The 230,686-nt window shown below is 39.2% G+C and carries 173 protein-coding genes and 8 pseudogenes (1 of these 181 only partly in view); 100 read left to right on the top strand and 81 right to left on the bottom strand.

The annotated features are described in order from the left end of the window. Nucleotides 1-80 precede the first annotated feature (80 nt). On the bottom strand, nucleotides 81-677 hold the full coding sequence (locus tag AC012T_RS16940; RefSeq protein WP_015214599.1) for a hypothetical protein: 597 nt from the start codon (nucleotides 675-677) through the stop codon (nucleotides 81-83). A gap of 214 nt (nucleotides 678-891) precedes the next feature. Between AC012T_RS16940 and AC012T_RS16935 the strand changes: the two genes are divergently transcribed. Together AC012T_RS16935 and AC012T_RS16930 are read left to right on the top strand one after the other, a co-directional pair. Further along, on the top strand, nucleotides 892-1,521 hold the full coding sequence (locus AC012T_RS16935; RefSeq protein ID WP_487059935.1) for a sigma-70 family RNA polymerase sigma factor: 630 nt from the start codon (nucleotides 892-894) through the stop codon (nucleotides 1,519-1,521). Between the two features lie 90 nt (nucleotides 1,522-1,611). Next, on the top strand, nucleotides 1,612-2,697 hold the full coding sequence (locus tag AC012T_RS16930; protein WP_487059934.1) for a tetratricopeptide repeat protein: 1,086 nt from the start codon (nucleotides 1,612-1,614) through the stop codon (nucleotides 2,695-2,697). A 51-nt stretch (nucleotides 2,698-2,748) separates the two neighbouring features. Here AC012T_RS16930 and AC012T_RS16925 read toward each other — a convergent pair whose 3' ends face one another. The 3 genes from AC012T_RS16925 to AC012T_RS16915 all read right to left on the bottom strand — a co-directional run bounded on the left by AC012T_RS16925 (nucleotide 2,749) and on the right by AC012T_RS16915 (nucleotide 5,530). Beyond that, nucleotides 2,749-3,366 (bottom strand): hypothetical protein, encoded by a 618-nt coding sequence (locus AC012T_RS16925; RefSeq protein ID WP_487059933.1) that lies wholly within the window; start codon nucleotides 3,364-3,366, stop codon nucleotides 2,749-2,751. A gap of 82 nt (nucleotides 3,367-3,448) precedes the next feature. Then, on the bottom strand, nucleotides 3,449-3,880 hold the full coding sequence (locus tag AC012T_RS16920) for a DUF2267 domain-containing protein (RefSeq protein ID WP_487066638.1): 432 nt from the start codon (nucleotides 3,878-3,880) through the stop codon (nucleotides 3,449-3,451). 1,260 nt (nucleotides 3,881-5,140) lie between these two features. After that, the gene (locus AC012T_RS16915) at nucleotides 5,141-5,530 is read right to left on the bottom strand and encodes a 6-pyruvoyl trahydropterin synthase family protein (protein ID WP_487059932.1); all 390 of its coding nucleotides are present in this window, start codon (nucleotides 5,528-5,530) and stop codon (nucleotides 5,141-5,143) included. Nucleotides 5,531-6,060: 530 nt separating this feature from the next. Here AC012T_RS16915 and AC012T_RS16910 point away from each other — a divergent pair. The 4 genes from AC012T_RS16910 to AC012T_RS16895 all read left to right on the top strand — a co-directional run bounded on the left by AC012T_RS16910 (nucleotide 6,061) and on the right by AC012T_RS16895 (nucleotide 10,922). Next, a complete protein-coding gene (locus AC012T_RS16910; protein ID WP_487059931.1) occupies nucleotides 6,061-6,576 on the top strand; it encodes a sterol desaturase family protein in 516 nt (171 codons plus the stop codon). Nucleotides 6,577-7,298: 722 nt separating this feature from the next. Further along, on the top strand, nucleotides 7,299-9,980 hold the full coding sequence (locus AC012T_RS16905; RefSeq protein ID WP_487059930.1) for an EAL domain-containing protein: 2,682 nt from the start codon (nucleotides 7,299-7,301) through the stop codon (nucleotides 9,978-9,980). 135 nt (nucleotides 9,981-10,115) lie between these two features. Further along, nucleotides 10,116-10,298, top strand: coding sequence for a hypothetical protein (locus AC012T_RS16900; protein ID WP_487059929.1), 183 nt, complete (start codon nucleotides 10,116-10,118; stop codon nucleotides 10,296-10,298). 201 nt (nucleotides 10,299-10,499) lie between these two features. After that, nucleotides 10,500-10,922: a hypothetical protein gene (locus AC012T_RS16895; protein ID WP_487059928.1), complete on the top strand. Its 423-nt coding sequence runs from the start codon at nucleotides 10,500-10,502 to the stop codon at nucleotides 10,920-10,922. Between the two features lie 236 nt (nucleotides 10,923-11,158). Here the strand turns inward: AC012T_RS16895 and AC012T_RS16890 are convergent, their stop codons facing one another. Next, nucleotides 11,159-12,085, bottom strand: a complete 927-nt coding sequence (locus AC012T_RS16890; RefSeq protein WP_487059927.1) for a 1-aminocyclopropane-1-carboxylate deaminase/D-cysteine desulfhydrase — start codon at nucleotides 12,083-12,085, stop codon at nucleotides 11,159-11,161. A 76-nt stretch (nucleotides 12,086-12,161) separates the two neighbouring features. On the opposite strand from AC012T_RS16890, the gene AC012T_RS16885 reads away from it, so the two are divergent. Next, on the top strand, nucleotides 12,162-12,734 hold the full coding sequence (locus tag AC012T_RS16885; protein WP_487059926.1) for a pyridoxamine 5'-phosphate oxidase family protein: 573 nt from the start codon (nucleotides 12,162-12,164) through the stop codon (nucleotides 12,732-12,734). A 229-nt stretch (nucleotides 12,735-12,963) separates the two neighbouring features. Here AC012T_RS16885 and AC012T_RS16880 read toward each other — a convergent pair whose 3' ends face one another. Beyond that, nucleotides 12,964-13,263, bottom strand: a complete 300-nt coding sequence (locus AC012T_RS16880) for a glutathione S-transferase N-terminal domain-containing protein (RefSeq protein ID WP_487059925.1) — start codon at nucleotides 13,261-13,263, stop codon at nucleotides 12,964-12,966. A gap of 263 nt (nucleotides 13,264-13,526) precedes the next feature. Here AC012T_RS16880 and AC012T_RS16875 point away from each other — a divergent pair, with 263 nt between their 5' ends. From AC012T_RS16875 to AC012T_RS16865, 3 genes are read left to right on the top strand one after another with little or no spacing between them, the layout of a single operon-like run. Next, nucleotides 13,527-13,952 carry a GNAT family N-acetyltransferase gene (locus AC012T_RS16875; protein WP_487059924.1) on the top strand — a complete coding sequence of 142 codons (426 nt, stop codon included), beginning with the start codon at nucleotides 13,527-13,529 and terminating at the stop codon, nucleotides 13,950-13,952. Between the two features lie 4 nt (nucleotides 13,953-13,956). Next, nucleotides 13,957-14,421 carry a cupin domain-containing protein gene (locus AC012T_RS16870; protein WP_487059923.1) on the top strand — a complete coding sequence of 155 codons (465 nt, stop codon included), beginning with the start codon at nucleotides 13,957-13,959 and terminating at the stop codon, nucleotides 14,419-14,421. Between the two features lie 35 nt (nucleotides 14,422-14,456). Then, nucleotides 14,457-15,452, top strand: a complete 996-nt coding sequence (locus tag AC012T_RS16865) for an alpha/beta fold hydrolase (protein WP_487059922.1) — start codon at nucleotides 14,457-14,459, stop codon at nucleotides 15,450-15,452. Nucleotides 15,453-15,604: 152 nt separating this feature from the next. Here the strand turns inward: AC012T_RS16865 and AC012T_RS16860 are convergent, their stop codons facing one another. Beyond that, complete coding sequence (locus AC012T_RS16860) at nucleotides 15,605-16,228, bottom strand: TetR/AcrR family transcriptional regulator (RefSeq protein ID WP_487059921.1); 624 nt, start codon at nucleotides 16,226-16,228, stop codon at nucleotides 15,605-15,607. 122 nt (nucleotides 16,229-16,350) lie between these two features. Between AC012T_RS16860 and AC012T_RS16855 the strand changes: the two genes are divergently transcribed. Then, nucleotides 16,351-16,707, top strand: coding sequence for a darcynin family protein (locus AC012T_RS16855; protein ID WP_487059920.1), 357 nt, complete (start codon nucleotides 16,351-16,353; stop codon nucleotides 16,705-16,707). A gap of 58 nt (nucleotides 16,708-16,765) precedes the next feature. Next, nucleotides 16,766-16,891: pseudogene (locus AC012T_RS16850) on the top strand (ribonuclease HI); the annotation flags it as partial. A gap of 76 nt (nucleotides 16,892-16,967) precedes the next feature. Here AC012T_RS16850 and lysS read toward each other — a convergent pair. Beyond that, nucleotides 16,968-18,554 carry a lysine--tRNA ligase gene (lysS, locus tag AC012T_RS16845; protein ID WP_487059919.1) on the bottom strand — a complete coding sequence of 529 codons (1,587 nt, stop codon included), beginning with the start codon at nucleotides 18,552-18,554 and terminating at the stop codon, nucleotides 16,968-16,970. 69 nt (nucleotides 18,555-18,623) lie between these two features. Further along, nucleotides 18,624-18,836, bottom strand: a pseudogene (locus tag AC012T_RS16840) (MBL fold metallo-hydrolase); the annotation flags it as partial. A 323-nt stretch (nucleotides 18,837-19,159) separates the two neighbouring features. Here AC012T_RS16840 and AC012T_RS16835 point away from each other — a divergent pair. Beyond that, nucleotides 19,160-20,215 (top strand): cyanophycinase, encoded by a 1,056-nt coding sequence (locus AC012T_RS16835; RefSeq protein WP_487059918.1) that lies wholly within the window; start codon nucleotides 19,160-19,162, stop codon nucleotides 20,213-20,215. A gap of 264 nt (nucleotides 20,216-20,479) precedes the next feature. Here the strand turns inward: AC012T_RS16835 and AC012T_RS16830 are convergent, their stop codons facing one another. From AC012T_RS16830 to AC012T_RS16800, 7 genes are all read right to left on the bottom strand, one after another. Further along, a complete protein-coding gene (locus tag AC012T_RS16830; protein ID WP_487059917.1) occupies nucleotides 20,480-21,283 on the bottom strand; it encodes an SDR family NAD(P)-dependent oxidoreductase in 804 nt (267 codons plus the stop codon). 155 nt (nucleotides 21,284-21,438) lie between these two features. Further along, the gene (locus AC012T_RS16825) at nucleotides 21,439-22,956 is read right to left on the bottom strand and encodes a thioester reductase domain-containing protein (protein WP_487059916.1); all 1,518 of its coding nucleotides are present in this window, start codon (nucleotides 22,954-22,956) and stop codon (nucleotides 21,439-21,441) included. After that, nucleotides 22,953-24,629, bottom strand: coding sequence for a PfaD family polyunsaturated fatty acid/polyketide biosynthesis protein (locus AC012T_RS16820; protein WP_487059915.1), 1,677 nt, complete (start codon nucleotides 24,627-24,629; stop codon nucleotides 22,953-22,955). The genes AC012T_RS16825 and AC012T_RS16820 overlap by 4 nt, the downstream gene beginning before the upstream one ends. A gap of 210 nt (nucleotides 24,630-24,839) precedes the next feature. Then, entirely contained in the window at nucleotides 24,840-28,169 is a 3,330-nt protein-coding gene (locus tag AC012T_RS16815) for a PfaB family protein (protein ID WP_487059914.1), read from the bottom strand. Then, nucleotides 28,166-29,527: a beta-ketoacyl [acyl carrier protein] synthase domain-containing protein gene (locus AC012T_RS16810; protein WP_487059913.1), complete on the bottom strand. Its 1,362-nt coding sequence runs from the start codon at nucleotides 29,525-29,527 to the stop codon at nucleotides 28,166-28,168. The genes AC012T_RS16815 and AC012T_RS16810 overlap by 4 nt, the downstream gene beginning before the upstream one ends. Nucleotides 29,528-29,800: 273 nt before the next feature. After that, entirely contained in the window at nucleotides 29,801-31,531 is a 1,731-nt protein-coding gene (locus tag AC012T_RS16805; RefSeq protein WP_487059912.1) for an SDR family NAD(P)-dependent oxidoreductase, read from the bottom strand. Nucleotides 31,532-31,862: 331 nt separating this feature from the next. Further along, nucleotides 31,863-37,253, bottom strand: coding sequence for a beta-ketoacyl synthase N-terminal-like domain-containing protein (locus AC012T_RS16800; protein WP_487059911.1), 5,391 nt, complete (start codon nucleotides 37,251-37,253; stop codon nucleotides 31,863-31,865). A gap of 2,026 nt (nucleotides 37,254-39,279) precedes the next feature. On the opposite strand from AC012T_RS16800, the gene AC012T_RS16795 reads away from it, so the two are divergent. From AC012T_RS16795 to AC012T_RS16695, 21 genes are all read left to right on the top strand, one after another. Beyond that, the gene (locus AC012T_RS16795; RefSeq protein ID WP_487059910.1) at nucleotides 39,280-40,488 is read left to right on the top strand and encodes an ABC exporter membrane fusion protein; all 1,209 of its coding nucleotides are present in this window, start codon (nucleotides 39,280-39,282) and stop codon (nucleotides 40,486-40,488) included. Between the two features lie 95 nt (nucleotides 40,489-40,583). After that, complete coding sequence (gene devC, locus AC012T_RS16790; protein WP_487059909.1) at nucleotides 40,584-41,762, top strand: ABC transporter permease DevC; 1,179 nt, start codon at nucleotides 40,584-40,586, stop codon at nucleotides 41,760-41,762. Nucleotides 41,763-41,820: 58 nt separating this feature from the next. Next, on the top strand, nucleotides 41,821-42,825 hold the full coding sequence (locus AC012T_RS16785; RefSeq protein ID WP_487059908.1) for an NAD-dependent epimerase/dehydratase family protein: 1,005 nt from the start codon (nucleotides 41,821-41,823) through the stop codon (nucleotides 42,823-42,825). A 506-nt stretch (nucleotides 42,826-43,331) separates the two neighbouring features. Next, nucleotides 43,332-43,799 carry a DUF2141 domain-containing protein gene (locus tag AC012T_RS16780; RefSeq protein WP_487059907.1) on the top strand — a complete coding sequence of 156 codons (468 nt, stop codon included), beginning with the start codon at nucleotides 43,332-43,334 and terminating at the stop codon, nucleotides 43,797-43,799. 117 nt (nucleotides 43,800-43,916) lie between these two features. Further along, nucleotides 43,917-45,176, top strand: coding sequence for a glycosyltransferase family 2 protein (locus AC012T_RS16775; protein WP_487059906.1), 1,260 nt, complete (start codon nucleotides 43,917-43,919; stop codon nucleotides 45,174-45,176). A gap of 174 nt (nucleotides 45,177-45,350) precedes the next feature. After that, a complete protein-coding gene (locus AC012T_RS16770; protein ID WP_487059905.1) occupies nucleotides 45,351-46,619 on the top strand; it encodes a glycosyltransferase in 1,269 nt (422 codons plus the stop codon). Between the two features lie 1,082 nt (nucleotides 46,620-47,701). Continuing rightward, entirely contained in the window at nucleotides 47,702-48,499 is a 798-nt protein-coding gene (gene phnC, locus AC012T_RS16765) for a phosphonate ABC transporter ATP-binding protein (RefSeq protein WP_487059904.1), read from the top strand. Nucleotides 48,500-48,597: 98 nt separating this feature from the next. Beyond that, on the top strand, nucleotides 48,598-49,635 hold the full coding sequence (gene phnD, locus AC012T_RS16760) for a phosphonate ABC transporter substrate-binding protein (protein WP_487059903.1): 1,038 nt from the start codon (nucleotides 48,598-48,600) through the stop codon (nucleotides 49,633-49,635). Between the two features lie 302 nt (nucleotides 49,636-49,937). Next, nucleotides 49,938-50,777, top strand: coding sequence for a phosphonate ABC transporter, permease protein PhnE (gene phnE / locus AC012T_RS16755; RefSeq protein WP_487059902.1), 840 nt, complete (start codon nucleotides 49,938-49,940; stop codon nucleotides 50,775-50,777). Nucleotides 50,778-50,801: 24 nt separating this feature from the next. Further along, the gene (phnG, locus tag AC012T_RS16750) at nucleotides 50,802-51,260 is read left to right on the top strand and encodes a phosphonate C-P lyase system protein PhnG (RefSeq protein WP_487059901.1); all 459 of its coding nucleotides are present in this window, start codon (nucleotides 50,802-50,804) and stop codon (nucleotides 51,258-51,260) included. Continuing rightward, nucleotides 51,261-51,842, top strand: coding sequence for a phosphonate C-P lyase system protein PhnH (phnH, locus tag AC012T_RS16745; protein WP_487059900.1), 582 nt, complete (start codon nucleotides 51,261-51,263; stop codon nucleotides 51,840-51,842). Nucleotides 51,843-52,096: 254 nt separating this feature from the next. After that, nucleotides 52,097-53,167: a carbon-phosphorus lyase complex subunit gene (locus AC012T_RS16740; protein WP_487059899.1), complete on the top strand. Its 1,071-nt coding sequence runs from the start codon at nucleotides 52,097-52,099 to the stop codon at nucleotides 53,165-53,167. A 71-nt stretch (nucleotides 53,168-53,238) separates the two neighbouring features. After that, nucleotides 53,239-54,399, top strand: a complete 1,161-nt coding sequence (locus AC012T_RS16735; protein WP_487059898.1) for an alpha-D-ribose 1-methylphosphonate 5-triphosphate diphosphatase — start codon at nucleotides 53,239-53,241, stop codon at nucleotides 54,397-54,399. 51 nt (nucleotides 54,400-54,450) lie between these two features. After that, on the top strand, nucleotides 54,451-55,356 hold the full coding sequence (locus AC012T_RS16730) for an alpha-D-ribose 1-methylphosphonate 5-phosphate C-P-lyase PhnJ (RefSeq protein ID WP_487059897.1): 906 nt from the start codon (nucleotides 54,451-54,453) through the stop codon (nucleotides 55,354-55,356). Between the two features lie 169 nt (nucleotides 55,357-55,525). Next, a complete protein-coding gene (gene phnK / locus AC012T_RS16725; protein ID WP_487059896.1) occupies nucleotides 55,526-56,296 on the top strand; it encodes a phosphonate C-P lyase system protein PhnK in 771 nt (256 codons plus the stop codon). Next, nucleotides 56,293-57,009 (top strand): phosphonate C-P lyase system protein PhnL, encoded by a 717-nt coding sequence (gene phnL / locus AC012T_RS16720; RefSeq protein WP_487059895.1) that lies wholly within the window; start codon nucleotides 56,293-56,295, stop codon nucleotides 57,007-57,009. The genes phnK and phnL overlap by 4 nt, the downstream gene beginning before the upstream one ends. 714 nt (nucleotides 57,010-57,723) lie before the next feature. Then, nucleotides 57,724-58,932: a response regulator gene (locus tag AC012T_RS16715; protein WP_487059894.1), complete on the top strand. Its 1,209-nt coding sequence runs from the start codon at nucleotides 57,724-57,726 to the stop codon at nucleotides 58,930-58,932. A 300-nt stretch (nucleotides 58,933-59,232) separates the two neighbouring features. Further along, nucleotides 59,233-59,598, top strand: coding sequence for a response regulator transcription factor (locus AC012T_RS16710; protein WP_015215208.1), 366 nt, complete (start codon nucleotides 59,233-59,235; stop codon nucleotides 59,596-59,598). Nucleotides 59,599-59,751: 153 nt separating this feature from the next. After that, complete coding sequence (locus AC012T_RS16705) at nucleotides 59,752-60,228, top strand: chemotaxis protein CheW (RefSeq protein ID WP_487059893.1); 477 nt, start codon at nucleotides 59,752-59,754, stop codon at nucleotides 60,226-60,228. A 348-nt stretch (nucleotides 60,229-60,576) separates the two neighbouring features. Next, nucleotides 60,577-64,989, top strand: coding sequence for a GAF domain-containing protein (locus tag AC012T_RS16700; protein WP_487059892.1), 4,413 nt, complete (start codon nucleotides 60,577-60,579; stop codon nucleotides 64,987-64,989). A 291-nt stretch (nucleotides 64,990-65,280) separates the two neighbouring features. After that, nucleotides 65,281-68,997 (top strand): hybrid sensor histidine kinase/response regulator, encoded by a 3,717-nt coding sequence (locus tag AC012T_RS16695; protein ID WP_487059891.1) that lies wholly within the window; start codon nucleotides 65,281-65,283, stop codon nucleotides 68,995-68,997. 17 nt (nucleotides 68,998-69,014) lie between these two features. On the opposite strand, the gene AC012T_RS16690 is transcribed toward AC012T_RS16695, so the two are convergent. Both AC012T_RS16690 and AC012T_RS16685 read right to left on the bottom strand, forming a co-directional pair. Beyond that, complete coding sequence (locus tag AC012T_RS16690; RefSeq protein WP_487059890.1) at nucleotides 69,015-69,221, bottom strand: hypothetical protein; 207 nt, start codon at nucleotides 69,219-69,221, stop codon at nucleotides 69,015-69,017. Between the two features lie 246 nt (nucleotides 69,222-69,467). Further along, nucleotides 69,468-69,896, bottom strand: coding sequence for a hypothetical protein (locus AC012T_RS16685; RefSeq protein WP_487059889.1), 429 nt, complete (start codon nucleotides 69,894-69,896; stop codon nucleotides 69,468-69,470). 405 nt (nucleotides 69,897-70,301) lie between these two features. Between AC012T_RS16685 and AC012T_RS16680 the strand changes: the two genes are divergently transcribed. After that, a complete protein-coding gene (locus AC012T_RS16680) occupies nucleotides 70,302-71,240 on the top strand; it encodes an AAA family ATPase (protein WP_487059888.1) in 939 nt (312 codons plus the stop codon). Nucleotides 71,241-71,294: 54 nt separating this feature from the next. Here the strand turns inward: AC012T_RS16680 and AC012T_RS16675 are convergent, their stop codons facing one another. After that, entirely contained in the window at nucleotides 71,295-72,251 is a 957-nt protein-coding gene (locus AC012T_RS16675; protein ID WP_015214593.1) for a M48 family metalloprotease, read from the bottom strand. A 179-nt stretch (nucleotides 72,252-72,430) separates the two neighbouring features. Here AC012T_RS16675 and AC012T_RS16670 point away from each other — a divergent pair, with 179 nt between their 5' ends. The 4 genes from AC012T_RS16670 to AC012T_RS16655 all read left to right on the top strand — a co-directional run bounded on the left by AC012T_RS16670 (nucleotide 72,431) and on the right by AC012T_RS16655 (nucleotide 76,389). Next, nucleotides 72,431-73,981 (top strand): helicase C-terminal domain-containing protein, encoded by a 1,551-nt coding sequence (locus AC012T_RS16670; protein ID WP_487066636.1) that lies wholly within the window; start codon nucleotides 72,431-72,433, stop codon nucleotides 73,979-73,981. A 140-nt stretch (nucleotides 73,982-74,121) separates the two neighbouring features. After that, nucleotides 74,122-74,337: a DUF2839 domain-containing protein gene (locus AC012T_RS16665; protein WP_487059887.1), complete on the top strand. Its 216-nt coding sequence runs from the start codon at nucleotides 74,122-74,124 to the stop codon at nucleotides 74,335-74,337. Between the two features lie 1,007 nt (nucleotides 74,338-75,344). Further along, a complete protein-coding gene (locus tag AC012T_RS16660) occupies nucleotides 75,345-75,689 on the top strand; it encodes a DUF1815 family protein (RefSeq protein WP_015214590.1) in 345 nt (114 codons plus the stop codon). Nucleotides 75,690-75,891: 202 nt separating this feature from the next. Next, a complete protein-coding gene (locus tag AC012T_RS16655; protein ID WP_487059886.1) occupies nucleotides 75,892-76,389 on the top strand; it encodes an acyl-CoA thioesterase in 498 nt (165 codons plus the stop codon). Nucleotides 76,390-76,735: 346 nt separating this feature from the next. Here AC012T_RS16655 and AC012T_RS16650 read toward each other — a convergent pair whose 3' ends face one another. Then, nucleotides 76,736-76,933, bottom strand: coding sequence for a hypothetical protein (locus AC012T_RS16650; RefSeq protein WP_487059885.1), 198 nt, complete (start codon nucleotides 76,931-76,933; stop codon nucleotides 76,736-76,738). 142 nt (nucleotides 76,934-77,075) lie between these two features. Between AC012T_RS16650 and AC012T_RS16645 the strand changes: the two genes are divergently transcribed. After that, nucleotides 77,076-77,762 carry an ATP-binding protein gene (locus tag AC012T_RS16645; protein WP_487059884.1) on the top strand — a complete coding sequence of 229 codons (687 nt, stop codon included), beginning with the start codon at nucleotides 77,076-77,078 and terminating at the stop codon, nucleotides 77,760-77,762. Between the two features lie 52 nt (nucleotides 77,763-77,814). Here the strand turns inward: AC012T_RS16645 and dxr are convergent, their stop codons facing one another. From dxr to AC012T_RS16620, 5 genes and pseudogenes are all read right to left on the bottom strand, one after another. Further along, complete coding sequence (gene dxr, locus AC012T_RS16640) at nucleotides 77,815-79,011, bottom strand: 1-deoxy-D-xylulose-5-phosphate reductoisomerase (RefSeq protein WP_487059883.1); 1,197 nt, start codon at nucleotides 79,009-79,011, stop codon at nucleotides 77,815-77,817. Nucleotides 79,012-79,059: 48 nt separating this feature from the next. Further along, entirely contained in the window at nucleotides 79,060-80,553 is a 1,494-nt protein-coding gene (locus AC012T_RS16635) for a glycosyltransferase family protein (protein ID WP_487059882.1), read from the bottom strand. 40 nt (nucleotides 80,554-80,593) lie between these two features. Further along, a pseudogene (locus tag AC012T_RS16630) lies at nucleotides 80,594-80,943 on the bottom strand (Uma2 family endonuclease); the annotation flags it as partial. 251 nt (nucleotides 80,944-81,194) lie between these two features. Further along, on the bottom strand, nucleotides 81,195-82,733 hold the full coding sequence (locus tag AC012T_RS16625; RefSeq protein ID WP_487059881.1) for an ArnT family glycosyltransferase: 1,539 nt from the start codon (nucleotides 82,731-82,733) through the stop codon (nucleotides 81,195-81,197). A 2-nt stretch (nucleotides 82,734-82,735) separates the two neighbouring features. Then, entirely contained in the window at nucleotides 82,736-85,174 is a 2,439-nt protein-coding gene (locus tag AC012T_RS16620; protein ID WP_487059880.1) for a hypothetical protein, read from the bottom strand. A gap of 135 nt (nucleotides 85,175-85,309) precedes the next feature. Here AC012T_RS16620 and AC012T_RS16615 point away from each other — a divergent pair, with 135 nt between their 5' ends. The 3 genes from AC012T_RS16615 to AC012T_RS16605 all read left to right on the top strand — a co-directional run bounded on the left by AC012T_RS16615 (nucleotide 85,310) and on the right by AC012T_RS16605 (nucleotide 88,218). Beyond that, nucleotides 85,310-86,254: a glycosyltransferase family 2 protein gene (locus AC012T_RS16615; RefSeq protein ID WP_487059879.1), complete on the top strand. Its 945-nt coding sequence runs from the start codon at nucleotides 85,310-85,312 to the stop codon at nucleotides 86,252-86,254. Nucleotides 86,255-86,429: 175 nt separating this feature from the next. Continuing rightward, entirely contained in the window at nucleotides 86,430-86,798 is a 369-nt protein-coding gene (locus tag AC012T_RS16610) for an EamA family transporter (protein ID WP_487059878.1), read from the top strand. Between the two features lie 511 nt (nucleotides 86,799-87,309). Beyond that, nucleotides 87,310-88,218, top strand: a complete 909-nt coding sequence (locus tag AC012T_RS16605) for a polysaccharide deacetylase family protein (RefSeq protein ID WP_487059877.1) — start codon at nucleotides 87,310-87,312, stop codon at nucleotides 88,216-88,218. Between the two features lie 232 nt (nucleotides 88,219-88,450). On the opposite strand, the gene AC012T_RS16600 is transcribed toward AC012T_RS16605, so the two are convergent. Continuing rightward, nucleotides 88,451-93,160: a glutamate synthase-related protein gene (locus AC012T_RS16600; RefSeq protein WP_487059876.1), complete on the bottom strand. Its 4,710-nt coding sequence runs from the start codon at nucleotides 93,158-93,160 to the stop codon at nucleotides 88,451-88,453. Nucleotides 93,161-93,950: 790 nt separating this feature from the next. Between AC012T_RS16600 and AC012T_RS16595 the strand changes: the two genes are divergently transcribed. The 10 genes from AC012T_RS16595 (at nucleotide 93,951) to AC012T_RS16550 (ending at nucleotide 103,323) form a co-directional block, all read left to right on the top strand. Further along, nucleotides 93,951-95,888, top strand: a complete 1,938-nt coding sequence (locus AC012T_RS16595; RefSeq protein WP_487059875.1) for a phosphodiester glycosidase family protein — start codon at nucleotides 93,951-93,953, stop codon at nucleotides 95,886-95,888. Nucleotides 95,889-96,291: 403 nt separating this feature from the next. Then, nucleotides 96,292-96,711 (top strand): phosphomannose isomerase type II C-terminal cupin domain, encoded by a 420-nt coding sequence (locus tag AC012T_RS16590; RefSeq protein ID WP_487059874.1) that lies wholly within the window; start codon nucleotides 96,292-96,294, stop codon nucleotides 96,709-96,711. A gap of 152 nt (nucleotides 96,712-96,863) precedes the next feature. Continuing rightward, a complete protein-coding gene (locus AC012T_RS16585; RefSeq protein WP_487059873.1) occupies nucleotides 96,864-97,199 on the top strand; it encodes a HesB/IscA family protein in 336 nt (111 codons plus the stop codon). A gap of 110 nt (nucleotides 97,200-97,309) precedes the next feature. Further along, nucleotides 97,310-97,693 (top strand): 30S ribosomal protein S12, encoded by a 384-nt coding sequence (gene rpsL, locus AC012T_RS16580; protein WP_015214573.1) that lies wholly within the window; start codon nucleotides 97,310-97,312, stop codon nucleotides 97,691-97,693. A 73-nt stretch (nucleotides 97,694-97,766) separates the two neighbouring features. Further along, nucleotides 97,767-97,910, top strand: a complete 144-nt coding sequence (locus tag AC012T_RS16575; protein WP_487059872.1) for a hypothetical protein — start codon at nucleotides 97,767-97,769, stop codon at nucleotides 97,908-97,910. Nucleotides 97,911-98,053: 143 nt separating this feature from the next. Then, nucleotides 98,054-98,524 carry a 30S ribosomal protein S7 gene (gene rpsG, locus AC012T_RS16570; RefSeq protein WP_015214572.1) on the top strand — a complete coding sequence of 157 codons (471 nt, stop codon included), beginning with the start codon at nucleotides 98,054-98,056 and terminating at the stop codon, nucleotides 98,522-98,524. A 135-nt stretch (nucleotides 98,525-98,659) separates the two neighbouring features. Then, nucleotides 98,660-100,738 carry an elongation factor G gene (gene fusA / locus AC012T_RS16565; protein WP_487059871.1) on the top strand — a complete coding sequence of 693 codons (2,079 nt, stop codon included), beginning with the start codon at nucleotides 98,660-98,662 and terminating at the stop codon, nucleotides 100,736-100,738. Between the two features lie 22 nt (nucleotides 100,739-100,760). After that, nucleotides 100,761-101,990: an elongation factor Tu gene (gene tuf, locus AC012T_RS16560; protein ID WP_487059870.1), complete on the top strand. Its 1,230-nt coding sequence runs from the start codon at nucleotides 100,761-100,763 to the stop codon at nucleotides 101,988-101,990. 164 nt (nucleotides 101,991-102,154) lie between these two features. After that, the gene (gene rpsJ / locus AC012T_RS16555; RefSeq protein ID WP_008232935.1) at nucleotides 102,155-102,472 is read left to right on the top strand and encodes a 30S ribosomal protein S10; all 318 of its coding nucleotides are present in this window, start codon (nucleotides 102,155-102,157) and stop codon (nucleotides 102,470-102,472) included. A gap of 203 nt (nucleotides 102,473-102,675) precedes the next feature. Continuing rightward, nucleotides 102,676-103,323: an LON peptidase substrate-binding domain-containing protein gene (locus AC012T_RS16550; protein WP_487059869.1), complete on the top strand. Its 648-nt coding sequence runs from the start codon at nucleotides 102,676-102,678 to the stop codon at nucleotides 103,321-103,323. A 242-nt stretch (nucleotides 103,324-103,565) separates the two neighbouring features. Here AC012T_RS16550 and AC012T_RS16545 read toward each other — a convergent pair whose 3' ends face one another. Further along, nucleotides 103,566-104,885, bottom strand: coding sequence for an IS4 family transposase (locus AC012T_RS16545; protein WP_487066390.1), 1,320 nt, complete (start codon nucleotides 104,883-104,885; stop codon nucleotides 103,566-103,568). Nucleotides 104,886-105,025: 140 nt separating this feature from the next. Then, nucleotides 105,026-105,898 carry a prephenate dehydratase gene (gene pheA / locus AC012T_RS16540; RefSeq protein ID WP_487059868.1) on the bottom strand — a complete coding sequence of 291 codons (873 nt, stop codon included), beginning with the start codon at nucleotides 105,896-105,898 and terminating at the stop codon, nucleotides 105,026-105,028. A gap of 116 nt (nucleotides 105,899-106,014) precedes the next feature. Here pheA and AC012T_RS16535 point away from each other — a divergent pair, with 116 nt between their 5' ends. Continuing rightward, the gene (locus tag AC012T_RS16535) at nucleotides 106,015-106,602 is read left to right on the top strand and encodes a DUF1997 domain-containing protein (RefSeq protein WP_487059867.1); all 588 of its coding nucleotides are present in this window, start codon (nucleotides 106,015-106,017) and stop codon (nucleotides 106,600-106,602) included. Nucleotides 106,603-106,645: 43 nt separating this feature from the next. Here the strand turns inward: AC012T_RS16535 and AC012T_RS16530 are convergent, their stop codons facing one another. From AC012T_RS16530 to AC012T_RS16515, 4 genes are all read right to left on the bottom strand, one after another. Continuing rightward, nucleotides 106,646-107,311: a ribonuclease HII gene (locus tag AC012T_RS16530; protein WP_487059866.1), complete on the bottom strand. Its 666-nt coding sequence runs from the start codon at nucleotides 107,309-107,311 to the stop codon at nucleotides 106,646-106,648. An 8-nt stretch (nucleotides 107,312-107,319) separates the two neighbouring features. After that, nucleotides 107,320-109,488 carry a ribonuclease E gene (gene rne / locus AC012T_RS16525; RefSeq protein ID WP_487059865.1) on the bottom strand — a complete coding sequence of 723 codons (2,169 nt, stop codon included), beginning with the start codon at nucleotides 109,486-109,488 and terminating at the stop codon, nucleotides 107,320-107,322. Nucleotides 109,489-110,263: 775 nt separating this feature from the next. Next, on the bottom strand, nucleotides 110,264-110,824 hold the full coding sequence (locus AC012T_RS16520; RefSeq protein WP_487059864.1) for a TIGR03936 family radical SAM-associated protein: 561 nt from the start codon (nucleotides 110,822-110,824) through the stop codon (nucleotides 110,264-110,266). Then, entirely contained in the window at nucleotides 110,754-113,015 is a 2,262-nt protein-coding gene (locus AC012T_RS16515) for a TIGR03936 family radical SAM-associated protein (RefSeq protein WP_487059863.1), read from the bottom strand. The genes AC012T_RS16520 and AC012T_RS16515 overlap by 71 nt, the downstream gene beginning before the upstream one ends. Nucleotides 113,016-113,568: 553 nt before the next feature. Here AC012T_RS16515 and AC012T_RS16510 point away from each other — a divergent pair. Further along, nucleotides 113,569-113,766, top strand: coding sequence for a hypothetical protein (locus AC012T_RS16510; RefSeq protein WP_015214563.1), 198 nt, complete (start codon nucleotides 113,569-113,571; stop codon nucleotides 113,764-113,766). A gap of 15 nt (nucleotides 113,767-113,781) precedes the next feature. On the opposite strand, the gene AC012T_RS16505 is transcribed toward AC012T_RS16510, so the two are convergent. Beyond that, a complete protein-coding gene (locus AC012T_RS16505; protein ID WP_487059862.1) occupies nucleotides 113,782-114,138 on the bottom strand; it encodes a hypothetical protein in 357 nt (118 codons plus the stop codon). Nucleotides 114,139-114,342: 204 nt separating this feature from the next. Here AC012T_RS16505 and clpS point away from each other — a divergent pair, with 204 nt between their 5' ends. The 3 genes from clpS (at nucleotide 114,343) to AC012T_RS16490 (ending at nucleotide 115,813) form a co-directional block, all read left to right on the top strand. Continuing rightward, a complete protein-coding gene (gene clpS / locus AC012T_RS16500) occupies nucleotides 114,343-114,624 on the top strand; it encodes an ATP-dependent Clp protease adapter ClpS (protein ID WP_015214561.1) in 282 nt (93 codons plus the stop codon). 69 nt (nucleotides 114,625-114,693) lie between these two features. Beyond that, nucleotides 114,694-115,527: a CPBP family intramembrane glutamic endopeptidase gene (locus AC012T_RS16495; RefSeq protein ID WP_487066634.1), complete on the top strand. Its 834-nt coding sequence runs from the start codon at nucleotides 114,694-114,696 to the stop codon at nucleotides 115,525-115,527. Continuing rightward, nucleotides 115,520-115,813: a hypothetical protein gene (locus tag AC012T_RS16490; RefSeq protein ID WP_487059861.1), complete on the top strand. Its 294-nt coding sequence runs from the start codon at nucleotides 115,520-115,522 to the stop codon at nucleotides 115,811-115,813. Before AC012T_RS16495 ends, AC012T_RS16490 begins: the two co-directional genes overlap by 8 nt. Before the next feature lie 381 nt (nucleotides 115,814-116,194). Here the strand turns inward: AC012T_RS16490 and AC012T_RS16485 are convergent, their stop codons facing one another. From AC012T_RS16485 to AC012T_RS16475, 3 genes are all read right to left on the bottom strand, one after another. Then, nucleotides 116,195-116,833, bottom strand: coding sequence for a pentapeptide repeat-containing protein (locus tag AC012T_RS16485; protein ID WP_487059860.1), 639 nt, complete (start codon nucleotides 116,831-116,833; stop codon nucleotides 116,195-116,197). Beyond that, complete coding sequence (locus tag AC012T_RS16480) at nucleotides 116,830-118,227, bottom strand: DICT sensory domain-containing protein (protein WP_487059859.1); 1,398 nt, start codon at nucleotides 118,225-118,227, stop codon at nucleotides 116,830-116,832. Before AC012T_RS16480 ends, AC012T_RS16485 begins: the two co-directional genes overlap by 4 nt. 78 nt (nucleotides 118,228-118,305) lie before the next feature. After that, a complete protein-coding gene (locus AC012T_RS16475) occupies nucleotides 118,306-119,880 on the bottom strand; it encodes a photosystem II high light acclimation radical SAM protein (RefSeq protein ID WP_487059858.1) in 1,575 nt (524 codons plus the stop codon). A gap of 541 nt (nucleotides 119,881-120,421) precedes the next feature. Between AC012T_RS16475 and AC012T_RS16470 the strand changes: the two genes are divergently transcribed. The 3 genes and pseudogenes from AC012T_RS16470 to AC012T_RS16460 form a co-directional block, all read left to right on the top strand. Next, a complete protein-coding gene (locus tag AC012T_RS16470) occupies nucleotides 120,422-120,820 on the top strand; it encodes a DUF1830 domain-containing protein (RefSeq protein WP_487059857.1) in 399 nt (132 codons plus the stop codon). A 232-nt stretch (nucleotides 120,821-121,052) separates the two neighbouring features. Next, nucleotides 121,053-121,966 (top strand): annotated as a pseudogene (locus AC012T_RS16465) (IS982 family transposase). Further along, nucleotides 121,965-123,122, top strand: a pseudogene (locus tag AC012T_RS16460) (IS1634 family transposase); the annotation flags it as partial. The pseudogenes AC012T_RS16465 and AC012T_RS16460, both read left to right, overlap by 2 nt. A 437-nt stretch (nucleotides 123,123-123,559) precedes the next feature. Here AC012T_RS16460 and AC012T_RS16455 read toward each other — a convergent pair. Together AC012T_RS16455 and AC012T_RS16450 are read right to left on the bottom strand one after the other, a co-directional pair. Further along, entirely contained in the window at nucleotides 123,560-123,820 is a 261-nt protein-coding gene (locus tag AC012T_RS16455) for a cytotoxic translational repressor of toxin-antitoxin stability system (RefSeq protein ID WP_487059856.1), read from the bottom strand. A 274-nt stretch (nucleotides 123,821-124,094) separates the two neighbouring features. Then, nucleotides 124,095-124,292 carry a hypothetical protein gene (locus AC012T_RS16450; protein WP_487059855.1) on the bottom strand — a complete coding sequence of 66 codons (198 nt, stop codon included), beginning with the start codon at nucleotides 124,290-124,292 and terminating at the stop codon, nucleotides 124,095-124,097. A gap of 141 nt (nucleotides 124,293-124,433) precedes the next feature. On the opposite strand from AC012T_RS16450, the gene AC012T_RS16445 reads away from it, so the two are divergent. The 4 genes and pseudogenes from AC012T_RS16445 (at nucleotide 124,434) to AC012T_RS16430 (ending at nucleotide 126,853) form a co-directional block, all read left to right on the top strand. Then, the gene (locus AC012T_RS16445) at nucleotides 124,434-125,567 is read left to right on the top strand and encodes a branched-chain amino acid ABC transporter permease (protein WP_487059854.1); all 1,134 of its coding nucleotides are present in this window, start codon (nucleotides 124,434-124,436) and stop codon (nucleotides 125,565-125,567) included. A 47-nt stretch (nucleotides 125,568-125,614) separates the two neighbouring features. After that, the gene (locus tag AC012T_RS16440) at nucleotides 125,615-126,388 is read left to right on the top strand and encodes an ABC transporter ATP-binding protein (protein WP_487059853.1); all 774 of its coding nucleotides are present in this window, start codon (nucleotides 125,615-125,617) and stop codon (nucleotides 126,386-126,388) included. Nucleotides 126,389-126,401: 13 nt separating this feature from the next. Continuing rightward, nucleotides 126,402-126,632, top strand: a pseudogene (locus AC012T_RS16435) (type II toxin-antitoxin system HicA family toxin). Then, a complete protein-coding gene (locus tag AC012T_RS16430; protein ID WP_487059852.1) occupies nucleotides 126,629-126,853 on the top strand; it encodes a type II toxin-antitoxin system HicB family antitoxin in 225 nt (74 codons plus the stop codon). Before AC012T_RS16435 ends, AC012T_RS16430 begins: the two are co-directional and overlap by 4 nt. A 94-nt stretch (nucleotides 126,854-126,947) precedes the next feature. Here the strand turns inward: AC012T_RS16430 and AC012T_RS16425 are convergent, their stop codons facing one another. From AC012T_RS16425 to AC012T_RS16415, 3 genes are all read right to left on the bottom strand, one after another. Continuing rightward, complete coding sequence (locus AC012T_RS16425) at nucleotides 126,948-127,826, bottom strand: sulfite exporter TauE/SafE family protein (RefSeq protein WP_487059851.1); 879 nt, start codon at nucleotides 127,824-127,826, stop codon at nucleotides 126,948-126,950. Nucleotides 127,827-128,216: 390 nt separating this feature from the next. Continuing rightward, a complete protein-coding gene (locus AC012T_RS16420) occupies nucleotides 128,217-128,756 on the bottom strand; it encodes a rhodanese-like domain-containing protein (protein WP_487059850.1) in 540 nt (179 codons plus the stop codon). 40 nt (nucleotides 128,757-128,796) lie between these two features. Next, nucleotides 128,797-129,486 (bottom strand): MBL fold metallo-hydrolase, encoded by a 690-nt coding sequence (locus AC012T_RS16415; RefSeq protein WP_487059849.1) that lies wholly within the window; start codon nucleotides 129,484-129,486, stop codon nucleotides 128,797-128,799. Nucleotides 129,487-129,576: 90 nt separating this feature from the next. Between AC012T_RS16415 and AC012T_RS16410 the strand changes: the two genes are divergently transcribed. Continuing rightward, nucleotides 129,577-129,909: an ArsR/SmtB family transcription factor gene (locus AC012T_RS16410; protein WP_487059848.1), complete on the top strand. Its 333-nt coding sequence runs from the start codon at nucleotides 129,577-129,579 to the stop codon at nucleotides 129,907-129,909. 250 nt (nucleotides 129,910-130,159) lie between these two features. Here the strand turns inward: AC012T_RS16410 and AC012T_RS16405 are convergent, their stop codons facing one another. Together AC012T_RS16405 and glpX are read right to left on the bottom strand one after the other, a co-directional pair. After that, nucleotides 130,160-131,446 carry a glutamyl-tRNA reductase gene (locus AC012T_RS16405; protein WP_487059847.1) on the bottom strand — a complete coding sequence of 429 codons (1,287 nt, stop codon included), beginning with the start codon at nucleotides 131,444-131,446 and terminating at the stop codon, nucleotides 130,160-130,162. Nucleotides 131,447-131,575: 129 nt separating this feature from the next. Next, on the bottom strand, nucleotides 131,576-132,613 hold the full coding sequence (gene glpX / locus AC012T_RS16400) for a class II fructose-bisphosphatase (RefSeq protein WP_042465971.1): 1,038 nt from the start codon (nucleotides 132,611-132,613) through the stop codon (nucleotides 131,576-131,578). Nucleotides 132,614-132,828: 215 nt separating this feature from the next. Between glpX and grxC the strand changes: the two genes are divergently transcribed. The 3 genes from grxC (at nucleotide 132,829) to AC012T_RS16385 (ending at nucleotide 134,565) form a co-directional block, all read left to right on the top strand. After that, nucleotides 132,829-133,146 carry a glutaredoxin 3 gene (gene grxC, locus AC012T_RS16395; protein ID WP_487059846.1) on the top strand — a complete coding sequence of 106 codons (318 nt, stop codon included), beginning with the start codon at nucleotides 132,829-132,831 and terminating at the stop codon, nucleotides 133,144-133,146. Nucleotides 133,147-133,192: 46 nt separating this feature from the next. Next, nucleotides 133,193-133,696, top strand: a complete 504-nt coding sequence (tadA, locus tag AC012T_RS16390; RefSeq protein ID WP_487059845.1) for a tRNA adenosine(34) deaminase TadA — start codon at nucleotides 133,193-133,195, stop codon at nucleotides 133,694-133,696. Between the two features lie 101 nt (nucleotides 133,697-133,797). Then, entirely contained in the window at nucleotides 133,798-134,565 is a 768-nt protein-coding gene (locus AC012T_RS16385; protein ID WP_487059844.1) for a lysophospholipid acyltransferase family protein, read from the top strand. 84 nt (nucleotides 134,566-134,649) lie between these two features. On the opposite strand, the gene AC012T_RS16380 is transcribed toward AC012T_RS16385, so the two are convergent. From AC012T_RS16380 to AC012T_RS16370, 3 genes are all read right to left on the bottom strand, one after another. After that, nucleotides 134,650-139,497, bottom strand: a complete 4,848-nt coding sequence (locus AC012T_RS16380; protein WP_487059843.1) for an nSTAND1 domain-containing NTPase — start codon at nucleotides 139,495-139,497, stop codon at nucleotides 134,650-134,652. A gap of 67 nt (nucleotides 139,498-139,564) precedes the next feature. Next, nucleotides 139,565-141,256, bottom strand: a complete 1,692-nt coding sequence (locus AC012T_RS16375; RefSeq protein WP_487059842.1) for a hypothetical protein — start codon at nucleotides 141,254-141,256, stop codon at nucleotides 139,565-139,567. 62 nt (nucleotides 141,257-141,318) lie between these two features. After that, complete coding sequence (locus AC012T_RS16370; protein WP_487059841.1) at nucleotides 141,319-142,689, bottom strand: hypothetical protein; 1,371 nt, start codon at nucleotides 142,687-142,689, stop codon at nucleotides 141,319-141,321. Between the two features lie 1,002 nt (nucleotides 142,690-143,691). Here AC012T_RS16370 and AC012T_RS16365 point away from each other — a divergent pair. From AC012T_RS16365 to AC012T_RS16350, 4 genes are all read left to right on the top strand, one after another. Beyond that, entirely contained in the window at nucleotides 143,692-147,468 is a 3,777-nt protein-coding gene (locus AC012T_RS16365) for a diguanylate cyclase domain-containing protein (RefSeq protein ID WP_487059840.1), read from the top strand. A 30-nt stretch (nucleotides 147,469-147,498) separates the two neighbouring features. Then, a complete protein-coding gene (locus AC012T_RS16360; RefSeq protein WP_487059839.1) occupies nucleotides 147,499-147,960 on the top strand; it encodes a DUF4079 domain-containing protein in 462 nt (153 codons plus the stop codon). A 74-nt stretch (nucleotides 147,961-148,034) separates the two neighbouring features. Further along, nucleotides 148,035-148,595, top strand: a complete 561-nt coding sequence (locus AC012T_RS16355) for a hypothetical protein (protein WP_487059838.1) — start codon at nucleotides 148,035-148,037, stop codon at nucleotides 148,593-148,595. Nucleotides 148,596-148,627: 32 nt separating this feature from the next. Next, the gene (locus tag AC012T_RS16350; protein ID WP_487059837.1) at nucleotides 148,628-149,407 is read left to right on the top strand and encodes an ABC transporter ATP-binding protein; all 780 of its coding nucleotides are present in this window, start codon (nucleotides 148,628-148,630) and stop codon (nucleotides 149,405-149,407) included. Between the two features lie 78 nt (nucleotides 149,408-149,485). Here the strand turns inward: AC012T_RS16350 and AC012T_RS16345 are convergent, their stop codons facing one another. Next, on the bottom strand, nucleotides 149,486-150,256 hold the full coding sequence (locus AC012T_RS16345; RefSeq protein ID WP_323311900.1) for a response regulator transcription factor: 771 nt from the start codon (nucleotides 150,254-150,256) through the stop codon (nucleotides 149,486-149,488). A gap of 528 nt (nucleotides 150,257-150,784) precedes the next feature. On the opposite strand from AC012T_RS16345, the gene AC012T_RS16340 reads away from it, so the two are divergent. The 3 genes from AC012T_RS16340 to AC012T_RS16330 all read left to right on the top strand — a co-directional run bounded on the left by AC012T_RS16340 (nucleotide 150,785) and on the right by AC012T_RS16330 (nucleotide 154,013). After that, entirely contained in the window at nucleotides 150,785-151,039 is a 255-nt protein-coding gene (locus AC012T_RS16340; protein ID WP_015214551.1) for a DUF6761 family protein, read from the top strand. A gap of 228 nt (nucleotides 151,040-151,267) precedes the next feature. After that, entirely contained in the window at nucleotides 151,268-152,443 is a 1,176-nt protein-coding gene (locus AC012T_RS16335; RefSeq protein ID WP_487059836.1) for a LeuA family protein, read from the top strand. A gap of 70 nt (nucleotides 152,444-152,513) precedes the next feature. Then, on the top strand, nucleotides 152,514-154,013 hold the full coding sequence (locus tag AC012T_RS16330; RefSeq protein WP_487059835.1) for an MFS transporter: 1,500 nt from the start codon (nucleotides 152,514-152,516) through the stop codon (nucleotides 154,011-154,013). Between the two features lie 57 nt (nucleotides 154,014-154,070). Here AC012T_RS16330 and grxD read toward each other — a convergent pair whose 3' ends face one another. The 3 genes from grxD to AC012T_RS16315 all read right to left on the bottom strand — a co-directional run bounded on the left by grxD (nucleotide 154,071) and on the right by AC012T_RS16315 (nucleotide 155,469). After that, on the bottom strand, nucleotides 154,071-154,394 hold the full coding sequence (gene grxD / locus AC012T_RS16325; RefSeq protein ID WP_438891163.1) for a Grx4 family monothiol glutaredoxin: 324 nt from the start codon (nucleotides 154,392-154,394) through the stop codon (nucleotides 154,071-154,073). Between the two features lie 102 nt (nucleotides 154,395-154,496). Further along, nucleotides 154,497-154,733, bottom strand: coding sequence for a BolA family protein (locus tag AC012T_RS16320; protein ID WP_015214547.1), 237 nt, complete (start codon nucleotides 154,731-154,733; stop codon nucleotides 154,497-154,499). A 154-nt stretch (nucleotides 154,734-154,887) separates the two neighbouring features. Continuing rightward, nucleotides 154,888-155,469: a hypothetical protein gene (locus AC012T_RS16315; RefSeq protein WP_487059834.1), complete on the bottom strand. Its 582-nt coding sequence runs from the start codon at nucleotides 155,467-155,469 to the stop codon at nucleotides 154,888-154,890. 170 nt (nucleotides 155,470-155,639) lie between these two features. Here AC012T_RS16315 and AC012T_RS16310 point away from each other — a divergent pair, with 170 nt between their 5' ends. Beyond that, the gene (locus tag AC012T_RS16310) at nucleotides 155,640-157,799 is read left to right on the top strand and encodes a S8 family serine peptidase (RefSeq protein WP_487059833.1); all 2,160 of its coding nucleotides are present in this window, start codon (nucleotides 155,640-155,642) and stop codon (nucleotides 157,797-157,799) included. Between the two features lie 137 nt (nucleotides 157,800-157,936). Here AC012T_RS16310 and AC012T_RS16305 read toward each other — a convergent pair whose 3' ends face one another. Together AC012T_RS16305 and AC012T_RS16300 are read right to left on the bottom strand one after the other, a co-directional pair. Further along, on the bottom strand, nucleotides 157,937-160,186 hold the full coding sequence (locus AC012T_RS16305) for a PAS domain-containing protein (RefSeq protein ID WP_487059832.1): 2,250 nt from the start codon (nucleotides 160,184-160,186) through the stop codon (nucleotides 157,937-157,939). A 50-nt stretch (nucleotides 160,187-160,236) separates the two neighbouring features. Next, a complete protein-coding gene (locus tag AC012T_RS16300) occupies nucleotides 160,237-161,556 on the bottom strand; it encodes an IS4 family transposase (protein WP_487066390.1) in 1,320 nt (439 codons plus the stop codon). 403 nt (nucleotides 161,557-161,959) lie between these two features. Here AC012T_RS16300 and AC012T_RS16295 point away from each other — a divergent pair, with 403 nt between their 5' ends. From AC012T_RS16295 to AC012T_RS16275, 5 genes and pseudogenes are all read left to right on the top strand, one after another. Further along, nucleotides 161,960-164,419, top strand: coding sequence for an ATP-binding protein (locus tag AC012T_RS16295; protein WP_487066632.1), 2,460 nt, complete (start codon nucleotides 161,960-161,962; stop codon nucleotides 164,417-164,419). Nucleotides 164,420-164,604: 185 nt separating this feature from the next. Beyond that, nucleotides 164,605-165,894 (top strand): sensor histidine kinase, encoded by a 1,290-nt coding sequence (locus tag AC012T_RS16290; protein WP_487059831.1) that lies wholly within the window; start codon nucleotides 164,605-164,607, stop codon nucleotides 165,892-165,894. 142 nt (nucleotides 165,895-166,036) lie between these two features. After that, the gene (locus AC012T_RS16285) at nucleotides 166,037-167,623 is read left to right on the top strand and encodes a glucose-6-phosphate isomerase (protein WP_487059830.1); all 1,587 of its coding nucleotides are present in this window, start codon (nucleotides 166,037-166,039) and stop codon (nucleotides 167,621-167,623) included. Between the two features lie 135 nt (nucleotides 167,624-167,758). Continuing rightward, entirely contained in the window at nucleotides 167,759-168,070 is a 312-nt protein-coding gene (locus AC012T_RS16280; RefSeq protein ID WP_487059829.1) for a hypothetical protein, read from the top strand. 85 nt (nucleotides 168,071-168,155) lie between these two features. Then, nucleotides 168,156-168,350: pseudogene (locus AC012T_RS16275) on the top strand (type II toxin-antitoxin system ParD family antitoxin); the annotation flags it as partial. A gap of 47 nt (nucleotides 168,351-168,397) precedes the next feature. On the opposite strand, the gene AC012T_RS16270 reads toward AC012T_RS16275, so the two are convergent. From AC012T_RS16270 to AC012T_RS16255, 4 genes are all read right to left on the bottom strand, one after another. Beyond that, nucleotides 168,398-169,861 carry a DUF1802 family protein gene (locus AC012T_RS16270; protein WP_487059828.1) on the bottom strand — a complete coding sequence of 488 codons (1,464 nt, stop codon included), beginning with the start codon at nucleotides 169,859-169,861 and terminating at the stop codon, nucleotides 168,398-168,400. 2 nt (nucleotides 169,862-169,863) lie between these two features. Next, entirely contained in the window at nucleotides 169,864-171,726 is a 1,863-nt protein-coding gene (locus AC012T_RS16265; RefSeq protein ID WP_487059827.1) for a P-loop NTPase fold protein, read from the bottom strand. 44 nt (nucleotides 171,727-171,770) lie between these two features. Further along, nucleotides 171,771-172,448, bottom strand: a complete 678-nt coding sequence (locus AC012T_RS16260) for a hypothetical protein (protein ID WP_487059826.1) — start codon at nucleotides 172,446-172,448, stop codon at nucleotides 171,771-171,773. A gap of 775 nt (nucleotides 172,449-173,223) precedes the next feature. Then, complete coding sequence (locus AC012T_RS16255; protein ID WP_487059825.1) at nucleotides 173,224-174,054, bottom strand: DNA adenine methylase; 831 nt, start codon at nucleotides 174,052-174,054, stop codon at nucleotides 173,224-173,226. A gap of 282 nt (nucleotides 174,055-174,336) precedes the next feature. Here AC012T_RS16255 and AC012T_RS16250 point away from each other — a divergent pair, with 282 nt between their 5' ends. Next, complete coding sequence (locus tag AC012T_RS16250) at nucleotides 174,337-175,047, top strand: cytochrome b/b6 domain-containing protein (protein ID WP_487059824.1); 711 nt, start codon at nucleotides 174,337-174,339, stop codon at nucleotides 175,045-175,047. A 188-nt stretch (nucleotides 175,048-175,235) separates the two neighbouring features. Then, the gene (locus AC012T_RS16245; protein ID WP_487059823.1) at nucleotides 175,236-175,451 is read left to right on the top strand and encodes a hypothetical protein; all 216 of its coding nucleotides are present in this window, start codon (nucleotides 175,236-175,238) and stop codon (nucleotides 175,449-175,451) included. 165 nt (nucleotides 175,452-175,616) lie between these two features. Here the strand turns inward: AC012T_RS16245 and AC012T_RS16240 are convergent, their stop codons facing one another. The 5 genes from AC012T_RS16240 to sat form a co-directional block, all read right to left on the bottom strand. After that, nucleotides 175,617-176,705 carry a hypothetical protein gene (locus AC012T_RS16240; protein ID WP_487066630.1) on the bottom strand — a complete coding sequence of 363 codons (1,089 nt, stop codon included), beginning with the start codon at nucleotides 176,703-176,705 and terminating at the stop codon, nucleotides 175,617-175,619. A gap of 97 nt (nucleotides 176,706-176,802) precedes the next feature. Next, complete coding sequence (locus AC012T_RS16235; RefSeq protein WP_487059822.1) at nucleotides 176,803-180,207, bottom strand: molecular chaperone; 3,405 nt, start codon at nucleotides 180,205-180,207, stop codon at nucleotides 176,803-176,805. Between the two features lie 184 nt (nucleotides 180,208-180,391). Continuing rightward, nucleotides 180,392-182,950, bottom strand: a complete 2,559-nt coding sequence (locus tag AC012T_RS16230) for a dynamin family protein (protein ID WP_487059821.1) — start codon at nucleotides 182,948-182,950, stop codon at nucleotides 180,392-180,394. 235 nt (nucleotides 182,951-183,185) lie between these two features. Beyond that, complete coding sequence (locus AC012T_RS16225; protein WP_487059820.1) at nucleotides 183,186-185,369, bottom strand: caspase family protein; 2,184 nt, start codon at nucleotides 185,367-185,369, stop codon at nucleotides 183,186-183,188. 101 nt (nucleotides 185,370-185,470) lie between these two features. Further along, on the bottom strand, nucleotides 185,471-186,652 hold the full coding sequence (gene sat, locus AC012T_RS16220) for a sulfate adenylyltransferase (protein WP_487059819.1): 1,182 nt from the start codon (nucleotides 186,650-186,652) through the stop codon (nucleotides 185,471-185,473). 192 nt (nucleotides 186,653-186,844) lie between these two features. Between sat and AC012T_RS16215 the strand changes: the two genes are divergently transcribed. Then, the gene (locus tag AC012T_RS16215; protein WP_487059818.1) at nucleotides 186,845-187,114 is read left to right on the top strand and encodes a type II toxin-antitoxin system ParD family antitoxin; all 270 of its coding nucleotides are present in this window, start codon (nucleotides 186,845-186,847) and stop codon (nucleotides 187,112-187,114) included. Nucleotides 187,115-187,192: 78 nt separating this feature from the next. Here the strand turns inward: AC012T_RS16215 and AC012T_RS16210 are convergent, their stop codons facing one another. The 3 genes and pseudogenes from AC012T_RS16210 to mnmA form a co-directional block, all read right to left on the bottom strand. Further along, on the bottom strand, nucleotides 187,193-188,344 hold the full coding sequence (locus tag AC012T_RS16210; protein WP_487059817.1) for a DUF4238 domain-containing protein: 1,152 nt from the start codon (nucleotides 188,342-188,344) through the stop codon (nucleotides 187,193-187,195). Nucleotides 188,345-188,408: 64 nt separating this feature from the next. Next, a pseudogene (locus tag AC012T_RS16205) lies at nucleotides 188,409-189,013 on the bottom strand (Uma2 family endonuclease). Between the two features lie 142 nt (nucleotides 189,014-189,155). Beyond that, entirely contained in the window at nucleotides 189,156-190,208 is a 1,053-nt protein-coding gene (gene mnmA / locus AC012T_RS16200) for a tRNA 2-thiouridine(34) synthase MnmA (protein ID WP_487059816.1), read from the bottom strand. Nucleotides 190,209-190,479: 271 nt separating this feature from the next. Between mnmA and AC012T_RS16195 the strand changes: the two genes are divergently transcribed. Genes AC012T_RS16195 through AC012T_RS16180 form a run of 4 tightly spaced genes read left to right on the top strand, consistent with a single transcriptional unit; the run spans nucleotide 190,480 to nucleotide 194,278 of the window. Next, nucleotides 190,480-191,295 carry a hypothetical protein gene (locus AC012T_RS16195; protein WP_487059815.1) on the top strand — a complete coding sequence of 272 codons (816 nt, stop codon included), beginning with the start codon at nucleotides 190,480-190,482 and terminating at the stop codon, nucleotides 191,293-191,295. Nucleotides 191,296-191,351: 56 nt separating this feature from the next. After that, on the top strand, nucleotides 191,352-192,884 hold the full coding sequence (locus tag AC012T_RS16190) for an NAD(P)H-hydrate dehydratase (RefSeq protein ID WP_487059814.1): 1,533 nt from the start codon (nucleotides 191,352-191,354) through the stop codon (nucleotides 192,882-192,884). A 7-nt stretch (nucleotides 192,885-192,891) separates the two neighbouring features. Beyond that, the gene (locus AC012T_RS16185) at nucleotides 192,892-193,131 is read left to right on the top strand and encodes a hypothetical protein (RefSeq protein ID WP_487059813.1); all 240 of its coding nucleotides are present in this window, start codon (nucleotides 192,892-192,894) and stop codon (nucleotides 193,129-193,131) included. Next, on the top strand, nucleotides 193,109-194,278 hold the full coding sequence (locus AC012T_RS16180; protein ID WP_487059812.1) for a homocysteine biosynthesis protein: 1,170 nt from the start codon (nucleotides 193,109-193,111) through the stop codon (nucleotides 194,276-194,278). Before AC012T_RS16185 ends, AC012T_RS16180 begins: the two co-directional genes overlap by 23 nt. Before the next feature lie 91 nt (nucleotides 194,279-194,369). Here the strand turns inward: AC012T_RS16180 and AC012T_RS16175 are convergent, their stop codons facing one another. Then, nucleotides 194,370-195,407 (bottom strand): hypothetical protein, encoded by a 1,038-nt coding sequence (locus AC012T_RS16175; RefSeq protein WP_487059811.1) that lies wholly within the window; start codon nucleotides 195,405-195,407, stop codon nucleotides 194,370-194,372. Nucleotides 195,408-195,787: 380 nt separating this feature from the next. On the opposite strand from AC012T_RS16175, the gene AC012T_RS16170 reads away from it, so the two are divergent. Beyond that, nucleotides 195,788-196,699, top strand: coding sequence for a tetratricopeptide repeat protein (locus tag AC012T_RS16170; protein ID WP_487059810.1), 912 nt, complete (start codon nucleotides 195,788-195,790; stop codon nucleotides 196,697-196,699). A gap of 75 nt (nucleotides 196,700-196,774) precedes the next feature. On the opposite strand, the gene AC012T_RS16165 is transcribed toward AC012T_RS16170, so the two are convergent. Further along, entirely contained in the window at nucleotides 196,775-197,398 is a 624-nt protein-coding gene (locus tag AC012T_RS16165) for a TMEM165/GDT1 family protein (RefSeq protein ID WP_487059809.1), read from the bottom strand. 805 nt (nucleotides 197,399-198,203) lie between these two features. Here AC012T_RS16165 and AC012T_RS16160 point away from each other — a divergent pair. After that, entirely contained in the window at nucleotides 198,204-198,503 is a 300-nt protein-coding gene (locus AC012T_RS16160) for a type II toxin-antitoxin system HigB family toxin (protein ID WP_487059808.1), read from the top strand. Beyond that, the gene (locus tag AC012T_RS16155; RefSeq protein ID WP_487059807.1) at nucleotides 198,487-198,888 is read left to right on the top strand and encodes a helix-turn-helix domain-containing protein; all 402 of its coding nucleotides are present in this window, start codon (nucleotides 198,487-198,489) and stop codon (nucleotides 198,886-198,888) included. Before AC012T_RS16160 ends, AC012T_RS16155 begins: the two co-directional genes overlap by 17 nt. Nucleotides 198,889-198,955: 67 nt before the next feature. Here the strand turns inward: AC012T_RS16155 and metH are convergent, their stop codons facing one another. Next, nucleotides 198,956-202,486 (bottom strand): methionine synthase, encoded by a 3,531-nt coding sequence (gene metH / locus AC012T_RS16150; protein ID WP_487059806.1) that lies wholly within the window; start codon nucleotides 202,484-202,486, stop codon nucleotides 198,956-198,958. A 516-nt stretch (nucleotides 202,487-203,002) separates the two neighbouring features. Here metH and AC012T_RS16145 point away from each other — a divergent pair. Then, a complete protein-coding gene (locus tag AC012T_RS16145) occupies nucleotides 203,003-203,890 on the top strand; it encodes a peptidoglycan recognition protein family protein (protein ID WP_487059805.1) in 888 nt (295 codons plus the stop codon). Nucleotides 203,891-204,361: 471 nt separating this feature from the next. Further along, nucleotides 204,362-206,632, top strand: coding sequence for an MASE1 domain-containing protein (locus AC012T_RS16140; RefSeq protein WP_487059804.1), 2,271 nt, complete (start codon nucleotides 204,362-204,364; stop codon nucleotides 206,630-206,632). 182 nt (nucleotides 206,633-206,814) lie between these two features. Here the strand turns inward: AC012T_RS16140 and AC012T_RS16135 are convergent, their stop codons facing one another. Then, a complete protein-coding gene (locus tag AC012T_RS16135) occupies nucleotides 206,815-207,450 on the bottom strand; it encodes a YdcF family protein (RefSeq protein ID WP_487059803.1) in 636 nt (211 codons plus the stop codon). A 24-nt stretch (nucleotides 207,451-207,474) separates the two neighbouring features. Here AC012T_RS16135 and AC012T_RS16130 point away from each other — a divergent pair, with 24 nt between their 5' ends. Next, the gene (locus AC012T_RS16130) at nucleotides 207,475-208,332 is read left to right on the top strand and encodes a 3'(2'),5'-bisphosphate nucleotidase CysQ family protein (protein ID WP_487059802.1); all 858 of its coding nucleotides are present in this window, start codon (nucleotides 207,475-207,477) and stop codon (nucleotides 208,330-208,332) included. A 19-nt stretch (nucleotides 208,333-208,351) separates the two neighbouring features. Here the strand turns inward: AC012T_RS16130 and AC012T_RS16125 are convergent, their stop codons facing one another. Together AC012T_RS16125 and AC012T_RS16120 are read right to left on the bottom strand one after the other, a co-directional pair. Continuing rightward, a complete protein-coding gene (locus AC012T_RS16125) occupies nucleotides 208,352-209,068 on the bottom strand; it encodes a cyclase family protein (RefSeq protein ID WP_487066628.1) in 717 nt (238 codons plus the stop codon). A gap of 716 nt (nucleotides 209,069-209,784) precedes the next feature. Further along, nucleotides 209,785-210,657, bottom strand: a complete 873-nt coding sequence (locus tag AC012T_RS16120) for an S-methyl-5'-thioadenosine phosphorylase (RefSeq protein ID WP_487059801.1) — start codon at nucleotides 210,655-210,657, stop codon at nucleotides 209,785-209,787. Between the two features lie 355 nt (nucleotides 210,658-211,012). Here AC012T_RS16120 and AC012T_RS16115 point away from each other — a divergent pair, with 355 nt between their 5' ends. Further along, a complete protein-coding gene (locus AC012T_RS16115) occupies nucleotides 211,013-211,216 on the top strand; it encodes a hypothetical protein (protein WP_487059800.1) in 204 nt (67 codons plus the stop codon). 313 nt (nucleotides 211,217-211,529) lie between these two features. Here AC012T_RS16115 and AC012T_RS16110 read toward each other — a convergent pair whose 3' ends face one another. The 8 genes from AC012T_RS16110 to dpsA all read right to left on the bottom strand — a co-directional run bounded on the left by AC012T_RS16110 (nucleotide 211,530) and on the right by dpsA (nucleotide 221,596). Beyond that, nucleotides 211,530-212,219 (bottom strand): LEVG family PEP-CTERM protein, encoded by a 690-nt coding sequence (locus tag AC012T_RS16110; RefSeq protein ID WP_487059799.1) that lies wholly within the window; start codon nucleotides 212,217-212,219, stop codon nucleotides 211,530-211,532. A gap of 487 nt (nucleotides 212,220-212,706) precedes the next feature. Then, on the bottom strand, nucleotides 212,707-213,369 hold the full coding sequence (nblB, locus tag AC012T_RS16105) for a phycobilisome degradation protein NblB (protein WP_487059798.1): 663 nt from the start codon (nucleotides 213,367-213,369) through the stop codon (nucleotides 212,707-212,709). 301 nt (nucleotides 213,370-213,670) lie between these two features. After that, a complete protein-coding gene (locus tag AC012T_RS16100; RefSeq protein ID WP_487059797.1) occupies nucleotides 213,671-214,129 on the bottom strand; it encodes a CBS domain-containing protein in 459 nt (152 codons plus the stop codon). 141 nt (nucleotides 214,130-214,270) lie between these two features. Then, a complete protein-coding gene (mutT, locus tag AC012T_RS16095) occupies nucleotides 214,271-214,684 on the bottom strand; it encodes an 8-oxo-dGTP diphosphatase MutT (protein ID WP_487059796.1) in 414 nt (137 codons plus the stop codon). Nucleotides 214,685-215,057: 373 nt separating this feature from the next. After that, nucleotides 215,058-215,399, bottom strand: a complete 342-nt coding sequence (locus AC012T_RS16090) for a DUF760 domain-containing protein (RefSeq protein WP_487059795.1) — start codon at nucleotides 215,397-215,399, stop codon at nucleotides 215,058-215,060. Nucleotides 215,400-215,661: 262 nt separating this feature from the next. Further along, nucleotides 215,662-216,618 (bottom strand): RNA polymerase sigma factor, RpoD/SigA family, encoded by a 957-nt coding sequence (locus AC012T_RS16085; protein WP_015214763.1) that lies wholly within the window; start codon nucleotides 216,616-216,618, stop codon nucleotides 215,662-215,664. A gap of 649 nt (nucleotides 216,619-217,267) precedes the next feature. Then, entirely contained in the window at nucleotides 217,268-220,564 is a 3,297-nt protein-coding gene (gene carB, locus AC012T_RS16080) for a carbamoyl-phosphate synthase large subunit (RefSeq protein ID WP_487059794.1), read from the bottom strand. A 477-nt stretch (nucleotides 220,565-221,041) separates the two neighbouring features. Beyond that, nucleotides 221,042-221,596 (bottom strand): DNA starvation/stress protection protein DpsA, encoded by a 555-nt coding sequence (dpsA, locus tag AC012T_RS16075; RefSeq protein WP_487059793.1) that lies wholly within the window; start codon nucleotides 221,594-221,596, stop codon nucleotides 221,042-221,044. 384 nt (nucleotides 221,597-221,980) lie between these two features. On the opposite strand from dpsA, the gene AC012T_RS16070 reads away from it, so the two are divergent. Both AC012T_RS16070 and AC012T_RS16065 read left to right on the top strand, forming a co-directional pair. Continuing rightward, nucleotides 221,981-222,238 carry an Asr1405/Asl0597 family protein gene (locus AC012T_RS16070; RefSeq protein ID WP_487059792.1) on the top strand — a complete coding sequence of 86 codons (258 nt, stop codon included), beginning with the start codon at nucleotides 221,981-221,983 and terminating at the stop codon, nucleotides 222,236-222,238. Nucleotides 222,239-222,278: 40 nt separating this feature from the next. Continuing rightward, entirely contained in the window at nucleotides 222,279-222,941 is a 663-nt protein-coding gene (locus AC012T_RS16065) for a (2Fe-2S) ferredoxin domain-containing protein (protein WP_487059791.1), read from the top strand. A 220-nt stretch (nucleotides 222,942-223,161) separates the two neighbouring features. Here AC012T_RS16065 and miaA read toward each other — a convergent pair whose 3' ends face one another. After that, nucleotides 223,162-224,052 carry a tRNA (adenosine(37)-N6)-dimethylallyltransferase MiaA gene (miaA, locus tag AC012T_RS16060; RefSeq protein ID WP_487059790.1) on the bottom strand — a complete coding sequence of 297 codons (891 nt, stop codon included), beginning with the start codon at nucleotides 224,050-224,052 and terminating at the stop codon, nucleotides 223,162-223,164. A gap of 179 nt (nucleotides 224,053-224,231) precedes the next feature. On the opposite strand from miaA, the gene gyrB reads away from it, so the two are divergent. Together gyrB and rpoD are read left to right on the top strand one after the other, a co-directional pair. Next, on the top strand, nucleotides 224,232-226,172 hold the full coding sequence (gyrB, locus tag AC012T_RS16055; RefSeq protein WP_487059789.1) for a DNA topoisomerase (ATP-hydrolyzing) subunit B: 1,941 nt from the start codon (nucleotides 224,232-224,234) through the stop codon (nucleotides 226,170-226,172). Between the two features lie 1,368 nt (nucleotides 226,173-227,540). Then, a complete protein-coding gene (gene rpoD, locus AC012T_RS16050) occupies nucleotides 227,541-228,719 on the top strand; it encodes an RNA polymerase sigma factor RpoD (protein WP_015214789.1) in 1,179 nt (392 codons plus the stop codon). Between the two features lie 121 nt (nucleotides 228,720-228,840). Here rpoD and AC012T_RS16045 read toward each other — a convergent pair whose 3' ends face one another. Together AC012T_RS16045 and gyrA are read right to left on the bottom strand one after the other, a co-directional pair. Further along, the gene (locus AC012T_RS16045; protein WP_323309843.1) at nucleotides 228,841-229,020 is read right to left on the bottom strand and encodes a chlorophyll a/b-binding protein; all 180 of its coding nucleotides are present in this window, start codon (nucleotides 229,018-229,020) and stop codon (nucleotides 228,841-228,843) included. 232 nt (nucleotides 229,021-229,252) lie between these two features. After that, nucleotides 229,253-230,686, bottom strand: partial view of a DNA gyrase subunit A gene (gene gyrA, locus AC012T_RS16040; RefSeq protein WP_487059788.1) — the 3' portion only. 1,086 nt of this gene lie beyond the right edge of the window; the window shows 1,434 of its 2,520 coding nt (coding positions 1,087-2,520); its start codon lies off the right edge, out of view; it ends in the stop codon at nucleotides 229,253-229,255.

Here is a 230,686-nt window from a genome sequence, read left to right as displayed (position 1 = left end):
TACCTTCCCTCCTTGTCTTCCTAGTCCTGCCTTTACAGTTAATATTAAAAACCTACCCCTGTGAGGGGGAGACCCCGCCCCTACGCTGCGACTTCAGCTAATTCAATTACGCGCCCTTCGTAATCTTTCACCAAAAAATTCAAGGGCTTTTGGTTGCGAATTTTAAACTTCAAACCCCGTGTTTCCACACGCATTAAAATCAATTCCAAGCAGTCGCGGTCAAAACAAACGTGACGTTGCTGATTTTTAAGTCCCAAACTTGCACCAGTAATGATGTGTAGTTGGGTATTTTTCTTTAATTGATACCACAACCCATCATTGGCGTTATTCATCATTTTATTTGACCAACTGGGACTCGCGGACATATAAAGCGGGTCTATCCCTGTTGCACCAATGGTTTGTTCGTAGTTGTAGTAATAGTGCAAAGGTACTTCTGCTGCTGGCAAATCTAGCAACCCTTCATACAACTGTCGGGCAATTTCTAAATCCGACACCATCACAGTATGTACCTTGGGGGCGCTGGTCAGGAACATCCACATTGCGCCAGCATAGGCCGCCAGCAACATGATCATAATGCCCTGGGTAGAGAAGAGGCTATCCAAGGGCAAAGAAGGTAAAAAAGAGCCTACAGTAAAATGACTAACCAAGAATGGTATCAAACTAGCTGCTATAACCATGAACAAACGAATATTATATGAGGGAGCCGCTTTTAGTAATGTCGATTAAGACTAACAATAAGTCCTCTTTTTCTAGTTTATCTCATACTCTGAGGTCGGTGACAGAGAAGAGAGAACAGGGAACAGGAAGAAGTTTACCCATTAACAATCACCCATTACCCATTACCCATTACCAATTAACCTGTATATTTTAACCACTACTATTTAAAGGCTTGTGCAAATTCCTCACTTTCCCGAAGCTAATCACCCTCTGGTGAAGTCGCTGTTTCATCACAGTGACCAAGAATTGCTGAGTCTGTTTCAGCGTTATCCAGATTATGGCAAGTACTTTACGGTGATTTTTTGCCGCTATAGTCCTATAGTCTACACCTTGATTCAACATTCAGCGCGATCGCCTGTTCAAGCTGATTATCTCTTTGCTCTCACCTGGCGACATATCTATTATGAACTCGGTGGACTCGATTTAACTAGCCAGCAAACAGGACAGGAAACCCTAACCCTGCAAAACTGGTTAATCAACATCACCGCTGTCTGTATTAATGAAATTAAACTACCCCCAACGGAGGCTATTCATTATTCACTCAAAGACACTTCTCCACCATTATGGTGCTATGTAGCACAGGCATTAGACCAAATGCCACCAGTAATACGTTTGATTGTTTTGATGGCGCAAACTTTCCACTGGAGTGAAACTAGAATCGCGGCTTATCTTCAAGCTGAAGGAGAAAATTTTTCTCCGATGGAAGTAGCCAATTTTCTGGAAGAAGGCTATCGTATACTAGAAGACAAATTACCTCCTGATATTCGCGCTATTTACTTAGGCGAAGAAGTAAGTCAATTCTAAATTTAGGTATAAATGCGACAGTAGCTCTTCTAGTATTAAAAATTAAACCTTTTTCTTAGACCTTCTACTATAATTTCACCGATAAGCATTATGAAACAGGGTCATTTATTTCCAGGGCAGACAATTTTAAATTTAGATCTTGAAAAATTCAAAGTTGGTATTTTTTATCTTGTAATATCCGCTTGTTTTTTCAGTCCCACGGCTGCAAATGCTATTGATATTACCAAACAAATCCATCATCCTTTAAATCATCCTATTGGCAGACAATTAAATATTAGACCACAAAGAGAAGAAGCTGATAGATTACTGCGTTTAGGTCAACAACAATATACATCAGGAGCTATTGCTAAAACAATTGAATCAGGATTAAAAGCACTGGAGATTTATCACTCTCTTGGTGAGATGAAAGCGCAGGGTTTAACTTATGATTTACTGGCTAGTGCCTATATTCAATCAGGTAATCTCAAAGATGCAGAAGATGCTCTTCGTCGTCGGGTAGGGATTGCTCGTGATAATCAAGACTTTGAAAATCAGATTTTTGCCCTCAACAATCTTGGTACACTCTTGCTGCAAAAAGGTGAACCAAAAGCCGCAGGAGAAACTATTCAAGATGCGCTGGTAATGTCTCGCAATTTGGAAAACATAGCAGGACAAGGACTTTCTCTTAGTAACTTGAGTCTGGTATATACAAGATTGGGTGATTATAACCAAGCAATTAAACTAGCTGAAACTGCTTTAATATTCCGCCGGCAAACTGGTAATGTTATTGGTGAAATAAACACTCTCAATAACTTAGGTGATGCCTACCTCAAAGCCGGAGACTATCAAAATACCATAGGTACTTATGGGGCAGCAATGCGGTTAGCTAAAATCAATTTTAATCGTCCTAACCAATTACGAGCAATTGATGGTTTAGTTACGGCTCATTCTGCTGTTGGTCGCTATGAACGGGCTTTAGATTTACTAGAACAACGGTTTGAGGTTGTTAAATTCCTACAAAATCCCGTCGAAGAATTGAAGTATTTAACATCTTCTGGGCAAATTAATGAAAAATTAGGAAATTATGCTAAAGCACGTAATTTTTACCAACAGGCAATTTCACTAGCTCGGAAATTAGAAGATGTAAAACAAGAAGCAAAATTGCTTGATAGTTTTAATAATTTGCCAAAACGTTAATTTTTTTGTGATTGATAAATTAGTTAGGAACTATTAAAACTGAAGAAAGAACTAATTTAAGAAAACTGAACCATTAGCTTGAATTCTCATTGCGCTTTTATCTTGGTTGACATCAGTTGTTTCTTTCAATGTCACTTCTAAGGTTCCTTCTTCCTGAGTAGCTTTAGGAGTCACCATTAGTAGTCCTCTGTCTTCTCGTTGAAATGTCACCGTTATTGGTGTGCTTAAACCTCTTAAATTCGTCCTTGAGTTACCTGCTAATATACGTGGTGCTGTATCACCAATCACCTGATAAGTAATGTTTGCTCCTGTATCATTGATCAATACGATATTTGCTTTATCATTCACCAGCGCAATTTTCGCACTGGGTTCTTGTCTTTGTTCTGGTGCTGCGGGTGATTCACCACCAACACCTAAGTTTCTTTGATTTGGTGATGGGGTAACAGGAATTAATCCTTGTTCCATGCGTCTGAGTGTTAAAGCATTGGGAGGACATCCTTGGGGAACTAATACTCGATTGTTATGTGGTTCTTCGTAGAAAATTCTGGGACATGGGTTAACTTGAGAAGTAGTTTGTTGTGCCATAACTACTTGTGGAATGATCGGTAAATAAATCAGTAATCCACCACAAAAAGTCCCAATTAATTGAGAATACTTGTAAATATTCATATTTGTCTCCTATTAAAATATTTGAGGATGGTGACAGGGGAAGTGAGAATGATTCTACTTACTAATCTTCCCAGTCGCTTTCTTACGCTTCTTCCCAGAGTTGGCGAATTTTATCAGGTAACCAGGTAGAAATTTCTTGAATTCGTTCTGGTGATAATTCGTCTTTTGTTGCTGAAAAAACAGCTTTAACTACTTCCTCTCTGTCTACAGTTCCGGGCATTCCAGCTTCATTTTCAACTCTAAATAAAAAGCGATCGCTATCAATCTTAAAAATGCCAGGCCCTTGCCAAGGTGGACGGACTCGACTCAAAAAGGCCACAATTGGATTGGTATCATGCCATAAATCGGCAATTTCTAATTGCAGAGATTTATCTGTAGTGACTTCTGCGGGTTCATGCAGTTCTGCTTCCACTCTGTCAGCGGCTTCTGTTGTCATTAAATCGCGCATTACCCGAAAGACAACTTCGGTTACATCTCTGGCATCAAAAATATCTGGTAAACCACTTTTTGCCATGACTTTTTCTAAAAACGGCAAGTCTTTATCAGCAATAGCTACTGATGGTTTTTCTGCTGAGTCCTGCGGAGGATTAGCTTCTAGTTTCTCTAACAGTTTCTGTCCTTTTTCCGTCATTTCTGCTTTTTTGAAGGTAATCAAATGTGGTAAAAGCCCATCTGGTGCGCCGAGAGTATTGGCAATTCGCAAGTCAAATTCCTGGGGATGAATTATATCAGGAACGTCTTCTTGAGTTGCATAAGCGTTGCCTGTAAACTCGGCATTGATATAATGCTTTTGATTTAAGTAATCTAAATGTCCCAAAAATTCGGCTATTGTGATTTGATGATGAGGAAAATCAGTTTGATGAAAGTGAACTTCATGCATTCCCTGCCCAGTTTCATTAATTTTCTTGAGTAAGGTATAGGTAATATTGTTTCTGATAGTAATTGGCATGAGTCGCTTTGCTCCAATTCAAATTTAAACATCTAAAATGTAGGCAATTTCCATAGGCTAAACTTGCCTATAAATTAATTCTTAATAGTCCTGCTTATCTCAATTAGAGTTCTCCAATTAAAAAAATATCCCAAAATTTCTTGTGGTGCGGGCATCTTGCCCGCTAATAATACAAGGACGGGCAAGATGCCCATCCCACAAGATTGGATCATCTTTTTTGTGGAGTTCTCTTAATGGTTAAAATTACTACTGACCGCCAATAGATGAATGCTCGCTTTTTTAGTTTCAATTACTTGTATAGTAATCATCTAGTATATTTGTCTTCATCTATCAGAAGAAACAAATATAGCGTTTCCCAGTCTAATGAAGTACACACCAATTTATTCCCTGTTCCCTGTTATAGAGGTTTTTACTTGAGTGAGATACAATCAAATGTACTACAAAAAGAAAATGAGTAACCTTTGGCGTTAGAAATGAAAGCATATTCTCTAGATTTACGAATAATAACGACAATTTTTAATGCCAACCTACTTAAGACTTGCTGTTCGCGTAGCGTGCCGTTAGGCATAAAAGTCTTTCCGTTAGGGCTATACTCAAAACGGCTTAATCATTTGATTCTATAGGTAGGGGTAATTCATGAATTACCCCTACACATCTAGGGTTTTCCCAGGTTTAGAAAAGTCCAAGACCTAACCGTGTTTAGTATATAAGTCAGGAGTCAGGCAATACTGTTCAATTAAGAATTTTCGTAGGTTGGGTTGAACAAAGTGAAACCCAACAAACCCTACTTAAATATGAGCTTTTTCTGGTATGAATTACGAATTATTAATCATCTTCATACTCTGCCCAAGAATTAGGAGTTTCTGATACTGCTACCTTGAGTTTTACATCCGCTGGTAATCGCTTTTTGGTTTCATCATAAATATATTTAGCAATCATCTCCGCAGTTGTTTCATATTCAGGGGGTAAAACTTCATTAAGAATACAGTGATCTAGTCCTCCTTGGGTTACATCTTTTTTAGCCCAACGTAAACTTCTAAAATCAGCAACCATGACTGGGTGAGGACAGTATTCTGAAGAATGTAATTGTGATGATTTTGCTTCAATTTTTACTTTATAAGTATGACCGTGCATTCTTCCACATGGTCCTTTATAGTCTTTGATGTAATGGGCGCTATCAAATGTGAATTCTGTTAATAATTTCCATTTAGGCATCTTAAATACCACCTTTAGTAGTCGTGCAAGTTGAAGAAGGATTTAGGAGTCAGAATTAATTATTTGAGAATATACTGCGGCACTAGTTACAGATTTACCACCCAATTAAAGATTACTAAATCATATTAGACTGGTTTTAGAATATAGCAATTTGATTTGTGTTCAAAAATAGCTAAATGTTTCTGTATAGGTAGTGATAACCAATTTTTAAAGAATACTATTTGAAAAACAAAAATTGAATAAAGCTTAACCTAAATTTGTACCGATGTTAACTCAATCTTTGCTCATGCTGTATGCCTTAGTAAGAAGATTGTAAGCAGCAAATAATGAAATCCAGTATATCTGTTTAGTTGTAGATGTATAGTTTACTTTACCTCCTCAGCAACAACCAAACGGTAACTGTGATTAAGAAATGTAAAGCAGCTTGAGTGTTGTAATTAATAAGCACTTAATTATGACATAACCAGGCCTCGCATAAGTTTTGATTTATTTTCGCTGTGCAGTTTTTCTATCAAACTTAAGGAGTATAAATGCTTGAGGCTATCGCTGTTGCTTGGTTGTTACTGTTTTTAGGCGATTTCCTGTCAACTTTTTTCTACCACATACCTGAGCATATTTTTGGCAGCCTCCACCTGACAACACACCACTCATGGAAAAAGGATTTCCGACACTATGCTATTTTAACATTCAATTTTCAGGTGCTTTTAGATGGTGTATTAGGAGCTTTTCCGTATCTCTTTGTAGCAGTATTCCTGTGGTCTTTATCTCCAGTTGGTGTTATTTGTGGTTTACTGTTTGGTCAGTTTCATGTGTGGTGGAGACATATCACTGCTTTAGGTTGGCAAACTCCTCAACCTGTGACTTTCCTCTGTCAGTTGTTATTTATCACTACTCCTGAACAGCATTGGTTACACCATCAAAAAACTAATTTGGGCTTCGGTGATATTTTCACATTTTTTGACCATCCAGCTAAGATTTGGATGCGCTGGTTGCGTTTAGTGCGATTTCATCTGCGTGATTATTTAGGTACTCGTGTTTCTAGCTAATTTGCACGGGTGTTGCTTCTTCATGATGATTTTAAAAAAAGAATAAGGTTATTAGACGCGTATTTTTGCAATGAGTTGGCGAAGTACGCGTTTAAGCTTGAAATCAAACTTATTAATTTTCATCAGGAAAGATCTAGGCTATCCCCTGTTGACTGAGAGTCTTCTTCAAAGTTGTGCGATCGCAGTTTCCATAAAAATAGTACGTATTATATATATATTACTTTTTTTTAAAATCCTAGTATTTTTACTTAATATACCCAATACTAATTCGTATAATATTATGATAAGCTCATAAATATATTATCTTACATCAAATTAATAAGTAATATTTTATACTTTATTTATTATTGAAATGGGAATAAGTTGGGTAGAGAAAATAATCAGTTCCATACCTTAGGTGTGATCAATTGGGATGAGTGCAGAACATAAAACAATCTGCTACTGGTCTGAAATGAGAAATTTGGTGTAATATGTTCTGAATTAACTGTAATATCTTGTGAATCACCTAAAAGAAATTTGCAAAAATCAGATTATATTTTTATTAGCAATATAGTTTTTTTTGCAGCGTATGATTTACCACTCAATTTAGTCATGAAAGGCAAATAATAAAAAATAATGGATTACCTTGTTGAAATTCCAGGATATGAAAGTGAAAAATTATATCCATTTATATCCATATTTTTCATGACAAATCAACAAATATGAAAATTTAAGGAATAGCTATGGCAGAAAATGAACGGGAGAAAATTCGGCACTTACTGGTTGTGAGTGATCCAGAAGGACAGCGAACCATCCCCCTGCTAGAGACTACTTACTCTCTAGGTCGGGATATCAGAAACGCCATTGTTCTGAGATCTAGATCTGTATCGAGACAACACGCAATTTTATTGCGTGTCACTATTCCTAACACAGAAAAATATGGATTTCGGATTATTGATGGTAACTTCAATGGCAAAAGAAGTACTAACGGCTTAATTATTAATGGCAGTAAATCTTTTTCTCATAACCTCCAACATGGAGATATTATTGCCTTTGGTAATCCCCAAGCGCAAGCTCAATATTATGCCATTTCTAACCTATCAGAAGAAGAATTTAAACAATCGTGTAAAGCGTCTGACTTGTCTGGATTTTTAGCAGCACAAGGAGATCCTGTTAATCCTTTTGACACTCTAATTGTTTATGAAGACAACGGTGAAGAATCTGGAGATTCTCTGTTAACTCGACTTGCTTCCTTTCCAGAACTCATCCCTAATCCAATTATCGAAATGGATTTAGAGGGAACAGTCACCTATCTTAATCCAGCAGCAGCGCTTAAATTTCCAAGACTGAGGGAAATCGCCAAGAAACACCCAATTTTGGCAGGACTGGTGAGTGAAGTTGAAAATCAAGAAGGTAGAAATAACTCTTTTGTCAGAGAAGTAGAAGTCAACGGTGAAATATTTGAACAATCCGTTCATTACTTACCAGAAAGCGATTTAATTAGAACTTTTATTATCAGAGAGATTACGGAGCAAAAGAAAGCTGAAGCAGAACTGCAACAACGCGATCGCTTGCTTCAAGCAGTTGCTGAAGCTGCTAATTATTTATTGGCAGAAATGAACTATGAAATAGCAATAGAAAAAGCACTTGCTACATTTGGGGCAGCGGCCAATGGCGATCGCATTTACCTCTTCCAAAACCATCCCCATCTCACCACAGGGGAAATGGCCATGAGTCTACAATTTGAATGGACAAAAACTGGCGTAGCACCATCCCAACACCGTTGGCAAAATCAGCCTTATCAAACTTCCGGACTAGGAAGATGGTACAACACTCTATCTATGGGAAAGCCCATTAGTGGACTTACCCAAGGGTTCCCCATTGCAGAACAAAGAATCCTGCGCCAAGATCAAATCAAATCCCTATTACTTGTACCCTTGCGATTAGAAGATGATTTTTGGGGCTATCTTGGGTTAATAGACTGTACCTTAGAGCGTATTTGGTCAACCCATGAAAAATCAAGCTTATTGACGATGGCTGCAATTATTAGTGGCGCTCGTCAGCGACAGCAAGTAGAAGCTAAAATTCGCTATCAAGCCCTACATGACCTACTCACCGGATTGCCCAATCGTTTGCAGTTTAACGATATACTAGCTCAAACTATAGATAAAGCAGACGAAGATCAAAAAAGTCTAGCTGTAATGTTCCTCGATCTAGATCGCTTCAAAATGATTAATGATACTTTGGGACACACACTAGGGGATGAACTATTACAAAACGTAGCTAAAAGACTCACAAACTCCCTAAGACCGGGAGACACTATTGCCCGCTGGGGAGGTGATGAATTCACCATCTTGCTGCCCCAAATTAGTAATAATCAACAAATAACCCAAGTAGCTGCCAAAATTTTACAAGCCATAGAAAAACCCTTTCATCTACATGGACACGAACTGTATATAAGTTCCAGCCTAGGCATTTCACTTTTAAATAAACATAGTCCTGATGCCGAAACCTTAATCCAGCACGCAGATGTCGCCTTATATTATGCCAAAGACGAAGGCAGAAATAACTACCAATTCTACAGAGAATCGCTGAGTGCAAGAACTCCCGAACTCTTAAGTTTAGAAAAAAGCCTACGCTATGCCCTAGAACGTGAAGAATTTATCGTCTACTACCAACCTAAGATAAACATCATCACCAGAAATATTACTGGCATGGAAGCTTTATTGCGTTGGAATCACCCTGAAATGGGAATAGTCGCCCCTAATATCTTCATTCCCATAGCTGAAGCCAGCGGATTAATTATCCCCATCGGTGAATGGGTATTACGGAAAGCTTGTACTCAAAATAAAGCTTGGCAAGATGCTGGCTTCTTACCCATGTCCATAGCCGTTAATCTTTCTCCCAAGCAATTCCGTCAACCCAATCTCGTAGAAACAGTAGCTGCAATTTTAGAAGCAACGGGACTTGAATCGCAATTTTTAGAATTAGAAATCACAGAAACAACAGCGATAGAAGATCTCAACTTCACGCAAATTGTGTTAGGAAAATTACAGCAAATGGGTGTACTCCTTTCCATTGATGACTTTGGTACAGGTTATTCTTCCCTTTCCCGCTTACAGGTTTTACCACTCCACAATTTAAAAATTGATAGATCATTCATCAAAGAATTGACAAAAGATAATACAAATAACAAAGTAGCCCATATCATCACAGCGATCGTCGCCTTAGGACGTAGTTTAGGTTTAAGACTAATTGCCGAAGGAGTAGAAAAATCTGAAGAATTAGAGTTTTTGAAGTCAATTAAGTGTGATGATGTACAAGGATTTCTATTCCATCGACCTCTTTCTGTTCAACAAGCAACAGAATTAATTATCAGTAAATCTAAGATCTCTAAGCAATCCCCACCCTCATCTGAGTCCTGAGTCCTTACCTCGCTACTCAACACAGCGCTACCGTATTCTGTAAGTGTAGCCATACCCATAGGGATTTACATCACTGTTTGAAGAAATTTTTGAATAAGCATTTACACCGCATACAATCCATTTGGAGGAATACTAATGAACCGTTCAAAAATAGTTGCTATTATTACAGGTGCGATTTCTGTACTACTAGCGATCGCCTATCTAATCATCATCCAAATCCTTGACTACCGGGACATGAAACCTGCACCTATTAGCCAACTGAACCCACCAGCAGTCATTGCCAAAAGCAATTCTTCTAATTTGTATTTAGAAATATAGAGAACCGCTATCAAACAAATTCTTAATCCATATCAGATTGTCAGTTGCACTACAAAACTCTCTAAAACAGTGCGTTAGGCTGGATTTGATGCACTTTAATAAACTGCATTAAACATAGTTTATAGGTTGTATTGTTGCCAATAAACAAAATAACCTCACTATGAGAGTTCGCAATCTAAAATCCTAAATTGGTGTAAGCCTGTGTCTGATTTAGCACTATACAAATATCTCCCCCGTCTTCCTGAAGCAGCACTGCAAGAATTTACAGAATGGTGTGTTTTAGAGCAATCGAAAGCCGCAAGATTAGAATTTAAACCTGATGAAACTAAGTTAAAAAACTTAGCCCCAGCAGATTATTTAAAACAACTAATTGACCAATTTATGAAAGTAAAACCAGACCCCATTAGAGCCGGTCTAGTAGCCGTAATTGCTGGCAAAGAATCTGATCAACATAACTTGTCAGGTTTAGCAGCTATAGTTGATTTCGTCTCACTTTACGTTAAATATTTAATTCCTAAAGACGGTACTGATCCAGAGGACGCAGAAGGGATATTAGCTAAAGCATCACAACATCAGTATGAGCAACTCACAGAAATTGCTAAAAAACACAATGTAGTTTTATAAATAACTACCGTTTCAATACCGTTCCACAACTCAACCTAAATCCTAATTCTTCCGTAGCGGTAATTCATGAATTACCGCTACTTTATCTCGTTTATCTTGTTCCTAGTCTCTGGCTGGGAATGCCATTTCAGAGGCTCTGCCTCTGCTTTAATAGAAGGCAGAGCCTTCTAGAACTCATTCCCATACTCTGTATGGGAACGAGAAGAGTGAAATCCTCTTTTTACAAGGCTTTTACGTTAAGTTGACAGTAATTTTTCTTGAATGCCGATATTTCCCTGTAAGCCGCCAGTATGTATTAAAAGGATACGTCCTGGTTGAAAATATCCTTGTTGGAGTAAATTCATCACTCCATAAAACATTTTTCCCGTATATACATAATCTAATAGTATGTCCTGTTCTTCCTTGAAATTTTGACAAAAGCTTATTAATTCCTCGGTTACTTTTGCATAACCTCCAAAATGGTAATCACATATCAATTTCCAACTTGCGGGAAAATCAACGGGTGCAGGTAAACCAGAAACAAGATAATTTTGTAATAAACTATTGATTTCCTCTGCGAGAAATTCCCCACCTTTCAATACAGGAAAGCCAATTACTCTCTGTTTTAAATTTAATGATAGGACAATACCAGCTAGAGTTGTCGCTGTCCCACAAGCTAGACAAATAGTATCAAATCCTGCTGCTGTTTTAAGTATTTCTGTACAGCCACGCACACCATTAAGATTACAACCACCTTCAGGAATAATAAACACTTCCCCAAAGCGTTGCTTTAACTCTTCCTGTAGTTGATTTGTGTTGCGTTGACGGTATGTTTGACGGTTTACATAAACTAGCTGCATACCCTTTTCTACCGCAAAACTCAGCGTGGGATTAAGAGGTAAAGTTTCTTCACCACGAATTACCCCAATAGTCCGAAAGCCAAACAAATTACCAGCTGCGGCTGTAGCAAAAATATGGTTAGAATAAGCGCCCCCAAAAGTGAGCAGAGTTGATAGATTTTTTGCTTTTGCCTCCAAAAGGTTATATTTCAGTTTGAACCACTTATTACCATTAACCTGTGGGTGCATCAGATCAAGACGTAATACGTATAACTCTACACCAGCCTTATCTGCTATTTGACTATTAATTTGCTGTATAGGTGGAGAAAGAAAGATGACCGACATTTAAATTCAGCCTTGCTAAATTACCAATTAAGAAATAAGCTGGATAGGGAAATTGCCACACTTAATTAAACAGTATATGGCTAAAGTTTTTGACTATATCACTGAAGAACTGCAAAAATTTATTGCAGCCCAACACCTATTTTTTGTAGGTTCCGCACCTCTAAGTTCTACAGGCCATGTTAACCTTTCTCCCAAAGGTTTAGAAAGCTTTCGTATCCTTTCGCCAAACCAAGTAGGTTACTTGGATGCAACAGGAAGTGGCAATGAAACCTCAGCCCATTTGCTAGAAAATGGTAGAATTACATTTATGTTTTGTGCTTTTCAAGAACCGCCTTGTATTTTGCGTCTTTATGGACAGGGAAAAACGATTTTACCAGATTCTCCAGAATGGAATTTCTTCTATTCACTATTTTCTCCTATTCCCGGAACTCGACAAATAATAGTTGCAGATATTGAACGGGTACAAACCTCTTGTGGTTTTGCAGTTCCTCTTTATGAATATCAAGGACAAAGAGAAACTTTAATTAATTGGGCTAATAAAAAAGGAGAATCAGGAATTAAAGAATATCACCAGCAGAAAAATCTAGTTAGTATTGATGGTTTATTAACTCCCTTGTCTCAAGTTCACAATCAGAAGTTGGTTGATTAGTCAATCATGATTATTCGAGTTCATTAAATATAGCGTTCCTAACCTGATTTGGAAATTTTTTTTCTCACGCAGAGGCTCAGAGAACGCAGAGAGAATAAAGACAAGAGAGATTTTCATTGTTGATAGTGGCGAGATGATTAACTGAGTTGGTTATCTATCTTTTATTATGAAATTGGATTTTAATTAAATATCCAATCTCTAAAACTCGAATTTGGATATCACTTCAGATTCACTTTTTGCCGCCTAATGCCCTGGCATCCGTATTTTCAGGCCAGCAGGGTAAATGAGGAAATGTTTCTGCTAGATACTCACAAATAGCTAAAGAGTCCCACACAGTTATATGATCGTGAAGTAATACAGGTACTTTTGTAAATGGAGAATATAGCTGAAGTTGTGATAAAGAGTCTGAAGTGTAGAGAGGAATCCGAATTTCTGCAAACTCTAATCCCAATTGCTTCATAACCAGCCAAGGACTTAATGACCAAGATGAATAATTTTTATTACCAATTACCAAAGTAAGTTGTGTCATATTGTTTAATAGCATTCTCAGGTTACGAAATTATTAAAGAACGCAAAAATTTATTTTTCAATTATTGTAAACCCTATAACCTGTATGACGTTTTGACATAAATGTACCCATTCAAAAGTTAAATATTATTAAAGTTTTGACTAAAAATTACATTAAGTTCAAATTACCTATAGCAATCCTAAATGATTTATGAACGCTTTCTTTCCCCTGTTCTCTATTCCCTGCCCATACCAATCAGTTCTCAACTCAAATAGGATCGCTATATGAATTATCAAGTCGTTAATGAGTTAAGTGAAAACCAAATTTACCAACTTGTGGAATTATACAAAAATGAGTTTTGGAGCAAAAACCGTACATATCAAGGTGTTGTTAAGATGCTAGAGGCATCAGATATAATAATTGGTTTAGTCGATGATGCTGAAGAATTGATTGGTTTTTGTCGCGTCCTCACTGACTTTGTTTATCGAGGAACTCTTTATGATGTAATTATCAAACCTGATTATAGAAAAATGGGTTTTGGTGCTAAATTATTGGATGAAGTGACTAATCATCCTCGGTTAATAAAAGTAGAAAATATAGCTCTTTTTTGTTTACCAGAAATGTTCCCCTTTTATGAACAATGGGATTTTAAAAAAAGTGTGTATGGAATTGAGCTAATGTTTCGTGATGCCCAATTATTAGAAGAATAATACAATGATTATTAATTCAGGTAATGTACCTCGTCGGACAACTTCTGTTTATCCAGATGTATTTAAATCTCGAATTGCAGGACGAGTTAAACAAGCTTTGGGAAATGTAGCCGGATTGAAAAATTTTGGTGTGAACTTAGTTACTCTAGCACCAGGGAGTTGTTCAGCATTAAGACATTGGCATACTCAACAAGATGAGTTTATTTATATTATTCAAGGTGAAGCAACCTTAATAACTAATGCAGGTGAGCAAATCCTCACACCGGGAATGATGGCAGCTTTCCCAGCAAAAGAAGCAGATGGACATCAACTTGTGAATAAATCTCAAGAAATAGCCATTTATTTAGAAGTTGGAGATAGAACTCCAGGAGATTTAGTATATTATCCAGATGATGATTTAATCGCTAAATCTGGTGATGATGGTGGATGGATTTTTACACATCGAGATGGTGATTTGTATGAAATTTAATTATTAACACAATTCAATAATTTCAGGAAATTAAAATGTTAACATCAGATTTATTCAACTGGCAATCATTAATATTATTAGGAATTACTACATATCATCAAATTGCCAGCATTCAAGAAAAATCAAAAATACCACCCATAGGAAAGTTGATTGATGTTGGCGGACATAAATTACATTTATATACTTCTGGAGAAGGCAAGGTAACAATAATTTTAGATCACAGTCTGGGGGGAATAGATGGATATTTTTTAGTAGAAGAATTAGCGAAAATATCACGAGTTTGTATTTATGATCGAGCCGGTTATGGTTCTAGTCAATCAAGTAATAAACCCCGCACCAGTGAACAAATAGTTAAAGAATTACACATTTTGTTGCAGAAGGCAGAAATTGAACCGCCATATATCTTAGTTGGTGATTCTTTTGGTAGTTATAATATGCGTCTTTATGCTCATCTGTTTCCTGAAGAAGTTGTAGGTATGGTTTTGACAGATGGTTTGCATGAAAAACAGATGTTAGCAATGCCATTGAGTATGCAATTATTGAAGTTATTTTTTACAGGTTCTTTTTTTATCGCTTCCTTGGGTGCAGCATTAGGAATTGTCAGGTTTTTAGGGATAATAGGCGCTTTTGAAGTTATCAAAAAAGAACTGCATCAGTTTCCAACAACTAAATTAAAAATCGTGAAGCGTTCTTTTTATTCTTCACAACACTGGTTGACCATGTTTCGAGAAATGTGGAGTTTAAATACCAGCAGTCATCAATTGCAAAAAGCTGATTATTTTGGAAATATGCCAATTGTTAATATCAAAGCTACTAATTTTCTTAAGCTTGGTTTGGGAAGATTTTCTTTTTCAATTTCACCAGCAGATAAACTGCGTGATGCGATACAATCTAATTTGTTTTTACTTTCGACTGATTGTGAACAATTATTGACAGAAAAAAGTAGTCATTTTGTATGGATAGACGAGCCTGAAGTTATTTTGGCAGCAGTGAGAAGAGTTTTAGAGAAAGTTGAAAATACAAAGTATTAATTAACGTAAATAAATACAGCATTTTCACGGTATTTGCTAAAATAACAGCAATCCCAAGAGTAAAGGAAAAAGGGCTACTAACCCTGTTTTGTCAGATTGGGAAAATGCAATATTATACAGAAAGTTTCAGTATACTGAATAGTTATGCAGTTTTAATTTGTCTTTTTAAGGTAGAAAAGTAGCAGGTTGGAAACCTCCTCCCCAAACTGACTATTAGTGACAAAGTCTGGGTGTTCTAGAACGGCTGAGTGACACAAAGATTCAACTGTACGACCCAAAATAAAAACTGTCATTTCTAGATTGCGGAGATCAATATGATCATTCCACCGTTCAAGATAAGCCCGCAATAATCCAGCAATTCGTTCTTCCGCCCTCTGCATCTGCTGTAATCGTTCTGAACGCGGAATTTCCTCATTTAGTACTTGGTGTAATCGGGGATTGATGGCATGAGCGGCAATCACGACCTTGATGAGTTCTGGGATTGTCGTCTCTAGCGGCTGATCAAATAAATGACTTAGTTTTGATTCCACTAATTCAGCAATTTCATTAGAGTGTTGTTCCATCAGAGCTGCTATGAGCGATTCTTTGTTCGGGAAGTATTGGTATAACGAGCCAATACTGATCCCTGCTCGTTCCGCAATACGGTTTGTGCTGGCTCTGTCATAGCCTTCTTCAGTCAAAATGTGAGTGGTTGCTTCCAGGATGGCTTCAACGGTTATCCGAGAACGGTCTTGTTTTGGTAGTTTGCGGGGTGTTGTTGAACGTTTACGCGGCATGGAAACCACCTTAATCAAATGCGAGTTGGCAAATATGATAACTGGATCATATTATACGAGTAATTACTCGTGTTTGAGTAATTGACTATGAATACACCTAAAACCCTGTATCAGGAGAATGTATGACGACAATATCAGAAGAGCTAAAGCACACCTTTTTCATGTTGGTGAAGACAACAGCAACCTGGCTTCAAATTTCACCAAAGGAAAGATTTGAGTTCTTGGAGAAGACGATCTTACCAATCCTAAAAACACATCCATCTGTTCAGATGCGATTCTTTGATTCTGAAGCTTTTTCAGGCCGTTTTACTGATGTGCTGATGTGGGAGACATCCGAAATCCAGGAATATCAGTTTCTTGTTGAGAAACTTCGAGAGACACTTTTCTGGGGAACATATTTTGAAATTGTTGAGATTGTTCCAGCTATTGAGAATGCCTATGCTAACTACTATAAAGTGGACCCCCTATCTGTCTCATAGCCAAGTTGACGGCGCTGCATAACAATTCCATGGCCTGGAGCAGGGCGTTATACTTAAACCTGGAGGTTGCGGTGTAGTTGTCTACTTCCAAGATGGCTCAATTCACGAAATGGGAGACGCGTCGAGCCATACCAACAATAATAAAATAGAAATGCAAGCTGCGATCGCAAAGAGGATATTCCTCTATCCAGGTGTAAAGCATGAGTAGAAAGGCAAAACCTCATAAACTGTATTCCCTGTCAGAGACAGGGAACAAGAAATTAAGAAACTTCAGCTTTTTCCTTACCAGTATTCAAAGTTACAACATCTTGCAACCTCGAAATCACAAAAGACTTCTCTAAATAAGACAACAAACCTCCAGCTTTTGGACCCCGTTCTTTATTTAAAAATGATAGATACAAAGCCTTAAAAGCATTAGCTTGTTGAATCTGCAACTCCTTGGTAGTTGAGAAAATCAAAGTTTGCAATTCCTCCGCTTCCCAGTTAGAGATATTCTGCAAATTCTCTACCAATTTTTGCAAATAAGCAACTTGTTCCTCATTTAACTCATTGGCTTTATCTGGTACTTGTTCCAAATAGAGAACTAACTTTTCCTCCTCATCTGCATAGTCTTGTAACCACAATTGAGCAGCAGCAATTCTTTGATTAACAATTTGCTCATCATACTCAGTTAAAGGCTTTTGACTACGTTGTGTAACCTCTTCTTGAATATTTAAACGAGGAACTTGCAACAGAGAAATCAGTGTACTAAAGTCAAAAGGTTGAAAAGTCTTAACTTCATCTCCTAATTGCGCGTAAAATAACGGCATTAATTCCTCAGTTAATTCAGGAGAATTGGGATACTTGTTTATTAAAGTATCGTAGTCTCTGAATAAACGAGTAACCGTTTCATAATTAGGTGCGAAATTGATTACTGACCTGGGCTGAGTTCGCAACATCAAAAAGCGCAATAACTCAGGAGGAAGTAAAGCCGCAATTTCCTTTGCACTAGAACCAACTCCTTTAGAAGAACTCATTTTCGTGCCATTCACCAAAATAAATTCATAGGGAGAATGGAAAGGAGGTTGCTTTTGTAAAACCTTGCGAGAAATAGCATTTGCCACATCTCTAGAACCACCTTTTTGAGAGTGGTCTTTACCAGCCATTTCGATAGTTACACCCAATACATCCCACTTAGCAACCCATTCCACTTTCCAAGGTAATTTACCATTACCATCAAAAGGAGAAACCCAACCCGAATGACCACAACCTTTTACATAATCAGTTGCGTCTGGGTTACAAGTGTAAAAAACTTCTGAACCGTTGTAATCTGTAGTTACAGTTGTGGCAATTTTGCCGCAATTTTCACAAACAACTTGAAAAGGATACCAATTATTGGGACGGTCTGCTTTACTTACCTCTTTATATGCTTCTCTGACGAGATGAGCATTTTTCAAAAAAGTGTCGATATAGGAATTTAGTTTTCCAGTGCGATATAAATCCCGTAAAAAATAAGTCTCTGGTTTAATTCCTAAATACTCGAAGACTTCAAAAAATTCGCCAATGAAATACTTAGCGTAATCACTAGCTGTATCTTCTGGAGATGGAACATTACACAGTGGAAAACCAAGATAAGGAGCAAACTTTTCCTGATCTAAATATTTAGGAACAGTATCCAATGCATCATAGTCATCCACACCGTACAAGAATTTCACGGGCTTACCTGCGTGTTTCAAGGCACGGTAAATAACGTCATGGATAACCACACCCCGCAAAGACCCTACGTGTACTCTACCTGAAGGAGTCTTGGAATCATTAACTACCTGGTAGCCTTGTGCATCAGCAGCGATTTTATCAGCCCAAAACATTTGCCATATTTATTTTCACAATCTCTCTATTCTACCTCTATGATTCGTCATCAGTGATGAGTTAGTCAGCTATTGCCTTGTAATTGGTACTTTAGCGTTAAAAGTTTCCATAAAATCAATACACCTGTGCATCTGCTGTTGCATAGCCTCAACATCAGTATGAAAGCGTCGTCCGTGACTTGGTAGTACCCACTCAAAGGAGTAATTAGCCAATTTACGCATTGATTGAATTTGTTCTGACCAGGAATACCAGCAGAAATCATGAAAAGCCGCTAAGGAACGCAAATTTAATAACCTGCAATTCTGATTTAACGTGGAATGGTGCGTTACGCTGTCGCTAACACACCCTACTTTTGCACTTTATTTAATTCACATTCCTCTTAGCAGAAGTAACAAACTCTATCTAAAACATTATGCTAACAAAAATAATTCAGATTCAAGACTACCAAAAGCTATATGCTTACTAAGCAATTTGGCATAAAAAATTAACCATATAAACTCACACCACGAATTTCATTATTATTAATAATTTAGAAAACTGTATTTTTTGAACATAAAAGATGCTCAGAATTTGTCATTCTCAGTAAGTACCAAAGGTGATTTTTATGGTAAGACGAGAATTTGACTATATTAGAGAATGCGGGAAAGTCAATAGTACCTCTGCCAAACCAGTATTTAGCATTCTATTAATTGGCGGAGCAGAAGGGGGAAAATCTGGAGAAGATGCAGCTACTGAATGGTTCCTCAATAAAGCAGATCGAGGCAACTATTTAGTTCTTCGTTCCGGTGGTATTGGCAGACAAGCTGATTGGATTTGTGATCATTATAGAGATTTGATTACTTCATCTGCTGAACTTTCTATTGACAGTCGGGAAGCAGCTAATGATCCGAAAGTTATTGAATACATCCGCGAAGCCGATGCTCTATTTATAGCTGGTGGTGATCAGAATGCCTATGAAGATTACTGGGAAGGGACAGCTGTAGAAGATGCAATTAATTTTTTGATTAATGAAAAAAAAGTTCCTGTTGCTGGAACCAGTGCCGGTATGGCGATTTTGGGAGATTATTATTATGCACCTTCCCATCGAGGAGTACAGAGTTCAGAAATTTTAAATGACCCTTTTCACCACAATACAAAGGATATTTATCGCAGTGACTTTATTAAAGTCCCATTTCTCAAAAATGTAATTACTGACACACATTTAGACCGACTTAATAAAAATCATTCGGAAACAAGATATGGGAGACTTTTTGGATTACTGGCTAGAGTTGTTCATGATAGTAATCAACTTTCAGTTTTTGCTATTGGTTTAGAAGAAGGTGCATTTGTTGCCATTGATGAAAAAGGAATTGCTAAGGTATTTGGCAATGGCTCAGGTAAAGGAGAAGATGCCTATTTTCTAAAAACTAACGGTATAGTACCAGAACAAATTAAACATAATTTACCCTTAGTTTGGAATAATAACGGAAAAGCTGTTAAAGCTTATAAAATTGCAGGTACACCAGCAGGAAGTGGACAATTTGACCTCAATAATTGGTCAACTGCTTCTGGAGGAACTTGGGAATACTGGTTTACCACGGCGGAAACTCTGGTTTCAAAAGAAACCCAATCAATTAGTCTGAAATATTTAAGCTTAGGGAGTACCAAATCTCGTTCCTAGTCTCTGACTAGGAATGCTATCACAGAGGCTCTGCCTCTACTCTTATTGATAGCGGGATTTCGCTGTAAATCTTTACTATATCTCGTTCCTAATCTCTGACTAGGAATGCTATCACAGAGGCTCTACCTCAACACACATTGATAGCGAGATTTCACTGTAAGCAGGTACATATATAGCGGGCAAGACTTCGACACGATCAGTCAGAGGATGCCCGCACCACGAGAGTTTCATTATTTTAGTTTGTACTAAATAAAATCCACATACTTATTTATCTTCTTGCATAGTTCTAACTGTTCTTGTTACCAGATTTCTAGGGAAAAATCCGACAATTTTCGCCAATATTTTATTTAGCAGTCCGGGAATCACAATTGTCTTCCCTGCCATTAAAGCATCATAACCAATTTGGGCAACAGTTTTAGCATCCATCATCTTCTGACCCTTAACCAGCTTAGAATCTGCCATTCCTGTTCGTTCATGAAACGCAGAAACTGTTGAACCTGGACAAAGCACTGTCACCGTCACACCAGTACCTTCCAATTCATTAGCTATAGCTTCAGAAAAGGATAAAACATAAGCTTTAGTTGCAAAATAAACTGCCATTAAAGGGCCTGGTTGAAAGGCAGCAGCAGAGGAAACATTTAATATTTTTCCCTTGCCTTCCTTAACCATATCTTTGAGAAATAATTTAGTTAAATGGGTGAGACAAACCAAATTTACCTGCAACATTTCCAGTTCAGTATTCAAGTTTGTTTCATTAAATAAACCATGAGTACCAAATCCGGCATTATTCACGAGGATATCTACTTTAATATCTGCTTGTTGTAATTCCGTAAAAATTTCTTCCGGAGATGATGATATAGATAAATCTTTGACAATAGTTTTGATAATAAGCTGATATTTTTCCTGAAATTCAATTGCAATTTCTAGTAGTTTTAACTCGTTTCTATCTACTAAAACAAGATGATAATTCTCGGCAGCAAAAATACAGGCTAATTCGTAGCCAATTCCACTGGCAGCACCAGTAATAAGAGCAGTTTTCTTATACTGTCCTTGATCTTTGATTTTCATAACAAAAGTTTGGTGAATTTCACCACAAGTAATATCAATTGAGTCTTGCTGAGTAAAGAGTAATAAATAAAAATAGGTTAGCTAGAAATAAATTAATATTCTGACAACTTATTTGTTACTGTTAATCACTCTTTCCCAGCATTGAATCACTATATTTAGGCAAGACTTAAGAAACCAGTCTGCATTAAATAGGAAGTGTAAGTAATTAATAGTTGAGAATCAATTGGTGGACAAACTATAGAACTTCCCTTCAATGCTTCTAGAGTTTCTTGGCAACTAATAATTGGTCTTCTAGCTTGCAAATACAAATCAGGAATGGTTATTTGCTCATCAGACCAACGTTCTAATAAAAATGGTCGCAGAGTGTATAAAGGATTATCTTGAGAAGTGACATTATTGATTAACTCTGCTTGCCATTGTTCGTAGGGAATCATCTCAAGTGAAAAACCAAAAGTGCGTATCCATTCAACCAAAGACTTTAGAGAAGCTGGTTGAGGATGTTGGAGATGGAAAGCTTTACCAATTGATGTTTCTTGACGAGATAGATAGACAACGGCTTTGCTTACATAGTCTACAGGAGACATATCTAACATATAATCTACGTCAGGGAAATATCCCATTTGGAGACAGCCTTTAATCATCAAATTGATAAAATCGTGGGTATTACAAATCCCTGTTTTGCTATCTCCAGAAATCAAAGGTGGTCTGTAAATAGTAATAGGTAGCCCTCTGTCACCAGCAATTTTGACTAATTTTTCTGCTACCCATTTAGTCTGAGAGTAACCGAGAAAAATACCTTGCCAGTCGTGAAAATCATCCTGTTCTTTGACAACTTTACCGGCATAAGCAGTTGATTCAAAAACAGCGACACTGGAAACGTAATGTACAGGCTTAACTTTAGTTTGACAAGCTAAACGCAAAACTTCTTGAGTTCCTAAAACATTAGCTGCCTTTAATGCTGAGTAAGGATACACATAATTCAGCAAAGCAGCACTATGATAGATAACGTCAATATTAGCAGCTAGATTTTGAAACTGTTCTGCACCAATACCCAAAAGTGGCTGTGCTAAATCACCAACAATTGGGATAATTCTAGAAGAATGTTTATCATCCCAAAGTGCATACTGTTGAAGATTTTTTTCTAATTTACTCTTACCTTCTGAAATATCAGCAGCACGCACTAAGCAATAGATATTTGCTTGAGTTGCTTCTAGCAGTTCCTTAATCACAAAAGCGCCTAAATAACCTGTTCCCCCAGTTAAAAAGATATTTTTGGGGTTGCTGACAGAGACAGCAGATATTGAACTGGGTTGAATAGTAGGGTCAAGGACAGCTTCAGCAGCTAAATCTAGAAAGGGAGGAGCAATATTTACAGCAGTAACTGTTCCAGTTTCAGAATCTTTTATTTGAGATTGTTTGGGAACTTCTTCAGCTAATCGCTCAGACAGTGAAGCAATAGTTGGGTAATGCCAAAGTAAAACTGGTGAAGGTTTAAAACCTAGTAATTGCTCCAATTTACTAATGAGAATCATAGCTTGGGCTGAATCCAAACCATAATTTTCTAAATTTTCTTTGACATCAACTTCTTCTGGTGTGACTCCAATAACTTCAGCCAAATTAGACACCATGAATGCTTGAATATCTTGAGCAGTATAAGCAGGTTTTAAATTCATTTTAACATCTCCAATATAGAGTGAACTGGGTGATATTGACCGTAGTAATTAGGGATTTGCAAACCTTGAATTTTCAAGCTTTGAATGCGGTACAAAAAGGCTGTTCCTAACATGATGTGATGTGCAACATCAACCACATGACGATTATTAGGTTCTGCTAGATAGGAACCACGCACCCAGTCGTTAAAACTGCCCATAGCAGGGCCGCACCAAATTTGATAATCGACTTCTCTTCCTTTTTCACCAGAACTAGACCAACGAGAGGATAGTCCTAAATACCAGCGAAAAATCAAAGCCATTTTTAGCTTCGGATTATTGACGGCTTTACCCAATTTTTCAGGGTTTTTCTGAGATAAATAAGCAGCAGTTCCTTCCCAAACTTCGGCAATAGTTTTACGGAAGATTTGTTTTTCTAGTTTTTCTTTTTCCGCGAGGGGAATATCTTCAATTGAGTCATAATTGCGGTATAATTCGTATAGTTTCTGCGCCCGCATTGGGAACATTGTTCCGCGTTTGAGAACTTGCAATTTGACTCCCATTTCAAACATATCTGCGGCTGGAGCCATCATCATATCAGCCATTTCTGCTTGGGCTAATAATTTTTTGGTATAATCACAAGCTCCAGATTCAAGACAGGATTGATTAATTGAACCAGTCACTATATAAGCAGCACCCATCATAAAAGCAGCTAAGGCTGATTCTGGTGTACCAATACCTCCAGCTACTCCTACTCTAATTGGTTTTTGATAATTATATTGTGCTTGAATTTCATCTCGCAAAGTAATGATTGACGGTAGCAAACAAACCAAGGGACGATTATCTGTATGACCACCAGAATCAGCTTCAACGGTAATATCATCAGCCATTGGCACTTTGCTGGCAAGATTTGCTTGAAATTCAGTAATTAGTCCTTGCTGAATTAGTTCTTTGAGAATTCTTGCGGGTGCTGGTTGCAAAAATTTAGTCGCAACCTCACGACGAGAAATTTTGGCAATGACTTTATTTTTAATTTCAATTTCATTGTCTGCGTTCAAACTCAGTCCAGCAACTCGATAATAAACGATGTTGGGAGTTAAGTCTAAAAATGCAGATGCTTCTACAGTTCTTACTTCATATCTGAGGTATAAATCTACTGCGCGACGTTCAATGGCTAGTTCATTAGGACTGTGAATTAAATTAAAGGCATAAGGGCCATTAGGTAAGGCTTCTTGAATACGGTTGATAGCAGTTTCTATCCGGTCTGGAGTTAAACCACCAGCACCAAAAGAACCTAAAAGCTGCTCTTTTCCTAATGCAATTACCATTTCTTCGGAAGCAATACCACCTGCCATTGCACCTGTCATGTAGGCAGATTTCACACCATAAGTAGTGAGAAAGTTAGGATCGCCAAATTGTTGCAAGCGCAATGGTGGAAGTGAGATTAAAAGTTCTGCTTGTGCGGAGAAACCGTTATCAGCAGGTGTTAAATAACCATCATTAGTAACGCCAATGTTACCAGCTACTTTAAGAATGTAACAAGGTTGATCTAATGATAAAAATTTATCAATGATGGATTTTTGTTCAAAAGCGATACAATCTAATGAGCCTTTCCAAACTTGGTTATGATTATTGGAGAAGGTAGAAAAAACAAGACCATTATCGTATTTATTTAGTACCGTATCGATTGTTGTCACGGTAGTTGTTCCTCAAGTTGTAAGCAATGGTTTTCCTTGTAGGGGCGTTCGCGGAGCGTGCCGTAGGCATCAGCATTCGGGTGATAACCTATCGTCCAAACTATTGATTTTCTGTCAGAATGCTTCGCCCTTACTGTTTCTTGGAATTAGCAGAGGTAGAACCTCTGGAATTGCGTTCCCAGCCAGAGGCTAGGAACGAGAATTAATGATTTATTTCTCTTCGCTGAGTAGGGTTTGAGCGCAAGCTAATTGTAGTTGGATGATTTCGCTCATTTGTTGACTAAAATCTTGTCTGGCTTCTAAAAAGCTAGTGTGTGCTTGTGTTAATTTTGAATTATTGGCACTCAGTTTTTGATACTGAGAAAGTTTTAAATCATTCATACTAATTGTGTTACTAGTTTCTGGAGGTATGAGAGGGATATTTGGCTTTTGACTGCTCGTTAACTCTGAAGATTGTAATTGTTCTCTAGTTTTTAAACCGTTATCCATGATAGTTTTCATGGTATTTTTTTCTGGGTGAGAGTAAATATCACTAGGGGCAAATTTGGCTGGAGGTTGTAAGGAATTAATGATTTTATACTCTGGATAATTGGAAATTATCTGCTGTTGCTTTATTTGAGTAGCTTTTTGGAAAAGCTTACGGTTATCCTCATTCAAAATTGCAGCAGTTATGGAATTACCACCTAAGGTAATTTTTCTCAGAGTAGCTTTAGCTTTATTTTGTTTTCCAGTAGCTGAGGATAGGTTATAAAGTGGAGATAAATCCAAATGCACTCCATGACTAAGCAATTTTGCTAGTGCTTTGACAAGTGAACTATGATCATCTATTCCGCGTCGGTTTAAGGATACGGTGATGTGTTCTTGATTGCTCAGATTTTTATCTATCCAGCGAGAACAAATACCACCTGCACCTGCTTCAATAAATATTTTTGCACCATCAGCATAGACGCGATTAACTAAGCGAGGAAAGTCGAGTTGCTGACATAATCCTTTGGCAATGTTGTGAGCAATTTCTTGACTATTAAGTGTAGTCGGTTGATACTCAGCAGCGGAATAAAAAGTAATACCGGGGATGGTTTGTGCTGGTAAAGTGTATAATTTTTCTAGTTCTTGGGACTCTGATTGCATTGCTTGACAATGAATCACATGATCAAAAGGAGCAGGAAAAGCGTTACAACCAAGTGTTTTAATGACTCGTTCACAAGCTGCTGGTTCACCGGCAATTAATACTTCTTCTGATGTATTAATCTGTGTCAAGTAGACGCGAGTTTCATTTTTTAAACACTCTCTAACTTGTGCTGGAGTGGCCATGAGAACGTAATTGCTCCAGAAATTATCGTCTGAAGTTACGGAAGCTTTTGGCATTCCCCAATGCTCACGCACAGCATTTTTGGGGCCGGATAATCTATCTCCAAACAAGGCTGATGAGTTAAAGGTGTTACTTACTTCATAAAAATTGCTCCATACTCCTTGAGCAACCATCATGCTAGTTTCACCTAAGCTATATCCAAAGATATATTTGGGTTTGATTTGAAAATCATCGGTGATAATTGTGGAGATGAGTCTGGTAAATAGCACTTCGGCTTCAAACATGGCCAGAGAATCATCAAACAATTTCTTTTCTAGAGTTTCCAGTTGTCGAGTTGACAGTTTACTCAAACTTCTGGGAAATACTAGTTTTTCAACATCCGCTGCACGTTCGTAAAGACTTTTGACAATTACATCATCAAAGGCTTTAGGAAATAAACGGAAGAGGCTGCGACCAATACCGAGATAAGAATTGACAGCAGCGGGATAAATATAGGCAATTTCTCCATCTTTTCCTAGTGGTTTAGGTGTAAAATAACTACCTATGGGAGTTTGCCAATCTTTACCATTTTCAAAGGAATTAGCTACACCTTTTTTAGCTGAGTTAATTTCTTTGAGTAATTCTTTTTGGTTGCGTCCAGTGAGAGAAAGTATATATTTGGCTTCGGAATGCTGTTGAAATTCGACAAATGTTTGACTAGCAACATCTTTGAGGGAATCAGCATTTTCAATTGTTTGTTGCAAATTATCCAGCGCTGCAAATAAGCTGGACTGGTCATTAGCTGCAATGGGTAACAAATGAAAAGGTCTTGATTCTAAATATCTACTGCTGCGTTCTGTTTGTTGGGTTTCTTCTGATAAGATCACATGGGCAAAAGAGCCGTCACAGCCGATACTATTAATAGCGGAAATTCTGCATTTGACCTCTTTTTGTGAGAACCAAGGTCTGGATTCGGTAGCGACGTAAAAAGGACTACCTTCCCATATTTGGGGTGTTTTGACACTAGACCAATTGGGAGTTCCGGGAATATATCTGTGGTAAAGACTCAGTGCGGTTTTAATTAAACTAGCGATTCCAGAAGCGACAAAAGTATGACCAATATTGGCTTTGACGCTACCAATAGCACAGTGTAAACCATCTCCTACGGGGGGATAAGCTTGAAGGATACCGTTAATTTCGGCTTCGTCTTCTGTGGGAATTCCACTACCGCAGACTTCTAAATAGTTGATTTCTGTGGGTTGAATACCTGCTTGTTGAAAGGCTTGTTTGCATACTTGAGTAATGGTAGCACTATCTATTGCCATTGAAGGGGATTGACCAATGCTAATGCCATTTATTACTGCGTAAATGCGTTGATTGTTTTGCAATGCTGTATCATGTCGTTGGATAACAACTGCACCGGCACCTTCTCCTACATTCCAACCGTCGGCTTTCTCGTCAAAACTTAAGGTATTGATGCCTGTATTGAGTTTTCCTAATTGACTGCGGAGTAAGACGTTTTCGACACCACCAGCTAAGTCAATTCCACCTATAACTACAGCTTCAACTTCGTTGGTAGTTAGTAGCATTTCTGCTAGTTCTAAAGCTTTGAAAGCTGCTGTTTCTACAGCACTAATAGTGAAAGAAGGCCCAGAAAAATTCCACAGGGAGGAAATGCGACTGGCCATAATGTTGCCGACATAACTGATAATTTCACCAAGATCAACTTGCGAGTGAATACTATCTTTAACGATGGTTTCTAGTTCAGCGATTTTTTCTGGTGGTAAGGCAATTTCTAAGCTATTTAAGCCGTCTTTAAGCTGCCAAGATGAATTCCAACGTTGTTGTAATTGGTGTACAGATAGTTCTGTATCGGCAGCGATGATTACTGCGACATTAGCACCTGGGGATATTTTGGCATCTTTGAGGGCGCGATCGCACACTTTCAATAATAAAAGTTGTTGCGGGTTGATTTTTTCTACTTCGTTGGGGGGAATTTTGTAAGCTAAGGTATCAATTTCAAAATCGCTAATATACGCGCCATGCGGTGCTTTCCCGGTTTCTAACCCATACTTTTGCAGTAACTTTTCCTGCTCATTAATGCCATGCCATCTTTTTTCGGGGAGGGGAATAAAATGCTGTTTGCCGTCGTAAATGCTGCTCTCAAAAGCATCTAAATCGCTACATTCACCAAAAAAAGCATCCATACCGACGATAGCCATTTTTGCAGTCATATCTTTTTGAATACTCATTTGCTGACTTCCCCCTGTTCCAAAATTAAATGAGAGTTGGTTCCACCAAATCCAAATGCGCTTAAAGCTACGTGCTTAGTTCCTTTACTCGGCCAAGGTGTGGCAGTTCTGACAATGTTTTGAGGCGAAATAACATTATGCTCAGAACCCATAGGTTCACTGACATCTATGGTTGCAGGGATAACACCGTGTGACATACTTAAAATCGTCTTTGTTATCCCCACCATGCCGGCAGCAACGAGTAAATGACCAACATTAGTTTTAGCCGAACCCACCAAAGGCGTTGCTTGGTGTTGACCAAAAAAGCCTTCAACAGAGTTGCATTCTGTGGTATCTCCCAACAGAGTGCCAGTCGCGTGACACTCTAAATAATCAATAGTTTGGGGGTTAAGGTTAGCCTCAGTGTATGCTCTTTGGTATGCGAGAGTTTGTCCTTGAGCATTAGGACTGAGGAGGTGCTTACCTTTACCATCATTAGATAGACCATTACCGCAGATTGTTGCTAAAATGCGATCGCCATCTCGAACAGCATCACTGTATCTTTTCAGCATTACCATCCCAATCCCTTCGGAGGTAATTAACCCGCGTGATGCCTTATCTAGAGGACGACTAATGCCATTTTCGGGATATCCTTGAATACCAGAAAACAACATTCTTAAAAACAACGGATCTGCACAACTAATAGCACCAGCTAACATCAAATCAGCTTTACCAGATTGTAGATAATGGGATGCTAATTTAATGGCATAAAATGCTGATGAACAGGCAGCATCTATACAGCAATGAGTTCCAGAAAGAGAAAATGCACGGGAAATTATAGCAGCAGGTAAGCCGCTCACCATAGCATTATATGGAGATGCTTTAGCAGCAGTTAATGCACCACCTAAACGGAAGTCTTTTTCCTGTAAAAGTTCACCAATTGCAGGTTCAATAGTTTGCTGATAAAGAGGAGCAAACAATTGGTTAGAAGCTTTGGTTGGTAAACCCAGAGTTCCTAAAATTACGCCACATTTGGAAAGTGCAGTTTTATTTCCCCAATAACCACTTTGGATAATGGCTTGTTTGGCTGCATACAATGACCATTTAAAGGTATTGTCTAAGCTTTCTACAAATACCCCAGGTAAATTGTACTCACTAGCATCAAACTTAAAGTCACGGATAAATCCACCTTTGAGAAAGTAGAATTTTTCCGGTTTACCTTTTTCAGAATCGTAGAATATAGCAGGATCAATTCCCAAATCCGCTACACTTAATGTTGATGTAGAATCTTTTTCTTCGGTGAGATTCTGCCAAAATTCTTCAGGATTTTTAGCATCGGGAAAGAGGCAAGATAACCCGATAATAGCTATTTTTTCCACTCTTGAAATCCTCGTTGGGGCATAAGACGTTGTTCAGGATTTACGCTATTCCCCCAATCGCGGTTTTTTGTGTAGGTTGGGTTGACGCAAGGAAACTCTTAACAGTTTGTTCCCTGTTCCCTTCTTGTTAAATTTGTTGGGTTGCGCTGTCGCTTAACCCAACCTACTATAGCGGTTCTCGGTTGAGTGAGATACAAGAACCCCACCCCCAACCCCCTCCCCGCAAGCGATGAGGGGGCTATGATGTATTTCATTCAAATGCATACCGCTATATTACTTCTTATTTAACATTTTCATTGGCCAAATAACTGCTTTTGCTCCTAATATTCGTGAATATATTTTTCCTTCACGATTATGGATAATAAAATTGACAGTTGCACCAGTATCTGTTTTAGCTTTGACTTCACAGGAAACATAAAATGGGATGTTGAATGGCACAGCTAAATATTGTTCACAGTAAGTTAATTGTCCCGGTAAACAAACTTCTTGATGTACATGATTTAACCATAACCATAGGGTTTGGGTACTTAAATCAATTATGTAAGGATTGTGCCATTTAACAGGAAATTGTCCTTGTTGTTTGGCTGTGATTTCTTGCCAACAACACTCGGCTGTCAGCTTTTCTGAACTAATGTTTAAAATTCTGGTGATTTCTTGAAAAGCTGGGCCATGAAATAAGGACAAATCGCCATTTTGATAAAATCCTTTGCCAGTAGTAGAGACAATATTATCTTCTCTGAGATCCATTGATTCATAAATGGGTGCTTCTGGCATATTTTTTACCAGTTTAATCAAAGAACTGAAATGATAAAGAGTTCTTCCTTCCGGAGTTTTACTCAATATTTTGGTTTGGAATTCAACAAAATCACCCTCGCTTTTAGCTACTTCTTTTATTTCTAGAATATGTTCATCTGCCAAAGTTGAGTTAAAAGTAATACCCTTTAAAACTTTGAAGTCTTGGCAACTGAAATATGTATAACCCGGATAAATTTCTTCACAACCATTAACCATCCATGATTTAGCACAGGTAGCTGGTAATACTGGTGAGCCGGCAATTGTATGATCATACAAAAATGGATTTTCGGCTAATGTCATCCGTCGTCGAATGCGATAGCTACGGAGTTCGGAGCCTAGAGGCATTGCCGGGGGAATCATGGTGCTACCAATGACAATTTGTGTATTATCTTGATAAGCAGGATACAGTTCATTAACTAACATTTGTGTACCAACTTCTAGAGGAATAATGCTAATTCCTCTTTCAGCAAATGCTTTTTTTAATTGTGGTGTCACCATACCACTATCCCAACCACCCCAATTAATTGCAACTACATGACATTGAGGATAATTTTGCTTAATTTGATGGGCTGATTTATTGAGAATTTCGTTAGCAATTGCGTAATCACTTTGACCAATATTCCCATAAAAACCAGTCACGGAAGAGAATAAAATTAAATGCTGTAATTGCTGGGGATTAACACAAGAGAGTAAGTTTTGTAATCCTTGCACTTTGGCGTTGTAAACCTTGTCAAAGTCTTCTTGTGTTTTCTTTTCAATTAATTTGTCGGCTAAATTACCAGCACCGTGAATAATGCCTGTAATTTGTCCGAGTTTTTGAGATACAGTATTGAGTTTTTCTTGCAAAGCTACTGTATCAGTGACATCAACGCTGATATATTCTGCCTTTGCACCAGCTTTTTCAATTTCTGCTAAGGTCTTTTTAATTTCTCGGCTAGAATCAATTTCATTAAATATCTTTTGTACCATCATGGGTGTTGGTTTCTCGCCTTGAGAAATCAGATTTTCCATGATGCTTTTTTTCAAGGCAGAATCGTCTAAACAATCACGAGCATATTCTGGTTCTGTGGTGATTTCAGAACGACCAAGCAGAATAAATTTACAAGGTTGGTTTTGTGCTAATTTAATGGTGCATTGTGCAGTGATTCCCTTTGCTCCACCACTGACGACGAAGACAGATGATGGACTAATTTGAAGTGTTGCGGTCATAATTGCAATTTATAATTTTATGAATGTCTCACGCAGAGACGCAGAGGCGGGGAGAGGAAGCTCACAGGGGTAGGTTTTTAATATTAACTGTAAAGGCAGGACTAGGAAGACAAGGAGGGAAGGTAGACAAGGAAGATTTGATACGGACAATGGTATTTTGACGGACTGTTCTTGTTACCAAGAGAATCTGATTTTGCACGGTTTTCCTCCCTTGTCCACTATCCTTCCTTGTCATCCTTGTCTTGCCCTCACGACAATGTAAAATACCTACCCTTGTGAGGGGAGAGGAAGATCAGAGTTTTTGTGAGGTGGGCAATGCCCACCCTACTGGTTATTCTGGTTTAGCTACGAGGGTGACTCTTCCTTGAGAACTATAGCCAACTTCACCTATATATCTGTTGGAATCATGCAGTTCGGCAACTATATATTCTGCTGATTGGTGAGGATCTAAGGTTGGGTTTAAGTCTATTGCTCTGAAGAAGACTTTTGGCCATTCCCATCTCAAACTTTTGGTTAATCCAAATAATCCAGCGCCGATGATGCCAAAGTTTTCTTTGTGTTCTAAACCAAATGCTCCGTCAAGATGGGCTACTGTGCAGAAGCTAACTCTTCCTTCTAAATCGGCGGCTGCATTCAAGGTTGGTTTGAGATGTTTGGCTATCAAGAATACTTGTTTAACGATCGCTTTCTCGGCTTCTAGATAGGAGATGTTACCTGTGTTTTCGCCCAAACATTGAGGATGAAGATGAATGAATGTACCAATTTTCCCGTGTTTAGCGGTGACGCTTTGTAGGAGTAGTTGCAGATGTTCTTCACTCAAGTTCGCCAAGGTAACGCGGGTAACGCCTACTGGTAATGGCAATTGTTCTGCAACTAATGTTTGGGGGAAGCTGAGAACTACTACTTTCCAATCTTGTTCTATGAGGGCGTGAGCTAGTTTGGTGGTGGTGAGGGAACCATCATCGGTGATTAAGGCGATGTGTCCCTCTGGTAGTTTGCATTCCCAAAAATCAGGTCTGGGTAAGGTTTTTAGTTTTACTGGGCGACGAGGAAGATTTGGGTCTACTAGTGGCGGTGGGGTTAAATCCACTACCACTTCTGGGAGGGTAAGAGCGTGGGGAGATTCCGCTTCTACCGGGTTAAAATCAGGGTTTTTTTTTTCACCTCCCGCCAGCTTTTGGAGGTAGTCTACAATTTGTCCAATTGTTCGTAGGTCGCCTAGTTCTTCTATATTTGGTTTGGGTAAGTCGGGGTATGTTTCTTGCATTGCACCCAAGATTTCTACCCGTTTGATGGAATCAATTCCTAGGTCGGCTTCCATATCCATGTCGAGTTCTAACATTTCGACTGGGTAGCCTGTTTTCTCGCTGGTGATGTTTAACAGGGTTTGTCCTAAGTCTGCGTATTCGTTACTAGGGACTGGGGATTGGGGACTGGGGACTAGGGACTGGGGACTGGGAAGAGGTAATTCTTCCCTTGCTTCCTCTACTTTCTTTTCTGTCACCTGTAACCTGTCACCTGTCACCTGAATTTCTTCTGTCAACCTGTCACCTGTAACCTGTTTTTGCAGATATTCGACGACTTGACCAATGGTGCGTTTTTCAGATAGTTCTTCTAAGTTTGGTTTGGGTAGGTTGGGGTATAACTCTTGCAACCCTCCTAAGATTTCTACCCGTTTGATGGAATCAATCCCTAAGTCGGCTTCCATGTCCATGTCAAGTTCTAACATTTCGATGGGATAGCCTGTTTTTTCGCTGGTGATGGCTAGGAGGTTTTTACCTATGTCTTCAATATTTAGGTTGGTGGTTGCTGGTTCTACAATTACAGCTACAGGTGCTATCGGCTCAGGTTGAGTTTCAATAACTGGGGTAGGTTCTGCAATTTGAGGGGTGGGAATGGCTGCGATTACAGGTGCAGCTTTTTCAACTACTGGTTCTATTACTGGCTGAGTTTCTACAATTTTGGCTGTAGGAGGAACTACTGTTTCTGTAATAGTTGGTTCTGGGGACATCAACTCCCGCAGACTGTTGGTGTGTGTTTCTGTGAGTTGGGGAGGAATTACTGGTTGTGTTGTGTCTGTACCAGCAATTAGTAGTGAGTATTCTTGTTGAATGAGTTGGAAAAAGTTTTTGGTGTATTCTACTTGTTCTTGTAGATATTGTTCATGAATGCGGAGGGTTTCACCTTGTTGATTGTGAAACTGCATCATGCTGCGCTCGAAGGTTTCCATCACAACTTGTTTAAGTTGGGCGGTTTCTGGAGTTTGACTATTTGTAAATAAGGCGTTTTGTTGTTGCATCAGTTGGAAAAACGTTTTGGCGTATTCCATTTGATGATTTAGGTAAGTTCCGTGAATTTGTAAGTTATCACTTTGGTTGTGCTGGAACTGGTTCAGGAGGTTTTCTAAACTTTCCAGAACCTGTTGGAAGTTCATATTTTTATCTGGTGTTTCCATTTTCCCTCCTGGACGCTGTGCAACTGCATAACGTGCTGTAGTCGGTAATAATTCTTGAATTGCTTGATTTGAACGAGGCGCAGGAATCATCTGGGGCTGTTGGGGGGTGGTATTTACAGGTGTTTTTTTGTGTCCGTTACCGTTATGACCGTTGGTTGTCTGTGCGGGGATGTTGTTGTTTGGTTTGATTGAGTTTTCTATGGGAGTTTCTGGACGGGGAGACTCTAGAGGGCGAGGAGACTCTGCCCCTACGGTGAAACCATCCTGTAAGGCTTCGGTGAAGGCGTTTCTGGTTTTTTCGGAAACGTAGTTAATGCCGTTTAATTTGACGCTTAAGGTCTTTTTGGTGGCAGTTGGGGGGATGATTGGGGGTAGTTGGTAGGGGTCAAGATTGCTCAAAGCCATACCAATAACGCGCAGTTGGATTGCTGCTTCTCTGAGGGAGCGATCGCTATTCTTTTGAGTACTAGGATTCAGAGATACGGTAAGATGGGGGCGATCGCCTAAGATATCTTTGACCAAGTTGGTGAGAATCCGTTTGGGCCCAAATTCTACGAAGCAATAACCACCAGCAGCATAGATGTTTTCAATCTCTTGCTTGAATAGGACTGAACTGGAAAGGTGTCCTTCTAGAACTCTTTGGATTCCTGATGGTTCTTGAGGATATTGTTTGCCAGTAACATTGCTGAAAACGGGAACTTTGGGATTTTGGAAATCGACTGACTTGGTAGCGATCGCAAATGATTTTTGAGCGAATGCAATTAAAGGTGTATGGAACGCAGCGGAAACTGGTAATAACACCGCACCATAGCCCAATTCCTGGAACTTTTGCTGAATTTTCTTAATTTCAGCCGTTGGGCCAGCCAGGACAACTTGAGTGGGAGAATTGAAATTAGCGATCGCAACTTGGGGAAAATGCCTCAGCACCGCTTCCACCTTAGTAATATCTTCCTTCACCGCTAACATACTACCCGCATCATGGTCTGGGTCTTTTGGTGCAGCCATCGCTTGACCTCTAGACTTAACCAAGAACAAATAATCCTCCTCAGTCAGCACTCCCGCCGCCCACAAAGCCGTCAATTCACCAAAACTATGTCCGGCAGCAAAATCTGATTTAAACCCAGCTTCTTGGAAGATAGAATACAATCCCGCACTAAAAACCCCAATTGCAGGTTGAGCATATTCAGTTCTTTGCAAAGCTGCAATTTGAGCAGTTTTTTCCTCTTCTTCAAAAGTTGGATTCGGGAAAACAATTTGCGAAATTGGTTGCAAATTATCCTTAATTAACAACCCGTCCATTTGTCCATACAGACGACGCAAAGCCGGGAAATTCATCACCGCTTCTCTACCCATTTCTAGGTATTGAGAACCTTGTCCAGAGAATAAAGCCACAACTTTTCCGCCCAATTCCATCCCGGAAGAACGGTAATAAATACCTTGAGGATGTTCCCAAGAAACTGCTGACTGCTTAGTTTTTAGTAAATCAATACTAACTTTCAGTAACTTACAAGCTTCTTGCCGATTCTCAGCTACAAACCCAATTCTCGCCGCAGTTTGAGGAATAGTTAGAGATTGTGATTCTTGGATTAATTGCGAATAATGTCTTTCTCCCTCGTTAGATTGCAAATTATTGAAAGTTGCCTCTAACTTATTGATTAACTCACTGGGATTGGCAGCAAATAATAACATTTCACTAGCCGCGTTATGTAAACGATAAGCTTGTTTTTGTTCTGCTTCGTATTCTTCCAAAACAACGTGATAATTAGTTCCACCAAAACCAAAAGAACTCACTCCAGCCCTTCTTGGTGCTTCCCCTTCTGCCTTGATCCAAGGTCTAGTTTCTGTGTTTAAGTAAAACGACGAATTTTGAATATCTAGTTTAGGATTTGGCTCAGTAATATTGATAGTAGGTGGCAAAATCTTGTGATGTAAAGCCAAAGCAGTTTTAATCAAACTTGCTGCACCTGCGGCAGCTTTTGTATGTCCAATTTGCGATTTTACACTACCTAAAGCAATATGCTGTTTTTTGTTGTCATATCGAGTCAAGAAATCTCGCAAAGACCCAAACTCTGTAGGATCTCCAGCCATTGTTCCTGTACCATGTGCTTCCATTAAACCCACAGTAGCAGGAGAAAAACCAGCATCATTGTAAGCACGTTCTAAAGCTTTAACTTGTCCTTCTTTGCGAGGAGCATAAATACTCTTATAACGTCCATCGCTAGAAGTGCCAATACCTTTAATCACAGCATAGATTTTATCACCATCTCGCTCTGCATCTTCGAGACGTTTCAACACAATCATGCCGATACCTTCACCTAACATCATACCGTCAGATTTAGCATCGAAAGGTTTGACATTTTCACTAGGAGTAACAGCAGGAGTTTTGCTAAAAGAAATATAAGCCATGATGGTGTTATCGGTATCTACACCACCAGTCAGCATCATATCGCTACGATATTCAATTAGCTCGCTAATTGCCATCTTTAAAGCACCGAAGGAACTAGCACAAGCAGCATCAACTACGCAGTTTGTACCGCCAAAGTTGAGACGATTGGCAATTCTGCCAGCAACCACATTTGCTAACATTCCAGGGAAAGCATTCTCATCCCATTTCACATAGGCAGTTTTGATTTTATCGACGATTACTTTAGTATCTTCGTCCGATAAACCACTACTTTTGAGAACTTTTTCCCAAATCGGATATTCTAACCTTGCAGATAGAGGTATTCCTAATTGCTTGGCTTGCGCTACACCTAAAATTACCCCCACATTCTCGCGGTTAAACTCACGAGATTCACTATAACCAGCATCTTCCATTGCTTCTTTCGCAACTACTAAACTTAATAGTTGTGATACATCAGTAACTTCTAAAATGCTGGGAGGGATACCAAATTCCATCGGATTAAAATCTACTTCGGGGATAAATCCACCGCGTTTACAATAGGTTTTATCCTCTAGTGTTCTGGGGTTAGGATCGTAGTAGTCTTTGACGCTCCAATGTGTCTCAGGAACATCAGTAATACAGTCAGTTTTATTAACAATATTGTGCCAGTATTCCCGCAAATTTCTGGCTTTTGGTAATAAAGATGCCATACCGACAATTGCTATCGGATTTTGTTGCAGTTGTCTATTAATTTTGTTAGTAGATATTGACGTTTCTGATTTCATTTGTTTTTCCTCTATAAACCTAATCAAATCCTTTTCACAACTGTTAATAAGGCTCTCTAACTCCGACAAGGCAGTATTAATTGAAGAAGCAGATATCATGGCATAGACTAATTTTGAGTACTGTGAATTGTTTAGTTACAGTAATTTCTGTTGCCTAGAAGTGATGAAGCCACCTCTTTTTATCAGCAGTTAGCTATCCTATCTGCGTAATAACGAAGGTTTTTCCCAATCAACACCACACTGTAAATCCTGCCTTAACTGAACATCTAAATAATTGGTATTTTGGGTTTTTGAGGCGATTTGGAAACACTGTAATGCTGTAAAAATACTATACAAAGTTGTCTTCCCTTTTCTTCTTTTGTCAGAGACGCTATGCTGAAAGCCTGTGGCATATCCCAAAGGATGAGTTTATTGACAGGACTTACGTAATGCTACACAAACGACTCTTGATATTGTGGAAGCTGGTAAAAAATTCTGGACTTGTTTTAGGTACTAAATTAGTGAACCGTATCCAATCATCATGGTAAGGATTTTGAGTGATTTTATGCCATTGGCATAAAAGAAAGTGAAGAGTAGGGTTGAAAATAGAAATGTGTATTTTTTTCTCACCATTTGGTAAGTATTCAGAATCGAGAATACAGAAGACGCTACACGAACCTGCGGTTCAAGAGAATAAAGGCTTTTTTAGTCAACTTTGACAATTTTGAGAAAATCTCACTGCGCTCTATTCTTCATTTCATAAGCATTCTGACTCCTGACTCCTGAATTCTTACCCCATTTGGATGTTCTAGCTTCACTACAGAAACGTAATTAGTGTTAATTACAATGTTATCTGTCTTGATCAATACCATAGCCAGTTTTACCACCCAGGATAATATATTGTATGCGATTCAACCAATAAAAGCTGCCAAGTTCGTTACAGAAATAACACCACATTTAATCTCAATCCATGTAACCAGAAAAAATACTTAAACGTTTTTCTTGTCATCATCATGTAGCTCTATTTTAGTATTTTTTCCTTTTGACTTTCCATTAATTGACTAATGCCTTGGAGCTTTTAAACATTGAATTAATACAAAGACTAGCACAGCTTATAGAAATTGAATAGTTCATTTAAAGTAAGTTTAGGAAAAAATATTTTGTTAATTTACTCGATTTTGAAATACTAATCCATCTAATCGTATAATCTTTGACTAGGTTTTGTACGGTTTGAGTTTTAGGGATTCCGTATTTTCTGGAGATTTTTCATTGAAAAATAAAGTCTTATAGATAGATTGTCTAGGAAATCACAAATCATTAAATACACATTCGATTCCTTTGAACATAAATATCTTTTTTCTCAGAGAAACATCATAATTAGGGTTAAGTTGTTGATGAATTTATAAGATAACTCAGTTTAATACTCAAAGAAGTTATTTATAAAGCAAATATTAATTTAGCGGATGTGATGACTTCAACACCAGCGATATTAAGTTGTGAGGAAATCTGTATATTTAATCATTATCAAGGATTGTTTGCTAAGAAAAATACAGATTTAATAATTGATTTATGAGCTTTTAATGTAATATCCCATCAGCAATAGATAGTTTTCGTTGGGTTTTTGAGTACAAATATGATTTCTATTCATATGTCAAGACATTCCTATTTATTTAGTTGACAAAATCAAATTTTTTGGGCAAAATTAAATATAAGTTTATCCCGGTTTTTCTAGATCATTACAACAGAGCTTCATCACATCTAGGAATTGAAATTTTAACTTAGCGCTAAGGTATTTTACGCTACTTTATAAAATTCCGATTAAGGATAAAACTAAGGATACTCAGAAGTAATATTACCGTTGATTTAGCTGCTGTTCATATTATCTTTGGCAGCTACTCAGTCTAACAACAATTTATAACTTAAGGATTCAGGAGTCAGGAGTCAGGATTCAGGATTCAGGAGAAAGGAGAAAGAAGGAATAAGGAATAAGGAATAAGAATATTTTTCTCTTCTGTTCCCTGCTATATCAAACATTCTGTATCCTGAATACTTACCGTGAAATCAATCCTAAATCCAAAATTATCTGACATTGAATTGATATAGGTATCACGACTATCCCTGAGCAGAAAATACTTGGAATAAAAAGATGGCAGAAAACAAAGAAAGCCAATTATTGAAAAATACTGCTATGAAATGGAAAATAGTTTTGGCTGCGTCTATTACGTTAGCTGCTGGTTTAGCATCTTTTTACAGTTTTTCTCAATTGAAGATGCAACCTAATTCTCAGTTACAGTCTTCCTCAGTTGGTTCTCCTCAAACAACTCCTGGCAAAGTTGCTGTAACTGCTTTGGGAAGATTGCAACCAAAAGGTAAAATTACTTATTTATCTGCTCCTAATTCTATCAACGGTGTGCGTGTTGAAAAACTATTGATAGCGGAAGGAGACGAAGTTAAACAGGGACAAATATTAGCTTATTTAGATGACTATACTCGTTCTAAAACTGCTATCAAACAAGCGTTAGACAGACTACTAATTGCTAAATCTAAACTAACACAGGTGAAAGCTGGGGCTAAACCAGGTGATATTAATGCTCAAAAAGCCACCGTTACTCGTTTAGATTCACAATTAAAAGGTGATATTGCGGCTCAGGTAGCAGCAATTAACCGTATCCAAGCGGAAGTAAACAATGCTCAAACAGAGAGCGATCGCTATCAACAATTATATAAAGATGGTGCAGTTTCTGCTTCCGTAGCTGATACCAAGGCTTTGCAACTCAAAATTACACAACAACAGTTAACAGAAGCCAAAGCCTCTCTTATACGTACTCAAGACACTCTGAAAGATCAAATTAAGGAAGCAAATGCTAGACTCAACAGCATTAAAGAAGTACGTAGTGTAGATATTCAGTTAGCAGAGAGTGAAGTCAAAAGTGCTAACACTGCTATTCAACAAGCCAAAGCAGACCACGATTTAACTTACATCAAATCTCCCATAGATGGCAGAGTTTTGAAAATTCATGCCAAAAATGGTGAAGTAATCTCTACATCTGGTTTTGCTGAACTTGGTAAGATATCAGAAATGAATGTGATTGCTGAAGTTTATCAAACCGATATTCAAAAAGTACGCATTGGTCAAAAAGCGATGATCACTAGCGCAGCTTTTGCGGAAAAAATACAGGGAACAGTGAAGGAAGTTGGTTGGCAAGTTGACAAACAAAGCATCTTTAGCATTAACCCCTATTCAGATACAGACCGCAGAATCATTGAAGTCAAAATATCAATTGATAACCCTGCTGATATTCAAAAGGTATCTCGTTTCACCAACTTGCAAGTAGACGTTGCTATTCAAATCTAGTCATTAGCGATAGAAGAAATAGGGAAAGATGGAGATATGGGAACATCAATCACCCAAATACCACTTACTAATGACTAACAAGTAAAGACAAATATATGAATATCAAAATTCCTTTAGCATGGCTACAGTTAGTCCAGCAAAAAGTACGTTTTGTCGTAGCTGTAGCCGGAATTGCTTTTATTGTGCTGCTGATGTTTATTCAGCTAGGGTTTCAAGATGCACTTTATTCTAGTGCTACAGCATTACATCAAAACCTCAAAGGTGATTTATTTTTAGTTAGTTCTCAATATAAATCTTTGACCTCAAATCAAAGTTTTTCTCGGATTCGTTTACATCAAACATTAGGATTTGATGGTGTAGAGTCTGTGAGTCCAATGTATCTGCAATTTGCCAAATTAAAAAATCCTGCAACTGGTGAAAAATATTTAATATATGTAATTGGTTTTGATCCAGGAAAACCAGTTATGAATATCCCTGAACTTGAGCAGAATTTAGATAAACTCAAAATTCCTGATGTCATGCTATTTGACAGAGATTCTCGACCAGAATTTGGGCCAATAGCAGAAAAATTTCAGCGCGGTGATACAGAACAAACAATTGAAATTTTTCCTTTTGATGCCACTAGAGGTTATCGAGTTCGAGTAGGTGGTTTATTCAGTTTGGGTCCTTCCTTTGGTGTAGATGGAAACTTAATTGTAAGTGACTCAACTTTTTTGAAGATAAATCCTAATAGTCGTCCTGTTGAAAAGATAGATGTAGGTATTATTAAACTCAAATCTGGTGTTGATGCAAATAAGATTTTAGCAAATTTGAAAGCAAGTTTACCCAATGATGTGCAGATTTTTACTCGTCAAGGCTTTATTGACTTTGAAAAACAATATTGGTCTGTAAGAACTCCTATTGGTTTCATTCTTAACCTCATGTTAACAATGGCTTCTGTGGTTGGTGTGGTGATAGTTTATCAAATTCTATATAGCAATATAGCCACTCAATTTATTGCCTACGCAACATTAAAAGCTATTGGTTATGCCAATGGGTATTTATTAAATGTGGTTTTTCAACAGGCATTAATTTTGGCAATATTATCTTATATACCAGGGTTTATTATTTCCTTGATGCTATATGATTTTGCCATGAAATCGACTAAATTACCTATCATTATGACTCCTAATAATGGATTAATTGTCTTAACATCTACGGTTTTAATTTGTATAACTTCTGGAGCATTAGCTATTAATAAACTGCGCTCCGCAGATCCGGCTGATATTTTCTAGTAAATCTAGCATAAATTCAGTAATTTAAGTCAACATATTTACCCATCAATATTGTCCTATGAATCTTCACAGCAAAACTCTTCTAATTACTGGTACTGATGAATTTATCGGCTTACGTGCAGCCGAGTTAGCGATTGCTCAAGGGATGAAAGTACGAGGCTTACAAAGTTCTTCAGGGCAGAATAAAACTCTCCAAAATTTAGGAGTTGAAATCATTGTTGGTAGCATCACTGATGCAAAAATTGCTCAACAGGCTTGTCAAGGAGTAGATATTGTTTTACACACCACTCAACTTGCGGAAGAAGCTGGTGAACTGAAGAATTTTCGGGAAATAAATGTTGGTGGTACTCTCAATATAGCTAAAGCTGCAAAGCAATCTGGTGTCAAAACATTTGTACATCTTTCTAGTGTTTTAGTTTATGGCTTTGACTATGCCGATAATGTTACAGAATCAGGGTTACTATCTGGAGATAATAATCCTTATTGTCAGACAAAGATTGAAGCAGAGACAGAACTATTAAAATTAAATTCACCATCAGAGTTTGGTGTTATTATTATCCGTCCTGGAGATGTTTATGGGCCAGGAAGTATTCCTTGGATAGTACGACCAGTTTTGATGATGCGACAAAAATTATTTGCTTATGCAAATGATGGTAAGGGAGTCATGAATCATCTATATATAGATAATTTGATTGATGCCATTTTCTTAGCTATGGAAAAGGAAAGCTATGGTGAAATTTTTAATATCACAGACGGAGAAAAAACTTCCTGGAAAGAGTATTTTATTCACTTAGCTGCAATGGAAAATTTACCTGCACCTATGTCTCTTCCTAAAGAGGAAATGAAATTGTTTCTGCGTGTGCGTCATCAAGGACAAAAGCTATTTCGTAAAAAAGCCGATATTCTCCCTGAGTCTGTTGATTTTATGAGTCGTCCTTATGCTTATTCTGTTGCTAAGGCTGAAAAAATCTTAAACTATAAACCCAAGGTAGATCTAGAAGAAGGAATGCGACGTACACATGAGTGGTTGCAAAAAACTGATCTTCAGAAATTGATGAAATAATTTTTTGTTAATCAGATCATGCATCTACATTTTTACATCTAACACACTCGACAATAAACTGAAACCCATTCCTCATATTTGGTGTTTTCCATCAATGCGTAATCGTGCTGTTTGAAAAATCTATGGTTGTATTGATATAGCGGTTATCGGTTGAGTGAGCTACAAAAACCCCACCCTCAAACCCCAGAGGGCTATGATGTATCTCATGTGATGAGGAAATGCTATATCTCCTTAATCCACCTAAAAAAGGGGGAAAATAACCTTCTTAAAGTCCTCCTTTCTAAGGAGGATTTAGGAGGATCTGAAATTTTTAATACATCAGCTATGACGTTGCAAATATTTTCTCATTTCTATACATAATTATGCTTGAGAAATAATACCTCCTCAGGATAGTTATGGAAATTCAGATGTAATTTTATGATTAAGAGTTGATGTGGGATTTCTATATGTAGCTTTTATTTAAGTACTTAAGCATATCAATCTTACCTGGATACAACTATCAGCTTATGTTGAAACTAACACGCCTTTCTTATCTATTATTTGCAACTTTATTAACTCTCAGTTGTGCTAAAACAGTTCATGCAGAATCAAACATGAAACTGACTGTAGTAGTGAATAATATCCGTCACAAAACGGGTGAAGTTTGCTTGAGAATTTATGCTTCTGAAAAAGGATTTCCGACAAATAATTCTAGTGAAGTTCAAAGTGGCTGTACTAAGATCACTGGCAAATCTGTAAAGAAGGTGTTTTCTGGTTTAAAACCTGGGACTTATGCTGTTGCTGTAGTTGATGATCAAAATGGCGACCGCAAACTCAATAAAGATTTTTTTGGAATTCCGCAAGAAGGTTTTGGTGTTTCCAAAAATCCCACTGTTTCTATCCAAACTGGTACACCAAAATTCCGCGATGCTAGTTTTAAAATGGACAAAAATACAACTATCAATATAAATATTAAATATTCTCTTGACCCTTAGAGAACAAGGAACAGGAAATAGGGAGGAGATAGAAGTAAATATCAAAATTCTTCTCACCTCCCCACCTCTTCATCTCCTCCATCTCCAATCCCTCATCTTCCCGGAGACGATAGATTCATGCAAGATTTGATGACATTTTTGTCTAACTCTTTGATGGGTTGGCTGGTGATTCAGGTAGGTTTAACGCTAGTATTTTTGTGGTATCTGCGCTCATACAAACAACCTTTATTGTCAGATGACCAGTTACCCAAAACGGCAGTAATTCTGTGTTTACGAGGTGCAGATCCATTTTTACCCAATTGTGTGCGATCGCTCTTACAGCAAAATTACCCCCAGTATGATTTAAAGCTGATCGTTGACAGTCCAGAAGATCCAGCGTTTAAAATTGCCAAAGAAGCGATCGCAGAATCTGCTGCAACTAATGTCCAAATTAGCACTTTGAGAACAGTCCGCCACAATTGTAGTCTCAAATGTAGTTCTTTAGTCCAAGCCGTCTCTGACTTAGATGACTCTTACAAAGTAGTTGCTTTAGTAGACGCAGATACCATAGTTCACCCCAATTGGTTGCGAGAATTAGTTAGTCCCCTCACCGATACCAAAGTCGGACTAACCACAGGAAACCGTTGGTACTTACCCACAGGTAGTTATTGGGGTTCTTTAGTGCGCTATGCCGGCAACGTCTCCACTGTCGTGCAAATGTTCCTATTCCAAGTTCCTTGGGGTGGGAGTTTAGCAATCAAAACAGAACTCCTGCACAAAACAGAACTGCTTGAAAAGTGGGGAGAAGCTTTCGGTGACGATATGCTCATGCATAAAGTCATTAAAAAACACAAATTGCAAATTAAGTTTGTTCCTTCTTTATTAATGGTTAATCGAGAAGAATGCGATTTACCAAATTTATTTGCATCTCTCAAACGCTTAATACTTTGTTCACGACTTTATCATCCCAATTGGTTAGCTTTAGTCAGTGATGCTGTTTCTAGTATTCTATTTCCTACTCTAGTTATCATCTTCAGCCTAGGATTTTTGTTAGCAGCAGAATGGAAAGATGCAGCTTTCTTATTGAAGTCCTATAGCGTCTATACCATCGGATTACTATTGCTCATGTTGGTTATGGAACTAGGAGTACAGGAAGTAATTCGCTCTCAAGGTCAAACAATTGCTCAAGTGTCACTGGCTACAATCATGAAAATGTTAATTGCCATTCCTTTGACACAATGGGTTTATGGATTAGCAATGATCTCTTCTCTCTGGATGTCAACAGTTACCTGGCGTGGTCTTACCTATCGAGTCCAAGGCCCCTGGAATATTCGCCTAGTTGAATATCACCCTTATCAATGGTTAGATCAACCAATTGATGGCAAAATTTCTCTGTAATGTCATGTTGGTATTTAGTTGATAAAAAAATCCCAACATCAGCATTTTCATCAAATACAGCAGATTGCAGATAAATGAGGCTGCTATAAACTTACTATCGCTAACGCCTGAATTCTGCTGTATTTATTCCCGGATTTCTAACTATATCATTTTCATGAAATATTTACTTTAACCATGAAAAACAAACCTCTCCGCATAGCATTATTTACAGGATTATTCGCTCCATTTTTAACAGGAGTTTCAGTTGCAGTACATCAACGAGTGCGTTGGTTACTTGAACAAGGACATGAAGTTTTTCTCATTCACCCAGAAATCAATCATCTGTATCCGAAACAAGTTGGTAATCGTCCCATGCCGGGACTAGAAGAACTAGAAACTTTTCCTAATTTCTCATCATTTGCCTTTCCTACAAAACCACTGATTTTATACAAATCTCTACCCCAACCATTAAACTATCGGCATTGGAACGATACTAAATTACTAGAACGATTCCAGCCTGACATCATCATAGTTGAAGAAGCGGCGCAAATGAGAGGATTATACTCATTTTACTTACAAGGTTACGGCCGTCCTGTGGGAGTTAAATACGCCAAAAAAACTAAAACTCCTATTATTTCAGTTTTTCATACGGATATTGTTGCCTATATTCGATATTACTTAGGAGATGTATTCTTCAAGTTGGTTAATCCCATTATTCCACTTTTAGTTAAGCAATTCACTCAGTCTTATAATCTCAATTTATTTCCTTCTAGAGAACAATTATCTAAATACCAAAAACTAAAATGTCAAACGGCTGAATACCTCCCCTATCAAGGGATTAATTGTGAAAAATTTCACCCCCGGAACATTTGTTATGATCCAATTCCTGAAGATAAGCGACCGACTATTCTCTTTGTCGGACGTATTACCGCAGAAAAAAATGTTACTCAACTTTTAGATGCATATCCGTTGATTGCCGCTAAAATTCCTGATGTTCACATGGTCATTATTGGTAGTGGTCCTTTAGATCAAGAAATTCGTCGTCGCGCTCAAAATTATCCATCTGGTGTGACTATTTGGGGTGAGTCTCACGGCACAGAACTTTTAGGATGGTTTGCTAGAGCAGATGTATTTATTAACCCTTCAGTTACCGAAAACTTCTGTACTACAAATAATGAAGCTTTAGCTTCAGGAACTCCTTTAGTTGCTGCGATTGCTCCCTCAACGGCAGAACAAGTAATACCCGGTCATAATGGCTTGCTCGCTCAACCAAATAACCCCAAAGATTTTGCTCAAAAGATTATTACTATTCTCGAAAATCCTGAACTCAAAGCACAATTATCTCAGCAAGCTCGTCCTTCTATCTTGGAATTTGATTGGTCAGTATGTACTCAAAAGTTTGAAGATAGGCTCTATCAGCTAGTGGAAATACCCACAAAAGTTGAGTTAGGGACTTCTAAATAAAAAATAGCCAATTTGGCTACATAACTTTAATTATCTCTGATAGAGTGTGGAAATAATTGACCTGTGGGCTTTTAGGTTCCAAGTATGAGGTATTAGCAACCTCTGCCAGAGTTTTATCAATGGAGAAATGACCTGCTCTGATTGATAAAATGATTGGTAATATCCTCAACTGTGCCTAAAATCTTTAGATCTCATAAATATTGATTTATGGGGTCTTTTATTTTTAATTAATATGGACAAAAAGTCTTGTATTATGTCTAAATTTTAGGCTAATTTCATCAGGCATTACAGATAAATATGCCAATATATATGATTATTTTTATTTGCTTTTGCTTTTTTTTAATCACCATATCAAATTTATGTTTTTATTAATCCTCCCCCAGCGGTAAATAAATATGTTGGGGGAAATTTAAATCAGTTATTTAGCCAGACAAAACTCCTTTTATTATGTCCTGATAATTACACTTATAGACTTGATTTTTTTGATTAGGTCAGCAAAAATACAAACAAGTCTAACATCTTGTAGGCTCTCTTGGTGACAACTTAACCTTATCCAATGTCCAAAGTCCGCAATTGCGGACTTTTTTTTGATCACTGATTGAACAGATTTAAGGATTTCACGGAATGAAGGATTTTTTGGTAAATGAAAGGGTTTAAATCTTTGTCTGAACGAAATAAAGAATGATACTTTTAACCTGTTTTTAATATACTCAGGACTTACGCAAAACAGAACGGAAGTAGGGGTAATTCATGAATTACCCCTACATGAATTACCCCTACGCAAAAATCAGGTTTTGAGTTTAATCTTGCGTAAAGCAAGGTATAAAGCGTATCCCTGCGAGATGTTTTGCTATCAAAATGACAATTTGCGATGTTTTTGCAAAGTCGGGATATTCCCCTTTCCGAAACGAAGTATATACTACTATCACCTACGCATTGTATAGTAGATCATCTAGATACGCAGACTGCAACTTAGTGAGGCACAAATTATCGTAGGATGAGCAACCATTTTATTCTCATCTTAGTTATTCCTTAACCAAGTAGGATTACAGTTTTATGCACAGGTATTTAAGTGTCAAAAAATGACCACTATAGCGACAATTGAAGTTACTCAACTATCAAAAAGCTTCAAAGGTAAATCAGCACTGAATCAGCTATCTTGTACAATTCACGCAGGAGAAATGGTGGCGCTTTTAGGTGCATCAGGTTCTGGTAAATCTACCTTGTTGCGGCATCTCAATGGTTTACAGAATGCAGATCAAGGATCAGTGACAATTTTTGGCAGCATTCTACAAGCAGACGGAAAATTACATTCTCAAATTCGGGCTTTGCGGAGTCAAATAGGCTGCATTTTTCAACAGTTCAATCTGGTAAACCGATTGACAGTGATTGAAAATGTTCTTGTTGGTAACTTAGCAAAGTTATCTCTGGTACGTTCAGCATTACATTTATTTACAAAAGCTGAAAAAATTCGAGCATTATCTGCATTAGAAAGAGTAGGAATTTTAGAACAAGCTTACAAGCGAGCTTCAATGCTATCAGGTGGACAACAACAACGAGTTGCGATCGCACGTTGTCTGATGCAAGGAGCAAAAATCATCCTCGCAGATGAACCCATAGCATCCCTAGATCCTGAATCTGCACGTAAAGTCATGGAGTTGTTGGTTGAACTAAATCAACAAAATAGCATCACTATCATAGCTTCGTTGCACCAAATCCAAATTGTCCGCAATTACTTCCATCGTGTCATTGCTTTGAGAGATGGAGAAGTAATGTTTGATGGTGCAATTTCAGAAATGAATGACAACAAGCTCAATGAAATTTATGGTGCAGCAACAGAAGAACTTGTCATGAAAGGACATGGAGAGCTTTTAGCATAATTCGTAATCAAAACACCTACAAAAGCAAAATCTAAACAGCATAAAATATTCAATATTTAAGCATTATAAACAATAAACTGCAAAATACGGGGGCAAAAATGGACAGACGCTTATTTATTCAACAAACTTCTTTATTCACCCTAACTTTAGCCAGTGCTAAAATCCTTTCTGCTTGTACTTCTGCTGATACTAATTCAGAGACTGCAACCAAAACTTCATCAACTAGTAAAGCTGAAATTAAGGAGATTAACTTTGGTATCCTTTCTACAGAATCTCAAGCTAACCAAAAGCCGCTTTGGGAACCAATGATTGCGGCAATGTCTAAAGAAATAGGTATTCCCATTAAACCCTTCTTTGTCACCCAATATGCAGCAGTTGTAGAAGCAATGCGCTTTGGTAAAGTTCAAGCAGCTTGGTTAGGTGGTAAATCCTACATTGAAGCTACAAAAAATGCTAATGCTGAAGTGTTTGCTCAAGTTGTTGCTAAAGATGGAACAAAAGGTTATTATTCTCATCTAATCACCAACAAAAATAATCCTATTCTCAACGCAGCTAAAGCTGAAGGTGGAGATAAATATATCATCAAAAATGCAAGTAAACTCACCTTTGCATTTAACGATCCTAGTTCTACATCTGGATTTTTAGTACCTAGTTATTACATCTTTACTAAAAATAATATAGATCCTAAAAAAGCATTCAAACGGCTAATTTTTGCGGGTAATCATGAAGCTTGCGCTCTAGCTGTTGCTAATCAACAAATAGATGTAGCTACAATTAGTGATGAAGCTTTAGAAAAACTAGCACTCAACAATCCTCAAGCTAGAGAAAAGCTGGAAATTATCTGGAAATCACCCATAATTCCTAGTGATCCTCTGGTATATCGTCGAGATTTACCAGAAGATATTAAAAAGAAGTTTCAAAATTTCTTCTATAACTACAAAGATGAAAAAGTTTTAGATCCCTTTCAAGTTTCTGGTTTTGATCCCGCTGAAGATAAAATGTGGAATCCAATTAGAGAACTGGAAATTTCTAAGCAAATTCAAGAAACCACATCTCAGGATAATCTTAGTGCAGAAGGGAAAAAAACAAAAATAGATGAATTAAATAAACAACTCAAAGAAATTCAATCCCAGTAATTTAATCATTTGGTTAAATGTTAAATGTTAATAGTTGATTAATTCAAATATTGGCATAAATTAGACAAGACAACTAAGATATTTGCAGCACCCTGTCAATATCGAAAATATGTTGATTGTGATACCAAATTGATATGAAGTTGCATAGAATTAAGATATCAAGAATAATTAACCGCAAATAGACGCAGATAAAGATGGATAATTAAATTGATGTTCTCATTTTGTGCAGCCTCACATAAAACTGGTATTACACTCTATTAATAAGCATTGAATGTGACAAGCAGCTTTAGTCCTGATTAACAATGGCAGAAATAAGAAACATTCACGACAATCATCAAAGTTTTACCACATCTCCTATGGTAATGGAGATGCTAAACCAAGAGAAAAAACTAGTAACTACAAGTAGAGTATTTTTCACAATCATTATTGTTGTTGCTTTAATTTTTTCCTATATTCAGAGCGAAATTAATTTGACTGCTTTATCTGGAAGTGGTAGAAATATGACAGAATATATCCGTGCCTACTTTCCACCAGATTTTAGTGATTGGAAATATTATCTATCAGAGACTTTGATTACAATATCAATGGGAATTTGGGGAACATTAATGGCAACAATTGCAGCTGTTCCTTTGTCCATATTAGCATCAGAAAATATGTGTCCAGTTTGGATTGTTCAACCAACACGACGTTTATTAGATGCGATGCGGGCAATCAATGAAATTGTCTTTGCACTTATTTTCGTTGTTGCCGTTGGATTAGGCCCTTTTGCTGGAGTTTTAGCTTTATTTATTAACACTTTAGGTATTTTAGGTAAACTATTTTCTGAAACTGTAGAAGCGATTGAACCAGGTCAAGTAGATGGCATTAAAGCCACAGGTGCTAACAAAATTCAAGAAGTTATATTTGGTGTAATTCCCCAAGTTATGCCTTTATGGACTTCCTTCGCACTTTATAGATTTGAAGCCAATGTTCGTGCAGCTTCGGTTTTAGGTATTGTTGGTGCTGGTGGGATTGGAATTGCTTTGTATCAGAGTTTTGGATCTTTTGAGTACCAAAAAATTTGTGCAATTCTCATTATTTTGGTTTCAGCTACCAGCATTATTGATGTACTATCAGCTAGGGTAAGAAATTGGTTGGTTTAGGAATGAATTATTGAAAATTTATTTATGACAACCGTAACGCAAAGACAGGAATGGATGGCAACATTAGCTAAAGCGAACTTAGAAAGTCTAGAAAAACTTGTCAACCAATTAGGAACATTACCAAACTATAGCTTTTTACGATCGCCTGAAATTGGTTTAGCGATGGTGCGGGGACGTGCAGGAGGGACAGGAGAGGCATTTAATCTCGGAGAAATGACCATTACTCGCTGTGTAGTGCAGCTAGAAAGCCACGGAAATGATGCTGTGAGTGGGTTTGGTTATGTTGGAGGGCGATCGCGCCGTCATGCTGAATTAGCAGCCCTCTGTGATGCCTTATTACAATGCCCCGATTGGTATGCACATATTCACACTCAAGTAATTCAACCCCTACAAACAGAAATTCAACATCAACAAGAACTCAAACAGCGTCAAACATCTGCCACAAAAGTTGACTTCTTCACCATGATGAGAGGGGAAGGATAGATGAATCAAATCACACATTTACGAGGTTTTCAAGATCCTATTCATGATTCACAGAAGACATTTAGGGCGTTACTAGATGCCCATGCTAGACCAGGAACACCATATTTAATCACGGCTAATTTAACTACTCCTAGAGGATTAAATTCTGGTTGTGCAGCAGCTTGTTTAACATTATTTGATTTGGATGTGCAAGTATGGCTTCAGCCTAGTTTTGAACCTCAAGTAAAAGCTTGGTTATTATTTCATACAGGTTGCCGTTTTACCACACAACCAGAAGAGGCAGACTTTGCAGTAATTCAAAATATGGATAAGTTTACAGAATTATCGAATTTTAATTGTGGTACACCAGAAAAACCAGAAAATTCGACAACATTATTAATCCAAATAGAAGGTTTAGCAGGAGGAGAAACAGTAGTATTGACAGCCCCAGGTATTTTAGAACAACAAATCATTACTCCCCAAATCCCCCTACATTTTTGGGATTTTTGGGCAAAAAATTATCAAGCTTTTCCTTTAGGATTAGATGCCTTTTTATTTGCAGAAAATTCTGTAATTGGTCTGCCACGTACCGTAAAATCATGAAGATAACAAACCGCGAAGGAAGAAGGGTTTTATAGAGTTCTTGCGTAATACCAATTTAATATGAAGCTGCATAGAATAATTGAACGCGGATGTACGCAGATAGACGCGGATAAATCAATGGATTTTAGAATTATGTGCAACTTCACATAAAATTGGTATCAGTTCTAGAAATATAGAAAATTTATAAATTTATGAAAATTAAGATTTGAACAGATAATTAGAGTTTTAAATGTGTTTTATGGAGATAAAAAATTATGCCTTATGTTGCAGTTAAAGGTGGAGAAAAAGCCATTGAAAATGCCGAAGCTTTACTTCAAAGTAAACGCCGGGGTGATCCGACAATTCCCGAATTAACTATAGAACAAATTGAACAACAATTAACCCTAGCAGTAGATAGAGTTATGTGTGAGGGTAGCTTATATGACCGGGAATTAGCAGCCCTAGCCGTCAAACAATCTTGGGGTGATTTAGTCGAAGCAATTTTCTTAGTTAGAGCCTATCGAGCCACATTACCACGCTTTTACTATAGCGAACCAATAGATACTAGTAAAATGCAAATTCAGAGGCGAATCTCTGCAATTTTTAAAGATGTCCCAGGAGGACAAAATTTAGGTGCGACTTTTGACTATATCCATCGTCTTTTAGACTTTAAATTAATGGCTGAAGGAGAAACCCCGACAACACCAAAAGCAGAAGCAATTACCGAACCAATACCTCGTGTAATTGACACATTAGATCAAGAAGGTTTGATGCAGTCAGAAGTTGCAGAAACAGCAGGAACAGAACCATTTGATTTAACACGTCAACCTTTAACTTTTCCTGCCGAAAGAGATGCAAGACTGCAAAATTTAGCCCGTGCAGATGAAGGATTTTTATTATCCTTAGCATATTCTACCCAACGAGGTTATGGCAGAAACCATCCTTTTGCGGGAGAAATTCGCATGGGAGAAGTAGAAGTAGTGATATTTCCAGAAGAATTAGGATTTGAAATTGCGATCGCTGACATCACTATAACCGAAGTCCAAATGATCAATCAATTTAAAGGTAACAAAGAAATACCTGCTCAATTTACCCGTGGATATGGACTCACCTTTGGCTACAACGAACGCAAAGCCATGTCCATGTCACTCGTAGATAGGGCAATGCGTGCTAAAGAATTAGGTGAAACCGTAGAAAATCCCGCTCAAAATATCGAATTTGTCCTTTATCACTCCGACAACGTAGAAGCACAAGGATTTGTCCAACACCTCAAACTCCCCCACTACATCGACTTTCAAGCCGAATTAAACCTAGTTAGAAAAATGAGAACCCAATCAAAAGAATAACAACTCATCCTCTCAGCGTCTCAGCGTGTCTGCGTGCAAAAATCCATATTCTCAAAAAACGAGGTAAATCAGTGCTATCAACAACAAAACTAGCCATTCAAGCAGTCGATATCCTCACTCCAAACGGTTGGATTCCAGATGCAACAGTATTAATTGAAAATGGAAAATTTATCAAAATAGATCAGGCAATTACTCCTCCTGAATTTCCTATAATCAATGCCAAAGGGCTGCAAATGTTGCCGGGAATTATTGATTTACACGGTGATGCTTTTGAAAGAATGATTTGCCCCCGTCCAGGAGTTAACTTTCCATTACCAATTGCAATTGCTGATAATGATCGTAACCTAATCGCATCGGGAATTACCACCTTTTTCTGTTCAATTACAGATTCCTATGAACCAGGTTTAAGAAGTCGAGATTCTGCACGTTCCTTAATTGATTTTATTTTAGGAATCGGAAAACAGGTTTTAAGTTGTAATACTAAAATTCATATTCGACATGAAGAAGCTAACACTAAAAATCATGATGAATTGTGTAATTGGCTAGAATCTGGAAAGATAAATCTCATATCCATTAATGACCATCTACCACCCGCAGGAGATGAAGCAAAATTAAAACGACTTCTCAAAGGTTTACGGCAAAGAGTAGCCCTTTCTGAATCAGAAATAACCGAATTACTAACTCAAACAGAAAAACACAGACATCAAGGATATGAACAAGTAGAAGAATTAATTGCAATTGCCCATAGTCGCAAAATTCCCGTAGCTTCCCATGATGATGATTGTGAACAAAAAGTAGCATTAAGTCAACGCCGTCAAATTGCAATTGCCGAATTTCCTGCCAGTATCCCTTTAGCTGAAAAATCCCGTGATTACGGTGCAGCAGTCCTCATGGGTGCGCCTAATTTAGTGCGTGGTGGTTCCCATGTCGGCTACATGAGTGTAGCTGAAGCCGCTAAATATGGGGTTTTAGATTGCCTTTGTTCAGACTATCATTACCCTTCTTTATTTCACGCTCCTTTTAAATTACAAGAATTAGGTTTAATGTCTTTTGAGGAAGCTTGGAAATTGGTTTCTAGTCATCCAGCAGCAGCAGCGGGAATTGGTAATCATAAAGGTCAAATTTCTCCTGGTTTAGATGCTGACTTTTTATTGATATCTCCTCATAATCCTCTACATTCGGCAATTTCTTCTGTTTATATAGGTGGTAAAGAAGTTGCTAAATATCAGTAGTGGCAATTCATGAATTACCACTACCATGACACCATTATGTAAAATCAAAAAATGACAAATCCTCTGTTACCTAATTCCCAAAATTCAAATACTGGCTTTAATTTTGCTTATTTAGATGAGCAAACTAAGCGCTCAATTCGTCGTGCTTTATTAAAAGCAGTGGCTATTCCTGGTCATCAAATTCCCTTTTCTTCTAGGGAAATGCCTATGTCTTATGGTTGGGGTACAGGGGGAATCCAAGTCACCTCTTCTATAATTGGTCAAAATGACGTTTTAAAAGTAATTGATCAAGGTGCGGATGACACAACCAATGCTGTGAATATTCAGCGGTTTTTCAAAAAAGTTTGTGATGTGAAGACTACAGATAAAACGGCAGAAGCCACACTAATTCAAACTCGTCACCGCATTCCTGAAACTCCATTGCAAGATGGACAAATTATGGTTTACCAAGTTCCTATTCCTGAACCTTTACGCTGGTTAGAATCATCAGCAATTGAAACTAGCAAAATGCACGCTTATCAGGAATATGGAGGTATGTATGTCAAGTTGTATGAGGATATTACTAAACATGGATATATAGCTACAGCTTACGATTATCCAGTGATGGTACATGATCACTATTTGATGAGTCCTAGTCCCATTCCCCGTTTTGATAATCCCAAATTGAACATGAGTCCGGCATTGCAATTATTTGGTGCGGGAAGAGAAAAGCGAATTTATGCCATTCCACCTTATACAAAAGTGAAAAGTCTGGATTTTGAAGATCATCCTTTCAGTGTGGAGAAATGGGATAAAACTTGTGAATTTTGCGGTTCTCAAGAAAGCTTCTTAGATGAAGTTGTAATTGATGACCAAGGTGGAAGAATGTGGATTTGTTCAGATACAGATTACTGCAATCATCGACAACAGAAGGGATACAGCAGAATTCAGGAGTCAGGAATCAGAAGTCAGGAGTAAAACTGGCTTGGTGTCTAGTCGTCTGTCAATAATTAATTGACGGGTAAATAATTCTTCCTTCTTCCTTCTTCCTTCGTGTTCTTCGCGTCTTCGCGGTTCGTTTCTTCTTTATTCAAGCTATAGCCATACTCCTAAACTCCTGACTCCTAACTCCTGTAATTAACAACTGATGAAACCTATTTTGAAAGTTCAGCAACTAAGCAAATCTTACGGTAATATCAAAGCGTGCGATCGCATCTCCTTTGATCTCTATCCCGGTCAAGTTCTTGGTATTGTGGGAGAATCGGGTTCGGGTAAGTCCACTTTACTGCAAGCGATCGCCCATAATCTATCTATTGACTCTGGTAATGTCATTTACTCAACTCGCAGTGGCGAAAACTTAGATATTGCCCAAATCCCTGAACCTAAACGCCGTCGGTTAATGCGAACCGAATGGGGCTTTGTCCAACAAAATCCCCGTGATGGTTTACGCATGAAGGTGAGTGCTGGGGCAAATATCGGTGAACGTCTCCTAGATGTTGGTATCCGCAACTACAGTCATATTCGCCAAGAAGCTACCCATTGGCTACAACAGGTAGAAATCGATCCTCAGCGAATGGATGACCTACCAGTGACATTTTCAGGAGGTATGCAGCAACGTTTACAACTTGCCCGTGTCTTAGTTACAAAACCCCAATTGATATTAATGGATGAACCAACGGGAGGATTAGATGTATCAGTGCAAGCAAAATTGTTAGACTTATTGCGATCGCTAGTGCGGAATTTTCACCTCAGCGTTATTTTAGTCACCCATGATATCGGTGTTGTCAGGCTTTTAGCACACCGTCTCCTCGTCATGCAACAAGGACAAGTAGTGGAATCAGGTTTAACAGACCAAGTACTTGATGATCCTCAACATCCCTATACCCAATTATTGGTGAGTGCTGCTTTAACACCATGAGTTCATTAACGACAACACCAACTAATATTTCTACAAATACCCTCCTCAAAGTTGAAAACTTGCAAAAAAGCTTTACTTTACATCAACAAGGAGGTGTGAATATACCTGTTTTAAAAGCAGTATCCCTAAATGTAAATGCAGGAGAATGTGTAGCCTTATCAGGAGAATCAGGCGCAGGTAAATCTACATTTATGCGTTGTTTATATGGCAACTATCGTGCTAATAGCGGTTCAATATGGGTAAAACATCAAGAAAATTGGCTGGATTTATGTCAACTTCCACCCCATGAGTTGCTAATAGTGCGTCAGCAAACTATCGGTTATGTCAGCCAATTTTTACGAGTCATTCCTAGAGTACCAGCCTTAGAAGTTGCCGCAGAACCACTGTTAGAACTAGGAGAACCCGCAGCAACCGCTGCTGAAAAAGTAAAGAACCTATTTCATCGTCTCAACCTACCAGAAAGATTATGGCATCTCTCCCCCACCACCTTTTCAGGAGGAGAAAAACAGAGAGTTAACATTGCCCGTACCTTAACCGTTCACTATCCAATTTTGCTACTAGATGAACCAACCTCAGCCCTAGATGCTAAAAATCGCCAAATAGTCGTAGAACTTCTCCAAGAATGTCAAGCTAGGGGTTCAGCCTTAATTGGTATTTTTCATGACGAAGAGGTGCGAAATCAACTATGTAACAGAGAGTTAATTTTTCCTTAAGTGGTTCTCGTTTTAGGTCAGAATTCAGGAGATGCTACGCAGACTGGTTATAGCTTGCGTGACGACGTAAGGAGTTATACGGCTACCCTATCGGTTCAGAATACTTGTGAAATCAAGAATAGAAAAAAGGAGATCTTACTAACATCATCTAACTCATTTTTTATTCAACAATTTATGTCACAAATTTGCTATGCTTGCCAGCAAACCTGGTAAGATCATATGAATTATTTGTAAATTTTCTGCAAAAATACCAAACATTAAGATTTAGGAAAATTTAAAATCAGCATTTGTACGGTTAATTTACAGGTAAATAACCAGTAAAATGGAGCTTCAGTGGTTAATATGTTTAAGTTTTAAACATTACTGTGTAGCTAAACCATACAACATTCAAAAAATCTCAAAAGAAGGTAAATTTTAACAAATCTTCTATCAACTCATATTTAATAATGATGCTCACAATCACGCTTAACAAAAGCTACATAGCAATATTAAGAGTAAATCAATGAGTGCTATTTATATTGTCAGATATTTTTGTCAATTTCCAAAATAACACCCATTAGACTCTGCTTAGTATAAATTTGATAGAAATGGAAATTAATTACCAGGAAATTAATTGCAAATAACTAACTTGGTTAAGTTGGAAAGCATTACATTCTACAGTACACTTAGTATAGATTTGATAGAGGCTAACTTATTGATTATCAGGAACAAAGTATGACCGACTCAGAACTCATAGAATCTCATAACTTACTCAATGAGTTTAAAACCTGTACTCAATTTCAATATAATGGCAAGTTAAATATTAAAAGTTCCAAAGGGCGACAATGGACTTTTTATTATCGTCTCGGACGAATTGTATGGGCTACAGGTGGCGCTCATCCCTTTCGACGTTGGCGGAGACACATGGCTCAATATTGCCCTGATATTGACGTAGATAAAATCCGTTGCCGAACTGAGGATATTGCTATTGATTACTGGGACTACAACCTCTTAAATATTTTACACAAAAGGCAAAAAATCCAACGAGAACAAATTCAAGCGATTGTCGAAAGCACAATTGCAGAACTATTTTTTGATCTAGCACAGGAAGTAGACTTTGCTTCTGTGAGTTGTGATCTAAACCAAGAAGTAGTCTTAGAAATGCCAATGAGTTTTACCAGTGCAGATATGTCAATCAAGCATATGCAAGACTCCTGGGCAATTTGGTCAAAAGTCGGTTTAGCAAATATTTCTCCTAATTCATCACCAATCTTGAGGAAAGCAGAACAACTCCAGCAAATGGTGAGTCCATCTGTATATAAAAACTTTGTCAGTTTAATTAATGGCAAATACACTTTGCGGGAACTGGCACTAAAAATGAAACAGGATGTCATGCCTGTTTCTCGTTCCTTACTTCCTTACATCCTCAAAGGTATTATTGAGTTAGTCGAAATACCTGACTTACCTTTGCAAGTCAGTGATGCTGATCAACCTACCCCCAGGCAGCCAAGAAAAATTGAACGGAGAAATTCACCACTCATAGCCTGTGTGGATGATAGCCCTCTGGTGTGTAAAATGTTAGGGGATATTATCACCAGCAGTGGCATGAGGTTTACCAAAGTTCAAGAAGCTGTGCAAGCTTTACCGATTCTGATTCAAGAGAAACCAGATTTAATTTTCTTGGATTTGGTTATGCCTGTAGCTAGTGGGTATGAAATCTGTACTCAATTACGACGTATTCCTGCCTTTGCTAATACACCGATAATTATCTTAACTGGTAACGATGGTCTCTTAGATCGGGTTCGTGCTAAGGTAGTTGGCTCGACAGATTTTATCTCTAAACCGATAGTAGCTGATCGAGTTATAGCTGTAATACGTAAATATTTACCTGTACAGACTATCTCAACGGTGAGAAATGCCTCTCACCTAGAAGTTTCTGGCTAGGGGAATTTATTTCGTTACTCACGATGAAGCTGTCATAAAACTATTGATCATAAAACATTTGTATTAACTTGATTTTTTCTCAGCTAGAACTTTTCAGATGTTTTAAAAAGAACATTAAATTGGCAGTTATATATGTTAATTTATGTTGAATACGTAGATTAACGGATGAAAATATCTATACAATACTTGAAGATAGAATAACAATCCAGAGTAGTTTATTTCTTGTATTATATTTATTCTGTCTGATTGCACATCTAAGCCTTAACTGTCAGGTTGGAATTAATTTAAAAGGTAATTGCTATGAGTACTGTTTTAGTTGTTGAAGATGGACTGACTGATATGGAAATCATCAGCCGCTACTTGCAACAAGCCGGCTATTCTGTAATGTCTGCCACCAGTAGCGAAGAAGCACAAATAAAAATAGATGCTAATAAGCCTGATGTCATATTACTGGATGTAATTTTACCTGGTAAAAGTGGCTATGAAATTTGTAGAGAACTACAAAACAATCCCAATACTAGCCAGATACCCGTGGTTTTTTGTTCTACTAAAAATAGTGAAGTCGATAAAATTTGGGGTAATATGTTAGGTGCTAAAGCTTACTTATCAAAACCAGTAGATAGGGAAGAACTAGAAAATACTTTGAAAAATCTAATCAAAAAATAAATCAAATTACGACAAAAAAATTATCCCCTGCAAAAGCTGATTAAACAAGCTTTAATTTCCCCCTGCCTTGTTATAGTAGTCACTATTTATCAATTAGTTTTAATGACTGAGTAGTGACTAAAAAAATAGCTGATAATAAAGGAAAATTAATGAATGTTAGATACTAAACAAAAATATTTAAGTTTTAATTTGGGAGTCAGAGATCAAGCAGTAATTTCATTGCAGCATATTACAGAAGTATTAAGAATTTCATTGACAGAAATATGTGGGGTTCCACAAATGCCCAATTGTGTATTGGGTATTTATAGCTGGCGTGGCGAAATGCTTTGGTTGGTTGATCTAGAAGAAATGTTAGGTTATCCACCTCTTTTACAAAGTTCAAATACACTTTCAAAAATGATGGCAATTGTGTTAGAACATGAGGGGAAATACTTGGGATTATTAGTGCGCCAATTGACAGATATTGAATCCCTAGATACCCAGAAAATGAAATTCTCATCTCCTGATTTATTTTACCCAGCCATGTCACCTTTTTTGCATGGATACTTCACAAATGATTCAGAAGAAATGATTTTCAATTTAGACGCTTTAGCAATTATCCAATCACCTATGTGGGGGAGTCACAACTAAACAATCTTCTTGTAATTAGGGCTTGCTAAAAAAGTCTTTCCGTTAAGGCTAGAAGTCAGGAGTCAGGAGGAAGAATTAAAAGGAGATCAGAATATTCTCAAATCTGGGTAAATGAACGGTTTTTGATGATTTCATCGCTTATTTCTTGCACCTTCTTCAACTTTTTCAGCCTGTAACTGTTGATATATCTAGGTTTTTGGTTTATATGCCTAACGGCACGCTCTTCGCGTTCAGCAAGCCCTAGATAGTAATTAAACAAGTAATTTGCATCTTAATGATTTAACATTTTTTTTTGACTCTAAAGTTCCAGCTATTACTAACTAAAAAAATAGGATTGAAGGTAAACAAATGACAACTTTATATCAAAGTAACGAAGACAGAGGCAATATCTTTGCTGAACCAGCAAAATTAGACAAACAAAATGGTAATACAGTCGTAAATGTTAGCCATAATGATACGTCTACAGCTAATGCTATTACTCAGGAATTTAAAACCTGGCGGCAACGATTCCAATACATAACGACCCAGATGCGCCAAGTCGCAGATATGGATACTTTATTAAAAGTAACTGTAGCAGAAGTTAGGGATAAAATTGGTGGCGATCGCGCCTTGATTTATAAATTTACTAACTCTGATTCTGGAACTGTATCAGCAGAATCTAGAACTAGTGGTTGGACTCCATCTTTAGGTGAAAATCTGCCAGCTATTTTGTTTGGCTTATATACCAATCAAGACTATATAGAAGCCGTCGTCATTGACGATATTAATCAAATTCAAGTTACTCCTTATCAAAAGCAACTACTTGATAAATTTCAAGTCAAAGCGAGTTTAAGCTTGCCTGTTTTTGTTGATAGCAAAGTATGGGGCTTATTGGTAGTTCACAGTTGTGGATCAGAAAGGCAGTGGCAAGAAACAGAAACTACTTTACTGGCACAAATAACTACAGAAATTACATACAGATTACAGAGCTTTAAATTACAAAAAGAACTACAGCAGTCTACCTTAGCCAAGCAATCAGCAGCGAAAGTCATCACTAAAATTTTACAGCAGCCTGATGTAGATAAAATCTTTCAAACTACTACTCAAGAAGTCCGTCAATTACTAAAATGCGATCGCGTCGGTGTTTATCGCTTTAATCCAGACTGGAGTGGCCAATTTGTCTCCGAAGCTGTAGGTAATAACTGGACAAAAGTCGTTACTCCTGACTTCAAAATGGTCTGGGAAGATACCCACCTCCAAGAAACCAAAGGTGGTCGTTATGCCAAAGGCGAAACATTTGTCGTTAATGATACCTACACAATCGGTTTAGCTCAGTGCCACATTGAGATATTAGAACAGTTTGAAGCCAAAGCCTATATTATTGCTCCCATTTTCTCAGGGGAAAAATTGTGGGGTTTACTAGCAGCCTATCAAAATACCGGGGCGCGGGAATGGCAAGACTGGGAAGTTAGCTTTTTAACTCAGATTGGTTTGCAATTTGGTGTTGCTATCTCCCAAGGAGAATATTTAGAACAAGTCCGCAAACAATCTGAACAATTAGCGCAGATTGCTAAACAGGAAAAAGCCCTAACGAAGATAGTTAATCGTATTCGTCAATCTTCAGATTTAGAAGAAATCTTCAAAACCACCGCCCAAGAGGCTCGTCAGGCTCTCAAATGCGATCGCATTGCTATCTATCATTTTAATCCAGACTGGAGTGGTAATTTCGTTGCAGAATCAGTCGGATCTGGATGGGTAAAACTGGTTGGTGCGGATATCAATACTTTGGTAGAAGACACCTTTTTACAAGAAACCAAGGGAGCTAGGTTTGGAAAAGGTGAGAGCATATGGGTAAATGATATCTATCAAGAAAATATTACCCCTTGCTACCTAGAACTGTTAGAGCAATTTGAAGCCAAAGCTTATATCAACGTTCCCATCTTCTTTGGGGAAAAATTATGGGGATTGTTGGCAGCTTATCAAAATACCGAAGCGCGGCAATGGCAAAGCTCAGAAGTCAACTTTTTGACTCAAATTGCCTTGCAGTTTAACTTAGCAAAATCCCAAATAGACTATCTAGCAACAGTCCGGTCAAAAACTGAAGAATTAGCGCAGATAGCCGAACAAGAAAAAACTATCAACAAAATAGTCAACCGTATTCGTCAATCTTTAGATGTAGAAGATATCTTCAGAACCACTACTCACGAAGTCCGTCAGGCTCTGAGATGCGATCGCGTCGGTGTTTATAAATTTAACCCGGATTGGGGTGGAGAATTTGTATCAGAATCTGTAGGGACTGGTTGGACAAAACTAGTTGGGCCAAATATCAAAACCGTCTTAGATGATACCTATTTACAAGACACCAAGGGTGGTAGATATGCCAAAGGCGAAACCTTTGTGGTTAACGACACCTATGCCATAGGTCTAGCCCCTTGCCACATCGCCATCCTAGAACAATTTGAAGCCAAATCTTACGTCATTGTGCCGATCTTCTTTGGTGATCAACTCTGGGGTTTGTTGGCAGCTTATCAAAATACTGGGCCTCGTGAATGGAAAGATTCAGAAGTCAGCTTTTTACAACAAATCGGCTCGCAATTTAGTCTAGCCAAATCACAGTTAGATTACATAGAACAAGTACAGTTGCAATCTCAAGAAATCAGTCAACTAGCTGAACAAGAGAAAACAGTTAACAAAATAGTCAACCGTATCCGTCAATCTTTAGATTTAGAAGACATCCTCAAAACCGCTACACAGGAAGTCCGTCAATCACTAAGATGCGATCGCGTCGCTGTTTATCGCTTCCATCCTGATTGGAGTGGACAATTTGTCGCCGAATCCGTAGGTGCTGGATGGATGAAAGTTGCCACTCCCGACTTTAAAATGGTCTGGGAAGATAGCCACTTGCAAGAAACCCAAGGTGGTAGATATGCCAAGGGTGAAAGCTACGTCGTCAATGACATCTATCAAGCCGGTCATGCTCAATGTCACCTAGAGGTTTTAGAGCAAGTTGAAGCCAGAGCTTACATAATAGTCCCCATCTTCTATGGAGAAAAACTCTGGGGATTACTGGCAGCTTATCAAAACTCAGGAACTCGTCAATGGCAATCTAGGGAAGTCAACTTTTTAGAGCAGATAGGCTTGCAAATCAGCCTCGCAAAATCGCAAATAGACTATATAGAACAAGTACAATCCAAATCTGAAAAACTCGCTCAAATAGCTGAACAAGAAAAAGCCATCAGCAAAATAGTCAACCGCATCCGTCAATCTTTAGATGTAGAAGAAATATTCAAAACCACCACCCAAGAAGTTCGTCTACTCCTAAAATGCGATCGCGCAGCCGTCTATCAATTCACATCTGATTGGGGTGGCGAATTTGTCGCCGAATCTGTAGTTAGTGGTTGGGTAAAACTAGTCGGACCCGGTATCAAAACCATCCTCAACGACCCTTGCTTACAAAATAACGAAGGCGGGCGCTATAAAAAAGGTGACACCCTGATAGTCAACGACATTCATACAGCCACCCTTGATCCATGCTACATAGAGATCATCGAAAAATATGAAGCCAGAGCTTACATCATTGCTCCCATCCTATTTGGAGAAAAACTCTGGGGCTTACTCGCAGCTTATCAAAACTCAGGAACTCGTGAGTGGGAAGAATCAGAAATTAACTTGTTATCACGTATCAGCGACCAACTAGGACTAGCATTACAACAAACAGAATACTTACAACAAGTACAAGCTCAATCATCCAAACTAGCAGAAGCAGCCCAAAGAGAAAAAGCAGCTAAAGAACTACTGCAACAACGTTCTATTCAACTACTCAGAGCCATTGGGCCTGCGCTTACTGGTGATTTAACCGTCCGCGCCCCCATTACAGAAGATGAATTAGGCACAATTGCCGATGCCTATAATGGCACTCTGCAAGCATTACAACAAATCGTCATTCAAGTACAAACCGCATCTCAACAAGTCGCCCAAACCTCTATCAATAGCAATTCTTCACTAGTAGGATTGACTGATTTAGCAAAAGAACAATCTGATGAAATCACCCAAGCCCTAAGCGATATTCAACAGATGGTAGATTCTACCCAAGCAGTAGTAACAAACGCTCAATTAGTACAAGTAGCCTTACAACAAGCCAACAAAACTGTAGATTCTGGTGATATTGCCATGAATCAAACAGTAAACGCCATTCAAGCCATTCGGGAAACTGTTGCTCAAACCAGCAAAAAGATTAAACGCCTAAGTGAATCATCACAAAAAATCTCTAAAGTGGTGAACTTAATCAGCAACTTTGCCACACAAACAAACGTACTCGCACTCAATGCCGCCATTGAAGCGACTCGTGCAGGAGAATATGGCAAAGGCTTTGCAGTGGTAGCCGATGAAGTCCGCTCTTTATCACGCCAGTCAGCAGCAGCTACTATCGAAATTGAAAAACTAGTCCAAGAGATTCAAACTGAAACTGGCGAAGTTGCAGTAGCAATGGAAATGGGTATTCAGCAAGTCGTTGAAGGTACAAACCTGGTGAGTGAAACCCGCCAAAACTTGAACGCGATCGTTTTAGCCACCGCTGAAATTAGTCAACTAATTGAGCGTATTACTGAAGCAACTCAAAAACAAATGAGCCAATCAGTAACAGTCACAACATCAATGAATGATGTAGCCTCAATTGCTAATAAGACCTTTGGTGAATCTCAAGAAATAGCTACTGTATTCCAAAATTTATCAGGAATGGCACAAGATTTATTAACAACCGCTAGTAAATTCAAAGTCAAATAATCCCCATTCGCACTCCTAAATGTGCATGAAAACGGGTAATACAGAAGACTTCATTTAAATGAGATACAAACTTAAATAATGAAACTCTTGTGGTGCGGGCATCTTGCCCGCTAGGTATATACCTCCTGACAGCGAAACCCGCTGTATTTACCTAGTATTGGCAGGCTAATCACCTGCCCTACTGATTTTATCCATCTGTGGGAATCAGAAATTTGAAGCATAATAAAATATAAAATTCAAGACTAGTATGAATTAACATCATCCAAAACCCAAAATATCAAACAAAAAATTATGATTACAGATAATGAAATTCGTCAACAAGGCTATGCTTATTTTTTAGCCGAGACTCCAGAACTATTGCAAACAATTGAACAGGATTTATTTACTCTCTTAGAAAGTTACAGTATTGCTAAAGTTCATAATTTAATGCGAGCAACTCACACCATTAAGGGTGGAGCAGCTACTGTTGGATTAGATACTATCAAAACCATAGCCCATTCTCTAGAAGATATATTTAAGGCTCTATATAGTCCAGATGTAATTATAAATTCCGAACTGCAAACACTGCTATTAGCAGCTTATGAATGTCTGGAGTTAGCCGTCACCACAGAACTGACAGCCAGTAATATTAATAGCGAAGAACTGCTTCAGAGAGCAAGTACAGTATTTGCACAACTACAAACAACATTAGGTGATGCTTTTGGGGCTGAATCTCATATTCCTACTTCTGAAGAATTAGGATTTGATATTGTCCAGTCCATCTTTGAAGTAGGAGTAAAACAACGCTTAGAAAGTATAGCTGAAGCTCTACTTGATTCACCCAGTAATGAAGAATTAGTAGAGGTTTTACACTCCCAACTGGATGTATTTCTCGGTTTAGCAGAATCGTTGAATTTACCTGGTTTAAAAGAACTAGCTTGCACAATTATGTCTGCTTTGGCAGCTAATCCCCACAAAGCACGCCAAATTGCCGAAATTGCTTTAGCTGATTTACAAAAGTCACAAAAAGCAGTTTTAGCAGGCGATCGCACTTCCGGAGGTTCACCTTCTCTAGCTTTACAAACACTCATAAAAGTAACAGAAAATAATTCACCTACCGCACCTACTATTACTAGTAGTTCATTAGCTATAGTTCCCAAACTTGAATCATCTATCACCCATGCCAACCAAAGTTTTGCTACCGTATTTTTCAACATCACTACCAAATTTTACCAGTTTTTGATTACATCTGGCGACAAAAATAACGAGCCTTTAAGACCAGCAAATGCTAAATTTTATTTAAAAGCGATTCGCTATATTTTTGGGTGGTTTAATCACTATAGAGAAATACCAGAAACAGCACTAAGTTTAAAGTTATTAATTTTCTCAGATAGTCAAGAAAATTCAGAACATTATATAGAAACTTGGCTCAATGAATTTCTAGATTTTATTGTCGATAAACGAGATCAGCCGAATCTTCGTGTTTATCGTCAAGGTGTGATTTTAATTATTCTTCTAGCTATTGCCCAATTTCAATATTTAGTTAACAAAGATGATGATGCTATCTCAGTTATCAATACACTCAGAAAGCAAATCCGTAAATTAGGAAAAGAATATAAAAATTACCCTCCTGTCACCGAACAAGAGAAAAAATGGCTTGACATTCCTAAACTCCAAGAATTACTAGTTATCAAAGAAATATCTACCCCTGTAGCTGTTTCTAATGACTCGAATCTATTAGAGGAAATCTGGGGAGGAGAAACTATTTTTGATTCGGAAACAGTAGAGCAAAACATCACAACCCATACTGTAGCAGATATTAACAATGACCATTATTTAGGCAGTGTGACTTCATCAGTTGTCAGTGATCAGGCATTTACAAATATTTCTGAATCCATCCTAGAAGTTATTCCTGATGACCCTGTAATCAACAATAAAGAAATAGCCGATCAATCCCTACCTGGGAAAAATAATAATTCTCGACAACCTTCTTTTGTACGTGTAAATGTAGATGGATTGCAACATCTCAATTATTTGGCAGGAGAATTGCTGATTTACCAAAAACGACGCACTTTATATGATGACCAAATTATAGAACTAATTGACAGATTAACTCAAAAACTGAGCCAACATCAAGCAATTTTAAATCAATTGCGTGATTTGTCCCTACAGGGAAATAATGCTTCTGCTTCTATCGAAACTATGCAAAAAGTTTCTGCTGTGCAGTTTGATGCTTTGGAAATGGATATATATACAGAATTTAATTTGACATTACATGAAGCATTAGAAGACACACTACAATTGCAAGAAACATCTGAGTCTCTGGACTTATTAATGAAACAATCTGCTCAAATTAGTGATAAAAAATATAATTTAACTCTAAGTATTATAGATAACCTGGTAGAGGCCAGAATGTTGCCTTTGGGAACGATTTTAAATCGCTTTCCTCAAATGGTGCAGAAGCTAGGAAATGTTTATGCAAAACTTGTAGAATTAAAACTCATTGGTACACAAGTTCTTATAGATAAAGCCATTGCTGAAAAACTCTATGATCCGTTATTACAATTAGTGCGTAATGCTTTTGATCATGGTATTGAAACTCCAGAAATTCGCCGTGAACTTGGTAAAGACGAAACAGGTTTAATAGAAATATGTGCTTATCATCAAGGAAGCCAAACTATTATCGAAATTAGAGATGATGGTCAGGGTATAAATTTAGCAAAAATTAGAGAAAGAGCGATCGCACTAAATCTGATCCCAGATGATCATCATGGTCAAGGTTATATTCATAATCTGACTGAATCGGAATTGATAGAATTCATGTTTTCACCTGGATTTTCTACTGCTGGTAAGGTAAGTGAAATTTCTGGTCGTGGGATGGGTTTAGATATTGTTCGTACTCAGTTACAAGCTCTTAATGGTTTGGTTTCAGTCCAATCATCTCCTTCTCAAGGAACAACATTCATACTCAAAATACCTTTTTCTATGACTACAGATAAACTAATGCTAGTCCAAGCGGGGGGTGTTGTTTATGCCTTATTGCTAGATAGTATCGAAAAAATATTAATTCCCGCTGAACAACAAATCAAAGAATTTGAAGGCAAACAAATTCTACATTGGCATTCGGGTGAGGATGAACTTCTAGTCAACCTCTTAAAACTTGCAAATTTGATGTATTACAATGGTTCATTTATTGGCGGTACTTATTTAAATAAAATACCCAGTCATGCTGATACAGAAACCATGAAAACCCCTGTGCTTTTGCTCAGACATAATCAAGGAATTTTGGGTTTAGAAGTTGACCAAATTATTGGTGAACAAGAATTAGTAATCAGACCTTTGGGAAGTGCCATTGCTCCACCAAAATACATCTATGGTTGTAGTAGTTTAGCTAATGGCAATCTTGTTTTAGTAATTGACGGAACTCTCCTGGTAGATTCTCAACAGATGCAAGCGACACTTGATGTGAGAACACTACCAAGCAGTTCTATATCTTCTCAACAGACCCTGTTAACGTCGGAGGATGAGATTCAATCTACACCGCTGCTGGCTGCCTCTGCTCCCTTAAATACTATCAAACCTCAACTCCCTTCTTCTATAGGAATAGCTAATAAATTACCAAAAGTAGTTTTGGTTATAGATGATGCAATTAGTGTCCGACAAACTATTTCTCTAACTTTGCAAAAATTTGGCTATCAAGTATTGTCAGCGCAAAATGGAGTAGAAGCTCTCGAACAATTGGAAGTACATCCAGAAATTGAAGTGATAATTTCTGATTTGGAAATGCCACGGATGAATGGATTTGAATTATTAAGTCATATTCGTCAGAATCCCAGTTGGGCTAAAAAACCTGTGGTAATTCTCACTTCTCGTAGTTCTGAAAAACATCGTCAGTTGGCTCAAGAATTAGGTGCAACTGCTTATTTTACTAAGCCTTATTTAGAGCATGAGTTCCTTTCTACTGTTGATAGTTTAGCCAATAGAAATAAGGACGATTCAAATCAGGGTTTAATAGCATCAGGTAAATGAATATAGGACTAGCCCTTTCAAGGTGTGTTAATTTTCTGTGTTCTTTGGGCTAGAATCTTAAAAGTTGAGACATGAGGCTTGTTCTTCAGGTAAGTTCGTTTTGGTTGAACTTTCTTAGGGCTTCGTGGATGAAGACGAAAAGCTCTCAGCGAGACTTTACCAGCCAAATGTTGTAAAAATTTCTCTAATCTTTGTTGACGGTCAGTTGATTTTTGGTTAACCATAATTGCTGATGTTACTAAATAACAATTTCTAGAAATATAGGACTTATGAAAGTGTCACACCAAACATCTATTTTATGGTGCGTCAGATATCAAATATCTGTTTATTTACAGGATTTATGAAGTCTGACGCACCCTACAAAATAAGCCAAAATATGTCCTGAAATAATCTTGCTGTTATTATTGCCAGTTGCACAGAATGCACTAATTCCCACAACTGGCACAATTTATCATTTGCAATACCTAACTTTATTTATGACCATCAAGTAAGGCATGACGAGAAAAAATTCCCTTCAGTTTCAAATTAGTAAATTCAATAACAGAATTGATTAAATCCTGTTGTTCTGAGTTTAAATCTAGTGTTTCTAGAGCTTGATTAAGGTTGCTACCAATATGTAATTCATGGGCAAGTTGTGTCCGTTGAGAAGAATCTAAAACTGCCAGAATTTCTTTATTTCTTCGTTGTCGTACTGCTTGAAGTTTTTGGCGTTCTTGGGGAGTCAAATCATCTACAGAAAATGTAATAATGTCGCTCGTATCTTCGCCGAATGAGGTAAATATTACTTGAGGGGAAGTAAAAAAATTATTTGCTGATGCCACAGTAATCCCAGGAAATAAGAAATTACAAGCAACCACAAGCAATAACACAAACAACCGTTTTGTCAATTTAATCATCATGTTGAGAAAAACCTAAATTAGATTCAAGGCTAGAGAATAATCAACCAATATTTAATTGTAGATTTTCACCAGCAGGATAGTAGCTGCGATAATTTTCCTATTATGGGTCTACGTGTCGCATCTTTGATCAGGAATTAACCCACTTAGTACCTAATTATCCACCAAGACGTACACCAGTCCCACTAGCCAAGATTCTTACTCAGTAAAAATTCTGAAATTGAAAATGGGGGCCAACTAGATCAGGCTGTTTCTATATTGGAGGTGGGGTGAAGGAGATAATGTTTTCTCTATGACTAAACTCAGGAATTGATAATAAAGAAAAATATATAAGACACATTAATATTATGTTCTTTTATATTTCCCGACTCAACGCTATCATCAAGGTCATTGCCAGAGGTGATAGTCATGAGTGAACAAATTTTGGAAACAGCAGCAGTTACTACAGTTACCCAAAATGGCGAGATTGATTTAGAGTCAGCTTTTCGGGAATCTCACGTCCAAGACATTCTGGATAAGTTAGACGAGGAGTTGGTGGGTTTAAAGTCTGTCAAGAACAAAATTAAGGAAATGGCAGCTTTGTTGCTGGTTGATAGGATTCGTAAAAGTCTGGGTTTAACTGCGGGTGCGCCTAGTTTACACATGACTTTTTTAGGCAACCCAGGCATGGGTAAAACTACTGTAGCAATGCGGATGGCAGAAATTCTCTATCGCCTAGAATATATCCGCAAAGAAAATGTGATGTTAGTCACGAGAGATGATTTAGTTGGGCAAGGTATTGGACAAACAGCACCGAAAACTAGGGAAGTTTTAAACAATGCAATGGGTGGTGTTTTATTAGTTGATGAAGCTTATACTTTATACCGCCCAGATCATCCAGGTGATTTTGGTTTAGAAGCAATTGAAATTCTCATGCAGGTGATGGAAAACCAGCGTGATGATTTGGTTGTGATTCTCGCTGGTTATAAAGACCACATGGAAAGATTTTTTCACAGTAATCCTGGGATGAATTCTCGCATTGGGATACACATTGAATTTAACGATTATGGAGTTGATAGTTTAATGACTATTGCCCAATCTCTAGTGACATCACAAAACTATTGTTTTAGTCCAGATGCAGAACAAGCCTTCCGGGAGTATTTAATTAAACGGAAGACTATGCCTCATTTTGCAAATGCTCGTAGTGTTCGCAATGCTATAGACAGAGCGCGGTTGCGTCAAGCTAATCGTTTATTGAGCAGTGGGAAGAAATTAAATAAGCAAGATTTAATTACTATCGAAGCGGTAGATATTCTAGCTAGTCGAGTATTTAGAGAAGGGGTTCCTGATTGCGAACCAGAAAGTTGAGTAAGAATCAGATCCCCAACTTCTTCAAGAAATTGGGGATCTTAGGGTTTACCCTTATCTTTTCATTCGGTCAATTTCTTTTTGCAGTTCTTCAATTTGTTTCCGCAGTTTTTCAGCTTCATTTTTTGGGGTTTCAACTTTGACATTTACTGCTCCGGTAGCAGGTGTTTGTTGATAGTTACCACGCTTGATTTCTTGATATTCTGCTGATACTGCCCAAGACCGTAAATAATGCAGGCGTTCAACTGGGAAAGGATGGGTCAACATCGTTCCTTGAGCGCCATTGTACATGAGAAATTTATATACTTGATTTAGCCCGTCATCATCTAGCGCCTGATACTTTTCAGACTGGGCGATAAATTCTTGCAAACTACATTCGTTGGCATATTTGTTACTACCTCCAGAGATTTTCATCATTGAGGACATAACTGTATTTAGGTCATCTGTTACCAACAAGGCTGCGCGATCTGCGGTTAGTTCGGCTTTGCGTCGCCATTCAAAAAAGGCATAAATCAAGGCTTGACTGACGAAATTTCCTAAACCGAAGGTTAATTCACCAATGACGGAAGCGGCACTCATCGCCCACATGGCCATTTGAATTAAAATGGTATGACCACATTTAATATGCCCTAGTTCATGGGCTAACACTGCCCGAATCTCGGCTTCATTGAGCAAGTCTAGTATGCCTGTGTTGACGACTATGTAAGGATTTTCTTGTCCGAGCGCGTGGCTATTGGCTTGGGGGTTTTGTGAGATAAACAGTGCAGGTTCGGGGTAAATGTCCAAATCCCGTACACATTCCCGAAATATCTGGTAAATAGTAGAGTATTGACGTGGCCCTACTTGGATGGCGTTACCCATTAGATAAACTAATTGAGGGCGTTCATAAATAAATTCTACAAATTTACGAGCGATTAAATCAAATCCCGGTAAGCTTCGTAAGGCTTGCTCTGCTTGGCTATCCAGTGGATGTCTGAAGGCTTCGCTGGAAATTCCTTTGTAAGTTGGCATAATTTAGGGGATAGGGGACAAGGTGACAGGGAAGATTGGTAGGCAGGGGGCAGGGGGCAGGGAAAATTTTTCCCAATTACCCATTACCAATTACCCATTACCAATCACCACTGACTAATGACAACATAATAGAGATGAGGCAGTTCGGAAAAAGTCACTTGTTATGGGATGAAAAGCGTGTGATTGAGGCAGAAGTTCATTTATCACTACATAACTTCCTGCGATCGCAGGCGGGGTTCCCTTCCTGGCCCCATCACTTAACGATGGCCAGATTGGTGGCACGGGCTTTGCGTTTGGGACGTAGTGCCTTAATTCAAGTAGGGGCGGTTTGTGGTTATCAAGGGCGATATCGCACTAGTTTTATCGCATCTGCCTTGATGTGGCCTGGCCCTGTAATTATTGTGGCCCCGGAAGCTGTGCAGCAACGGTTGCTGAAAATAGAAATTCCCCGGTTACAGCAATGGTTATCAGCTAATAAACCCATTAGAACAGGTGATGCTTGGCCTGGTTCGGATTTCCACGGTTTGTTATTGACCTCACCTGAGGCTTGGTTAAAAGCGCAGTTGGTCAGCACAAATCAATTTCCTCCCAATATTCCCACAATTATTGATGGAGTTGACGATTTAGAAGATTGGGTGCGTGATCAGCTAACTCACAATATTCAATCTCATGATTGGGATCAACTCATGCTGGCTTGTCCCCACCATCTGGAAGTAATTCGGGAAGCGAGGGTACAACTGACACATGAATTATTTCAGCATCCAGAAAATCCCTATGAATGTTATCTAATTTCCCAGCCAGAAAGGGAAATTTTACAAGGTTTATTTTTGGCCTTAGATAAAAAAGATAGTCTCCCAGATGGTTGGAAATTTTTCTGGCAGCAATTCCAAAACCTTGAGGATGATCCTTCCTATCCTGCCCTCTTTTGGTCTACTATTAACCGTCGTCAAGGGTTATTTTCTTTACACTATGCACCAATTGAATTAGACAAAATCCTGGCTCCAATTTGGCAACGGCAACCTGTGGTTTTAGTTGGTAGCGCCTTAGAACCAGATACTGAGGCTCCCTTATTCCGTCAGCGTTTGGGGTTGGATGATGTGACTTGTTTGAAGTTTTCTGCGGATAGTCAAGGTGATGCAATTCAACTTTATGTACCCTATAAGTTGCCTCTACCGAATACACCGGAATTTCAAGCAGCTTTTATTCACAAAGTCCGTACTCTGGTTTGTTTGAGTGCTACTGCACCAGGGATGACGGTGGTGTTAGTGGGTGATGTGCCACTCAAAGCAAGAGTTGGAGCTATTTTGGCTTCGGAGTTTGGTTCGCGGGTGCAGGTGGAAAAAACTTGTTTGGATGAAAATGGGATTTTGGTGACAGGTTGGGAATATTGGCGATCGCATCAAGGTGTTTTACCAGCACCACGATTGTTGGTAATTGCCACTTTACCTTTACCATCTTTAGAAAATCCTTTGGTGGCTGGTAGGGTAGCTCATTACAAGCGATCGCACCAAGATTGGTTTCGGTTATACTTATTGCCCACTGCTTTGAATGAATTGCAAAGAGCGATCGCACCCGTGCGCGAAAATCAAGGTATCGTGGCTTTACTGGATAGTCGTGTCGTTAACCGCAGTTACGGATCTCAAGTCCTCACCGCCCTCAGCCCTCTAGCACGCTTGAACTATCTTGATCCCAGCTTGTTTTCTACACCTGATCAGGAAAATTCTGCTTAGGGGTAAATAAATTCTTCACATCAGATTTAAGATTGCTATATCATCAATTTATGTTGAGATGTGAAACCTCATCTCTCCACAAAAGCCATGATTCCTGCGAACATATACTAAGAATCTAAGTTGAATTTAGAATTACTATTATGGGTGAAGCAAAACGTCGTAAAACCACACTGGGAGAACAATACGGTCAAGATACTCGCATTCTACCGTGGGTTCCCATCACTAAATCTCAAGCAGAACAATTTGTAAATTTGACTACTCAAGGTGCGTGGATAGGCATTTTTCTGATGGTTGCAGCCTGGATCACCATCCGCTTTATCGGCCCAGCTTTTGGTTGGTGGCAAGTAGAATTTTAAGCCAGTTCAGAAAACAACCGAGTTCAGAGAAGCAGGAAAAATGGGAAGGATGGATAGATTACCCCTCATTTTCCCTAGTCTCTGAACTTGGATATCTATAACTCTTGCCAGAGTCACCAAATTGTATGAGCTAATATAGTTAATGTAAATAGGCTTTGCTGATCTTAAGACATTCGGTAGACTTGGATATGTTTACCACCCTAAAGCCTACACTGAAGTCTCTGTTAAGATTTTCAACAAACCCGTGAGTGCGATCGCTATAGGGAGAGATTATAAACGAAGTCTTAACCACAATGCATCTATCCCATACAGCGTTATTTAGATAACTTCAACAAATCAAAACTATTGCCTAAATGGCGAAAACACAGATCCAAGTTTAGCTATAGTCAGAGTTAAGTCTGTAGATTGTAAGTTTTCTGGCTTGACAATTCAGTAGGAAAAGCAGAGTTTTTTACCAGAACCCTGTAGTTAATCCTCTGGCTTAAACCTCCCAATCGCTGACTTAAAAAGGTAAAATCAACATATCTCTCAAAAGCAGCCCAAGTACAATTTACACCTATCACAGCCCTAAAGCTGAATAAGACCCATAATAAACTCATTAAAATAGAGAAGACAAGAAAAAGACGAAAAGTGGCGATAGAGTAAATAAATACCCCTAATTCGGCTATATACTGTTTATAGAAGTGTAATTTACGACTTTTCGCTAGTTGACTAGCACCAGATTTGAGTTAGGCTGAAAGCTGATTTATTAAAACGCAAAGTCAAGTTGACCTAAACATCTAAAGACAATGTTAATTTTAGTAGTCATGTCTCAGATATATATCTTGCAAATTGAATAGTTTGATACGACATACAAAATCGTTATCTACTACCCTAAGCAAGGAAGCCAATTACAGAATTAACTATCTTTTAGGAATTGTAATGAATAGTTTACAATACCAAAGGATGGAAAAATCTAAAGAAAATATAAAAGTGACACAAATTACTGTGGTGTCTGGAGGAAAAAAGTGTTTTTGAGACTGGCCCATCAACATAGACAATTTGTTCAAGACTTGGTAATGAACCTGCAAGCCTTGGCAACAGTACTAGAACGAAGCGGCTATCCTGCTTCCTGCTATACATGTGGCGACCAAATGAACAGCGCGTCCTTTATGGTTAGCTTAGGCGACAACCATCTGATTCGCTTTCTAGTATCAGATTACGGAATTACTTGGACTGAAATGCGAGATGACCGCGAATTAATGAAATTAGAAGGCGCTGAAGCAATTAGCCAATTACAGGAATTAGCTAATCTAATCAAGCAATCTATCCCAACTTCTACAGGTCATAAAACCCTTGCCAAGAAGAGCTAAATCGCCCAAAATGATCCTAAATATGACCTTGCTTTTCGGTAACTGGGAAAACGGTAATAGCGAGTTAGTTTTCTTTAAACGCCTATTACCTACTCACCATTACCGTCAATAGACCTTATTTTTAACGTTTTATCAAGTGTTTTTCAGCGTCTGTTAAAATCTGATGGGTAAGACTTAAAACCTTTACTCAAAAGATTCTAAGATGACTGAAGAAAAACCAAACCAACCACAACTGCCACCAACTAGCGCCATTGACAGGCTGACAAAAGCAGAATTTGATAATTGGTTTGAATATCCTGTCAGAGTGCAACCTCACCACACCGATTATGCAGGCATAGTTTGGCATGGTAATTACCTCACTTGGATGGAAGAAGCGCGAGTAGAATGTTTGCGCTCCATAGGTATCGAATTTGCTGATTTAGTAGCTCTAGGTTGTGACTTGCCAGTTGTAGAATTGTCAATTCGCTATCATCGATCACTTCAATTAGGGATGATGGCGCTGATCAAAACCCGTATGGCAGAGGTAACTGGTGTCCGCATTAATTGGGATTATAGAATTGTTTCAACAGATGAGCAACAATTATATGTTACTGCCCAAGTGACATTAGTTGCATTAGACCGTCAAAAAGGTAAAATTATGCGTCAGCTACCTCCTGCGTTTAAAGACGCTTTAGCTAAAATTTCCGCATCACACAAATAATCAATTAAAAATTAAAAATCTAGGACTTACGCATTGGCAGAACACACCAAATATAAAGTATGGGTTTCAGCCTCTTGTAGGGTGCGTCAGACTCGATAATTTGGCACAATTAACAGATTTCCTACATCTGACGCACCTTACTAATTTGTTCTCCCAAAAGCTTGTAATAACTAATTATCGTTGATTCATATCATGTTCAATTTGTCTAAGCTGTTACGCACCTAGATTGGATAATCCTAAAATGCTTAAATCCTGTGGGGTGAGCATCTTGCCCGCCAGACTTATACAAATTAAATGCACAACAGCTTAGTGCGTAAGTCCTAAAATTAATTCTTCTGAACCAGAATTAATTACGTACAGAAATTTGAGAAATATTTTGCATAAAATCAGATATTTTAGACAAAATATCTTGCGGTGTAATCCCAAAACCAAAGTATAATAAAACCACTATCGCTGCAAAAGTAACAGCAGTTTTGATAGTGGTTTTTACTAATTTCCAAAGTATAACAAATATTATCCAAGCAACTAATAAAGTAATGATCATAATATTACATCCTTGAAAATCAATACTGTTAAATTAAGCTATTTATTATAGGCGAAAATGTTGAGAAAATGTGGTTGATTCATAAAAATTTCATTAAACTTTTATTTTAAGTTAAACACAAAAATCAAAACTTTTAAAAATCATGAAAATTATTTCACTGAGACTCAAGAATAATTTTTTAGGTTGGGATTTTGATGAAGTTGATTTTTCATCAAATTTAACTCTTTTAGTAGGCGTTTCTGGTGCTGGTAAAACCCAAATATTACGTGCAATTCTTGATTTAAAACGCATTGTAAATGGAGGATCAATAAATGGCTTTGAATGGAAAATAAGATTCTCTACTGTAAATGGTAATGAATTTGTTTGGGAAGGTAGGTTTGATACTATTTATACTGAAGCAGATGAATTAATTTTTGACGATCAAGATGAAAAAGAAAAACCATCATTACTTTATGAAAACCTGATTTTAGGAAATAGAAATTTCTTTGTCAGAAATCCACAAAATAATGAACTTTTGAAGCAATACATCAAATATTTTGATGTCAGTCAAAGTAATCCCGAAGATTTATCTAGTGAGTTTGAACAAGACGAAGAAAATACAAAGGAAATTTTTGGATATAAAACCAAAGCTTTATTTCACGAAGGTTATCTGAGAGAAATTTTTAAAGAACGTAATTTATCCTATAGTAAATCTAGACCAAAAGAAGTACAAGAAAAATTTTATCTTGAACAATTATTAGCCAGAATTAAAACAAATTCAGATCACTTGCAAAGTTTTCAAGAATTTATAGAGTTTTGTGCAAAAATAGATGTCCAAGAAAATAAATAAGACATAATCCTACACCTCACCAGATCAGATTAGTGTAGGACTATTTTAATCTTTAGTGCAGAGAAATTATTTGGGGCTGAATTGCTAACTTTTCAGACGCATTTATAACTTCTTTTCTAGCCCATTTATCTGCTGCCAAAATATCATCTAAAGAGGGATTTTGTTTGTTATCATGTTGATGGCGATCGCACACCCATTCGATACACTTAGGAATATCCAAAAATTGAATTTTCTCTTCTAAAAATAGTGCCACAACTTGCTCATTAGCCGCATTTAATACCGCAGGCATAGAACCACCAGCCCTGCCAGCAGCATAAGCCAACCGCATACAAGGATACTTTTGATGATCTGGTTCACGGAAAGTTAAATCACCAGATTTTACCAAATTCAATCTTTCCCAATTAGTGTAAATTCGCTCAGGCCAAGATAAAGCATAAAGCAGAGGTAAACGCATATCTGGCCAACCCAGTTGAGCTAAAACCGAAGTATCTTGTAACTCAATTAAAGAGTGAATAATACTTTGAGGATGAATGACAATTTCGATGTTGTCGTAATCTACTCCAAATAAATAATGAGCCTCAATTACCTCCAAACCTTTATTCATCAAAGTTGCCGAATCTACAGTGATTTTTCGACCCATTGACCAGTTAGGATGTTTAAGAGCATCAGCAACTTTTACCTCTGCTAACTTTTCCACAGGCCAGTCTCGAAAAGCACCACCGGAAGCCGTCAGTAATATCTTTCTTAAACCATCTTTAGGAACACCTTGCAGACATTGAAAAATAGCAGAATGCTCAGAATCGGCTGGTAATAGTTTCACACCATATTTTTCCACCAATGGTAAAACCACAGGAGCGCCAGCAATCAGGGTTTCTTTGTTTGCTAGAGCAATATCCTTACCCGCTTCAATAGCCGCAATAGTCGGTAATAACCCAGCACAACCAACAATACCAGTAACCACCGTTTGGGCATCACCATAACGAGCAACTTCTATCACTCCTGCTTCACCAGCAAGTAAAATGGGTTGGGGATTTAAGTCTTTGATAGCTTCTTTGAGTTCCGGTAATTTCTCAGCAGCGGAAATTGCAGCGATTTGGGGGCGAAATTGGCGAATTTGTGCCGCGAATAAGTCCACATTCCGCCCAGCAGCTAGTCCAACTATGCGAAACTTATCTGGGTGTTCAGAAACGATATCTAAGGTTTGAGTACCAATGGAGCCAGTAGAACCAAGTAGAGTAATAGCTTTCACAATTATTTAATAATTAACGGTAATTTTAAATATAAATTGCTTAGGCTACTAATTGCCCGATTTTTTCAGAACATAATTGATATCACGATCTATAATCTGGCGACAAGAACCTGGCCGCTTATAAACACAAGTTCCTTGCCAACATTTCTGCAAAGTATAGTTTTGATATTGAGATGGGATAGAAAGATTGGCAACAATATAATTAAAGCCAGGTTTTAGCTGTTCAAAATCTGCTGCTTTATCAACTGGATATATAGGAACATCTCGATGAAAATAGGTATACCCTCCTGATAAAGCCCAATGAATACCCCAAAGACCAAGACCACACACAGTATTTTCTGTACTTAAACTTTGTAAAGCTAGTAAATTATTAGTTGTAGCAAACAAGTGTGTATTTTCTAAATTAGTACCAAAAGTAGAAAAATTCAAAGAATTATAAATATTAAATCGGCTGAGGAGAGCGATAGAAATGGAAGTCCAAAGTGAAAGACAGAGTAATATTGCAATTAATTTTTTTTTATGTGAAACCCATCGGTGTGATAAATTTAAAACTAATTCACCTGTTCCCATTCCTGCTAATATCATTACCATTGGCAATACTGGATAAATAAAACGATATTCTTTATGAGCTAACAAACTATGAGACAAGATAATAATTAATACTAACCACACCAAAATAGGACTACGACGTGAACCTATCAGAGCTAGTATAATAATAGGTAGGGATAACCAAGACCAACTTTTAAGTAAGAAAATAAAATATTCATACCAAGGGGAAATTCCATAAAGTTTACTTCTCCCTTCGACGATATTTACCCAAATATTTAACCAAAAAGATTGAAAAGGATAAGACCAAGTAAAAGCATCTACAGTTCCAAAAATGAGGATGGGGGCAATGATACCTACCATCATTGGCAACCATTTTGCTCTCCAATTTTTTCTACAAATGTAGATGACAGCAAATACTATGGCTGGAATAAAATGAATTCTTAATGCTAGAGATATTCCTAATAAACATCCAGATAAAAATAGGCTATTTCTAGTCGGAGATATTGGTTTTTGAACTCCTAAATAAACGCCAGGTAATAGGAAATGAGTAGCTACAACTTCCGTAAAAGCTTTAGGTGAAAAGTAGATAAGTTCAAACCAGATAGTACAAATAGCAGCACAAATAAAAGCTGTATTTGTTCCTCCTATTTTTTTTCCCCATAAATATGCCACTAAGATATTACTCAGCGAAAGTATAGACAAAAAGATATTAATTCCTATTAGGTATCCAGTAGAACCTTTTCCCATCCACGCAGTCAAACGCATAATACCGGCTAAAATCCCTGGTAATACCCATGAACGAATACCGTCTCTAAATTCCCAGGTGACAATACCATTACCGAAAGCTAATCTGTGTGCAGGTTCTAGAGATTGGAAAATTTCATCAGCCCAAAAAATATTGGGGAATTTTAAAGCCATCCCAACACGCAGAATTAATGCGACAATAATTAGAATACCTAATAATAGGTGATCTAGTGTAAATCGGCGATTCATTTGTTATTTTAATGGGATTATATTAATAATCTGACGAAATTTAACTATTATTTTTTGGTTCATATTCTACAACTTCAAATTTTACTTTATTATATAAATCCTGTAAATAAATTTCAAAAGGTACAGTTACAAGAGATATTATTTTATCTTCTTCATCGTACTCGCACAAATTCCATCTTTTTTTCCAGTTTTATAAAATTGTTCTACATGAATGCGGTTTTGATCAATTAATAAATATTCTTGGAAACTGGGAATTGTTCTGTAAGCTGTAAATTTATCTTCTCTGTCATAACCTTTAGTAGATTTAGATAAAACTTCAATAATTACTTGGGGATTTGTAATTGTATCTGTCCGATTATTGAAAAATTCTGGTTCATCTCCAATAATCATCTGTTGCGATAATTAAAGCTGAAACATGAATACCCAAAATATAAGTTTTGTGCATTTGTATTGATTCGAGATTGAAAATACATGAATTTAAGATAATTAAACAATTTTTTATAATATGAAAAAAGCCAATTCCCTTCAGCGATTACACCTTATCTAATTATCTATGGTGCATTTTTTGTTTGTGCAATTGTGGGGATGATAATTTCATATGATGTTTTCCACAAATTATCTTATGTCGAACTCACGTTAAATTAAATTAATGGTGAAATTAATGTAAATCCTTGGGCTTCTCCTATAATTTTACTCTGATTTAAATTCATTTTTTCTAAAGTATTATTATCCATCAACAAATAAAATTTATTAGCCCACATTTCCTGTAATACGGAATTAGGAACAGCAATCACCTTACAATCACAATAAAAATCTAAACTAGGACGATTATAAGCAAAAGAAGTATAAATAGTTTTTCCTGCTGGAATATGTTGACGAATTAATGCCGCTACTGGTTTAACTGGGAAAGCTTCGTTTAACTCCCAAATCCATGAATGGGAAGTCATTAAAAGCAATAAAACTAAATACATTCCCGAAAATAAAACAGGGATAAAATTACGATTTCGTTTGATAACTAACCATGTAGTAATACTCATGCTAAGTGATAAAACAACACTCATGATAATTAATGCAGGTTGTGGATCTGCAAAACTAAAATAAGCACAACCTGCTAAACCAGCAACAGTTAAAAAAGTAAAAAATCCTCCCAGAAATTTGACATTAAAGTTTCCTTCCTGCCAAATTTCGCTCAAATTAACACCAATTGCTAAAGCTAAAAATGGATATATAGGCATTACATACCAGGGAAGTTTTGTACTCATGAATGAGATAGTTCCGAAGTAAATCACTGTGCTAAGAATAATCAAACAACCCCAAGTAGTATGGCGTTTTCTCCAAGCTAAATATAACCCACCCGGCAAAAATAACACCCAGGGAAAACCATATTTAAGTATTTCTATTAAATAGAACCAAACAGGACCACTATGATCTTCTACAGATTCCACTAGTCGCGCGAAAGTTTGTGATTGAAAATTTATTTGTAAAAAATCCTCACCATAATGCCGCCATTGGGCAATATACCAAGCAATAGGTAAAGCATTACCGAATAATATTCCTATCCATAAATATAAACTTTTAAATAAATAAAACTGTTTATTCGCCAGGATAAATAAACCTGCAATTCCCCCCAATAGCAAAACTATCATGCCCTTAGTCAGAGTAATTAATCCTAAACTTAAGCCAATTCCTAAAGCATAAATTCTCTGCTGACGGGATTTTAAAATACAAAATAATAACAATAAAAAAAATGTAATAACTGCACCATCTAACATTGCTAGTCTGCCATGACGCACTACAGGTAACATGGTCATATAAACTAAAGCAGAAAATAATGCTGGTAAACTTTGGTTAAAAACTAAATTTCCTAATGAGTAAAGTAAAGGTACACCCAATGCAGTTAATACCGCGCTTGGTAAGCGAGTTGTCCATTCATTTACACCTCCTAAAGAATAAGAAACAGCAATTAACCAGTGTATTAAAGGCGGTTTATTATGATATGGTTCACCTCCTAAAGTTGGATAAAGCCAAACCATTTTATCCGCTGAGTTACGCCAAATTTCACGGGCAACTTGGGCTATAGTACCTTCATCCCAATCTCTTAAAGGTGAGTTTCCTAAAAATATTAGCCACAGGCATAAAGATGTAAATAATAAACCTAACAACCAGCGGTTATTCCTCATATTTAAAAATTGATTAATGGTAAAAATTTCATGATATTAGTGACGGTTTTTAATGTTTTTAATTCAGGTATATCTGGTTTAATTTTTTCGGCTATAGCTAATGGTTTTTCAGCTAATCTTGGTTGAAAGCTATATAGATGAACAACGGCTAAATAAGTCCATATGTAAGGATTTTGAGCATCATATTTGGTTAATTCTGTTAAATTCTGGATTAATTCTGGTGCTTTACGCTGTAAAAGTTGTGATAAAGCTAGAGTGTAACGCCAATTAAGATTATTTGGTTGATTTTGCAGGTAATAATTAGCTATAAATTCAGTTTGTTTTAAATAATCGTGGGTGGGATCATATTGATTAAAATTATCTATCTGTTTAAATATATTTTCTAATTTACCATTCTGTAATTCTGGTGCTAATTGTGAGAGGCGAGAAACTAAATCTAAAGGTGGAGATTTTTCGATGTTTCCTTTATCTATCACATTTACCGTTACATCTTGAATATTTAAAGGAGTGATTTGGCTATTTCTTCTATCTAAATAGAAAGCAGAAAGTTGATATTTGCCTACAGGTAGCGTTTTGGGTATAAAGGTAGATAAATTCTCAATTACTCGAAAATTTCCTTGGGGATGACATTTCAAACCACAGTATAAATGTCCCAAACCGATGGCATGATCATGGTACCATGACCCTTGCTGATTTTGCCATTTTAAAAGTAACAAACCATTTTGTAATTTATCCCATCTACCTGTAATTTGATAAGTTACAGGGTTATTTTTTTCTTTAATTAATTGACCAGAAATTTTAACTTGTTCTAGAGTAACTGGTTCAGCACTAGAATTTAATTTTTCAATGACTACAACCGGATTTTTACGATGGTATAATCGTAATTTATCATTGTTTGGTAATTCCCAATCAGCCTGTAGTTTTAAATCAGGAGAAGATTCGACTAAAGATGTTAATTTGCGTTTAACTTCTCCTTTTTCATCTGCCGGATATGGTTCATTTTGCCTGGTAATATACCAAGAAAAATACTGTAAATCTTGGTTGATATCAGCTAATTTGGTAGTTGATTTTCTCCCATGTACACGAAAGTCTGCTAATTTACCAAAATAGTCTAAGGTAAACTCGTTTATTTGCGATGATGAAACCGGAATTATTCCTAAAGTTGAGCGTAAATAAGGAGTTGTTTGGTTAATTTCATTTATCAGTTGAGAAAGGGGATACTTTTTAGCATCATCATTGGGTAAATGCTTTCCTCCCCATGATTGTATTAGGGGTAAAGGAAACAAGTTGTTCAGTAAAACTATGACACTTAATCCTAACGTTACTAACCTCAATTTATCAAACTTGCTATTTTCTATTAGATGGAAAAAGTGAGCTAAAATTAAACTAGTAACAGGAAAACAAGGGAGAATAAATCTAATATCTTTATTTGTACCCAGAGAACAAAGTATATAACTGCTGACTAGGAAAATTAATAACCAATTGAAGCCAGAATTTCCTAAACTATTTTTAATTGCATCTTGAGAAAATTTACTTTTAATCAGATAAACTAATAAAATCCCTAAACTCACACACAATATAGGAAAACCAACAGTTTCGGGTAAAAGTTGGGGATAAAATAACCATCCAGCAATAGTGTTAGCAGCAGGATCACCTTCTCTTTTTCCCACACTATTAGCGTGTAAGGCAGAAGTGATAATTGTTAACCAATTTACACTATACCAAGAACCACAAATTAGCCAAGCAAAAAATAGAGATAAGGCTGATTGAAATAGTTTAATAAATTTGCGATTTTTAATGAAGATAATTAATGTCCATATACCAGGGATAAAGATAAAAAGAAATCCGGTGGGTTTTGCTAACATTATTAACCCTATGCCTAATCCCAAGCTAATAGTTAATAACCATGATACAAAACCAGTATAACTATCTTTCCAAATGCTTAGAATGGTAAATGTGAAGATGACAACTGCTGTTAAACCATAATCTAATAAATAATCTGTTCTCACAATTCCCAAAATCGGAAACAGTACACAAAAGATGCTGGCTGTGATTCCAATTTGGTGATTGTTAAATAAATATTTCCCTAGATGATATACTGACAGAATAATTATAGCTGTATATAATAAGTTCACTAAACTAGATTGGTCGTATCCCTTGCCAAAGAGAAACAAAAAGGGTACTGTGCAAATATATACAAATGGAGCGCGATAACTAGGAGTTAATTTCCATAGAGATAACCACCAATCACCTGAGAAGAGATTAAAATTTTCAAAAAGACGATAATGACTTAATGCTCCTGTTAAATGTGCGCTTTGATCGTGGGCAGGAATAGAATCATCTAAGAAAAACCAAGCTCTATCTATAACTAATGCTAATAGCCAAATTATGAATAGGATTAAATAAGATTTTTTAAGTTTCAAGCTATGGAAATAATTCATATTTATAAAAAACGATAAATTTGCCTAATTGTAATTATTTGCTGAAAATAATTTATTGCTTAATAACAAAGTGTTTGCTTAATATCTTTGTTGTGAATTCGAGATTAACAAGTTTATACCAAATCATCAATAACTGTGAATCAACCTGTCTATTCTTTAATTATCCCCATTTACAACGAAGAAGAAAATATCACAGAAATGTATAGCCGTTTAATTAATGTCATGGCACAGTTAGACGGTGAAGCTGAACTGGTTTTCATTGATGATGGTAGCCGCGATCGCTCTTTGAGCATGATCCGCGAACTTCACCACCATAATAGTCGAGTGCGTTACCTGAGTCTAGCTAGGAATTTTGGTCATCAAATTGCCGTCACAGCAGGCTTGAACTTTGTCCAGGGCAAAAGCATTATTGTCATGGATGCTGACTTACAAGATCCTCCAGAGTTAATCGTCACGATGATTGATAAATGGCATGAAGGATACCAAGTAGTTTATGCCCAACGCATATCACGTCAAAAAGAAAGCTGGCTAAAACGCTTAATGGCGTATCTTTTTTATCGCATTCTCAAGCGCTTGGCTAAAGTTGACATTCCTGTAGATACAGGCGACTTTTGTTTAATGGATAGACAGGTAGTAGATATCCTCAATGCGATGCCAGAACGTAACCGCTATATACGTGGTTTACGTGCTTGGGTAGGTTTCCGACAAACATCCGTACTTTTTGAAAGAAGCCCCCGTTATGCCGGAGATGTAAAATATACTTTTGGTAAGTCTTTATCCTTGGCAGTTGATGGTATTATCTCATTTTCCATAGTTCCCCTGAGGCTTGCTACTTATTTAGGGCTGTTATCTGCTGCTATTGCGTTAATTATGATATTTCTCGTGCTTTATTGGCGGATATTTGCCCCAGTATCTCCCTTGATAGGCTACACATTAATTACAATTGCCATGTTTTTCTTAGGGTCTGTTCAGTTAATTTGTATTGGCATTTTAGGTGAATATATTGGTCGAATTTACGAAGAAGTTAAAGGTCGTCCTCTTTATACACTGAAAGAAACCGGAGGTTTTACAAAAACTTGATCTGCTTATACAGCACTTCCGGATATTCTGAGGTACAAGAACCCCACCCTCAACACCCTGGGGGCTAAGATGTACTTCATATAGTTGGAAACCGTTATATACCCGACTTCTCTCAGTAGTCATTGATCTTATTGTTTATTGAAAAAATCAGAATTAAGAGATTTAGGTAAAATTTGTGTCTTCACAAGAATTTAGTTTACTACTAGTATCAGTTCTTATCAGCGTTGCTGGGCAATTTTTATTAAAAATGGGGGCGATCAAATTAGGTAAGGTTGATGCTGGGAACATTTTTAGTCTGATTGTCAACATGATCACCATACCAGAACTTTTATTAGGACTAACCTGTTATGGTATCGGTGCGATCGCCTACATTTTACTACTAACAAGAGTAAATCTTAGTGTTGCTGCTCCTGCTGTATCAGTGGGTTATATATTTTCGGTATTATTAGGGTACTTTATTTTAAAAGAACCTATACCTCTCATCCGTCTTATGGGATTAAGTTTAATAGTCACAGGAGTAATATTAGTGGTTTGGAGAAAATAATACAGCCGCAGTACAAAAAAGTTTGGGATATTTTTTTATTAAGAAAATCCTTTTTTCTGCATTGTGGAAGAGTATCTATATTAACAACTAACTCAGCCTAAATTATGGGAAACTAGCATCAGTTGTTTTTTGTTTATCTATTTCATACATAAACTTCTCAAAACAACGCAATGCCTTGAAAAATAGATGTTTTTTCTTTGTAGAGAAGGCAGGAACTTAAGCAGCAAAATATACATCTATGATAATGTTACTGATAGTTTGTGCTGTTATTTCGTGATAGATAATTTATTTCTAAAGTCTGGATTATATGGAATAATTATTGATTTATGATCCGACGATGTTGACAAAATTACAAACTTCACAGATTCCTTACACTTAAACTCCGTTTTTAGCTGACTGCTAAGTGCTGATAGCTAAATGCTTACCTTGATTATCTAATATCTAGACAAAATGTGTTATAACCTACCGTCAGAAGTATGACTGATGGTTCAACCTTTGAAGGAGCTATGCGGTGGAAAACAATAAGTCATTTTTTTGGACTCAGGGAATATTAATTGCGTTAGTTGGTTTAGCTGGTACTTTGGGTATTGGCTTTATGATGCTTGTTAAGCCTAATACATCTGAGGCTCAAAGTAGCCAAGATACTAGTATTAATTATATCAATGCTAAAGTAGGAACTCAGGAGCGTATTGAAGAATTTAAGGAGACAATGCTCTCTAGTTGGCAGCAAGAAGCGCAAGCGAAAGGGATTACTACCGATGTACCATTAAGGTTTCAAGGGGAAACCATTAAGGAGGCTAAACTCTCTCCAGAACAAAAAGTTATTGCTCTAACTTTTGATGATGGGCCTTGGCCTAATAGTACAATCCAAGTACTGGATATTCTGAAGAAGAATAAGATTAAAGGAACATTTTTTGTTGTTGGGCAAAATGTCAAGAATTATCCCGATTTAACCAAGCGGGTAGTTACCGATGGTCACACCATTGCTAATCATACCTGGCATCATTGGTATCACCACATGAACCCGCAAATGGCAGCCTATGAAGTTGCTAAGACTACAGATATTATTTATAAAACTACAGGTGTAAAAACTAGTTTGTTTCGTCCACCTGGAGGTAATATGAAAAATGGGGTAGTAGCTTACGCTAGAAGCAATAAGTATGCAACTATTTTGTGGTCTACAGATTCAATAGACTATTCTCGTCCTGGTGTACCAAGGTTGATTAACAATGTATTCAGGGGAGCAAAACCTGGTGGGATTGTGTTAATGCATGATGGTGGTGGCGATCGCACTCACACTGTCAAAGCTTTACCAGAAATTATCAGTAGATTCCGCAAGCAGGGTTATGACTTTGTTACTATTCCAGAACTTTTAGAAATGCAAGATAAAAATCTAGAGTTAATGGCTAAGAAAAAGTAATTAGACAACACCAGAAAATAATTTATGCAATTTTGGGGGATGACATAGGAGTACAAATTAAATGTGCGTTTCCTATAATCCTTTACGACTTACGCAAGATATGATTGAAAGCCTTATTCTTGCGTAGGGGTAATTCATGAATTACCCCTACTTTCGTTCTGTTTTGCGTAAGTCCTGTCCTTGTTGAGACGTTTCATGGAACATCTCAACATTTTTTTAACTCCTGTGGCTATTAAACAGAACTTAACTGTTTTTGTTCTGAAGTGGCTTCAGGATTGGCTTCAGGGCTGTCAGATTCAGAAGGTGGAACTAACTGCCAGAACTTGGGTAAAAATTCTGCCCAGTTTTGTAAAATTAGCTGTGCTTTGGGTGAATTGGTGCGATCGCTATGAGCTTTAATCAATTCATAAAGTTGTTTCGCACCAGTTTCTGTAACTACGCGTTGAGTTTTAACAATAGCTTTGTTAACCAACTCAGGGAAAGAACCATCTTCATCTAAGAAGTATCCCAGTCCTCCAGTCATTCCCGCACCTACGTTGCGGCCGACTTTACCCAAAACCACAATCACACCACCAGTCATATACTCGCAGCAGTGATCACCAGCCCCTTCAATGACTGCTGTACCTTTAGAATTACGCACGGCAAAGCGTTCTCCGGCTAAACCGTTGGCAAATAATACGCCACCAGTCGCACCATAAAGACAGGTATTGCCAACAATCACGTTTTGTGATGAGTCATAACTGGCCTCGGCTGGGGGTTTGATGATAATTTCTCCACCGTGCATCCCTTTACCAACGTAGTCGTTAGCTTCCCCTGTTAAAGTCAGAGTTAAGCCAGGCAGGTTAAACGCACCAAAGCTTTGCCCGACACTACCTTGAAAATTCAGGTTAATTTGCCCTTCAAAACCGCTATCACCATACTGGGATGCGATCGCTCCTGCTAATCTTGCTCCCACCGTTCTATCGGTGTTGACAACGTTAAAAGTCTTGGTGATTGTCGATTGATTGCTAATTGCGGCTTGAATATCCGTATCAGCTAAAATTTGGTCATCTAAAACAGATCCATTGCTGTGGACTTTTTCATGCTCCAACCAGCTACGGTTTTGTTTTGCATCTGGTAGCTTAGTTAAGCAGTCTAGGTTTAGGGCTTGAGTTTTATTCAACTTGACATCAGAACGCACAGTTAACAAATCCGCCCTACCAGTCAACTCTGTTAAAGAACGATAACCCAGTTTAGCTAATAGACTGCGTACTTCTTCAGCGACAAAATAGAAGAAATTAACCACGTTTTCAGGGATACCTGTAAAGCGTTGACGTAATTCTTCTTTTTGAGTAGCCACACCTTTGGGACAGGTATTTAAATGACACACCCGCGCCATAATACAACCTTCAGCAATCATGGCGATGGAACCGAAACCGAACTCTTCAGCGCCCATCAAGGCGGCAATGAGGACATCCCAGCCACTCTTAAGACCACCATCAACTCTTAAAATTACGCGATCGCGCAATCCATTTTCCATCAACACCCGATGCACTTCACTTAAACCGAGTTCCCACGGGCTACCAGCGTGTTTAATGGAACTCAAAGGAGATGCGCCAGTACCACCATCATGACCGGAAATTTGGATAATATCGGCGTTGGCTTTGGCCACACCAGCCGCAATTGTGCCAATCCCGATTTCCGCTACCAATTTGACTGAAACCTGTGCTTTGGGGTTAATTTGATGCAAGTCAAAAATCAACTGCGCTAGGTCTTCAATGGAGTAAATATCATGGTGGGGTGGTGGAGAAATCAAAGTTACACCAGGTTTAGAACGGCGTAACATGGCGATGTAAGGACTTACTTTTGGCCCTGGTAACTGTCCACCTTCACCTGGTTTTGCACCTTGGGCAATTTTGATTTCAATTTGTTTGGCGCTGGCTAGGTATCCTGGAGTCACACCAAAACGGCCGGAAGCGACTTGTTTGATGGCGCTAGAAGCTGTGTCACCATTCCTCAAGCCATGCAAATGGGGGAGAGTGGGTGAATGCCCCATTGCGTCAACATCATTTAATACTTTGTAACGAACTGGATCTTCGCCACCTTCACCAGAATTAGATTTACCACCAATGCGATTCATAGCGATCGCTAAAGTTTCATGGGCTTCCCGTGACAAAGCACCTAAAGACATTCCTCCAGTACAGAAGCGTTGAGCAATCTCACTGACTGATTCTACTTCTTCGATGGGGATAGATGAGCGATTGCTTGTAAAATCTAATAAATCTCGCAAAGCCGTTGCTGGTCTACTTTGCAAATGCTGTTTATAAACTTCGTAATGGTCATAATTCTTCCCATCTACAGCCTTATGCAGCGCCTTCACCAGTTCCGGGCTATTGCTATGATATTCACCACCGGGACGATACTGGACAAATCCCAGGTTTTCCAACTTCTTCGCTGACAGTTCTGGGAAACCCTTGCTGTGGAAAGAAAGCACCTCTTGAGCTAGTTCTTTACAACTTAGCCCACCAATACGGGAAGTTGTCCCCCGGAAACCCAAAGCTAACAAATCTCCACCAATACCAATAGCTTCAAATATTTGTGCTGCTTGATAGCTAGAAAGCAGAGAAATTCCCATTTTGGAGAGAATTTTCAACAAACCTGATTCTACAGCTTGGCGATAATTTGCGATCGCCTGTTCCAGAGTCAGATTATTAATTTTCCCCCTTTGCATAAACTGTTGCGTTTTTGGGTCAGACCACCAATCATGCACAGTATCCAAAGCCATATACGGGCAAACAGCACCAGCCCCGTATCCCAATAGACAAGCAAAATGATGAGTACTCCAACATTGGGCCGTATGAACAACCAAAGATGTTTTCATCCGCACACCTTCGCGGATTAAGTAATGGTGAACCGCACCCACAGCCAACAAAGGCGGAATATAGGTATATTCGGCACTTATCCCCTCTTTTCCATCCTGATTAAGAGTTGGGTGAATCTTATCACTCAATATCAAAATCTTCGCACCAGCCCGCACTGATTCCGCCGCTTGTTGTTGTAAAGCTTCCACAGCAGCTTTTAAACTATCTGGGCCAGCAGCAATGGAGAACAAAGTTGACAACTCAGCAGTCGCAAAACCTGATAGTTTAATTGCGGCTAACTCACTTTCCGTCAACACAGGTGATTCTAGCTTCAGCCTGCGGGCGTGTTCTGGTTGAGGATCTAATAAATTACCTCTTTCACCCAATTCCACAGTCAAGGACATCACCAACTTTTCCCGTAATGGGTCAATAGGTGGGTTTGTCACCTGAGCAAAACGCTGTTTGAAATAGTCATACAGCAAATGGGGTTTTTCTGACAACACCGCTAAAGGAATATCATCCCCCATACAGAAAGTCGGTTCTGCACCAGTGTTAGCCATAGGCTGAATCACCATTTCTACATCTTCTGTGGTGTAGCCAAAAGCAATTTGTTGTTGAAGTAAAGTTTGTTTATCCAGTTTGTCAGCAGTTAGATGCCCATTTTCAGTTGCATGATGACCGTTACCGTTACCATTGCCATTAGCAACTGATGGTTTTACCAACTGTTTCAACTCTTGACGGTGTTGTTGCAACCAATCGCCATAGGGATGTAAGTTAGCAATACGCTGTTTAATTTCCCAGTTCTTCAAAATCTCATTGCTGCTTAAATCCACAGCAATCATTTGTCCTGGCCCCAATCTGCCTTTTTCCAAAATGTCAGCTTCGGGGAATTCGATCACACCTGCTTCGGAAGCAACCACAATATAGTCATCTTTAGTAATCACATAGCGAGCAGGTCTTAAACCATTGCGGTCTAAAGTAGCACCAACTCTTTTCCCATCACTAAATACCAAAAGTGCAGGGCCGTCCCAGGCTTCTTGCAAACCGCTGTAATATTCATAGAAATCAACAATTTCTGGATAATTTTGTAAAGAAGGTTGATTTTTATAAGCCTCTGGAACCATCATCATTAAGGCTTCCAAGGGGCTGCGGCCAGAACGGACGAGTAACTCCAGTACGTTGTCAAGGGTGGCTGAATCGCTGCTGTCAATATTTACCAGTGGCTTAAATTCATCTTCTCGATCATTCCACACTGGATGATTTAAGGTGGCTTCCCGTGCCATCATCCAGTTAATGTTACCCAACAGTGTATTGATTTCCCCATTGTGACCCAATAGCCGCATTGGTTGTGCCAAAGGCCATTTCGGCATCGTGTTGGTACTAAAGCGGCGATGATAAACAGCAAAGGCGATTTTAAAAGCTGGATTTTTTAAATCTTCGTAAAATTCTCCCAATACCGCCGAACGCACCATCCCTTTGTAGACAATTGTGCGGCTAGATAAGGAGCAGACATAAAATTCTTCTGAGATATTTTTAGCAGCTTTGACAATGCGACGGCGGGTAATATACAATTCCCGTTCTAATTCATCACCGCTTTTATCAGCCGAAGCTAAAAAAACTTGTTCTATCTGGGGTTGATTCTCTTTTGCTTGCAATCCTAAGACATCTGAATGCACAGGGACTACTCGCCAGCCCAGTACAGTGAATTTTTCTTCAGCCGCTACTTGCTCAAATACAGCTTTTGCTTGTTGGGCTAATTTTTGATCTTGGGGTAAGAATATCATTCCTACTGCCATCTTGCCAGTGTTGGCAACATCAATTCCTTCTTGTTGAAACAATTCCCAAGGAATCGCTGTCAAGATGCCTGCACCATCACCAGAATCTTGGTCAGCACTACAACCACCTCTGTGTTCTAAGCAGGTAAGGGCAGTTAGAGCTTTGACTAAAATTTCATGGCTGGAACTATTTTGGCGATGAGCAATAAAGCCCACACCACAGGCATCTCTTTCTTCTACTAACCACTTTTGTCCTTGGTAGGTATCTTTATTTTCCATTTCCGACGATGTGATTTTTTGACCCTGATTTAACTGTTGATGATTCATACTCTATTCCTGAAATGTTAAGTTACAGATTTTGCCACTGTTGCTACTGCTGGGAAAAAATTTCTAAGATTGAGCGTTGGAGAAATAAATAGTCACGAAAATTTAGGGAAAAAAAATTTTAACTTCGAGTTAACTTTTTAGCTCACTCGTGTTAAAATCACCGCGTTATTTTTTTATTTGCTTATGCACTGCTGGAAAAACTAACTTTGTGCGAATAATCTGGTTTCCCTGACATTACTTGTATTTAATGTGGTAAAGCTAAGTATTTTTTTCAATCCTTTTTTGGACAGATAAAGGATAACTGTCAGATATCACCTATCTCGGCATACCTGAGATCAAATTTCAACTGAACAGTCTTAATGTCCTGAAAGCCGCAATTATCCTGATGCAGCACCAAAGTCAGCGTATTACACTATATGCCCATTTGACAATTCCTAAAATATCTTCTGTTGTCGTCTATATTTTTTCTGCTTATTGATTGCCATCTGTCTTGCTATCAACTAGACCTCACTTAAAGTCGCAACAGTGGCAGCTATCGGTGAGCGGGGAATTTTTTCATCTAGATTTGAATATCAAGACTACTATTATAGCTTGTTTAAGGATGGTGTCCTTAAGAACATTGTGCGTTGGTAATTTTGGCGTGAAATTTGCTTGCCAGTTTTTACAAGGTATAAAAATCCAACCTACATAATATCACGTTTGTTGAAAAGTAAAAACATATTTTTTTAATATTTCCTCATACCAGCTTAAGGTGGTAACGTTCAAAAGTACTTAGATCAGGATAGTCAAAATGCCGAATCGTTGCCGACAAGGACAGATTAATACTCTTGTCATAATTAGCAATAGCAAGTTTTTCCGTTGCTCTGTGTCCTCAATTCTTTCGACAGCACTGTGCTTAACTGCTGGTGCGACTAAAGCCCAGTCTTTACCAAGCTCTATTTCCCAATTATCAACACCTGCTTCATCACAAGTAATACCATCTGGTAGTCAAATTTCTCTCAATGGTCGTACAGTACAAGGAGCTTGGTTACAGCAACGAGGAAGTGATGGTACGGTGACAACTCATCTTAGTGATGGGGCGCTGAGACAATTGATGGGGGTAGATTTATTAAGTAGCAGCAATCCTAATCAACAACCAGTGGAGTGGTTTTCGTTGGGTACACCAGCACTTAACACCAAGTTGTTGGGAGGATATCGCTATTTAGATATTTCTAGTTTTGCTCAAACAGCAGGCTGGCAAATGCAAGCCAATGGTAATATTTTGGTGGTTTCTACCCCGCCAGCACAAGTTAGTAATATTCGTCAAGGTAAACAAACTTGGGGTGACAGACTTGTTGTTGATTTAGATCGTCCAACTCCGTGGAAAGTTGCACAAGGCCAACCTATAAAAAGACTTGTTGATCCCAACGCACCAACTAACAAACCAACGACACCACTGAATAGGGAGTGGATAGTTACCCTGGATAGTAAGGCTGATAACGGCTTAATTCAACGTTATGCACCCCAACCGACAACACCACCAGACCAGTTAAAACAGTTACCGACTTCTGAACCACTGATTCAAAAAGTGGAGATGGTTAGTAACCAAACAAATATTCATCTTAGCGTTCCCTTTGGATTATCTCCGCGAATTAGTGCGATCGCTAACCCCAATCGTTTAGTGATTGATATTCGACCTGATGCTTTGGTAGCAAAGGATATCACCTGGGCTAAGGGATTACGCTGGCAACAAAGGTTTATTAATTTAGGTACAGAAAGCTTTCCTGTGGTTTGGTTAGAAGTTAATCCCCGTGCAGTGGGTATCACACTAAAACCAATATGGGCAAGTTCGGATATCTTAGCGGGTACAGCTCCTTTAATTCAAACTGCACAACGTTATTTAGCTGTAGCAGGTATTAATGGGGGTTATTTTAATCGCAATAATAGATTTCCTTTGGGGGCAATTCGTCAGAATAATCAGTGGATATCAGGGCCAATTTTAAACCGGGGTGCGATCGCTTGGAATGATTCAGGAGAATTTTACTTTGGTCGTCTCACTTTAAATGAAACTTTAATCAGTACCAATAACAAGCCTTTACCAATTCTTTTTCTTAACAGCGGCTACGTACAAAGCGGTCTAGCTCGTTATACACCCGCTTGGGGAGCTACTTACACACCCATCATTGATAATGAAATTCTTCTAGTCGTCCAAAATAACCAAATCACCAATCAGCTATCAGGTGGTAAAGCTGGTACAACTAATATTCCTATTCCCCAAAACGGCTACATACTAACTCTACGCGGCACTGCTACCAGTAACGCCTCTCAATTACCTATTGGCACTAAAGTCAGTCTTAACAGCACCACTACACCCAATGAATTTAGCAATTACCCTTACATTATCGGTGCAGGCCCATTATTATTACAAAATCGGCAAATTGTTCTCGATGCCAAAGCCGAAAAATTCAGCGCCGCCTTCATCGCCGAAAAAGCTATTCGTAGCGGTATTTGTACCACCACAACAGGTAATCTGCTCATTACTGCCGTACATAATCGCGCTGGCGGACATGGGCCAAATTTAGCCGAACACGCCCAATTAATGCAAGTTATGGGCTGTGTGAATGCCCTCAATTTGGACGGTGGTAGTTCTACGAGTTTATACCTCGGAGGGCAACTACTAGACCGTTCCCCCAATACAGCCGCCCGTGTCCATAACGGTATCGGTATTTTTCTGCAACCACAGCCATAAACCTACTCAAAACTAAATAGGACTTACACCAAAAACCTCTGAAACTCTTATTTCTCAGTGTCCTCTGCGTCCTCTGTGGTTCGTTTTTCCTAACTTGCCCGTAACTTCTGCTAAAAATGTAAAACTATCACAAATATGTTTTAATTTTGCATCTGAATTTTCCCCAAACCCTGATTCTGCAATACTTTTTTAAAGCTGCGAACAAGCTGGGTTTTGTATTGATGAAGAGTTAGTGTAGACCCAAGACTTTCACTGGGAATGGGTTACCCCATAACATCTGATTTTGCTATGGTTATCAAAGTGAAATTAATTTGCTAATTCTCGCACTGGCAATATCAGCCACAATTCTCTCATCAATTATTAAGAATAATAAATTTTTTGTATGTCTCCAAATGAGGTAACTATGGCTCAATTGACAGAAACCACATCAACTAACACTCTACCCTTTAGCGCAGCTCTTAATTCTCGAAGTATTGCTGCAAGTGAATTACGTCCTTGGGGTTCTTTTACTGTTTTGGAAGAAGGGCGCGGATATAAGATCAAACGCATTGAAGTTAAACCTGGACATCGCCTCAGTCTACAAATGCACCACCACCGCAGCGAACATTGGATTGTTGTATCAGGTACAGCTAAGGTAGTTTGTGGTGAGAAAGAAATTTTACTGAGTAATAATCAGTCAACCTATGTACCTCAATGCACTGTTCATCGTTTAGAGAATCCTGGTGTGATTCCCTTAATTTTGATTGAAGTGCAGAATGGTGAATATTTGGGCGAAGATGATATTATTCGCTACCAAGATGACTATGCTCGCAGTGAAAGATAGAGATAGTGAGGCATTGGGGAGTATTTTCCTTTCTGCCTTCTGCCCCTGGACTTGATAGCGCAGCATAGCCTATAACTCCTACGTCCTTACGCAAGCTATAGCCATACTCCTGTAATATTGAATATGGAGTTGCGGATCGCTATAAAAATTCCATGATTCAATTGAGTCTAGCCGCCGTTAATGAGATCGAGCGATTAAAATCCAAACAGCAGCCAAACATATTTTTTCGCTTACAAGTCAAGCCAGGTGGTTGTTCTGGCTTATTTTATGATCTTGCTTTTGATGCAGTAGTTAAGGTAGAAGATCAGGTTTTCGACTTGGATCATATTCAAGTCATCATAGATCCTGAAACCCTCAATTACATCAAAGGTTTGAAATTAGACTATTCGGAAGATCTTATGGGTGGGGGTTTTCGCTTCCACAACCCATTAGCAATCTCTACCTGTAGCTGTGGTAATTCTTTCTCTATTATTTCAGTCAACGATTAGGAATGCACAACTGAATAACTAACAAAATAATAATTGACATAAAAACACAAAAAACGCTATAATCAGGATTTGTTAAAATAGAACATAAGCAGCTTTACGCGCTGTAACTCATGCCAACAATACAGCAGCTAATACGCACAGAACGCGAACAAGCGCGTCAGAAAACCAAGTCCCCTGCTCTGAAACAATGCCCTCAACGCCGAGGCGTTTGTACCAGAGTATACACAACTACCCCTAAAAAACCTAACTCAGCTCTCCGCAAAGTAGCAAGAGTCAGACTAACTTCTGGATTTGAAGTCACAGCTTACATTCCAGGCATTGGTCATAACTTGCAAGAACACTCTGTTGTAATGATTCGTGGTGGTCGGGTAAAGGACTTACCGGGCGTGAGATACCACATTATTCGTGGCACGTTAGATACAGCCGGAGTTAAAGACCGCAAGCAAGGACGTTCCAAATATGGAACTAAGCGCCCTAAAGAAGCTAAAAAATAGGAACTAGGCGATTAATCGCATCAATAACGATTAATCGTCTCACCTCAAGCCCCATAAAACACAAAATATAGCGGTGTCTTCTTGTTTAAGAAATCAAGCTGTAACTTGCACTAAGCGAGCAAGTGTAAGGGTTTTAAAGCCGAATACTTTAATGCGATCGCAGCACTTTAATGTAAATATTAAAGTTGATGATGTAGTCGCCTTGTGTGTCTGGTAGAGGGTTAGGAAAAATCAGTTTAGCCTTGTTGTGACTAAAGCTAAAACTCAAGGAAATTTGAGCGGCTACTTACACATCTTTTAGGCTCCTATGTTCTGATAGCATATAATTTCGTTGCCAAATTCCGAATTTAAGGATGAAGTATGTCTCGTCGTGGTGTTAGTCAAAGGCGCCCAGTTCCGTCTGACTCAGTGTACAACAGTCGCCTTGTGAGCATGATTATCAGGCGGATCATGCGTCATGGCAAGAAATCACTTGCCGCCAGAATTGTGTATGATGCCTTAAAAACTATTGAAGAACGCACTGGTGCTGGTGCTTTGGAAACATTTGAAAGAGCAGTGCGAAACGCAACGCCTTTAGTGGAAGTAAAAGCTCGACGAGTAGGTGGAGCGACTTATCAAGTCCCAATGGAAGTGCGTTCAGATCGGGGTACGACCCTGGCATTGCGTTGGTTAGTGCAGTTCTCTAGGTCTAGACCTGGACGCACCATGGCCAGTAGACTAGCAAATGAGTTAATGGACGCTGCTAACGAAACAGGAAGCTCCATTCGCAAACGGGAAGAAACACACCGGATGGCTGAAGCGAATAAAGCATTTGCACATTATCGCTACTAATTTGGAGAAACGATATATCGCCTCAAAGCGGTATATCTTTAAATTTCTCTAACAGACGGTTTTCCGTAAAAGTATAGAATCTTAACAAAGAGTAATATACAAGATATCATGAGGCGAAAACTATAGGAGGTAATTGTGGCACGTACACACCCGCTAGAGAAAGTACGCAATATCGGTATTGCGGCGCATATAGATGCGGGAAAAACAACGACAACAGAGAGAATATTATTTTACTCTGGGATAATTCATAAAATTGGTGAAGTTCACGAAGGAACTGCCGTAACAGACTGGATGGATCAGGAGCGGGAGCGGGGAATTACCATTACTGCCGCTGCTATCAGTACCAGCTGGAAAGATCATCAAATTAACATTATCGATACTCCTGGCCACGTTGACTTCACCATTGAAGTGGAACGTTCCATGCGCGTGTTAGATGGTGTAATCGCCGTCTTTTGTTCGGTCGGTGGTGTCCAACCACAATCTGAGACAGTATGGCGGCAAGCAGACCGTTATAGCGTGCCTCGGATTGCTTTTATTAACAAAATGGATCGCACGGGTGCGAACTTTTATAGAGTTCATGAGCAAATGCGCGATCGCTTGCGGGCTAATGCGATCGCCATTCAGCTACCCATCGGTAGTGAAAATGACTTTAGGGGCATCATCGACTTGGTACGGATGTGTGCTTACATATACAACAATGACCAAGGAACTGATATTGAAGAAACAGCAATTCCAGCAGAATTGCTAGAACAAGCAAACGAATACCGCACCAAGCTAGTTGAAGCAGTATCAGAAACCGATGATGCTCTGATGAATAAGTACTTCGAGGGCGAAGAACTAACAGAAGCAGAAATCCGTTTAGCCCTACGTAAAGGCACAACTGCGGGAACTATTGTGCCAGTACTTTGCGGTTCAGCCTTCAAAAACAAAGGCGTGCAGTTGATGTTAGATGCAGTCGTAGATTACCTACCTGCACCAACAGAAGTGCCACCAATTCAAGGCTTATTACCCAATGGTGAGACTGTCGAGCGTCGGGCAGATGACAACGAACCCCTAGCCGCCCTGGCATTCAAAATCATGGCTGACCCCTACGGTCGCCTTACCTTCGTTCGCGTTTATTCTGGTGTGTTGAAAAAGGGTAGCTATGTCCTCAACGCCAGCAAAGACAAGAAAGAACGAATTTCCCGCCTAGTGCTGATGAAAGCAGATGACAGACAAGACGTGGAAGAACTGCGAGCAGGTGATTTAGGCGCAGCATTAGGATTAAAAGACACCTTAACAGGTGACACTTTATGCGATGAAGGATCACCAGTCATTCTGGAATCCCTATTCATTCCTGAGCCTGTAATCTCCGTAGCGGTTGAACCCAAAACCAAGAACGACATGGACAAATTGTCCAAAGCGTTGCAATCGCTCTCAGAAGAAGATCCCACCTTCCGTGTCCGCGTTGATCCAGAAACCAACCAAACCGTAATTGCGGGAATGGGTGAACTACACCTAGAAATTTTGGTAGACCGAATGTTACGAGAATTTAAAGTGGAAGCAAATGTGGGTGCGCCACAGGTAGCTTACCGCGAAACAATTCGTAAAGCCGTCAACAAAATTGAAGGTAAATTCATCCGTCAAAGTGGTGGTAAAGGACAGTACGGTCACGTTGTCATCAATTTGGAGCCAGGGGAACCAGGCACAGGTTTTGAATTCGTCTCCAAGATTGTTGGTGGTACCGTACCCAAAGAGTACGTTAGCCCGGCAGAACAGGGAATGAAAGAATGTTGTGAATCCGGTGTTGTCGCTGGATATCCACTCATTGATGTCAAAGCGACTTTGATAGATGGTTCTTACCACGATGTAGACTCTTCGGAAATGGCTTTCAAAATTGCCGGCTCAATGGCGATGAAAGAGGCGGTATCAAAAGCTTCTCCAGTGCTGTTAGAGCCTATGATGAAAGTTGAAGTGGAAGTTCCCGAAGACTTTATCGGCAACGTTATTGGCGACCTCATCGCTCGTCGGGGACAGATTGAAAGCCAAAGCACTGAACAAGGACTCGCTAAGGTGACATCCAAAGTTCCACTAGCGACTATGTTTGGCTACGCTACAGATATTCGGTCTAAGACCCAAGGCCGGGGTATCTTTACAATGGAGTTCAGCCACTATGAAGAGGTGCCTCGCAGCGTGGCTGAAACTATCATTGCAAAAAGCAAAGGGAACGCTTAATTAAAAAAGGAAACGAGCATTCATGGCACGCGCAAAGTTTGAAAGGAATAAACCCCACGTTAATATCGGTACTGTTGGCCACGTTGACCACGGTAAAACAACCTTAACAGCAGCTATTACAATGACCTTGGCAGCTATGGGTCAGGCTGTAGGTAAAGGATACGATCAAATTGATAATGCACCCGAAGAAAAAGCACGGGGTATTACCATCAATACCGCTCACGTTGAGTATGAAACTGGCGATCGCCACTATGCTCACGTAGACTGTCCTGGACACGCTGATTATGTGAAAAACATGATCACTGGCGCAGCCCAAATGGATGGCGGGATCTTAGTGGTTTCTGCGGCAGATGGACCTATGCCCCAAACTCGTGAACACATCCTCCTTGCCAAGCAGGTAGGTGTACCCAGTCTAGTTGTCTTCTTAAACAAAGAAGATATGGTGGACGACGCGGAATTGCTGGAGTTAGTAGAACTGGAAGTCAGAGAACTGCTATCCAGTTATGATTTCCCCGGTGATGACATCCCCATTGTCACAGGCTCTGGTCTGCAAGCTCTCGAAGCAATGACCAAGAATCCTAAGACCCAACGTGGTGAAAATGAGTGGGTAGATAAAATCTACAAGCTGATGGATGCTGTAGATTCATACATCCCAACTCCTGAACGGGCGGTTGACTTGCCCTTCCTCATGGCTGTAGAAGACGTATTCTCCATCACAGGTCGTGGTACTGTGGCTACTGGTCGGATTGAACGGGGTGTTGTCAAAGTTGGCGATAACGTTGAATTAGTAGGTATTAGAGATACTCGCGCCACCACCGTAACTGGAATCGAGATGTTCAAGAAGAGTCTTGATCAAGGTATGGCTGGAGATAACGCAGGTGTACTACTCCGTGGTATTCAAAAGGCTGATATTGAACGGGGTATGGTAATTGCCAAGCCAGGTTCAATTAAACCTCACACTCAATTTGAAGGTGAAGTTTACGTTCTTACAGAAAAAGAAGGTGGTCGGAAAACACCATTCTTCGCTGGATATCGTCCTCAATTCTATGTACGGACAACTGATGTAACTGGCACGATTACAGGCTACACATCGGATGAAGGCAAAGAAGTAGAAATGGTGATGCCCGGAGATCGCATCAAGATGAGCGTAGAACTAATCAACCCGATCGCGATTGAGCAAGGTATGCGCTTCGCTATTCGTGAAGGTGGTCGCACCATTGGTGCTGGTGTAGTTTCTAAAATCATCAAATAGTACCTTTTTGTTTTGGTAAATATTGGAGCAGAGATGCTAAAGTTCGTCTCTGCTCCTTTCTATTCCTTCTATATAAGGATTGGCTATTGAGAATAATCTAGTCCTCAGTAACCAGTTTTTAGTCCTTTAATTCTTGTAATCAATCAGAACCTGGAAAACTCAAGATGGCAACTTTACAGCAGCAAAAGATTAGAATTCGCTTACAGGCTTTTGACCGACGTTTATTGGATACATCTTGCGAGAAGATTGTAGACACTGCTAACCGTACTAACGCTACAGCTATAGGTCCGATTCCTTTACCAACAAAACGTAGGATATATTGTGTATTGCGATCGCCTCACGTCGATAAGGATTCCCGCGAACATTTTGAAACCCGCACCCATCGTCGCATTATTGACATTTATCAACCTTCTTCTAAAACTATTGATGCGCTGATGAAGTTGGATTTACCATCTGGTGTAGATATTGAAGTAAAACTGTAATTAGTTATTGGTCATTAGCACTAGAAAAAATGACCAATCACAAAAGTTTAGAGACTCAATTAGTATTAATTATAACTTAGCCCTGAAGAAATTTATCTCAGGGCTTTTTATTTAGCTGTAAAACAAATGATAAAATATAAAAAAAGCACGGGAAAAATAGGGAAAAATAAATTTTTTAAGATGAAATTTATACTTAACTAACAATGACATCCTCTTCTAAAATCGCAGTTCGTGAATTACCTCTGTTCCCGTTACCCGAAGTAGTTCTATTCCCAACTAGACCATTACCCCTACATATCTTTGAATTTCGCTACAGAATCATGATGAACACGATTTTGGAGAGCGATCGCAGGTTTGGAGTCTTGATGGTCGATCCAGTCAAAGGTACAATTGCCAATGTCGGCTGCTGCGCGGAAATTATTCATTACCAACGAATGCCTGATGACCGCATGGAAATGTTGACTTTGGGGCAGCAACGATTTCGTGTTTTAGAGTATGTACGTGAAAAGCCCTATCGTGTCGGTTTGGTAGAATGGATTGAAGACCATCCGCCATCTAAGGATTTGCGACCTTTAGCTACTGAGGTAGAACAGCTACTGGTAGATGTTGTCCGTCTTTCAGCCAAATTAACTGAAAAAGATATTGAATTGCCAGAAGATTTGCCAGATTTACCAACAGAGCTATCTTACTGGGTGGCAAGTAACCTTTATGGTGTAGCTCCAGAACAACAAGCATTATTAGAAATACAGGATACTGTTGCTCGCTTAGAACGGGAAGCAGAAATTTTGACTTCTACTCGTAATCATCTAGCAGCCCGTTCTGTCCTGAAAGATACCTTTAATAATTCGTAATTAATAGATTTGGGAGGGCAGGGATGCCCCTGACAGGTGTAGGTTTTTTACATTGTCGTGAGGGCAAGACTTGGGGGACAAGGCTGACAAGGGAGGAAAACTTGACAAACTCTGTATTATTAGCAACAAGAATAACCCCTCAAAAGACCATTATCCGTATAAAATCTTCCTTGTCCTCCTGGTCTTGCCTTCACAGATAATATTCAAAACCTACCCTTGTGAGGGCAGGGATGCCATTGGTGTCAAGTTAAGGCATCAGCCCAAATGTCAAGAGAGCGAGCAGCCGTTCGTCGGTGACGTTGACGGACGGCCTTGACTAAACCCATAGAACGATGATGTTCGACAAGCCAAGGAATAAGTTGCAAATCAGGAGCGAGTAAAAGTGCGCGGTGGAAAAAATATAAACTGCGAAAAACCATTTCCACAGAAATGCGTTCTAAAGGTTGTTGTAAAGCAATAGCGACATCAGCACACAAGTCATTGAGGACAGCGTAGAAAATCCAGGTAGCATATATTTGCATCTGTACACCATTAGTGCCACCAACCCACAAATAGGACAAGCCCAATAAACGCTTAGTCAATAAAAATGCGTCCTCAATTCGCCAACGTCGGCGGTATAAATCACAAACCTCCTGTGGTGAAAGCTGTTGTGGGTCAAGAACATTAGTCAAATAATGATACCAAGTCTTACCCCATAATACGGATACTTGGCGCATGGGATAGCGACATGGGTTGGTATGATGCAATCCCATTTGAATAATTTCATCCCTGTAGTGAGAGCCGCTAGAAAGTACACGCACTACCTTATATCTAACCTTTTCCTTTTGGCGCGTGAGAACATACTTGCCGGCAGCAGTTAGAGAATCAAACCACTCAAAACCATAAAATCCCATGTCTACTATGAGTAAACCACCATCAGGTAAAAGTTCTAACAATGCTTGCCACCAACGAGTCTCATTCCGCTTGGCATCAGCATCATACCAAACTGCTACAGGAATATGAGTGAAAGCTTCTACTACCATCAGCATTTTTCCTGCCAACACTGAACCTGTTTTTTCTTGCAATTGTCCGAAGTGCTTTTTCATGGCTTCGAGTGTTGAGGCATCACAAATCCAAATGGCGGAAAATCTCTGCGCCACTGATGCCCAGGCTGGAGCTAATTCTTTTGCATTCCTTTTTGCTGCTAGACGTTCTACTACTTGCTCAAACATCTTGGCAAATAGATGCGCCGGTAAACTGTTGAGTCTTTGGGACAGAGCTTGCTTGCTGACTTTTGTTGCCTCTACCCACATTAATCCTTCTACTTCTAGGCAGCGCAATACATCTGTTAAGTGTTGTACTTGTCGATATACTAGACTCAGTATTATTGCTGCCATTACTGGTAGGGTTAATACTCTTGAGCGCAAGCTTCGCTCTTTGTCTTTTACCCCTTTGAGGTTGGCAAATGTCCCTGGACTTAATAGCCCAATCAACCGTGATTCTATTTCTTCACTAGCTGGAGCAGGTACGCTAACTTGATGGCGAAAGTCTGGATTCCCTTGTTTTTTCCTTGGTTTACTCATGGCTCTTTTCAACACCCCTGTGTTGACTTTTACCATTTATTTCCCACTCTTGACACAAATCCATTTTTCTTAACTTGACACCAATGCAGGGATGCCCACCCCACAAAATTTAGACTGATTTGAGTCATACAGTTTCGGTGTTAAGGGCTAATTGCTAAGACATCATAACTGCCAAAAATCTTTAAAATTTCTGTATAATTCCTTAATTCAGCCAAAGCAACTTGCATTAATGCTGTATCAGCATTTGCTTCTATATCAATGAAAAATAAGTATTCTCCCAAAGAACGTTTTGTGGGACGTGACTCAATTCGACTGAGATTAATATCTAGTTGAGCAAATATTTGCAAAGCTTTAACTAGAGCGCCTGGTATATTAGCAGGTACGCTGAACGCTAGGGATGTATGACTTTTTTTGCTAGAGAATGTCTGGTAATCAGTATCGCTTTGAGCCTTACTTACCACCCAAAAGCGGGTACTGTTTTCTGCGTAGTCGTTAATGCCACTGGCTACAATGGGCAGATTGTAAAGTTGCGCTGCTCTACTAGATGAGATTGTTGCAGTTGTGATCTCCTGTTTAATTCGCTCTAATGCCTCAGTGGTGGAGTTAGTAGGAATCAAATTCACATTTGGCAGACACTGTGCTAACCATCCTTGACATTGCGCTAAAGCTTGGGGATGAGAATAAACAGTTTGAATGCTCTCTAAGCTGGTCGCACAGGAAATTAAAGTATGGGAGATAGGCAGAATTAAAGCCAATTGAATTTTTAAACTTTCCAATTGCCACAGTTGATCTAATGTCATACTCACACTACCTTCAATGGAATTCTCCACAGGGACAACAGCTAACTGAGATGCTCCTGTAGCAACGGCTTGTAGTGATTGGGCAATAGTAGGATAAGGAGATAAGTTGGCTGCAATTCCCTGATTTTTTTGCAGCCAGTTGAGATAAAAAAAAGCGGCTTGTTCGGAATAAGTTCCAGGAGGCCCCAAATGTGCGATCACCGCTAAATTCATACTTTTAGCCTTTAGTTACAAATTTGATTGATAATTAAACAAGGTTATAGTTTTTTCTAAACAAATTAAGTTTGTTAAAAAATATTAAAATTAGAAAACAATGCTTTAATTTGCTTATGGCTACCAAGTTTACTGCCTCCCAATCGGTCGAAATTGCTGTCCCCAAACAGCCTATTCCTATTCAGCATTACTTGCGTCAGCCTCAACGTCTTGTCAACAGCTTGGCTGACAATACCAGGATTCAGCAGATTTCCGAGGAAGTATTTCGCTTAAAAATGCGTCCTTTAGCTTTTATGTCATTGAGTATTCAACCCACTGTAGACATGAGAGTTTGGGCTGATTCCCAAGGAACGATTTATTTGCGATCCCTTGGTTGTGAAATCCTGGGTTTTGAGTATGTTAACCAACGCTTTGCACTGAATTTAAAAGGTTATTTGTCACCTTACCAGCTCAGTGGTGAGACTCGTCTGCAAGGAAAAGCTGATCTAGAAGTACTAGTGGATATTCCCCAACCATTTTCCCTAACTCCAAAGCCGATTTTAGAGACTACAGGTAATGGATTACTCAAAAGTGTATTGTTAACAATTAAGCAAAGATTATTACACCATCTTTTAGCTGATTATCGTAATTGGATAATATCACAAACAGAAATAACTAAAATTGGCAGTGATAATACTGAATTACCAATCCTGAACTTCGATTAACTTTCTATTCACTCAATACTCAGTACTCGGTACTCGGTACTCATTACTGAAGTTGGCAAGGACGGAAAGATAGACGATGTAGGGGTGATGGGCCGTATTGTTGCAGAGCCAGCAAATGTCGCTGGCTTCCATAACCTTTGTTATGCTCTAAGTCATACATGGGATACTTAGATGCTAAACGTAGCACCAGATCATCACGCCAAACCTTAGCCATGATACTAGCAGCTGCAATGTTGAGCGATCGCTCATCTCCCTTAACGATAGTTTGCTGTGGTATCAATAAATCCTTTACCAACTGATTGCCATCAACCAAGCAAATTGTAGGCTGTACCTTTAGCTTCAGTACAGCTCGTTTCATCGCTAACAGCGTTGCTTGCAAAATATTTAGCTTGTCAATTTCTGCTGTGGAAGCATAACCAATTTTCCAGTCTAAAGCCAGCACACCAATTTGCTGCGCCAGCTGCGTTCTTCGGGAAGCAGACAACTTTTTGCTATCTTTAATTTTAGCTGCCATTAGTTTTGGCAAAGCGTTAGCGGGTAATATCACTGTTGCTGCTACTACAGGCCCAAATAGCGCACCTCTTCCCACTTCATCTATACCTGCAACCAACCCATGATTATCTAAGTAGGTGGACAACTCCAGCCAACTTGATTCGTCTAAGGGTGCGGTTGAGTCAACAGATGGAGATGTTGGCTCTGTATCTAACATAAAAGCCGTTAACTGTCCTCTAGGCTAGAAATACCTCCATCTACTGCTGAAGAACGACGGCGACGACGGCGATTGGAAATGGAAGCATTATTTATTTCTTCTTCTGTGAACGACTCAAATCCCGTTTCTTTATAATCTTCCAGCGGTGGTTCAATTGTTGGTTTAGGAAAATATGGTTCTTCTGGCTCAATTTTTGGTGTAGGCATTTTGACTTTAGTAACTTCAGAATTCGTTCTTTCAGAAAAGGTTGATTCTGATGTTGATTCAGTTGATTCAGTTGTTGGTATTGGTGTTTGTCCAGGTTGCAAAATGTTAAAAATCACAGATTTGGGATTCCTAACCTCTTGCTCTAACTTCACACCAGGGGAAATTCCCATCAAAGCAAACATATCTTGTTCCTGGAGAGTCATTTCTACAGAAACAATCTGTGGAGGTTCTACTACAGGTTTAACTGGATCTATTTTAACTTTGGTGCGTTCTGTTCTTTCATTCCAACCAGATTTGCCAAGAGTTGGTGTTCGCAGTCCATCTCGTGCATCTTTAAGAGGAGCTTCGCTAACGCGTCGTGTTTCGGATAGAAGAGATGGCATTTCTGGTGTGTGGGTTAGTTCACCATCAGTATCCAAGTCTAAATCTGCTTCATTAACAAAAGCTAATGGAGTGCCTAACCGGGATTCATCTTTGCCGTTAATCCCATTCATCCCAATTCGACTACGACGGGTGCGGGTACGACGTTTATTATCACCCATTTCTTGATAACTGGGGTGGTTGATCAAATGGGTAGGACTCAATTCAGAGTCACCTTCAAATCCTTCTCCAAATCCATCATAGCTTTCCCGTGGTTCTGGTATGCGGGCAGATGGCATACGTGGTTCTCTTTGAGGCAGGGGTGCAAATCTATCTTGTATGTCTGCTGCTGGGATTGGTAATCGGTTTTCTATTTCTCCTGGTAAGCGGAGGGTATGTCCTAAACCGCCACAGGTGGGACAAGTTTCTCCAAACAATTCATAAATATTTTGACCTTGGCGTTTGCGGGTTAGTTCTACTAAACCCAGTTCGGTCAATTGGGCGATTTGCGGACGGGCTTTATCAGCTTTGAGGGCTTTGTTAAAGTGTTCTAAGACTTGTAGTTGATCGCGCCGTGATTCCATATCAATGAAGTCAACAACGATAACACCTGCAATATTCCGCAACCGTAACTGACGAGCAATTTCTGTTGCTGCTTCGCAGTTTGTCCACAAAACTGTTTCTCTAGCTGTTGCTGATCGCGTGAAGGAACCTGAGTTAACATCTATGACTGTTAATGCCTCTGTTGGCTCAATAATGATATAGCCTCCAGAGGGTAAGTCTACTCTAGGTTTGAGTGCTTCACGAATAGCGGCACTGATGCGGAAGTATTCTAAGATGGGAGAGCGATCGCGATGGTGATCAATTAGCACACCTTGTGGCGTTTGTCCTCCACTCCAGTTTTGTAAATATTGCTTGACTCGTCGCAATCCAGTACTGGAATCAACGACAATTCTATTCACATCAGCGCCGTACATATCCCGCAATACGCGCTGGATAAAGTCATCATCTCGATTCAATAATGCTGGAGGACGGGTAGATTGCGCTTCTTGCTGGATTACTTCCCATTGCCTTTGCAGCAATTCTAAGTCTTCAATAATTGCTTCTTCTGGCTTGCCTTCGGCTTCTGTGCGTACCAGTACACCCATACCCGCAGGTTTGATTAAAATTGCCAGGGCGCGTAGGCGGTTGCGTTCACTTTCACTCTTTATTCGCCGAGATAAATTTACACCTCTACCATAGGGCATTAGGACTACGTAACGTCCAGGAAGGGTGATGTTACCTGTGAGCCTTGGGCCTTTTGTTCCCGTTGGCTCTTTCATCACTTGCACTAAAACTTTTTGCTGTGGTGTGAGCAGTTCGGTAATGGCTGCGGCACTACGCTTGAGTTTGAGTGGGCCTAAATCGGTGACGTGAATAAAACCGTTGCGTTCTGGATCACCAATATTTACAAAAGCTGCGTCTATCCCCGGTAATACATTTTCTACTACGCCTAAGTAGATATCACCAATTTGATGATGACCAGTGGCAACAACAAGTTCTTGGATTTGATCTTCAGAAAATACGGCAGCAATTTGATGCTGCTCTGCGATAATAATTTGTTTTGGCATTCAAGTTCCTCAAAAATTGGCAGCACCAAGGGGGGATGAGAAGGAAGCTCTCCGTTATACCTCTAGCCCCTACTGGCAGCCCTACAAGGTGCTACTGGTAATAAAAATTCCGTTCTCTGAGAGAGCTTCCCATAATTGGAAGCTATTAAAAATGTAATTGCGTTTACACGCCTGATTATTCCAGAACGAGTGCATATGTTTTAAGTAATTAAATCAACCGTCCGTGGTTGATTTCTGATGCAATACCTTTACCATCTAGGGTATTAGTATTCAGCAGGTGTTGTAAAAAGCATAGAGTTAGAGATCAGGCACAGGGGTATTGTTAATAACTGATTCACTTTCTTAGCTATAGAGAGTGTTCTTTAATCTGCCTTAGTTTGTCTGGGATACGATCCTAGAATTTGCACTCTACTGATATCTTGGCTTTCGCTCCCTGGGTATCAGGGTGGTGAATCAGGTCATTCAATAATGCAGAGCCGGAAAATTTCTCTTCACTTGATTTTAACGCAACCTTGGTGACATACTCCACAAACTAACTATTCGTTGAGTGTGGGCTTCTCAGCGACTCTTCTTTGAAGACATTGACTGAGCTTTAAGGCCGTGTGTCCCACGGTTCTTTCATTGATCAAAGTAAGTGCTATTTAATTTCAAACGAGCATTTACGGCTTTGTCTGAAGTTATTTGCTAGTATACGCTGATTTGTACCGCAACGGGTAAGCAACCTAAGTTTCCTCCATGCTGTCTTCTCTCGCCTATGGCGTTGGTTAGAGGGTTATCATATTGCTAAAACTAGACGATTGCGGTGGATATGCAGGAGGTGAAATTCTGCACCAGCCACTGTTTCTAGTATAGTCAAGATTTGCTCAGGACGCAAGATCACACCATCAGGGCGACAGCTACCCAAATAACGTAAGACAGCTTTTGACTCAGATTCCGAGTTGTGGGCTGATACTAACTCTATCTCAAATAAGCGATCGCGCAGATTTATAATTTGATGTTTGCCTGATTTGGTGGTGTGGTCTGACAAAATTTCGTCTTGGGCTTGAATTGCCGAAATCCATTTTTGCCATTGCGTTGCGGTTACTTCCCCTACAGTAGACACTGTTAGCAAATATTCTGCTGATTCCAACACTTGGTTAGCTGCTGGAGATTTTAAATCTATCTCTTCCACATTATATATGGGTATGTCTGTGGGCAGTTGCGTCAGCAGTTGTTCACGAAAACTTTCCACATCCATTGGTTGAGTTAATTCAAAATCTACAATTTCACCGCTGCTGGTAGCACCCAATGCTAAGGCACTTGTCAGGGAAATGCGGGGGCCCTGGATGAAACCCACCGGTAAAAGCTACGGGTAAACCGGCTCTTCGCATTACTCTATCAAACAGACGCATTAAGTCAAGATGACTTACTAAAGCCATGTCACCTTGTTTACCAAACCAAACCCGCAGACGTTGTGCTTTGGTGGTATTGGGGACAAAATCGCCCACAAATACCGGAATTTCTGGGGATTTGATCACGATATTATGGCCGAAATCAGTGCCGCAGACACCACAATGAGAACAACCTTCAAAAGAACAATCGGGAACAATTGCCGCTTCTAGAGCGCGTTGTAAGTCTTCTTGCAGCCACTTTTTATCAATCCCTGTATCAATATGATCCCAAGGTAAGGGAGTATCGAGTACCGAGTGAAGAGTACCGAGTGAAGAGTTCTGAGTGCTGAGTTTTGAGTCCTGAGTAAGGATTTTTTCCCCTGCTCCCTGCTCCCTGCTCTCTGCGTCCTCCTTCCCTACAGCAAACAAATTCCATTCGCCATTTTCAACTAGGCGGTATTTCCAGTCTAGGCGAGCTTCAGCAATCGCATTTTCCCAAGCTTTAAAAGCCTGTTCTACGTTCTCATACCAAGAATCCATCCCTGCACCCAATTCCCAAGCCCGACGCAATACTTTAGCTAAAGAGCGATCGCCCCGACCTATAAAATCTTCCATTGCAGAAAGGCGGAAATCAGTGAAATTCACTTTCACTCCCCGCATTCGGCGGAATTCTTGTCGCAGTAAATTTTGTTTGCGTTTAAACTCAGAGGTAGAAACCGAATGCCATTGAAATGGGGTGTGCGGCTTGGGCGTAAAATTAGAAATCGTCAAATTAAAATTAATTGATCTTCTGCCTTTAGCCCAACATTCTTGCTGTAACCATCTGACCGTCTCGGCAATACCCAAAACATCAGTATCTGTTTCGCCAGGTAAACCAATCATAAAATACAACTTGATTTTATCCCAGCCTTGCTCCCAAGCAGTTTTTATTCCTCGCAATAATTCTTCATTTGTCAAGCCTTTATTCACGATGTCCCGCATCCGTTGGGTTCCGGCTTCAGGAGCAAAAGTCAAGCTGCCTTGTCGCGTACCTCCAAGAATATTAGCAATATTCTCATCAAATCTGTCTACTCTCTGACTGGGTAATGTCAGGGAAATATTTTCATTTTTTAATCTATTTTTGATTTCCATCCCCACTGCTGGGAGGGCTAAATAATCGGAACAGCTGAGGGAAAGCAGGGAAAACTCATTGTAACCTGTCGCCCGCATTCCTGCTTCAATTGCTTCTACAACCTGATCCGGTTCTACATCTCGTGCAGGACGAGTCAACATTCCTGGTTGACAAAAGCGACAGCCACGAGTACAACCGCGCCGAATTTCTATTGTCAATCGATCATGTACTGTCTCAACGTAGGGAACTAAACCAATAGAATAAGCAGGAATCGGCGTTGCTACTCTGCGGAGAATCCGTTTTGGTACATCTGGACGCAGGGGATATACTGCACCACCCTCTCCCATTTCATAAAACCGAGGCACATACACACCAGGAATTTGCGCTAGGTCTAGCAACAGTTCTTCTCGACTTAAAAGAGCTTTTTTCCCTTCTGCTAATACCAAGCCAATTTCTGGTAACAGTTCCTCACCATCCCCCAAAGCAATAAAGTCAAAGAAATCAGCGTAAGGTTCCGGGTTAGATGTTGCCGTTTGTCCACCAGCAAAAATTAGGGGAAATGAGAATTGGGGATTGGTGATTGGTAATTCACCCCTACTCCCCTGCTCCCCTGCTCCCTGCTCCCTGTTCCCTGCCTCTTCTCTCTCTTGCCATGTCAGCGGAATTCCTGCTAAATCCAACATTTCTAGGATGTTGGTTGCACCTAATTCATAACTGAGGCTAAAGCCTAAAACGTCAAATTCTGTCAGCCAGCGTTTGGACTCTACCGCAAACAAAGGTGTTTGGGTGGTACGAAGTTTGACCGCTAAATCTGGACCTGGTAAATAAGCGCGATCGCACAACTGATTTGGTTGGGCATTCAAAATATTATAAAGAATGATATGCCCCAAATTAGATGCACCGACCTCATATACTTCTGGGTAAGTTAACACCCAGCGTATAGTTGCCGTATCCCAAGGCTTGTGTACTGCTAAACGCTCGTTACCAAGGTAACGGGCAGGTTTTAAAATATCCGATGTTATTAATTGCTCAACTAAAACAGCCACTTTGCTATCTTCTAGCTACCTTAAACTACAGCTAACCACCCTTAACTTAGCATTGATTCTGTCTTTCAACGTAATTTATCATCGTGACTGGGAACTGTTTCACTATCACCTATGTTTTTCAGAACAGGATTTATTTGAAAATAAACTGTTTTAGCTCAATTGACTATATGCCTGAAGTCTCTTTGCTGAATCTTTATTGGTTGACTCTTTTTGTTTAAAGATTGTTATATCTACACTATAATTTGTATTTATATATACATTTTTTTTGTTTAAGTTAAAAAACAATCAACATAGACAGCCAAAAAACAGATTAACCATCTGTAGCGATGATGATAGACCTTGCTATAGCTATCAACTACAGGATTCAAGCACAAATACACTCAACTGTTCTCCTCAATCTTGATCTTCACTCATGGCAAAAAGCAGGGTAAAAAAAACTGTGTATCTAAAACTTTCTCGTGATCTAAATCACTTAAGCCCAGATGTTTGGATCACTTTTTATACCGAGCTTTATCTTAGATAATAGATAACAATTACAGTTGGTTTATTCTTTATGAGCACACAATACGCAATTCGTCAATTAGTAGAGAGAGCGTTGCACATAAAAAAATTAACGCCAGAAATAGAAAATGAGATTAACTCAGAACTTACGCAACTGGGTTACATATCCGACGTTGATTATGAAGCCCTAGAATTATTAATGGCAGAGATGGATGCTGGACGAGTTCAGTTAGTTCCCCATTGGGGATAATCAATCTTGATAAATTCATAATTCTTGATCATTATGGGAGGCTTGCCAAAGTTGGTGAATAAATTGATTGAGCTGCTGTTGAGCAACTGTATTAACGTCGGCTTTTGCTTCCTTGGGTAAAAGTTGGCTCAATAGACCAATGACTTCTGTATCCAGTGCCGCCTGAAATAACTTGATAGGCCACAATAAGTCAGATGCATCTCGCAAATCGGTGATTAGTGGTGTTTCGTGGCTCAGGTTAGCCAAAAGCAAAGGACGCACCCAGCACAAATCACGAGAAATTACAACTTGAACGACTTCAGCATAAAGATTTCTGTCACTATAATTTAAAGAAACAATCTGTCCCGGTTGAAAGTTAGGGCTAATATCCATTTTCTTAATTTTAAAAGTAATACTAGTGTAGTATTATGATAAGGCTTGAAGTTGTCTAGTCTTCAGCGCCAGCAACAACCAGGCAGCAAAAATTTTTTGCCTGGAATGGAAAAAGAAATGTTATAAGATTAAGTAAACAACTGTTAAGCAGATGCTCAACAGAAACCGTATTGCAGTAAATCAAGTATAAAAGAGCAAAGAGTAGTGTCAGTCGAAACCATTGAGAAGCGTTCCACATCCCGCAAGCTCGCGCCTCAGTATCGCGTTTTGCTCCATAACGACGACTACAACTCTATGGAGTATGTGGTTCAAGTACTAATGACAACTGTGCCGAGCATTACCCAGCCTCAAGCTGTGAGCATCATGATGGAAGCTCATAGTAATGGGTTAGCCTTAGTTATTACTTGCGCTCAAGAACCCGCAGAGTTCTATTGCGAAACATTAAAAAGTCATGGATTGAGCAGCACCATTGAACCTGATGAATAGTAATTGGCCATTAGTCATTGCTCATTAGCAGTATAGTGTTGACTGATGATAATTGACTAATCCTCCATGATGAAAATTAATTTAGAACAACTAGCCCAGTACCCCGTCCTTGTCAGACTGGGCTGTTTTATACTGGCTTTGTTGTTATTATGGCTACCTTTTGCAGCACCAATATATTTACTCGTGGCAGATACTAATTTAGAAAGTATCTTGACAATGATACTACTTTATGTAGAGTTTATTTTTTTGGTCAAGCTATGGGGTAAGGAAGTCTATCAACAGCCTCAGATATTAACTCATTATGGTTTAGAGTTTTCACGCCTAAATGGTGTAAATTTTGTTCAAGGCTTGGCTATTGGATTAATTAATATTTTAATTGTATTTGGTATACAGGGTTTATTCGGTTGGTTGGTATGGCAACAACCCAAAGTTTTTTTATTGAAAATAGTTTTAGAAGGTTTACTAGTTGGGTTCGGTGTTGGTTTTGCAGAGGAATTATTATTTCGTGGTTGGTTATTAGATGAGCTAAAAAGAGACTATAGTTTAACTTTAGCAACTTGGATAGATGCTATTCTATTTGCTGTTGCCCATTTTATTAAACCCTTAGAAGCTATTATTCATACTTTGCCACAATTTCCAGCTTTGGTATTGTTAGGGTTAACGCAGGTATGGGCAAAAAGTTGGTGTCGAGGCCGTTTGGGTTTACCTATTGGTTTACATAGTGGTTTAGTTTGGGGTTATTACATTATTAATGTGGGAGAATTAACAAAACATTCGGAGGTAGTTCCTGACTGGGTGACAGGTGTGAATAATAATCCTTTACAGGGAGTAATGGGGGTGTTATTTATGGGTGGAATGGCTTGGTGGATGCGAGGGAGAAGTGTTAAATTTAATTATGATTAGATATTCTGTAATTTTACTGTTATTAATATTTTCTTTTTCTTGCACATCTCCAGCTTTGGCTAATGTCTGTCATCATTATGATGGACATGAAATTTGTATTCTTAGTATTAAACGTAGTGCTAAAAAATATTGGGAATATCGGGCTGCTGTAAGTGTAGATGGTGTCAAAACACCTGTTGAGATTTATAATTGTCGTGCTAGGTTTAAGGTTAATAAAGATAGGACTCTTACTCAATTTAAAGAGAATAGTCCTGGTGAGATGATTTGTAGTTTTTTTAAGAAGTAATCATAGGAAAAATTGAACAAACATAATATATACCCGCGAACCCCCCTTAAAAAGGATGGCGAAGATAAGTTACAAAGATCATTTTTGTAGTGAAATGGTGTCACCAGATTTTTCTATTTAACCTGAGTTCGACATAAGATAATTTGTGGAAAACTTACTCCCAGTAGGAGTTTCAAACCCTTATTCTCTCGCCCTTAAAAATCATAACTCCGTTCGCGTAGCATCTCCGAACTCCGAACTCCTAACACCGAACTCCGAACTCAAGTTATTTATTGGGTGTCGTAAAAACACGCCAAATAATAAATACAGTAATCCCTATATATGAGAATACAGTCAGCCATTCTTGCCAACGTGATATATCATTCATAAGCAAAAGAAGGATCAAGAAACCGCTTCCAGAATTGTACCAACCAAACACGCCCGATCTAAATTAACTCCGTTCAAATTTGCAGCTTCTAACTCTGCACAAAGTAAGTTAGCCCCTGTTAAATTCGCTCCTGCCAGGTTTGCACCCCGCAAGTCTGCTTCTTCGAGGTTAGCTTCACTTAATAATGCTCCTTGTAAATCAGCCCGACTTAAATCTGCACCTTTAAGATTTGCTCCTGTGAGGTTTGCACCGCGTAATTCAGCACTTCGTAAGTCAACACCTTGCAAGTTCACACTCATTAAATTAGCACCACTTAAGAAAGCACCAGCCAAAGTAACATCGCTGAGTGTTGCGCCCATCAAGTTAGCACCCCGCAAATTACTACCTCGCATATCAGCATTGCTTAAGTCTGCTTGCATTAAATTTGCTCCCATGAGGTTAGCCCGCAAGTCAGTTTCTTGGAGGTTAGCGCCCATCAAATTCGCACCTTCAAAATGTGCGCCTTCGAGTTTAGAACCAGTAAAGCTAGTACCAACTAGGGTTGCACCGGCTAAGTTGACGCGGCTTAAATCTATTTGAGATAGTTCCTCGTCTTCTAAATCTGCTCCTGGGAGTTGTTTGATTTTTCCTAATCTAATGGCTTCTATATTCATTTGCTGTAATTACTGATCTCCTCACTACTTTTGCTATGGCTGTCCCATCGTGAATCAAGTAACCACATACCACTACTGACTTTAGCTATCATTAGGGGTAAGTCGAGTCCCTGTTGTAAACCCATAACTAATAAAGTTAGGGTATCTACAAGTTTAGGGTCGAAGCGGGTAGATTGTTGCAGTCTGCACTCATCTAAAGCTTGAGCAAATATATCTTCTCCACTTTTATCTGAGTATTTTTGCCGATTGACTCGTAACTGAAAATCTGATGCTAATGCTAAGATTCTGGATTCTAGGGGAATTTCATCTCCAACTAAACCGGCTGGTTCTCCTGTTCCGTTCCACCACTCGGTTTGGTGAGTGATAATTTGGGCAACTGCTCGTAATCGTGGCATTGTCCGTAATACTTGTACTCCTGGGATTAGGGGACAGGTGAGGGGACAACTGGGGGCATTTTCTTGGTAGCTGGTGGATGTGCTGCGAACAAGTATGCTTTCTGCATTTTGTAGTGGATCTATGCGGTGTAATAACCCTGCTAGGCGCAATCTCTTAATTTGCCATGCTGGTAAATCTAACAACTGACCGATTGTTTCCGAAAGTGCCACGACTTCTGCTGCGGCTTTGGGGTTGCTGATATTTGCTAAATCCATTAATTGCGCCATCCGCAAAAATGCCTGGATTTCGTTAGAAACCAAGTTGCGATCTAGGGCTTTTTGTTGCAGGGCTGCGGGGAGGGCTAATTGTTCTTGTCCTGCTTGTAGGTAATCGACGACGCGGGAAACAACTGCACTTAGGTCTTTTGGTGCGGTGATAGAAGCTTGAATTGCTTGTTTATGGGTGCTGAGTTTGGTTGCTAATTCTGGGTTGTATTTTTGAATGTGCGCGATCGCTATTTCTGCTGTCTCACTGACTAACTCTGGTTCAAATGTCCACAAACCATAAAATTTACGTTCTAAATCTGATCCTGGTAAACCACCGATTCCATAATCAGCCTCAGATAATTCTTGACAAATTACCATTGCTGTGTATTCAGGCGATAAAATAATCAAGTGCCATTCCTGTTCTACAGGATCACCTGCGGCTATAGCTACTAAATCAACATTCGGTAACTGACTAGTAGGGTGTTCTGCAAAACCTGCATCAGCAGATGCCATGATCGCAATTCCACGGCTGCGCTTGGCAATATCTGCGTATCTATTTGCTTCCTGCAAATACCATTTACCTTGTTGAAACGCTGTTATTACTAAAGGCGCACCATCATCAGTTAAAATATGGTCTTCCAGCGCATGACACAGCGAGACGAGAGTATTTTTGTAGTACACACCAAAATGAACCGGCCTGTTACTATGACGATGCGCTACTTCTAATTTTTGGAGAATTGAACCTTCTAGCATGAATTTTGGTGAAGATAATCGCAGATGATGGGAGGGGGACAAGTGAAAATTCCATCATTTCCCGTACTCCCCAGTGTTCTATGATACGCCTGCCAGATGTTTCTCTTTAGTTTCAATTGGCGCAGAAAGTGCTGTTTCTAACTCAGCACAGCCTAATTTTTCTTCTAAAATGTTCATAACTTCGCGTCCGAAGTCGTTAGGGTTGCGTCGCCAAGCTTGTAAACAGACTTCTCCGAAAAATGAACCTAGTGGTTCAGGGTTCCACAGAAGTTTTTTAGCTGTCCAGGGCATCAAACTCATTGGATCATACCCTGGTTTGAGGATACCTTCTTTAAAGGCATATTCTTCTAAATGGGTATGAGGTTGTAGTCCAATAAAGAAAATGGCAGGCTCTACTTTATCAGCACCGAAAATCCGTTCTAATTCCCGGTGATAAGCGATCGTTTGGCGAATGGTTTCATGACGTTCGTCAATAACATTAAAAGAGTAATTGACGGAAACCAAGTCATTAAAACCAGCGGCTTTTAAATCACGACAGTTTTGCAAGACAGTCCGCAGATTATACCCCATCCGCATTTTTCGCACTAATTCTTGAGAACCGCTAGTAATGCCGATTTCAAAGTAGTTCATCCCTGTTTTTGCCATCAAGTCACACAACTCTGGAGTTAAGTTGTCTGCTCTAATGTATGCTGCCCAGTTTATATCTGTCATGCCAGAATCGACAATCTTTTGTAATAGTTCTATAGCATCGTCGATATATTTGCGTGCAGGGATAAATTGAGCATCAGTAAACCAGAAGTTGCGAATGCCGCGATTATATAATTGGCGCATCTCAGCCACAACTTCATCGGCTGGGTTAATGCGTACCTGTTTGCCTTCAACAACAGTATAAACGCAATAACAGCAGTTATGAGGACAACCACGCTTGGTTTGAACACCAACATAGAAATCTTGATCTTGCAGGTAATAATTAAATTCCGGCCAGATATTTTCTATGTAGTCATAGTTACAAGCTGTTTTTTCTAAGGGTGTGGGTTGTTCGTGGATCAGACGTTCTCGTGGTTGATTTTCTCCCACTACATAACAACGTTCATCTCGAAATTCTTGTCCACCTAAGAATTTTGTTAGTAAGGTTTCTCCTTCACCGACAGAGATGATTGTCCCTTGCGGTAAGCTTTTACCCAACTGTTGATAAAATACGCTGACTGCACCACCACCTAAAACTACACGTGCTTGAGAGTGATATTTTTGGGCGCGAGCTAATCCACGTTTAACTAAGCCTAAGTTACGCCACAATTCTACATAATAGGCAATAAAGATGCGTAAACCGCCTAATGCTCCACGTAATTTAGTGAGTGGGTTTTTGGCATAGTAAAATTCAAAGGCGTTTTGCAGTGGGTTTCCACCGCGTCCACCTACTGGAGCATATATTTGAATATCGCGCCAAGAAAAGACCAGGAGTGTGGGTTTAAATTCATCAATACAGGTATCTAGGGCAGTAGCATAATCTAAAGGTGGTACTGTGCCTAAATCAAAAATCCGCTGTTCAATGTTGGGAAACAGCTTGTGGACGTGATCAGAAAGATAAACAACCCCAATGGGAAAGATGGGATTACAGGGAAGGCGAACGTAAAGAATGCGGTTTTCCGTCATAATGTTTTAACTTCCATCTTGCCGATTTTTTAGGTGAAACCTATAGAAAAATCTGTTTTAAACTGTGATTTTTTTAGTTTACTGAAATTACCAAGATTTTGCTTGACATTTAAGCAAATTATTGGTATCGAAAAGTTTTATGTTAGTAAAATTGCAAAAATCTAAATCTACTGTGCATAAAATCATGGAGAATTATACATACAGATAGACTATATGAGGAAAAATTTCATATAGCTTTACCATAACATTGAGTCTATTCATTAAGCGATTTTTTTTCGTCTGTAATTCTTTGAGATAGATGAGATGGAAGGGAACAGGGAGTAAGGGTTAGAGAGTAGTGAGCAGCCTGGCAAGTCCTAAAATGATAAATTTGAAAAAAATGGGATATGGTCAGGAAATTTTTATAAATAAAGACATAACTTTAGATAGAAATAATGCAGAAAATCCCAGTTGGTAGTCGGAGTTACAGCAACTGGGGATCGGGCGATGTTAGTTTTGCCTATGTAATGTAGAATTGTGGCGTAAAAGCTCCTCAGCAGTTATGGCTCAAATATTAGATCCTCTACCACCGGAGCAATCGGGGAAGTTTCTCTGCTGCTACGTCAATGCCACGAGTAAAATGCAGGTGGCTCGCATCTCCAATATTCCTAACTGGTACTTTGAAAGGGTTGTGTTTCCTGGACAACGGCTAGTTTTTGAAGCCCCGAAAGAAGCTCAGATGGAGATTCATACGGGAATGATGGCAAGTTCAATTTTATCGGATACGATACCGTGCGATCGCCTAGCCATCGGTGAACCTACTAGCGATGGATGTGATGATACAGATTCTTTAGAAGAAAAAAAACCGATAAATACTACTTCGATGGGTTCTTCCATAAATACAAAAATTGGAGATAGTACAAAACCCTTACAAATCTTAGGATTAGCATCGGTTGATTAAAAAAAATTTTTCTCAATTTTTAGGGTTGCTGAGTTCAGCAGCCTTTTTTATTTAATTGCTGGGTTGACACAAATTAACGTGAGTTCGACGGTGATAGAAAGGTAGAATGCTTAGTCAGAGAGGATTTGAGGAATGGAAGAGGAAAAATAACTAAGATTTATGGAGAAGAGGTGAAAAAAGCCTAAAAAAACACCGAGACTAAAAATATCAAAGAAAATAGGGAGTCTCGGCGATGTCTACCATCATATCTCACCTTGATATTACGCAAATATTTTGTGATGTAGATGACTTTTGTAACCAATGGGAAAACTTATGGGAGCAAGTACCACAGCTACCATCAACAAAAGGGGAACGTCTCAGCCAGTCGCGGATGTGCCTATCAGAAGTAATGACCATAGTTATTGCCTTTCATGGCAGTGGTTATAGAACTTTTAAGGAATTTTATACCTTGCAGGTACTTCCTGGGTGGCGTGGGGCATTTCCCCAATTGGTCAGCTACACAAGATTTGTGGAATTGATGCCTTGGTGTCTAATGTTATTGTGCTGTTTTTTGCATACGCGAACCGGAGAAATTACAGGAATTAGTTTTATTGATTCCACACCAATCAATAGTTTGCCATAATTGTCGCGCCCATGCACATAAAGTATTTAAAGGATTGGTAAAATGGGGTAAAAATTCCGTGGGTTGGCATTACGGATTTAAACTTCATTTGATTATTAATGACCGAGGAGAACTGCTGGCATTTCAGTTAACTCCTGCTAATGTAGATGACCGCAAGCCAGTTCCAGACATGACTCAAGATTTAATTGGTAAAATCTTTGGAGACAGAGGATATATTTGGTCAGAAATTATTTGAGGAATTATATGAGCGAGGATTAGAGTTAATTACAAAATCCAAAAAGAACATGAAAAATCGCTTAGTCAAATTGATTGATAAAATTTTATTACGCAAACGAGCCGTAATCGAATCAGTAAATGACCATCTCAAAAATATCTGTCAAATAGAACATTCCCGACATCGTAGTCCATTTAACTTTTTGGTTAATTTGATAGCAGGCTTAACTGCTTATACCTATTTGCCAAAAAAACCTTCTATTGATGTTTACCCGAAAGACTTACTTGCTCTCCCTCCTGCCATTTTTTAGCTCCGTCGAACTCACGTTAACCTACGGTTATTCCCGTGACCATAGACCAGATTTAAAACAATTTATTACACAATTAATATGTTCAGAAGATGGAGATATACCAATATATATAAAAGCAGTGTCAGGAAATGAAGTTGATTCTAAAAAGTTTGGAGAAATTGCAGTCGAATATCAAAAAAGAATACAAGTTGATAGTTTAATAGTAGCAGATAGCGCATTATATACAGAATCAAATATCAAGTTAATGTCGAGTATCAAATGGTTAACGCGAGTACCATTGACGATAAAATTGGCAAAAAGCTTAGTAATGAGTTTAGAAGAATCGGAATTTGTTAAAAGTAAAAAATCAGGATATTCTTATGCTGAAAGGAAAATAACTTATGGAGACATAGAACAAAGATGGTTAGTTGTACAAAGTCAAGATAGAAAAAAATCTGACTTAAAGAAATTATCAAAGAAAATGGAAAAAGCTTTGATAAATACTCAAGCTAAGTTAAAAAAACTAGCACAAGAAAAATTTGCTTGCGCTGTTGATGCTAGAAAGGAATTAACCAAAATAAGTAAAGAATTTAAATATCATCAGGTAGAAAATATCGAAATTACGGAAAAAATTCCTAACATTAAAGAAGAAAATCAATCAAAATACTATCAAATTTCAGCAACTGTTAATGAAAATAAAGATGTTATTAACCAAGAAATATTAAGTGCAGGAAGGTTTATCATTGCTACGAAATGTTCTGTGTGAAAAGGAACTGGAAAATGAGAAAATGTTGTCTGAATATAAAGCACAGCAGTCATGTGAGAGAGGATTTAGTTTTCTCAAAAACCCTTTATTTTTAGCAGATAGTGTTTTTCTGAAAAAGTCCAGAAAGAATAGAAGCTGTCTTCAATGATAATGGGGTTATGTTTACTATTTTATACTCTAGCACAAAGGGAAATTAGAGCCGCTTTAAAATCCTTAAACTATACTGTAAAAAATCAATTGGGAAAAGCCATAAACAATCCAACCATGCGGTGGATATTTCAATGTTTTCAATCAGTTCATCTTGTTACTTTTCAAGAAAAAAGAGAATTTTATAATTTGACATCAGAAATGAAGTACATTCTTCTATTCCTCCCGGAAGCTTGCCGTAATTACTACAGATACATAAGTTGATTCATCAATATTATCAATATTTTAATTGGACTATTTGGCTCATTAATTAAATTAATGTTCTGAAATTTTCATGGCGTTTTTAACTTTATTTTTAGATAAGCATAAGTTAAAATCATGTATTGAGATTATCAGGATATAATTATATTATTAAAATTCTCTACTAAACCACTCTTATATTTATTGCTCCTTATTGAGAATACATTTGAGCAATTTTTCTATCCAAAATCTATTTTTTTGAGCCAAAGGTAATTTTTTACTCCTTTCTCATAAAGTAAATTCCGTAATAACCGATTGTGACAGTTAAGGGTGCGGAATGTGGGTTAAAATAATTCGTAATTCGTATAACTTTGGATAGCCTGTTAATTTTTAATTTATAAAATGATAAAAATTTCGCTATAAAAAGGTTTTACTCCGAACTCCGAACCCCGAACTCTTCCCTACACATCTGGCATAGGAATGACACGCAAAAATTTGACTATTTCACCCCTAATTTCTATGCCTATAAGATAATTATCTATGGTGAAGCGATAAAAAACTCCATCATCATCAAGCTTTCTCAATTCTGGGAGTCCATGCAATTGCCATTTTTGGGCAGCACACTCAACAAAGACAAAATCATACACCCGTACATAGGCTACAGGTTCTAAACTTTTGAGGTCTACTAAAAAAGACCTAGCATAGCGCACTTCCAAATTCACTTGCTCACCAAATTTTTGTTTGCTAACTTTTAACCGAGAGGAACAGTTCAAATTTGACTTAGAGGAGGAGCATCCCAATGAAAGCAAAAACATTGCAAATTGTCATTCTGTTCACGTTCACGTAGTGTGCCGTAGGCATAGTGTGGCGTTAGCCATACGGAACGGAGTGAAGCGTTCGCGCAGCGTGCCGTAGGCTTTAGAATCTCGCGAGATGCTTCATTGCGCTTCGCTTCATTCAGCATGACAGTAAACTTACACATTTGGGATGCTCCCCTTAGAGGAACATCAATAGTCGTATGGCCTGATCATGGGTTAGTATGTCCCACGGATGCTGCGATGGCTTAACTTGTTCTATGGATTTAAGCATATAACAATCAAAATGCAAGGCTTGGAGAAACTCCCAAGAATTTTGCAGATCTTCATCTGCTAATTGCTCAATCAGATGATGCATTCTAATCCGTAGTAAGTTCATAATCTTAATTACTCAAATACACCCTAACGACGAATAGCAATATTTCAAGTTAATCTTGACAATACCCAAGGTACACTACAATCTATTCCACCTGCATCGGGGAATGGGGAGGTGGGGTGAAATAACGACCAACAACTAATTATGATTGAATATCTGATTTTTCTGGCTATTTCTACGGCTACCTTTGCACTGTTTGCACTGGGATTGAATTTACAGTGGGGCTTTACGGGGTTGATTAACTTTGGTCATATCGCTTTTATGACTTTGGGAGCATACACCACCGTTTTGTTAAGTTTAAAGGGTGTCCCTCTACTATTTTCAGCTATAGCGGGGGCGATTGTTGCCGCTTTGTTGGGTTTGGTAATTGGTTTTGCAACTTTGCGGTTACGGGCTGATTATCTGTCTATTGTCACTATTGGCACGGGGGAGTTGATTCGTTTGGTGGTAAATAACCAGGAGTTACCGGTGGGTGATGCCTGGGTATCTGGGGCTTTTGGTGTGCAAACTTATACTATACCATTGGATGCAACGCCAAATTTATTTTTGCGATTACTGATGATTGGTGTGCTGACTTTGTTGGCAATTGTGACTTTCTTTTCTTTATGGCATTGGGTAAAATCTGCCAGAATATCGCGGACTGATAATGTGGCTAAAAATAATAGCAGTAAACAAGAATTTGCTTCGCGGTTGGGAGTGGGTACGATCTTAGGACTATTGACCTTAGCAATTTACATTTCTGGTGTAATTGGACTATATGACTACAACCCCAAAGCGGGTTTGATGTTGTTAGCGTTGTCGGTATTGGCGTTTGTATTTTGGCGGTTAGAATTTTTAGTGCGATCGCCTTGGGGTAGAATTCTCAAAGCTATCCGCGAAGATGAAGAAATTCCCAAAGCCTTAGGTAAAAATGTTTTTTGGTATAAATTACAATCGTTAATGCTAGGCGGTGCGATCGCAGGTATTGCTGGTGCTTTCTTCGCTTGGCAACTTAGCGCCATTTATCCTGATAATTTTCAACCCCAACTCACCTTTGATGCTTGGATTATGGTGATTTTAGGCGGTTCTGGGAATAATATCGGCACAATCTTAGGCGCAGTGATTTATTTTGCTTACGATGCCCTAACACGGGAATTTTTACCAAAAATCGTCCCTTTAGATGTAGAACGTATTGGTGCTTTTCGGGTTATGTTCATTGGTCTAATTCTTATGGTACTGATGATTTGGCGGCCTCAAGGTATCTTAGGGAAAAAGGAAGAACTTACTCTTGGGAAGTAATTGGTCATTGGTTGAGGAAAAACGCAAAAATTGAAAATAAATTCATTATGGTAAATAACCAACTCCCCTTATTAGCTGCTAGTGGACTTTGTAAAAGTTTTGGTGGTATCCAAGCTGTCAAAGATGCCAATATTGAAGTTACAAAAGGCAGCATTACCGGCTTAATAGGCCCCAATGGTGCTGGTAAAACTACTTTATTTAATTTACTCTCCAATTTCATCCATCCCGATAAGGGAAGAGTGATTTTTGATGGTGAACCCATTCACAATTTGCAACCATACCAAATCGCCCAGCAAGGACTAATCCGCACGTTTCAAGTAGCGCGGACTCTTTCGCGGTTGTCGGTGTTAGAAAATATGCTGTTAGCAGCGCAAAAACAAACCGGTGAGAATTTTTGGCAAACCCAATTTCAACCGCATATTGTCGCTAAGGAAGAAAAGCAGCTAAAAGAACAAGCGATGTTTTTGTTAGAGTCTGTGGGGTTGTCACAAAAAGCTGATGATTACGCTGGTGGTTTGTCTGGGGGACAGCGCAAACTCCTGGAAATGGGACGGGCATTGATGACTAATCCTAAGTTAATCTTACTAGATGAGCCTGCTGCGGGGGTGAATCCGCGATTAATTGATGATATATGCGATCGCATTCTCACCTGGAACCGCCAAGACGGTCTCACGTTTTTAATTATTGAGCATAATATGGATGTAATTATGTCATTGTGCGATCGCGTTTGGGTATTAGCAGAAGGGCAAAATTTAGCCGTTGGAACTCCCGCAGAAATCCAAAAAGATACCAAGGTTTTAGAAGCATATTTGGGACAATAAAGTTATATTAGATATGCCCAAGAAAATTAGAGAACTGAAAAGTTTATTACTCCAATCAGGGTTTACATATAAACCTGCAAAGGGAAGTCATAGCAAATAGATACATCCAAAATTATCTAAAGCTATTATAATTGCAGGTAAAGATAGTAGTGATGCTAAACAATATTTAGAGAAGCAAGTTAATGAAGCAATAGCAGAATTAAATAAAATAGAAGCAGAGGAAAAGGAGGAATTAGAGGAATGAAATATACAATAATTATTCAATGGTCAAATGAAGATGAATGTTATGTAGTTTCATTACCAGATTTTACAGATGTGATGCAGCCATGTACTCATGGAGACACTTATGAAGAGGCTTTAAAAAATGCTCAAGAAGTGTTAGAAATGCTGATTTCATCTTATTTAGAAGATGGACAACCTTTACCAGAACCAGAAACTTTAGGAAAGTCATTAAAAGCAGCTTAATTTGTTATATTTGTTGTATTTGTATAGGTTGGGTTGAAGTTAGTAAACCCAACATTTCAAAATATCTTTCATATCAAGACGGAAATACAATTTGCTAGAATTTAATATTTTTACTGTCTATTATTCCTACTTTATAAATTCCCTGTTGCCAATTGACAGCCGATTTCTTTCTCTGGAATGCACTTTGATTTTGAAACAACACAAAAGTCGCTATAGCTATTAAAAAATAACCAAAATATTTCTGCAACTTTTTACCATCAATAAACTGAGATAAATAAGCACCTAAAAAGCTGCCTAAACTGGCAGCAACAATAAATGTTCCTATTAATTGCCAATCTAATTTAACTTGTCCCAAATATCCTAAAAATCCAGCTATAGAATTAGCAACTAGAATTAATAAAGAAGTTCCAATCGCTTGTTTCATCGGCGTTTTACCTAAAATCACTAAAGCCGGAACAATCGCAAAACCTCCTCCAACTCCTACTAATCCCGTTAAAATTCCTACTCCTAAACCTTCAGTTAATAACCATAACCAGCAGTATTTACAAATTGGTGGGGGATAAAATTCTAAATCAGGTTCTTCTGGAGATTTTTTAACAGCTTTTTTGGAACCTTTCTGAATCATTAAACCTGCTGCCAACAACATCATAATTGCAAATAGCAACATTTGTAAACTGTCGTTAATAAATGGTAAAGCAGCAATTTTTGCACCCATAAAAGCACCCAACATGGTAGCAGAACCAAAAATGTATGCTTTTTGATAATTGATGTTTCCTTTTCTCCAGTGGGGAATAATACCAATTAAACTCACTGTTCCGACAATTACTAAAGTCATGGCAATGGCAGATTTAGTTGGTACTCCCATGACATAAACTAAAATTGGTAATGCTAAAACAGAACCACCACCACCTATTAATCCTAAACTAATACCAATACCAGATGCTAAAAGATGTCCTAATATCCATGTCAACATAATTCGTAATTTGTAATTGAACTCTTTTTTTATAGGACTTACGCAAGTGTCACACTAAAAATCTGTTGTAGGGTGCGTCAGACTGCATAAATCTTGTAAATAAACAGATTGTTGATATTTGACGCACCTTACCAATGTGCCAGTTGCGTAAGTCCTGTTTTAATGTAGAGACGCTTTTAGGACTTACGTACTGGTACAAATTTCACATATAAATTACCTGGTTTCAGGCTTTGGGAATCGCATATTAGTGCGGTGCGTCAGATAGAGAAAGTCTGTTTTATACTAAATTATCGGGTCTGACGCACCCTACAAGAGATAAAATCCATAACCCATATTTGATAGATTTTTTCAATGCGTAAATCCTCGCTTGATAAAACGTCTCTTTAGGTTCTATCCCTGCTGGTTGTAAGGCAATTTTGCTAATAGCATTCCCATTGCACAGGTATTAGTGACTCCTGCAAATACTAAACCTGTTCCTACAAAACCACTCAAAATTAAAAACCAAGGAGAAACAAATACACCTAATACCGTTCCTGTAAATACTAAGGTTCCAGCGACAATTTGCATTTGACGCATTAAACTAATAGGAGCATTTTTATTGATTTGAGTTGGATATCCTGACTGTTTCCAAGCTGTAATTCCTCCTTCTAATTGCTTAAATTCTGTAAATCCAGCATTGAGGAGTTTTTTTGCTGCTTGATTTGAGCGATTTCCTGATAAACAGTAAATGACAATTTCTTTGCCTTGAGTTAAAGATACTTGTTTTGGCTGAAATTTAGAAAGTGGTAAAAGTTGAGCGTTGGGAATATGTTCTGCTGCATATTCTGAAGGTTCGCGTACATCTATTAGTTGGATTTTTTGTTGTTCAATCAATTTTTGAACATTAGCAGCATCAACTAATTGCAATTGAGAATTGATGGATGTTGTCATTATTTTAAGTTTGATGTAATTGCTGAATTTAATTGTTAATTCAAACTGCACTACCGCAACGTTGATTTGCTGGTACTGCTGCCATTATTTTTTGTGGATTTGGTAGGTTTAAATTGGACATGAAGTTAATATAACTATCCCGGTTATGTTCTTTAAATCGGAGATTATATTTCTTTTCTTCTCCAATTGTGGAAACTGTAAAACCTCTGTAATCATGTCCTGGATAAACTAAGGTTTCATCGGGAAGTGTAAATAATTTTTGGGTGATGACATCAAATAAAGTTCCTGCATTTCCGCTTTGAAAATCTGTTCTTCCGCAACCGCGAATTAATAAGGAATCTCCTGTTAATAATCTTTCTCCATTCACTAAATAAGCTGCATGACTGTCTGTATGTCCTGGTGTTGCGATCGCTTGAATGGTGATTCCATCTAGTTGTATAATTTCTTGATCCTGAATCTGTCTATCAGCACAGTTAACAGGTGCGTTTGCTGGAACAATTCCCAAACATCCAGTTAATTGACGTAATTTACCAGTACCAGTAATATGATCTGCATGAATATGAGTTTCTAAGCAGTATCGCAACGTCAAACCTAATTCCTCAATTAGTTGTAAATCCCGTTCTACCTGTTCTAAAACTGGATCTACTAGAATCGCTGCTGCTGTTGTCTCGTCAGCGATTAGGTAAGTATATGTGCTAGATTCGTTGTCAAAAAGTTGGCGGAATAACATTTTTTTAATCGTCTTCTTGTTTTACCTCCTTATTATATTACCATATAGTAGTATAGTAAATAGATGATCATCAAATATTTTTAGTTTTTTATGTCAGAGATATTTCCAAAAGCCCTGAGTCAAGTTGCAGATTATTTCAAAGTCCTGTCTGAAGTCAGTCGGTTACAGGTGTTATGTTGTTTGAAAACTGGAGAGAAGAGTGTAACTGAGATTATTACGCAGACTGGATTAGGACAGGCAAACGTGTCAAAGCATCTGAAAATTTTAACTCAAGCTGGGATTGTCAAAAGAACGCCAGAGGGAGTCAGCGTCATTTATGAAATAGCTGATCCAATTTTATTCCAATTATGTGATTTAGTATGCGATCGCTTGGCCGTGAGACTCGAAGAACAAACCAAGCAGCTAGAACAGTTCAAAATGTAAGGGAATAGGTGACAGGTTACAGGTGACAGGTGACAGGTTACAGGTTACAGGTTACAGGTTACAGGTTACAGGTGACAGTAAGATAAGAAGGGAACAGGTAGTTTTTTTATTCTCTTTTTCTTCTGACTCCGAACTCCGAACTCCGTTCGCGTAGCGTCTCCGAACTCCGAACTCCGAACTCCGAACTCCTGACTCCTGCCTCCTGACTCCTGCCTCCTGACTCCTGACTCCTGACTCCGAACTCCTGATTTCAGCTAAACTGCTTCCCTGCGTCTAGGTTAAATAACATTTGCAGAGTTTGCATACAGTTCCGCCTAGCTTCAACATCTTGTTGCGCTCGTAACTGCACCATTGGGTCATGTAATATTTTATTCACTATACCTCTTGTTAAAGCCTCAATCACTTCTTGGTGTTTTTCTCCAAATTCTGAACCTAAGCGAGATAAAGCTTTTTCTAGTTCTTGTTCGCGGATAGTTTCAACTTTATTCCGCAGAGAACTAATTGTAGATACAGTTTCCAAACTACGCCACCACACATCAAAAGCCTCTACTTCCTCATCTAAAAGTTTTTCGGCTTCCTGTGCCATTTTCCGACGGCTTTCGTAATTTTGCGCTACAACTGCCTTTAAATCATCCACATTAAAAGCTTGCACATTTGCCAAGTCATTCACATCTGCATCAACGTTACGGGGTACAGAGATATCAAATAACATCAGCGAGTGGTTTGGGTCTAAAACCATTTCTAACTTAGCGCGGTCGAGAATTGGTTCTGTTGCCGAAGTACTTGTAAATACAATATCACTTGCGGCAATTACTGTCATCATTTCTGGAAGCAGATGGATTTGGATTGGTTGTTCTGGAAACAACTTCGCTAATTCTTCAGCCCGTTCACGGGAACGATTCACAATACTAATTTGAGTTGCACCTTTAGAAATTAGGTGTTGAACGAGCAACCGGGACATTTTACCAGCACCCAAAATTGCTACACTGTAGGAAGATAAATTTTCTAATTTCATCTGGGCTAACTCTACAGCCGCCGAACTAATAGAGACTGCACCAGTACCAATACTGGTTTCAGTGCGAACCCGTTTACCAGATGTTAACGCTTGTTTAAATAGGCGATTTAAAATTGTTTTTATACCATTAAATTGCTGTCCCAGTTTGTGAGTATTTTTCACCTGAGCCAGAATTTGACCTTCACCAAGAACGAGACTATCTAAACCAGCGGAAACCCGCATTATATGCATTACAGCGTCGTTATGCAGCAACATAAACAGGTGTTGTCGCAGAGACACAACAGGTAACTTGCTATGCTCGGAAAGAAACTGAGTAACTTCCTGAAGACCTTGGGTGATTTCGCTGCTAACAATGTAAATTTCTAGGCGGTTACAGGTGCTAAGGATGGCGACTTCATCAATATGAGGATAGCTGAGAAGATGAGCGATCGCACTTTCGGTTTGAGGTTCGGGAATACTTAGCTTTTCTCTAACTTCTACTGGGGCTGTTTTATGGCTTAACCCTACCACTGCAATATTCATTTCTTAAATTGGTAATTGGTAATGGGTAATTGGTCATCGGTAGTGGGTGATGGGTAATCGGCAATAGGTGATGGGTAAAACATTATTCCCAATCACCAATCACCAATCACCAATCACCAGTGAAAGTTCCTACCGCAGTTGGATAACCTTGGGTTCTTCAAACAAGTGAACTGTATCCACAAATCGAGCGGTTTTAGATTGGCTAGAAATAACCAAGCTTTGGGTTCTAGCACCACCGTGGAAGAAACGAACACCATCCATCAGAGTTCCGGGGGTGATACCGCAAGCTGCAAATAGCACTGTATTACCAGAGGCTAATTCGTGGGCATCATAAACCCGGTCTCCATCAGTAATACCCATTTCTTTCAAACGAGCCAGATTACCTTCTCTGCTTTCGCCAATTAAACCTGTTTGCACTACTTCTGGATCATAAATCAGTTGTCCTTGGAAGTGTCCACCCAAGCAACGTAAAGCAGCGGCGGAAATTACACCTTCTGGTGCTGCACCAATACCCATCAAAGCATGAATATTAGTACCAGCGAAAGCACAAGAGATAGCAGCAGAAACGTCACCATCACTGATAAGTCTAACTCTGGCACCAGCAGTGCGAATTTCTTGAATAAGTTCTTTGTGACGGGGACGATCCATCACTACTACTACTAATTCCTCAACAGCGCGGTTTAAGCACTCAGAAAGGATTTTCAAGTTTTCTGTAGCAGATTTGTTGATATCAACATGACCTTTAGCCGCTGCTGGTGCTGCGAGTTTACGCATATAGAAGTCAGGCGCTGCAAACAAACCGCCTTTTTCAGAAATTGCCAAAACTGCCATTGAGCCATTTTGACCGTAAGCAACTAGGTTAGTACCTTCGCAAGGGTCAACAGCGATGTCAATTTCAACTAATTCATCAGGGTTACAGAAGTTTTTAGCATCTGGTTGAGTACAGATACCAACTTCTTCCCCAATGTAGAGCATGGGAGCTTCGTCACGTTCGCCTTCACCGATAACAATGCGTCCGCGCATATGGATTTTGTTCATCCGTTCGCGCATGGCTTCCACAGCTACTTCATCAGCAGTGTTCTTTTCGCCCTTACCCATCCACTTCGAGGAAGCGATCGCTGCTTGCTCTACTACTTCAATAATCTCTAGCCCAAGTGTATTTTCCACAAAGTCTACCCTTTCAATTGCTTGTTTTAGCGTCGTTTTATCGGCTATTTCAGTTTTCAAGTCTACCAAAGTGCGGATACATATAGAAAAAAGTTAAGTTTTACTGCTATTAATCTCGAATGTGTCCAAGATGAAAGACAATATCAGTAATTTTGTATTTATGTGAGAATGTTCTAGGCTAGAGGTAATTAACAAATATTTCTAAGATTCAGAATATGCTCGAATTCCTCAATCCTCTCCTTGGTCGCCATCCAGAACGTGTTCAAGCCAATGTGGAAATCTACACTTGGCAAACCTGCCCTTACTGCATTCGCGCCAAGCTGCTGTTATGGTGGAAAGGCGTTAAATTCACAGAATACAAAATTGACGGTGACGAAACAGCAAGAGCAAACATGGCAGAACGCGCCAACAGTCGCCGCAGCGTCCCCCAAATCTTTATCAATAACCAACACATAGGCGGTTGTGATGACCTGTATGCAATGGATACAAAAGGCCAACTTGACCCATTGCTTAGTTCAGGGAATAGGGAATAGGGAATAGGGAATAGGAAGATAGTAAATGCCCAATGCCCGATGCCCAATGACCAATGACCAATCCCCACCAGAATATCTAAAACATCAAAAATGGATGAATCACGCCCTAGCATTAGCAGAGGTGGCAGGTGATGCTGGTGAAGTTCCTGTAGGGGCGGTAATTATTGACCCGGAAGGCAAATTAATAGCCGAAGGAGAAAATAGGAAAGAACGCGACCAAGACCCCACAGCACACGCGGAAATTATTGCTATTCGCGCAGCTGCAAAAAACTTGCAAAGTTGGCGCTTGCTTCAATGCACTCTTTATGTAACTCTAGAACCGTGTCCCATGTGTGCCGGTGCGATCGCTCATGCACGTTTGGCAACACTTGTCTATGGAGTAGACGATACCAAAACTGGCGCAATTCGTACTGTTATCAACATACCCGATAGCCCAGCTTCTAATCACCGTCTACAAGTAGTTGGAGGCATTCTAGAATCAGCTTGTCGTCAGCAATTGCAGACTTGGTTTGCTACTCAGCGACGACCCAAAATTAACGGACAGAGGTAAAACTGGCCAGATCACAATCCACAAGTTACTCAAGAAAATCTACGGTGGACATAATCAAAATTGCATCACATTTTACCCGCTAACTAGCAGCCACCGTCATCATGGAACTTTACTCTGCTTCTACTAAATCTCAATCTCAGTTAACAAATCAACCCGTAAATCCTCAGGTGGCTTCTAGTACCTCCAGGATTTCGCCTTGGTTAACTCCTCTGGCGTATTTTTTGGGACGTAACTTTGTTTTACCCTTATTTTTTGGTAACATTAAGATCACTGGACAAGAAAATATCCCCGCAAATTCTCCAGTAATTTTTGCCCCTACCCACCGTTCTCGTTGGGATTCAATATTATTACCCTATGCGGCTGGTCGTTGTGTCACTGGTCGAGATTTACGGTTCATGGTGACAAGTAGCGAGTGTCAAGGAATACAAGGCTGGTTTGTCCGCCGCATGGGAGGTTTTCCTGTTGATACCCAACGTCCAGCGATCGCTACTCTACGTCATGCAGTAGAGTTAATGGCACACAGAGAAATGTTAGTTATTTATCCCGAAGGTGGAATTTACCGTGATGGCAAAGTTCACACATTAAAGCCGGGAATTGCACGTTTAGCTTTGACTGCTGAATCTAACCACCCAGGCTTAGAAGTAAAAATTCTACCCGTTGGCATTAATTACAGTCAACCTTATCCCAATTGGGGTACAGACGTGAACATTCACATTGGTGAAGCCATAAAAGTTGCAGATTATCTCAATGGTTGTTCAAAACGAAATGCTAAACGTCTCACAGCAGATTTAGCAAATAAACTACAACAATTCAGCCATCAAGAATCAGAAATAACTTCTCATGCTTTTGCAGAAATGACCAATTCCTAATTAAACTTCTCCGCTTTTTGGAGAGACTTAAAGGCGGGCAAGAAGTTGAAAATAATTGATTTTGTCGTTCATTAAAGTAGTTAATTAACGGGGATTAACAATGCGATCGCACAGATGCTTATCAGAGTCGTCTACCTCCAAGCTATTGTTGAAATAATCCTGCGTCCAACCGCAAGCACTTGTAAGCAGTGAATTAAGAGTTAACTCGTCTAATTTCCACAAAATCACAGTTTTGTCATAACTAGCAGTAGCCAGCGTTTTACCATCGGGACTGAAGATGACACTTGCAAGACCTTCCAGATGCCCACTGAAGGTTTGTATTTCCTCGCCCTTTAAATTCCAAAGTTTAACAGTTTTGTCATAACTAGCAGTAGCAAGGCGCTGGCCATCAGGGTTGAAAACAACGTCTATAACCTGTTTCTGATGCCCTTTGAAAATTTGCAGTACCTTACCCTTTAAATCCCAGAGTTTAACAGTCTTATCATCACTAGCAGTAGCCAGGCGCTGTCCATCGGGACTGAAGATAACACTTGTTACCTTATCGCCATGCCCATTAAAAGTTTGCAGTACCTTACCCTTTAAATCCCAGAGTTTAACAGTCTTATCATCACTAGCAGTAGCGATGGTTTTACCGTCATGACTGAAGACAACACTTGTTACCTTATCGCCATGCCCATTAAAAGTTTGCAATACCTTACCCTTTAAATCCCAGAGTTTAACAGTCTTATCATCACTAGCAGTAGCGATAGTTTTACCATCGGGACTGAAGACCACACTTGTCACCCTATGTTTATGCCCATTAAAAGTTTGCAGTACCTTACCTTTTAAATCCCAGAATTTAACAGTCTTATCATCACTAGCAGAGACCAGACGCTGTCCATCGGGACTGAAGACAACACTTCTTACCCTATTTTTATGCCCATTAAAAGTTTGCAGTACCTTACCCTTTAAATCCCAGAGTTTGACGGTTTTGTCATTACTAGCCGTAGCTAGAGTTTTAGCATCAGGACTGAAGACCACACTTCTTACTCCTTCCTGATGCCCTTTCAAATTTTGCAGTACCTTGCCGTTTAAATCCCAAAGTTTAACAGTCTTATCATCACTAGCCGTAGCTATATGCTGCCCATCGCGGCTAAAGACGACGCTATTGAACCCAAACTCCTGATCTTTCAAAGTTTGCAGTTCATTGCCCTCTAAATCCCAAAGTTTAACAGTCTTATCATCACTAACAGAAGCCAGAATTTTACTATCAGGGCTGAAAATCACGTTTTTGATCAGCGCCTGATGTCTGTTAAAACTTTGCAGTTTTTTGGCGCTTTTGACATCCCAAAGTTTGATGGTTGTGTCATCACTAGCCGTAGCCAAGGTTTTACCATTGGGACTGAAGACGATAGTTGTTACCTTATCTTCATGTCCTTTAAAAGTTTGTAGTTTTTTGCCGCTTAAATCCCAGAGTTTGACGGTTTTGCTCTCACTAGCAGTAGCCAAGGTTTTACCATCGGGACTAAAGACAACATTTGTTACCTTCTCGTCACCACTGAAGGTTTGCAGTAAGTTACCAGTTAAATCCCAGAGTTTGACGATTTTGTTATTACTAACAGTAGCCAAAGTGTCACCTTCGGAACTGAAAACCACACTTGTTACCTGATCATCACGCCAACTCAAAGTTGGCAGTACCGTACCGTTGTTTAAATTCCAGAGTTTGACAATTTTGTCATTACCAATACTAGCCAGGATTTCACTATCAGGACTAAATATAACAGTTGCTACTTTATCGTCATTAACATTTAAGGTTTGTAGTAAATTACCATTTAAATCCCAGAGTTTGACAGTTTTGTCATTACCAATACTAGCCAAGGTTTTACCATTGGGACTGAAAACCACACTTCTTACCCCGTCGTCATGGCCACTGAAAGTTTGCAGTACATTGCCCTTTAAATCCCAGCGCTTAAAGGTTTTGTCATCACCAGCACTCACCAAGGTTTTACCATCAGGACTGAAAATTACGCTCTTGACAGCACCTTCATGTTTAAAAACATTGCGTTCTCTCACCCCATAAACTACTTTCTGCAACGCTTTCATTACTATCGGCTGGGTTTGATTTTTGGCTTTTAAGATATTTCCTGCCTTAATTACTTCGACAAGAGCATCCAAATCTTGATTATCCTCAAGGAGTGATAAGGAATATTGACTATTGACCTCAGCTTGAGAGATTTCCGCTGTTTGTTTTTCTCTCAAAGCCCACAACCCCAAGCCAGCACTAACAATCAAAGCCACCACTGCGCCACCAGCTACTCCCCAAGCAGTTCTAATTTCCCGACGGCGACGCGCTTCTTTTTCTTTTTCCTGACGCTGGCGTAATTCTACACAAGCGTTTACATAGTCAGCCTCAAGTTGATTCAAAAAACCTGCGTGCTTTGATAATATCTGGGCATCTTCCAATCTTCCCCCCCGATGCACCAAATAATTCTCATCCTTTTGCTCCTGTTCCCATTCCAAAGCTGCCTGACGGATAGTTTCTCGTAGCTGTAAACTGGTACGATTTTCATCTAACCAATTCAGTAACCTTGGCCAGTGGCGAATTAATGCTTCATGGGCTACCTCTACCTCTTCTCGATTGCTAGACCCGTCTACACTGGTAACTACCAATCGCGCCCCTTCACCTGCTAACCGATTCACCAATTCTTTAATCAGTGTCAAGTCCCCACCAGCAGGAACTAGTTCATCTAACCAAACTCGTCTGCGTGTATCCCGACGGTTCTCTCCCTGGAGAGCATTTTCATCTAACCGAGTTAAACGGATAAATATATTCTTAACTTGGTCTTGTTCGGGAAGCGACAAAGTGTGATAAACATCATCGGCAGTTTGTGCGATCGCCATATTTACACCACCAATGGCTGCATATTCCTCAGCCCGCAACCATCTACCATGTCGTCGCTTCCACATCTCCAGCAGTGCGTGTTGTAGCAGTGGCATGGCCCCAGGTTCACCTTGGACATCATCGAGAATGGTATTACTCAAGCCAGCCTCGAATCGTAACCCTACCTGAGCCGCTTGCATTTCCATTGCCTTCCGCAGTTCTGATGTGTCCATAGGGCCAATTAACTTCTGCCTAGTTTCCATCAGTTCTTTGAGTTGACGGTAAGGCGCACATTCGCCCCAAAAGTCAGCCCGCATGGTAATGACAACTTTTTGTAGCTGAGTCAGCTTTAACAACTGCTGAATGAACGCAACTCTCACACTTTCATCAGTGCAGAGGGTAAATAGTTCTTCAAACTGGTCTATCACCAATATTGAAGATTGATCTTTTACCCCAGAGAGAGTGATTTGCAGTTTCTCAGTGGGCTGATGACTTGGTGTCATGTATGCCATGACTAAATCGGGCTGTTTTTCCTGAAGTAACGGGATCAAACCTGCCAATACTACCGATGATTTACCACTGCCAGATGCTCCTAAAACGGCTAAAAAGTTATGCTCAGTCAGCTTTTCTTGTAATTGAGCAATTAGTTGCTCACGCCCAAAGAAAAATTCGCGGTTTTTTTCCCGAAACGGATACAAACCCAAGAACGGACAACGAGCATCATAAGCAGGTGGTTGCTGACCTAATGCCAAAGCATTGAAACTCAGGTCAATGAGTTGCTCACAAAGGTTATTGACTTCTGCTAATGCCTGTTCTCGTTCTTCCAGAGCTTGTTTGCTCAAAGCTGTAATATCTGCGCCTAAGCTGTTTCCTAGTTTCTGGGCTGCTGTCTCTAATATTTTTTGTCGTGTTGGCGCTCTTTCTGGTAATAACTTTTGCAACCATACTAAACCATCTGCTATTTCCGCATTTGTCAGTTTTCTGTCCAGTTGGTCACTAAATAGAGGTCTTCCTCCTAAACGGCTAAACAATGCCGGTACAGTCACATCACCCCGTTCTGCTAAGGCGGCTGTAGCTTCATGTAGTGCTGAATCTACCTCTCCAGATGCTCTGAGTTGAAAATAAAACTTTTCTATGAAAGCTTGGGCAGTTTTGACAGTGACTTTCTCTGTCATTGCTACTACCGCAGGCATCCCTAAATCCCGCACTAATCGCTGTCCTAATCCTCCTAACGCTCCTTCGGCATCGGGGCTGGCACTTTCGCAAGTACACAAAAAGGTAAAATGTGGTAGACCTTTAGCTCCTCGTAACGGTTTTAATCGTTCAATCAACCGTGTTGCTGTTACCACCTCCACTGTATTATCAGCTTTTGACCAGTATAGTAAGGTTTCACCATCATCCATAACTCTACCGTGACTGACAAAATGGAGCAAAATGTATTGTTTTGTACGATCAGTTAGTTGAGAACACAGTTCATCTAAGGTTGGTAGACCAATGGCTCCATCAACGGTTGCAAGTACGTCACAAGGTATTTCCCCTAAAGCTGTCTTGACGCTATTTACGTTGGCTGCTACATCGAAATCGGCTAATTTATACTTTTTAGAATCACTGGGACTGGCTACTAATACCAACGCCCTCAAGTCTCGCCTGCCAATGGGGGGAAAGCGGCGGTCAGTAATGGCGGGGATGTAGAATGAAAATAGTACTCTCTGGTTTATTGCTAATAATTGCCAGTCACCATCTATAGGAGCGCACAGCTTTTCCCAGCGCAAGTTTCTTAATTCTTTATCTGATGCTTCAATAAAAAGTAACATTCTCAGTGCTTCCTGAGACTCCCGTACTGCGCCCACAAAAGCATCACGTATTTCATCTTTAAATAGAGCTTTTCCTAACAATGTACCGTAGTCGTGGGTTTGTCCTAACAGACTCGTTAGCTGCTGCAAATTTTCAGAGGTTAGTTTGAGACTACCTTCCGAGCGTAATGGTAACAGTTCCCCTGGTCGGCTGTGTTCTACTACAATCGGCCAGTCATCCCCAGATTTGCGTTGGATGGTAATCTCAAAAGTGTTCATTTTATTTGTCAGTTGTCAGTTGTTAGTGGGAAGAGGCAAGAAGTAGAAGGTTAATTTACCCAATCCACTAATTCAGTTTTTTCAACGTTTCTAATAGACTGATCACGGCTGAAATTGCCGCCTCAAGTTTTTCAGTCCGGTTATTAGAAGCTGTCTCCACAGTCTGGACAAACTCTTCTAGTACTTGGTTTAAGTTTGTCTGGGCTTGTTTGATGGTCGAAGCATCACCAGATGTAGAGGTATCTGATGTTGTTGGGGCTGTGGGCAAATTCACTTTTTCTATAGTTGGTCGCACAGAAGCACTATTAACATCACTGACAACTAACTTCACTGCTGGATCACCGATAATGGCATAACTGCGAGCGTCGTTATTTGCAGTCCACATAGTGGACAAAGCTATAGGATCGGCTGTTGCACCGTATTTAATATCTTCTAATTGCACACTTAAATCAGAAGATAACTCTGCATAGCGTTCATTGAAATATTCAACCGCAGATCCGACGGGATGACCTTCTAATAGGCGTTTGAGAGTACTTTCAAACACTGCCAACTGCCTACCGGTTTTCTCCCATACGAAGGAACAACCCCAAGCGCGTTCAACGTGACCAATTACAGCCAAAGCGCCACCGTTAGGATGACTCAATAGCCGTCGAGGTAAAGGTGCAATAAACGCATAGGGAGCAATTGCATCCCTTTGATTTTTATCTTTGCTGTGGGCAAATTCATCAAATTGGGGTGTACCAGCACTGTAACAGGCAAAATGAAAGGCTATTAACCCTAACAAACGAGCATCTGCTCCTACATCATCCGCCGAAAAGTAAAAGTCTTCTGGGATTGGCTTACCACGCCACTGTAGGGGGCCTGGCCAGTCTTGACACAGGAGTGCGCCTTGATGTCTTAATTGTCGTTTATCACCATTGGAAAAGCCCATACCGTGGCTACCAGTGAAGAGTAGGGCGGGTGTTTCTTCTCCTCCCAACAATTTTCCAAGTCTGGCTTTGGTGGCTTCCTGTGCCAATATGGTTTGCACAGTCCAATCTTTTTGGTCTTTGGCCATCCATTCTGCCAAAGGCTGAATCAAGTGTTTAGCACTGAGTTGAGTAGCTTGATCTGCATTGGTTTGGACTCCAAAAAAGCTGGCGCTACGAGGTAAAGAAAAACCTTCTGTTTCCGCTTGGACTACACTGCGAGCATATTGGGCATATTCTTCTACGGTGTCGAAGTAAATTCGACCTACTGCATACTGCACATCTATTTGGAACTGAAAGCGATAGGGAATGGTTTGCGGATCACCAACAATCAGCAAATAATAGGGCATTTTGTCTGGGTTGGCAGGCCCTGGTCCGACTCCATGACGGGATAAAAATTGGTTTTTGGACTCGCCGGGACGATAGCCTCTGGGTCCTGTGTATTCCTGATAGTAATTTTCTTGATTTTTTGTTGCTTGCTCTTTGCGATGGTTTAACAGTTCTTTGAGTGCATCTATGATGGCAGGATCGGCATTATAGGCAAAGATCACACCCCAACCGGTTTCGGCTAGGTTTTTGGGGTCTACTCCTTCTATCGGTGCAAAGTCAGGTTCTAGACCCTTGACGTGCATATCTTTTTTTCTGAGTTCGCTGATTTCTGTCGGATCAAACTCTTCACCTTGAGCAATTTTTGCTATTTGTTCTGGTGTTAGTGGCGGTAGTAAATAATCTCCTGAAGCGCCATCAATGCCATTGAAATACATTTCTTTAGTCATTTCTTCTAGATTCATTTCTGCTCCTTATTCTTGTGCTTCAATCATAAACATGAGGATCTTGCAACTCTAGACAGGGGTTAACTGACTAAGGCTGCTGACCAGACAGCATGGGCAACTTCTGATTTATCAATGGCGTTATGTGCGCCAGTAAACAGGTCTGGGTTAGGTACAGTAATATATTTGCTACTTTCTAGGTTGTAGATTTTACCTGGTTGAAAATCGTAAACTTCGGTTCTGCTCAACATATCCATGTTGGTGATATCTAATTCTTCGCCTTGGATGCCATAGACACCAATGCCCCCAACGCTGGGATATTTCGGGGTATTTACGTCAAAGTCTATATCTTGTCCTCCGATCATTCCCAGTTTTCCTGCCATTGGATAGGCGTTTTTGACGGCTGTATCTTCGCTGGATTGGGTGGTAATAATTGGACCTTTCACTTTGCGATCGCGCACAATTGGATAAAAATAACCTTGCAGATTATTTCTGAAGGGAACTTTGGCGCTATAAGACCACAGTGATACAGCTCCTTGTATTAATGCCAGAGAATCTATAGGCCGCACTAACTGGTTATTTTTGTTCGTACCGGCAATAATCGCAGAAACAACGATGGTTCCAAAACTATGCCCCATCAGATGAAACCGCACATTACTATCTGCCACTTGTTGCATTTTGGTCAATAAGTCAAACCCGCTCGTTTGTCCTATTTGACGTGCCAGGTCTTTCATCTTCCAGAAAGATAACAATCTAGGTACGTTCAAGAACTTATCCCACCCTTTGGCAATGCTATCACCAATCCCAAAGCTGATTTCCGAACTTTCTTCGACTTCGGTCAAACTCGCTTCATATACGCTGTCAGGGTCTATATTTAAAGGTTCGCTCTCTTCCCATTCACTATTTTCTTCACCTACATTGCTAGAAGATGCTTCGTGGATCAACACTTGATAGGCTGCCCTGACTTCAGGAGGCAACTGTTCTGGAGGTGTATCGTATTCAAAGCCGGCAGCAAAAATAACTCTTAATGCTTCTCTTGTCGCTTCGGTATCTGAAACTTGATGAGCATACTCTTCAATTAACTTATTTAATGAATCATCCTCTGTGTCATAAGCAGGTGGAGCATCTGGGTTTTCGTTACCCCAGGGTTTACTTGGCCAATGCAACCCAATGAGTAAGGGAAGGAAATTATGTCTTTTTTGTTTCAGTTTTTGAATATCATCTTTGGCAGCGGCCATAGCTGAAATCCAGTTTTGGTATTGTTTTTTCGCAGCCGGAACATCACCCTGCCATCCGTGACTCATCACAAATACATCTGTAATTGGCTCTTTACCTAAGACAGCTAAGAGCTTCTGACTCAGCAACTCCCCATCTTCAGAACGTTCTTTACCTTTTTCATCCATGCAAATGAGATAGTATTCTAAGGACGTTCCGGCTACTTTTTCAATTGGCATAAGTTAATCTTGTTACTCTTATAAGGGTTATATCTAAGTAATATTGCAGCCCACTAGTGTATTGTCAATATGCTGTTAATAAGAATATAGTGATTTTTTACCAACCCTAAGCCATAAATCTTGATGATTGCTTGAACGCATCGCGGCAGTCTCGACCTTCAACTTACCCTTCAGGTAGGGATTAGAGCCACGAGGTAGAGCATATAGAAACCTCTAGTTCAGGCAAAGCCAACTAGAGGTAGTTCATGAAAGCTGTCAGTGTATTGCAGGTAAACGAAGTACAGAATTTAGTGAAAAAGCCTTCACAAATAGGATTTTACTGCTGATCGCTATTGTAAAATTAGCACCTTTATCCCTGATATCCCCTGAGTTCGGTGTTAGGAGTTTCTCCTATGCCTACGGCACGGCTTCGCCGAACAAAGACGCTACGCGAACGGAGTTATGATTTTTAAGAGCGAGAGAATAAGGGTTTGAAACTCCTACTGGGGGCGAGTTTTCCACAAATTATCTTATGTCGAACTCAGGCAAATTGCTGATCGCTTACAGCCAGAATGGCTGCAACTAGACAGAAAACAGCAACTGGAAGAAAGCCTGATCTTTGCTATTACTTGTTATTACTATTATTTTCAATGCTTCACGTTTGCGCCAAGTTGCATAGTATTAAGTATAAAAGTAGCAATGCGATCGCAATTCCAGAAAGTATTCACACTGCTATTAAGCATTCCTCTGGCAGATTCTGAATAAGCACGTAATCAGCCTATAATTTTCTCCTAATATGTCGCATGATTGTATTAGGGTTTACGCACGAGTAACGCAATATCAAGCTGCGGAAAACGCAGAGAACACGGAGGAATAAGATTTTGGGAAAGTTTTTGCGTAAGTTCTATGGTGAACGTAGTGTCCCTTGATTTTAAGAGACCTTAAACAGGAACATCTTTATATCCATTGAATAAATGTGAGCAATTATGAGCTTTTTGGCTGTTGTTAAATAGCCATTGGAATATGAATAATACTGCCGCTAACTGGTTCATTAAAAAATTTACCAAAGTACCGCTAAGAACCTTGTTGATTGTGCCGTTTGTTGTGCAAACTGTGGGAGTGGTGACACTGGTAGGTTATTTGTCTTACCGCAGTGGACAGGAGGCTGTGGAGAAATTGGCAAATCAATTGATGACAGAAGTGAGCGATCGCATTGATCAACATCTAGATAGTTATTTGGGCAAAGCCCAGGAAATCAACCGCACCAATGTAGATGCCTTTGAGTCAGGAATCTTAGACTTGAATGATTTTAACGCTTTAGGCAAATATTTTTATCGTCAGGTGCGATCGTTCAATTTTACCTATGTCAACTTTGGCAGTAAAGAGGGAGGATTTATTGGTGCTGGTTATGGGCTGGGTAATAAGTTAGAAATTGGAGAAATTCCTATATCTGATCTTAGTTACAGTCGCAGCTACTCAGTAGATAATCAAGGTAATCGGCTCAAGTTAGTAGCTACTCTGAAAAACCCCCAGTATAATAATGCGGCTTGGTACTGGGATGCAGTCAAAGCTGGTAAGCCTGTCTGGAGTTCTATTTATACATGGGCAAATGTACCTGATCGTATTTGCATTTCCGGCAGCACTCCTGTCTATAACACTGAGAAAAAGCTGTTAGGTGTACTCGGTATTGATTTAGAACTCTCACAAATCAGTCGATTTCTGAAAACTCTGAATGAAGAGAGATCTGGTTATATTTTTATCATAGAGCCGTCAGGGCTAATTGTTGCCAGTTCAGAAAATGAATCCCCAGTTACCATCATCAATGGCAAAGCGACACGACTACAAGCCTTGAATAGCAGCGAACCTTTAATCCGTGACGTGACGCGAGATTTAATGCGAAGATTTGGCAGTTTGCAAGGCATTTCTCAACCTCAAATTCTCCGTCCGGCTCTAGAGCAAAAACCCTTTGTAAAAGTTAGACCCTACCGCGACTCCTATGGCTTAAATTGGCTCGTGGTGACAGTGATTTCCGAAACAGAATTTATGACAGAAATTCAGGCTAACGCCCGCAGAACTCTTCTGCTATGCGGCTTGGCACTGGTAATTGTTATTGTCATGGGTAGCCTCACCGCATACTGGATTTCTCAACCTATTTTGCGATTAAGTCGAGCTAGTCAAGCTATGGCCAAAGGAGAATGGCAAAATTCTTTATCTGAAGATATAGCCATAGCAGAACTGAAGGTTTTAGCAACATCATTTAACCAGATGTCTGCTCAAATTAAACAAGCATTTCAGGAATCAGAAAGTAAATTTTCGACTATTTTTCAGACTACTCCTAACCCGGTTTGGATTGTTACCTTAGCGGAAGGAATATGTGTGAATGTTAATGAAAGTTTCTGCCAGTTTTGGGAAAATACTCAAGAAAATATCATCGGTAAAACTTGTAATGAATTAGGCTTTTGGGTAAATCGGAAAGATTTGCACCACTTCAAACAAACTCTAATGAATGAAGGAAGCTTCCTCAATTTTCAAGCAGAGATTCGCACTTATTCAAATCAAATTAAGACTGTGCTGATTTCAGCCAGGGTGGAATCACTGAATGGGCAGGATTGCATCATTGGTGTAATGAAGGATGTCAGCGATCTCTACAAGGAGCTTCATTTACGCAAACAAGCCGAAGAAGCTTTACGGAAGAGTGAAGCTATGTTATTAGAAGCCCAACAGGTTGCCAATGTGGGCAACTGGGACTATGACATGACCACGGGTAAAATTACTTGGTCTAGTAATCTATTCCAGATTTTGGGACGTGACCGGACACTGGGCGAACCTAACTATTTAGAAAATCTGCGGCTTTACCATCCTGAAGATGCCGAACAGCTACACCAGGCAGTTAAAAGAGCTATCTTTACAGGAGAATCATATCAATTGGAATTGAGAATAGTTAACGCAAATGGCTCTTTGCGGTATACCGAAGGCAGAGGAAGGGCTGAACTCAATGCTAAGGGACAAGTTATTCGGCTATTTGGTACAACACAAGACATTACTGAGCGTAAACAAGCAGAAGATAAACTGCGGGAAAGCCAGCATTTTATTGAAAAAATTACAGATCTAACCCCAAATCTACTTTATATTTACGACCATATTGAGCAGTGTAATATTTACATGAATCGTTCTGTTGCGGAAACATTGGGCTATTCAGCCGCAACAATTCAGGAAATGGGAGCTAACTTGTTTCCCATTATCTGTCATCCAGACGATCTAAATCTCGTCTATCGGTCTATGCAACAGACTTATAGCCTGCAAGATCATGAGTTTGTGGAAATAGAGTATCGCGTTCAGGATGCTCAAGGTCAATGGCATTGGCTTTATAGTCGAGACATGGTGTTTTCTAGAACTGAAGATGGCAGGGTAAAGCAAACTTTAGGAACATCCCAAGATATTACTGCTCGCAAACAAGCTGAGTTGGAACTCAGGAAAAGTAGAGACTTGAGAGAAGCTATCTTTAACGAATCTACTGATGCCATTTTTTTAGTGGATTTTCCTAATCCGTTAATTATTGATTGCAATAGCCGCGCTGTGCAAATGTTTGAAGTTGCCAGTAAAGAAGAACTAATTGCTATTGAGGGGCAAACTTTGCAAAAGCAGCAATTTACTGATGATGAAAGAGCCATGATTATTGACGATGTGGCTAGGTTAGGTTTTTGGAGTCGAGAAATAGAATATGTGACTAAAAAAGGCAGGAATTTTTGGGGGAATCTGGCGGCAAAACGCATCAATATAGCAGGTAAAGTTATTGATTTGGTAAGAGTTACGGATATTAGTAAGCGCAAACAAGTAGAATTAGCTTTACTTGAAAGCGAAAAGAAATTAAAAGAGATTTCTGCATCTTCGCCAGGAGTGATTTATATTACGGTCAGGCGGTTGGACGGCTCTTGGTATTACGAATATATCAGTCATGCGTTTGAGGATATTCATGAATTGACTATTGAAGAAGTACTGGAAAATCCCCACCTTTGTTTTGAACAATTTCATCCTGATGATTACGATCGCTATCAACAAGCAATAACTCACAGTATGGAAACTATGTCTCCTTTTAACTATGAGTGGCGTATTATTACCCCTTCAGGAAAAATTAAGTGGATAAAAGCGAGTTCTAGACCAGAAAGACGAAAAAATGGAGAGATTGCTTGGTATGGTGTTGTTTTAGATGTGAGCGATCGCAAACAAGTAGAATTAGCCTTGCAACAAGCAGAATATAATCTTCGATTGGCAAATCAAGAACTGGAAAAACAGGCAAATATTGATGGGTTAACGCAAATTGCCAATCGTCGCTGTTTTGACTATCGCTTAGAGGCAGAATGGCTACGACTATACCGAGAACAGCAACCTATTTCTCTACTATTATTTGATGTTGATTATTTTAAACGCTATAACGATTTCTACGGTCATCAAATGGGGGATAAATGTCTGATTAAAATCGCTCAAGCGGTTCAACAGGTGGTGCGTAGTCCGACGGATTTAGTGGCTCGCTATGGTGGGGAAGAATTTGTGGTTATTTTACCTAATACTTACATTGAAGGTGCGATCGCCATCTCTCAACGCATTCATTCTGCAATTAAAGATTTAGCAATTCCTCACCAAGCTTCGGAAGTCAGCAATATAGTTACAATTAGCCAGGGCATTACTACTCAGATACCAACCTCTGATACATTATCAACCAACTTGGTCGAACAAGCAGATCAAGCACTCTACCGCGCCAAGCAAATGGGGCGTAATCAGTCTATAATTTTTTCTTTCTAAAGGAAAACTTTCCTTTACTAAACTTTTATTATGAATTTACCTTCTTTTCTCTGGTTATGGAAAATAGCCGCATGGTCTATGGGGCTGTCACTGTTAGCATATTTATTTTTAGCAATTACTGGTACTTGGATGTTTAGGTTGAGAAAAACAGGACAATCTCCTTTCGGCATACCAATGATAGATGGAAATATCAGTATCAGATTGTTACACTACGTCATCGGCATCACAATGGTTAGTTTAGTGCTGCTACTTCTAGCCGTTGGTATTGTTGGCACTTTAGGTCATTTTGGTTCTTTGGGACACTCATCACATTTAATCGCTGGATTAATAGTTGTAGGATTGGTGTTAATATCAGCTTTTAGTGCCACCCAAATTAGCACGAGACAGTCTTGGGCTAGACCTTTACATATTGGTTTAAATATCTTGTTATTTATAGGTTTCGCTTGGGTTTCTTTAACTGGTTGGACTGTAGTACAAAAATATTTACCATAGTTTGGGTAATTGCTAATTGGTTATAAATATTCTTTTTGTTTAGAATAAGAAAGAAAAAGCATGAAAATCGAGCCGTGACAGCAAACTTAACTGATACCTCAACTTCTGTTTTTCGTCTGTCTCCCTTGATTAGGATCACTCTGTTGAGTTTATATCTGGTACTCACAGTCCCCTTACCTTTTTTAGCTCAAGCCACAGATGCACCCACACCACCAGCATTATTGTGGTTAGGAATTATCATCGGTTTTGTAGGATTATATGCAGTCTTAACTGAAAGAGTGATAGTAGATGATCAGGAAATTCAAGTAACTTATCCCATTTGGGTGCCGCGCTTCTTTCGCAAAGGTTGGTCTTTACCTTGGTCAGATATTAAAAGTTTAAAACCCCGCACTACTGGTCAAGGGGGCATAATTTATTATTTTCTCAGCCAAGACGGAAAAGCTTATCTGCTCCCCATGCGTGTGGCTGGATTTGCCCGTTTAGTCAATATTGTCCAAACTAAAACAGGCATTGATACTACAGATGTTCGTCCTCTAGCACAACCTTGGATGTATCTCATTTTATTTGCCTGTACTTTGCTGCTGTTATTCGTAGATGTTTGGACTATCAATACAGCAATTCTTGGTAATTCGTAATTCGTAATTTTCTCCCCTGTTCCCTTTTCCCCTTGGATAATTTGACTGCAAAAACCGTACTCAGACTAGAGCAAGTTAATTTGTCTACGAGTCTCAAAAGTCAGACTCAGAGAAATTTACCTGGATATCCCATTTTACAGGATATTTCCTTTGAGGTCTTTTCAGGCGATCGCATTGCCATTGTCGGTACTGCTGGTGCTGGTAAAACTTCTTTATTACGTCTACTTAACCGTCTCACTGAACCCACCAGCGGTAAAATTTATCTTGAAAATCAGGAATATCGGCAAATTCCCATTATTCAGATCCGTCAACAGGTAACACTTGTACAGCAAGAAATTAAGTTGTTGGGGATGACAGTTAGGGAAGCCTTGGCTTATCCTTTAGTTTTGCGTGGTTTGTCTAAGCAGGAAATTCAGGAACGAGTCGGTTATTGGCAAGAACAACTGCAAATTCCTGAAGAATGGTTAGGACGCACTGAAGTACAACTTTCAGCCGGACAGAGACAATTAGTAGCGATCGCTCGTGCCTTAGTCATCCAACCCGAAATCTTACTACTAGACGAGCCTACCAGCGCCTTAGATACTGGCAAAGCTTCCCTTTTGATGAACATCCTCACCCAACTAACTCAAACCCCTACAACTTCAATTTTGATGGTAAATCACCAGCTTGACCTAGCCCAAGAATTTTGCACCCGTTTATTACATCTCCATCAAGGTCAACTGTTGGCAAACCAATCAACCTCTGAGCTAGATTGGGAGAAATTAAAAGCCCGTTTAATAGAAGCAGAAAATCAAGCATCTGAGGAGTGGTAATTTGGTAATTGGTAATTGGGTTATTAATCTCCCCATATCCCCATATTTTCCTTCCCAGTCCCCAGTACCCAATCCCCACTAAGATATTTGAGTCGCAAGTGTTGAACGTGGATTGCTGAATCTCTCTTTCGCTAACTTTGTTTGTGATTGCGGAACATTAGCATTCAAAGTTTCCATGTTAAATCGGTATCCCACATTGCGGATAGTTTGGATTAAGCTGGGTTGTCTCGGATCAAGTTCCACCTTTTTCCGCAGTGATAAAACGTGAGTATCAATGGTACGCGGATTATCAATCGCGTCAGGCCAAGCACGACGCAGTAATTCCGACCTACTCAAAGGTACTCCCCCAGCTTGCGCCAAAACATACAGCAAACTGAATTCTTGGGGTGTTAAGTCGATAAACTCCCCTTGAAAACGGACTCGGCGCTGCACCAAATCTATTTGCAAAGTGCCATAATCCAAGTAAGCTGGTGCAGTGGGTGTGCGGTTACGTCGAATCAACGCCTCAACCCTAGCCAAAAACTCTTGCATTCCAAAAGGTTTGCTCAAGTAATCATCTGCTCCTGCCTTTAAGCCGGCGACAATATCAGCTTCATTGTTTCGGGCAGATAGCATTAGAATTAGAGGCTGTTGCTGACGATTCAACCAACGGCAAAATTCAATACCGTCGCCATCTGGTAAATCCGCATCTAGAATGACTAGCGTCGGTTGATGGCTTAGAAACACTTCCCTTGCTTGATAAATGCTGGCGGCTTGATGTACTCGGTATTCCAGTTGTTGCAAGTGCCAACCAAGCAACGACCTCAGATGGGGATTCCCCTCAACGATTTCAATACAAACCGAACCCACAGTGGCAAGACCCCTTAGCGTCGATGACTCTCAAATTAACAATCTCAAGCCTAAGGTTTTGTAGCCTTTGTTACTTCAACTGATATAATCTTCACATTCATCTATACAAAACCTTGCAATAAATTTAATTTTCCCTTTATCCACCGCCGAATTAGCAATATTCTTAATTTTTATGTGAAACTTATCAAAGTTTTTTTGATGGTAAGTTTGGAAAACTATTTTTAGGCTAGGCAAAAGCTATCTGCAATGTCTATCAACATTAGGGTACAGATTACACTTTGTACTAATTATGAACTTTAATTACAAGCATAAATCAAGCTATTAACAGCCAAAACCATAAAAATAAGTTACCAACTAATCATATTTTAGCTTTTTTGGCATAGGATGGAATTAAGTTTTTAGCAAATGAGGGGTCAGACCCAACGTTAAAATCTTAACTTTGGGTTAATACTTAAGGAGGAAGTCATACTTCATTTTCGAGCGTGAATCATTTACAATTCTCATTCCCAAGAGATTAATACAGCAGTTATGCTCCAAGACACACAAACCATCCGCTATTACCAAAGACTTACCGACGCCTTCGTCGAGTTATGGAATCGCGGTTATCGTATGGATGATATGCGGATGTATTTGGATGGGTATCTAGCCGCACTAAGACAGGGTAACGCCATTGATGCCTACTTGATTCATCGCTTAGAGGAGGAAGCAAGCCGCTACCTGTACGATGCTTCAAACTTTGCCATGACTCAACCAGAGCCAGAACGACAACATGGATACTACTGAAAAATGGTAGATTGATCGGTAACAATCCTGTATTGCCGCAGATGATCATAGCATATTTTTTGTATTGGTCAACTGTATCCAGAGGTATGGAATTTTGTAAATACTGTAATTTATAAAGAACATCCCCTCAGTTTCATAACATAGAGGGGATTTTTGATGGGTTTCAGGTTGGGGACTAAGTGATCACATGAGATAATTGGTAAAAAGCTTTTGCATTACACAGATTAAATGGTGAAAATTCTAGACTCTACGTTGAGAGAAGGAGAACAAACTCCTGGAATTTATTTTTCTCCAGATGAAAAATTACTAATAGCCCAGTTTTTAGATCAGGTAGGAATTGATATTATAGAAGTAGGAAATCCAGTTGTAGATAGCGAAATTACGTTAGCCATAACTAAAATTGCTAAAGCTGGACTCAATGCCAAAATAGGCGCTCATTCACTTTGTCGCATAGATAATGTGCAGAAAGCAATAGACTGTGGTGTAGATTTTTTAGGTGTGTTTTTTAGTGTTTCACCACAAAGATTGTATCGTGACTATAACATCAGTTTAGAAAAAGCCATAGATAGAATTGTTAAAGTCGTAACTTATGCTAGAGAGCAAAAAAATGATTTATTAATTAGATATACACCGGAAGATACAGTGCGCTCACCTATAGAAAATGTGATTTCAGCAGCGAGTGAAGCAGTAAAAGCAGGAGCTAATATAATTAGCATAGCTGATACAACTGGATACACAAATCCATTTCATCCTCAACGAAATATTTATAATTATGTGAAAACTTTGAAAGAAGAGCTAGAAAAACGCGATTTACATCCACAAATAGCAGTACACTGTCATAATGATAAAGGTTTAGCATTGGCAAATGCACTAGATGCTTACAGAGCAGGTGCTGACATCATTGATGTTTCTGTTATGGGTTTAGGAGAAAGAGCAGGAATTGTTGATTTAGCGGAATTATTAATCAATTTGATAGATATGAATGACGAAGTAAATAGTTGGCAACTCAACTATTTAAAGGATTTATATGATTTTGTGAGTGAACATTCTCATATTTCAATTCCTCCTCATCAAGCAATAACAGGTAAAAATGCCTTTACCCATTATGCAGGCGTTCATGTTAAAGCTATAGCCAAAGATGAGCGTTTATATCAAAGTTTAAGTCCAGATATTCTGGGGATAAAAAGTAGCTTGGCATTAGGGATGCAATCGGGAATTACTGCTGTAGAACTAGCTATTAAGCAGATTGGTAGAGAAGACTTGGCTAAAAATAAAGATTTGGTGGCTAAAATTCTTCAAGAAATTAAAGTAATTTCTAAAAGAGGTACACCTATTGATATTGATAAAGAACTGCCAGAAATTATAGAACGCTGTACTATTAAGCCAATGATAACTTCAAGTTAATGATTGTAAATTTAATATTCTCATTAACAAAATTCGATAATAATGCAGTTAATTTGGTTAACTAGATGACATGATAGTAATTTCAAAACCCAAGGAAGAACAATCTCAAGAGACAGGAAAAGAAATAAAAAAATCTGGAAAATGGTGGGCAATAGTGGGTATTGGAATTGGTGTATTTATCTTTGCTTTAGATGTTTACATAATTAATCTAGCCCTACCCATTATGGTAGAGTCGCTCCATACTAGCTTTGCAACTATTCAATGGGTAGTTTTAAGTTATCTACTAGCGATCGCAATTTTTGTCCTCAGCGCCGCAAAATTAGGGGATATGTGGAGCAAAAAACAACTCTACATTATGGGATTAATCGTATTTACCTTCAGTTCCCTATTATGTGGAATTGCGCCAAACGTAGGCTTTTTAATAGCCTTTCGCGCCCTTCAAGGCATAGGTGCTGCTTTTATTTCAGGACTGGGAACAGCAATGATTGTAGAAGTGTTTCCACCTGAGGAGAGAGGACTGGCCTTAGGTATTAGAGCCGGAGTTTTCGGACTGGGAATTATGTTAGGGCCTACAGTCGGAGGAATACTAATTAATTTATGTGGTTGGCCGTTAATCTTTTTAATCAATGTGCCAATTGGGATGATCGCCTGTTTAATAGTAGCTTATCTTGTACCTCCTTCTGTTGTCGGTGGAATTAAACAAAGCTTTGATGTCATTGGCACATTAATTCTTACCCTAACTTTGACTAGTTTTACACTTGGCATCACCTTATTACAAAGTGAAGGATTTGGCTCTAATACAGCTTTTAATTTGCTGGTTTTATCTGTTATTAGTTTTACCTGCTTTTTATTGACAGAAGCCCGTTTAGCAGAACCAATGCTAGATTTGAATATTTTTCAATCTCTAGATTTTAGTCTTGGCTTAGGGCTGCGTTTTCTGGGTAATTTTGTGATGGCCGGAGTTATCTTTTTGCTACCTTTTTTTCTGAAATTAGTTAAGCAATATCCCACTGAGCAAGCAGGTTTACTGTTAGCAGTACCGCCGATTATTATTGTGTTGATAGCACCAATAGCGGGGATTATGTCAGACAATTATGGTTCCCGAATAATTAGCTTAATTGGATTAGTCTTCATGGCGATTGGGTGCTTGATCATCAGCACATTTGATACTGAATTAACTATAGTTAATTATATTGTTGGGATTATTCCCTATGGATTAGGGGTGGGAATGTTTCAATCTCCTAACAACAGCGCTATTATGGGGGCTGCACCACAAGAACAGTTAGGTATTGCTTCGGGTTTGTTATCCTTATCAAGAATATTGGGACAGACAGCAGGTGTACCACTAGTAGGGGCTGTCTTCTCTTTCGTGATTATTACCAATGCTAAACTGACATCAAATATAGATATTACTAATGCACCTATTGACTCATTAGTATTTGCTAACCAAATTACCTTTAGGGTTGTGGCTGCTCTTTTGTTGATTTCGACAATACTTGCAGTTTTGTTATGGTGGCTAGAAAAAAAGAATTGGATATTATCATACCCTAACCCACAAAAAAGCCCCTGAAAATGGAAATATTCCTAATTTTCAAGGGCAGTAAAACTGAATGAATTGAAAAAAATATTAGGAAGCTAAAGCAACTTCTACCATTTGCTGTAATTCACCTTTTTGATACATTTCAATCAAAATATCAGAACCGCCAATAAATTCACCATTAATATATACTTGGGGAATTGTTGGCCAGTTAGAATATTCTTTAATACCTTGACGAATATCTTGGTCTGAAAGAACATCAATTGTCTCAAAGGGAACACCTAATGTATTCAGAATCTGCACCACATTATTGGAAAAACCACATTGAGGCATTAACTTATTTCCCTTCATGAAAACCATAATCTTGTTTTCTTGTAACAAGTTATCAATTCTCTCTTTAAGTTCTGGGGTCATGGTTTTTGTTTCCTTTGTTGTTGCGGTTCACAAATCAAAAATCAATGGCATTTAGTCGTCAGCTATTAGCTGAATGATTAACTAAAATCAGTCTATTAGTAGTTAAGCCTGAGGAGTAGATGTCTTGAGAGCCAAGGCATGAATCGCTTCGGTTGACATAGCTTGCTGCAATGCACCATAAACTAACTGGTGTTGTTGCACCAGTCCCTTACCTGCAAACTGCGATGAAACTACTGTCACCTGATAGTGGTCTCCACCACCAGTCAAGTCCTGCACCTCAACCTGGGCATCTGGCAGTCCTGCCTTGATCATTGCCTCAACCTGCTGCGGAGTAATCATCGCCATTCCTGAAAAAACTTACTTCTCTATTATGAACAGATATGGAGCAAATGCCTGTACCAACTTGAATGTTGCCAAGATTGGGGATTGGGCAGAGGAAACGGAGCAGGGAGCAAGGGGGAAAACTTTCTCCTCTGCGCCCTGCCTCATGAAATTATTTTGTGCCTTGTCGGGGGTAAGCTGTATCAACAAAACCCAATTCAAACAACTGTTGATAAGCTTTTTTACCTAGTTCCCGTGTGGGGTTTTGACTCTTAATAATTTGAACTAACAAAGGTACTGCTAATTCTGGCTGATTTAAAGCCCGATGTACCAAGGCCAAACGATAGGTGGCATCATCTCGAAGTTGGGCGCTTTCTAAGGCTCTCTTGCGCTGGGAATCGGATACTCTAATATCTATGCCCGAAAAGCTGGAGTTGAGATCCTGATAAAAATTAGATAGCTGATTAAAAACTTGACGTGCTTCCTGGAGTTTCTTCGCGGCAACGTCATATCTTTGAGCAGAAACGGCATCATCTGACTCTTTGAGAAGTCGCTGGCCTCCTTCTATACTCAACACGCTGTTACTTTGACTGGTAGGACGGAGGGTGTTAGATTCGTTAGCATCAATAGGTTGTGCTTGATTATTGGAGCCGGGTAACTGTATTACCTGAGCTTGAACAGGTGATAGTAGACTCAGGAAGGCGATGAATGATAAAGAAGTGAAGGGAAGTAAGAAAGCAGCAGCAAGGTTCATGGGATTAATTTAGTACAACAAGTCTATAAAAAATTTATGGAAACTTCGGGTATCTTAACTCTGATTGTGTCTCAGATACAGGAAAACTATAGAACAAGTTTCTCTGATTTAGACTAGAAATTGGTTGAAGAGAGTTCCCTGCCCCCTGTATATTCACGAAAATATTCTTTATGAGCGATACCTACGGTAGGCTACCCCAAAGCATCAGTTCTTCTGATTCTCAACCCACAGGTGTACCCGCCAGCAGTCTGGGTGTGGTTTTACAACGCGGTGGTGAAGAGTTAATTTTAGAAAAAGTTCTATATCGCTTCACCGTTCGTCCAACTGCGGACTTTCTGCCTGAGCAATTATCTCAGTTTTCTTGGGGTGTTTGGCGGCACTCTATTCCTAGAGCAAAACTGGAATTATTCGCTGTTGAACCCGGTCAGCTAGAGGTGGCCATGTCTCAAGCACGGGCTGACGAAAATGTTGCTTTTGCTAGTCATGTTTATAAATTTAAAGATAATCCAGGCACTTACGTTTATCTAAGTGACCAAATTACAATTCAATTTGCTACTTGGGTAGACTTTGCTAAGATTAATAATATAGCTAATACTTTCAGTTTAATTGAATATCAACAAGTATTAGGAATACCTAACACGTTTGTATTTCTCATTAGCAAACAAGCAACAGAAAATCCGATCAAGATTACTAACCAGTTGCAAGCATTCCCAGAAGTTTTAGCAGCGGAACCGAATATTTTTATCCAGCAGGAACCAAATTATAAACCCAATGATTCTCTCTATTCCCAACAGTGGTATCTCAACCACAATAGTGGTAATCAGTTGGGTGTGGGTTCTCATATTTCTGTGGAACAAGCTTGGGATATTACTCGTGGTGTGCGTTCTGTAGTTGTGGCGGTGGTGGATGATTCTTTTGATTTGAATCACCCAGATTTTCAAGGTATGGGTAAAGTTGTTGCTCCTAAAGATTTGAAAGAAAATGATTTTATACCTTTACCGGATGAGAAGGAAACTAGTCACGGTACTGCTTGCGCGGGACTGGCTGTGGCTGAAGAAAATGGTACGGGAATTGTGGGGGTTGCTCCTGGTTGTGCATTAATGCCAATTCGCACGACTGGGTTTTTGGATGATGAATCAATTGAGGATATATTTAATTGGGCGATTGATCAGGGTGCGAGTGTAATTTCTTGTAGCTGGGGTGCTTCTGCTGTTTATTTCCCTTTGTCTTTGCGCCAAAAGGCGGCTATCACACGCGCTGCGACTAAGGGACGTAATGGTAAAGGATGTGTAATTATATTTGCGGCAGGTAATGCTAATCGCCCAATTAGTGGGACTGTAAATGAGCAGAATTGGCCGAAAAATATATTAGCGGGTAAGACGAATTGGTTGAGTGGTTTTGCTATTCATCCAGATGTAATTGCTGTGTCGGCTTCTACGAGTTTGAATAAGAAAGCTGCTTATAGTAATTGGGGTGCTAATATTTCTGTGTGTGCGCCTAGTAATAATGCGCCACCGGGGATGTGGTTTCAGGAAACTGGTTTTGTCTATACACAACCGACAATTACTTCTTCTCTTTCGGGGTTAGGAATTTTCACAACTGACCAGTTGGGAAGTGCTGGCTATAATCAAGGTAATTTTACCAATAATTTTGGTGGTACTTCTAGTGCGACTCCGGTAGTGGCTGGGGTGGCGGCGTTGATTTTGTCAGCTAATGCTGATTTGACGGCTCAACAAGTCCACCGCATTTTACAAGAAACTACTGATAAGATTGTTGATCCTGAGGCTGACCCGCAATTGGGTTTGCGTGGGGGAACTTATGATAGTAATGGTCATTGCCTATGGTTTGGTTATGGTAAGGTGAATGCGGCTAAGGCTGTACGGGTGGCACAGCAGTTGCGTACAGTGGTATTAAGTCCTAGTAAAGAAGTCCGAGTTGAGAATAAAAGCCAAGTTTGGATTCCTGATTATGACACAAAGGGAATTAGAAGTGCGATAGCTGTGCTTGCCGAAGGCATCGCTCTTAATGAAAATGTCACTGTTGCAGATATTCAGGTGAAGGTGAATATCACCCATGATTTTTTAGGGGATTTAGAAGTTTATTTAATTGCACCCAATAATCAGCAAGTTTTGTTGCAAAGTCGGACTCTGGGCAGACAGACTCTGTTGAATAGGACTTATGTTGTGCGATCGCATCCCGTTCTTAAACAATTGTTATCCCTCCCAGCTAAGGGAAATTGGCAATTACAAGTTATTGATTATTCGCCTCAAGATGTGGGTAAACTCAATAGTTGGGAATTAGTGATCGGATATCACCTGAGTTCGACATAAGATAATTTGTGGAAAACTCGCCCCCAGTAGGAGTTTCAAACCTTTATTCTCTCGCTCTTAAAAATCATAACTCCGTTCGCGTAGCGTCTCCTAAGGAGAAACACCGAACTCACGTTAACTTACTCAAGCTGAAAAAGCTATCTGATTTTAGTGGGAATTTGAATTATAAACTGCGTTCCCTTGCCTTCAGTAGAAAAGCACTCTAGCAAGCCATTATGTTTTTCTGTGATAATTTGATAGCTAATCGAAAGTCCTAGTCCAGTTCCTTTACCCACAGATTTAGTTGTGTAGAAAGGGTCAAAGATACGGTTTTTGAGTGATTCGGGTATTCCCATTCCATTATCAGCAATGATAATTTTGATTTGATTTTGACTAGTGATTTCTGTAGAAATTGTAATGCAATTGGGTTCATTGACAACTTGTTGATGATGACAATTACTATTTTTTTGTTCTATAGCATCAATAGCATTACTAATAATATTCATAAACACCTGATTCAATTGCCCAGCATAGCATTCTACCAAAGGTAAATTACCATAATTTTTAATCAGTTGAATTTTTGCACGTTCCGAGGTGGCTTTCATGCGGTTATGTAGAATAGTAATGGTACTATCAATTCCTTCATGCAGATTTACATTTTTAACTTCGGATTCATCTAAGCGTGAGAAATTACGTAGAGAAAGAACAATTTCCCGAATCCGTTTAGTACCTATGAGCATAGATTGGAGAACTTTTGCAATATCTCCAGTCAGAAATTCTAGATCAATTGCTGCGATTTCTTGCTGAATTTCTAGTGATGGTTCGGGATAGTTTTGCTGATATAGATTTATCAGACGTAATAAATCTTGGGTATATTCCTCAATATGACTGAGATTACCGTGAATAAAGTTAACGGGATTATTAATTTCGTGAGCTACACCTGCTACCATTTGCCCCAAACTCGACATTTTTTCACTCTGAATCATTTGCAGTTGGGTTTGTTGCAGTTCTATTAAAGCTTGCTCTAGTTGATTTGTCTTCTGTTTTAATGCTGCATCAGCTTGTTTACGGTCAGTTATATCCCGCGAGATACCTACAGTTTGAGTTACAGACCCTTCGGTATCAAAAATGGCATTTTTGATGGTGCTGAAAGTATGAACTAATCCATCATAGCGAGTGATTTTTTCTTCTATGATGAGGGTTTCGCCTGTATTGAAAACATAGGCATCATCTTTAATATATTGCTGTGTGTAATCGGGATTATTAAATGGAGCATCTATAATTGTCTGGAGTTGTGCCAGGGTCATGCCGTAGTAATCACGAAAAGCTTTGTTAGCATAAACAATGCGTGATTCTGCACCTTTACAAAGGACAAAATCTGGTATGGAATCGAGGATTTGTTGATAGAGATTTTTGGTTTCTAGTAATTCTTTTTCTGCGTGCTTACGGTCTGTTATTTCCAGGCTAGTGCCAATAATCCGATAAATTTCACCTTGGGCATTTTTCAAGGGAGAGAGTGTTGTCAAAAACCATTGTATTTCTTGGCCAAAGTGGACTGATTCTTCGTAGGAGATGGAAGTTCCTGCTTTGATACACCGCCGATAGTTCTGTTCAAAGCCGATACTGGCGACTTTTCCGAATGCTTCAACTAGAGTTTTTCCTTGGATTTGTTCAGTGGTCAGACCGATTATTTGTTCAATTAATGGATTGAAAGCAAAGAGGCGAAATTCACCTGTTTCTGTGACATCTACTACAAAAATGCCCAGTTCTACTGTTGCGTAAATGGTTTGCAGAAAGTCTTCTCGTTGACGCAACTTTTCTTCTACCTGTTTGCGTTCTGTGACGTTCCGGCAAACAACGACACCTCCTTTGATTTCGCCATTGTCATCTTTGATGGGTCTGCCACTAATATTTGTCCAGATTCCCTCTGGTGCTTGCGGGTGTCGGCTAAATACTTCAACATTATCAAAAATTTCGCCTTTTAAGCTGCGTACTAGGGGAATTTCTGCTGTTGGAAAGGGGGTAATTTGATCTGGGAGAAAGAGTCCATAATGCTGTGACCATTCCTCTGGTTGGATATCTGTAGCACCGCTACCATACATTTTTACAGCAGCTGAGTTAAAGAGAAATTTTCCGTTTGTATCGGTGACGACCACTGCATCACTCATACTATTGAGAATGAGTTGTAGGAGATTGGTTTTTTCTGGGAGTTCTGTTTCAATAAGTTGATCGCTTTTTTGATCTGTGTCTTGATATTGGCTGGCTGGGCTGTGATTTGACTCAGAGTTTCGTAAATGTGCCAACTCCTGTTCTAATTGAGCGACCCGTTGCTGTAAGGTGCTTATTTCTTGCTTGAGGGCATTGACTTCATTTGTGGGTATTTCAGGCGTTTGGGAAAACTGAGTCATAAGCTGTTGTGTATTTAATTTGTATAAGTCTGGGCATCTTGCCATTGGTGTCAAGTTAAGGCATCAGCCCAAATGTCAAGAGAGCGAGCAGCCGTTCGTCGGTGACGTTGACGGACGGCCTTGACTAAACCCATAGAACGATGATGTTCGACAAGCCAAGGAATAAGTTGCAAATCAGGAGCGAGTAAAAGTGCGCGGTGGAAAAAATATAAACTGCGAAAAACCATTTCCACAGAAATGCGTTCTAAAGGTTGTTGTAAAGCAATAGCGACATCAGCACACAAGTCATTGAGGACAGCGTAGAAAATCCAGGTAGCATATATTTGCATCTGTACACCATTAGTGCCACCAACCCACAAATAGGACAAGCCCAATAAACGCTTAGTCAATAAAAATGCGTCCTCAATTCGCCAACGTCGGCGGTATAAATCACAAACCTCCTGTGGTGAAAGCTGTTGTGGGTCAAGAACATTAGTCAAATAATGATACCAAGTCTTACCCCATAATACGGATACTTGGCGCATGGGATAGCGACATGGGTTGGTATGATGCAATCCCATTTGAATAATTTCATCCCTGTAGTGAGAGCCGCTAGAAAGTACACGCACTACCTTATATCTAACCTTTTCCTTTTGGCGCGTGAGAACATACTTGCCGGCAGCAGTTAGAGAATCAAACCACTCAAAACCATAAAATCCCATGTCTACTATGAGTAAACCACCATCAGGTAAAAGTTCTAACAATGCTTGCCACCAACGAGTCTCATTCCGCTTGGCATCAGCATCATACCAAACTGCTACAGGAATATGAGTGAAAGCTTCTACTACCATCAGCATTTTTCCTGCCAACACTGAACCTGTTTTTTCTTGCAATTGTCCGAAGTGCTTTTTCATGGCTTCGAGTGTTGAGGCATCACAAATCCAAATGGCGGAAAATCTCTGCGCCACTGATGCCCAGGCTGGAGCTAATTCTTTTGCATTCCTTTTTGCTGCTAGACGTTCTACTACTTGCTCAAACATCTTGGCAAATAGATGCGCCGGTAAACTGTTGAGTCTTTGGGACAGAGCTTGCTTGCTGACTTTTGTTGCCTCTACCCACATTAATCCTTCTACTTCTAGGCAGCGCAATACATCTGTTAAGTGTTGTACTTGTCGATATACTAGACTCAGTATTATTGCTGCCATTACTGGTAGGGTTAATACTCTTGAGCGCAAGCTTCGCTCTTTGTCTTTTACCCCTTTGAGGTTGGCAAATGTCCCTGGACTTAATAGCCCAATCAACCGTGATTCTATTTCTTCACTAGCTGGAGCAGGTACGCTAACTTGATGGCGAAAGTCTGGATTCCCTTGTTTTTTCCTTGGTTTACTCATGGCTCTTTTCAACACCCCTGTGTTGACTTTTACCATTTATTTCCCACTCTTGACACAAATCCATTTTTCTTAACTTGACACCAATGGCAAGATGCCCACCCCACAGGATTTAAGCATTTTAGGATTATCTAATTTAGATGCGTAACAGCTTATTAGATTTAATAGCATTTGCCCTTATTAAAGTATTATTACTCGTACTGCCATCGTTACTATTCTGTCCAGTATACATCCTGCTTCATAGGATAAACAACGAACTGACAAAAACCCTCCGAGCATCTAAAAAACAGCGTTGGCGCGTCGTAGGAATCGCTCTTCGGGAAAACTTTTTGGTTTACTGAGTCTTGGTCATATTCCTTATACAAATGGGTATCATAAATTATCAATTTTGAATCTATTTTCAGAGATGTCTATGTCCGTATTCTCGTTCTGGCAGTCTTTCCCATCAGCAAAAAAACCTGTCGATGATTTGCCTTCATCCCTTAGCATAAACTCTGGGAAACCTTCGCGCAGCCTATTAGCTAAGGTAATTGTGGGTGGCACTACTTTATTTGTAGTTGTAGGTGCTTATTTCAGCTATCAGACTGTGCGAAGTATCATGTTAGCCAGTCTCAAGAATCAAGTGCTGTCAGAAGTGAAACAGAGTCGAGATGAGATTGATCACTGGCTAGCAATTCTCAAAGTGAGAGTTGATATGTTGGCAAACACGGATGTAGTGCGCTCAGTGGATTGGTTGATCGCCAGTAAATATTTAAAGGCAGAAGACCAACGAATTGAAGATTTTTCCCTCTTTGGTTTAACTACACCAGATGGATGGCGAGAGAGTACAGTTCCGAACAGTAAGCGGGCAAGTGTTACGGATAGACGCTGGTTTCAAAGGTCGATTGCCGGGTATGTCCATGTTGGTGATCCCATGATTGCCAGAGCGAATGGTGTGTCATCAGTACCAATATCGTCCCCCATTCGCAGAGATGGAAATCCATCAAGTTCCCCCATCGGTGTAGTGCATGGAAGTGTTTCCGTTAATCGCATCAAGTATGTCACAGAGACACTCAAATACGGTAACAATAGCTATGCTTTTACGCTCAACTCTGCCGGACAAGCGATTATACATCCTAACCCCGACTTCATGACCACGATTGAAAAGCCGGGGCTGAAATTGGTTGAGGCTGCTGATCGAGGTTTAGCGGCGATCGCTCAAAAGATGGTAAATAAGCAACAGGGGATTGAATTAGTCAACATTGACAACACCATCAAATATGTGGCATTTCTCCCGCTCAAAGAAGCTAACTGGTCAGTAGCACTGGTCATTCCCCGTGACAATATTGAATCTCAACTCAAACTCCTAGATATGATCGCTTTGGCAATCTTAGCTTTAGCGGGAATACTAATTGGGGTGTTGGTCTATTTCCAATCTGCGGAACAAGCCCAACTCAAAAAATCAAAAGCTTTAGCAGATGCAGCCAAGGAAATTTCTGATAGCGCCAACAATGCCAAAAGTGAATTTCTCGCCAACATGAGTCACGAACTTCGCACACCGTTGAATGGGATTCTCGGCTATGCCCAAATTTTGGGACGTTCCAAAGCCTTGCCTGACAAAGAACGTCAAGGAGTCAACATTATCCACCAGTGTGGCTCTCATCTGCTCACACTGATCAATGACATTTTGGATCTCTCCAAAATTGAAGCTCGTAAACTGGAACTTGCCCCTCAAGCTTTCCACTTGCCGTCTTTTCTGCAAGGTGTTGTGGAAATTTGCCATATTCGGGCGCAGCAGAAAGGCGTTGAGTTTCACTACGAACCTGATGCCGATTTGCCCCTAGGTATTAGTGCGGATGAAAAACGTCTGCGCCAAGTATTGATTAACCTACTTGGTAACGCTATTAAGTTTACCGATCGCGGTAGTGTTACCTTACGAGTTCAACGAATTGGGCTGGAATCCAATCGCACTGCCCAACTGTGCGTTACTATTACCGATACTGGTGTGGGGATTGCGCCAGCAGATATCAACAAACTCTTCCAAACATTTGAACAAGTGGGGGAGCAGAAGCGCAAAGTAGAAGGCACGGGACTAGGATTAGCCATTAGCCAACAGCTTGTACAGTTAATGGGTGGAAAGATTCAGGTCAAAAGTCAGTTAGGAGTGGGTAGTGAATTCTCCTTTGAGATCATCCTGCCCTTAGTAAGTGACTGGAGTCAACAGCAGACCGCATCTGTGGGTAATATTATTGGCTACGAAGGCTCACAACGCCATATTTTGGTCGTAGACGATCGCTGGGAAAATCGCGCCGTCTTGCTGAATCTGCTAGAGCCTCTAGGGTTCAATATCACCGAAGCCGAACACGGACAAGCTGGTTTAGATCAACTCCAGCAACATCTCCCCGATTTAGTCATTACTGACTTGGTTATGCCTGTGATGGATGGTTTTGAGATGCTGCGAAAGATTCGGGAACAGGAAGAACTGCAATCACTCAAAGTTCTTGTCTCTTCTGCCTCTGTTGCCCAAATTGATCAACAAATGAGTATTGATGCTGGTGGTGATGATTTCCTCGCCAAACCAGTGCAAGTAAATGATTTATTCGGACTGTTGGAAAAACATCTCCAACTAACTTGGAAAACTGAAGACATCTCCGATCAATCCTCAGATCAGCAGCCATCAACAGAACTAATTCCACCTCCCCAAGCTGATCTTCAGGCTTGGTTAGAACTCGCGCAAGAGGGGCGATTGAAAAAGCTGATTACAGCCGCAGAACAACTGGGGCAAGAGAGCGATCGCTACCAACCTTTCACTCAGAAGATCATCCAACTGGCAAAACAATTCCAAAGCCAACAACTAGAAAAATTTATTCAGGAGTATCTCTCCTAAGAGTATGTTTGAAAAGTTTAGGGACGTATAATTTGTCATTCTCAGTGGAGTCTTACGCAACGAAGAATCTGGAGTTTAGCCCACATACTGAGATGCTACGTTCCTCAGCATGACATGGAAGGAGACTTTTCAAACAACCTCTAAGGATCTGCTGCTGCAATTTCATTCATATCCACATTTATAAAATGATGTATATACCGCCAATATCTACCATCACAGGTTTAGTTTTAATTGTTGATGATACACTTACCAATCTAGAAGTAATTTCAGATACCCTGAGCGATGCAGGCTTTGATGTAGCTATAGCCATCAGTGGCGATCGCGCACTACAACAGGTTGAACGCTATCTCCCCGACTTGATTTTATTAGATGTGATGATGCCTGGCATTGATGGATTTGAAACTTGCCGAAGGCTGAAAGCTAATGAACGCACCTGCCACATTCCCATCATTTTTATGACTGCCCTTTCGGATAGTGAAAGCAAAGTTAAGGCATTGGAACTAGGGGCGGTAGATTATATAGTCAAACCCTTCTATGAAAAAGAAGTTCTGGCAAGAGTTAGTACCCATTTGCAACTGTCTCACCTCACCCGCACCCTCGCTGCCCAAGTTGCCCAAAAAGCAGCAGAACTAGAAGCTTCTCAACTGCAAGTGATTCAAAAGGAAAAAATGTCAGCCCTCGGTAATCTAGTTGCTGGGGTTGCCCATGAAATCAATAATCCTCTCGGTGCAATTGTTGGCAATGTCGATGCGGTGCAAGATTATATTCATGACTTGTTAGGTATTATCGATCTCTACAATCGGAAATTCCCTGAACCCGATGCAGAAATAGAAGATGAACTGAAAGCTGTTGACCTAGATTACATTCGAGAAGATTTACCAAAACTAATTCGTGCCATGAAAGATGGAGGCGATCGCATCATCTCTATCAGCCAAAGTCTGCGGATTTTTTCTCGTGCTGACCACAATACCAAACAATATTTTAATCTGCATGATGGTATTGATAGCACTGTATTAATTTTACGTCATCGCCTCAAAGCTAACGAACACCGTCCTGCCATCGAAGTCGTCACCGACTATGGCCCGATTCCCAAAATTCTGTGTTTCTCCGGGCAGATCAATCAGGTATTTATGAATATTCTGGCCAATGCTATTGATGCCCTAGAGGAGTCCAATGCTGGATGCGGTTTTGCCGAAATTCCAGCTCATGCCAATCGGATTCATATTGGCACGAAAGTAGAGGGAGATTGGGTCAAGATTGCGATCGCTGATAATGGACCCGGTATGCCCGAAGAAGTGAGAACCTCTATATTCGACCATTTATATACCACCAAAGCCGTTGGCAAAGGCACAGGATTGGGGTTGGCTATAGCAAAGCAAATTGTCGAGGAAACTCACGGTGGAAGATTGCATTGTAACTCTGTTATAGGTGAGGGTACAGAATTTATCATTGAACTTGCTATGGAGCCGAGATAAATTAAAGATGGCAAAATTCCAGTTATGCTGAAAAACTTAGTCTTCCCCTTGCCGATTAGAAACTGTATAAGACAAAGCAGGGATCGCCAGAACCATACATTAAACTGGAGTTTGACAACAATATATTTGAGATTTCCCTCTTATGGATGCTAAGGCACTTTGGCAACGATACCAAGATTGGTTATATTTCCACGAGGGATTAGGACTGTATCTAGATATTAGCCGGATGCGGTTCGATGATGCCTTTGTGAAATCGTTGCAGCCGAAGTTTGATAAAGCGTTTGCCGATATGGTAGAACTGGAAAAAGGTGCGATCGCAAATCCAGATGAAAACCGCATGGTAGGACATTACTGGTTGCGGAATCCAGATTTAGCACCGACACCAGAACTGACCCAAGAAATAGTCCAAACCTTAGAACAAATCGAAGCTTTTGCAGATCAGGTACACACTGGTGCGATTCATCCCCCTAAGGAAAGCCGCTTCACAGATATTATTTCCATCGGTATTGGTGGTTCAGCTTTGGGGCCCCAATTTGTAGCTGAAGCCCTTTCCCCTGATTTTCCCCCACTAAATATTCACTTTATCGACAATTCCGATCCTGCCGGAATCGATCGCACTCTCTCCCAACTCAAAGATCGCCTTGCCAGTACTCTGGTATTGGTAATTTCCAAATCTGGGGGAACTCCTGAACCCCGCAACGGCATGATTGAGGTGAAAAAAGCCTATACTGCCCAAAATTTAGATTTTTCTAAATATGCGATCGCTATTACCGGCGTAGATAGCAACCTCGATAAAGTCGCAAAATCAGAAAATTGGTTAGCCCGGTTCACCATGTATGACTGGGTGGGTGGACGTACCTCAGAAATGTCCGCTGTAGGGCTAGTACCTGCGGCATTACAGGGCATTGATGTCCGTGCCATGCTAGATGGTGCCAAAGAAATGGATGATGCCACCCGCGTCCCTGATCTCAAGAATAACCCAGCGGCTTTATTAGCGATCGCTTGGTATTTCTCTGGAAATGGCAAAGGCGAAAAAGATATGGTTGTCCTCCCTTACAAAGACAGCTTGTTACTATTTAGCCGCTATTTGCAACAACTGGTAATGGAATCTTTGGGTAAAGAAAAAGACTTAGACGGAAAAACCGTTTATCAAGGTATTGCCGTTTATGGTAACAAAGGTTCAACCGACCAACACGCCTATGTACAGCAGTTGCGGGAAGGTGTGCCTAATTTCTTTGCAACCTTGATAGAAGTTTTAGAAGATCGTCAAGGACAATCCACAGAAGTTGATCCTGGTGTTACATCTGGTGATTATCTCTCTGGCTTCTTATTAGGAACACGTCAAGCACTGTATGAAAATAACCGCGATTCCATTACAGTCAGCATTCCTCAAGTTAATGCTCGCACAGTTGGCGCGTTAATTGCATTGTATGAACGGGCTGTAGGTTTATATGCCAGTTTAGTAAATGTCAACGCTTATCACCAACCAGGTGTAGAAGCCGGTAAAAAAGCTGCCGCTGTCATTCTCGATTTACAAAAACGAGTTTTGGAAGTTTTGGCAAAAGAGAAGAAAGCACTTTCTATTACTGAAGTTGCTGATAAAGCCGGCGTTGCTAATGAAGTTGAAGCAATTTACAAAATTCTCCGTCATTTACACGCTAATAATCGTGGTGTGGTGTTAACTGGAGATTTAGCTAAACCAGGAAGTTTAACTGTTTCTCTCGGTTAAATAAAGCCTTCTGTTTTAATTGATTCAAATCCTCGATTTCTTCAAGAAGTCGGGGATTTTGTTTTTTGTATAATTTTGATGTTGAGATAATTATTTGTTATTATTAACATAGTTGTAAAAAGCGAGGTTACAAATATGTTAACGTCAGAACCACAAAGAAGAAGAGGAAGAATTTTTCCTGAATTGACTTTATCACCAGAAGAACTAGCTAAACGTAAAGCTGAAAATGAAGCAGAGTATCAGCGTTATCGGGCGATTTTTGAAAGAGTACGTCCTGAGTTGATTAAAGAACACTATGGTTGGTATATTGCTATTGAGTTAAATAGTGGTGATTACTTGATTGATCAAGATATAGACATTGCTCATAAAAAAGCCCGTGAAAAATACCCAAATGATGATCATTGTGTTTTTTGCTTAAATGAATTTGGAGCAACTGGCAGAATATGATTCAGGGTACATTTGGTGAAAATGGGAAGCTATTTTTTGAAATTGAGTTAGTTACTAATGATGGCTTAAGTTTACCTGTAGATGTCCTGAAGAAGTAATTAGTAAAGCTTTGAAGTTGCTTTTGCAGTGGGAAAAAGGTTATCAGCTTTGGGTTGAAGAAACACGAGAAAAGGTTGAGGTTGCTATTGAACAATTAGACAGAGGGGAAGGTATTGACGGGGAAGTTGTGATTGAACAGTTGCGGGATAAGTTGCGTAAAGCCAGAGAAATGCAAGGATGAAACAGCATATTATTTCTTCCAGAAGCAAGATGAGTAAAGAGTGATTTTTAATTAATTAGTAAGTCGCGTAAGTAGTAAAATTTATCGTTTTTCCGATCACTTAATTTAATTCTTCCTAAATATCCCGTTAGGGGTGATGATAGTTCTATTAAAATTTCATACATTTCTCCTGGTTTTAATGGTTGTGGTGGATTTGAACCAAAATATGCACCATGTAAAGTGTCAACTCCAGCAGATTCTATTCCTGAGTTTTGTAGATAGTTTTTTACCAGTTGGATAATATGAGAACGCAATTTTATGTCTTTTTCTATTTTATTAATATATTCGTTAATTTTATCGTCTATTTGTCCCGGTTCTAAGTATTGTTTTAATTCAATTAAATTTATTGCACCTGGATATTTTGCTTTTAGTTCTACTAATTTTTGTAATGTCATAGTTTTGATGATACTGATTTTTGATATTTGAGCAGATTCTTTCAGATTTTTAGTAGGTTCACTGGGTCCAATAATCAAACGCATAGCTTGATCATAATTTTCTTTAAGATGTCTTTTCGCAATCCTAAATAATTCTTCTGTTGCATTATCAGGAATACTTTTACCTGCTTTACATTCGCAAACAAGAGGATAAGGTTGTGAACAATATAAATCTAAACCTCCAGCACCACCTTTATAATCTTCCTCCACTTTAAATCCTAAAAAATCAAGGCTTTTGCGCGTAATAATTTCAAAATCTGTACCTGCGTGGTAATTACTTTTTTTCTCATTTTTTTCTATGCTTCTATCTCCTAAAGATGTAATTGTTTTTATCCAAGATAAATCAGAATTTACCGTATTTTTAGTTTTTTTATTACTCCAACCTAAAAATACTTGAATTTCATTTTCTAATTGCTGTGCTGCTGGGTTGATGTTAGCTATTTGTGATAATTCACTTTGCAATTCTTCTAATTCACGATTTTGAGAAGGTTCTAGATTTTCTAATTGACGTTTACGTTGAGAAAATATTTGATCACTTAATACAGGTTGAGTTTCAGAACCACTAATATTAGGTAAACTCACAAATTTACCTAGTTTATCTTGAATATTTGGATTAACTGGAACTTCAGCAAACTGAGGTAAATGATAAACGCGCAAATAAGCCAGAAAAATATTTTCATGTTTCTGTATTATTGCCTCAAATGCTTCTGGTGTCCAGATTGTTAATTGAGATAAAACATCTAAAGGTTTAGTTTTATCTAGAATTTGGCAAAGTTCGCATCTAACCCAAGCTTTAATTAAGACTTTATCAGAATTAATTTGCTTGATAGCAGTTTGAGCAGTGGGTAAAAAATTCGTACGGTAGTATTGCTGAATTGAAAGAGGAATTGTTGAAGTATCAACAGGATAAAGAGAACATCTTTGACCAGGACGAAGAAACATCCTGGGTAAAGCTGCAATTGTTCGTCCCTGTATTAAAGCTTCAATATCAGGAATAGGTAAACACAATGCTGTTGGAAGTGAAAACGACTGATTCATTTTTATTTAGCGTTTATGTTGATATTCTCAGTATTTCCAGCACTTTGAGGAATACTAATAGGTAATCCATCATCTGTTAAGTTAGTAGGTTCTTGTCCAGAAGGATCACTCAAAATTTCTCGAATTAGAGGATTTTTGATGGCAATTTGTTTCTGTTTAATAAATTCAAAAATCTGCTCCTCTGTTAATTCGTAGCTGTCACGATTTTCCCAAACATAAACTATAGCTAAAAGAGGTTTAATATCTTGACTTTGTAAGCTTACCCACTCTCCACCTTTTTCTTTCAAAAGAATTCTCAAATTTTCTCTAGCTAATTTAGCAGCAGAAGCAATTTCTTTTGAACGTACCAAGCAACCACGAGTTAAATCAAATCTTTTGTATTCAATTAGTTTACCCAAAGCTGCTGTAACACCAACACCTCCTGATTGTTGTACAACATCCACTCCAATTTTTATTTTTTGTTGATTTCCAACAATTTTAAAATCAAGATGACCGTCATGGGGTATATCTTCAATTTTTTCAATTGTTACTCCTTCTACGGTTTCACCTATTAATCTTTCAAAAGAAAATTTAAGAGCTTTAGAAATTTCTAATTCATCATCTAGCAGCGAATTTATAGAATTTTTTAAGTGTACTAATTCACTTTGAAAGTACGGTTTAACAGGATTGGGATCTATTGGAATAACTGATAGTGGTGTAACTGGTGGATCATTAGGCTTAGGTGCAAAATTATCCACACACCAATTTAAAATTACTCTGATAGTAGGTTTACCTTTACCAAACTCTCTGAGTTTATTTTCATCAAATGGATAGAGAGGATGAGGTGGTGTTTGTTGATGCTCTTGATAAAAATCTTGTAACCATTTTTGAACTATAGCAACAATATCATCAGAATTGAGATATTTTAATTCAATTGGTTGTCTGTCGGCTTTTTCACTGACTAATCTATCAATCGCTGCTTCAGCTTGTGGCAAAAATCTAATTTGATCATTCCAAGTTTCAGGATACATTGCCAGTAGGAAAACACCACTTTTTATATTGTTATATAAATCCTTAACTAAGCTGCCAATAACTTGTGCTGTTGTCAAACCATTATCAGCAACGTCTGCATTATCTAATTCATCGAAGCAAATTACCGGAACTCTATAATGGCTAGTAATATCTAAAATCTGACGAACATTACGTAAGGATTCAATCTCTCTATCCTCTTTTTTTGGATTTGGCAAGCCCATTGCTTCAGCTTCTTCCGGTGTTAGTTCTAAACCGGATAGCCAGCGATTTGCATAAACAACATGATCTGTAGAAAGTGTCCATAAAATTGCCTTAACTATGTAAGGATTGTTAATATTAGGCTTGATTAACAAAATTTCTTTTGTCAACTGTTCAATTACTTTAGTTGAGAATTTACTACTAATATATTTTTGTGGTGCATGATTCCATTTTCTTGCTTCGTTAATTAAAGAAGATGCGATTTCTTGCCACTGCATTACCTTTTGATTTCCAAAAGCTCGGAGGCTAGAAGCAACACTTTGTAAAAATTCATATTTAATCTGATTTAAGTTATCATATTTACTCATGTAAATAAATAAACTACTATCTTCTGCCTGCAATTGATGGCGGATTCGACTAATAAGATGGCTTTTACCTAGACCTTTTTCGGCTGTAATCGTAATACCTACTGTTGTACGCTGCCCTTTACAGATTTTTTCAATTGCATCAAAAACTGCATTAGAAGCATGAGCATTAATTGAGGGTACGTCGGGAAAACTTTTACCCCATATTTGCTGCGGTTTAACAACAAGATGCCCTGCAAATGGGTTTTGGTTTTTAATCAATTCATCAAGGTCATATATATTAGTAGTCATGGCTTTGTGAAGTTAATTTGTAAATAATTAAAGAAAGTTTAATGTTAAAGGCGTTTGGCGTAACAACGTAATCCATTGAGTTCTGTAGTAATAGAATCTTCTATTTTGTCTCGTGCATTGTCTTCTACCGTTCCGCCTTGAAGTTGGAAAATATCATCAGCTTGCATTTCTAGCAAAAAATCATTAAATTCTGTACGATTAACTCGTTCTCCTATAGCTCTTCTAATACGATAAATAGGCACTAAATTATTAAAGTTATGTTCATAATTCAACTTGTCATAAACATCCAACGCGACAGACTTAAACTCTTCATAAGAACCAATTAACCCAGCTTTAACCCCATTACCTGACGCAACCGGCGCAGCAACTACATCAATTTGAGCTATCCACCGCAACAACGCATTAGCAGCCCAAGTACCAACGATAGTTCCCTCAAACTTAAAATCACCACTACGCAAACCCGCACCCAATACTTCTAAACCTATTGGTGACGTGAGAGTATAAGTAGTTGAAGATCCTTTTTTGGAGATAGCGATCGCACTCTGTGCTTCCAAATCCTCTAAAATACCCTCATAGTCAGCCATTTTTTGACCCTTAGACGCTATCCGCTTGCTTAATTTACCCCTAGCCACTTTCTGCTGATTTGCTCCCAAATCCCACAACGCAAGCAGCAAGCGTGTTTTAGCGTAACTTACCTGTAAATCCTTTGGTTTTGGACTCATGATGGTGTGTGTTAAATAACTAAAATTATTATAATAATGATTATATTTTTTATTGCGTCAAAGTAAAAATATTGTTTATTTTCTAGATATTGCTCACAAATAGCTCAATTTATCAACCTAAAAAGCAACCGAGAATTTACGTAATTTACAAATTAACCCATCACATAATACAAAAAAAGTGTGATATTAGTTATTTAATAAGATGTTTTTAAAGTCTAGTATTGTATCGAGATTTACCTTAATTGTCTGGGGGATAACTTAATCAAAGTCCTCCTTTTTAACGAGGATTTAGGAGGATCTCAAGTTTATTATCCCTCAGCCATAACTTTTAAAATATCCTCTTATAAAGCAGAAATCTAAACTCAATTCATAATGAAGATAACAGCCCAATAGAAATAATATAGCGGTATGCATTTAAATGAAATACATCATAGCTCCCTCCTCGCTTGCCTATGGTGTACACACAAGTCAAAAAAAGTTTAATTTTTCATTGTTCTCTCGTTTATCTCATTCCCATGCTCTGCATGGTAATGCTGCTCATTGAGGCTCTGCCTCACCTGAGTTCGACATAAGATAATTTGTGGAAAACTCGCCCCCGGAAGGAGTCTCAAACAATCATAACTCCCTTCGCGTAGCGTCTCCGAACTCCGAACTCAGGTTGCCTCCAATCTGGCATTGAGTCAGAGACTCAAAGAATGCATTCCCAGTCGGAGACTGGGAACGAGGAAATAATAAAAATTATATATAGAGAACTGCTATATCAGATTTTTATCTTTTAGGTTATTCCTAAATCGAGTTTAATTTCATAATTACTAATGAATAGTTCTTTGCCCTTAGCAGCACCACGCTGTTTATAATTGTTCATCCCATACTGTAATTCCCATTCGTAAATATTTGCCCATTGAAAATTATCTCGAATTTGTGGTGAATCGTCGTAAGTAATTAACCACCTGTGAGGACATGATTTTAAATCATCAGCAAATCTTTCATGATTAAATCCAGTATGTAAGCTTCCTTTTTTTCCATATAATTTAGATTTTTCAGCTTTGAAATATGGAGGATCTAAAAATATGGCAATATCTTTGCCTTCTATATTTAATATTTGACTGTAATCTAAATTAGTAATTCTTATATCTGCTGTTAAAATATCTGCCAACTTTTCTAAACGATCTATAGATGAATCAGTAAACCTAGTATGAAAGGCTTCCATAGAAAAACCACCTGATTCTACAGTTCCTGAAAAGGTAATTCTATTGAGAACAAAAAAGCGTACTGCTCTTTCTAAATCTGATAAATTATCAACATCTACTGTAGTTAAATCTAAAAATAATAATTTTCCATCTTGATATTTTTCTTTAACATAACGAATCTCGGCAACTAATTTAGATAAATCAGATTGAGCTAAATACCAAAAAAGAAATAATTCTTTGTTTAAATCATTAATCCAAATCTTTAATTGAGGAGATTTTTGTTTTAGGTAAATAAAAACAGAACCACCCCCAACAAAAGGTTCTCTAAATTCTGAAAAGCTTTCTGGTAAATATGCAGATATTTGCTTAATTGCTCTTGATTTACCACCAGGATAACGGAGAGGGCTTTTAATCATCACGAAATAATATTGTAGAATTTTTAGGTTTTGATAAATTCTGTAAAATGCATAACTTCAACAGTTAATGTAAAATCTTTTTAAGTAGCACCTAAAATATTATATAGCAATTCCCAAGCTCATGAAATACACCCCACCCGCGCTATCGCGCACCCTCCCCTTACCAAAGGGAGGGTTGGGGAGGGGTAATTTTGTATCTAACTAGAGTGGGAAAGGCTATATATTTTTAATGGCACATCTACAGTAAAATTAGCCCATTAAAAAATTTACCTGCATTAGCTTATGACTCGTTCAGCACCTTATCAACCTTTATTGTTGCGACTTCTACATGGTGTCAGTGGAATTTTAGTCATTGCTGCCATAATTAGCGGCTTCTTAGTTTATAATGCCTTCGACAAACGGTTTGGTAAAATTCCTATTCCCAAAATTGATCCAATACAGGATATTCATGGAACTGTAGGTTTATTTTTTTTAATTTTATTACCAGCTTTCGCACTTTATAGTTTTCATGCTGGACAAAAACGCCTTATACAACCAGACTCTATCCAAAAACTCACTCAAGTTGGTAAACCAATTTGGTGGGTAAGTCTGCAACGGATTGTCAATACTCTGATGCTAATCGCTTCTGTTTTAGCCGTGACATCTGGCAGAATGATGAAAGAAGAATGGCTACCAATAGGTGAACTTGATCATATCTGGTATTCTTTTCACCTCATAGCTTGGGTGATTATGGTTTGCTGTTTAGCAATTCATATTTTGATGTCTACTAAAGTCGGTGGTGCGCCATTATTACTATCTATGATGTCATGGAAATTCCGCCCAGAGGAAAGTCCTAGAAATTGGTATAGTCGTTTTCGTGATTGGTTGGGTAATTTTCCTAATAATTTTCGTTTTGAAAATAATTTATCTCTGAGAATCATTGAAGCGATTGTGTTACTTGGCATTATAGCTGCATTTGTATCACCATTATTTTTTTCTGGTGGTGAATCATAAAGTTAAACATTATATAGATGCAAATTTCATTTTTTACATCTTACTAAAACAACAAATTTAGACATTTGTCTAAATACATTTTTATCCCTAAAGTGACACAAGCAAGGACACCTATAGCGAGATATCTGGAGTTGGAAGATTTATCAAAATAGGATGACATAAGTCGTGACTGTAACAAGGATAAAAATATGAAGCGTTTAGCATCAGTAACTCTATTAGCATTTTTGGGAACTGCTGCTGTAGTTGCAATACCCAAACATTCTCAGGCTATGAAGACACCAGAAAATCTATTTGCTCAACAAAAACCTACTACACCCTCTCCTAGACCTACTACTACACCTTCACCTAGACCGACTACACCCTCCCCTAGACCTACTACTACACCTACCACACCTAATCAGTAGATTGTTCGCATTAAGTAGGCAAACATAATTAAGTTCAAGATGCCTACTGGACATAGAAGTGAAAAAGTAGAGACGAGAATCCCTACCCAGGAACGTCTCTACAAAGGTTCTGCTTGATAAATCATGAATATTTCAATTCGGTCGATGTCTTCTAAGTTAAATCATTTAGCGTAAAGATCGAAATAGAACTCGTCCTGGATTCTCTTCTTGATTAATTCGCGTGTATAACCGGAGACAAGTTAAAACTTCTCCTGGTGTACCTCCAAAGTCTAGTTGTAGATCATCTTTAGAATAAGCACAAACATCTGCATACAGCCCTGATAATTGCTTAATTCGCACGTCATATCCTGCTTTGATGGCTTTGTTTGCAACCTTTTTGAGGATACGCCGTGATTCTTGTTGTAGCTTTCCCCACCATGAATAACGCTCGGCTGGGGGGACAAATACTAAGGAATGTATGGCTTCATCCATGTCAATCCAAGCACGTAAATTGTGGATTAAATCAGTATTTTCACTGCTTTTTTGGATACGTTGCAAGCGATCGCTCAATGCCTCAATATATAAATGGTGATGTTCTGGCTTTTCATGTAAAGAAACAACATCAAAGCTAAACACACTCTTTAAGGCATGATGTAAATCAGGTTCTATCTCAATCAACTTCATATATAGAAGTACAAACCCTGCTAGTAAATGCAAATCTTCAGAATTATATATCTGGGCAAGTTCTGACTTTAAAAATACTTTTTTTGACAAACATAAGCCTCTAGCTTTCACAGCACCATTCAACCCTGGATAGATGATTTCATCACGAATAAAAGGTAAATGGTAAAGATTTACATAATCTTCAGAAGCACCTAATTTTTGAGCAATTTCTAAAGCCCGATGTCGCCAAGTAGTAGCTAAATCCTCTGGAACTCGCAATAAATATCGGTGCATTTCATTCCATAAATCAGCATCATTTTGACTTTGTAGGGGAGAATTTCCTAGATAGAAATTAATTTCTAAATCAGAATTAAAAATCTCACGTAAGTAAATTAATTTGAATTCACCACTAACCTCAATCTCTGCAACAGGTGCAGGTTCTAAAAGGTCGTGAAGTTCCTGCAATATTTGCTCACATACCTGATTTCCTGGGTCTTGAGGGTATTCTATCTGCGCTTTATTTAAGGCTGCTTCTAGTCCGTATAAACTAAACCTTAATACTTGGGCTAATTGTGAGTTTTCTGTTGCTAATAGTTGCTGTAAATGCTGCATGATGGCATTAAGAGGGAGGGTAAAACGCAGAGGTTCGCTGAGGTTAGCGCAGAGGAACACAGAGTAATTTCTTCTTTGTGCCTCTGCGTGAGATTATTTAATGTATTCCGCAAAAAGGATCGCGTTCTTTATCAACTTCGTTGGGTTGTAATTCTAGTTCTGCACTATAAACACATCCTGCTTGTTGGAGACATTCTTGATTGTGTGATGTCCAATAAGGTACAACGCCTGCGTGCATTCTTAATATACCTTGATTATCAAGTGTCACATGATATTGACAGGGGTAGTCTGTGGTGATATCTGGTTTGTTAAGTGAACCAATACGTATCCATTTTTTGGTGTTGGTTTCACTATCTGTTTGATAAATATAGAAGGTGTGTTGTCCACTTTGAGGGAAGGGAGGTAATGGGTTACTAATTACGCCACTTCCTAGTTCATTTACACCATCTTGCAAATAGTGAAATGTTTGCAGAGATTTACTTTCATTTCCATCAACTGCAAATACTAAATGATAGGCATCTGGTTGATCAACTGTTGCTGATTCTAAAACGTTGATGGCAATATCACCATCACTTAAGTCTTTATAGGGATGTTCAATGGCGATATTCCATTTCAATTTACCATCAGTAAATAGGTCTGATGATTCAGAATCATCGGATATTGCTGACTTGATGTCAATACCATTAACATCTATTAAATAATGAGGACTACCTTGACAGAGTAAAACGCCGAATTGCAGGGTTTGGTCTATTTCAAATTGGACTTTAATTTTTTTGAGAAAATCTGGTTCTACCATTCCCAATTTCTCCATTAAAGTTTTACCATCAAAGCTACCCCATAGGCGTAAATCTCCATCTTCATAGTCTTGTCGATAGATAATGTTTGTTAATTGTATACCTTGCCAATGGGTACGAACTTTAGCAATACTTTCCCAAGCTGAAAGTTGATAAAGTTCTTGTCCAGCATTGAATATGGGTAAGAGTTCGTTACTTTGGGTTTTGCGTCTGAAGTTGCAAGGTAGATAATAAAATAGGTTTTTAACATCTATTTCTAGCTGGTTTGCACCTTTTCGCAACAGACTTTTAGATTCTTCAGGATCAAATCTTAATCGACGCAGTTTTTCAGCATAACAAGCACCGGCTGAGGTGGCGAGTTTGGTAAATTCTAAAACGAAGGTAATTCTTTCGGGATTCCAAACAAAATATGGAGATTTACTAAATTCTAGGTAAATTTGTTGCTGTACTAAATCGAGATTACAAGTTTTACCAGAAAGAATTAACCAATCTACTTTTTGGTTAGTTTGAGTATTTAAGCGACTTTCCATCAGTCCTTTAGCAATACCAATGGCTTCTTTAATTGCCGAAATTGCAGTGCGGTCAAATTGCTGACTGTCTAGGGTGAGAGAAATAGCATCAGGAATGATAATTTGGAATTTAACTGCACTTTGGGCTAATAATTCACTAATTTGTTGTTCGGAAAGAGTGAAGGTTAATAAAGAACCATCTCCTGGTGATTTTTGCCCCAATTTCAATTTCGCTGCTTCGGCATGATCCCAAAGGGTGTAAAATGTTTGTAGGCGTTGGGGTGCTTGTTGCCAACGAGTAGGTAATACTTTTTCTGCTGTATCTAAGGCATCTTTGAAAGCAACATCACCTTCAGGATTTTCTTTATCTAGACATTTCAGTAAACTGCCACTTTTAAATTTTCCATCTTCTAAAAAGCGTTCATTTAATTCTGAGTTAATTAAATCTTCTAATTTGTCACTTTCAATGTCACCTATGGTTATAGCTGTGAGCAGAAAATCGGCAATTGCTACTTTTAATAACCGGAATATTCTCAGTGTAATTAACTCACCACCTAATTGTAAATGACCAGAAGAACCTAATAATTTAGGGGTGAGTTTATAGTAACGTCCACCTAAACCCCTATCTTCATTATCAGCAAAAAATGGGGTTTTATCTTCTAATGTCAGTTCAATTAAAGCTAAGTCGGTAGTTCCACCACCAATATCTAAAACTAAAACATTTTGTGACCATTTATTTCTGTCTTGGCGACAACGAGTTTTAAAAGATTCAATTCCTAAATTGAGATTTCCACCAAATTCTCGCCATAAAAAGAATATAGCTACAGATACCGCTTCATCATAAGCAGTTTGGACATCATCAATTCCCAATTCTTGAACTAGTGCTTTCACTTCTTTACGCACTACTGGAGGTGCTACTGTGGGATAGGTGACAACAGCTGTTAATAAATCACCTTCAGAAAATCTCCTTTTAGCCCGTTGACGATAATCTTCAGTTAAGTCAATTAAATGCGCCCAAGCTGCTTGAATTAATTGGTTAACTTGGATGTTTTGTTCTTCACCATTTAGGATCACTGGGAAAGTTCGATTTTGACCAAAGTAGCGTTTGGGTGAGTGGTGAAATCTACTAATAATGTCCTTAACGGAACTAATTGTACCTTGGGCTATGGCTTTTTTTCTATTGTCCCTTGCTTCCCTACCCATTTGCAATTTTAAGGGTTCTATTTGGGATATTTCCATTTCGCTGGGAATTTCTGTATCTCTTCTGTCTATATCTAAGACTACAGGAATCAAATTTTGTGATTCTAAAGTTGGAACGCGGAAAACTTCATGATATATCTGATAAAGTTTTTTGCTAACAGCACGGCGGAATCTATCGCTATTTCCTAAACATAATTCAATTTGGCGAATGGCTTCTAAAAAGAGTTCCTTATTATCACTTTCAAAAATTTCGCTTAACTGTTCTGGTTCAATTTCTAAGTTTTTGCTAATATTAGCAATAAATTTTTCCCACTCACTCGCACCAATATCAGGTAAAGCAGAAGCAGCAGGAGAGTTTAACCACTCTGCTAAACGTTGGCGTAGTCTTAATTCTTGTTCTCTGGGTAAAATTTCGGCAATTGGTACTTCAATAGGGTCAAAAAGTGTAACTGTGGAGTTAGAAGTACCAAAGTCTAAAGCGAACCAACCAGGAAATCTTTTTTGTGATTTCTCATTGAGTTTCTCACTTAATTGTTGACTCAATTTATTTAAATATGTATCTAATTCAAGAGGGTTCATGGGTTTATCTGTTACTGTTGTTGTTTCAAAATTAGGTGAAAACCAAAGATTACAGGAAGCACCTATATTTTTGCGTATAGATAATATGGGGTTTCCTGTAGCATCAGAATCAAAATATTCAACAATAACCTGTAAGGTACAGTTTACTGTTTGGTTTAAAGATTTCTCTAACACATAAGAACATTGACCTAGCTGACATAAGTTAGAGATTTTTTTCGGTGTGGCAGAATCAAAGTGTTTGTAGGTGTTTTGGATTTCTGCTGCTAGTTCTGTGGGACTTCCTCTCACAGTACAAGTAATGCGAGAAATATGAGGAATATTGCTGTTAGTAGCGACTATTTGAATTGCAGGTAAATCCAAAGTTTGGTTTTCTTTTACTCGCAGTTGAAAACGAGGTGGAAGGCTAATTTCCACGGGCATAATTAATTGGTAATTGGTAATTGGTAATTGGTTAGGACTTACGCAAGAACTCTCTGAAACCCTCTTACCTTCGCGTCCTTTGCGCCTTCGTGGTAGCCTGCGGCACGCCCTTCGGTCTACGTTTTTCCATTACTTGTGCGTAAGTGCTATTGGTAATTGGTAATTAATCTCATGTCACAAAGTTTTACAGATATTCATAAGCAACATTTTCATTAATTGTGGCAATATCAGCAAGAATCTGTAACCAGGTGGGAATTGCTAACTCTGGGGGTGAGTCGCTGGCGGCTATATATCTGAGGAGTTCTTCTTTCTTAGATAGGTTTTGTAAACTAGGAATAATTTGGTCTAAAATGCCATCTAATTCGGAATTCACTTGTTGGTTAACTTCGCTGACATACTGAACAAGATGAAGACTGGCACTGGCGGTGATTTCATCTCGCAGACGCAGGACAAAAAGTTGATGATTAGCAGCACGAGATGAGTTTTGGTTTTTCTCTGGGGACCAATCAAATATTTGTCCAATGTTGTGTTTTTCATCTCGTCGCGCCAAGGGAAATATACTTTCTGGAGATATGGCTTTATCTTGGTTGCTGATTTCTACGATAATAGCTTCTTTCCATTGATTAGGGTCACATCCTAAGAGGAGTTTGTAAAATAAATCGGCTGCTTCTAATCCAAATTTTTCTTCAATTATTTGTTCCATTTCTGGGTTGATAATTGATTGTAATTTTTCTCTTTCTAGGACTAATTGATGCGCTAATTTATTCAACAGGTCTACTACTGCTTGACGGATTCTTTCGCGGGCAAAGTTTTCTAATTCTTTAACTGTTTTTTCAAATTCTGGATAAAAGTCATCACTCTTGGTAGGTAAGGAATTATTAACTCTATTTCCTCGGTCAAATAATTTTCCGGCTGCACCTTTTGATTCTGCTAAGGCAATTGTGCCATGATGAGCTTTATTAAATAACAAAGTCCATTGACTCCAATTCAAGATTTTAAAAGTTAGTTCGTCTTTGATGACATCACTAACAACAACTCCCCGCCGATCTTTGAGTGGTTCTTTTCCTAAATCTTTTTGAAAGCTTCTGTAGGTTTTATCTAAGCTTTCAATTCCTAAACGCAATTCAATTAAGGCTGGACTATCTGCTGTGGGTATGCCTTGTTCGTGAATTTCGGCGATGATGTCTTTGAGTTGTTCTTGTTGCTGACGGACAACATCAGCAGCCCTGCGAGTATCTTCATATAATTGCTTTAAACCATGAGTAGTGACATGATTTTGAATCAATTCTCGCAGTTTACTAATACCTCCATCTTGCGCGAAATAACTTAATTGTCTACCTAGTGGATTACGAGGTTCTGTTGTTAATAAGCGTTCGCTTAATTTACCCCATTTTTGTTGTAGTCGTTTAGAACGATCTAAGTAGTCGGGATAATCTAAATTAGCGAGAAATTCCTCTGAACCTGCTTTAACTGTGGTTGAACGTTTTGCTAATTCAGCTAAACCTAATAGTGGTGATAATAAAATGATGCGGTCTTTTTGGGTGGTAAATGCATCTGCACCATCAATGATGGTTTGTAAAACTTTCAGTTTCTGGAAAACTATATCTGTGTGTAAAGGTTGAGAATTGGGGTGATCTTCGATTAAAAAATCGAGTATTCTTTCGCCACCTTCACTGTCTAATGGTAATTGGTCAAAGCGGCCGACACCGACGAGAATTAAGTCTTTTAAGTCTTGTCCTGGCCGTTGCTGCTGCATCATGGTAAAGATTTTGTTGGCGCGATCGCTTCCCGGCGATTTACCATTGAGCAATACCAGGATTGTCTGTACTTGCGCCAATTCTCGCAGAGATAAAAAGGTATCCCTGGCACCAGAGTTCGCTGCACCCAAACCGGGAAAATCTAACAGTACAAACTCTTCAGCCCCGCTGACATCCCAAATTTCCCGCGATATTTTAACTTCAATATCAACACGCCGAATTAAGGGAAAGCTGTTTTGTAATAATTGCGTTTGTAGTCTTTGGGGCGCACTGGGTAAGCGAACGTGTGCCGGCGGTATATCCTCAAATTTGAGAGTTTGGATAGCCATTGGCATTTCTGTGAGTTGTAACCCTTCATGGGCTGTTTCTGCATCAATGTGATAATGGCTACCACACAAAGCCTCACCATAAGCTTGATAAGCCCGCAAAAATAATACTAACTCCCGCAACAGATAGCGTAATTCTAAATTATTTGAACTTTTCCAAGCTTCTTCACACCAACTAGAAATATCTTTTCCTGTCTTGATTTTAGATACTTGTAACGGTGGGAGTCCGGCTGCTGTAGCGCGTCGATTTGCCTCACTTAACATAAAGTGTAAGCACTCATTCACCCCTTCGTTAGACAAATATTCTACAGTATATTCACTAACTTGAGTTGTCGCAAAACCATCTTGAGGTTTAATATGAATAGCAGTGACGTTTCCAGTTGTCGGGTTTTCGCTGACTGGTAAAGCATCTGCATAACCGATTAAACTACCCAGCAGCAAACTTTTACCGCTACTGAATTCACCCATTACGCCGATTTTTACTGGTGAAGCAGCCAGTTCTACTGTCTTCTGTGCAGCCTCTCGCAAGCCCATGAGACAATCATCAAGGCTAGTAGGAATCCAATCTTCTTGTTGGGAAGGACGTTGGGGTACAGAGTCGATTTTACGGAGGATAAATTCACCGTACTCTTTAAACCTGGCCAGTTTGTCTGGTTCCATAGAGTAGTTTCTGCCTGAGTTCATTTTCTGTGAGCGTTATAACACAAAAAATGCCAATAACTACTCTTGATGCAACAAAGGAGACTGGGGAGGATGAGTGAAGATGGGAATATTTATCTTCTTTCTGTCACCTTTTCTTCACACCGTTTAATATGAGAGCGATCGCACTTTCGGTATGTTTCTCTACCATTTCTGGTGTCAAAATGTGGTTCATTTACGTATAAATCCCTGTAAACTAAACCACTTGAAAACTAAAATTAAGACTTGCCCAATTATTCACATCTAAAATGTATGAGTCTGTAGCAGTTCCATGCATTTCTGTTTCATTAGCGTTATGCAAATCTTGCAGTAAGGCTTGGGTAACTTCTAAGGGGTTAACTAAGGGGCTGATTGATTGTTGGTCTGCGGTGGTATATTTAGGGGTTTCTAAGGCTTTTTGAGTTTGTGTGAAGGGAGAAGTACTGATAATTAGTTGGTGTTCACAAAAGAAAGCTCGCATGGGCAACATCCAGCCAGTGGTAGCATCATTTTGTGGTAGCTTCAGGGTTTCTCCTGGGGGAATGACTATTTCTCGCAGGTGGGGTTTTGTGTCAGAACTATCTGTTTCTGGACTAACTTGCCAGGGGTATAATGCGATCGCTTCCGGTGAACCATAGCCAAAGGCACTCCTAGCATTATTTAACCCCAATAAGATTAAATATATCGGGCGATCGCTCAAATTTTTGACTTTGTACTGCATCCGACTACCAACGGGAACGCTAGGAATGGTTGTTCCTGAATTGATGACTGCTTTATTTTTCCCTGATTCCTGAACCTGACTGCGCCATGTTTGCTTTTGTATAATTGTCCGGGGCGATATTGTACTAATAATTTCTAAAGTTACTTTCACAGCCAAGCGGGAAGAACCTTCATTTTCCGTCAATCGCCATAATTTTGCTGCTAAAAGGGTAGAAAATTTTGGTGTTAATCTCTGCACAGCTACTTTCACAGCTTCCCCAATTTCCCCAGCAGTATTGAGAATTGGCTCACCACCAAGAGAAAAAAGACCATAATGGCTAGGAATCTGTGGTAATTTACCAAAAATATAATCAGCGCTTTGTTCTGCTGATGCGATGTTAACCATCCGGGTAATTGAGGCAAAAGCACTAGTTGCGTCTACTCGCTCAATTCTTTCTAACCCAGAATCTAAGGCAACTGTTAAATTAATATTTCGGGGTAATACACGCACCTTTTCCTGTACTAGTTGCCCAATTTGTGGTAGGTTGCTAATTTTTGGGTTAGAAATTTCTGCTTTTGCAATTAGCCCAGTCCGTGAAGGTGTAACACCTGCTTTGAGGGATGATCGCAATATTAGTTGTTCACCAGTTGGTAGAGTGAATCGAGAACCAACACCGTAGTATTCTAGAACTTGGGGAAGTAATCCTCCTAACCATAGCTCAACTGTCTTGCCGTCTTCATCAATAGTATTGACTACTCCTTCAGCGCCAATATTGTTGAGGGGAAAACTATCAGCAATGGCACTAATTTGAGTATTTTTTAGCCCACTTATTAACTCTGGTTGCTGTTCACTTCCCAGTCTGTACATAGAACTGCTGAGATGAGAAAAGAGAATTTGAATTGTTGTTGCTGGTGTGGCTTCCCATAGATATTGGGTTAAAGCATAGGTAAATAACCCCGCACTCCAACCAGAAAATAGTAATTCTCCTGCTTGCTGATTTGGGCTTGAGGTGGCTTTCAACACCATTGCTTGATTAATAGCTGATTTCTGGGTTTGCAGTTGTTTGAGAAACTCCAATTCTGGAAGCGCTAATTGTGTTGCTGGTAATTCTGGACGGGCGCGAATTTGCAAACCTGATGGCTGTAATGTGGTTGGAGTATAGTAACTCGTATCTAAAACTGCGGTGACTTGGTCGGTGGGAAGCGATCGCAATAAAAGTAACAGAGTTTCTTCTAATAAATAGTTGATAAATCTCCGCTCTTGTGGTTGCTTTTCATCAACTGGAATCAGAGCATTCTGCACAGTCTCTGGAAAAGTCCCCAATTTGACACGACTGCCATAACCACTAAAGTGGAAAACAACCACATCACCAGCCTGGGCTTGCTTACCCAAATGATCAACAAAAGCTGCCTCAATGAATTCCCGGCTGGCTTGTTCCTCAGTTAAAGTCAGAATATCCGCAGCAGCAAAGCCACAGCGGTGAATTAACAGTTCCCTTTGCAATTCCACATCAGTCAGACAACCACTAAGCGCAGGACTTTGTGGATATTGATTAATGCCTACTAATAAAGCCAACTTCCGGGGATTAGGTGCTGCCAAAGCTTGGTAATAGCGATTACCCAAAGTCAACCACTCAGCTTCAGTCAGCCCCAATACCGCCAATATTGAGCCAATCCGTTCAAAAAACGCACGCCGTTTCATAATTAGCAGTTAGCCCTCAGCCCATTAGTTAACAGCTTAAAGGGCTGAAGTCTGTAGAGTAAAGTTTCTGACTATACTTTTTTGTTAGTTTCCCATTAATTCTAAGCTAATACTGTGGGAATACTCATTGCCCGTGCTAATTCTGCTGCCACTTCTGGACGAGAGAATTCTGGTGGTGGCAACTCACCACGACGTAGCATTTCCCGGACTTTTGTCCCTGATAGGTGAACCCGTTCCTCTGGTTTGCTAGGACTGGTTTTGGTTGTTGCCATTTGTTTGGTACGTTTGCAGTAGAAAGCGTGTTCAAACATCATTGGCACAATGCCCAATTCTCCAGGCGCAAACTCATCAAATATATACTGAGCATCATAAGTACCGTAGTAGTCACCCACACCGGCATGATCTCGGCCAACTATAAAATGTGTACAGCCGTAATTCTTGCGAACTAAAGCATGGAAAATAGCTTCTCTTGGCCCAGCATAACGCATCGCCGCTGGATTAATAGCTAATATTACTCTATCTAAAGGGTAATAGTGTTCCATCAATATTTCATAGCAACGCATTCGCACATCTGCGGCAATATCGTCTTCTTTGGTTGCGCCTACCAATGGGTGTAAAAATAAACCATCAACTGTTTCTAAAGCGCACTTTTGAATATATTCATGGGCGCGGTGGATAGGGTTACGAGTTTGGAAACCGACAATAGTTTTCCAACCCTTATCTCTAAACATTTGCCGAGAAGCAGCAGGATCAATTTGGTAGCTAGGAAAATGGGGATGGGAATCACGTTGTAATAACCAGATATCGCCAGCCAGATTCACAGAACCTTGGTTATAGACTACCTGCACACCAGGATGTTTGGCATCATCGGTGCGATAGACATTGATAGCCTCGCGTTTTTTGTCGTAGGTATACTTTTCGCCTAGTTCCAAAACCCCAATAAACTCGCCGTTAGGGTTATCCAGACGCACTAAACCACCTATTTGGAGAGGGGCTGCAACTTCTTCTGTCACAGATAGTGTAATTGGGATTGACCAGACAACACCGTTAGCAAGGCGCATTTCTGCTACTGTGCGATCGTAGTCGGCTTGGTTCATGAAACCTGTCAGAGGACTAAAACCACCGATCGCAATCATTTCTAAATCAGAAACAGCGCGATCGTCAAGTGTCACTCGTGGCAAAAAGTCAGCCTTGGAGAGAAATGTTTCTTTTTGTGCCGGTGTAGCAACCCGGTTAACCAACTCTCCACCGTGGGGGGCAATGGCATCTAGATGGTAACTCAACGTAATTTTTCCCTATGTGTTGCGAACTATGTACTAAGTTATCAAACTGTTGGTACAAATAGTTAAATTTATGTGAAATTTTTTCCTTTGCCGGTCGGAAAGGGTGAGTTTGGGAATTGATAACATCATGGCAGTAAATGGCATAAATTGCCATATAATATGATGAAGGGACAAATTAGGGAATTAGTGCCAATGAAAAGTATAAATATATCTCTCCCTGATGCAATGCGGACTTATATAGAAGAGAAAGTCGCAGATGGCGGTTACAGCACTATCAGTGAGTATTTTCGTGAGTTAGTGCGTCAAGACCAAAAGCGTCAAGTGGCTGAACGTTTGGAAAAGATGCTTTTAGAAGGTCTAAATTCTGGGAATGCAACTGAGATGACTTCTGATGATTGGGAAGATATCCGTCAAGCTGTGCGAGAAAAAATCGCCAAGCAGAAAGGGGCAAAACAAGGTTAATCAATCAGGTAAATAAACGACCGCAAGTCATCCGCGACTGAATAAAAAATATGGACATGATTATTCCCATTTCAGGCTTTATTTTTGGTTTTTGGTAAATCTTACAGGGTCTTTGTAATTGTCTCTAACTCGTTTGAATACCCTTTCCTTATTTCCATTTTCTTCCTGTTGTTTGAATATTGTGTTGTTGTCTTCGTGAATATTTGGTATTTCGCGTCGGTACAGATTAAGACGGTTTTCAAGTGGCACGCGTTTGGCATCTCTTACAATTGATATAGGAGATAGATTTAATTTCAAATTAGAAATATACTGAGAAGTCATAACTAGTGTTTTTAGAGGATTTCCTATTTCCTGAAACTCTGTAACACGCTCTCCCGTATCTTTTCTTGATTTACTATATCTTCCCAAAATTTGATTGAAGTAGATGCGAGATATATTGGAAGAAAAATAGAGATTCGTTTCTGCATTTATAAATTGCATAGCATTAATTTGTCTTACATCATCAGCCGTTATTACTGAAATATTATGATTATTTTTTTGCCCAACTTTATAAATTGAGTTGTCGTACAAAAGCAGGCATATTTCTGGTGAAAGTGGTAAAAATATGAGTAATCCCAGACTTGCAATCCCGGTAGTTCCTATCCCGAATTTCTCACAGTACATATTATATTTAAATACTGGATTATCTGATGTGATAAACTCAGTGTTTGGTGCTGCTCTAAATAAATGTATTCCAAGATCATCTAGCCCAAATGCCATCTCTTCTGAATTTTCTAAAGAAACTAGTACGGGTTGAACAAAACCAATTTTAACTTTGCTTAAGTCAACTTCACTATACCTAGAATCTCTAGACAATATCATTTTCGTAAACATATCTATTTTATTGTTTAAATCCTCAGCACATTTACTTGTTCGCATCATCTGGGTTGATATGAACATTAATAAATCATGGTGATCTGAACTACCAATCGTAGGTACAGTATTTATTTGACAAATTTTTTTGACTACAGAAGAAAAAGTTCCTTCTAGAGTTGATAGCAAATTTTCAATTTCGTCAGTTTGACCATAGAATTTTCGTTTGTAGCACTGATCTCTCAAAGATATATCAAGCTTTATTTTACCACTTGGGATATTGTAAAGATTAATTTGTCTAGGATCAGTTTTAGAAAGATCAGAAGAAAAACGCTTGAGGTAAAACTTAGGTACATAGTGATGTTTACGTTTATTCATGTTTGAAAATATTGAATGTAGAAATAGTATGGTGTCTTACTACTTCTAAATTCTTAATCAGTGATTATACTACCATAAAGACTTGTTTTGCAGTTAATTGCAAGTTGAGAAAATTGAGGAAACAAGTAGATCGTTATTTTGAAACAATCGCTTTTGATACTCATCCCCTACTAACGTACAAATAGTAATAGTTGGCTGTTTAGGTTTACCAATATATTCTCTTCCACCAATGCCTAAATAATCTACAATCCAATATTCAGATATCCCCAATAGGGCGTAATCTTCAACTTTACGGGCGTAGTCGTTTTGCCAATTTGTACTCACGACTTCTGCAATTAGTTTAATTGATTTTCCTGATGTAATTACGGGTTCTTGTTGCCATAATGGTTCATTAATTAGTTGTGTTTGGTCTAACACAATCACATCGGGACGAAAGGCTGTATCTGTTCCCAATAGTTTGATTAAGCAACGATGGGGAATAAAATATGGTAAGTCCTGATGATCAATTTCTACATTCAGTTTTCGCCCAATTAAAGATGATACTTGCTCATGGGGTCCTGTTGCTTCCATCTCGATTAATTCCCCATCAATGAGTTCATAATTATCAATATCACCGTACTGAGTAATGAATTCATTAACTGTGATCAGTTTTAGGGCTGACTGTACCATTATTATTTTTCCTCATGATTAGCTAAATCTTGGGAATTAAGCTGATAAAGCTTTAAGAAAGTATAATCAGGGCGGGCAAGATGCCCACCCCACAAGAGTTTTAGTTATAGTTTATAAGCAAGTTAAATGTCCAACAGCTTAACTAAAACTGTTCAATTATTCCCCCACCCAATACCTTATCCCCGTCATACCAAACCGCAGCTTGTCCAGGGGTAATGCTGAATTGAGGTTCATCAAATACCAAACGCACGCGGGAATCTTCCAAAGGAATTACTGTCACGGGTACAGGTGCGGAACGATAACGAATTTGCACTTCTGCACGAATGGGGGTTGCTGGTTCAGCAATGGAAACCCAATTGACTCGATTTACTGTACATTCTGCATCAGTTCCCTTGGTGCGATCGCCTACAACAACACGATTATTTACAGCATCTAGTTCGATTACATATAAAGCATCCGGTGCAGCAATCCCCAAACCCTTACGTTGTCCGATTGTGTAATGATGTACTCCATCATGCTGTCCCAAAATTTTACCAGTAGTATCAACAATATTTCCCGGTTTAGGCGCTAGATATTTATCCAAAAATGCCCGCATGGAACCGTTGCTTTCTACTAAGCATAAATCTTGACTTTCTGGTTTATCGGCGGTTTTTAAGTTGTATTCAGCCGCCATGCGTCGGGTGTCGGTTTTGTTGAGTTCACCCAAAGGAAAGATAGAACAGCTTAGTAAATCTTGAGACAAATCATAGAGAAAGTAAGATTGGTCTTTGTTGCGGTCAACTGCGCGTAACAATTGGTAACGCCCGGTGGTATCATCGTAGCGAATTTGAGCATAATGACCAGTAGCAATTCTGTTACATTCCAATTGCTCACGGGCATATTTTACCATCGGCCCAAATTTCACTGTCTTGTTACATTGGGAACAAGGCAACGGCGTAATTCCCACACTGTAACCAGTGACTAGGAAATCAACAATTTCTGTTTGAAAGACATCCCGAATATCGACAACTTCATGGGGAACGCCCAATTGTTCACAAATTTGAGCCGCGTCGATCATTCCTTCAGAGCAACATTGCCCTTTGCCTTTCATGAGCCAAAGAGTCAAACCGATTACATCATAGCCCTGATTGTGTAGAATAGCGGCAGCGACAGAACTATCAACGCCACCTGAAAGACCAACGACGACTTTTTTCATAATCCTAAAATCTTTTTAGGTTCAGTAGCTGCTAAGTTTGCAGCCCAATGGTAAATTACATTTTTCAAAAGTTGACTCCTGGTACTGGTAGAGGTTTTTCTGACCAGAAAAACACCGGAGTAGTAAGACTGTTCAATTGTAGCACACATCCCTGAAAAGCCTTGATAGTCAAGCACTTCGGTTTTGATGATCTTTAAATTTCCTGAATCGGCAATTGCTTGATTAAAATGGCTGGTAGAAATTTTTATTTTGCGATCGCTAGTTAAAAAATATGCCTACTTTAAAAACAAGTCAATTTACTCCTGTACCCATACTTTCCTTATTGGTGGGTGGATGCTTGGTGCTAACTTATCAATATAGCCCAGCACAGGCTGAAATCCCCAACAATGGTTTTTTGATAGCACAGACAGCATCGCCTTTGACCCAAGTTCTCATTAGTCAGCAATCGTCATTACCGCAATTACAACCGATGGAACCAGTGGAGTTTTATCAACCTAATCCAAACTCTCAGCCTTCTTCATCCACACAAATTAGTCAATATGGTGAAAATTTTGAGCGGTATTTTGTCTATGTTGATGGCGATAACTCTCAAACATTACAACGAGTCCGTCAGATTGAGAACAGCGCTTATATTCGACAGTATAATGGGCGTAATATTATCCAAGCTGGTGTTTTTAGCAAACCGTTTAATGCTCAACAGCGCGTCAGAGAACTAGAATTAAACGGTATAAATGGCGCTCGTGTTGTTAACTTCTCAAACACACAAGAACAGGTAGTTCCCTACTATGTTGGTAGCGAGATATCCTATTCTAGCTCAACCAATGTTAATAACCCTAGTTCCAGTGTTAATCGGCAACAGTCTAATTTTTACTATGCGATCGTTCCCAGCAGCTATAATAATCTGCGCTACCTGAAAGACCAAATTCAGCAGAGAATAGGTAGAAATAGCAGTGTTTTCATGAGAACTCAGCCACGAGGAGCGCATATAGCTGTAGGGCCTTTTGCAGAACGTTCAGAAGCAGAACAATGGAATAATTATCTGCGAAATTTAGGTTACGGTAATACCAGAGTTTACTATGGAAAATAATTCGTAATTAAAAATCAGGGCTTTCCCTGTTCCCTATTCCCTGTTCCCTTCTTCTAATGACTAAAGAACAAGTTATCGTTACTGCTGACCAAATGCGGGATATTGAAGGGCGGATATTTGCCGCTGGTATGCCTGTGGCAGCTTTAATGGAAAAAGTAGCAGGATTGATTAGCGATCGCTTAAAGGCTATTATTCCCCAAGGACAGCGTGTGGGAATTTTAGCCGGGCCTGGTCATAATGGTGGTGATGCTTTAGTTGTAGCTCGTGAATTACATTTTCGTGGGTATCAAGTTTGGATTTATCAGCCTTTTACTAAACTCAAAGAATTAACTTCTCAACATTTTCAATATGCTCAAAGTTTGGGAATTCCTTGTTATCAAGAACTTGAAGAATTACCAAGCTGTGATTTTTTAGTTGATGGGCTATTTGGTTTTGGTTTAGAAAGAGAAATTACCGAACCCATCGCTTCGGCAATTAGTCATTTCAATGAATGGAATCAGCCGATTTTTAGTATTGATTTACCTTCAGGTTTACATACAGATACAGGTGAGGTTTTAGGATCTGCAATTCGGGCAAATCACACCTTTTGCTTGGGTTTATGGAAACAAGGTTTGTTCCAAGACCAAGCATTAGCATATATTGGCAAAGCTGAATTAATAGATTTTGATATTCCCCTATCAGATATCCATGCTGTTTTGGGAGATGTAATTAAAGTAAAACGCATCACTGCAAAAACGGCACTTGCAACTTTACCTTTACCCCGTCCCCCAGTTACACACAAATACAAAGAAGGACATTTATTATTAATTTGTGGTTCAAGACGGTACGCGGGGGGAGCAATTTTAACTGGTTTGGGTGCGCGTGCTTCTGGTGTGGGGATGTTATCTATTGCTGTACCTGAATCTATTAAACCTTTGTTGGTTTCCCATTTGCCCGAAGCTTTAATTATCGGTTGTCCAGAAACGGCAACGGGTGCGATCGCTCAGTTACAATTACCAGATAATACCGATTTGAGTTCATTTAGTATAATTGCTTGTGGCCCTGGCTTAACTAAAGATGCCATGCCGATAGTACAACAAGTAATTGCTAGTGAAGTTCCTTTAATTCTCGATGCTGATGCTTTAAATATCTTGGCACAATTAGGAACCATCCCCACTTTACAACAACGTCAAGCCGCAACCGTACTCACACCCCATACAGGTGAATTTCATCGCTTATTTCCTGATATTCCCTACACCGACAGAGTGAATGCAGTGCAGACATCAGCCGAACAAACTGGGGCTGTAATACTTTTAAAAGGGGCAAGAACAGCCATATCTAACCCCCAAGGTGTCGTTTGGATCAATTCTGAAAGTACACCAGCTTTAGCCCGTGGTGGTAGCGGTGATGTCTTGACAGGGTTAATGGGTGGACTATTGGCGCAAGTCGCAAATAAACAAACTAATATTGAAGATGTTGTTGCAACTGCGGCTTGGTGGCATTCTCAAGCGGGAATTTTAGCAGCAGCAGAAAGGACAGAATTAGGTGTTGATGCTTTTACTTTGACACAGTATTTAATCAAAGTTCTGCTGGTTTGGAATCAGGCATAATTTTAAGATGCGAACTTACGCACCCAGAGGAATAACTCTGGCAGGACTTACGCAAAACAGAACGGAAGTAGGGGTAATTCATGAATTACCCCTACGCAAGAATCAGGTTTTGAGTTTAATCTTGCTCCTATCTGGTTGCAATGCGATCGCTCTCCAAGGAATCCCAGAAGAACATATACTGCAATATCGGCCGATAATTAAAATGTCAATCCGCTTGATTAAAAATGCGAACCATTGCGGAAATTAACGAAAAAATCAACCGGAAATGCGCCGTAGTGTGGACGGTTGAAGAATTAAAAACACGTGTAGCAGAAATCGGTGTCTCCAAAGCCGCTAAAGAAGTTGATGTCATTACCACCGGCACCTTTGAACCAATGGAGTCAAGCGGTGCAATTATTAACCTGGGACACACTGACCCACCAATCAAAATTCGGCGTTGCTGGTTAGATGGTGTACCAGCATATTCTGGTTTTGGCGCAGTAGATTTATACTTGGGTGCTAGTTGTAGTGTGGAAACCGTTGATGGGGAAGAACTTCGAGAACGTGGAGGTGGTCATGTAATCGAAGATTTAATAGCAGGTAAACCAGTACAAGTAAGAGCATTAGGTCAAGTTACTGATTGTTATCCTAGAGCAACATTTGAAACCAGTGTTACCCGTGACACTATCAATCAGTTTTATTTATTTAATCCGCGCAATCTTTATCAAAATTTCATCGTGGGAGTCAATGGAGGCGATCGCCCACTTCACACTTATTTAGGTCCCCTGCAACCACGTTTAGGAAATGCGGTTTACTCAAACCCTGGTGCAATTTCCCCCTTACTCAATGATCCCGATTTACAATTGGTGGGGATTGGGACAAGAATATTCTTAGGTGGTGGTATTGGTTATGTGGCTTGGGAAGGTACGCAACACTTCCCTTTGCAAAAACGGTTAGCCAATCACACACCCATTGGCCCATCAGCAACGTTAGCCTTAATTGGTGATGCTAAACAAATGGATGCGCGTTGGGTGCGGGGCTGTTACTTCAAAAGTTACGGGCCTTCTTTAATGTTGGGAGTAGGTGTACCACTTCCAGTTTTAAACGAAACAGTAATTGAACACTGTGCTGTTAGAGATAAAGATTTAGTAGCACCAATAGTAGATTTTTCCATCCCCCGTCGCGTTCGTCCCACCTTTGGTTTAGTTAGTTACGCTCAACTCAAATCAGGAAAAATCACCATTGAGGGTAAAGCGGTGCGAGTTGCACCTCTAGCCAGTATGTTTCTCTCACGACAAGTTGCTCTAGAGTTGAAACAGTGGATAGAAGCCGGCACATTTACCCTCACAGAGCCAGTTTCCCCCATCCCAATGGATCGAGCTTTTTTACCCCAAGACCGTTGGACTGACTTTTAATAACAAGTGCTGGGTAGTAATTACACTACTCAGCACTCATCACTCAATCTTAATTACTCAGAACTCGGTACTTGGTACTCGGTACTCGGTACTATTCCTCTGCTGGTTTAGCCTTCTTGACTGGCTTAGGAGCAGGGGGTTTTGGTACAGGTTTAGATACAGCTGCGGGATCACCGCCTGTTTTCTTGATAGGACGTGGAGTTTCTCCATTGCGTCTGGGAGGGAATGGTCTTCTACCAGGGCCACCACTACTACCACGAGGGCCACCTCTGAATGGTGGTTTACGTTTTTTGGGTAAATCAGCGATCGCTTCTGCATTGTCAATTACTAATACATCAGCTTCTCGTTTGACTTTGAAATCCCAAAACTTACCCACAGCTTTAGTAGTCAGCACACCCCGTAATTTCAACTTAAAATACTTAGCTTTGTCAGTTGGTTTCCGTGGAGCTTGCTTAATCTTGACGACCAAACTCCTATCGTCAAAAGATTGGAAAACTACCTCACCACGCACGGAAAAATCACCATCAGGAAGTTCTGATGAGGCTTTTGGTGGTTCAGAAACTTCTCCTTTACCAGAAGTAGGACGGGCAGATTTCTTTCCTAAACCATTTTCTGGCCTCTCTAAGACTTGCGAACTCAAATCTTGATCATCTTCCTCAGAGGAATTTTTAGCCAGATTTTCTGGCTCCCAAACCCCCACAATTTGGATGTGCAGAGAATCGTTTTCTTGTCTAGTGCGGGGATAAACTACCCACAAATGCTCTTTTTCTAGGTCTAAGTGATTTTTGACTAAACTCATAATCCGACCTAAAAGGACGGCATTGAGTTCTACACCATCAGCAGTTAGCAATGTTCCTTGCGTAAATTGTTCACTACTGGCATGGTAACGACCTCGGACTAAGCCAATTGCTCGATACTGCATTGGCTCACTAGGAGGTGGAATTGGTTGTAGCCGATTGGCTAAATGCCCATTTCCATCAGTTTCACTAGAGTTAACGGGCCCATGATCAGATTTTGACGCACTAGCTTCTGCTGTTTGAACATTAGCAGTTGCATCAATTTTAGTTGGAGCCTCTTTGGAGGCAGTAGAATTGGAAGATTCAGGAGACGGCATCAGGTCGGAATTCATAAAAACTCCTTGCGGCGGAGACACATCCCAATTTATGGGATTTTACAAAAGTAGCTGAAAAGAGCGTTTGTATGGCTGATAAAAGTATATTTCCTTTTAATCTAGCCATTCTAGAGCGCCCTGTGCGAACAGAAAGGCGCGAAATTTGGCATTTAGAGACTAAATGTGTAATTTAGCGCCTTTACACTAGTTTCGGAAGCATAGCATAGCTACAATTCTGAATGCTCCTCCTAAAGTCATCACTTACTTTAGCAGTGTAGATAGTTATTTGTTATAAAATTCACAGTCAAATGACCGTATTCCGCAAAGTTTTGGAAAAATTTAACTTTGCGATTTGTGTAAATGTTAATGTCGTTAAAATTCACCAGAAGGAAAATATTGTGTCTCAACCACGTAATCGGTGGATAGTTCAGGTTGTTTTAGTTATAGCAGTTGTAGCTTTTGTAGGGGTTTCCCTTTTACCCATAATTGGAGCCTTGAATGATCCCCAGCGGTCAGGCCAAAATACTACCAGCAACCCTACTAATTCGCCTTCATCTGACCAAAAGTCACAATTAGCAGATGCAGTTCGGGGTTATGAACTAGTTTTGCAAAAGGAACCAGAAAATCAAACCGCACTGAAAGGTCTTGTAGAAGCACGGCTACAATTGCTCAGTCAAAAAGGCAGAGGTGAAGTTAAACCAGCGGATATTCAAGCGGTAATTGACCCTTTAGAAAAGTTGGCTAAATTGAATCCACAACAGTCAGAGTACGGGGTACTTCTGGCACAAGCAAAGCAACAAATCGGTGATAAGGAAGGAGCCGCCCAAAGTTATCGCTCAATCTTAGCAACAAAACCAGGCGATCTCAAAGCTTTGCAAGGAATGGTAAATTTGCAAATTAGTGAGAAACGTCCTGAAGCTGCTATTGGCTTGCTACAGGAAACTCTATCTAATGCTGCCCAAGCAAATACAATTCAAGCTGGAAGTGTTGATGTGGTGGCTGTACAGGTACTTTTGGGTAGTGTGTATGCTTTCCAGAAAAACGAACCTCAAGCTATTTCGGTATACGATCAAGCAATTAAGAAAGATCCTAAAGATTTTCGTCCTGTGTTGGCTAAGGCTATGCTGCTAAAGGATCAGGGTAAGGTTGATGAGGCCAAACCTTTGTTTGAGAATGCCACTGCTTTAGCACCTGCTCAGTATAAAGATGAAATTAACAAGGCAGCTGCAATACCCTCTCCGACTCCAGCTGTTTCTCCTACACCATCACCAGAAACTACACCATCACCAGAAACTACATCCAGTCCATGAGGGAGGTGGAGAAGAGGAGAGAAAGTATTTATCTTTCTTCTGACTCCTGACTTCTGACTCCTGACTCCTATCACTTCAACTTCCTTCTATGGCGGCAACGATGCCGAAGATAATAAACAGAAAGCCGCCTATGAAGGTTATTTGTCGTTCGGAAATTTTACCTGCAATTAATTTACCACCGATAACTGCGATCGCTGCACAAATGGCGTGTCCTAATATTGCTCCCGCTGTCACACCAATGGCGTTGTTACTTGCTGCTAGGGCTATTGTGGCAAATTGTGTGCGATCGCCCCACTCGGCTATAAATGTTAATACGAAAGACTTCAGTAAAATTTTCCAAATGCTTTTTTGCTGACTGTCTAAATGTGCCTTTTCTACCGCTTCTTTCGCTTCTTCTATGACTTCTTCTTCAGCTTTGGCAGGCATTTTCCAAGCATCGTAAAGCAGTTTTAAGCCAAAGGCAATAAATAAAACTATTTCCGCATAATGTACATAAATTTTTGAACCTTGTGTTAATACAGACAATATTTGTCCAAATATCACTGATAAAACTGTCATTGCGGCTAAAGCTGCTGTCACACCAACGAACACCAACCGTCGTGAGTGCTGCATTGACAAAATCACAGCGATAAAAAAGGTTTTATCACCTAATTCGGAAATGGTAATTAAAACTAAACCTGCCGTAAATGCTGTTAACACTCTCTCAAGCTCCTGTAGGATTTTTTACCTGTGTGGAGCTTCTAATGAGTGTTTAATGACCTCACTGAAGCTCACACACTCTTTTTGTGTGAACTCAGTGAAGGTCTCGCTTTCAAATACTTTTTTATTCGCCATCTGAACCAGGCTCATCGCCAGTATGTTGATTCAGATGCACTGGCTTTTTGCCAGTAGCTACTCCCCTTCTATTCGATGTGTATTATACCTTGATGTTCGTTGGGTGTCAAGGGTTTGGGAATAAAAGAGAAATGAACCACGAAGAAGCGAAGAACGCGAAGGTAAGAGGGTTATAAGAGAGATTTTTCGTGAGTCCTGAATTCACTCTTGACAATTTGCTCTCGTTTTGAGAGTATAGATTAAGAGGTATTCCAAAAATGTAAATTTATCGGCTAAGTAGAAGTAAAGAATATACAAGCAAAGTCTACTTTTGAAGACTAGATATCAAGCTAAATATGTAGATCGGAAAAGTTAGTGATGTGTTGTGTATTCTAGACTTTTATTGGTGCGAAATTTTTACATAATTGTTATATTTCTTATAAACCAGATGAGTATTTCAAATGTGTAACCTTTCTTGCAATGTAAAAGTAAGCGTTATACAAGCAAAACCTACTTTTGCTAGATATATATGTTAGCTAGATATGTAGCTACCAAAAGTTGATTGTGTTTGTAAAGCTTTGACTTTCACTTGTAGATTAGTTTTGCACAATTACTATACTTACTGGGTTGTACAACAAAGGAGCAATCGAAATGAATAATTCCCAACACATCAACAAAAAGATCGAGATATATGCACTTAATTTCTATTCGCCACCTCCGCGAAGATGCATCTAAATATCCCAATATCAAAAAGCCAATTGATGATTGGTTTACAATTGTCAAGAAAGCAAAATGGCAAAATTTAGATAATGTGCGTAAAATTTACCGAGATGCTGAAGCTGTTAGTAATTTTACTATTTTCAATATCAAAGGTAATGATTATCGTTTAATAGTAGGGATTAATTATGAAGATCAAACAGTATACTACAAATACTTGCTAACCCACGCCGAGTATAGTAAAGACAAATGGAAAAATGACGATTACTTTTGATAATAAAAGTTATAGTCAATTACTAGCAGAAGTCGCTCCTCAAGTAATTGAAACTGAAACTGAGTATGAACGTCTTTTAAAAGTTGCTGAATTTCTAACTTTTAAAAAAAATCTTACTCCAGAGGAGCGAGTTTTATACAGATTGCTTGTCAAACTAATTGAAGATTATGAGGAAGAAAACTATCCTATGGATAAGTCTACTCCTCATGAAATTTTACTACATCTCATGGAATCTAGCGGAATTCGTCAAGCTGACTTAGTTCGTATTCTTGGTTCTAGCAGCGGTGTGGTTTCTGAAGTTGTCAATGGTAAACGTTCTATTAGTAAAGCACAAGCAAAAGCTTTGGGAGAATATTTTAAGGTTTCTCCTAGTTTATTTATCTGAATTTCGCTTTTTAGTGATTTATAATCGCCCCCTCTATCTCACGATAAAGGGGGGTTAGAAAGTGTGATTAAGCAGTGAAATACTTCGCCGCAGGATGATAAGTAATAATCGCTGTTGTAGACTGTTCAGGATATAATTGCTCACTTTCATCCATGTACATCTTCATCCTGTCAACCCCCAACAACTCCAACTGCTTAAACTGATCTTGGATATTCGGACAAGCAGGATAACCAAAACTATACCGAGAACCTTGATAACGCTGTGCCAACATATCCCGAATATTATTTGGTTCAGAATCACCAAAACCCAACTCCCGACGAATCCTAGCGTGTGTCCATTCCGCTAAAGCTTCTGCCACCTGTACCGCCATACCATGAAAATACAGATAATCAGTGTATTGATTATTGGCAAATAACTTTTGTCCAAACTCCGTTGCAACTTCCCCCACAGTCACCGCTTGCATAGGGAAAACATCAATTAGCCCTGACTCCTTCGGTGCAAAGAAATCTGCAATACATAACCTGTTGAAAGATTTCTGACGGGGAAATTCAAAACTTGTAACTTGTTTTGATTGATTTTCTACATCATATATATGTAGAGAATTACCATCAGACTGACAAGGAAAATAACCATAAATTACATGAGGATGTAATAAGTTTTCCTCAATAATTCGCTGTTTCCAACTTTCTAAAACGGGATAAACTTTTTCAGCTAAAAATGCTTGATATTCCTCCTTAGATTGTTCTTTTGGCTTACGGAATTGCCATTGTCCAGCCACCAAAGCTTGCAGATCTAAATACCAGAATATCTCCTCCAAAGAAATATCATCAGGTTGTAAAAACTGAGTTCCCCAAAAAGGTGGTTGAGGACGTTCAATATCTATTGTTACAACTTCCGAACGCCGAGTATCCACCTCTTTTATAACACCAACATCTTCTTTTATGGGATGAGTATCTTGCCCGTCCTTTTCTGCAAAAGAGTGATGTCTATTTTCCTCAACTTCATCCAAAAATCCCTGCGAATCATCCCAATTGCCCCCTACTTTTGCGGGCATTAGTTTATCCATAAAATGCAAATCAGAAAATGCATCTTTGCCATAAACCACTTTACCTTTGTAGGCATTTTGGCAATCTTGATAGACAAACTTAGGAGTTAACGCTGCACCACCTAAAATTACAGGGACTGTAATACCATTTTCGTTGAAAGTTTGCAAATTCTCTTTCATAAAAGCGGTAGATTTTACCAGCAACCCACTCATGGCAATACAATCAGGTTTATGCTGTTGATAAGCCTGAATAATATTTTCTACTGATTGCTTAATTCCCAGGTTTATAACTTTGTAACCGTTGTTAGATAAGATGATATCTACAAGGTTTTTGCCAATGTCGTGAACATCACCTTTCACAGTTGCAATTACAAAAGTCCCCTTAGAATTATTTCCAGATTCTGACTTTTCCATAAACGGTTCTAAATATGCAACTGCCGATTTCATCGTTTCCGCAGATTGTAAAACAAAAGGCAATTGCATTTGTCCTGAACCAAACAATTCACCCACAACTTTCATCCCATCTAACAAAAATGTATTGATAATTTCTAAGGGAGGAAATTGTTCTAAAGCCTTTGTTAATTGCGCTTCTAAGCCAATGCGTTCACCGTCAATAATATGACGTTTCAAACGTTCTTGAATGGGGAGATTTTCATCAATTCCCGTATTACGTTTTGTTTTAACTCCTGCAAAAATTGTTGTTAGTTCTCCCAAAGGATCATAAATGCAGACATCACCATCAAATTTCCGTTCATCGTAAATTAACTGACGACAAATTTCTTGATGCTGAGGTTCAATTTTAGATAGTGGTAAAATTTTACTCGCGCTGACAATTGCTGCATCCATTCCCGCCTGCATGGCTTCATGCAAAAACATCGAATTCAGAACCATCCGCGATGCGGGGTTTAAACCAAAGGAAATATTAGAAACGCCCAAAATTACATGGCTTCCAGGCAATTCTCGGCGAATACGGCGAATTGACTCAATGGTGGCTTTACCGTTTTCTCGGTCTTCTTCAATCCCCGTAGAAATAGGTAAAGCTAGTGTATCAAAGAATATTTCTGTGGGGGCAAGTCCATATTCTACCGCTTGACGGTAAGCACGTTGGGCAATTTGAAACTTTTTCTCTGCTGTCCGTGCCATGCCATCTTCGTCGATTGTACCAATGACGACACCTGCACCGTACTTTTTGGCTAACTCCAACACTTTCAAAAATCGCGGTTCGCCGTCTTCATAGTTGGTGGAATTGAGTAAACACTTACCACCAGCTACCTTTAGCCCTGCTTCCATCTTTTCCCATTCGGTGGAATCAAGCATTAAGGGTAAAGTAACATTATTAACGATGCGGGAAACTAGCTCGTGCATATCACGCACGCCGTCACGTCCTACATAATCAACGTTAACATCTAAGATGTGTGCGCCTTCTTTAACTTGACTCCTCGCCATTGACACCAAACCATCCCAATCTTCAGCATTTAGTAAGTCACGGCATTTTTTAGAACCACTGGCGTTGATACGTTCACCCACAATCAAGAAAGAATTATCTTGTTCATAAGGCTGAGTAGAATAAATTGATGCGGCTGCTGGTTCTAAACTCGGTTTTCTGACTTTCGGTTTTAACTCCTTGGCAATTTCTGCCAATTGTTGAATGTGCGCTGGACGTGTCCCACAGCAACCCCCAATCACTTGGACACCCAAATCTTCAATAAAATGCATTAGAGACATCCGTAATTCAACAGGCGTTAGTCTGTAATGCGCTTGACCACCGACGTTTTCCGGTAAACCCGCATTAGGAATACAGGAAACTACGAAAGGCGAATGTTCTGATAAATACTTGATGTGTGGTTTCATCAAGTCTGGCCCAGTGGCACAGTTTAAACCGAGAATATCTATGGGGTAAGGTTCTAGAATTGTCAGTACGGCGCTGATTTCTGTACCTACCAGCATTGTACCCATGCTTTCCATCGTTACAGACACCATTAAAGGTCTTCTTTCGCCTTTTTTGGCGAAAACTTCCTCAATTCCATTTAAAGCGGCTTTAATTTGCAGCACATCTTGGCAAGTTTCCACAAGAAATAAATCGACACCACCATCAAACAAGGCTTCGGCTTGTTCAGCGAAGGAGGCTTTCATGGTGTCAAAATCAATGTGTCCCAAGGTGGGGAGTTTGGTTGTCGGACCAATAGAACCCGCTACAAACCGGGGTTTTTCAGGGGTGGAAAATTCCGCTGCGACGCTTTTGGCAAGTTCTGCGGCAGTTTTGGTGAGATAGTAAGCTTGGTCGGCTAAGTCATATTCTGCTAAAACTATGGACATAGCTCCGAAGGTGTCGGTTTCAATGACATCAGCACCAGCAGCGAGAAAGTCACGGTGAACTTTGGCGACGGCTTCGGGTTTGGTGTGGACTAGATATTCATTACAACCTTCATACTGTGCGCCTCCAAAATCTTCCGCTGTGAGGTTCTGGGTTTGTAAGTTGGTTCCCATTGCGCCGTCAAAGACGATAACGGGACGTTTTGGACTATGCAGGTGTTCTAGGAAAGGATGTTTCATATTTTCTGAAATCAAGTTTGGTTAGTTTTGTGATTCTAGACTTAGTTTATTATTTTCCAAAATTTAGACGTATTTTTTAGACGACAAGTATTTTAAATGTGTGGATTGTGTATGATTCTGATGATTTATTTACGTTTAAACAAGATACAAAGCTTTTTATAATGGACAAATAATAGATATCTCCGAAAACGAATATAGAGATGCTTTATGTAACGTTTATACAAGGTTTCTAGAAAAAGCCTATTTCAATTTGGTCGATATCTAATGTATAAAATTGACTTTTCCAGTCTCGATCAGGATTTTGGAAGATGCATATTGCAATTCTGTCGATGTCGTCAATGTCAAAATATTATGCACAGATAGATATTAATGCCCACCTACTCAGTAAAGTTAGACTACAGACAGATGAATAGGTAAAAAATTTTATTTACCTTATACTTTAGTATAATAGATACCTTTGTTTTGCGAAATTAAAGTATTAATATTAACGTTAGCAATATTACCAGTGTTAGATATATGAGATTTAGAGACTGGGCGACTAGAGTAATGCTAATCTTTTTTATGTTCGCTGCTCTGGTTTTGGCAGTATTTATGAGTAGTTACAGACATACGCATAGTAATAATACTACTTCTATTCCAGAAACTACAGCTTGGAGTCAATATCCACAGGCACAATTACAGTCGGTAATAACAACAGAGAATCAGGAGACAAATTTACCTAAATCTCTGGTAAATAAGAATAATATTCCTAAGCTTAGTAAAGTCAATACTAGATATATCACGACAGTGGCTTTTTCCAAATATAGACCTAATTTTACTAAGGCTGATGTGCATTCTAGTAATTATGGAGAGCGATATACCAGAGATGTTAATGGTGTCCTGTTAAATAATCAGGCAATTATTGTACTTCACGAAACTAGCAATTCTGTTTCTAGTGCGATTAAATTTTTTCAAACACCCCATGATGATGAAAATGTGCAAGCGAGTTATCACGCTTTAGTTACTTTGGATGGGACAGTAGTTTATCTTGTTCCACCAGAAAAACGGGCTTTTGGTGCGGGTAATTCTGTGTTTGAGGGTGTTAATGGTCTGGAAACTGTGCAAACTAATCAAACTTTACCTCCATCTGTAAATAATTTTGCTTATCATGTGTCTTTAGAAACGCCTTCAGATGCTTGGGGTAAGAACGATATTCAGGGTCATAGTGGTTATACAGATGCTCAGTATAATTCCTTGGCTTGGTTAATTGCTCAAAGCCAAGTTCCAGATGATAGAATTACTACTCATCGGGCTGTAGACCGTTCGGGACAAAGGGCAGATCCTAAAAGTTTTGATTTTGAGAAGTTTTTTAATGTACTTCATAGCTATCGGCAGTTAAAAACGGTTAATACGGCTAATAAGTAGGGTTTGCTGTAAAGCCCTGCGGGCATAGCTTCGCTTACCGCGTAGCGTGCCGTTAGGCATATAAATCTAAAACGTTCACCAGTTAAGGCTTTAACGGCTATTAAAAGTGATAATACCTGAGTTCGGAGTTTCTCCTATGCCTACGGCACGGCTTCGCCGAACAAAGACGCTACGCGAACGGAGTTATGATTTTTAAGAGCGAGAGAATAAGGGTTTGAGACTCCTACTGGGGTGAGTTTTCCACAAATTATCTTATGTCGAACTCAGGAGATAAGAGGGAACTCTTAACAGGGGGAAAGAGACAATATTTTGCAATAATGTTCAAAATTCGGCATCATTTCTTATACAAATTAAGGTTTCTGGGATTTTTTGCCTAGATTTTGCATATATATTAGGTACTGAAGAACCACGATTAAATTGCTAAACCTAGCAGTAATACAAAATTCACAATCTAATTAGTAATGATCGATCATGTCAATTTATGCTCATCTTCAACTAGATCTATTTAACTTTCGTCGGGTTGCTTGGTGGAAACAGCTAATAGCAGCGATCGCTTACTATATCACAGCCCAACTGTCCCATAGCTTCACTACCTACCCCGAAACAGGATCAACCCCCATTTGGATTCCAGGGGGTATTGCTGTGGGGTTAATCGCTATTTGGGGCTATCCCCTATGGTTGGGAGTTTTGATAGGTATATTAAGCGCAGAATTTGTCATTTATAAGGCATGGTCTAATCTTTCCACCCTCATTTTAACCCTTTGTATTGTATTTGTAGCTACGGTAGGAAAAGTTTTTGCTACTTATTTGATAGAATATTTAATCGGTAGTCGCTACTTTTTAAACCGAGCTAAAGATACGCTCCAATTTATGACCTATGGCTGTTTTATCAGTCATCTACCTGTAGGAATTGTATGTCCATTACTATTATGTATCTTTGGTAAAGTACCCTGGAAACTTTATTTCGATGTTGCCATTACCTGGTGGCTAAGTGATGCTTTTGGAATTCTAATTTTTGCTTCCTTAATCGTTGCTTGGCACAAAAATATTATCTCATTTACTCGCTTGCTCAAACGTAGTTGGCTAGAAGCTAATATTATTTTATTGTTAACTTTAGCTGTTAGCAATATCATTTCTAGGGGTTACCATGCAGAATATTTACTAGTTCCTTTATTGGTGTGGACAGCTTTTAGATTTAAAGAGCTAGGTGCAACCATTCTCATGGTTATTATTGCCGTTATTATGGTCACTATCACAGTTCAAGGACATAGTTCATTTACTCATAGTTCCATCCCAGTTTCTCTACTATTATTACAATCTTATATTGCTTGCATTGGCATGACAACTTTAATGTTGAATGCCGTTTTAAATGAAAATAATCAAGTTAAAAGTGATTTATGTATAGCCAATAATAAGCTAATCAAGCAAAATCTGAAATTACAAGAACTTGATCAGCAAAAAGATGCCGAACGTAAACAAACAGAAAAGGTTCTGATTGATTACAATAAAGCTTTAGAAAAACAATTGGCATTATCTCAAGCCAAAGAAGCAGCCGAAACCGCAACTCAAGCTAAAAGTGAATTTTTAGCAAATATGAGTCACGAAATTCGCACACCTATGAATGGCGTGATTGGTATGACTCAATTGCTTTCCATGACAAATCTATCAGAGGAACAACAGGACTTAGTTCATACAATTAGAGATAGCGGTAATGCCCTTTTAAGCATAATTAATGATATCTTAGACTTCTCGAAAATTGAGTCAGGAAATTTGGAATTAGAAGAACGTTATTTCGTATTACATGACCTGATCAAATCCGTGTGTATTCTTCTCTCTGAACAAGCTTTAAACAAAAAAATTAATCTCGAATATTCAATTCAAGCTGATATTCCTACTAAGATTGTAGGAGATGCTTCTCGCCTCCGCCAAATTTTACTCAATCTTATAGGAAATGCCATTAAATTTACCCATCAAGGACATATTTTGCTTTCAGTTATCGAGGCAAAAAAGCGAGAAAATGAAGTATTAGAATTAATATTTTCCATTGAAGATACCGGAATTGGCATTGATAGCGATCGCTTAAATAAACTATTTCAACCCTTTACCCAAGCTGATGCTTCTATTAGTCGCAAATATGGTGGTACAGGTTTAGGATTGGCAATTAGTAAGAGTTTGGTAGCTTTAATGGGAGGTACAATTTGGGTGGAAAGTTGCGGCAATATCGGCGGAAATCCTCCTTTAAATTGGACAGCAAAGATTCAAAATGAGCATTCTCAAGGTTCAATTTTTTATTTTACATTTATTGCTAAAGAAATTTCAGCTAATGGCTACATACAAGAAGAGTTTTTCGCACAATCTGAAGCAGAAATCACTGCAAAAGATCAAATAAAAATTCTCTTGGCAGAAGATAACAAAGTTAACCAAAGAGTAGCACTATTGTATCTCAAAAAACTTGGTTATAACGCTGATATAGCCAATAATGGCATAGAGGTATTAGAAATATTAGAAAAACAATTCTATGATGTAATTTTAATGGATATGCAGATGCCAGAAATGGATGGTATTACTGCAACTCGGATGATTCGCCAATCTTCAAAACCTCAACCTTGGATTATCGCAATCACTGCCAACGCTTTAGAGGAAGATCGTGATGCTTGCTTCAATGCAGGTATGAATGACTTTATTACTAAGCCGATTCTGGCAGGAGAACTCACCGCAGCCATCAAAAAATCAGTAATATGATTAGAGGATGTTTAAAAAGTATCAAAATTAATCGAGATCCCCCCAACCCCGACTTACGCAGATGGAACATTTTTAAGGTGCATCAGACTGCATAAATATGGTAAGTAAACATATTTTTGATATCTGACGAACCCTACAATAGATTTGTGTATTCTATACACGCCGTTGGATGGAAAGTTAAATTAGATTTTAAATAATAAATAAACAAAATAGAAATAAGTTTCTCGCATCAAAAAAGGTAACTGACTATTTAAACTTTGATAACGGGTAGTGAGTGTAGGAGATGGATGAGCATCTAAACCAAAATTTCTGGCCATCAAAACTGCGCGTTTTAAATGTAATGGATCGCTAACAATGAGAACTTTTTTAAGTGAATAAACAGCTGCTATTTCTGAAGCATTTTGTAGATTTTGGTAAGTGGTGTGAGAAGTAGTTTCCATGAGAATATCAGATGTTTTTACACCTTTACTGACAGCATAGCGTTTACCAATTAATGCTTCTGCAAGTTCATCATTATTACCAACCCCTCCAGTAAAAATGAGAATGGGAGCATGGCCATTTTTATATAAATTAACAGCGTGGTTAATACGTTCTCGAAAAACAGGAGATGGTTTTTCACCCCAAACTGCTGCGCCAAGAATAATTGCTGCATCTGCCTGAATAGGAGTATAATTTTGTCCATACAAATATATACTAGTAGCGGTAATAGCGATCGCAATCGCCAATACAGAGATTAAGGACAAAATGGACAAAACTAACTTATTTTTTGTAAACTTACTGTAGCTTTGCGCCAGTATGCTTCTGCGTGAGCTTTTCATATATACTTGACTACAATCAAAAGAATGACAAATTTAGAAGAAATACTAAAAATTACTCGTGAAGTAGGTTGGGGTGCAGCGGAGTTACTGCGTTCTTATTATCATGGAACTGCCAAAGACTCAAATTTAGACATACAATATAAGCAAAATGAACCCGTCACCCTTGCAGATTTGGCTGTTAGTCAATATATCTTGACTAAGTTGCAAGCAGCTTTAGGCAATGAAGAATTTGGCTATATCAGCGAAGAAACCTATAAATCTCAACATGGAAAAAATTCCCATGAATGGGTGTGGATAATTGATCCTTTAGACGGGACACGCGACTTTATTACTAAAACTGGGGAATATGCGATTCATATTGCTTTAGTCCAAGGAACGCGTCCAGTTTTAGCAGTGGTGGCTATACCAGAGGCCAAAAAATTATATTATGCTACCAAAGGAGGTGGTACTTTTGTGGAAAGCGTGGATGGTTCTCATCCTTTAAAAGTCACCGCTAATAAACCTATTGAAGATTTAACTTTGGTAGTCAGTCGTTCTCACCGCAATGAAGCGTTAGAATATTTACTGCAAAATCTACCTTGTCAAAATCAAAAAGCGATTGGTAGCGTAGGTTGTAAAATTACAGCTATTGTTGAACAACAGGCAGATATTTACATTTCCCTTTCTGGTAAATCAGCACCCAAAGATTGGGATATGGCTGCTCCTGAATTAATTCTTACGGAAGCTGGTGGTAAATTTACGCACTTTAATGGTCAGCCGTTAGAGTATAACACTGGTGATATTAATCAATGGGGTGGTTTGCTGGCCAGTAATTCTCAACATCATGAAATTTTATGCCAGAAAGCAGAACAAACATTAACAAAGTTCGCTAGTGGCGATTAAGTCCACTACGTTTAGCGATTCAAAATAACGCCATTACCGCTGCGGGTGAACCAGAACCACCCCGCAGTCGAAGAATACCAATTATCAAAGTAGTACCTTGGGGTGGCAGTTGATCTAAATTCGTAAGATTTTCCAAAACAATACGTGATTTTGCTAAGACCAGACGATTAATAGTAAAATTTGTATCTTGCCCTGAATCTACACCATGTGTATCAATTCCGATTCCAGCAATTTGCCTTTCAGTAATTAAGAACTCCGTTGCATCACTTCCAAACCCTGGAAAGTGCATATTTCCTGCGGTATCTTGATTCAAAAATGCGTTCTTATCCAGCCATTTAGCTTGCCAACCTGTATAAAGTAGCACTATGTTATCAACACTAATAGTCCCAAATTCCGCTTCCCAAGTCAGGATATCTGCAACAGTAAGGAGATAGTCAGGATTGATTGTGGCTTGTTTACAAATATCTATCACTACAGCAGGTACTACCAACGACTGGGCAGAATATTCATCAACGCCAATACCGTGACCGTGAAAACTACTAGGGGCATTGATATGAGTAGCACTATGTTCCCCTAAGGAAAAACGCCGTAAATAATAGCCATCATCTTGCAATTCTGCAACAGTGGTAAATTTTACAACGGGATCGCCAGGCCATTGCGGTATGCCTGTGTCAATTAGATGACTCAGGTGGATAACGCGGGAATAGTATATACAGTTTGGCTTCTGGGGGTGTATGGTAGCATTCCTCTATGATTTCAGCTAAATTTTAGCATAAATAATCCCCCAATTCCTGTACATCCAAGGTCAGTTGGGGGTTTCCAATGTTGCAGCAAAAAATGATATTAATACAAGTGAACAGCTAAAAAGTTAATTTTTGAGAAACAAGAGATTAAGATTAGGTAAAAAACAGCATATTGAACAACTACTCTTACTCTCTGAGTCTCTACGAGAGGAAAATTGGAAACATTTTAAATCTCACGCAAAGGCGCAAAGTAAGAAAAGCAGGTTAATTTTAGAACTAGCCCTTTCAAGGTGACTAACGGAAATACGTCATTTCCGTGAGATCATCTTAAATCCTCCGCCCATATTTTGGGTTTTTTGAAGGTTGAAACAACCAATCTTCGTTCCAAATTTCACCACCTTGAAAGGGCTAATTTTAGAACTTACTCATTGACAAAATCTATACAATATCGACTATTAATTTTATCTCTTGTAGGGTGCGTCAGACCCAATAATTGAGCATCTAACAGATTTTTTCTATCTGACGCACCGCACTAATAGGCGATTCCAAAAGCCTGAAAATAGGCAATTTAGTTGATACATCTCATCTGTATTTTGTACAGTGCGTAAGTCCTAAATTTATAGGATGACCGGCAAATTACCCATAATAAAGAGTTTCTCCGCGTCCTCATATCAAGCATAATTATGGGTATTAAACCGGACTTTATTTGCTACAAATATTTCTGCAACAACAACCCCAACTTCTCCTTAGTTGCTGCTGGTGCATTTGCCAAATTTGTCAAAATCGCATATTTCAAAGCCGAATGGGCTTCACTAGCAGGGGGATTTTCACTTAACCGCTTTACAGTTTCTTGAATTACCTTTTGAGCATTGACTGCATTCCGTTGTAAATTACCAATCACCATCTCTACTGTCACACTATCGTGATCTGGATGCCAACAATCATAATCTGTCACAAGTGCTAAAGTTGCGTAAGCGATTTCCGCTTCTCTAGCTAACTTGGCTTCTGGTAAATTTGTCATCCCAATGACTGTAGCCCCCCAACTGCGGTAAAGATTGGATTCGGCTTTAGTGGAAAATGCAGGGCCTTCCATACAGACGTAAGTACCACCACGATGTAGATTGACATCTGGTAATTCTAGGGATGAGATCGCATCAGCCAAAACCCCAGCCAAGTTTTTACAAATCGGTTCACCAAAGGCAATATGTGCTACAATCCCTTCACCAAAAAACGTAGAAATGCGATTTTTTGTTCTATCAATAAACTGATCTGGAACCACCATATCTAGTGGTTTTGCCTCTGCTTTTAACGAACCAACCGCACTTGCAGAAATTAAGTATTCCACACCCAATTGCTTCATCGCATAAATATTTGCCCGAAATGGTAATTCACTAGGCAATAGTGTATGATTACGACCATGCCGGGCTAAAAAAGCAACTCTAGTACCTGCTAGTGTCCCTAGAATAACAGCATCAGATGGTGAGCCAAAAGGTGTCTGTAACTCTAATTCCTCAACATCTTTCAGAGCTTCCATTTTGTATAAACCACTGCCACCAATAATTCCAATTTGCGCTAATGCCATAATTTTAAACTTGTTAATTTTTCAACACTAAGTTATTTTACCGAAAATATTATTAGTCCAAAGCTACATAGCAGTAATTAGTCTGGTTTTTCTAGTTTCCGTAAAGCTACTATTGGAAAGTTGATCAAATTTTGTTATCTTGAAATTAGGTAAAATTAGCTAGTATCGCTTTTCTAGGCAGGGGTACGAATTCTTAAATAGATCCTACTAACCCCGCGATGGATACATAATAATGCCTCCGGCAGCCTATACCAATGTAATTAGCATTCAGTAAAAATTTTAGACTTTTCAAATAGGTGGCTTATTTACGTGGTATTGTACTAGTATAAAAACTATATAAATAAGTGGAAAAAATATGCAAGTCACTGTAAATTCTCATCCAAATAGTTTAGAAGAAATTTTGCAACGCATATTTAGTAATCGTAGAATTACACGTCAAGATCAACAAATAATGATGTCTAGCCTTCTCTCGGCAGAAGGTTTAAGTGAGCAAAATATGCAGGAAATTAATAAAGTATTTGATGCTTTAAAAAAAGGATTAATTAAAGTCGTAGATTAGAAATATAAAGAAGATATTTTAATTAGGGCTTGCTGATAGCACCTGAGTTCGACATAAGATAATTTGTGGAAAACTAGCCCCCAGTAGGAGTCTCAAACCCTTATTCTCTTTACTAATTCAACATTGATCAATTATTCTTTGATCTAAAAGCCCCCGGATAAATCCGTGGGGTCAATCTAAAATATGAAATTGCCTGACAAATAACAAAAATTGAGTAGATTTTCAGATACAGCAGATTTCATCAACAAGTTGCTGCTTCTAATTCTACTCAATCTAAATTTATCATCATTTTATTTTCGTCGCTCAAATAATCTTAAGCTACTGGTGAAGCTTTCTTGCTTTTGCGTAAACCAAATGCACCAGCCATACCTAAAGCACCTAAGCCTAGAATGCTTGCAGGTTCAGGTACAGGTACAGTTTCTATTTCCAGACGAGCGCCATCGCCAGTACTAGGGAATTTCGTACCACCAATTAAACCCAATTTAATGTCGAATGATTTGACGTTCTTTAATATTACTGACTGGATGTTGCTATTAGCACCTGGAGCAATTGCTATGCTGGCTGGGTTAACACCACCAACTATATTGTCAATTAAAGTGCCTATGTCTTCTACGTCAAAGATATTGAGCTTTATTGTTTTACCGATCGCACCGAAGTTAAAGTTGAATTTACCAACTTCCAATTGACCTTTTTCAAGGGGAGTACCGTCGCCAGCGACAGCTACAGGACGGAACCAGAAACCATCGGGGTTAGTTCCTCCATCGGTCTTCTTAAAGTTAATAGGACCAGGATATGTATCGACGGTTAATCTATTATCTACAAACAAACGGCTTCCGTCGAGGCTTGTTATTGTGTAACCCAAGGAATTTGGAACACCAAAAGTAACTTCTCCTTCGACCTGTGGAACCAATGAAGCAGCTTCAGCTTCTGATAAACCACCCAATAAGCTTAAGCCCAAGGTTGATACTGCAACTGTTGTTACTAAGGATTTGAATGATTTCATTTGTTTAATTGCTGGTTGAAGTGTGATCTTTGAGGCGGTTATTTTTGCCTCGTTTGATTACTATTACAGTATCACTGAGATATCTACTTAAGTAAATATAACTCAGGTGTACTTCACACAATCTTTAAAAAAAAGATGCGTTTGCTTATACTAGATTTATACTGTCAGTATGCTGATCCTACAAAAATGTACATTTTGAAGCGTCTCAAATCCTTGTTCTGTAAGGAATTAAAGATAAAATATGTAGTTCTATTGAGATCAGTGAAAGCGGGGAATTGAGTAGTTATTGTTTGAAAGTAAAATAAAAAAGAGATACAGCCAGGCCGTATCCCTATAGAATACATTGTCATTTAGCGATTTTCCTGAAAACTAATATGAACAAGCAAGTTGTACAGGCTAGTATTGTTTTTACTTGGCATTTTCAGTAAACACCGAACGGAAGTAAGTGGCATAAAGACAGGTCGATGGGATGACTCAGTGATATCAATTAAGCTAACTGCAAAGCTTTTTTTGCTTCATTAGCGATCGCTTCCACTTCATCATTCACCAGAGTTTCTAAGATTGATTTAGCTTCCGTACCACCTAAATTACCTAAAGCTTGCACTACTCTATAACGCACTTGCCAATCTGGATTAGTTGTATAGGGAACCAAAAGAGGAACTGCTTCTACATTTCCCAACTCACCCAGGGAACTAATCGCAGCAGTTTGAATCAAGCCATTATGTGAAGAAAGTGCTTGTTTGAGTAGTTCCAAACCTCTTGGATCACCCAACTCTCCCAATGTAGCGATGATGCTGAACTGCACTAGCCATTCCGGAGTGGTATGGTAAAGCTGTTGCAAATCTTCAAAAGCCGCGTGTAGCTTCAACGCACCTAAACAATCTGCTGCTGCTGCTTGCACATCAGCCTCAGGATCATTAAGTAAATCCCGCAAGAGATGCAATGATAACTCTAAATCCTGCTCTCCCAGTGTATCCATTTGACTTACAGCAGAGTAACGGACACGGGAATTACCATCACCAATAGCAATTTGTAGTAGTTCCAAACCAACTTTCGGTTCTAGTTCTCGGATTTGATTTACAGCACGCAAGCGATCCCCTAAATTCTCAGAATTCAGTAATTCTTTCACAGACTCAGCAGAAACACTCATTAGAATTATCCTAAATTGTCAAATTGGTTTATTAATTTCCCCGTCTTCCCCCCTTCACAGGGGTAGGTTTTTAATATTAACTGTAAAGGCAGGACTAGGAAGACAAGGAGGGAAGGTAGACAAGGAAGATTTGATACGCACAATGGTATTTTGACGGACTGTTCTTGTTACCAAGAGAATCTGATTTTGCACGGTTTTCCTCCCTTGTCCACTGTCCTTCCTTGTCATCCTTGTCTTGCCCTCACGACAATGTAAAATACCTACCCTTGTGAGGTCTTCCCCCCCCCATCCTTCCCAGTTCCTACTCTGCGGCCATAGTACGAATAATGTCCCCACGAGTGAGAATACCAATAACTTGTCCTGCATTGTCAAGCACAGGTAGACGATGAACTTTATGTTCTTGGATAATTTTTGCAGCTTCTTTGAGAGATTTATCAGGAGTAATAGTTAAAGGATTTTTACTCATGACTTCACCTACTGTTTGTCCCAAAGCCTTATGTAAATCCCTGTCATAAGTAGCAGGATTTTGTAAATAAATCACACTATCCAAAAACATAATGTATGCAGGAGGAGTGACACCAGTTTCTTGCCACATCAAATCTGTTTCTGAAATAATTCCCACCAATTTACCCGTATCGTTAATTACAGGTAAACCGCTAATTCGCTTTTCTGCCAAGATTTGGATAGCTTCTTTTAAAGGAGTTTCAGGACTAACCACAATAGGGTTCATAGTCATCACGTCAGCAACGGCTTTAGACATTTTTTTTACTCACGCCTTGTAGAAAAGTCTTTTTAATTATTGTAGAAAATTATAGGTAACAAAAAAATACTGTTAATAGATTGTTACCTTTAAAAATAATCTATGCTTGTTTGGAACAAATTTTTATAACTTTAGCGATGATTATTTTTTACTATTTTGCAAAGCGGCAATAATTTCTATATTGGCTTCGGGAAAAGTAAATTGATCTAACTCATTCAAATTCACCCAACGGATTTCTGCACATTCTATTGCTTGGGGAATACCTTGTACATGATGACAATGATGCACTGTTAAAGTAACTCGCAAATGTGTATAAGTATGATCAATAGTGATCAGATGTTCTCCTACTATAATTTCTATTCCCAGTTCTTCATAAATTTCTCTTTTAATACATTCTTGGATGGTTTCACCATGTTCAATTTTTCCACCAGGGAATTCCCATAAACCACCCATTGTCCCTTGGGAAAGACGACGATCAATTAAAATTTGTTTTTGGTCATTCCAAATAACGGCAACACCAATAATTTTATGGGGTATGGAACTAGTTACACTCATAGTTTAGGGTAGATGGAGAAATTCACTATTAATTCATAATAAAACTCGACAGACTAGTTTGATGCCTGCCGAGTTAATATTTATCACTGATTTAACGGATTTAAGGATTTCACGGCATGAAGGATTTTTTCAGAACCGAAAGGGCTTAAGACTCCTACGTCTACAAGTAGTCCTAGTTGCCCTACTATAAACAAACTACAGTCGGTCTTTAAATCCCTGTCTGAAACTTGTTTATTACTGGTTTATTTTCAAAGCTTCTGATTATCAAGTTTTACAAACAATCTTTTAACCACTTAATTGACAATTAAGATTGGATTTCGCAGAGAACTGTGCTGATTAGTAATGCTTTGATTATGAGAAAGATCTGACAGCCTTATTCAAAATCTTTGTTAGCTTCATTTCCTTGCAAAACCATGTCAAAGTCCATTCTCTGTTCCGCGTTACGTAAGAAATAACCGCTAATCATAGCAGAGGCCAGTAACCTACCTAAACTTTCTCGGCTGGTGGTAATGGTAACGCCAAAATGTTCTGGAGGCAGATTTCCCAAAAGTCCAAAGATATTGCGTTCCATGACTTGAAATACTTCGGCAGAGCTAGGTTTAGATAGCTGGGTGACTGTTTCTGGACTTAAGGATTTAACGTACTGCCATAGTAAATTGCTCGTTTCGGATTCACTATCAAAAAATTCTGAGACTCGATTGGATTGGTTGCTCACTTTTTATCTCCTTTACTACAACTACTGATTGAGGTAATTGTGACTGAAATAATCAATAACCTATTGTGTATTGGATGTAGCTGACACTTGTATATTCATATCAACTAATGTAACAGGTTATTTTTTTCCAGGGAGTCGTTTTAACCGTACCAAAATCAGGGTAGTTTTGCGAAAGCAGGCAGAAAAAGCAGGGTGAACAGGAAGGAGAAACTATTTTCCCCCTTGCACCCTGCACCCTTTCCTCTTCTCAGTACCCAGTCCCCTAACTAGCAAGATACTCATTAATGTTGGTTTTGGATTTGCGAAGTTTTGTTAAGGCTTCTCTCTCAATTTGTCGGACTCTTTCCCGACTGATATTGAGGATTTCACCGATTTTAGCAAGGGTTAAAGATTGCCCGTCTAATAAACCAAATCTCAGCTTAATTACTTCTTTTTGTTGTGGGGTGAGTTCTGCCATCATCCGCTCTAGGTCGTAAGATAGGGAGGATTGCATCACGAAATCTTCTGGTGATGCACCTGTATCTTCCAAGAGTTCTCCTAGTTCTGTGTCGTAGTTATCTCCTAACCGTAAATCGAGAGATAAGGGCAGACGAGCTTTTTCTAGGCACTCTTGTACTTGTTTGGGTGTTAATTCTAACTCTTGAGCTAATTCTGTGGCTGTAGGCGCACGTCCTAACTTTTGGGATAGTTGACGTTGTGCTTTTTTGATTTTATTTAGTTTTTCGGTAATATGAATAGGTAGACGAATTGTGCGAGCTTTTTCGGCGATCGCACGAGTAATGGCTTGACGTATCCACCAGTAAGCATATGTAGAAAATCTGTAACCTTTGGTAGGGTCAAATTTTTCTACTCCTCGTTGCATTCCAATGCTGCCTTCTTGGATTAAGTCGAGTAAATCGACGTTACGCTTAATATACTTTTTAGCGACAGAAACGACTAATCGCAGGTTGGCTTCTACCATTTTGCGTTTAGCTGTTTCACCTTCTGCGATCGCTTCGTTCAATTCTACTAGTTCTATCTGTGCTGCTGCTGCCCATTCTTCTAAATTAGGTTGACGATCTAATTGGGTAGCAAGATTTTCTCTCACTTCATATAAGGCGGTACATCTTTGTACCTGTTTCCCATAACGAATCTCTTCTTCGTGGGTGAGGAGTGGCACACGGCCAATCTCACGCAGGTAAGTCCGCACGAGGTCGGTGGCTGTCTGAGCGGTCTTCATGGCGCTACTCTTTGGTGATGATGGATTTGCTGGTAGTGTCATTAGCTGAATAAATGCCTTGAGAGGTTGCTACCCAGGTGATATATGAAACCATGCTAAGATTTGCAACTTACACACCCGATTCACTCGCTTACTCATATTTAGTCAATTTATGCTTCTTAACTGCTAGACGTTACAGTGGCTTTTTGGAAATCACAAGTACCTAGAGTTAGATATAAGGTAATAAGTCGAACATTTTTGGTTGTATTTGGATTATTAATAATTGTAACATTTATGAGAATAATTTGACTACCGAGAAACCCGAAAATTCGTGGTTGCTTGGGGTCGCCCAATGACGTAATTTTACTCAGAAACCTATACCTGAAGCTGCTCACGCAAATTCTTTTAAGGAAAAAAGACGTTCCTCATATTTGTTAAAATATCTCAATGTTAACCATAATGTTTCTCCTATAATGATTGCTTAATGTTTTTAGGACTGGGGACTAGGGATTGGGGACTGGGAAGACAAGGAGGGAACGTAGATAAGGAAGATGTTTTATGCAAATACGAAGCATACATATTGTTGTATGGTTTTCCTCCCTTATCTCCCAAGTCTTGCCCTCACGAGAATGTAAAAAACCTACACCTGCCCCCTGTCCCCTGGTTCCAACTAACTTATCGGGCAGTAATCTTGAATGGTTTTGACATCCAAGGTGGTGTTTTGCAGAGAACGGATAGCGGCTACAGTGGCTTTGGCTCCGGCAATGGTGGTAATAATGGGTATTTTGTAAGCTAAGGCTGTACGACGGATTAACCTGGCATCAGTATGGGCTTCTTCTCCAGAAGGTGTGTTGATAATTAGTTGAATTTGTTGGTTTTTGATAGCATCGAGGACGTGGGGACGACCTTCATGAAGTTTGAGTATTGACTCAATTTTTAACCCTTTTTCCTGAAGGACTTGACGTGTACCTTGGGTAGCTATGACATTAAAGCCTAAGGCGATAAATTCTTTGACTACATCTACTGCCAGTCCTTTATCGCGATCGCTCATAGAAACAAATACACTACCCTTAAGAGGTAGCATTTCCCCAGCACCTAACTCAGCTTTAGCAAAAGCCCGGCCAAAATCGCTATCAATTCCCATCACTTCTCCTGTTGAGCGCATTTCAGGCCCTAAGATGGTATCTGTACCGGGGAACTTACTAAAAGGTAATACCGCTTCTTTGACAGCAATATGAGCAGGAATCACTTCTTGGGTAAAGTTCAATTCCTCCAAAGTTTTACCCGACATAATTAAAGATGCGAGTTTTGCCAGTTGTATACCCGTAGCTTTAGAAACAAAAGGCACTGTACGAGATGCTCTGGGGTTAGCTTCCAAAATGTAAACTTGGGGAGAATAACTATTTGCACCCACGACGGCAAATTGAATATTCATCAAACCGACAACAGACAAAGCTTGTGCTAGTTGGACTGTCCAAGTGCGAATTTGATTTAAGACGGCTGGAGATAGGGAAATAGAAGGTAAGGAACAAGCCGAATCTCCTGAGTGAATACCCGCTTGCTCGATGTGTTCCATAATGCCGCCGATTACGACTCTGCCAGTATGGTCAGCGATCGCATCTACATCAACTTCAATGGCATTTTCTAAGAACTTATCAATTAAAATCGGGTGGTCTGGTTCTACCAACACGGCAAAAGTCATGTATCGTTCTAACTCTGCATCAGAATAGACAATTTCCATTGCCCTCCCTCCCAACACATAGCTAGGGCGTACAACTACTGGATAACCAATGCGTTTAGCAACTATTAAAGCATCTTCAAAACTTCTAGCCATACCATTAGGTGGTTGGGCAATATTCAATTTATTGAGAATCTTTTCAAATCGCTCCCGATTTTCTGCCATGTCAATAGAATCGGGGGATGTACCCCAAATTTGGGGAATGGGGAAATCAGGGCTAGGAACAGGACATTGGTAAATATCACCACTTGCTAGTTGTTCTAAATATCGCTGTAGGGGAACTGCTAATTTTAATGGTGTTTGTCCACCAAACTGGACAATTATCCCCACGGGGTTTTCGGTGTCGATGATGTTGAGAACATCTTCTTTGGTTAACGGCTCAAAATACAAGCGATCGCTCGTATCATAATCTGTAGAAACCGTCTCAGGATTAGAATTGACCATAATTGTTTCATACCCTGCACCATGTAAAGCATAGGCAGCGTGACAACAACAATAATCAAACTCAATTCCTTGACCAATGCGGTTTGGCCCCCCACCCAAAATCATCACCTTGGGTTTGGTAGTGGGTAAAACTTCCGTTTCTTCTTCGTAGGTAGAATAGTAATAAGGAGTCAGAGCTTCAAACTCAGCCGCGCAAGTATCCACAGTTTTGTAAACTGGAATCACTCCTAAATTTTTGCGGTAAGCCCTAACTTCATCTTCATTGGTTTTAGTAGCATAGGCGATTTGGCGATCGCTAAACCCATCCCTTTTTACAGCGTACATTTGCTCTTTTGTCAACTGCTTTAAGGGTGTGCGTTTCAGGAATTTTTCCACTTCTAGCAGTTGTTGTAATTTATCTAAAAACCAGGGGTCAATAGCCGTTAATTCATAGATTTCTTCATTACTCATCCCTAGTTGCATAGCATGACGCACAGAAAAGATCCGTTCCGGGTTTGGTGTCCGCAACTGGGCGCGAATTTGTTCACCACTAGGTAGTTTTTCGGCTTGGTCACAACCCCAACCAGCGCGACCAGTTTCTAAAGAACGCAATGCTTTTTGGAAAGATTCGTTAAATGTCCGCCCAATTGCCATTGCTTCCCCGACAGACTTCATTTGTGTAGTGAGAACCGGTTCTGAACCAGGGAATTTTTCAAAAGCGAAGCGGGGAATTTTGGTGACAACATAATCAATTGTCGGTTCAAAGGAAGCGGGGGTTTTCTTGGTGATGTCGTTTTGCAGTTCATTCAAGGTGTAACCCACAGCTAACTTAGCCGCGATTTTGGCAATGGGGAAACCGGTGGCTTTGGAAGATAAGGCAGAACTGCGGGATACACGGGGGTTCATTTCAATGACCACCACATCCCCATTTTCAGGATTGACAGCAAACTGAATATTAGAACCGCCAGTTTCTACACCTATTTCGCGGATAATTTTAATCGCCATATCCCGCAACCGTTGATATTCTTTATCGGTGAGGGTTTGGGCAGGGGCGACGGTGATAGAATCCCCTGTGTGAATGCCCATTGGGTCGAGGTTTTCGATGGAACAGATAATGACTACGTTATCTGCTAAGTCACGCATGACTTCTAATTCATATTCTTTCCAACCTAGCAAAGATTGGTCGATGAGAATTTGAGAAACAGGACTGGCATCAATACCTACTTGTGCCATTTCTTCAAATTCTTCTTTGTTGTAGGCAATACCGCCGCCTGTACCACCCATTGTAAAGGCTGGACGGATGATGAGGGGATATGTACCAATTTGGCGTGCGATCGCTTTTGACTCTTCCAAAGTCGAAGCTGTACCACTAGGACACACCGCCACCCCAATTTTAGCCATTGCTTCATTAAACAGTTTTCTGTCTTCGGCTTTTTCAATCGCTGGTAATTTCGCACCAATTAACTCAACGTTGTATTTTTCCAAAACACCATTTTTCGCCAAAGCCACAGCCAAGTTAAGGGCGGTTTGTCCTCCCATTGTTGGTAATAAAGCATCTGGACGTTCTTTAGCAATAACTTTTTCTACTATTTCCGGTGTCAGCGGTTCAATATAAGTGCGGTCTGCTGTTTCCGGGTCAGTCATAATCGTCGCCGGGTTGGAATTCACCAACACCACCTCATAGCCTTCTTCTCGCAAGGCTTTACAGGCTTGAGTTCCAGAGTAGTCAAACTCACAGGCTTGGCCAATCACAATCGGACCAGAACCTAACAGTAGAATTTTGCGGAGGTCTTCACGACGGGGCATAGCTTTGTTACCTTGAAGTATAAAAATACAAATCTTGATTATTGTAAGGGTCTTTACCCCTACTCATGCTATTTATTATCCAGGTTTCCGGTTTCTGTTGAGCCAGAGCCGAAAAAGAATAGGATGGATGTTGGGCAAAACATGACTCTGTTTTCTTACAGTTACTTTTCAATTTTTATGGCTGAGATGGTAAAAATATTGATAAAAACTTTTATTTATGTATTCCATTCTAATAAAATTAATTGTCAATAAATTTAGAAATATCTGCTGTGCTTTTTATTTAAACAACAATCAATATTGAATACAAATAGCAATTATTTTATATTCTGCTTAAATAACAATTTATTACCCAAATTTTCTGTTAAAAATAGCAGAAAGGTGAAGTTGTCCCTCTCTGCTCAAAAATATCATTTTTTAATAGCCTGTACAACTAATTTGTACTACCGCTAGATGAGATTAATCGCCATGATGTGAAGTTTAGTTTGCCGCAGGTTGGACATAACCTAATGTTAAACTATCCTTAGCCAAGAAGTGAGCTAAATGATAGGCTCTTTCTTCTGTTTTTAACAAGATTTTTTCATACAGATAGCGTGTGCCTCTATCTCCTAAACTCTCAGCTTGAGAGGCTTGACGACGAATTACACTAATCATAGCTTGTTCTGCTGCCAGGTCATTTTCGACCATCTTGCGAGCAGCATATGCGCCATCACTTTCTGGTTCAAAGCAGCATAATTCAGCTAACTTACTAAAGCTGGCAGCAGGTACACCACCCAAACCATTTAATCTTTCGCCAATTTCATGGATATGATCTTGGACTTCGGTATAGCTGTCGTTAAAGAATTCATGCAGAGAATAAAATTCTGCACCTTCAACTACAAAATGGTGTTTTTGGTACTGCAAGTACAAAGCTTGGAAACTCGCTAAAACCACATTAAATCCTTCAACTACTGGTGCAGTTACACTGCGATCTAGCAAGACAGGATTGTCATATACTTGACCAAAATTTTGTAACAAAGTTTGTGTATCAGACATAGTTCTCCTCGCTGTTTAGCAGTTTTATTTTTTTACTGCTTAGTTTTTATATATTAACATTGAAAAAAATGAAAGCAAGTCTATTAAGTATTACAGAATTTTTAATTTTAACTGCTAGGAGAATTAAATTAATTCTCAAGCTAGATGCTAAAAGTTAAATTTTTATGTGAATGTCTAATACTATGTGTAATAGCAAGATTAATCATAATTAAGCGTGGATAATAAATCCTAAATATAGAAATGCAAAAAATTTGCAAAATTAATGACAATATTTTGCACTTACGCTATTCTAATTAAAGAGGTTTAACTCTAACCAACTCCCTATTTTGTGGAGTATATATCTTGTGTTTACTGCAAGTTTGTTGCACTTTGAGGGCAATTCGCTTGAAATCTTTTAGCTCAGAAACAGGAATAAAGCACGTTGTTGAGGTGAATTGGGCAGACCGTTGGCAAGTTTATCAGCGTTTAAGAGAGTTAGAAATTCCTTCTCGCTGCGAAACTAACCAACCATTACAGGTGCAAATTACCAGTCCTCAGGTAGTTGTTCAACTTTGGAGTGTGGTGCGACAATTCACCGCATCTCGTCAAGAGCTAATTTGCACTCTTGAAAAATGTTGGCATAGCCGCTACCAAAAGTTTTAGTTGATTGACAGCTTATCTTCGTTGAAAAGAGGTGACAAAAATGGGTGTATCTCCCAGTGTAGAAGTAGCAGAATTTTGCCTTGAAGGAAGATTTTTAGAGTTTGTGATTAAAGACGGCTATAAGCTCAAAGGCTTATTATTAGCAACTGTTGAAGGTCAATGCTATGTGAAATTAGCGAAACATTTACGGATAGCTTTTGATTTGCGTCTACCTAAAGGTACTTGGTTGCAAGTTGTGGGGACAAAAAAATACGACTCTAAAAAAGGACAAGAAACCCTCAAAGCAGAACGAGTAATGGCTGCAAGTTCGGAAATGGGAAGATTTGCACCTCAAATTAGTCACACTATGAAGCAGTTACAAGAAACTTCTGCAAAAAATCGCACCAAAGAAAAATCGACTCAGACTAAAGCTACAATTTTGGTCTGTCAAAAGTCTGATTGTATGAAGCGTGGTGGTAAGGCTTTGTGTCAGGCTTTAGAAAGAGAGTTGGAAAATAATGGTTTAGATAATGTCATTATTAAAGGTACTGGTTGTATGAAGAACTGTAAAGCAGGGCCAAATCTAGTCATGCCAGACAGAACTCGTTATAGCCGCATACAAGCTACACAAGTGCCAACTTTGATAGATAAACATATTGGTGGGGAAAGTCGGGAAGAAGTAAGAGATGCGGCTATGAATATACCCAGTTATGCTGGAATGTAAGTAGGTGGGCATAAATATTTATCGTTGAGACAAGGCAGGAGGCAGAAGGGAAGAGATTTTTAGGCAAATTTACATTTCGTTGCATACTTTGGTTTTTTAGTGTCTAACTACTTAGAGACTAAATGTGGTTTACAGGATTTTTATTGGTGGATGATTCAAGAATACCAATATATTAAGGAATATTCATTAGTGAAAATCCTCCAATTCTATAAATCATGATTCAGATAAATTCATTTATTCTTTGCCAAACCTGCTCTAATAAGTCAGGATTATCCGCATCAACAGATTCTATATTAGGAGACTGTCTAAACCAGGTACGTTGGCGTTTTGCGAATTGTCTCGTATGTAAAATAATTAATTCTTTGGCTTCATCTAAGGAGATTTCACCAGCTAAATAGGGCTTGATTTCTTGATATCCCAAAGTATTCAATAAAGGTAAATTCACACCATATTTCTGACATAAATATTCAACTTCACCGACTAACCCATCTGCGATCATTTGTTCAGTGCGTTTACGAATTCTTACATCTAAATGTTCTGGTTCACAATCTAAATAAATTTGCAAAATCGGATAGTTGGGTGGGTTTTCCCCTTGCTGTTCCGAAATTGGGACTCCAGTAACATAATATACTTCTAAAGCTCTTAAAGTCCTCACTAAATCGTTAGCGTGAATTTTTTGGGCTGCGATCGCATCAACTTGTTGCAACATCGGGTAAAGTTGACTTTGACCTAAAGATTCTAATTGCGATCGCAATTCCGGTTGTGGTGATACTCTGGGAATTTTCATCCCTTGGACAATAGAACGTATATATAAACCAGTTCCACCAACCAACAACAATGGAGAAACCCCAAGACTAGCAATTAAAGTTTGTGCTTGTTCCTGATAATCTGCTACTGTCATTGTTTCAGTTGGTTCACAGATATCTATTAGATAATGTGGCACTAATTTTTGTTCTGCCACAGTCGGTTTAGCTGTACCAATGTCAAACTCGCGGTATACTTGACGAGAATCGGCGCTCAGAATCACTGAACCCAACCGACTAGCTAAATTGAAAGCTAAACCAGACTTCCCCGTTGCTGTCGCACCACAAATTACAATTAATTTAGTCATTATTCACTAAGTTATTTTCATTTTTAAATTTTTAATTAATAAAGGGTTGCTATCCTTATATAAACTTCCCATTAAATTGCGCTACAGACGGCATCAAGGCTTTTGTGTTATAATTTTGGGGTGATTTGACTTTTTTGACCTTTAGGTCAAGTTCAACCCCAAGTATCAGGAGAATTTTCATGACGAGCAGTTACAGTGCCGATCAGATTCAAGTTCTGGAAGGTCTGGAAGCCGTCCGCAAACGACCAGGGATGTACATCGGTACTACAGGTCCGCGAGGACTCCATCATTTAGTTTACGAGGTGGTAGACAACTCTGTAGACGAAGCTTTAGCAGGTCACTGCACCCATGTTGAGGTAGATATCAACGCTGATGGTTCCGTGACTGTAACAGATGATGGTCGCGGTATTCCCGTCGATATTCACCCAAAAACCGGGAAATCGGCTTTAGAAACCGTATTAACTGTACTCCACGCTGGAGGTAAGTTTGGTGGTGGTGGTTATAAAGTTTCTGGAGGTTTACACGGGGTGGGGATTTCGGTTGTTAACGCCCTGTCTGAGTTTGTGGAAGTTACTGTTTGGCGAGATAAGAAGGAGCATACTCAGCGATATGAACGGAGTTTTCCGGTTACTGAACTGCAAGTAAAGCCTTACAAAGAAGCTAGAACTGGAACTTCTATCACTTTCAAGCCGGATACACAAATCTTTACTACCAGCATTGAATTCGATTACATTACTTTATCAGGTCGCTTGCGCGAGTTAGCGTATTTGAATGCTGGTGTTAAAATTATTTTCACTGATCACCGTCTCGAACTCCTCAAGAGCGATACACCAAAAATAGAAATTTACGAATACAAAGGTGGTATTAAAGAGTATATCGCCTACATGAATCGTGAGAAGCAGCCTTTACACGAAGAAATTATTTATGTGCAAGGGGAACGGAATAATGTTCAGGTGGAAGTTTCCTTGCAATGGTGTACGGATGCTTATACTGATAACGTGCTAGGTTTTGCTAATAATATTCGCACTATTGATGGTGGTACGCACTTAGAAGGTTTAAAAGCAGTTCTAACTCGGACTTTAAATGCGATCGCTCGCAAGCGGAATAAAATTAAAGAACATGAATCTAACCTCAGTGGTGAACACGTCCGCGAAGGTTTAACCGCAGTCATTTCTGTTAAAGTCCCAGATCCAGAATTTGAAGGACAAACTAAAACTAAACTTGGTAACACCGAAGTTCGCGGTATTGTCGATTCTTTTGTGGGAGAAGTCCTCACCGAGTATCTAGAATTTCACCCCAGTATTGCTGATTCTATTTTAGATAAAGCTATTCAAGCCTTTAAAGCCGCAGAAGCAGCCCGTCATGCGAGGGAATTAGTACGGCGGAAATCGGTGCTAGAATCTTCACCACTACCTGGTAAATTAGCAGATTGCAGTAGTCGTGACCCCTCAGAATCAGAGATTTACATCGTGGAAGGCGATTCAGCGGGTGGAAGCGCAAAGCAAGGACGCGATCGCCGTACCCAAGCAATCCTGCCCCTACGTGGTAAGATTCTTAACATTGAAAAAACCGACGATGCCAAAATTTATAAAAATAACGAAATTCAAGCATTAATTACAGCTTTGGGTTTAGGGGTTAAGGGTGATGAGTTCGATGCTTCCCAACTGCGTTACCACCGCATAGTGATCATGACTGATGCTGACGTAGATGGAGCGCACATTCGGACATTGCTCTTAACTTTCTTCTATCGTTATCAACGGGCGCTGATTGAAAATGGTTTCATTTATATTGCCTGTCCCCCACTGTATAAATTAGAACGGGGACGTAGTGAGCCAAGATATTGTTATAGCGATCGCGAATTACAACAGCATATCGCCACCTTCCCAGCCAACGCCAACTATAACATCCAACGGTTCAAAGGTTTGGGGGAAATGATGCCCCAACAACTATGGGAAACCACTATGAACCCAGAAAGTCGCACTCTCAAGCAAGTTGAAATTGAAGACGCAGCAGAAGCCGATCGGATCTTCACCATTTTAATGGGCGATAGAGTCGCACCACGTCGGGAATTCATTGAAACCTATGGTTCTAAACTTAACCTCACCGATTTAGATATCTAACTGACAATCCATATCAGCTTGAACATATATCATGGGTAATTAGGTACAAACCTCTTACCCATGAATTTTTTTACAATCCAGAGGTCGAGCCGAAAATTCTCTCTATAATTCCCATTTAATTCTTGGCAAAAGTGGACAACTAAGAACCAAACACATATTTATTTGCCAATATCGTCATATTAAGGTTATGGTAAAAAATAATGTCTTACCTGTTTTTGATGCACTTTTTCATACGTGATCGCTCATCAACTGCATACACCAATAGCACCTGAAAAAAAAAGGATTTATTAGGAGTTGCAGGAATAACAGCATAATTTCCTATTCCCTTTCTTAAATATAAGCGACCATCTTCCGCAGAAGGCACGACTCTGGGCATAAAGCCATCACAAAGTAGTACCCCTGATATGGACGCAGGGCTTAGTCCATACCCCCATTTTCAAGACAGAAAGATGATTTAGTATTTTCGATGACAAATTATTTCTCGACTGATTAAAATATCCTTGTATACAATAAGAACAGTTTGTCAAGTTGCATAGGGCTGAAATCTCAGCATTGCGCTAATGTGTTAATAAGACCGAAATGAGTAAAATCTAAATTCATCTCTCAATCGGCTTATTCTGCCACAACCCTAACTCCTTAGTCCAGGTTATTGGCATAGCATATACAAGGTTCAGTGTTTGGAAACAAGCACAGCCCTTTCACGAATACCAGATCAGTCCAGCTTCGCTTTCTCAAATAAGTAATTTATGAACGACTTGTCAACATGGGTGCATTAATACTACTAATTTGAGTTCATATGCAATGTCCTGTTGCTATAAAACTATTGTTGTGCTTAAAATCTAGAATCTTCCAGGAGCAAGAGTGCCTACCTTTTAATCTAATGAGAATGCCACTGCAAAACCAAAAAGTTTTAGACAAGATTTAATGGTGTGACTACCGTTTTTAATGTCTTTTTGATAAAAGTGGCTTCCCCTTGCTCAATGAGTTCATGATTAATACACAAAAAGAGTGCAATTTCTGTGAAACAGGCTACAATCGGAACAGTCTTGACAGGTGAATCTGCCAGCAGTCATATATATTTATGTCTGAAGTGGTTAATCTTTTGATTAAGGTGCCTCTGGTTTTAGACCAGTCAAACAGAAGTTGTGTAAAACGGCGACAGCGATAAATTTTACTTTCCCAAAAGCCAATCACCTAAAAGTGATAGTTGCTACTTAAAGTAAAAACTCCGCCTCCCAAAGAGGCAATACTACCGGAAATATAGGGAAATCACTCAAAAACCTATTTTTGGTAAGCAATTAGCTCGATGAAAAGAGCAGTAACCACATCTTGAGTAATTGATTCTGCAAGGAGCATGAGGAACGCGGCATGAACCAGGCTAACAACGTACTCGATAGCATATATCGGCCTGACCTAGAAATGATAAATCCGCCTGAGATCGAAGAAGAACTCTTATTGATAGAGGATGAAGAAGAGGACTTACTCATTACCGATGACGGCGAAATTGATGATTTTTTAGAGCCTCAGTCTGATGAGGACGACGCAAAGTCTGGAAAAGCCGCTAAATCGCGTCGTCGGACACCAACAGCGAAAAAAAAGCATTACACCGAAGATTCGATTCGCCTTTACCTGCAAGAGATCGGTCGTATTCGTCTATTACGAGCAGACGAAGAAATTGAACTAGCACGGAAAATCGCGGATCTCCTAGAATTGGAAAGAGTGCGCGATCGCTTGCAAGATCAGCTAGAGCGTGAACCGCAATTTAAAGAATGGGCTGAAGCCGTAGAATTACCTCTACCAACTTTCCGTTATCGACTACACGTTGGTCGCAGAGCTAAAGACAAAATGGTGCAATCAAACTTGCGCCTTGTCGTCTCAATCGCCAAAAAATACATGAATCGTGGCTTGTCTTTCCAAGACTTGATTCAGGAAGGTAGTCTTGGTTTGATTCGCGCAGCAGAAAAGTTCGACCACGAAAAAGGTTATAAATTTTCTACCTACGCTACATGGTGGATTCGTCAGGCAATTACTAGAGCGATCGCTGATCAGTCTCGCACTATCCGTCTACCGGTTCATCTCTACGAAACCATATCACGGATTAAGAAAACAACCAAGCTACTATCTCAAGAAATGGGTCGCAAACCCACCGAGGAAGAAATTGCAACTCGCATGGAAATGACCATCGAGAAACTGCGGTTTATCGCCAAATCAGCCCAGTTACCAATTTCTCTAGAAACGCCCATTGGGAAAGAAGAAGACTCTCGTTTGGGAGATTTTATTGAATCTGACGGCGAAACACCAGAAGATCAAGTTTCTAAAAATCTTCTGCGTGAAGACTTAGAAAAAGTTCTCGACAGTCTCAGCCCCCGTGAACGCGATGTTTTGAGACTACGTTACGGCTTGGATGACGGACGGATGAAAACCCTGGAAGAAATCGGCCAGATTTTCAACGTTACCCGCGAACGAATTCGCCAAATTGAAGCGAAGGCACTCCGCAAGTTACGTCACCCCAACCGTAACAGCGTACTCAAGGAATACATTCGGTAGTCATTAGTCATTGGCTTTTTGACTGAAGACAAATAACCAAGAACACACAAAATAAATAGCCTGGTAGTTTTAATTAACTACCAGGTTTTTTGATGTTACAAATAATTTTGAATCTCAAGGCTTACAGGATACCCCAAAAGTGCAGAAAACCTTGACCAGAGAAAAGTTCAATTAAAGCGGCTGATAAAAAGCCAATCATAGCCAAACGACCATTCCAAATTTCTGCTTGTGGGGTAAATCCCCAACGCCAACCGTTGCGGTCTTCGGGTATAGAAGTAATAGTTTTTGTTGCGTTAGTCATGGTTCGCACTCCAAGCTGGATTTACTAAGCTTTATTGCCTTATGTAAACTAATATAACAAATATTTTCAATACTGCAAGGTTAAATTAGAGTTTTATAGAGATTTATTAACATCCATTGACAAATCTCATAAATTAGCAAAATAAATCAAACGTCAAGCTGGGCAGGCGAAATACCTACCCCACAAGGGTTTAATGAAATTAAGATCTGCAAATTAGATGCGTTTTAGTTATTTACAGCCCCACTCCAACAAGAGTAATAATTTTCTCATCACGATTAAGTTGCAAGATACTCTCACCTTTAGCATCTCTATCTAAGATTGGTACTGTGTCTATAGGAATTCGCACCATTCGCTCTCTATTGGTAACTAATGCCACTTCTACGCCTGGGGTAGCGCGTACCATACCAGCTAGGTTGTCTGTTTTGTTGTGAAATTTCAGCATTTGGATGCCTAAATCGCCGCGATTAGCTGCCCTTAAATTACTTGCAGGCATTCGCTTGGCGTATCCTTCCTCTGTAACTAGCAATAACTGATCATCTTTGCTAACAGTTACGCAACCAACCATTTGCTGATTTTTCACCAAGCGAAATGCTTGTAAACCCATAGCTGCACGGCCCATTACAGGTAATTGTTCATCATTAACGGCAAATCTTAACAATCGACCACCTGAACTAGCTAAAATCAGATGTTGTCCTGTGGTAGTGAACTGGGTAAAAGATAATTCATCATCATCCTTGAGTTTCAAAATCGTCATTCCGCGCCGTCCAAGGTTAGTAAGTTCTTCCATAGATAGACGCTTAATTCGCCCTTGTTTGGTCAGGAGAACGATTTGAGTCGTTTCGGGTGTTTCTGGCAAAACAAAGCGGCTAACAACACCTTCTAGGTTGCCTTGAGCCGTACTGGTGAGCATAGTGATTAATGGAGTTCCCCGTGGAGAACGTCCAGTTGTGGCGGGAATTTCTCCCACCTTCACAGGGTAGACTTTGCCCCCAGTATTGAGAATCAATAAATCCTTCTCAGTGTCAGTTGACTCGGTTTGAATAATAAAATCGTTTTCATGCAAACCATTTTCTGTTTTCGGTTTTTTGCCTGTTGGGGAAAGACGACGCACATAACCCCGCTGGGTAAATTCTAGAATTGCTGGTTCTGCTGGCTGTTCCGATTTTGGATTTTGGATTTTGGATTTTGGATTTTCCTCATCTGTGGTTAATTGTTGGCTAATGCCTTTATCTGCTTTAACGGCTATTTCGCTGGTGAATATTAACTTGGTACGGCGGGAATCGCTGTATTTGCGTTTGAGACTTCGCAAATCTTTTTTCAGGACTTTCAGTAATTCCCGTCTATCGTCAAGTAATTTTCGCAATGAGGTAATTTGCTCGGTGAGTTGGTCAAATTCCTGTTGCAAATTTTGCTGTTCTAAACTGGTGAGACGGCGTAATGGCATGGACAGAATGGCATCCGCTTGCACTTCGCTCAAATCCAGACGGCTACAAAGGTTCATTTTGGCTGTACTACCATCAGCAGCTTGCCGTAAAATGGCAATCACCTCATCTAGGTTAGACAGAGCCTTACGTAAACCTGCGACTAGATTGATCCGATTTTCGGCTTTACCTAGCTCATAACTGTAGCGACGATTAAGGGTATGTTCTCGGAAACTCAAAAATTC

This window comes from Anabaena sp. EIM26 (assembly GCF_057568715.1).
Note: the sequence above shows the minus strand (reverse complement) of the source record. Positions and strands in the feature narration are given on the sequence as shown.

Bases quoted from the DNA above. Each gene is read 5' to 3' on its own strand.
- AC012T_RS16940 (WP_015214599.1), bottom strand. From the start codon at position 677: ATGGTTATAGCAGCTAGTTTGATACCATTCTTGGTTAGTCATTTTACT.
- AC012T_RS16930 (WP_487059934.1), top strand. From the start codon at position 1,612: ATGAAACAGGGTCATTTATTTCCAGGGCAGACAATTTTAAATTTAGAT.
- AC012T_RS16925 (WP_487059933.1), bottom strand. From the start codon at position 3,366: ATGAATATTTACAAGTATTCTCAATTAATTGGGACTTTTTGTGGTGGA.
- AC012T_RS16920 (WP_487066638.1), bottom strand. From the start codon at position 3,880: ATGGCAAAAAGTGGTTTACCAGATATTTTTGATGCCAGAGATGTAACC.
- AC012T_RS16915 (WP_487059932.1), bottom strand. From the start codon at position 5,530: ATGCCTAAATGGAAATTATTAACAGAATTCACATTTGATAGCGCCCAT.
- AC012T_RS16910 (WP_487059931.1), top strand. From the start codon at position 6,061: ATGCTTGAGGCTATCGCTGTTGCTTGGTTGTTACTGTTTTTAGGCGAT.
- AC012T_RS16905 (WP_487059930.1), top strand. From the start codon at position 7,299: ATGGCAGAAAATGAACGGGAGAAAATTCGGCACTTACTGGTTGTGAGT.
- AC012T_RS16900 (WP_487059929.1), top strand. From the start codon at position 10,116: ATGAACCGTTCAAAAATAGTTGCTATTATTACAGGTGCGATTTCTGTA.
- AC012T_RS16890 (WP_487059927.1), bottom strand. From the start codon at position 12,085: ATGTCGGTCATCTTTCTTTCTCCACCTATACAGCAAATTAATAGTCAA.
- AC012T_RS16885 (WP_487059926.1), top strand. From the start codon at position 12,162: ATGGCTAAAGTTTTTGACTATATCACTGAAGAACTGCAAAAATTTATT.
- AC012T_RS16880 (WP_487059925.1), bottom strand. From the start codon at position 13,263: ATGACACAACTTACTTTGGTAATTGGTAATAAAAATTATTCATCTTGG.
- AC012T_RS16875 (WP_487059924.1), top strand. From the start codon at position 13,527: ATGAATTATCAAGTCGTTAATGAGTTAAGTGAAAACCAAATTTACCAA.
- AC012T_RS16870 (WP_487059923.1), top strand. From the start codon at position 13,957: ATGATTATTAATTCAGGTAATGTACCTCGTCGGACAACTTCTGTTTAT.
- AC012T_RS16865 (WP_487059922.1), top strand. From the start codon at position 14,457: ATGTTAACATCAGATTTATTCAACTGGCAATCATTAATATTATTAGGA.
- AC012T_RS16860 (WP_487059921.1), bottom strand. From the start codon at position 16,228: ATGCCGCGTAAACGTTCAACAACACCCCGCAAACTACCAAAACAAGAC.
- AC012T_RS16855 (WP_487059920.1), top strand. From the start codon at position 16,351: ATGACGACAATATCAGAAGAGCTAAAGCACACCTTTTTCATGTTGGTG.
- lysS (WP_487059919.1), bottom strand. From the start codon at position 18,554: ATGTTTTGGGCTGATAAAATCGCTGCTGATGCACAAGGCTACCAGGTA.
- AC012T_RS16835 (WP_487059918.1), top strand. From the start codon at position 19,160: ATGGTAAGACGAGAATTTGACTATATTAGAGAATGCGGGAAAGTCAAT.
- AC012T_RS16830 (WP_487059917.1), bottom strand. From the start codon at position 21,283: ATGAAAATCAAAGATCAAGGACAGTATAAGAAAACTGCTCTTATTACT.
- AC012T_RS16825 (WP_487059916.1), bottom strand. From the start codon at position 22,956: ATGAATTTAAAACCTGCTTATACTGCTCAAGATATTCAAGCATTCATG.
- AC012T_RS16815 (WP_487059914.1), bottom strand. From the start codon at position 28,169: ATGAGTATTCAAAAAGATATGACTGCAAAAATGGCTATCGTCGGTATG.
- AC012T_RS16805 (WP_487059912.1), bottom strand. From the start codon at position 31,531: ATGACCGCAACACTTCAAATTAGTCCATCATCTGTCTTCGTCGTCAGT.
- AC012T_RS16800 (WP_487059911.1), bottom strand. From the start codon at position 37,253: ATGATATCTGCTTCTTCAATTAATACTGCCTTGTCGGAGTTAGAGAGC.
- AC012T_RS16795 (WP_487059910.1), top strand. From the start codon at position 39,280: ATGGCAGAAAACAAAGAAAGCCAATTATTGAAAAATACTGCTATGAAA.
- devC (WP_487059909.1), top strand. From the start codon at position 40,584: ATGAATATCAAAATTCCTTTAGCATGGCTACAGTTAGTCCAGCAAAAA.
- AC012T_RS16785 (WP_487059908.1), top strand. From the start codon at position 41,821: ATGAATCTTCACAGCAAAACTCTTCTAATTACTGGTACTGATGAATTT.
- AC012T_RS16780 (WP_487059907.1), top strand. From the start codon at position 43,332: ATGTTGAAACTAACACGCCTTTCTTATCTATTATTTGCAACTTTATTA.
- AC012T_RS16775 (WP_487059906.1), top strand. From the start codon at position 43,917: ATGCAAGATTTGATGACATTTTTGTCTAACTCTTTGATGGGTTGGCTG.
- AC012T_RS16770 (WP_487059905.1), top strand. From the start codon at position 45,351: ATGAAAAACAAACCTCTCCGCATAGCATTATTTACAGGATTATTCGCT.
- phnC (WP_487059904.1), top strand. From the start codon at position 47,702: ATGACCACTATAGCGACAATTGAAGTTACTCAACTATCAAAAAGCTTC.
- phnD (WP_487059903.1), top strand. From the start codon at position 48,598: ATGGACAGACGCTTATTTATTCAACAAACTTCTTTATTCACCCTAACT.
- phnE (WP_487059902.1), top strand. From the start codon at position 49,938: ATGGCAGAAATAAGAAACATTCACGACAATCATCAAAGTTTTACCACA.
- phnG (WP_487059901.1), top strand. From the start codon at position 50,802: ATGACAACCGTAACGCAAAGACAGGAATGGATGGCAACATTAGCTAAA.
- phnH (WP_487059900.1), top strand. From the start codon at position 51,261: ATGAATCAAATCACACATTTACGAGGTTTTCAAGATCCTATTCATGAT.
- AC012T_RS16740 (WP_487059899.1), top strand. From the start codon at position 52,097: ATGCCTTATGTTGCAGTTAAAGGTGGAGAAAAAGCCATTGAAAATGCC.
- AC012T_RS16730 (WP_487059897.1), top strand. From the start codon at position 54,451: ATGACAAATCCTCTGTTACCTAATTCCCAAAATTCAAATACTGGCTTT.
- phnK (WP_487059896.1), top strand. From the start codon at position 55,526: ATGAAACCTATTTTGAAAGTTCAGCAACTAAGCAAATCTTACGGTAAT.
- phnL (WP_487059895.1), top strand. From the start codon at position 56,293: ATGAGTTCATTAACGACAACACCAACTAATATTTCTACAAATACCCTC.
- AC012T_RS16715 (WP_487059894.1), top strand. From the start codon at position 57,724: ATGACCGACTCAGAACTCATAGAATCTCATAACTTACTCAATGAGTTT.
- AC012T_RS16710 (WP_015215208.1), top strand. From the start codon at position 59,233: ATGAGTACTGTTTTAGTTGTTGAAGATGGACTGACTGATATGGAAATC.
- AC012T_RS16705 (WP_487059893.1), top strand. From the start codon at position 59,752: ATGTTAGATACTAAACAAAAATATTTAAGTTTTAATTTGGGAGTCAGA.
- AC012T_RS16700 (WP_487059892.1), top strand. From the start codon at position 60,577: ATGACAACTTTATATCAAAGTAACGAAGACAGAGGCAATATCTTTGCT.
- AC012T_RS16695 (WP_487059891.1), top strand. From the start codon at position 65,281: ATGATTACAGATAATGAAATTCGTCAACAAGGCTATGCTTATTTTTTA.
- AC012T_RS16690 (WP_487059890.1), bottom strand. From the start codon at position 69,221: ATGGTTAACCAAAAATCAACTGACCGTCAACAAAGATTAGAGAAATTT.
- AC012T_RS16685 (WP_487059889.1), bottom strand. From the start codon at position 69,896: ATGATGATTAAATTGACAAAACGGTTGTTTGTGTTATTGCTTGTGGTT.
- AC012T_RS16680 (WP_487059888.1), top strand. From the start codon at position 70,302: ATGAGTGAACAAATTTTGGAAACAGCAGCAGTTACTACAGTTACCCAA.
- AC012T_RS16675 (WP_015214593.1), bottom strand. From the start codon at position 72,251: ATGCCAACTTACAAAGGAATTTCCAGCGAAGCCTTCAGACATCCACTG.
- AC012T_RS16665 (WP_487059887.1), top strand. From the start codon at position 74,122: ATGGGTGAAGCAAAACGTCGTAAAACCACACTGGGAGAACAATACGGT.
- AC012T_RS16655 (WP_487059886.1), top strand. From the start codon at position 75,892: ATGACTGAAGAAAAACCAAACCAACCACAACTGCCACCAACTAGCGCC.
- AC012T_RS16650 (WP_487059885.1), bottom strand. From the start codon at position 76,933: ATGATCATTACTTTATTAGTTGCTTGGATAATATTTGTTATACTTTGG.
- AC012T_RS16645 (WP_487059884.1), top strand. From the start codon at position 77,076: ATGAAAATTATTTCACTGAGACTCAAGAATAATTTTTTAGGTTGGGAT.
- AC012T_RS16635 (WP_487059882.1), bottom strand. From the start codon at position 80,553: ATGAATCGCCGATTTACACTAGATCACCTATTATTAGGTATTCTAATT.
- AC012T_RS16625 (WP_487059881.1), bottom strand. From the start codon at position 82,733: ATGAGGAATAACCGCTGGTTGTTAGGTTTATTATTTACATCTTTATGC.
- AC012T_RS16620 (WP_487059880.1), bottom strand. From the start codon at position 85,174: ATGAATTATTTCCATAGCTTGAAACTTAAAAAATCTTATTTAATCCTA.
- AC012T_RS16600 (WP_487059876.1), bottom strand. From the start codon at position 93,160: ATGAATCATCAACAGTTAAATCAGGGTCAAAAAATCACATCGTCGGAA.
- AC012T_RS16595 (WP_487059875.1), top strand. From the start codon at position 93,951: ATGCCGAATCGTTGCCGACAAGGACAGATTAATACTCTTGTCATAATT.
- AC012T_RS16590 (WP_487059874.1), top strand. From the start codon at position 96,292: ATGGCTCAATTGACAGAAACCACATCAACTAACACTCTACCCTTTAGC.
- AC012T_RS16585 (WP_487059873.1), top strand. From the start codon at position 96,864: ATGATTCAATTGAGTCTAGCCGCCGTTAATGAGATCGAGCGATTAAAA.
- rpsL (WP_015214573.1), top strand. From the start codon at position 97,310: ATGCCAACAATACAGCAGCTAATACGCACAGAACGCGAACAAGCGCGT.
- rpsG (WP_015214572.1), top strand. From the start codon at position 98,054: ATGTCTCGTCGTGGTGTTAGTCAAAGGCGCCCAGTTCCGTCTGACTCA.
- tuf (WP_487059870.1), top strand. From the start codon at position 100,761: ATGGCACGCGCAAAGTTTGAAAGGAATAAACCCCACGTTAATATCGGT.
- rpsJ (WP_008232935.1), top strand. From the start codon at position 102,155: ATGGCAACTTTACAGCAGCAAAAGATTAGAATTCGCTTACAGGCTTTT.
- AC012T_RS16550 (WP_487059869.1), top strand. From the start codon at position 102,676: ATGACATCCTCTTCTAAAATCGCAGTTCGTGAATTACCTCTGTTCCCG.
- AC012T_RS16545 (WP_487066390.1), bottom strand. From the start codon at position 104,885: ATGAGTAAACCAAGGAAAAAACAAGGGAATCCAGACTTTCGCCATCAA.
- pheA (WP_487059868.1), bottom strand. From the start codon at position 105,898: ATGAATTTAGCGGTGATCGCACATTTGGGGCCTCCTGGAACTTATTCC.
- AC012T_RS16535 (WP_487059867.1), top strand. From the start codon at position 106,015: ATGGCTACCAAGTTTACTGCCTCCCAATCGGTCGAAATTGCTGTCCCC.
- AC012T_RS16530 (WP_487059866.1), bottom strand. From the start codon at position 107,311: ATGTTAGATACAGAGCCAACATCTCCATCTGTTGACTCAACCGCACCC.
- rne (WP_487059865.1), bottom strand. From the start codon at position 109,488: ATGCCAAAACAAATTATTATCGCAGAGCAGCATCAAATTGCTGCCGTA.
- AC012T_RS16510 (WP_015214563.1), top strand. From the start codon at position 113,569: ATGAGCACACAATACGCAATTCGTCAATTAGTAGAGAGAGCGTTGCAC.
- AC012T_RS16505 (WP_487059862.1), bottom strand. From the start codon at position 114,138: ATGGATATTAGCCCTAACTTTCAACCGGGACAGATTGTTTCTTTAAAT.
- AC012T_RS16495 (WP_487066634.1), top strand. From the start codon at position 114,694: ATGAAAATTAATTTAGAACAACTAGCCCAGTACCCCGTCCTTGTCAGA.
- AC012T_RS16490 (WP_487059861.1), top strand. From the start codon at position 115,520: ATGATTAGATATTCTGTAATTTTACTGTTATTAATATTTTCTTTTTCT.
- AC012T_RS16485 (WP_487059860.1), bottom strand. From the start codon at position 116,833: ATGAATATAGAAGCCATTAGATTAGGAAAAATCAAACAACTCCCAGGA.
- AC012T_RS16480 (WP_487059859.1), bottom strand. From the start codon at position 118,227: ATGCTAGAAGGTTCAATTCTCCAAAAATTAGAAGTAGCGCATCGTCAT.
- AC012T_RS16475 (WP_487059858.1), bottom strand. From the start codon at position 119,880: ATGACGGAAAACCGCATTCTTTACGTTCGCCTTCCCTGTAATCCCATC.
- AC012T_RS16470 (WP_487059857.1), top strand. From the start codon at position 120,422: ATGGCTCAAATATTAGATCCTCTACCACCGGAGCAATCGGGGAAGTTT.
- AC012T_RS16450 (WP_487059855.1), bottom strand. From the start codon at position 124,292: ATGAACTTACTACGGATTAGAATGCATCATCTGATTGAGCAATTAGCA.
- AC012T_RS16445 (WP_487059854.1), top strand. From the start codon at position 124,434: ATGATTGAATATCTGATTTTTCTGGCTATTTCTACGGCTACCTTTGCA.
- AC012T_RS16440 (WP_487059853.1), top strand. From the start codon at position 125,615: ATGGTAAATAACCAACTCCCCTTATTAGCTGCTAGTGGACTTTGTAAA.
- AC012T_RS16430 (WP_487059852.1), top strand. From the start codon at position 126,629: ATGAAATATACAATAATTATTCAATGGTCAAATGAAGATGAATGTTAT.
- AC012T_RS16425 (WP_487059851.1), bottom strand. From the start codon at position 127,826: ATGTTGACATGGATATTAGGACATCTTTTAGCATCTGGTATTGGTATT.
- AC012T_RS16420 (WP_487059850.1), bottom strand. From the start codon at position 128,756: ATGACAACATCCATCAATTCTCAATTGCAATTAGTTGATGCTGCTAAT.
- AC012T_RS16415 (WP_487059849.1), bottom strand. From the start codon at position 129,486: ATGTTATTCCGCCAACTTTTTGACAACGAATCTAGCACATATACTTAC.
- AC012T_RS16410 (WP_487059848.1), top strand. From the start codon at position 129,577: ATGTCAGAGATATTTCCAAAAGCCCTGAGTCAAGTTGCAGATTATTTC.
- AC012T_RS16405 (WP_487059847.1), bottom strand. From the start codon at position 131,446: ATGAATATTGCAGTGGTAGGGTTAAGCCATAAAACAGCCCCAGTAGAA.
- grxC (WP_487059846.1), top strand. From the start codon at position 132,829: ATGCTCGAATTCCTCAATCCTCTCCTTGGTCGCCATCCAGAACGTGTT.
- tadA (WP_487059845.1), top strand. From the start codon at position 133,193: ATGACCAATGACCAATCCCCACCAGAATATCTAAAACATCAAAAATGG.
- AC012T_RS16385 (WP_487059844.1), top strand. From the start codon at position 133,798: ATGGAACTTTACTCTGCTTCTACTAAATCTCAATCTCAGTTAACAAAT.
- AC012T_RS16380 (WP_487059843.1), bottom strand. From the start codon at position 139,497: ATGAACACTTTTGAGATTACCATCCAACGCAAATCTGGGGATGACTGG.
- AC012T_RS16375 (WP_487059842.1), bottom strand. From the start codon at position 141,256: ATGAATCTAGAAGAAATGACTAAAGAAATGTATTTCAATGGCATTGAT.
- AC012T_RS16370 (WP_487059841.1), bottom strand. From the start codon at position 142,689: ATGCCAATTGAAAAAGTAGCCGGAACGTCCTTAGAATACTATCTCATT.
- AC012T_RS16365 (WP_487059840.1), top strand. From the start codon at position 143,692: ATGAATAATACTGCCGCTAACTGGTTCATTAAAAAATTTACCAAAGTA.
- AC012T_RS16360 (WP_487059839.1), top strand. From the start codon at position 147,499: ATGAATTTACCTTCTTTTCTCTGGTTATGGAAAATAGCCGCATGGTCT.
- AC012T_RS16340 (WP_015214551.1), top strand. From the start codon at position 150,785: ATGCTCCAAGACACACAAACCATCCGCTATTACCAAAGACTTACCGAC.
- AC012T_RS16335 (WP_487059836.1), top strand. From the start codon at position 151,268: ATGGTGAAAATTCTAGACTCTACGTTGAGAGAAGGAGAACAAACTCCT.
- AC012T_RS16330 (WP_487059835.1), top strand. From the start codon at position 152,514: ATGATAGTAATTTCAAAACCCAAGGAAGAACAATCTCAAGAGACAGGA.
- grxD (WP_438891163.1), bottom strand. From the start codon at position 154,394: ATGACCCCAGAACTTAAAGAGAGAATTGATAACTTGTTACAAGAAAAC.
- AC012T_RS16320 (WP_015214547.1), bottom strand. From the start codon at position 154,733: ATGATTACTCCGCAGCAGGTTGAGGCAATGATCAAGGCAGGACTGCCA.
- AC012T_RS16315 (WP_487059834.1), bottom strand. From the start codon at position 155,469: ATGAACCTTGCTGCTGCTTTCTTACTTCCCTTCACTTCTTTATCATTC.
- AC012T_RS16310 (WP_487059833.1), top strand. From the start codon at position 155,640: ATGAGCGATACCTACGGTAGGCTACCCCAAAGCATCAGTTCTTCTGAT.
- AC012T_RS16305 (WP_487059832.1), bottom strand. From the start codon at position 160,186: ATGACTCAGTTTTCCCAAACGCCTGAAATACCCACAAATGAAGTCAAT.
- AC012T_RS16300 (WP_487066390.1), bottom strand. From the start codon at position 161,556: ATGAGTAAACCAAGGAAAAAACAAGGGAATCCAGACTTTCGCCATCAA.
- AC012T_RS16295 (WP_487066632.1), top strand. From the start codon at position 161,960: ATGTCTATGTCCGTATTCTCGTTCTGGCAGTCTTTCCCATCAGCAAAA.
- AC012T_RS16290 (WP_487059831.1), top strand. From the start codon at position 164,605: ATGATGTATATACCGCCAATATCTACCATCACAGGTTTAGTTTTAATT.
- AC012T_RS16285 (WP_487059830.1), top strand. From the start codon at position 166,037: ATGGATGCTAAGGCACTTTGGCAACGATACCAAGATTGGTTATATTTC.
- AC012T_RS16280 (WP_487059829.1), top strand. From the start codon at position 167,759: ATGTTAACGTCAGAACCACAAAGAAGAAGAGGAAGAATTTTTCCTGAA.
- AC012T_RS16270 (WP_487059828.1), bottom strand. From the start codon at position 169,861: ATGAATCAGTCGTTTTCACTTCCAACAGCATTGTGTTTACCTATTCCT.
- AC012T_RS16265 (WP_487059827.1), bottom strand. From the start codon at position 171,726: ATGACTACTAATATATATGACCTTGATGAATTGATTAAAAACCAAAAC.
- AC012T_RS16260 (WP_487059826.1), bottom strand. From the start codon at position 172,448: ATGAGTCCAAAACCAAAGGATTTACAGGTAAGTTACGCTAAAACACGC.
- AC012T_RS16255 (WP_487059825.1), bottom strand. From the start codon at position 174,054: ATGATTAAAAGCCCTCTCCGTTATCCTGGTGGTAAATCAAGAGCAATT.
- AC012T_RS16250 (WP_487059824.1), top strand. From the start codon at position 174,337: ATGACTCGTTCAGCACCTTATCAACCTTTATTGTTGCGACTTCTACAT.
- AC012T_RS16245 (WP_487059823.1), top strand. From the start codon at position 175,236: ATGAAGCGTTTAGCATCAGTAACTCTATTAGCATTTTTGGGAACTGCT.
- AC012T_RS16240 (WP_487066630.1), bottom strand. From the start codon at position 176,705: ATGCAGCATTTACAGCAACTATTAGCAACAGAAAACTCACAATTAGCC.
- AC012T_RS16235 (WP_487059822.1), bottom strand. From the start codon at position 180,207: ATGCCCGTGGAAATTAGCCTTCCACCTCGTTTTCAACTGCGAGTAAAA.
- AC012T_RS16230 (WP_487059821.1), bottom strand. From the start codon at position 182,950: ATGGAACCAGACAAACTGGCCAGGTTTAAAGAGTACGGTGAATTTATC.
- AC012T_RS16225 (WP_487059820.1), bottom strand. From the start codon at position 185,369: ATGAAACGGCGTGCGTTTTTTGAACGGATTGGCTCAATATTGGCGGTA.
- AC012T_RS16215 (WP_487059818.1), top strand. From the start codon at position 186,845: ATGAAAAGTATAAATATATCTCTCCCTGATGCAATGCGGACTTATATA.
- AC012T_RS16210 (WP_487059817.1), bottom strand. From the start codon at position 188,344: ATGAATAAACGTAAACATCACTATGTACCTAAGTTTTACCTCAAGCGT.
- mnmA (WP_487059816.1), bottom strand. From the start codon at position 190,208: ATGAAAAAAGTCGTCGTTGGTCTTTCAGGTGGCGTTGATAGTTCTGTC.
- AC012T_RS16195 (WP_487059815.1), top strand. From the start codon at position 190,480: ATGCCTACTTTAAAAACAAGTCAATTTACTCCTGTACCCATACTTTCC.
- AC012T_RS16190 (WP_487059814.1), top strand. From the start codon at position 191,352: ATGACTAAAGAACAAGTTATCGTTACTGCTGACCAAATGCGGGATATT.
- AC012T_RS16185 (WP_487059813.1), top strand. From the start codon at position 192,892: ATGCGAACTTACGCACCCAGAGGAATAACTCTGGCAGGACTTACGCAA.
- AC012T_RS16180 (WP_487059812.1), top strand. From the start codon at position 193,109: ATGCGAACCATTGCGGAAATTAACGAAAAAATCAACCGGAAATGCGCC.
- AC012T_RS16175 (WP_487059811.1), bottom strand. From the start codon at position 195,407: ATGAATTCCGACCTGATGCCGTCTCCTGAATCTTCCAATTCTACTGCC.
- AC012T_RS16160 (WP_487059808.1), top strand. From the start codon at position 198,204: ATGCACTTAATTTCTATTCGCCACCTCCGCGAAGATGCATCTAAATAT.
- AC012T_RS16155 (WP_487059807.1), top strand. From the start codon at position 198,487: ATGACGATTACTTTTGATAATAAAAGTTATAGTCAATTACTAGCAGAA.
- metH (WP_487059806.1), bottom strand. From the start codon at position 202,486: ATGAAACATCCTTTCCTAGAACACCTGCATAGTCCAAAACGTCCCGTT.
- AC012T_RS16145 (WP_487059805.1), top strand. From the start codon at position 203,003: ATGAGATTTAGAGACTGGGCGACTAGAGTAATGCTAATCTTTTTTATG.
- AC012T_RS16140 (WP_487059804.1), top strand. From the start codon at position 204,362: ATGTCAATTTATGCTCATCTTCAACTAGATCTATTTAACTTTCGTCGG.
- AC012T_RS16135 (WP_487059803.1), bottom strand. From the start codon at position 207,450: ATGAAAAGCTCACGCAGAAGCATACTGGCGCAAAGCTACAGTAAGTTT.
- AC012T_RS16130 (WP_487059802.1), top strand. From the start codon at position 207,475: ATGACAAATTTAGAAGAAATACTAAAAATTACTCGTGAAGTAGGTTGG.
- AC012T_RS16120 (WP_487059801.1), bottom strand. From the start codon at position 210,657: ATGGCATTAGCGCAAATTGGAATTATTGGTGGCAGTGGTTTATACAAA.
- AC012T_RS16115 (WP_487059800.1), top strand. From the start codon at position 211,013: ATGCAAGTCACTGTAAATTCTCATCCAAATAGTTTAGAAGAAATTTTG.
- AC012T_RS16110 (WP_487059799.1), bottom strand. From the start codon at position 212,219: ATGAAATCATTCAAATCCTTAGTAACAACAGTTGCAGTATCAACCTTG.
- nblB (WP_487059798.1), bottom strand. From the start codon at position 213,369: ATGAGTGTTTCTGCTGAGTCTGTGAAAGAATTACTGAATTCTGAGAAT.
- AC012T_RS16100 (WP_487059797.1), bottom strand. From the start codon at position 214,129: ATGTCTAAAGCCGTTGCTGACGTGATGACTATGAACCCTATTGTGGTT.
- mutT (WP_487059796.1), bottom strand. From the start codon at position 214,684: ATGAGTGTAACTAGTTCCATACCCCATAAAATTATTGGTGTTGCCGTT.
- AC012T_RS16085 (WP_015214763.1), bottom strand. From the start codon at position 216,618: ATGAAGACCGCTCAGACAGCCACCGACCTCGTGCGGACTTACCTGCGT.
- carB (WP_487059794.1), bottom strand. From the start codon at position 220,564: ATGCCCCGTCGTGAAGACCTCCGCAAAATTCTACTGTTAGGTTCTGGT.
- dpsA (WP_487059793.1), bottom strand. From the start codon at position 221,596: ATGTCTGATACACAAACTTTGTTACAAAATTTTGGTCAAGTATATGAC.
- AC012T_RS16065 (WP_487059791.1), top strand. From the start codon at position 222,279: ATGGGTGTATCTCCCAGTGTAGAAGTAGCAGAATTTTGCCTTGAAGGA.
- miaA (WP_487059790.1), bottom strand. From the start codon at position 224,052: ATGACTAAATTAATTGTAATTTGTGGTGCGACAGCAACGGGGAAGTCT.
- gyrB (WP_487059789.1), top strand. From the start codon at position 224,232: ATGACGAGCAGTTACAGTGCCGATCAGATTCAAGTTCTGGAAGGTCTG.
- rpoD (WP_015214789.1), top strand. From the start codon at position 227,541: ATGAACCAGGCTAACAACGTACTCGATAGCATATATCGGCCTGACCTA.
- AC012T_RS16045 (WP_323309843.1), bottom strand. From the start codon at position 229,020: ATGACTAACGCAACAAAAACTATTACTTCTATACCCGAAGACCGCAAC.